Origin of the sequence: Aeromonas sp. 600886, assembly GCF_049174935.1 — a bacterium.
Taxonomy (GTDB): domain Bacteria; phylum Pseudomonadota; class Gammaproteobacteria; order Enterobacterales; family Aeromonadaceae; genus Aeromonas; species Aeromonas veronii_A.
This window is the reverse complement of sequence record NZ_JAAKUB010000001.1, coordinates 170,401-401,086: the sequence shown is the minus strand read 5'-3', so window position 1 is coordinate 401,086 and position 230,686 is coordinate 170,401. Positions and strand designations below refer to the sequence as shown.

The 230,686-nt window shown below is 58.9% G+C and carries 202 protein-coding genes, 1 tRNA gene, 2 pseudogenes and 1 other annotated feature (2 of these 206 running past the window's edge); of the genes and pseudogenes, 94 read left to right on the top strand and 111 right to left on the bottom strand.

The window, feature by feature from the left end:
• Positions 1-1,250, bottom strand: partial view of a tyrosine-type recombinase/integrase gene (locus G5179_RS01815; protein ID WP_421257767.1) — the 5' portion only. 34 nt of this gene lie to the left of the window's left edge; 1,250 of the gene's 1,284 nt are visible here — the first part of the coding sequence; it begins with the start codon at positions 1,248-1,250; the stop codon falls past the left edge of the window.
• A 311-nt stretch (positions 1,251-1,561) separates the two neighbouring features.
• Positions 1,562-1,864, bottom strand: a complete 303-nt coding sequence (locus G5179_RS01810; protein ID WP_005333111.1) for a YebG family protein — start codon at positions 1,862-1,864, stop codon at positions 1,562-1,564.
• A 170-nt stretch (positions 1,865-2,034) separates the two neighbouring features.
• Between G5179_RS01810 and G5179_RS01805 the strand changes: the two genes are divergently transcribed.
• On the top strand, positions 2,035-2,910 hold the full coding sequence (locus G5179_RS01805; protein ID WP_421257750.1) for an esterase/lipase family protein: 876 nt from the start codon (positions 2,035-2,037) through the stop codon (positions 2,908-2,910).
• A 90-nt stretch (positions 2,911-3,000) separates the two neighbouring features.
• Here the strand turns inward: G5179_RS01805 and G5179_RS01800 are convergent, their stop codons facing one another.
• Positions 3,001-4,974, bottom strand: coding sequence for an SDR family oxidoreductase (locus G5179_RS01800; protein WP_421257749.1), 1,974 nt, complete (start codon positions 4,972-4,974; stop codon positions 3,001-3,003).
• A gap of 248 nt (positions 4,975-5,222) precedes the next feature.
• Here G5179_RS01800 and G5179_RS01795 point away from each other — a divergent pair, with 248 nt between their 5' ends.
• The 4 genes from G5179_RS01795 to G5179_RS01780 all read left to right on the top strand — a co-directional run bounded on the left by G5179_RS01795 (position 5,223) and on the right by G5179_RS01780 (position 8,534).
• Entirely contained in the window at positions 5,223-5,795 is a 573-nt protein-coding gene (locus G5179_RS01795) for a phasin family protein (protein WP_005333118.1), read from the top strand.
• 94 nt (positions 5,796-5,889) lie between these two features.
• Positions 5,890-7,077, top strand: coding sequence for a patatin-like phospholipase family protein (locus tag G5179_RS01790; RefSeq protein WP_421251660.1), 1,188 nt, complete (start codon positions 5,890-5,892; stop codon positions 7,075-7,077).
• Position 7,078: 1 nt separating this feature from the next.
• Positions 7,079-7,720, top strand: coding sequence for a TetR/AcrR family transcriptional regulator (locus tag G5179_RS01785; protein ID WP_421257748.1), 642 nt, complete (start codon positions 7,079-7,081; stop codon positions 7,718-7,720).
• Between the two features lie 25 nt (positions 7,721-7,745).
• The gene (locus G5179_RS01780; RefSeq protein ID WP_058057033.1) at positions 7,746-8,534 is read left to right on the top strand and encodes a hypothetical protein; all 789 of its coding nucleotides are present in this window, start codon (positions 7,746-7,748) and stop codon (positions 8,532-8,534) included.
• 109 nt (positions 8,535-8,643) lie between these two features.
• Here the strand turns inward: G5179_RS01780 and G5179_RS01775 are convergent, their stop codons facing one another.
• On the bottom strand, positions 8,644-10,074 hold the full coding sequence (locus G5179_RS01775) for a wax ester/triacylglycerol synthase family O-acyltransferase (RefSeq protein ID WP_005360484.1): 1,431 nt from the start codon (positions 10,072-10,074) through the stop codon (positions 8,644-8,646).
• A gap of 255 nt (positions 10,075-10,329) precedes the next feature.
• The gene (locus tag G5179_RS01770) at positions 10,330-10,662 is read right to left on the bottom strand and encodes a polyhydroxyalkanoic acid system family protein (RefSeq protein WP_157160779.1); all 333 of its coding nucleotides are present in this window, start codon (positions 10,660-10,662) and stop codon (positions 10,330-10,332) included.
• 259 nt (positions 10,663-10,921) lie between these two features.
• Between G5179_RS01770 and G5179_RS01765 the strand changes: the two genes are divergently transcribed.
• The gene (locus tag G5179_RS01765; protein WP_319920514.1) at positions 10,922-11,650 is read left to right on the top strand and encodes an FFLEELY motif protein; all 729 of its coding nucleotides are present in this window, start codon (positions 10,922-10,924) and stop codon (positions 11,648-11,650) included.
• A 99-nt stretch (positions 11,651-11,749) separates the two neighbouring features.
• On the opposite strand, the gene G5179_RS01760 is transcribed toward G5179_RS01765, so the two are convergent.
• From G5179_RS01760 to prpB, 3 genes are read right to left on the bottom strand one after another with little or no spacing between them, the layout of a single operon-like run.
• Positions 11,750-13,195 (bottom strand): bifunctional 2-methylcitrate dehydratase/aconitate hydratase, encoded by a 1,446-nt coding sequence (locus G5179_RS01760; RefSeq protein ID WP_421257747.1) that lies wholly within the window; start codon positions 13,193-13,195, stop codon positions 11,750-11,752.
• 10 nt (positions 13,196-13,205) lie between these two features.
• Positions 13,206-14,333, bottom strand: a complete 1,128-nt coding sequence (prpC, locus tag G5179_RS01755) for a bifunctional 2-methylcitrate synthase/citrate synthase (RefSeq protein WP_201914712.1) — start codon at positions 14,331-14,333, stop codon at positions 13,206-13,208.
• A gap of 10 nt (positions 14,334-14,343) precedes the next feature.
• Positions 14,344-15,231 carry a methylisocitrate lyase gene (gene prpB / locus G5179_RS01750; RefSeq protein ID WP_019446406.1) on the bottom strand — a complete coding sequence of 296 codons (888 nt, stop codon included), beginning with the start codon at positions 15,229-15,231 and terminating at the stop codon, positions 14,344-14,346.
• Positions 15,232-15,378: 147 nt separating this feature from the next.
• Between prpB and G5179_RS01745 the strand changes: the two genes are divergently transcribed.
• The 4 genes from G5179_RS01745 to rsmF all read left to right on the top strand — a co-directional run bounded on the left by G5179_RS01745 (position 15,379) and on the right by rsmF (position 20,774).
• Positions 15,379-16,005 (top strand): paraquat-inducible protein A, encoded by a 627-nt coding sequence (locus G5179_RS01745; protein ID WP_005333129.1) that lies wholly within the window; start codon positions 15,379-15,381, stop codon positions 16,003-16,005.
• On the top strand, positions 15,989-16,591 hold the full coding sequence (locus G5179_RS01740) for a paraquat-inducible protein A (protein ID WP_150995855.1): 603 nt from the start codon (positions 15,989-15,991) through the stop codon (positions 16,589-16,591). The genes G5179_RS01745 and G5179_RS01740 overlap by 17 nt, the downstream gene beginning before the upstream one ends.
• A gap of 55 nt (positions 16,592-16,646) precedes the next feature.
• Complete coding sequence (locus tag G5179_RS01735) at positions 16,647-19,199, top strand: MlaD family protein (protein ID WP_421257746.1); 2,553 nt, start codon at positions 16,647-16,649, stop codon at positions 19,197-19,199.
• Positions 19,200-19,343: 144 nt separating this feature from the next.
• On the top strand, positions 19,344-20,774 hold the full coding sequence (rsmF, locus tag G5179_RS01730) for a 16S rRNA (cytosine(1407)-C(5))-methyltransferase RsmF (RefSeq protein WP_421257745.1): 1,431 nt from the start codon (positions 19,344-19,346) through the stop codon (positions 20,772-20,774).
• A gap of 226 nt (positions 20,775-21,000) precedes the next feature.
• Here rsmF and G5179_RS01725 read toward each other — a convergent pair whose 3' ends face one another.
• The 15 genes from G5179_RS01725 to yceD all read right to left on the bottom strand — a co-directional run bounded on the left by G5179_RS01725 (position 21,001) and on the right by yceD (position 33,184).
• A complete protein-coding gene (locus tag G5179_RS01725) occupies positions 21,001-21,273 on the bottom strand; it encodes a RepB family protein (protein ID WP_421257766.1) in 273 nt (90 codons plus the stop codon).
• Positions 21,274-21,446: 173 nt separating this feature from the next.
• Entirely contained in the window at positions 21,447-22,388 is a 942-nt protein-coding gene (locus G5179_RS01720) for a tyrosine-type recombinase/integrase (protein ID WP_421257744.1), read from the bottom strand.
• 373 nt (positions 22,389-22,761) lie between these two features.
• Entirely contained in the window at positions 22,762-23,541 is a 780-nt protein-coding gene (locus G5179_RS01715; protein WP_421257743.1) for a TatD family hydrolase, read from the bottom strand.
• Between the two features lie 25 nt (positions 23,542-23,566).
• On the bottom strand, positions 23,567-24,514 hold the full coding sequence (gene holB, locus G5179_RS01710) for a DNA polymerase III subunit delta' (protein WP_421257742.1): 948 nt from the start codon (positions 24,512-24,514) through the stop codon (positions 23,567-23,569).
• The gene (gene tmk / locus G5179_RS01705) at positions 24,499-25,140 is read right to left on the bottom strand and encodes a dTMP kinase (RefSeq protein WP_107682947.1); all 642 of its coding nucleotides are present in this window, start codon (positions 25,138-25,140) and stop codon (positions 24,499-24,501) included. Before tmk ends, holB begins: the two co-directional genes overlap by 16 nt.
• A complete protein-coding gene (gene mltG / locus G5179_RS01700) occupies positions 25,140-26,141 on the bottom strand; it encodes an endolytic transglycosylase MltG (RefSeq protein ID WP_162632596.1) in 1,002 nt (333 codons plus the stop codon). The genes tmk and mltG overlap by 1 nt, the downstream gene beginning before the upstream one ends.
• On the bottom strand, positions 26,131-26,937 hold the full coding sequence (gene pabC, locus G5179_RS01695) for an aminodeoxychorismate lyase (RefSeq protein WP_421257741.1): 807 nt from the start codon (positions 26,935-26,937) through the stop codon (positions 26,131-26,133). The genes mltG and pabC overlap by 11 nt, the downstream gene beginning before the upstream one ends.
• 68 nt (positions 26,938-27,005) lie before the next feature.
• Positions 27,006-28,247 carry a beta-ketoacyl-ACP synthase II gene (gene fabF / locus G5179_RS01690; protein ID WP_139459412.1) on the bottom strand — a complete coding sequence of 414 codons (1,242 nt, stop codon included), beginning with the start codon at positions 28,245-28,247 and terminating at the stop codon, positions 27,006-27,008.
• Between the two features lie 82 nt (positions 28,248-28,329).
• On the bottom strand, positions 28,330-28,566 hold the full coding sequence (acpP, locus tag G5179_RS01685; RefSeq protein ID WP_005300909.1) for an acyl carrier protein: 237 nt from the start codon (positions 28,564-28,566) through the stop codon (positions 28,330-28,332).
• Positions 28,567-28,724: 158 nt separating this feature from the next.
• Positions 28,725-29,459 carry a 3-oxoacyl-ACP reductase FabG gene (gene fabG, locus G5179_RS01680; RefSeq protein ID WP_005351850.1) on the bottom strand — a complete coding sequence of 245 codons (735 nt, stop codon included), beginning with the start codon at positions 29,457-29,459 and terminating at the stop codon, positions 28,725-28,727.
• A gap of 13 nt (positions 29,460-29,472) precedes the next feature.
• Positions 29,473-30,408, bottom strand: coding sequence for an ACP S-malonyltransferase (fabD, locus tag G5179_RS01675; protein WP_421257765.1), 936 nt, complete (start codon positions 30,406-30,408; stop codon positions 29,473-29,475).
• A gap of 71 nt (positions 30,409-30,479) precedes the next feature.
• Entirely contained in the window at positions 30,480-31,439 is a 960-nt protein-coding gene (locus G5179_RS01670) for a beta-ketoacyl-ACP synthase III (RefSeq protein ID WP_421257740.1), read from the bottom strand.
• A 7-nt stretch (positions 31,440-31,446) separates the two neighbouring features.
• Positions 31,447-32,466, bottom strand: coding sequence for a phosphate acyltransferase PlsX (gene plsX / locus G5179_RS01665; protein ID WP_005351844.1), 1,020 nt, complete (start codon positions 32,464-32,466; stop codon positions 31,447-31,449).
• Positions 32,467-32,475: 9 nt separating this feature from the next.
• Positions 32,476-32,643 (bottom strand): 50S ribosomal protein L32, encoded by a 168-nt coding sequence (gene rpmF, locus G5179_RS01660; protein WP_005300935.1) that lies wholly within the window; start codon positions 32,641-32,643, stop codon positions 32,476-32,478.
• A gap of 19 nt (positions 32,644-32,662) precedes the next feature.
• Positions 32,663-33,184 carry a 23S rRNA accumulation protein YceD gene (gene yceD, locus G5179_RS01655; protein ID WP_013723766.1) on the bottom strand — a complete coding sequence of 174 codons (522 nt, stop codon included), beginning with the start codon at positions 33,182-33,184 and terminating at the stop codon, positions 32,663-32,665.
• A 119-nt stretch (positions 33,185-33,303) separates the two neighbouring features.
• Here yceD and G5179_RS01650 point away from each other — a divergent pair, with 119 nt between their 5' ends.
• Complete coding sequence (locus G5179_RS01650; RefSeq protein ID WP_227342950.1) at positions 33,304-33,885, top strand: Maf family protein; 582 nt, start codon at positions 33,304-33,306, stop codon at positions 33,883-33,885.
• A gap of 100 nt (positions 33,886-33,985) precedes the next feature.
• On the opposite strand, the gene G5179_RS01645 is transcribed toward G5179_RS01650, so the two are convergent.
• Positions 33,986-34,648, bottom strand: a complete 663-nt coding sequence (locus tag G5179_RS01645; RefSeq protein WP_227343055.1) for an HAD-IA family hydrolase — start codon at positions 34,646-34,648, stop codon at positions 33,986-33,988.
• Positions 34,648-35,592: a 23S rRNA pseudouridine(955/2504/2580) synthase RluC gene (gene rluC / locus G5179_RS01640; protein WP_421257739.1), complete on the bottom strand. Its 945-nt coding sequence runs from the start codon at positions 35,590-35,592 to the stop codon at positions 34,648-34,650. Before rluC ends, G5179_RS01645 begins: the two co-directional genes overlap by 1 nt.
• Before the next feature lie 413 nt (positions 35,593-36,005).
• Here rluC and rne point away from each other — a divergent pair, with 413 nt between their 5' ends.
• Positions 36,006-39,089: a ribonuclease E gene (gene rne, locus G5179_RS01635; protein ID WP_421257738.1), complete on the top strand. Its 3,084-nt coding sequence runs from the start codon at positions 36,006-36,008 to the stop codon at positions 39,087-39,089.
• A 446-nt stretch (positions 39,090-39,535) separates the two neighbouring features.
• On the opposite strand, the pseudogene G5179_RS01630 reads toward rne, so the two are convergent.
• The 5 genes and pseudogenes from G5179_RS01630 to apbC all read right to left on the bottom strand — a co-directional run.
• Positions 39,536-40,158, bottom strand: a pseudogene (locus tag G5179_RS01630) (IS3 family transposase); the annotation flags it as partial.
• 116 nt (positions 40,159-40,274) lie between these two features.
• Complete coding sequence (locus tag G5179_RS01625; protein ID WP_421257737.1) at positions 40,275-41,744, bottom strand: inorganic phosphate transporter; 1,470 nt, start codon at positions 41,742-41,744, stop codon at positions 40,275-40,277.
• A 377-nt stretch (positions 41,745-42,121) separates the two neighbouring features.
• Complete coding sequence (dcd, locus tag G5179_RS01620; protein WP_005336719.1) at positions 42,122-42,703, bottom strand: dCTP deaminase; 582 nt, start codon at positions 42,701-42,703, stop codon at positions 42,122-42,124.
• 63 nt (positions 42,704-42,766) lie between these two features.
• Positions 42,767-43,411 carry a uridine kinase gene (gene udk / locus G5179_RS01615; protein WP_005345570.1) on the bottom strand — a complete coding sequence of 215 codons (645 nt, stop codon included), beginning with the start codon at positions 43,409-43,411 and terminating at the stop codon, positions 42,767-42,769.
• 110 nt (positions 43,412-43,521) lie between these two features.
• Positions 43,522-44,604 (bottom strand): iron-sulfur cluster carrier protein ApbC, encoded by a 1,083-nt coding sequence (apbC, locus tag G5179_RS01610; RefSeq protein ID WP_139441687.1) that lies wholly within the window; start codon positions 44,602-44,604, stop codon positions 43,522-43,524.
• Positions 44,605-44,790: 186 nt separating this feature from the next.
• Between apbC and metG the strand changes: the two genes are divergently transcribed.
• A complete protein-coding gene (metG, locus tag G5179_RS01605) occupies positions 44,791-46,824 on the top strand; it encodes a methionine--tRNA ligase (RefSeq protein WP_421257736.1) in 2,034 nt (677 codons plus the stop codon).
• 137 nt (positions 46,825-46,961) lie between these two features.
• Here metG and G5179_RS01600 read toward each other — a convergent pair whose 3' ends face one another.
• Together G5179_RS01600 and G5179_RS01595 are read right to left on the bottom strand one after the other, a co-directional pair.
• Positions 46,962-47,828: a CHAD domain-containing protein gene (locus G5179_RS01600; protein WP_421257735.1), complete on the bottom strand. Its 867-nt coding sequence runs from the start codon at positions 47,826-47,828 to the stop codon at positions 46,962-46,964.
• 15 nt (positions 47,829-47,843) lie between these two features.
• Positions 47,844-48,116, bottom strand: a complete 273-nt coding sequence (locus G5179_RS01595; protein WP_005345583.1) for an acylphosphatase — start codon at positions 48,114-48,116, stop codon at positions 47,844-47,846.
• Between the two features lie 82 nt (positions 48,117-48,198).
• Here G5179_RS01595 and G5179_RS01590 point away from each other — a divergent pair, with 82 nt between their 5' ends.
• The gene (locus tag G5179_RS01590; protein ID WP_421257734.1) at positions 48,199-49,629 is read left to right on the top strand and encodes a methyl-accepting chemotaxis protein; all 1,431 of its coding nucleotides are present in this window, start codon (positions 48,199-48,201) and stop codon (positions 49,627-49,629) included.
• A 129-nt stretch (positions 49,630-49,758) separates the two neighbouring features.
• On the opposite strand, the gene G5179_RS01585 is transcribed toward G5179_RS01590, so the two are convergent.
• Complete coding sequence (locus tag G5179_RS01585; protein ID WP_421257733.1) at positions 49,759-51,327, bottom strand: flagellin; 1,569 nt, start codon at positions 51,325-51,327, stop codon at positions 49,759-49,761.
• 293 nt (positions 51,328-51,620) lie between these two features.
• On the opposite strand from G5179_RS01585, the gene G5179_RS01580 reads away from it, so the two are divergent.
• Both G5179_RS01580 and G5179_RS01575 read left to right on the top strand, forming a co-directional pair.
• The gene (locus G5179_RS01580; RefSeq protein WP_025201720.1) at positions 51,621-52,814 is read left to right on the top strand and encodes a class I SAM-dependent methyltransferase; all 1,194 of its coding nucleotides are present in this window, start codon (positions 51,621-51,623) and stop codon (positions 52,812-52,814) included.
• Positions 52,815-53,159: 345 nt separating this feature from the next.
• On the top strand, positions 53,160-54,344 hold the full coding sequence (locus tag G5179_RS01575) for an acyltransferase family protein (protein WP_421257732.1): 1,185 nt from the start codon (positions 53,160-53,162) through the stop codon (positions 54,342-54,344).
• A 34-nt stretch (positions 54,345-54,378) separates the two neighbouring features.
• On the opposite strand, the gene G5179_RS01570 is transcribed toward G5179_RS01575, so the two are convergent.
• The gene (locus tag G5179_RS01570; protein ID WP_421204928.1) at positions 54,379-54,807 is read right to left on the bottom strand and encodes a GNAT family N-acetyltransferase; all 429 of its coding nucleotides are present in this window, start codon (positions 54,805-54,807) and stop codon (positions 54,379-54,381) included.
• Positions 54,808-55,216: 409 nt separating this feature from the next.
• Here G5179_RS01570 and selD point away from each other — a divergent pair, with 409 nt between their 5' ends.
• From selD to G5179_RS01555, 3 genes are read left to right on the top strand one after another with little or no spacing between them, the layout of a single operon-like run.
• On the top strand, positions 55,217-56,254 hold the full coding sequence (gene selD / locus G5179_RS01565; protein WP_043850834.1) for a selenide, water dikinase SelD: 1,038 nt from the start codon (positions 55,217-55,219) through the stop codon (positions 56,252-56,254).
• On the top strand, positions 56,251-57,366 hold the full coding sequence (mnmH, locus tag G5179_RS01560; protein ID WP_421257731.1) for a tRNA 2-selenouridine(34) synthase MnmH: 1,116 nt from the start codon (positions 56,251-56,253) through the stop codon (positions 57,364-57,366). Before selD ends, mnmH begins: the two co-directional genes overlap by 4 nt.
• Before the next feature lie 22 nt (positions 57,367-57,388).
• Positions 57,389-58,033: an MBL fold metallo-hydrolase gene (locus G5179_RS01555; protein WP_236319695.1), complete on the top strand. Its 645-nt coding sequence runs from the start codon at positions 57,389-57,391 to the stop codon at positions 58,031-58,033.
• Between the two features lie 70 nt (positions 58,034-58,103).
• Here the strand turns inward: G5179_RS01555 and dsr1 are convergent, their stop codons facing one another.
• The 8 genes from dsr1 to G5179_RS01515 form a co-directional block, all read right to left on the bottom strand.
• Complete coding sequence (dsr1, locus tag G5179_RS01550; RefSeq protein ID WP_421257730.1) at positions 58,104-61,820, bottom strand: anti-phage defense-associated sirtuin Dsr1; 3,717 nt, start codon at positions 61,818-61,820, stop codon at positions 58,104-58,106.
• Between the two features lie 153 nt (positions 61,821-61,973).
• A complete protein-coding gene (gene rnd, locus G5179_RS01545; protein ID WP_058059758.1) occupies positions 61,974-63,086 on the bottom strand; it encodes a ribonuclease D in 1,113 nt (370 codons plus the stop codon).
• A gap of 108 nt (positions 63,087-63,194) precedes the next feature.
• A complete protein-coding gene (fadD, locus tag G5179_RS01540) occupies positions 63,195-64,871 on the bottom strand; it encodes a long-chain-fatty-acid--CoA ligase FadD (RefSeq protein ID WP_100647250.1) in 1,677 nt (558 codons plus the stop codon).
• A 198-nt stretch (positions 64,872-65,069) separates the two neighbouring features.
• Positions 65,070-65,936: an alpha/beta fold hydrolase gene (locus G5179_RS01535; protein WP_421257729.1), complete on the bottom strand. Its 867-nt coding sequence runs from the start codon at positions 65,934-65,936 to the stop codon at positions 65,070-65,072.
• 20 nt (positions 65,937-65,956) lie between these two features.
• Positions 65,957-66,472: a Slp family lipoprotein gene (locus tag G5179_RS01530; RefSeq protein ID WP_019446435.1), complete on the bottom strand. Its 516-nt coding sequence runs from the start codon at positions 66,470-66,472 to the stop codon at positions 65,957-65,959.
• 119 nt (positions 66,473-66,591) lie between these two features.
• A complete protein-coding gene (tsaB, locus tag G5179_RS01525; protein WP_219594273.1) occupies positions 66,592-67,293 on the bottom strand; it encodes a tRNA (adenosine(37)-N6)-threonylcarbamoyltransferase complex dimerization subunit type 1 TsaB in 702 nt (233 codons plus the stop codon).
• A 90-nt stretch (positions 67,294-67,383) separates the two neighbouring features.
• The gene (locus tag G5179_RS01520; RefSeq protein ID WP_421257728.1) at positions 67,384-69,303 is read right to left on the bottom strand and encodes an ATP-dependent DNA helicase; all 1,920 of its coding nucleotides are present in this window, start codon (positions 69,301-69,303) and stop codon (positions 67,384-67,386) included.
• A 67-nt stretch (positions 69,304-69,370) separates the two neighbouring features.
• The gene (locus G5179_RS01515) at positions 69,371-69,613 is read right to left on the bottom strand and encodes a hypothetical protein (protein ID WP_201908189.1); all 243 of its coding nucleotides are present in this window, start codon (positions 69,611-69,613) and stop codon (positions 69,371-69,373) included.
• Between the two features lie 187 nt (positions 69,614-69,800).
• Positions 69,801-69,925, top strand: a sequence feature (His leader region).
• A 28-nt stretch (positions 69,926-69,953) separates the two neighbouring features.
• Between G5179_RS01515 and hisG the strand changes: the two genes are divergently transcribed.
• The 8 genes from hisG to hisIE are packed head-to-tail and all read left to right on the top strand — an operon-like array spanning position 69,954 to position 77,202.
• On the top strand, positions 69,954-70,850 hold the full coding sequence (gene hisG, locus G5179_RS01510; RefSeq protein WP_201915314.1) for an ATP phosphoribosyltransferase: 897 nt from the start codon (positions 69,954-69,956) through the stop codon (positions 70,848-70,850).
• A 12-nt stretch (positions 70,851-70,862) separates the two neighbouring features.
• Positions 70,863-72,188, top strand: a complete 1,326-nt coding sequence (gene hisD, locus G5179_RS01505) for a histidinol dehydrogenase (RefSeq protein WP_421257727.1) — start codon at positions 70,863-70,865, stop codon at positions 72,186-72,188.
• Positions 72,185-73,255 carry a histidinol-phosphate transaminase gene (gene hisC / locus G5179_RS01500; RefSeq protein WP_368171640.1) on the top strand — a complete coding sequence of 357 codons (1,071 nt, stop codon included), beginning with the start codon at positions 72,185-72,187 and terminating at the stop codon, positions 73,253-73,255. The genes hisD and hisC overlap by 4 nt, the downstream gene beginning before the upstream one ends.
• A gap of 15 nt (positions 73,256-73,270) precedes the next feature.
• The gene (gene hisB, locus G5179_RS01495; protein ID WP_421257726.1) at positions 73,271-74,395 is read left to right on the top strand and encodes a bifunctional histidinol-phosphatase/imidazoleglycerol-phosphate dehydratase HisB; all 1,125 of its coding nucleotides are present in this window, start codon (positions 73,271-73,273) and stop codon (positions 74,393-74,395) included.
• Positions 74,395-75,024, top strand: coding sequence for an imidazole glycerol phosphate synthase subunit HisH (gene hisH, locus G5179_RS01490; protein WP_368171642.1), 630 nt, complete (start codon positions 74,395-74,397; stop codon positions 75,022-75,024). Before hisB ends, hisH begins: the two co-directional genes overlap by 1 nt.
• A complete protein-coding gene (gene hisA, locus G5179_RS01485; protein ID WP_058056833.1) occupies positions 75,025-75,786 on the top strand; it encodes a 1-(5-phosphoribosyl)-5-[(5-phosphoribosylamino)methylideneamino]imidazole-4-carboxamide isomerase in 762 nt (253 codons plus the stop codon).
• Positions 75,786-76,559, top strand: a complete 774-nt coding sequence (hisF, locus tag G5179_RS01480; RefSeq protein WP_019446757.1) for an imidazole glycerol phosphate synthase subunit HisF — start codon at positions 75,786-75,788, stop codon at positions 76,557-76,559. Before hisA ends, hisF begins: the two co-directional genes overlap by 1 nt.
• Positions 76,552-77,202: a bifunctional phosphoribosyl-AMP cyclohydrolase/phosphoribosyl-ATP diphosphatase HisIE gene (gene hisIE / locus G5179_RS01475; protein WP_421212350.1), complete on the top strand. Its 651-nt coding sequence runs from the start codon at positions 76,552-76,554 to the stop codon at positions 77,200-77,202. The genes hisF and hisIE overlap by 8 nt, the downstream gene beginning before the upstream one ends.
• A gap of 33 nt (positions 77,203-77,235) precedes the next feature.
• Here the strand turns inward: hisIE and G5179_RS01470 are convergent, their stop codons facing one another.
• Positions 77,236-78,696, bottom strand: a complete 1,461-nt coding sequence (locus G5179_RS01470) for a KAP family P-loop NTPase fold protein (RefSeq protein WP_421257725.1) — start codon at positions 78,694-78,696, stop codon at positions 77,236-77,238.
• A gap of 359 nt (positions 78,697-79,055) precedes the next feature.
• On the opposite strand from G5179_RS01470, the gene G5179_RS01465 reads away from it, so the two are divergent.
• Positions 79,056-80,345, top strand: coding sequence for a GGDEF domain-containing protein (locus G5179_RS01465; protein WP_337072267.1), 1,290 nt, complete (start codon positions 79,056-79,058; stop codon positions 80,343-80,345).
• Positions 80,346-80,444: 99 nt separating this feature from the next.
• Here G5179_RS01465 and G5179_RS01460 read toward each other — a convergent pair whose 3' ends face one another.
• The gene (locus tag G5179_RS01460) at positions 80,445-82,067 is read right to left on the bottom strand and encodes an acyl-CoA synthetase (protein WP_421257724.1); all 1,623 of its coding nucleotides are present in this window, start codon (positions 82,065-82,067) and stop codon (positions 80,445-80,447) included.
• A 666-nt stretch (positions 82,068-82,733) separates the two neighbouring features.
• On the opposite strand from G5179_RS01460, the gene G5179_RS01455 reads away from it, so the two are divergent.
• Positions 82,734-84,260 carry a YfcC family protein gene (locus G5179_RS01455; RefSeq protein ID WP_236095560.1) on the top strand — a complete coding sequence of 509 codons (1,527 nt, stop codon included), beginning with the start codon at positions 82,734-82,736 and terminating at the stop codon, positions 84,258-84,260.
• A 62-nt stretch (positions 84,261-84,322) separates the two neighbouring features.
• On the opposite strand, the gene G5179_RS01450 is transcribed toward G5179_RS01455, so the two are convergent.
• Positions 84,323-84,511 carry a hypothetical protein gene (locus tag G5179_RS01450; protein WP_216950834.1) on the bottom strand — a complete coding sequence of 63 codons (189 nt, stop codon included), beginning with the start codon at positions 84,509-84,511 and terminating at the stop codon, positions 84,323-84,325.
• A 501-nt stretch (positions 84,512-85,012) separates the two neighbouring features.
• On the opposite strand from G5179_RS01450, the gene G5179_RS01445 reads away from it, so the two are divergent.
• A complete protein-coding gene (locus G5179_RS01445) occupies positions 85,013-85,552 on the top strand; it encodes a glycine zipper 2TM domain-containing protein (RefSeq protein ID WP_026035120.1) in 540 nt (179 codons plus the stop codon).
• Between the two features lie 116 nt (positions 85,553-85,668).
• Here G5179_RS01445 and xdhC read toward each other — a convergent pair whose 3' ends face one another.
• From xdhC to ygfK, 10 genes are all read right to left on the bottom strand, one after another.
• Complete coding sequence (xdhC, locus tag G5179_RS01440) at positions 85,669-86,154, bottom strand: xanthine dehydrogenase iron sulfur-binding subunit XdhC (protein ID WP_005336775.1); 486 nt, start codon at positions 86,152-86,154, stop codon at positions 85,669-85,671.
• Positions 86,151-87,029: a xanthine dehydrogenase FAD-binding subunit XdhB gene (xdhB, locus tag G5179_RS01435; protein ID WP_421255159.1), complete on the bottom strand. Its 879-nt coding sequence runs from the start codon at positions 87,027-87,029 to the stop codon at positions 86,151-86,153. The genes xdhC and xdhB overlap by 4 nt, the downstream gene beginning before the upstream one ends.
• Positions 87,022-89,340, bottom strand: coding sequence for a xanthine dehydrogenase molybdenum-binding subunit XdhA (gene xdhA, locus G5179_RS01430; RefSeq protein ID WP_421257723.1), 2,319 nt, complete (start codon positions 89,338-89,340; stop codon positions 87,022-87,024). The genes xdhB and xdhA overlap by 8 nt, the downstream gene beginning before the upstream one ends.
• 375 nt (positions 89,341-89,715) lie before the next feature.
• On the bottom strand, positions 89,716-91,017 hold the full coding sequence (locus G5179_RS01425; RefSeq protein ID WP_180343373.1) for an NCS2 family permease: 1,302 nt from the start codon (positions 91,015-91,017) through the stop codon (positions 89,716-89,718).
• Between the two features lie 397 nt (positions 91,018-91,414).
• Positions 91,415-92,731, bottom strand: a complete 1,317-nt coding sequence (guaD, locus tag G5179_RS01420; RefSeq protein WP_219263853.1) for a guanine deaminase — start codon at positions 92,729-92,731, stop codon at positions 91,415-91,417.
• A gap of 52 nt (positions 92,732-92,783) precedes the next feature.
• A complete protein-coding gene (locus G5179_RS01415; RefSeq protein ID WP_421257722.1) occupies positions 92,784-94,307 on the bottom strand; it encodes a nucleobase:cation symporter-2 family protein in 1,524 nt (507 codons plus the stop codon).
• Positions 94,308-94,402: 95 nt separating this feature from the next.
• Complete coding sequence (locus tag G5179_RS01410) at positions 94,403-97,300, bottom strand: molybdopterin-dependent oxidoreductase Mo/Fe-S-binding subunit (RefSeq protein WP_421257721.1); 2,898 nt, start codon at positions 97,298-97,300, stop codon at positions 94,403-94,405.
• Positions 97,297-98,073 carry a molybdopterin-dependent oxidoreductase FAD-binding subunit gene (gene ygfM, locus G5179_RS01405; protein WP_421257720.1) on the bottom strand — a complete coding sequence of 259 codons (777 nt, stop codon included), beginning with the start codon at positions 98,071-98,073 and terminating at the stop codon, positions 97,297-97,299. Before ygfM ends, G5179_RS01410 begins: the two co-directional genes overlap by 4 nt.
• 79 nt (positions 98,074-98,152) lie before the next feature.
• Positions 98,153-99,481 carry a putative aminohydrolase SsnA gene (ssnA, locus tag G5179_RS01400; protein ID WP_421257719.1) on the bottom strand — a complete coding sequence of 443 codons (1,329 nt, stop codon included), beginning with the start codon at positions 99,479-99,481 and terminating at the stop codon, positions 98,153-98,155.
• Positions 99,482-99,511: 30 nt separating this feature from the next.
• Positions 99,512-102,622: a putative selenate reductase subunit YgfK gene (ygfK, locus tag G5179_RS01395; protein WP_421257718.1), complete on the bottom strand. Its 3,111-nt coding sequence runs from the start codon at positions 102,620-102,622 to the stop codon at positions 99,512-99,514.
• 136 nt (positions 102,623-102,758) lie between these two features.
• Here ygfK and G5179_RS01390 point away from each other — a divergent pair, with 136 nt between their 5' ends.
• Positions 102,759-102,986, top strand: a complete 228-nt coding sequence (locus G5179_RS01390; RefSeq protein ID WP_201959437.1) for a hypothetical protein — start codon at positions 102,759-102,761, stop codon at positions 102,984-102,986.
• 109 nt (positions 102,987-103,095) lie between these two features.
• Here G5179_RS01390 and mocA read toward each other — a convergent pair whose 3' ends face one another.
• A complete protein-coding gene (mocA, locus tag G5179_RS01385; RefSeq protein ID WP_421257764.1) occupies positions 103,096-103,755 on the bottom strand; it encodes a molybdenum cofactor cytidylyltransferase in 660 nt (219 codons plus the stop codon).
• 4 nt (positions 103,756-103,759) lie between these two features.
• On the opposite strand from mocA, the gene yqeC reads away from it, so the two are divergent.
• On the top strand, positions 103,760-104,608 hold the full coding sequence (gene yqeC / locus G5179_RS01380; protein ID WP_421257717.1) for a selenium cofactor biosynthesis protein YqeC: 849 nt from the start codon (positions 103,760-103,762) through the stop codon (positions 104,606-104,608).
• Positions 104,609-104,635: 27 nt separating this feature from the next.
• Complete coding sequence (gene yqeB / locus G5179_RS01375) at positions 104,636-106,228, top strand: selenium-dependent molybdenum cofactor biosynthesis protein YqeB (RefSeq protein WP_421257716.1); 1,593 nt, start codon at positions 104,636-104,638, stop codon at positions 106,226-106,228.
• Positions 106,229-106,331: 103 nt separating this feature from the next.
• Here yqeB and G5179_RS01370 read toward each other — a convergent pair whose 3' ends face one another.
• The 7 genes from G5179_RS01370 to ygeW form a co-directional block, all read right to left on the bottom strand.
• Positions 106,332-107,417 carry a calcium/sodium antiporter gene (locus G5179_RS01370; RefSeq protein ID WP_421257715.1) on the bottom strand — a complete coding sequence of 362 codons (1,086 nt, stop codon included), beginning with the start codon at positions 107,415-107,417 and terminating at the stop codon, positions 106,332-106,334.
• Positions 107,418-107,577: 160 nt separating this feature from the next.
• Complete coding sequence (locus tag G5179_RS01365) at positions 107,578-108,501, bottom strand: DMT family transporter (protein ID WP_421257763.1); 924 nt, start codon at positions 108,499-108,501, stop codon at positions 107,578-107,580.
• Between the two features lie 171 nt (positions 108,502-108,672).
• Positions 108,673-109,605, bottom strand: a complete 933-nt coding sequence (arcC, locus tag G5179_RS01360) for a carbamate kinase (protein WP_203976308.1) — start codon at positions 109,603-109,605, stop codon at positions 108,673-108,675.
• A gap of 56 nt (positions 109,606-109,661) precedes the next feature.
• Positions 109,662-111,083: a dihydropyrimidinase gene (gene hydA, locus G5179_RS01355; RefSeq protein ID WP_421257714.1), complete on the bottom strand. Its 1,422-nt coding sequence runs from the start codon at positions 111,081-111,083 to the stop codon at positions 109,662-109,664.
• 114 nt (positions 111,084-111,197) lie between these two features.
• The gene (locus tag G5179_RS01350) at positions 111,198-112,415 is read right to left on the bottom strand and encodes a YgeY family selenium metabolism-linked hydrolase (RefSeq protein WP_421257713.1); all 1,218 of its coding nucleotides are present in this window, start codon (positions 112,413-112,415) and stop codon (positions 111,198-111,200) included.
• Between the two features lie 125 nt (positions 112,416-112,540).
• Positions 112,541-113,740 (bottom strand): diaminopropionate ammonia-lyase, encoded by a 1,200-nt coding sequence (gene dpaL / locus G5179_RS01345; RefSeq protein ID WP_236341661.1) that lies wholly within the window; start codon positions 113,738-113,740, stop codon positions 112,541-112,543.
• Positions 113,741-113,877: 137 nt separating this feature from the next.
• Positions 113,878-115,065: a knotted carbamoyltransferase YgeW gene (gene ygeW / locus G5179_RS01340; protein WP_005352275.1), complete on the bottom strand. Its 1,188-nt coding sequence runs from the start codon at positions 115,063-115,065 to the stop codon at positions 113,878-113,880.
• A 610-nt stretch (positions 115,066-115,675) separates the two neighbouring features.
• Here ygeW and G5179_RS01335 point away from each other — a divergent pair.
• Positions 115,676-116,269, top strand: a complete 594-nt coding sequence (locus tag G5179_RS01335; RefSeq protein WP_042055951.1) for a hypothetical protein — start codon at positions 115,676-115,678, stop codon at positions 116,267-116,269.
• A gap of 40 nt (positions 116,270-116,309) precedes the next feature.
• On the opposite strand, the gene G5179_RS01330 is transcribed toward G5179_RS01335, so the two are convergent.
• Positions 116,310-117,314, bottom strand: coding sequence for a Wadjet anti-phage system protein JetD domain-containing protein (locus G5179_RS01330; protein WP_421257762.1), 1,005 nt, complete (start codon positions 117,312-117,314; stop codon positions 116,310-116,312).
• A 212-nt stretch (positions 117,315-117,526) separates the two neighbouring features.
• Between G5179_RS01330 and G5179_RS01325 the strand changes: the two genes are divergently transcribed.
• Together G5179_RS01325 and G5179_RS01320 are read left to right on the top strand one after the other, a co-directional pair.
• Complete coding sequence (locus G5179_RS01325) at positions 117,527-118,768, top strand: esterase/lipase family protein (protein WP_421257712.1); 1,242 nt, start codon at positions 117,527-117,529, stop codon at positions 118,766-118,768.
• A gap of 478 nt (positions 118,769-119,246) precedes the next feature.
• Positions 119,247-119,450, top strand: coding sequence for a hypothetical protein (locus G5179_RS01320; RefSeq protein ID WP_236302473.1), 204 nt, complete (start codon positions 119,247-119,249; stop codon positions 119,448-119,450).
• Between the two features lie 78 nt (positions 119,451-119,528).
• Here G5179_RS01320 and G5179_RS01315 read toward each other — a convergent pair whose 3' ends face one another.
• From G5179_RS01315 to cmoM, 8 genes are all read right to left on the bottom strand, one after another.
• Positions 119,529-120,377 (bottom strand): hypothetical protein, encoded by an 849-nt coding sequence (locus G5179_RS01315; RefSeq protein WP_421257711.1) that lies wholly within the window; start codon positions 120,375-120,377, stop codon positions 119,529-119,531.
• Between the two features lie 49 nt (positions 120,378-120,426).
• Positions 120,427-120,930 carry a peptide deformylase gene (def, locus tag G5179_RS01310; protein ID WP_033113258.1) on the bottom strand — a complete coding sequence of 168 codons (504 nt, stop codon included), beginning with the start codon at positions 120,928-120,930 and terminating at the stop codon, positions 120,427-120,429.
• Positions 120,930-121,412 carry a GNAT family N-acetyltransferase gene (locus G5179_RS01305; RefSeq protein WP_421257710.1) on the bottom strand — a complete coding sequence of 161 codons (483 nt, stop codon included), beginning with the start codon at positions 121,410-121,412 and terminating at the stop codon, positions 120,930-120,932. Before G5179_RS01305 ends, def begins: the two co-directional genes overlap by 1 nt.
• Before the next feature lie 99 nt (positions 121,413-121,511).
• Positions 121,512-121,925: a septal ring lytic transglycosylase RlpA family protein gene (locus G5179_RS01300; protein ID WP_108613510.1), complete on the bottom strand. Its 414-nt coding sequence runs from the start codon at positions 121,923-121,925 to the stop codon at positions 121,512-121,514.
• A 437-nt stretch (positions 121,926-122,362) separates the two neighbouring features.
• On the bottom strand, positions 122,363-126,790 hold the full coding sequence (gene mukB, locus G5179_RS01295) for a chromosome partition protein MukB (RefSeq protein ID WP_421257709.1): 4,428 nt from the start codon (positions 126,788-126,790) through the stop codon (positions 122,363-122,365).
• Between the two features lie 3 nt (positions 126,791-126,793).
• The gene (mukE, locus tag G5179_RS01290; protein ID WP_005336835.1) at positions 126,794-127,513 is read right to left on the bottom strand and encodes a chromosome partition protein MukE; all 720 of its coding nucleotides are present in this window, start codon (positions 127,511-127,513) and stop codon (positions 126,794-126,796) included.
• On the bottom strand, positions 127,494-128,813 hold the full coding sequence (gene mukF, locus G5179_RS01285; protein ID WP_042030892.1) for a chromosome partition protein MukF: 1,320 nt from the start codon (positions 128,811-128,813) through the stop codon (positions 127,494-127,496). The genes mukE and mukF overlap by 20 nt, the downstream gene beginning before the upstream one ends.
• A 100-nt stretch (positions 128,814-128,913) precedes the next feature.
• Positions 128,914-129,690 carry a tRNA uridine 5-oxyacetic acid(34) methyltransferase CmoM gene (cmoM, locus tag G5179_RS01280; protein ID WP_033113262.1) on the bottom strand — a complete coding sequence of 259 codons (777 nt, stop codon included), beginning with the start codon at positions 129,688-129,690 and terminating at the stop codon, positions 128,914-128,916.
• A 101-nt stretch (positions 129,691-129,791) separates the two neighbouring features.
• Between cmoM and elyC the strand changes: the two genes are divergently transcribed.
• From elyC to pfkA, 3 genes are all read left to right on the top strand, one after another.
• Entirely contained in the window at positions 129,792-130,562 is a 771-nt protein-coding gene (elyC, locus tag G5179_RS01275; RefSeq protein ID WP_421231039.1) for an envelope biogenesis factor ElyC, read from the top strand.
• Positions 130,563-130,697: 135 nt separating this feature from the next.
• A complete protein-coding gene (gene tpiA, locus G5179_RS01270) occupies positions 130,698-131,453 on the top strand; it encodes a triose-phosphate isomerase (protein ID WP_120414341.1) in 756 nt (251 codons plus the stop codon).
• A gap of 149 nt (positions 131,454-131,602) precedes the next feature.
• Positions 131,603-132,574, top strand: coding sequence for a 6-phosphofructokinase (pfkA, locus tag G5179_RS01265; RefSeq protein ID WP_005336840.1), 972 nt, complete (start codon positions 131,603-131,605; stop codon positions 132,572-132,574).
• 1,614 nt (positions 132,575-134,188) lie between these two features.
• Here pfkA and G5179_RS01260 read toward each other — a convergent pair.
• Positions 134,189-135,430: a dicarboxylate/amino acid:cation symporter gene (locus G5179_RS01260; RefSeq protein ID WP_005352303.1), complete on the bottom strand. Its 1,242-nt coding sequence runs from the start codon at positions 135,428-135,430 to the stop codon at positions 134,189-134,191.
• A 270-nt stretch (positions 135,431-135,700) separates the two neighbouring features.
• On the opposite strand from G5179_RS01260, the gene G5179_RS01255 reads away from it, so the two are divergent.
• From G5179_RS01255 to G5179_RS01245, 3 genes are all read left to right on the top strand, one after another.
• Positions 135,701-135,985, top strand: coding sequence for a pyrimidine/purine nucleoside phosphorylase (locus G5179_RS01255; protein ID WP_421257708.1), 285 nt, complete (start codon positions 135,701-135,703; stop codon positions 135,983-135,985).
• Positions 135,986-136,137: 152 nt separating this feature from the next.
• On the top strand, positions 136,138-137,523 hold the full coding sequence (locus G5179_RS01250; RefSeq protein WP_421257707.1) for an L-serine ammonia-lyase: 1,386 nt from the start codon (positions 136,138-136,140) through the stop codon (positions 137,521-137,523).
• Positions 137,524-137,798: 275 nt separating this feature from the next.
• Positions 137,799-139,169, top strand: a complete 1,371-nt coding sequence (locus G5179_RS01245; RefSeq protein WP_005336844.1) for an L-serine ammonia-lyase — start codon at positions 137,799-137,801, stop codon at positions 139,167-139,169.
• A gap of 853 nt (positions 139,170-140,022) precedes the next feature.
• Here the strand turns inward: G5179_RS01245 and G5179_RS01240 are convergent.
• Positions 140,023-140,301: a YcgL domain-containing protein gene (locus G5179_RS01240; RefSeq protein ID WP_421257706.1), complete on the bottom strand. Its 279-nt coding sequence runs from the start codon at positions 140,299-140,301 to the stop codon at positions 140,023-140,025.
• Between the two features lie 107 nt (positions 140,302-140,408).
• On the opposite strand from G5179_RS01240, the gene minC reads away from it, so the two are divergent.
• The 5 genes from minC (at position 140,409) to mtgA (ending at position 143,528) form a co-directional block, all read left to right on the top strand.
• Positions 140,409-141,128: a septum site-determining protein MinC gene (gene minC, locus G5179_RS01235; protein ID WP_069528166.1), complete on the top strand. Its 720-nt coding sequence runs from the start codon at positions 140,409-140,411 to the stop codon at positions 141,126-141,128.
• 18 nt (positions 141,129-141,146) lie between these two features.
• Positions 141,147-141,959, top strand: coding sequence for a septum site-determining protein MinD (gene minD, locus G5179_RS01230; RefSeq protein WP_005336847.1), 813 nt, complete (start codon positions 141,147-141,149; stop codon positions 141,957-141,959).
• A 2-nt stretch (positions 141,960-141,961) separates the two neighbouring features.
• Positions 141,962-142,228 (top strand): cell division topological specificity factor MinE, encoded by a 267-nt coding sequence (gene minE, locus G5179_RS01225; protein ID WP_005336848.1) that lies wholly within the window; start codon positions 141,962-141,964, stop codon positions 142,226-142,228.
• A 197-nt stretch (positions 142,229-142,425) separates the two neighbouring features.
• A complete protein-coding gene (locus tag G5179_RS01220) occupies positions 142,426-142,752 on the top strand; it encodes an HI1450 family dsDNA-mimic protein (RefSeq protein WP_005352317.1) in 327 nt (108 codons plus the stop codon).
• Entirely contained in the window at positions 142,737-143,528 is a 792-nt protein-coding gene (gene mtgA / locus G5179_RS01215; RefSeq protein ID WP_421257705.1) for a monofunctional biosynthetic peptidoglycan transglycosylase, read from the top strand. Before G5179_RS01220 ends, mtgA begins: the two co-directional genes overlap by 16 nt.
• 3 nt (positions 143,529-143,531) lie before the next feature.
• Here the strand turns inward: mtgA and G5179_RS01210 are convergent, their stop codons facing one another.
• Complete coding sequence (locus G5179_RS01210; RefSeq protein ID WP_376940133.1) at positions 143,532-143,660, bottom strand: hypothetical protein; 129 nt, start codon at positions 143,658-143,660, stop codon at positions 143,532-143,534.
• 147 nt (positions 143,661-143,807) lie between these two features.
• Here G5179_RS01210 and G5179_RS01205 point away from each other — a divergent pair, with 147 nt between their 5' ends.
• Entirely contained in the window at positions 143,808-144,131 is a 324-nt protein-coding gene (locus G5179_RS01205) for an HI1450 family dsDNA-mimic protein (protein ID WP_005336851.1), read from the top strand.
• Between the two features lie 55 nt (positions 144,132-144,186).
• Here the strand turns inward: G5179_RS01205 and G5179_RS01200 are convergent, their stop codons facing one another.
• Entirely contained in the window at positions 144,187-144,498 is a 312-nt protein-coding gene (locus G5179_RS01200; RefSeq protein ID WP_110303768.1) for a DUF1289 domain-containing protein, read from the bottom strand.
• A 1-nt stretch (position 144,499) separates the two neighbouring features.
• A complete protein-coding gene (locus G5179_RS01195; protein ID WP_005336853.1) occupies positions 144,500-145,360 on the bottom strand; it encodes a CvfB family protein in 861 nt (286 codons plus the stop codon).
• Between the two features lie 231 nt (positions 145,361-145,591).
• Between G5179_RS01195 and G5179_RS01190 the strand changes: the two genes are divergently transcribed.
• From G5179_RS01190 to G5179_RS01175, 4 genes are all read left to right on the top strand, one after another.
• A complete protein-coding gene (locus tag G5179_RS01190) occupies positions 145,592-146,806 on the top strand; it encodes a UPF0149 family protein (RefSeq protein ID WP_421257704.1) in 1,215 nt (404 codons plus the stop codon).
• 170 nt (positions 146,807-146,976) lie between these two features.
• Positions 146,977-147,441, top strand: a complete 465-nt coding sequence (locus tag G5179_RS01185) for a MarR family winged helix-turn-helix transcriptional regulator (protein ID WP_005336856.1) — start codon at positions 146,977-146,979, stop codon at positions 147,439-147,441.
• Positions 147,442-147,443: 2 nt separating this feature from the next.
• Positions 147,444-147,632 (top strand): DUF4250 domain-containing protein, encoded by a 189-nt coding sequence (locus G5179_RS01180; protein WP_421257703.1) that lies wholly within the window; start codon positions 147,444-147,446, stop codon positions 147,630-147,632.
• A gap of 163 nt (positions 147,633-147,795) precedes the next feature.
• Positions 147,796-147,975, top strand: coding sequence for a hypothetical protein (locus G5179_RS01175; RefSeq protein WP_075115065.1), 180 nt, complete (start codon positions 147,796-147,798; stop codon positions 147,973-147,975).
• Positions 147,976-148,174: 199 nt separating this feature from the next.
• Here G5179_RS01175 and G5179_RS01170 read toward each other — a convergent pair whose 3' ends face one another.
• Complete coding sequence (locus G5179_RS01170) at positions 148,175-148,762, bottom strand: FMN-dependent NADH-azoreductase (protein WP_421257702.1); 588 nt, start codon at positions 148,760-148,762, stop codon at positions 148,175-148,177.
• Between the two features lie 274 nt (positions 148,763-149,036).
• Between G5179_RS01170 and G5179_RS01165 the strand changes: the two genes are divergently transcribed.
• The 4 genes from G5179_RS01165 to G5179_RS01150 all read left to right on the top strand — a co-directional run bounded on the left by G5179_RS01165 (position 149,037) and on the right by G5179_RS01150 (position 152,395).
• On the top strand, positions 149,037-149,879 hold the full coding sequence (locus tag G5179_RS01165) for a DMT family transporter (protein ID WP_421257761.1): 843 nt from the start codon (positions 149,037-149,039) through the stop codon (positions 149,877-149,879).
• 85 nt (positions 149,880-149,964) lie between these two features.
• Positions 149,965-151,143 (top strand): formate-dependent phosphoribosylglycinamide formyltransferase, encoded by a 1,179-nt coding sequence (gene purT, locus G5179_RS01160; protein WP_421257701.1) that lies wholly within the window; start codon positions 149,965-149,967, stop codon positions 151,141-151,143.
• A 126-nt stretch (positions 151,144-151,269) separates the two neighbouring features.
• Positions 151,270-151,929, top strand: a complete 660-nt coding sequence (gene hxpB, locus G5179_RS01155) for a hexitol phosphatase HxpB (protein ID WP_236342387.1) — start codon at positions 151,270-151,272, stop codon at positions 151,927-151,929.
• A 262-nt stretch (positions 151,930-152,191) separates the two neighbouring features.
• On the top strand, positions 152,192-152,395 hold the full coding sequence (locus G5179_RS01150) for a CPXCG motif-containing cysteine-rich protein (protein ID WP_042012540.1): 204 nt from the start codon (positions 152,192-152,194) through the stop codon (positions 152,393-152,395).
• Positions 152,396-152,475: 80 nt separating this feature from the next.
• Here G5179_RS01150 and G5179_RS01145 read toward each other — a convergent pair.
• From G5179_RS01145 to G5179_RS01135, 3 genes and pseudogenes are all read right to left on the bottom strand, one after another.
• Positions 152,476-152,719: pseudogene (locus tag G5179_RS01145) on the bottom strand (IS5/IS1182 family transposase); the annotation flags it as partial.
• An 87-nt stretch (positions 152,720-152,806) separates the two neighbouring features.
• On the bottom strand, positions 152,807-153,082 hold the full coding sequence (locus tag G5179_RS01140; RefSeq protein WP_421257700.1) for a hypothetical protein: 276 nt from the start codon (positions 153,080-153,082) through the stop codon (positions 152,807-152,809).
• 7 nt (positions 153,083-153,089) lie between these two features.
• Positions 153,090-153,455 (bottom strand): Arm DNA-binding domain-containing protein, encoded by a 366-nt coding sequence (locus G5179_RS01135; RefSeq protein ID WP_421257699.1) that lies wholly within the window; start codon positions 153,453-153,455, stop codon positions 153,090-153,092.
• A gap of 188 nt (positions 153,456-153,643) precedes the next feature.
• Between G5179_RS01135 and sbcB the strand changes: the two genes are divergently transcribed.
• Together sbcB and G5179_RS01125 are read left to right on the top strand one after the other, a co-directional pair.
• Positions 153,644-155,059, top strand: coding sequence for an exodeoxyribonuclease I (gene sbcB, locus G5179_RS01130; protein ID WP_421257698.1), 1,416 nt, complete (start codon positions 153,644-153,646; stop codon positions 155,057-155,059).
• Positions 155,060-155,215: 156 nt separating this feature from the next.
• A complete protein-coding gene (locus tag G5179_RS01125) occupies positions 155,216-155,716 on the top strand; it encodes a hypothetical protein (protein WP_005360277.1) in 501 nt (166 codons plus the stop codon).
• 78 nt (positions 155,717-155,794) lie between these two features.
• On the opposite strand, the gene G5179_RS01120 is transcribed toward G5179_RS01125, so the two are convergent.
• Positions 155,795-157,504: a glycoside hydrolase family 36 protein gene (locus G5179_RS01120; RefSeq protein WP_421257697.1), complete on the bottom strand. Its 1,710-nt coding sequence runs from the start codon at positions 157,502-157,504 to the stop codon at positions 155,795-155,797.
• A 160-nt stretch (positions 157,505-157,664) separates the two neighbouring features.
• Between G5179_RS01120 and G5179_RS01115 the strand changes: the two genes are divergently transcribed.
• From G5179_RS01115 to cdd, 3 genes are all read left to right on the top strand, one after another.
• Positions 157,665-158,021: a CidA/LrgA family protein gene (locus G5179_RS01115; protein ID WP_005333279.1), complete on the top strand. Its 357-nt coding sequence runs from the start codon at positions 157,665-157,667 to the stop codon at positions 158,019-158,021.
• On the top strand, positions 158,018-158,704 hold the full coding sequence (locus tag G5179_RS01110; protein ID WP_005333281.1) for an LrgB family protein: 687 nt from the start codon (positions 158,018-158,020) through the stop codon (positions 158,702-158,704). The genes G5179_RS01115 and G5179_RS01110 overlap by 4 nt, the downstream gene beginning before the upstream one ends.
• A gap of 197 nt (positions 158,705-158,901) precedes the next feature.
• Positions 158,902-159,786 (top strand): cytidine deaminase, encoded by an 885-nt coding sequence (cdd, locus tag G5179_RS01105; protein WP_005333283.1) that lies wholly within the window; start codon positions 158,902-158,904, stop codon positions 159,784-159,786.
• Between the two features lie 134 nt (positions 159,787-159,920).
• Here the strand turns inward: cdd and G5179_RS01100 are convergent, their stop codons facing one another.
• Positions 159,921-161,306: a tryptophanase gene (locus tag G5179_RS01100; protein WP_421257696.1), complete on the bottom strand. Its 1,386-nt coding sequence runs from the start codon at positions 161,304-161,306 to the stop codon at positions 159,921-159,923.
• 460 nt (positions 161,307-161,766) lie between these two features.
• Between G5179_RS01100 and G5179_RS01095 the strand changes: the two genes are divergently transcribed.
• The 4 genes from G5179_RS01095 (at position 161,767) to asd (ending at position 166,390) form a co-directional block, all read left to right on the top strand.
• Positions 161,767-161,931 (top strand): DUF2256 domain-containing protein, encoded by a 165-nt coding sequence (locus G5179_RS01095; RefSeq protein ID WP_421257695.1) that lies wholly within the window; start codon positions 161,767-161,769, stop codon positions 161,929-161,931.
• Positions 161,931-163,451 (top strand): cryptochrome/photolyase family protein, encoded by a 1,521-nt coding sequence (locus G5179_RS01090; RefSeq protein WP_421257694.1) that lies wholly within the window; start codon positions 161,931-161,933, stop codon positions 163,449-163,451. The genes G5179_RS01095 and G5179_RS01090 overlap by 1 nt, the downstream gene beginning before the upstream one ends.
• A gap of 157 nt (positions 163,452-163,608) precedes the next feature.
• Positions 163,609-164,916, top strand: a complete 1,308-nt coding sequence (locus G5179_RS01085; RefSeq protein ID WP_323670612.1) for a D-amino acid dehydrogenase — start codon at positions 163,609-163,611, stop codon at positions 164,914-164,916.
• A gap of 361 nt (positions 164,917-165,277) precedes the next feature.
• On the top strand, positions 165,278-166,390 hold the full coding sequence (gene asd / locus G5179_RS01080; protein WP_005345266.1) for an aspartate-semialdehyde dehydrogenase: 1,113 nt from the start codon (positions 165,278-165,280) through the stop codon (positions 166,388-166,390).
• 103 nt (positions 166,391-166,493) lie between these two features.
• Here the strand turns inward: asd and fdhD are convergent, their stop codons facing one another.
• The 5 genes from fdhD to G5179_RS01055 form a co-directional block, all read right to left on the bottom strand.
• On the bottom strand, positions 166,494-167,327 hold the full coding sequence (gene fdhD, locus G5179_RS01075) for a formate dehydrogenase accessory sulfurtransferase FdhD (RefSeq protein ID WP_421257693.1): 834 nt from the start codon (positions 167,325-167,327) through the stop codon (positions 166,494-166,496).
• Positions 167,324-169,444: a sigma 54-interacting transcriptional regulator gene (locus tag G5179_RS01070; protein ID WP_421257692.1), complete on the bottom strand. Its 2,121-nt coding sequence runs from the start codon at positions 169,442-169,444 to the stop codon at positions 167,324-167,326. The genes fdhD and G5179_RS01070 overlap by 4 nt, the downstream gene beginning before the upstream one ends.
• A 419-nt stretch (positions 169,445-169,863) precedes the next feature.
• A complete protein-coding gene (locus tag G5179_RS01065) occupies positions 169,864-170,262 on the bottom strand; it encodes a hypothetical protein (protein WP_353888364.1) in 399 nt (132 codons plus the stop codon).
• A gap of 97 nt (positions 170,263-170,359) precedes the next feature.
• The gene (fdhF, locus tag G5179_RS01060; RefSeq protein ID WP_421257691.1) at positions 170,360-172,504 is read right to left on the bottom strand and encodes a formate dehydrogenase subunit alpha; all 2,145 of its coding nucleotides are present in this window, start codon (positions 172,502-172,504) and stop codon (positions 170,360-170,362) included.
• A 46-nt stretch (positions 172,505-172,550) separates the two neighbouring features.
• Positions 172,551-173,150 carry a 4Fe-4S dicluster domain-containing protein gene (locus tag G5179_RS01055; protein WP_033112617.1) on the bottom strand — a complete coding sequence of 200 codons (600 nt, stop codon included), beginning with the start codon at positions 173,148-173,150 and terminating at the stop codon, positions 172,551-172,553.
• 722 nt (positions 173,151-173,872) lie between these two features.
• Here G5179_RS01055 and G5179_RS01050 point away from each other — a divergent pair.
• The 20 genes from G5179_RS01050 (at position 173,873) to hypA (ending at position 195,469) form a co-directional block, all read left to right on the top strand.
• Positions 173,873-174,490, top strand: a complete 618-nt coding sequence (locus G5179_RS01050; RefSeq protein ID WP_421257690.1) for a hypothetical protein — start codon at positions 173,873-173,875, stop codon at positions 174,488-174,490.
• An 84-nt stretch (positions 174,491-174,574) separates the two neighbouring features.
• A complete protein-coding gene (locus tag G5179_RS01045) occupies positions 174,575-175,162 on the top strand; it encodes a hypothetical protein (protein ID WP_208736298.1) in 588 nt (195 codons plus the stop codon).
• A gap of 124 nt (positions 175,163-175,286) precedes the next feature.
• Positions 175,287-175,709: a GNAT family N-acetyltransferase gene (locus G5179_RS01040; protein ID WP_421257689.1), complete on the top strand. Its 423-nt coding sequence runs from the start codon at positions 175,287-175,289 to the stop codon at positions 175,707-175,709.
• Positions 175,710-176,230: 521 nt separating this feature from the next.
• Positions 176,231-178,099, top strand: a complete 1,869-nt coding sequence (gene kup, locus G5179_RS01035; RefSeq protein ID WP_104014706.1) for a low affinity potassium transporter Kup — start codon at positions 176,231-176,233, stop codon at positions 178,097-178,099.
• Positions 178,100-178,707: 608 nt separating this feature from the next.
• Positions 178,708-179,373 carry a 4Fe-4S dicluster domain-containing protein gene (locus tag G5179_RS01030; RefSeq protein WP_043170826.1) on the top strand — a complete coding sequence of 222 codons (666 nt, stop codon included), beginning with the start codon at positions 178,708-178,710 and terminating at the stop codon, positions 179,371-179,373.
• Complete coding sequence (gene hyfB / locus G5179_RS01025) at positions 179,373-181,244, top strand: hydrogenase 4 subunit B (protein WP_421257688.1); 1,872 nt, start codon at positions 179,373-179,375, stop codon at positions 181,242-181,244. Before G5179_RS01030 ends, hyfB begins: the two co-directional genes overlap by 1 nt.
• Before the next feature lies 1 nt (position 181,245).
• Positions 181,246-182,199, top strand: coding sequence for a respiratory chain complex I subunit 1 family protein (locus G5179_RS01020; protein ID WP_005345231.1), 954 nt, complete (start codon positions 181,246-181,248; stop codon positions 182,197-182,199).
• Positions 182,200-182,279: 80 nt separating this feature from the next.
• Positions 182,280-183,998, top strand: coding sequence for an NADH-quinone oxidoreductase subunit C (locus G5179_RS01015; protein WP_017784116.1), 1,719 nt, complete (start codon positions 182,280-182,282; stop codon positions 183,996-183,998).
• Positions 183,999-184,007: 9 nt separating this feature from the next.
• Positions 184,008-184,565: a formate hydrogenlyase complex iron-sulfur subunit gene (locus G5179_RS01010; protein WP_005345227.1), complete on the top strand. Its 558-nt coding sequence runs from the start codon at positions 184,008-184,010 to the stop codon at positions 184,563-184,565.
• Entirely contained in the window at positions 184,565-185,380 is an 816-nt protein-coding gene (locus G5179_RS01005) for an NADH-quinone oxidoreductase subunit B family protein (RefSeq protein ID WP_005333324.1), read from the top strand. The genes G5179_RS01010 and G5179_RS01005 overlap by 1 nt, the downstream gene beginning before the upstream one ends.
• Complete coding sequence (locus G5179_RS01000) at positions 185,373-185,786, top strand: formate hydrogenlyase maturation HycH family protein (protein WP_411601086.1); 414 nt, start codon at positions 185,373-185,375, stop codon at positions 185,784-185,786. The genes G5179_RS01005 and G5179_RS01000 overlap by 8 nt, the downstream gene beginning before the upstream one ends.
• Positions 185,786-186,277 (top strand): hydrogenase maturation peptidase HycI, encoded by a 492-nt coding sequence (hycI, locus tag G5179_RS00995; protein ID WP_216962495.1) that lies wholly within the window; start codon positions 185,786-185,788, stop codon positions 186,275-186,277. Before G5179_RS01000 ends, hycI begins: the two co-directional genes overlap by 1 nt.
• 213 nt (positions 186,278-186,490) lie before the next feature.
• A tRNA-Sec gene (locus G5179_RS00990) sits at positions 186,491-186,582 on the top strand.
• 313 nt (positions 186,583-186,895) lie between these two features.
• A complete protein-coding gene (gene selA, locus G5179_RS00985; RefSeq protein ID WP_421257687.1) occupies positions 186,896-188,374 on the top strand; it encodes an L-seryl-tRNA(Sec) selenium transferase in 1,479 nt (492 codons plus the stop codon).
• 4 nt (positions 188,375-188,378) lie between these two features.
• Positions 188,379-190,262, top strand: coding sequence for a selenocysteine-specific translation elongation factor (gene selB / locus G5179_RS00980; protein WP_421257686.1), 1,884 nt, complete (start codon positions 188,379-188,381; stop codon positions 190,260-190,262).
• Complete coding sequence (hypF, locus tag G5179_RS00975) at positions 190,259-192,688, top strand: carbamoyltransferase HypF (RefSeq protein WP_421257685.1); 2,430 nt, start codon at positions 190,259-190,261, stop codon at positions 192,686-192,688. Before selB ends, hypF begins: the two co-directional genes overlap by 4 nt.
• Before the next feature lie 5 nt (positions 192,689-192,693).
• Complete coding sequence (locus tag G5179_RS00970) at positions 192,694-192,945, top strand: HypC/HybG/HupF family hydrogenase formation chaperone (RefSeq protein WP_040065728.1); 252 nt, start codon at positions 192,694-192,696, stop codon at positions 192,943-192,945.
• Positions 192,939-194,057: a hydrogenase formation protein HypD gene (gene hypD, locus G5179_RS00965; protein WP_421257684.1), complete on the top strand. Its 1,119-nt coding sequence runs from the start codon at positions 192,939-192,941 to the stop codon at positions 194,055-194,057. Before G5179_RS00970 ends, hypD begins: the two co-directional genes overlap by 7 nt.
• Positions 194,054-195,058 carry a hydrogenase expression/formation protein HypE gene (gene hypE / locus G5179_RS00960; protein WP_043819815.1) on the top strand — a complete coding sequence of 335 codons (1,005 nt, stop codon included), beginning with the start codon at positions 194,054-194,056 and terminating at the stop codon, positions 195,056-195,058. The genes hypD and hypE overlap by 4 nt, the downstream gene beginning before the upstream one ends.
• Positions 195,059-195,127: 69 nt before the next feature.
• Positions 195,128-195,469 (top strand): hydrogenase maturation nickel metallochaperone HypA, encoded by a 342-nt coding sequence (gene hypA, locus G5179_RS00955; protein WP_024944968.1) that lies wholly within the window; start codon positions 195,128-195,130, stop codon positions 195,467-195,469.
• On the opposite strand, the gene G5179_RS00950 is transcribed toward hypA, so the two are convergent.
• Positions 195,447-195,821, bottom strand: a complete 375-nt coding sequence (locus G5179_RS00950) for a hypothetical protein (protein WP_236317686.1) — start codon at positions 195,819-195,821, stop codon at positions 195,447-195,449. The two genes, hypA and G5179_RS00950, sit on opposite strands and share 23 nt — an antisense overlap.
• On the opposite strand from G5179_RS00950, the gene hypB reads away from it, so the two are divergent.
• Entirely contained in the window at positions 195,708-196,568 is an 861-nt protein-coding gene (gene hypB, locus G5179_RS00945; protein WP_421257760.1) for a hydrogenase nickel incorporation protein HypB, read from the top strand. The two genes, G5179_RS00950 and hypB, sit on opposite strands and share 114 nt — an antisense overlap.
• A 371-nt stretch (positions 196,569-196,939) precedes the next feature.
• Here the strand turns inward: hypB and G5179_RS00940 are convergent, their stop codons facing one another.
• The 15 genes from G5179_RS00940 to G5179_RS00870 all read right to left on the bottom strand — a co-directional run bounded on the left by G5179_RS00940 (position 196,940) and on the right by G5179_RS00870 (position 214,120).
• Entirely contained in the window at positions 196,940-197,581 is a 642-nt protein-coding gene (locus G5179_RS00940) for an ATP-binding cassette domain-containing protein (protein WP_421257683.1), read from the bottom strand.
• Positions 197,581-198,369 (bottom strand): ATP-binding cassette domain-containing protein, encoded by a 789-nt coding sequence (locus G5179_RS00935; protein WP_408853393.1) that lies wholly within the window; start codon positions 198,367-198,369, stop codon positions 197,581-197,583. The genes G5179_RS00940 and G5179_RS00935 overlap by 1 nt, the downstream gene beginning before the upstream one ends.
• The gene (locus tag G5179_RS00930) at positions 198,363-199,178 is read right to left on the bottom strand and encodes an ABC transporter permease (RefSeq protein WP_139407721.1); all 816 of its coding nucleotides are present in this window, start codon (positions 199,176-199,178) and stop codon (positions 198,363-198,365) included. The genes G5179_RS00935 and G5179_RS00930 overlap by 7 nt, the downstream gene beginning before the upstream one ends.
• Positions 199,168-200,178: an ABC transporter permease gene (locus tag G5179_RS00925; protein ID WP_139407723.1), complete on the bottom strand. Its 1,011-nt coding sequence runs from the start codon at positions 200,176-200,178 to the stop codon at positions 199,168-199,170. The genes G5179_RS00930 and G5179_RS00925 overlap by 11 nt, the downstream gene beginning before the upstream one ends.
• Entirely contained in the window at positions 200,163-201,773 is a 1,611-nt protein-coding gene (locus G5179_RS00920; RefSeq protein ID WP_421257682.1) for an ABC transporter substrate-binding protein, read from the bottom strand. Before G5179_RS00920 ends, G5179_RS00925 begins: the two co-directional genes overlap by 16 nt.
• A gap of 131 nt (positions 201,774-201,904) precedes the next feature.
• Positions 201,905-202,444 (bottom strand): hydrogenase-2 assembly chaperone, encoded by a 540-nt coding sequence (gene hybE, locus G5179_RS00915; protein WP_421249249.1) that lies wholly within the window; start codon positions 202,442-202,444, stop codon positions 201,905-201,907.
• Positions 202,426-202,956 carry a HyaD/HybD family hydrogenase maturation endopeptidase gene (locus G5179_RS00910; RefSeq protein ID WP_421249248.1) on the bottom strand — a complete coding sequence of 177 codons (531 nt, stop codon included), beginning with the start codon at positions 202,954-202,956 and terminating at the stop codon, positions 202,426-202,428. The genes hybE and G5179_RS00910 overlap by 19 nt, the downstream gene beginning before the upstream one ends.
• A complete protein-coding gene (hybC, locus tag G5179_RS00905) occupies positions 202,956-204,659 on the bottom strand; it encodes a hydrogenase 2 large subunit (RefSeq protein ID WP_227340659.1) in 1,704 nt (567 codons plus the stop codon). Before hybC ends, G5179_RS00910 begins: the two co-directional genes overlap by 1 nt.
• Positions 204,656-205,843, bottom strand: a complete 1,188-nt coding sequence (gene hybB / locus G5179_RS00900) for a Ni/Fe-hydrogenase cytochrome b subunit (RefSeq protein WP_421208417.1) — start codon at positions 205,841-205,843, stop codon at positions 204,656-204,658. The genes hybC and hybB overlap by 4 nt, the downstream gene beginning before the upstream one ends.
• Positions 205,836-206,882 (bottom strand): hydrogenase 2 operon protein HybA, encoded by a 1,047-nt coding sequence (gene hybA / locus G5179_RS00895; RefSeq protein WP_201991513.1) that lies wholly within the window; start codon positions 206,880-206,882, stop codon positions 205,836-205,838. The genes hybB and hybA overlap by 8 nt, the downstream gene beginning before the upstream one ends.
• Positions 206,883-206,884: 2 nt before the next feature.
• Complete coding sequence (hybO, locus tag G5179_RS00890; protein ID WP_005345182.1) at positions 206,885-208,018, bottom strand: hydrogenase 2 small subunit; 1,134 nt, start codon at positions 208,016-208,018, stop codon at positions 206,885-206,887.
• A 971-nt stretch (positions 208,019-208,989) separates the two neighbouring features.
• The gene (locus G5179_RS00885; protein ID WP_421257681.1) at positions 208,990-210,126 is read right to left on the bottom strand and encodes a glycosyltransferase family 4 protein; all 1,137 of its coding nucleotides are present in this window, start codon (positions 210,124-210,126) and stop codon (positions 208,990-208,992) included.
• 12 nt (positions 210,127-210,138) lie between these two features.
• Positions 210,139-211,410, bottom strand: coding sequence for a glycosyltransferase family 4 protein (locus G5179_RS00880; RefSeq protein WP_421257680.1), 1,272 nt, complete (start codon positions 211,408-211,410; stop codon positions 210,139-210,141).
• Positions 211,407-212,813 (bottom strand): O-antigen ligase family protein, encoded by a 1,407-nt coding sequence (locus tag G5179_RS00875; RefSeq protein ID WP_421257679.1) that lies wholly within the window; start codon positions 212,811-212,813, stop codon positions 211,407-211,409. The genes G5179_RS00880 and G5179_RS00875 overlap by 4 nt, the downstream gene beginning before the upstream one ends.
• Positions 212,801-214,120 (bottom strand): lipopolysaccharide biosynthesis protein, encoded by a 1,320-nt coding sequence (locus tag G5179_RS00870; protein WP_421257678.1) that lies wholly within the window; start codon positions 214,118-214,120, stop codon positions 212,801-212,803. Before G5179_RS00870 ends, G5179_RS00875 begins: the two co-directional genes overlap by 13 nt.
• A 299-nt stretch (positions 214,121-214,419) precedes the next feature.
• Here G5179_RS00870 and G5179_RS00865 point away from each other — a divergent pair, with 299 nt between their 5' ends.
• From G5179_RS00865 to G5179_RS00850, 4 genes are read left to right on the top strand one after another with little or no spacing between them, the layout of a single operon-like run.
• On the top strand, positions 214,420-215,175 hold the full coding sequence (locus G5179_RS00865) for an acyltransferase (protein ID WP_421257677.1): 756 nt from the start codon (positions 214,420-214,422) through the stop codon (positions 215,173-215,175).
• Positions 215,172-216,371 (top strand): glycosyltransferase, encoded by a 1,200-nt coding sequence (locus G5179_RS00860; RefSeq protein WP_421257676.1) that lies wholly within the window; start codon positions 215,172-215,174, stop codon positions 216,369-216,371. Before G5179_RS00865 ends, G5179_RS00860 begins: the two co-directional genes overlap by 4 nt.
• Positions 216,368-218,908: a hypothetical protein gene (locus tag G5179_RS00855; RefSeq protein WP_421257675.1), complete on the top strand. Its 2,541-nt coding sequence runs from the start codon at positions 216,368-216,370 to the stop codon at positions 218,906-218,908. The genes G5179_RS00860 and G5179_RS00855 overlap by 4 nt, the downstream gene beginning before the upstream one ends.
• 11 nt (positions 218,909-218,919) lie before the next feature.
• Positions 218,920-219,396 (top strand): hypothetical protein, encoded by a 477-nt coding sequence (locus G5179_RS00850; protein ID WP_421257674.1) that lies wholly within the window; start codon positions 218,920-218,922, stop codon positions 219,394-219,396.
• On the opposite strand, the gene G5179_RS00845 is transcribed toward G5179_RS00850, so the two are convergent.
• Together G5179_RS00845 and G5179_RS00840 are read right to left on the bottom strand one after the other, a co-directional pair.
• Positions 219,374-219,820 carry a hypothetical protein gene (locus G5179_RS00845; RefSeq protein ID WP_421249296.1) on the bottom strand — a complete coding sequence of 149 codons (447 nt, stop codon included), beginning with the start codon at positions 219,818-219,820 and terminating at the stop codon, positions 219,374-219,376. The genes G5179_RS00850 and G5179_RS00845 overlap by 23 nt on opposite strands.
• Positions 219,807-220,574 (bottom strand): hypothetical protein, encoded by a 768-nt coding sequence (locus tag G5179_RS00840; RefSeq protein WP_421257673.1) that lies wholly within the window; start codon positions 220,572-220,574, stop codon positions 219,807-219,809. Before G5179_RS00840 ends, G5179_RS00845 begins: the two co-directional genes overlap by 14 nt.
• A gap of 167 nt (positions 220,575-220,741) precedes the next feature.
• On the opposite strand from G5179_RS00840, the gene G5179_RS00835 reads away from it, so the two are divergent.
• The gene (locus G5179_RS00835; protein ID WP_139433629.1) at positions 220,742-221,587 is read left to right on the top strand and encodes a DUF1194 domain-containing protein; all 846 of its coding nucleotides are present in this window, start codon (positions 220,742-220,744) and stop codon (positions 221,585-221,587) included.
• A 300-nt stretch (positions 221,588-221,887) separates the two neighbouring features.
• Here G5179_RS00835 and G5179_RS00830 read toward each other — a convergent pair whose 3' ends face one another.
• From G5179_RS00830 to G5179_RS00820, 3 genes are all read right to left on the bottom strand, one after another.
• A complete protein-coding gene (locus tag G5179_RS00830) occupies positions 221,888-222,412 on the bottom strand; it encodes a hypothetical protein (protein WP_421257672.1) in 525 nt (174 codons plus the stop codon).
• Positions 222,413-222,651: 239 nt separating this feature from the next.
• On the bottom strand, positions 222,652-223,377 hold the full coding sequence (locus G5179_RS00825; RefSeq protein ID WP_421254762.1) for a hypothetical protein: 726 nt from the start codon (positions 223,375-223,377) through the stop codon (positions 222,652-222,654).
• A gap of 362 nt (positions 223,378-223,739) precedes the next feature.
• Positions 223,740-225,155, bottom strand: coding sequence for a GumC family protein (locus G5179_RS00820; RefSeq protein WP_021230256.1), 1,416 nt, complete (start codon positions 225,153-225,155; stop codon positions 223,740-223,742).
• A gap of 157 nt (positions 225,156-225,312) precedes the next feature.
• Between G5179_RS00820 and G5179_RS00815 the strand changes: the two genes are divergently transcribed.
• The 3 genes from G5179_RS00815 to G5179_RS00805 are packed head-to-tail and all read left to right on the top strand — an operon-like array spanning position 225,313 to position 228,297.
• Positions 225,313-226,440: a glycosyltransferase gene (locus G5179_RS00815; RefSeq protein WP_421257671.1), complete on the top strand. Its 1,128-nt coding sequence runs from the start codon at positions 225,313-225,315 to the stop codon at positions 226,438-226,440.
• Between the two features lie 31 nt (positions 226,441-226,471).
• Positions 226,472-227,665, top strand: coding sequence for a glycosyltransferase family 2 protein (locus G5179_RS00810; RefSeq protein ID WP_075114781.1), 1,194 nt, complete (start codon positions 226,472-226,474; stop codon positions 227,663-227,665).
• Positions 227,662-228,297 carry a sugar transferase gene (locus G5179_RS00805; RefSeq protein ID WP_005333398.1) on the top strand — a complete coding sequence of 212 codons (636 nt, stop codon included), beginning with the start codon at positions 227,662-227,664 and terminating at the stop codon, positions 228,295-228,297. Before G5179_RS00810 ends, G5179_RS00805 begins: the two co-directional genes overlap by 4 nt.
• Positions 228,298-228,588: 291 nt before the next feature.
• Here G5179_RS00805 and G5179_RS00800 read toward each other — a convergent pair whose 3' ends face one another.
• Together G5179_RS00800 and G5179_RS00795 are read right to left on the bottom strand one after the other, a co-directional pair.
• Complete coding sequence (locus G5179_RS00800) at positions 228,589-229,590, bottom strand: glycosyltransferase family 4 protein (protein ID WP_421257670.1); 1,002 nt, start codon at positions 229,588-229,590, stop codon at positions 228,589-228,591.
• An 80-nt stretch (positions 229,591-229,670) separates the two neighbouring features.
• Positions 229,671-230,686, bottom strand: partial view of a SpoIIE family protein phosphatase gene (locus G5179_RS00795; RefSeq protein WP_421257669.1) — the 3' portion only. Its footprint extends 475 nt past the window's final position; 1,016 of the gene's 1,491 nt are visible here — the last part of the coding sequence; its start codon lies off the right edge, out of view; the stop codon is at positions 229,671-229,673.

Below are 230,686 nucleotides of genomic sequence, written 5' to 3'. Positions count from 1 at the left end.
TCGTTACTTAATCTGTCCAACGGTTTTTGCTGCGCACTCTCATGACGTTCGCTGTTGCTGGTATGGAGATATTTCGAGGTGGTGTCGATGCTGTCATGGCCGGCATCGGCCTGTACGTGGGAGAGCGGCCGCCCGTGCAGATTGATGTCATGGGTGATCCCGGTATGGCGGATCGCATGGGGAGAGAGTTGCCGCATTTCGGCTGCATCCTGGACAAATCCATCCTGCTCTGCCAATTCTGCGCCTTTACCGATGATCACCATGATTAAATCCCGTAACTGGCGAATACCGAGATTGGCGTTTAGCTCGCCCTGCTCGCGGCCGTGGGCTGCCGCTCTATGACGAACGAACAGTGGCGTCTGTTCATCCGGTGTCGGCAAGGGAGAGAGACCGAGGAAACGGCGGTAGCGTTCGAGTGCCGCCAACAGTGCTTGGGATACCGCCACGGTACGCCGTTTACCCCCTTTGCTTTGAGGAATAAAGTAGCCCCAGACGCCGGTTTTGCGATCCCGCCTGAACTGCCCCATCACAGGGGTAAAGCCAGGCCGGGCAGCAACCTCAGAGATCCGCAGATAGCAGGCGTACATCAGAATGGTGAGAAAACGGCTGCGCTCATGCTGCTCCGGATGGTCGTTGGCAAGGGTATCGGCGGCCTGCATCACGTATGACCACTGCAACTCGCTGAAGGCCTGCACCTGATCATCGGCCTCCAGCTGTTGCGGCCGTTTGACCCGCTGCAGCAGCAGAGCGGGATTCCTGTCCATGTACTCCTCCTGGATCAGAAACTGGAAGAAGGCCGACAAGATGGCGAGTTTGGTCTTCATCGCCTGCTCGCTCAGGCGATAGGGCAAGGTGCGGCCCAGATCCCGCTTGCCGAGAAACGGTCGCCATTGCGGATTGGGCAACCGCTCTCCCCACTCCTTGTCGAGGATAAACTGCGCCACGTTGCGATAGGCGATCAACCCGTCAGGGGGGGACTGACAGTAGTCGAGATAGCGGATCATGATGCGGCGAGTGAGATCTTTCGGGCTGATGGCCGCCTCGCGAAAGCACCAGTGCAAAAAAGTGGTCAGTTCGCTGCGATAGGTTTTGTAGTTGTTTTCGCTGTTGCGCTGCTCCAGCAGCCAATCGACCGCCAGTTCGTAAACCAGACCGGCATCGGGTACATCGTTGAGGCTGAGGTTGGCAAGGTACTGATTGACCTGCGGATTGCCAGCTTCCAGATAGATAAGACTGTCAAACAGCGGCATGGCTGGCGGCAAAGATAATGGGTGTTGAGTCATGGTGTTGCTTGTTGATGATAAGATGAGTCGATATGAGCCTGTGAGCCGAGTTGCTAGAAAAGGGCTCGTGATAGATGAATGCGGCTTCTGTTGGGATTTTTACTGCCTCTTGTTGTTGCTGATTAAGTGTCGCTCAGTGGTGCACGCTATTTAGTTATGCATTGGATATGCACCTTCGTTAAAAAATTCTCGGGGTAAATAGCCGTAAAAATGGTTTTAAATGCAAATAAAGTGAATGCAGCGAGCTGTTTATCCCGAGAAATAGCAGGCTTGGGCAATCAGGCCACCTGCTTTAGTGGCTTCTCCTTGCGCTTGGCTGCTGGGGCCTCTTCCTCTTTCGTGCCTGCCTGAACCTTGCCGCCGCGCAGCAGGGTTTGCAGCACATCACGCTGCTCTGCCAGGTAGAATGCCAGACTCTCTTGCTGCTCTGGCGCCAACTCGATCGGGGCTCCAGCCAACAGGGTCATCAACTCGTCGGCCGTATCCAGCAGCTTGTCATAGGCATCGGCCTCTTTTTTGCTGGCAAAGGTCATTTTTTCCACTCCCCCACGAACAACCACATATTTGATCTCGACAGCCATGATGGCCTCCTCTTGGTGATGATGGATAGAGTATATGTATGGATATACAGTATTGCAAATAACCTCACCGGAAAAGAGTTCGCCGGGGTTTAGCGACAAAAGCCGCGCTGGATCAAGCTGTCTCAAAGTGCCATTTGACTTCCACGCCTGACTGGTCGGATCATGGCCTTATGACGATCGTACGACACCTGTTTATCCTGCTGATGGTAGAGGTGCTGCTCCTCGGGAGTATCGCCCACTTGGTCGTGGGACTACCCTGGCTGCTGACCCTGCTGTTTGTGGTGTTTGCCCTGCTTGGGTTGCGCTGTCTGGTGGTGCTCGGCAGCTGGCTGTTTACCCGCTTCTACCCCTCCCCGGCTATCGGCCCCTGGCGCAGGGTGAAGATGATGGCGCAGGAGATGCTGGCCTACCTCTACACCTTCACCTTGTTGCTACCGTTCGAGCCTTTGCTGATGGCACCTGATCGGCTGCGTCCATGCCAGCGCCCCGTATTGCTGGTGCATGGTTACGGTTGCAGTCGCGGGATCTGGCGTACCCAGCGCACCCGACTGGAGACCGCAGGCCATGTGGTCGCCACCATTACCCTGATGCCACCATTTGGTCATATCGATGAGATGGTGCCGCTATTGGCCAAGCGAATTGACGATGTGCTTGCGCAAACCGGGGCTGACAAGCTAGTGCTGGTCGGTCACAGCATGGGCGGACTGGTCTGCCGCGACTATCTAGCTCTCCATGGGGGTGACAAGGTCGCACGCCTGATCACGCTGGCCACCCCCCATCAGGGCAGTCAGCTTGCCGCTCTTGGGCTTGGGGCCAATGCCCGCGAGATGGAGCCCGGTTCCGGCTGGTTGCAGCGTTTCGCCTCTGTTCCTCTCTGCGTACCCGGCATCTCGGTGCGCACCAGTCACGACAATGTGGTGATGCCGCAGGAGCGGCAACGATTGGCGGGAATGGAAGATATCGAGTTGCCTGCCATTGGCCATCTCTCTCTGCTCTACTCCCTTCGCACGACTGATCTGCTGCTTGATCTGCTGTCCCGAGTCTGACCCGCCTTATTCGTCCTTCAACTGTTATTCCAAATAAAACAGGGGCTTGATTGCTCAGGCCCCTGTTGATCTCTTTATCCCATCATCCGGTTAGAAGTGTATCCCCTTGATCAGGGTCGAGACGGCAACTTGATCGGCGGTCGCCTTGGACTTGTCGCCATCCTTGGGATCGGCAAAGGTGCGGAAGCTGGTGTTCATGATCACCTGCGCAACGCGAGGTGCCAGGGCATGCACCACCTGACCGAATACCCCGAGACGAGTGGCCAGTCGCACATGCTTGTTGATGATGGTATCGCACACCAGATCGGCCGCCTCTTCCGGCGTCATCATCGGTACCTGCTCATAGACCTTGGTCGGCGCGACCATCGGCGTTTTCACCAGCGGCATATTGATGATGGAGAAGCTCACCCCCTTGTCGGCAAACTCGGAGGCGGCAGTCCGCACCCAGGCATCGAGGGCCGATTTGGAGGCAACATAGGCGGAGAAGCGCGGCGCATTGGTCAACACCCCGATGGATGAGATGTTGATGATGTGCCCTTTTTTCTTCTCAATCATGGTGGGCAGCACCCCCATGATCACCTTGAGCGCACCAAAGTAGTTGAGCTGCATGGTGCGCTCCAGATCGTGGAAGCGATCGAAGGAGTCCTCGATGGAGCGGCGGATGGAGCGGCCGGCATTGTTGACCAGAATATCGACGCCGCCGTGATCGGCCACGATGCGAGCGGTGATCTCCTCGGCTTGCGCCAGATTGGCGAGATCCCCCTGATAGATCTCGATGGTCAGCCCCAGCTCGGCAAACTCAGCTTTAGTCTCGGCAATCTTCTGCTCGTCGCGCGCGATGGTAACGACGTTGGCCCCTGCCCCCGCCAGCTTGCGTGCGGTTGCTCGGCCAATGCCGGAGGTGGCCCCGGTCACCAGCACCACCTTGCCCTCTACCCGACCACGCAAGGAGCGATCGATGAAGAGCTCCGGGTCGAGGTGACGCTCCCAGTAATCCCACAGCCGCCAGGCGTAGCTGTGCAGTGGTGGCACTTCGATACCGGTCCCTTTCAGTACTCGCTGGGTTTCGCGACTGTCGAAACGGGTGGGATAACTGATAAGGCGGAACACATCCTTGGGCAGACCCAGATCGGCGATGGCGGCATCGCGGATGCGGCGCACCGGCGCCATGGTCATCAGCATGGCGGTCAGGTGGCGGGGAATGAAATTAAAGAGAGAGGCATTGATGCGGATCGCAGGCTCCGGCGCATGGGCGGCGCGGGAGAAGGTGCTCAGCATGTCGCCGACCCGCATCGGGTTGGGGTCGGTCAGGTGGAAGGTCTTGTTCTCCTCGCCCTCTTGATGGGCGATATGCACCATGGCATCGACCACGAAGTTGACCGGCACGATATTGATGCGCCCGCCCTCAACCCCGATGGCTGGCATCCAGGGCGGCAGCAGACGGCGCAGCTTCTGAATGGTCTTGAAGAAGTAGTAAGGGCCGTCGATCTTGTCCATCTCGCCGGTATTGGAGTCACCGACAACGATCCCCGGTCGATAGACTCGCCACGGAACTGTGCACTCGTTTCGCACAATCCCTTCCGCTTCGTGCTTGGTCTGGAAGTAAGGCATGTCGAGGTGTTCGGCCTCATCGAACATGTCCTCGCGAAACAGACCGTCAAACAGGCCCGCTGCAGCGATGGAGCTGCAGTGGTGGAACTGCCCCGCCCCCAGCCGCTCGGCAAGTTGAACAGCCTGACGGGTCCCTTCGGTGTTGACCTGCTGCTGGATCCCCGCCTTGGCGTTGAGATCATAGATGGCAGCCAGATGGAAGAAGTGGTCGATCTTGCCGATCAACTGCTCCTGCATCTCGACCGATACCCCCAGCAGCGGTTGTGTCATGTCGCCAAAAACCGGGACTGCGCGCGATTCATCCACATTCCAGAATGAGAACAGCTCTGGCAATTTCTCCTGATGAGAGGCGCGCATCAGAAAATAGACGGTACAGTTGGGATGCTGTTGGAATAACTTTTTGATCAATCGACGCCCGATAAAACCACTACCGCCAGTAATGAAATAGTTCATAAAGAGAATCCTGCTACTGATTAGGGTGTTACTAGGTTGTTAGATATATCACGATTCATATGGGAATCTGCAATTTGATTGTCGGTTCGTGAGCAAACCCTAATTTCGGTGGTGTGCCTGTTCCGTTATTAGGTAGAACCCTCTATTTTTTGTCCCTAGACTGAAGTCGAAAAATCAGTAATGCCACAACCCGATTGCAGTTTCGTTGTCGCCATTACATTTAACTGTCGTTATTCAAGGAGAAGATCATGGCTAAGAAATTGAAAGCGCTGGCAGGGTCAGTGACCGACAACCAACTCACCTCCACCATCAAGGAGTCCACCCAGCAGATCTGGTTGGCGGGTCTGGGTGCCTATGCCAAGGCGCAGGAAGAGGGTGGCAAGATCTTTGAAGCCCTGGTGCAGGAAGGGGAAGCATTGCAGGCCAAAACCCGTCAGAGCGCAGATGAGAAGATTGCCGCTGTGACCGACAAGACCGCCAATACCTGGGGTCGTCTGGAGCAGGTGTTTGAAGATCGCGTGGCCCGCGCTGTGGCCAGCCTCGGCATTCCGACCCGCAAGGATATCGACAAGCTCTCCAAGCGCATGGCCGAGCTGACCGATGTAGTCCAGCAACTGCTGGATGCGCAGGAAGAGGAAGCCCCTGCCGCTGAAGCCAAACCGGCTGCCGCCAAAAAGCCCGCTGCCCGCAAGCCTCCGGTAAAGAAGGCGCCGGTAGCCAAGGCTAAAGAGGCCGTGGTTGAGCAGGCCGCCGATCTCCTCTCCGCCGCTGAAGATGCGGTGAAAGAGGTGAAAGCCAAAGCAGAGAGCGTCCTGCCCTGATCCCTCGCGGTGACGGAAGGTGATTGATACCGGCCCATGCCCTGCGCTGGGCCGGTCTTGTCATGGTGAATGTCATGGATAGAGAGGCGACGCTATGAGTACCATCGCAATTGCCCTTGCTGGCGGCGGGCCGCTCGGCGGCATCTACGAGATCGGTGCCTGCGCAGCCCTCTCTGACAGCATCAACGGCCTGCGCCTTGACCATGCCGATATCTATGTCGGCGTCAGTTCGGGGGCCGTGGTGGCATCGGCGCTGGCCAACGGCATCTCGCCGGCTAAGCTGGTGCGGATCCTGCTCAGCGATGATTCGGGGGAGATGTTTGACCCGGCCACCTTGCTGCGCCCCGCCTTTCGTGAATATGCCGACCGCCTGACCTCGATCCCGCCACTGGCGTGGCAGAGCCTGACCTACTATCTGGCGGCGCCCTGGAAGCGCAGCCTGTTTGAATCGCTGCAGGGGCTCTCCAAGGCCATTCCGACCGGACTGTTCGACAACCGCGGGGTGGATCGCACCCTGACCCAGTTTTTCTCTCGTCCCGGCCGCAGCAACGATTTCCGCCAGTTGCGCAGTCGACTGTTTGTGGTAGCCACCGAACTCGACACCGGTCATCCGGTCGCCTTCGGCAGCTCGGGGCTCGATGATGTGCCCATCTCGGCGGCGGTACAGGCGTCAGCCGCCCTGCCCGGTCTCTTTCCGCCCTCCTTGATCAACGGTCGTTACTATGTGGACGGGGCGCTGATCAAGACTCTGCACGCTTCAGTAGCGCTGGAAGAGGGGGCGGATCTGGTGTTCTGCATCAATCCGCTGGTGCCCTATGATGCGGACATGGCCGCCGGCGCGCCCACCAATCTGGTAGACAGCGGTCTGCCGGTGGTGCTGGCCCAGACCTTTCGCGCCATCATCCACTCCCGCATGCATGTGGGGATGGATCGCTACAAACACCAATATCCCGACGCTGACGCATTGCTGTTTGAGCCCTCTTCTGCCGATGGCGAGATGTTCTTCACCAATGTGTTCAGTTATCGGGATCGCCGCCGTCTCTGCGAGCACGCTTACCAGCATACCCGCCGCGATCTCTGGCAGCGCCGTGACGAGCTGGCGCCGGTGCTGGCCAAGCATGGCCTCGAGCTCAATCTGGCTGCGCTGGCCGATGAAGATCGCACCCTGCTGGCCCCCGGCATTGGCTCAGTCGCCGCCCTCGACAAGTCGCTGGAGCAGTTGCAGCACTGGCTTGCCAAACGCTATCGCCACGGCGTGCGCCGTTCATCACCAAAGGAGTAGCATGGATCGCAAACCCAAACGCCGTACCCGGGAGCGGATCCTGACCACTGCCCTCGCCTGCTTCAATCGACAAGGGGAACCCTGCGTCACCACCTCGGCCATTGCGGCCGAGATGGAGATCAGCCAGGGCAATCTCTACTACCACTTCCACAACAAGGAGGAGATCGTCAACGCCCTGTTCTGCGAATTTGAACAGCAGATGGATCGCCTGCTGGAGGCGGTCAGCACCCCGTCCGATGAGCCAGAAGATATCTGGCTCTTTCTCCACCTGATGTTTGAAGCCATCTGGCAGTACCGTTTCCTCTACTACGATATCGCGACCCTGATGAGTGGTTATCATCAGGTGGAACAGCGCTTTTCCGCCCTGCTGCGCCGCCAGGAGCAGACCGCCATCGCCATTTGCAACCATCTGCAAACGGCTGGGCTGATGGAGGGCACGGCGCAACAAATGCGCACGCTGGCAGCCAATGTGGCGCTGGTGGGCACATTCTGGATCTCTTACCAGCGGGCACTGCACCCCAAGGCGGACGCCGATATCGCCCTCGGCGTCTTTCAGGTGATGCAGCTGGTCGCACCCTATTTGCGGGCCGATGCCCGCGCTCATCTGGGCGCCCTCGCCCACCACTACACCGACAAGGTTTGATTCACATGCTACAGGGAGAACAAGCATGACCACTTCACAACTCGAATTTGTCCCCTTCCCCTACGCGGATGCGGCCTATGAGTATGCTGGCCAGAAGCTGGCGGACAACTGGGATCGTCTCCATCAGGGGGATGCCGAACCCTGGCCCGAGGATGAGCAGGTACAGGATGCCTGGCGAGCCTATCATGCCGGGGATTTTGCCCGGGCCGTCGCTCTTGGTGAAGCGGCCGGTGAGGCGGGCCTCAATGTGGCGAACAAAGCGCTGGTGATCCATGCCAGCTATCTGCTGGAAGACAAGTATGCCAAGCGCGCCGCCTTCGAGCGGGCGGCCAGCCATGCCGAGAAGCTGCAAAAACGCCAGCCCAAGAACGCCAACGCCTGGTATTTCCACGCGCTGGCCCTCGGTCGCTACAGTCAGGTCATTTCCATCTCCAAGGCCCTCTCGCAAGGAATTGGCGACAAGATCAAGGCAAGCCTTGAGAAGGCGCTGGAGCTGGCGCCAGATCACGCCGAGGCCCATATTGCCTTTGGCGCCTGGCACGCGGAGATCGTCGACAAGTTGGGGGCCATGATCGGCGGCCTTACCTATGGCGCCAAGAAGGAGGAGTCCGAGCGTCACTTCAAGGAGGCGCTGGCGCTGATCCCCGAATCGGCTATCGCCCGCATGGAGTACGCCAACGCACAGGTGATGCTGCACGGCAAGAGCCGTCTGAAAGCGGCCGAAGCCCTCTATGCCGAAGCGGCCGAGTGCGAACCGATGGATGCCATGGAGCGCCTTGATGTAGAGGCGGCGCGCGAGGAGCTGGAGGATTAACCGCCATTCCTACCGCTAAGAAAAACAAAAGGCCAACCCGCGGGTTGGCCTCTTTTATGATGGATGCTGACCGGTTGGCTACGCCGTCACCGGTCGCTCAAGTGCACACTCAACCCAGCAGCGCATCAAGGCCGTTCGGGTCAAACAACAGCTCCGGCTCCATCAGAACCAGCAACAGCAGTTGCTCGAACTCCACCGCAAACCGCTCGACCACCCGATCCGGATCCGGTACCAGCTTCTTGTCGGTGATAAGGCCCAGCTGCACCTTGTGATCGTAAGAGAGGATGGAGACGCCGACGCCGATATCCCCCGATTGCGGCACCCAGAACAGCGGCTGACGCAATTTTGCTCCAGCCAGATAGAGGGTCTGCTGCGGGCCGGGCACATTGGTGATCACCGCGCTGGCCTTGGCCGTGAGCAGCTCGACGGCCTGCTGCTGCACCGCATTGGGGGCCATGCCAAGGGCATGTAACAGGTTGAGCACTACCACGGGTTGTAGCGAGGTGCGCAGCGCCTGCATCCGGTCACGTACGGTATAGAGCCGCTGCAACGGGTGTTCAACATCCAGTGGCAAGTCCAGGGCCACCAGCCCGAAGCGGTTGCCAAGTGCCCCCTCATCGTCCGGTGCACGCATATTGACCGGCACCAGGGCGCGGATCTTGACCTTGTTGGCATCATCCCCCTTCTCCTGCAGGTAGTGGCGAAACGCCCCTGCGGTGGCGGCGATCAGCAGATCGTTGACCGAGCAGCCCAGTACCTTGCCCACAGCCTTGATATCCGGCAGATCAATTTGTTCCGACCAGGCCACCCGCTTGGTGCTGGTGGTCTTGCCCCGCAGGCGGCAGGGAGAATCATCACCGAGGGTGGCGATATTGCACAGCTCGCTCGCCACATCCCGCCCGGTCTTGAGGTAATCCACCGCCTTGGTGGGATGGGTGACCACTTCGACATATTTGGACCAGAGGCTACCGGTCAGCTTGAGGCCGGCCCGCACCAGACGGCTGCCCTGGTGGCAATCCTCATCATCCTCGTCATCGCTGTCATCCAGTGGCTCCGGTGACGGTGGTCGCGGCGCCCCTTCCGGGGTGTTATCCATCATGGTCAGCATGGCCCGCACCAGCGAGAAGCCGTCGCCCATGGCGTGGTGAATGCGCACCACCAGCGCTTGCCCACCCAGCGACGTGTCGGTCAGGTGCATATCCCACAGGGGGCGCTGGTGGTTGAGCGGCGTCGAGGCGAGATCGGCCACCAGCTTCTCCAGCTCCAGCTTGCCCGCTTCACCCGGCAGGATCACACGCTTGAGGTGCTGATCGAGATCGAAATCGGGATCATGGCGCCAGTAGTAGGAGCCCCCCTCCAGCACGGCCCGCTGGTGGAAGCGGGGTTGCACCGAAATGGTGTGGCGCAATCCGGCCCGCAGACGCGCTTCATCAAGCTCTCCTTCAAACATCAGGACACCGATGATCTGCATCAGGTTGTTGGGTCTGTCCATGCGTAACCAGGCGGTATCGACGCAGGAGATAAATTCACTCAGTGGCATGGTTGTTTCCCTACAAAATGAATTTACCGAGGCGGCAAATTGCTCCTGCCCTCATATCCGGATGAAGACTTGATGCAATCAGAATGACATTAATGAGTGCCGACTCGAAATATGAAATAAAGATGAAAGATTACTTAAAAAATAGAATTGAGACCTCGCCGAATAATAAATCTGACAAACTATATGGCTTGCCAACTTATTTCAAACAGCCATCGTTTACAGCTGGTTTATTTAAAACCAGTGCAACGAAGAGTTTCAAACACGTTTGGGGCAAGGTAAGCGATTGTCGACATAATCGAGGATCTCCTGCTCCAGTACGCTGCGTACAGGCAACATCATCAAACCAAGATGCACTTCCAGTTCCAGGGTATCTTCGTCCAGGGTGAGAGTGCCATGTACCCCTGAGCCGCGAAAACGAAGCTCGGTCTCCTCTTCATCTGCCCATTCGCAATCGAGTTGATAGCTCTCGCTCATGTCCGCAGCGATGGCTTCGGCCGCGATCCGGGCGGCGGCCAATCCCAGCGGATGCTGACGGCTGATCTGGATGGTAGAGAGTGCGCTGCTGCCAGCGAGCGAGTTGAAGAACATGGTCGTTACTCTGGGTCATAAGTTAGTTATTGATATTAAACACATGTTCACAACAAATGAAAGGATGGTTCACATAAATGGGACTCACTTAACAGAGTCGAGAGGGATGCAGGCCATCAGCGGGGCATGGCATTTATTCCCTCCCCCGTGCGCGCTACACTTGTCACGGAACCTTCAGCAAAAGCTGCTTGTTTTTCATTCACTTGTATCTTCGTATCACCCAATTCCCATCAATGGGCCCAAGGCCAGAGAGCTGTAGATGACGCATCAAGAACATGCCCACGACGACGATAGCACCCTGGGTCGGCTATACCGCCAGCTCAAGCGGGTTGCAGCCTTGCGCGAGCAGATGCGTGCCCACCCGGAAGATCAGCAGGATCGGGATCGGCTACGCCAGTGGCAGGCCGACCGGTTGGGGCGAACCCATCGTGATCTGCTGGAGAGTGACCGCTACGGCCCTGCCGCCGAGTTTTTCCTGACCGATCTCTATGGCCCGGGGGATTGTGCCCGCCGCGATGCGGACGTGATGCGGGTGATGCCGACCGCCGAGCGGTTGTTGCCGGAGTCCGGTCTCAAGGTGCTGGCGCAGGCGATCGAGCTAGACGCTCTCTCCGAAGAGCTGGATTACCTGATGGTGGTGGCGCTACGGCGCATTGATGGCATTGCTCCCATCACACCGGACCATTACACCATCGCCTATCGTGCCGTAGGTGAACAGGCGCGCCGGGAACATCAGATTGCGCTGGTGAGCGAGCTTGGCATGACGCTGGACAGGCTGGCGAGAAAACCACTGCTGGGGGCGACCCTCAAGCTGGTGTCAGGTCCCGCCCATCTGGCGGGGCTTGGCGAGCTCTTCTCCTTTGTCGAGCGTGGTTATCAGGTGTGTCATCAGATGGGGTGTGCCAACGAGTTTCTCGAAACCATCGCCAGTCGCGAGACGGCCATCATGACGGCGCTTTTTAACGGCGACAGCCGTGTGCTGGGGTGAGGCTTATCGAGGGATAAGCCGCCAGAATAACAAAGCGGGCCGATGAGCCCGCTTTTCGTTTATCACTGTTTGCCGATATGTTGGCCAATGCAAGACCGGTCAGATCACCAGCAGATCCATAAAGGCGTGTACCGGGGTGGCGGCAAGACGCGGCCCATCCTGACAGAGGGCCAGAATGTCGCTGACCCGTTTGGCCGGGAAGCGGGTGGCCAGATTGTGTTGGAATTTCTCCACCAGCAGCGGGATCCCCTCCTCCCGACGGCGACGATGGCCGACCGGGTACTCCACCTCCACCTTGGCAGTGTGAGTGCCGTCCTTGAAGAAGATCTGGATGGCGTTGGCAATGGAGCGCTTGTCCGCCTCCAGATATTCGCGGCTGTAGCGTTTGTCCTCCTGCACCACCATCTTGCTACGCAGCGCGTCGATGTGGGGATCGGCCGCCACGTCATCCTCGTAATCCTCGGCTATCAGGCGCCCAAAGATGAGCGGCACCGCCACCATGTACTGCAGGCAGTGATCCCGATCGGCCGGGTTATTGAGGGCACCCACCTTGCTGATGATGCGAATGGCCGACTCATGGGTGGTGAGTTCGATGCGGTCGATCTCATCCAGCCGCCCCTTCACCTGACCGTGCAGTTTCATGGCGCACTCGACCGCGGTCTGGGCATGGAACTCGGCGGGATAGGAGATCTTGAACAGCACGTTCTCCATCACATAGCTACCGTACCCCTGATGCAGGGCGAACTGGTTGCCCTTGAACAGCACATCGTAGAAGCCCCACTTGGGGGCGCTCAGCACACCGGGATAGCCCATCTCGCCGCTCATGGTGATAAGGGCGAGGCGCACTGCGCGAGAGGTGGCATCCCCCGCCGCCCAGCTCTTGCGCGACCCCGCATTGGGGGCGTGACGGTAGGTACGCAGGCTCTGGCCATCGACCCAGGCCTGGGAGACCGCATCGATCACCTGATCACGGGTGCCACCCAGCATGTGAGTCACCACGGCGGTGCTGGCGACCTTGACCAGCACCACGTGATCGAGACCGACCCGGTTGAAGGAGTTCTCCAGCGCCAGCACCCCCTGAATTTCGTGGGCTTTGACCATGGCCATCAGCACATCGCTCATGGTGAGCGGTGCCTTGCCCTCTGCCACGCGAGTACGGGAGAGCCAGTCGGCGGTGGCCAGAATGCCGCCCAGATTGTCGGATGGGTGACCCCACTCGGCGGCCAGCCAGGTGTCGTTGTAGTCGAGCCAACGTATGATGGCGCCGATATCCCAGGCCGCCTTGACCGGATCGAGGCAGAGCTGGGTACCGGGCACCCGGGCGCCGTGGGGTACGAGGGTGCCGGGTACGATGGGGCCAAGGTGTTTGGTGCACTCGGGAAAGCGCAGGGCCAAGAGGCCACAGCCCAGCGTATCCATCAGGCAGTAGCGGGCGGTGTCGAGAGCCGCCTCGCTGGTAATGGGGTGGTTGCAGACATAATCGGCAATATCGACCAGCACCTGATCGGGGTCTGGTCTGTGGTTGACGTCGACGTTGGCGGACATCGTGACTTCCTTATCGTTGTTGTAGAGAGACAAAGTGACGGGGGGCCGGGCCGACATAATCGGCGCTCGGACGGATGATCCGGTTGTGCTCGCGCTGCTCCATCACGTGGGCGCACCAGCCGGTGACCCGCGAGCAGACGAAGATGGGGGTGAACAGCTTGGTCGGGATCCCCATGTAGTGATAGGCGCTGGCATGGAAGAAGTCGGCGTTGGGAAAGAGCTCTTTCTCCTCCCACATCACCTTCTCCGCCTCGCAGGAGACGCGGTAGAGGCGATCATCGCCCACAGCCTCGGCGAGCTTGGCCGACCACTCCTTGATGATGACGTTGCGCGGATCAGACGTGCGGTAGATTGCGTGGCCAAAGCCCATGATCTTCTCCTTGGCCGCCAGCTTTGCCAGCAGTTCGCGCCTTGCCTGCGTCTCGTCTTGCCAATGTTCGATCATCGCCATGGCCGCCTCGTTGGCGCCGCCGTGGAGCGGGCCGCGCAAGGTGCCGATGGCGGCAGTGATACAGGAGAACATATCGGAAAGGGTCGAGGCGCAGACTCGCGCAGCAAAGGTGGAGGCGTTGAACTCATGCTCGGCGTAGAGGATGAGGGAGACATGCATCACTCGGCGCTCCAGCTCGCTCGGCGCTTTCTGGTGCAGCAGTGCGAGGAAATGGCCACCGATACACTCTTCATCGGTATCGAGGGCGATGCGAATTCCCTCGTGACTGAACTTGTACCAGTAGATCAGAATGCCCGGGAAGGCGGCCAGCAGCCGATCCGCCACTTCATGTTCATGCTCGAAGCCATCTTCCGGCTCCAGATCGCCGAGCATGGAGCAGCCGGTGCGCAGCACATCCATGGGGTGGGCATCGGCGGGAATGCGCTCCAGTACCTCCAATAGCGGCTGGGGCAAGGTGCGCAGGCGACGCAGCTCGCGCTTGTAGGCGTCAAGCTGCTGCTCACCGGGCAACTCCCCCTTGAGCAGCAGATAGGCGACCTCCTCGAACTGGGCGCTGTCGGCCAGCTCCTTGATGTCGTAACCGCGATAGGTAAGACCGGTGCCACTCTTGCCCACGGTGCAGATACTGGTCTCCCCTGCGCTTTGGCCGCGCAGACCGGCCCCGCCCAACGGTTTTTGCTGTCCCATAAGCTGCCTCCTATTCCTTGGCTGTAAACAGACGATCCAGTGTCTGCTCGTAGTGGTGATATCCGAGGAAGTCGTAGAGTGACTCCCGGGTCTGCATGGTCTCCACGACGGCCCTTTGATGGCCATCCTGGCGAATATGTTGATAGACGTTGAGGGCGGCCTGATTGGCGGCCCGGTTGGCACTCAAGGGGTAGAGCACCATGTCGACCCCGTGGGCGGCCAGTTGCTCTTTGTCAAACAGTTCGGTTTTGCCGAACTCGGTCATGTTGGCGAGGATCGGCACTTTGGCCGCCTGCTTGAACTGGTCGTACTGGGCCAGTTCGGTCACCGCCTCGGCGAAGATCATGTCGGCACCGGCGGCCACATAGGCGGCGGTGCGCTCAAGAGCAGACTCCATCCCCTCCACCGCCAGTGCATCGGTGCGGGCCATGATGACGAACTCGCTATTCTCGCGGGCATCCACCGCTGCCTTGATGCGATCGCACATCTCCTCCAGCGTGACCACCGCTTTGTTGGGACGGTGGCCGCAGCGCTTTTGGGCCACCTGATCTTCCATATGGACGGCGGCAACCCCGGCTCGCTCGAACGCGCGAATGGTGCGGGCGATATTGAATGCCCCGCCCCAGCCGGTGTCGATATCAACCAGAAGCGGCACACGGGTCGCCGCTGTGATCCGCTCGGCATCGATCAGCACGTCGTTGAGGGAGGTCATGCCGAGATCCGGCAAGCCGTAGGAGGCATTGGCCACTCCGGCGCCGGAGAGATAGAGGGCTTGAAAACCGCTGCGCTCGGCCATCAGCGCCATATAGGCATTGATGGTGCCGACGATCTGCAGGGGATGTTCATTGGCAAGGGCGGTGCGAAAGCGCAGGCCTGCCGAGGGGGACAAACTGGACATCATGACTCCTTTCACCTGTCTAGTCTGGCTATCTAATATCACGTTTACGTTAACGTCAATTATACTTTCGTAACATTCTGGCCGCAGGCAAGACAGGAAACCGGTTTTAGGGTAAATTTCACCAATTCCTTCAACAGGTTGAATTGTATGATGGAGCCCGGTTCCGTGATTGTCTGTCCGGCGTGCGACTTGCTGATCCAGCGCAAAGCACTGCCGCTGCGTCGCCATGCCCACTGCCCGCGTTGTCACCAACATCTCTATGGCCGTTATGCCTTTCGTCCCTCCCAGTTGATGGCCCTGACCATCACCGGATTTCTGCTGCTGCCCTCCGCATTTTTTGAGCCGCTGATCTATCTGCGGCTGGCTGGGGTCAACACCGATGCCGACCTGCTGCGCGGTATCCTGGTGCTGTTTGGCGAAGGTGAATGGTGGGTAGCCAGCCTGGTGCTCTGGTGCGCGGTGTTGGCGCCAGTGGGGTTGTTGGCGGGGATCTTTGCGCTGGCTTCGGGTCTGGCCAAACGTTGGCACATTCTTCCCGTCACCTTGAAGCTGGTCGAGGTGTTTCGCCACTGGGCCATGCTGGAGGTCTATATCGTCAGCTTGCTGGTTGCCCTGTTCAAACTGATCGACATCGCCGATGTGCGCCTCGGTGGCGGCTTGCTCAGTCTCGGTATTTTGATGCTGCTCAACATGACCCTGCTGATCCTGTTTGACCCCGCCCCCTACTGGGCGCGGATCCCGTTAAAGGAGCCGGAACATGACCAACGCCCGTGAGATGGGGCTCTGCCGCTGCCATACCTGCGGTCTGCTGGTGCGCTATCAAGCCGGGGCAGTCTGCCCCCGTTGCAGCAGCAAATTGCAGGTGCGCATCCCCCGCTCCCTCGCCTGGTCGTGGGGCTTGCTGGCGCTCGCCACCTTCATGTTGTTGCCTGCCAATCTGTTGCCCATAACCCATTTCTACAACAAGGGGTTACTGCAGTCAGATACCATCTTCAGCGGTATCATGATGCTCTATCGCAGCAAAATGAGTGGGATTGCCACCATAGTCCTCACCGCCAGCATACTGGTGCCAGTGGGCAAAATATTGGGGCTGGGCTGGATCTGCTGGCAGTTGCAGCGGGCCAAACCGGTGCGGCGCAAGCGCCAACTGGTGATGTATCGGGTGATCGATTTTATCGGTCGCTGGTCGATGCTGGACTTGTTCGTGATTTCGCTGATGGTGGCACTGGTCGATCGGGGTGTGCTGCTGAGTGTCCGCGCAGGCCCGGGGGCCACCGCCTTTGCCGGTGTGGTGGTGCTGACCATGATGTCGGCCCGCATGCTCGATACCCGTTTACTGTGGGACAAGGCGGCCCGTTGATGATTTCTCTGTTTTTGTCTGATGTGCTGTTTAATCCAGCCAATAAGGAGTCACTATGATCGGGGCTGAACCCGTCATCGAAAAGCGCCGCTGGTTATCGCCGGTCTGGCTGTTACCCCTGATAGCCCTGCTGCTGGCGGGTGGCTTTCTCTATCAGCAGGTATTGAGCCGTGGCCAGCTTATCCAGATCAACTTCGCCCAGGGCAACGGCATCTTGCCGGGTAAAACCCAGGTTCGTTATCAGGGGGTGGCCATCGGTGTGGTGCAAGAGCTGGAGCTGGCTGAAGATGGCCGCAAGATTGCGGTGATGGCCAAGATTGACAGCCGTGCCAGACCGCTGATCCGCAAGGGATCCGACTTCTGGCTGGTGAGCCCCAAGGCGTCGCTCACCGAGATCTCCGGCCTCGATACTCTGGTCTCCGGCAACTACATCAACCTGCAACCGGGGCGTGAAAGCAATCCGCTGGAGGAGACCTTCGATGCACTGGAGGGCCCTCCTCCCGGCTATCAGGCTCAGGGTCGCATGCTGCACCTGACCGCCGATTCGCTGGGATCGGTTGGGATTGGCGCTAAGCTCTATTTCCGCGGCATCGAGGTGGGCAGCGTCATCAATACCCGCCTGGGTCAAGACAACCAGAACGTCATTCTGGATCTGGTGATCGAGCCGCGTTTCGAACACCTGGTCAAAGCCGATACCCGCTTCTGGAATATCAGTGGCATCAAGGGCTCCTTCAGTCTGGCTGGCGTCAACGTGGAGGCCGGCAGCCTCACCTCCATTCTGAGCGGCGGCATTGCCTTTGACTCGCCCAAAGATTCACCGGAGCCGGAGAAGGGACAGACTTTCGTCCTCTACAAAGGGCTGGCGGAAGCGGCACGCGGTGCGCGTATCGACATTGCGGCTGGCGATCTTCCGGTCAAGGAGGGGATGCCCATCCTCTATGAGGGGATCGAGATTGGTCGTATCGACCCCATTCGCCTTACCGATAAAGGCCGGGTGGTGACGGCGCTGATCAACCCAGAACAGGCCTATCGCATTACCGACAAGAGTCAACTGGTGTGGGAGAGCGTCTCCCTCTCCGCGACCGGCGTGCAGCATGCAGATCGCCTGCTCTCCGGCCCGGCCATTCGCCTCGACTATGTAGCGGGCAAACCGGTACAGAAGATGACCCTGACCGATCGCGCGCCCCAGAGCGGCACCAAGGTGACGCTGCAGGCTGACGATCTGGCGGGGCTCAATCAGGATGCACCTGTCTGGTACAAGGGATTGCAGGTGGGCCGTATCAGCCAGCTCACCCTGGATGCGCGCGGCAATGCCAGCGTCGAGCTGGTGATGGCGCCGAACTATGGTCATCTGCTCAACCGTGCCCGCTTCTATCGCGCCACCCCGTTACAGATCGATGCCGATCTGAGCGGCATCAAAGTAGAAACCAGTCCGGCCAGTGCCTGGTTGGGGGGCGGGATCAAGCTGGTACAAGCCAGCAGTGGCGAGCGGATTAACCGTCTCTACCCGAGTCAGGAGCTGGCACTGCTCGGCACCCGTAATGCCAAGCCCCAGCGCTGGTTGCTCAAGGCAGATCAGGCCGATGGCATCGGCATTGGATCGCCTGTGCTCTATCTGGGGCTGGAAGCGGGCAAGGTCAAGCAGCTGCGCGCCGCCAAAGAGGGGGTCGAGATCGAGCTAGAAATTGATGGCGTATATGCTCCCCTCCTCGCCCAGCAACCCCAGTTTTGGAAAAAACCGGCCATCGACACCAAGGTGCGGGTCGATGGGGTGCAGGTCAAGGTGGGCAACCTCGGTACCCTGCTGCGCGGCGCCATCGAGTTCGACCGGCTGGCCAATGGCCGCAGCAGCCATCAACTGTTCGATTCCAGGGAGCAAGCCAAGGCCAAGGTGCGCCAGCTGTCACTGGTAGCAGATAGCAATCCGGGGCTCGGGATTGGCAGCCCGATCCGCTATCGCGGGGTCGATATCGGCAAAATTGAAGAGATCGAGCTGGAGCCGTCTCTGGGTCAGGTGATCTTCAAGGCAGAGCTCGATGGCCACTATGCCGAGCGCTTCCTGCAGTCCGGCGCCCGCTTTACTCTGGTGCAGGCCAAGCTGGGGCTGGGCGGTGTCGCTCACCTCGATACTCTGATCAAGGGGGCGTTTGTAGAAGCACAACCCGGTAAAGGCGCTGGCAAAGATCGCTTCCCCTTGAGTCAGGTCGGCCCGGTGGGTCTGGCCCTGACCCTCAAGAGCCCCTCCGTCAATGGCCTGAGCGTCGGCAGCCCGCTGCTGTTTCGCAAAATGGTGGTGGGCAGTGTCACCAAGGTGGCGCTGGCTCGGGATGGCAGCGAGGTGGTGATCGATGTCAACGTGGATCAGGAGTATGCCCATCTGGTGCGGGCCAACTCCCGTTTCTGGAATGTCTCTGGGGTCAAGGCGGATATCGGGCTGACCGGTGGCACTATCGAAGTGGAGACCGTGCAGAGCCTGCTGGCCGGCGGCATCGCCTTCAATACGCCGGAGAGAGAGATGGGGGCGACCGTCAAGGCGGGACACAGCTATCCGCTCTACGGCAAGGCCGAGAAAGAGTGGCTGGAGTGGAGTCCACGTATCCAGCCCTGATCTCTTCCCTTTGTATCTCATCCAAGCCCGGCACAGTGCCGGGCTTTTTTATATTCCGGTGCCTGTTGATAGGGGTCAGATTCAGAATATTCTTAGCTTTGTGGTAGGATATCGCCCCTCTTTTTCGGTCAACGAGACGGCACAGTGCACGACAACACCTTCCTTCCCGATTATTTTTTACGCCACATTGCGGCCATCATGCCGGCCCATCTCTCGATGGATGAGTTTGTGGCCAGTTGTCGACGTCCGCTGCGCCGCAGCATTCGGGTCAATACCTTGAAGATAGCCGTCTCGGATTTCGTCGCCCTGATGGAGCCACTGGGTTGGCAGCTCGACCCTGTGCCCTGGTGTGATACCGGCTTCTGGCTGACACGCAGCGATGAAACCGTCCCCCTTGGCAACACCGCCGAGCACTTGAGCGGGCTCTTCTACATTCAGGAAGCGAGCTCCATGCTGCCGGTGACGGCGCTCTTTGCCAGCGACAAGATCAAAGCGGATGGTATGTTGCTGGATGCGGCGGCGGCCCCCGGCTCCAAGACCACCCAGATAGCCGCCTTGATGAACAATCAGGGGATGTTGGTTGCCAACGAGTTTTCCAGCAGCCGGTTGAAAGTGCTCAGCGCCAATATCCAGCGCTGCGGCGTGACCAATGTGGGTATGACCCATTTTGATGCCAAGGTATTTGGCCAGTGGTTGCCTGAGACCTTCGATGCCATCCTGCTCGACGCCCCCTGCTCCGGTGAAGGTACGGTGCGCAAGGATGAAGATGCGCTTCGCAACTGGAGTATCGAGAGCATCGACGAGATCGCGACGGTGCAACAAGGGTTGCTGGAGAGCGCCTTCCATGCCTTGAAACCGGGTGGTGTGCTGGTCTACTCCACCTGTACCTTGAGTGAGCAGGAGAATCAGGCGGTCTGCCAATCCCTGCTGGACAAGTTTGGCGATGCCTTGAGTTTTGACTCGTTGGCTGACCTGTTCCCTCATGCAGAGCAAGCTTGTACATCCGAAGGATACCTGCACGTTTGGCCCCAAATCTTCGACAGTGAGGGATTTTTCGTCGCCAGATTGCGCAAGCATTACTCGGTGCCCAACACCATGTTCAAGCCGGGCAAGCTGGGTAAATTCCCCTTTGCGCCGCTTCCGGCCAAAGAGGCTGACCCTATGTTGCGTGAGATTGAAGCCAACTTCGGGGTGGCACTGCAGGGTCAACTGTTTGGCCGCAATGACGAGATCTGGCTCTTCCCCCAGCGGTTTGATCAGGTGCAGGGCAAGCTGCGCTTCGATCGCATCGGCATCAAGTTGGCCGAAACCTTCAAGAAAGGCTATCGCCTCACTCATGAGTGGGCTCTGGCCTATGGCGATAAAGCGAGCAAGGGTGTGGTCGAGCTGGATAGCGCCAATGCGCGGGAATTCATGATGGGTCGGGACGTCTGGCCAGAGCTGGCTGCTGGCGTTGGCGAGGTGATCGTCCGCTATCAGGGGCATACCCTGGGCATGGGGAAATGGGTGGGTAGTCGGGTCAAGAATGCCCTCCCCCGCGAGCTGGTGCGTGACAACAATCTGTTCAATACGTAGTGGGCCGTTCGGTGCATAAGCACTTGAACGAGTCTGAAATACCCACACTCTGGTTGAACTTTTATTCGGATCTTGAAAAGCCTCGAGCCTTGTCTAAGCTTAAGGCAATCCGAACACCAGTTAGCGCACGGCTCTGCAAGGAGCCAATTCCCCTATGCCAGGTACAAGGAATTCGTACCTGGCTTTTTTTATCTCTTCACGTATCGCTGTTACTTCACTCTTGGCTCTATTCAACAGTCTCTTCGAGCTGTGTGGAGACTCTGTTTTCAAACGGAGGTTCTCTACCCAGCTCATGTTGGTAGAGCATATCGATCGCCTGCTCGATGAGTGATGCCTGACTGTCTTCTAAATGAAGACCCAGAGCGGCCAATCGCTCGGCGTGGCGATTGCTGATCCAGCATTGCAGTCGGGTATGGGTCTCCTGCTTGCGTTTTACATGTTGGCGCTGCCGCTCGGCATTGTTTTGGGGCCCCGCCTCTTGCACTTCACGCCCTGTCATTTCTTGGCTCATATGTCCTTGCGATGTTCCATTTCCGGATTTGTTATCTCTCATCACATGCCATTATCCATAGGAAGATGGCCCTTCCACCTTGGGCTGCTGGCTGCACGGCAAATATATCATCAGATCAACAAGATATCATTTAACATAAAAAACGAAGTGACGCAGTTGTGTCAAAGCAAGCCATCAAGGGCATGATCGGAGAATTTGTGGGCGTCATCGAAGTACTCCTGCAGGGTTCGCATATCCTTGTGGCGCGTCACCTCGATGATCTTGTTCATCGGTTTGCCGGCAGTTACCGCCGAGGTGATAAATCCACGGCGCAGGCTATGGCCACTGACATAGAGATCGTCGATGGTTTGACCGGTTCGCCGCTTGATCATCAGATTGATGCCCTGGGGGCCTAGTGGTTCAGCCATCAGTTGCCCCCAGCGGTTCATGCGCCGAAATAGCGGCCCCTCGCTGATCCGGCTTTTGCTCAGCCAGTTTTGCAGTGCCGAGACGGGACAGTAGTGCTTGCCCGGGATTAAAGCTATCTCGGTTTCATGCAGCTGATGCTTGCTCGGTTTGAGGCGAAGACGGATCCCCTGCCCCACAAAATCGAGATCGCTCACCTCAATTCGGGCCGCTTCTGAACGGCGCAAGGCGCCACTGAACATCAGCAGTAGCAGGGTGTGATCACGCAAACCCGCGAGGTCACTGGTGTCGATGCCATCCAGCACCTGGGTCAAAGGCTGCAGCGTCAGGGCACCGGTTTTGCGCTTGCGGTTATCCCCCAACCTGACAATGCCGCGCATCATCTCCTTTATTTCGGGATGTTCGGTCGGCATCGGGTGAATGCCTTTCTGCTTGAAGGCATAACGGATCCCCGCCAGCCGTCTCACCAGGGTTGCTGGTTTTCGAGGCTCGCCATTACGCAGTTCTCCCTTCCCCTCCTCTTTATCCAGCCATACCCAGTCGGCCAATACGCCGTCGGCTTGATCAGCGAGAAAATTCATGATGTCGTGATGGGTCGTTTGCAGCGGATCCAGCCCGTGTAATTGACACCAGAAGACAAAAATACGGGTATCCGCCTGATAGGCATTGAGGGTGGAATCCGCTTTTGCACTGCGCAAAAAGCGGCGTGCCCGACTATTTAGCTGTGCATCGAAAACAGTCTGCAGTGACTGATGAGCCGGATTGGATAAGGATGGATATGCCACGGAACACTATGATTCATATGAATTTTGATAGGATCTTACAGGATCTTCCACACACATCAAGTATCGATAATGAATATTATCGATACTTAGAGCATCCTATTTTAATACCCATTGACCACGCTGAATAAAGGAAACATAGGAATATCATTCGACCCGGTTTAGCAAAAACGAAAAAGTAACATTTGCAGGAAGAAGTGAGAGATAATGAAGCTCGGTGTTGATATTCAGGTGGGTAATCAGCTTGGTATTTGAAAATTAAAAAGCCCCGAATAACGGGGCTTGGGGATTATTTTTTCGCCAGCTTGAACAGTTCAAAGAAATTCCGGCTGGTGGCTTCTGCCAATTCATTGAGCGGAATATGACGCAGGTCAGCAATAAACTGCGCAACGTCTCGCACAAAGGCGGGTTCGTTCTCCCTCCCCCGATGCGGTACGGGGGCAAGATAGGGCGAGTCGGTCTCGACCAGCAATCTGTCGAGGGGCAGAGCCTTGACCACCTCTTGCAGGGCGGACGCATTTTTGAAGGTGGCGATCCCGGAGATTGAGATATAGAACCCCATCGCCATCGCAGCTTGCGCCATTTCGAGGGATTCGGTGAAGCAGTGCAGCACACCGCCAACCTGATCAGCGCCCTCTTCAAGCATGATCTGCAAGGTATCTTGCTGGGCATCGCGGGTATGGATGATCAGCGGCTTGTTCAACGCGCGAGCAACCCGGATATGTTCGCGGAAAGAGGCTTGCTGCACCTCTTTGTTCTCGGGTGAGTAAAAGTAATCGAGACCGGTCTCACCGATGGCCACCACACGTGGATCGGCAGCTTGCTTGAACAGCAACTCGGCATCGACACCGGGTTCCTGATTGAGCGGGTGTACCCCGCAAGAGGCAAATACCTGGGGATAGGGAGCGATCGCCTCGAGCATGGTCGGGAACTGTGCCTGAGTCACACTGACACAGAGAAAATATCCCACGTCCAGTTTCGCGGCCTTTGCCAGTACATCAGCCATGCTTGTCTGCTTGCTGCCATAGCTAAGGCGATCGAGATGACAGTGGGAATCAACGAGTAACATATAAAACCTTTCTGCTTGTCGGTACTTATAACCAGCGACTGAGCCAGTTCATCAGATGGATGGTGGGATTGGAGAGCTGGCCCGGCTGGCATGCCGCTTTCAGGGCTACCAGATCTTGTTCTGCCTCCAGCAGTTTTTCGCTGGAGTGCTGCTCCGCCAACCGTTGACTCAAGATGGCCAGATCAGGCATGGCCAGCTGATGGTGACCGCATCCTGCCTGGGTTTTCAGGGCATCGCACAAGAAGAGCTGCAACCAGTGCAACCTGACCTGCGTCTCCTGACCAAGCTGGCTGCACAGTGCCGTCGCCTTGACCGGACTTTGACTCAGGGCGACAAACTGCTCCAGCAATTCGCGGCGAGTACCGTCCTGTTGCTGCTCGATATAGTCGAGTACCCGCAGCGGGGCCCCCTGACAGATCCGCACCTGAGCCAGAGTGGCCTGATGACCCTGCTCGGCCAACCAGCGTACTGTTTCCCCTTCCGCAGGCAACGGACAGACATGTTTGTGACAGCGACTGAGAATGGTGGGAAGCAACCGGGACACCTGGGAAGCGATCAGCAACAGCAAGCTGTCGCCGGCCGGCTCTTCCAGGGTTTTCAACAGGGCATTGGCTGCCGATTCGGTCATCCGCTCCGCATCAGGAATGATCACCACCTTGCCACGGCCGAGCTGGGCAGAGCTCTGCAGCCGGGTGCAAATCTCGCGAATGGCCTCGACCCCGATGGTCTTGCTGTCGCGCGTTATGGTGCCGAGATCCGGGTGGTTGCCCTTGTCAAACAGCTGGCAGGAGTGGCACTGACCACACGGTTCTCCACGATCCGGTTGTTGGCAAAGGTGCAAACGCGCCAGCCGCTCAGCCAGTTGCTCCTTGCCAAGACCGGGATCGCCCAGCAACAACCAGGCGTGGCCGAGACGACCGGACTGGGCCGTCTGGCTCAGGGCATGCCAGTCGGGGATCAGCCAGGGATACATAGCGGCTCGTTCGACAGATAGTGATCCAATGCACGCTCGATGGCAGCTTTGACCTGTTCCGGCGTTTGCGCCGCATCGATCACCACAATGGAATCATCCTTGGCGGCCAGTTCGAGATAACGAGTTCGGGTACGCTCGAAGAAGCTCAGTTGCTCCAGTTCGATGCGATCCAGCTCGCCACGATGGCGGGCGCGCTGCAAGCCAAGGGCGGGATCGATATCGAGATAGAGGGTGAGATCCGGCTTGAAGTTGCCGAGCACCGCCTGCTTGATGGCTCCGATAAGCTGGGCATCGATACCACGGCCGCCACCCTGATATGCCTGGGAGGAGAGATCGTGGCGATCTCCCACCACCCAGACACCGTTGGCCAGTGCCGGCTTAATGCGGGTCTCCACCAGTTGTACCCGGGAGGCGTACATCAGCAGCAGTTCCGCCTCGATGGTGAGGCGCTCGTCGTGCACCTCTTTGACGATGGCCCGCATCCGCTCGGCCAGTGGCGTACCACCCGGCTCGCGGGTGCACTCGATCCGGTTGATGCCGTGGCGCTGCAGATAGTCGGTCACATAACGCACGGCCGAGCTCTTCCCTGCCCCTTCCAATCCTTCGATCACAATAAATTTAGACATTAGGGTTTCTTCAATATGTATTCGCGAACCGCCCGATTATGTTCGTCGAGGGTCTTGGAGAAATAGTGGGCACCGCCCCCCTTGGCGACAAAATAGAGATAGTCGGTCGATTTGGGGTTAAGCGCAGCTTCGATGGAGGCCTTGCCCGGCATGGCAATAGGCGTGGGCGGCAGGCCGTCGATCACATAGGTGTTGTAGGGATTCTTGTCGGTCAGATCGCTGCGGCGAATGTTGCCATCGAAGCGATCCTTCACCCCGTAAATGACGGTGGGATCGGTTTGCAACTTCATGCCCAGACGCAGACGGTTGACGAATACGGAGGCGATCTGCGCCCGCTCGTCCGGCTGGCCGGTCTCTTTCTCGATGATGGAGGCCATGATCAGCGCCTCATAAGGGGTCTTGTAAGGCAGGTTGGCCTGACGTTTCTCCCAGCTCTGCTGCAGGAAAGTCTCCATATCCTGATGGGCGCGACGCAGGATCGAGAGATCGCTGGCATGGGTGGTATAGGCATAGGTTTCCGGCAGGAACCAACCCTCCAGCTTGCCATTCTCGATGCCGAGTTCCTGCGCCAGGTCGGCTTCGGATTGCTCGACGGTCAACCGCTCAAGGTATGGGGCGCTGGAGAGTTGCTTTTGCCAATCCTCGAAACGGGAACCTTCGACGAAGGTGAGGCTGAAGTGAAACTCCTTGCCCGATGCGAACAGGGAAAGGGTCTCCTTGAGAGGGGCCCCTTCCTTGATTTCATAGGTGCCCGATTTGATGGCCACCAGTTCGGGATGGCTGCGCAGCCAGAGCCGCACCGCCCAGGGGCTGGTTTCCCCCTCACCCAGTTCGGCGATCAGGCGCGCCGCATGGGCGCCCTTCTCCACCGTAAAGAGCCGGGTCGGCCCCTTGTTGGTGAGCGTCTCTACCTGTTGCCATTTGTAATGTACATAGCCCCCGGCAGCGGCTACCGTCAGTGCCGCCCCCGCGAGCAGGGTGTAAAGCCGATTAAACTTCAATGACCAAACGCTCCTGTAAACGGCGACTCAATACCGCTGGGGGATAATGGATATCCTCGATGCCATTGACCGGCACGACCCCCATCAGGGTATTGGTGAGCCACACCTCTTCCGCCTGCCATAGTGACTCCAGCGGAGCCTCTACCACACGCAACTCAATACTCATCTGTTTCAACATCGCCATCACCTGGCGGCGCATGATGCCATCGACACCACCGCGGGCGAGATCGGGCGTAAACACCGTCTTGCCCCGACGCCAAAACAGATTGGCACTGACCCCTTCAATGAGAAAACCGCGACTGTTAAGCACTATCCCTTCGACTGCATTTCGGCTGACAAGTTCGCTTTTTAGCAATACCTGCTCCAGACGATTCAAGGTTTTAAGCCCGGCCAGCATGGGGGCATCGCCGATCCGCTGGCGGCACACCACCATCTCGATCCCCTCCTGTTGCCACTGGCCATAGTGAGTGGGAAACGGCGCCAGAGTGACAATCCGGGTTGTGTGCTGACATCCGCTGCCGTCATAGCCCCGCCCCCCCTCGCCGCGGGTCAGGATCACCTTGGCCACGCATTGTGGTTGCTCGGCCACCATCTCTTCAACCTCCTGGGTCAAGAGCTCCCAGTCCGGTTCAACCAATCCCAGCCGGTTGTTGGCCAGCTGCAACCGTGCCAGATGGGCAGGCCACTGCAACACGCGACCCTCCCTGACCGCCATGGTGGTAAAGTGACCATCACCATAGGCCAGCCCCCGATCATGGGCCGAGATGGTATCAAGCTTCATTCCATTGATAAGCAAAGGGATCCCTCCGATAAAAAAGGCCCGATACCGGCAGTATCGGGCCTGTGTCTTTGCCCTGCGGCAAATTATACGCGTTTGAAGATCAGTGAGCCATTGGTGCCGCCAAAACCAAACGAGTTGGAAAGGGCGAACTCGAAGCTGCCTGGCTTGGCCACATGGGGTACCAGATCCAGATCGCACTCATCATCCGGGTTGTCGAGGTTGATGGTGGGCGGAGCCACCTGATCACGCAGGGCCAACACAGTGATGATCGCCTCGATGGCACCGGCGGCGCCAAGCAGGTGACCGGTCATTGACTTGGTAGAACTGATCATCAAAGATTTGGCGTGCTCACCAAACACCGACTTCATGCCACGCAGTTCAGCCACATCACCCAGCGGGGTGGAGGTACCGTGCGCGTTGATGTAACCAATCTGCTCGGGGGCAATGCCGGCATCCTTGATGGCATTTTTCATGGCGCGAGCACCACCGTTGCCATCTGCAGGAGGCGCAGTCATGTGGTACGCGTCACCGCTCATGCCAAAACCGACCAGCTCGGCGTAGATCTTGGCGCCACGGGCCTTGGCGTGTTCGTACTCTTCCAGCACCAGTACACCGGCACCGTCACCCAGCACGAAACCGTCGCGATCCTTATCCCACGGACGGCTCGCTTTTTGCGGCTCGTCGTTGCGGTTGGAGAGTGCCTTGGCGGCAGCAAACCCCCCCATCCCCATCGCGGTGGAGGCTTTCTCGGCGCCGCCAGCGACCATCACATCGGCATCACCGTAAGCTATCATCCGGCCAGCCATACCGATGGCATGGGTACCAGTGGTACAGGCGGTGGTCACAGCGATGTTCGGCCCTTGCAGACCTTTCATGATGGAAAGATGACCGGACACCATATTGATGATGGTGGACGGAACGAAGAAGGGACTGATCTTGCGTGGGCCGCCGTTGACCAAGCTTTCGTGGTTCTGTTCAATCAGACCCAGACCGCCGATACCGGAGCCAATGGCCACGCCGACACGTTCGGCATTCTCTTCATTGATGGTCAGGCCGGAATCATCCAGCGCCTGCATACCGGCCGCGATGCCGTATTGAATGAAGAGATCCATCTTGCGAGCGTCTTTACGGTTGATACCGTACTGCTCGGGATCGAAATCTTTGACCAGACCCGCGAAGCGGGTTGCAAACTCGCTGGCATCAAAGTGTTCGATAAGGGAAATACCGCTCTGCCCGTTGAGCAGTGCTTGCCAGCTGGATTCGGCAGTGTTACCCACCGGGGAAAGCATCCCCAAGCCGGTCACCACGACTCTGCGTTTTGACACTGAGGTAGTCTCCGAGAGGTGTTTTGAAAAGGAACAAATACAAAAGAAGCGGCCCTTGGGCCGCTTCTTTCAGAACAGGAACTTATTCCTGATTAGCGGTGATGTAGTCGATAGCCGCTTGAACAGTGGTGATCTTCTCGGCTTCTTCATCAGGAATTTCGGTATCGAATTCTTCTTCCAGCGCCATTACCAGTTCAACGGTATCCAAAGAGTCAGCGCCCAGGTCGTCGACGAAGGAGGCAGCGTTCTTAACGTCTTCCTCTTTAACACCCAGTTGTTCGATGATGATTTTCTTTACGCGTTCTTCGATGTTGCTCATGACCTGAATTTTCCTTTAAAAATACGCTATTTGCGTCTGGTTGGGGTAGTTTATTCAATTGACGTGAGTTTGCAAGTAGCTTGCCGCTGGTCAAACCACGATATGTGCCAAACTTCGGCGTACTATCGCAAATTTGAACAGATCTTACGACAAATTGATTACACCATGTACATCCCGCCATTAACATGCAGGGTTTCGCCGGTGATATAGGCTGCTTCATCAGAAGCCAAGAATACCACAGCTGCGGCAATTTCTTTTGGATCACCCAAACGGGCGGCAGGCACCTGACTCATGATGCCGGCACGTTGATCGTCATTCAGGGCACGGGTCATGTCGGTTTCGATGAAACCGGGGGCAACCGCGTTCACTGTGATACCACGGGATGCCACTTCCCGCGCCAACGATTTGGTAAAACCAACCAGACCGGCCTTGGCGGCAGCATAGTTGACCTGACCCGCATTGCCCATGGTTCCCACCACGGAGCCAATGCTGATGATGCGACCGTGACGTTTCTTCATCATGGCACGCAACACAGGTTTGCTCAGACGGTAAAGCGAGGTCAGATTGGTATCGATGATCTCGTTCCACTCGTCATCTTTCATCCGCATCAACAGGTTGTCACGGGTGATACCCGCGTTGTTGATCAGGATGTCGATGTCGCCAAAGCGCGCCTTGATGGCGGCGAAGACGGCTTCGATGGATTCCTGGCTGGTCACGTTCAGTGCCATGCCGCAACCATTGTCGCCCAGATAGGCGCTGATCGCCTCGGCACCGCTCTCGCTGGTCGCCGTACCGACCACTTTCGCGCCACGGGCCACGAATGTTTCGGCAATCGCACGGCCGATGCCACGACTGGCACCGGTCACCAACACAACCTTATCGGTAAAACTCATCACTTGCTCCTGTTTACTTGATCTGGGCCAGCGCCTGCTCGAAAGAGGCGGCATCGTTGGCGTGAATACCTTCCACGCGCTTGTCGATGCGCTTGGCGAGCCCGGTCAACACTTTGCCCGGTCCCATCTCGATCTCGAGGGGAACCCCCTCATTGGCCATCCGCTCGACAGTCTCGGTCCAACGAACCGGGCTGAACAGCTGACGTACCAGTGCTTGCTTGATGGCGGCCGGATCCTGTTCACAGGATACGTCGACATTATTGATGACCGCGATGGTTGGAACCTTGATCTCGATCCCGTCCAGCGCAGCTGCCAGTTTTTCTGCGGCAGGTTTCATCAGCGCGCAGTGAGACGGCACGGAGACCGGCAGCGGCAACGCACGCTTGGCGCCCGACTCTTTCATCAGCACGTTGGCTCGCTCAACGGCCTCTTTGTGACCGGCGATAACCACCTGGCCCGGGGAGTTGAAGTTGACCGGAGAGACCACCTGCCCTTGTGCCGCTTTTTCGCAGTTGGCGGCGATGGATTCGTTATCCAGACCGATGATGGCCGCCATGGCGCCGGTGCCTTCCGGTACCGCTTCCTGCATGGCCAGACCACGCAGCTCGACCAGTTTGACCGCATCGGCAAAATCGAGTGCACCGCTGCAAACCAGCGCGGAATACTCACCCAGGCTGTGACCCGCCATGACGGCAGGGGTTGCCCCACCCAGCTGTTGCCACAGGCGCCACAGGGCGACAGAGGCAGTCAGCAGTGCAGGCTGGGTGCGCCAGGTTTTGTTCAGATCTTCAACCGGACCATCCATCACCAGGGCAAACAGGTCATAACCCAGCACCTGACTCGCCTCGGCGAAGGTCTCCTTGATCACGGCATGTTGTTCGGCCAGCTCGGCCAGCATGCCAACGGACTGGGAACCTTGTCCCGGGAAGGCAATGGCAAATTGGGTCATCATTGATTCCTTTTAGATAAGACAAAAATGAAATCGGTGACGGGATGATGGAGACACCATCCCGCCGAAGATCAGAGGCGAACCAGCGCCGAGCCCCAGGCAAAACCGCCGCCAAAGGCCTCCAGCAGTACCAGCTGACCCGGTTTGATCCGGCCATCCCGAACCCCTTCATCGAAGGCGATGGGGACGGAAGCAGCGGAGGTATTGCCGTGTTTGTCGAGGGTCAACACCACCTTATCGAGGCTCATGCCGAGCTTCTTGGCAGTGGCGCTGATGATGCGGAAGTTGGCCTGATGTGGCACCAGCCAATCCAGCTCGCTCGGCTCGATGCCAGCAGCGGCCAACGTTTCGGTGACGATCTCGCTCAAACGGGTGACCGCGACCTTGAAGACATCGTTGCCCTTCATATACATGTAGGCTTCGAGCTCGGCACCCGGCATGCCGCGACGAGGGTGCGGCAGCTTGAGCAGCTCGCCATAACGGCCATCGGCATGAAGATGGGTAGAGAGAATGCCCGGCGTCTCGCTGGCACCGACAATCACAGCCCCTGCCCCATCACCAAACAGGATGATGGTGCCGCGATCTTGCGGATCGCACATGCGGGAGAGCACATCGGCCCCAACGACCAGCACATGGCGGGCTGCGCCGGATTTGACGAACTGATCGGCAATGGAGAGCGCATAAGTGAAGCCTGCGCAAGCAGCAGCCACGTCAAAGGCAGGAATGCCCGGAACGCCGAGCAGCCCCTGCAGCTCGCAGGCGGCAGCCGGGAAGGCATTTTCAGCACTGGTAGTGGCCAGCACTATCATATCGAGATCGGCAGCGGTCAGACCGGCTGCATCCAGGGCGCGCAGGGCGGCCTGGTAAGAGAGGGTGGCAACGGTTTCGTCAGCCCCGGCAATACGGCGCTCACGGATACCGGTACGTTCCACGATCCACTCATCACTGGTCTCAACCATCTGCTCGAGATCGGCGTTGGTACGCACTGAACTCGGCAGGTAGCTGCCAGTACCCAGAATTTTGCTATGCATAGAGTTCTTATAGATCCCTGTCAGAGAAGACAGCTTCAAGGCGATCTGCTATTTGCAGTGGAAGTTGATGTTTGGCCTCTTGTGCGGCCAGCAGGATCGCATTACACAGAGCGCGCCGTTCGGCCCGCCCATGACTTTTTACCACAATGCCGCGCAATCCTAACAGACTTGCTCCGTTATACTGGTCGGGGTTCAGGTAAGAAAAACGCCGTTTGAACATAAATCCGGCGATCCGGCCAAGAAAAGTGCGTTTCTTGCGGGGATATCCGGCCAGCTGGGCCATCATCCGCACCACCCCTTCTGCCGTCTTGAGGGCGACATTGCCGACAAAACCGTCGCAGACGATCACGTCGCTATCGCCGCTGAAGATACGATCCCCTTCGACGAACCCGACATAATTGAGTGCGTGGCACTGACGCAACAATTCGGCGCTGTGACGCACCAGATCGTTGCCCTTGATCTCCTCCTCGCCGATGTTGAGCAAGGCAACACGAGGTGACGCAATGCCTTCGACCTTTTCGGCCACGACGGAGCCCATCACCGCAAACTGCAGCAAGGTATCCGCATCGCAACTGACGTTGGCGCCTAGATCCAGCATCACGGTACGTTTGCCGCTCAATGTCGGCAGCGCCTTGATGAGGGCGGGTCTGTCTACCCCGGGCAAGGATTTGAGCACGCACTTGGCCATCGCCATCAACGCACCTGTGTTGCCAGCACTGACGCAAGCATCGGCCTCACCGGCTTTAACCAGATTGAGTACCACCCGCATGGAGGAGTCTTTCAGAGTACGCAGCGCCACGATCGGTTTATCGCCCATGCCAACCACCTGGGATGCATGTACGAAACGGACTCGGGGATGATTCAGCAAGCCATGTTGCTGCAGCAGAGAAGAGGTCTGGTGCTGGTCGCCGACCAGGATCAGTTTTAGCTGGGGTAAAAGAGACAGTGCCTGCACGGCGGCAGGCACTGTTTCCGAGGGGCCAATATCTCCCCCCATGATGTCTAGCGCGACAGTTTGCGTAGACAAAGGCAATCCTTAAGCGATTACCTTTTTACCGCGGTAGAAACCATCGGCAGTCACGTGGTGACGACGATGAATTTCGCCACTGGTCTGATCAACAGTCAGGGCAGCGGTGGTCAGCGCATCGTGGGAACGACGCATGCCACGCTTGGCACGGGTTTTACGGTTCTGTTGTACGGCCATTGTAGGCTAACTCCTAAATTCACTTACGTTTAAGCTCTTCAAGAACTGCAAAGGGATTCGGCCGCTCATCAGCAGGTTCGATTTCACCCCAGGTCATCTCCATGTTTCCTCTCGGGCATGCATCCAGAGAATGCATTGCAACTTGAGGCAACGAGAGGATGAGCTCATCCTCCAGGATTTGATGAAGATCTATCTCGCCGTTTTCGTCCAACTCAATGGGCTCATAAGCTTCCGGCAGTTCTTCCTCGTTTGTTCTTTCGAACAGCGGAGTGTAGATAAATTCAGCTTCACAGAGGTGTTCGAATGTCTCCCCGCAACGTTGGCAAACCAGGTCAACCTTGGCATGGGCAGTGCCTTTCATAACGGTCAACTTCTGGACATCTTTGCCAAAATGCAGTGATACATCGATATCACTCTGCAAGCCAGCGGTTGATTCCTCCAGCCTGGGCATCTGCGACTTTTCCACTATCCCGATGTAATCGAGCAGCTTCAAGGCACTACGGACTGGATCAACCTTAACGGGCAACTTCACCTTTTGCATAGGGCGCGAATAATATAGGTCCAACAACTGATAGTCAAAGGAAAAAGTCCTTACCGCCGATGATTTTAACGTTACAAGTCCCTAGAATGCCGGTACTCGCTTTCATCGGTAACTCGATTATGCCACAGAATCTGATCCTCGCCTCAACTTCTCGCTATCGCAAAGCCCTGCTGGAGAAGCTCGGACTCCCCTTTGAATGTGCCGCGCCCGATGTGGATGAGCAACCACTGGCTGGCGAATCCGCCGAGGCGCTGGTGGCCAGACTGGCTCGTGCCAAGGCTGATGCCATCGCCGGGCAACGTGATCACGGCTTGATCATCGGATCTGATCAGGTGTGTGTCTGCGATAATCACATCCTCGGCAAACCGGGCACCATAGACAATGCCATCGCCCAGCTGATGGCGGCCCAGGGGCGCTGCGTCACCTTTTACACCGGGCTGTGCGTACTTAACGCTGCAACCGGGGAGGCTCATCAGTTGGTGGAACCTTTCACCGTCCATTTTCGCAACCTCGATGAAGCCGCCATTCGCCGCTATGTAGAGGCAGAATTGCCCCTAGATTGTGCGGGCAGCTTCAAATGTGAAGGGATGGGGATCGTGCTGTTCAAGGGGCTGGAGGGGCGCGATCCTAACGCCTTGATCGGTCTACCACTGATCGGCCTGATCGAGCTGCTGGAGCGCCACGGTATTGCCCTGCCCTGATCGCGAACGAATAGATAAGCTAGATCGAGCATATAAAAAGCCCGGTCAATAGACCGGGCTTCTGTTATCAATCAGATCGACGTCTCTTAAAGAGAGGCGTCTATAACAGCCCGCGAAGAGCCGCCATAGAATCCACCACCGCCACTGGCCCGTGACGACTGAGGGCATCGCGGCTATCCACCCCCCAGGTGACACCAATACGCAGCATGGCGATCGCCTCGGCCATCGCCATATCGTGAACAGAGTCGCCGATCATTACCGCCTGCCGGGGTGACAGCCCCAGCTCGTCCAGGATCTGCTCAAGCATCAGCGGATCAGGCTTGGAGCGGGCCTCATCGGCCCCTCGGCTAGCCACAAACAACGGGCGTAGCCCGGTTTCATCCAATACCCGATCCAGCCCGCGGCGTGATTTCCCGGTCGCGACGGCCAGTTGCAGCCCTCGTGACCGCCAGTCATGCAGCAACTCCCCTGCCCCGGCAAACAACGGGCTGGGGGTGGCATCGTGCAGATAGTGATGACGATAGCGATCGATGAGTGCGGCAATCTGGCGCTCACCGCTGGTGGCGCCACTGCCACTGCATAAGGGGAACAGACGGGACATGGCGACATCGAGGCTCAATCCGATGATCTGCCGGATCTGGGCTGGTGCAGGTACCGCCAGCTCACAATCTCTGGCGGCCCCTTGCACACAGGCAACAATCCGGCCTACCGAATCCATCAGGGTGCCGTCCCAATCGAAAATGGCGAGCCGGATATCCTGCATCAACGTGGCAAGCCGTTGAGGAAGTTGTCGAGCTCAGGTGCCAGCGGCGCTTCTACCTGCATTTCGCGACCATCGGCCGGATGGGTGAAGCTGAGCTTCCAGGCATGCAAAAAGAGCCGTTTCAGACCTTGGCTGCGCATTTTATCGTCAAACGCCGCTTCACCGTACTTATCGTCACAGGCGATCGGGTGACCGGCATGCTGGGTGTGCACGCGGATCTGGTGGGTACGGCCAGTGATGGGGCTGCACTCGACCAGAGTCGCTTCGGCAAATTGACGCACGATACGGAACCGGGTTTCGGAGGGCTTGCCATCGGCACTGACCCGCACTACCCGTTCACCGGATTGCAGATCGTTTTTGCGCAGCGGCGCATTGACCACCTTGACGTGAGCCTGCCACTTGCCGCGTACCAGTGCCAGATACTGCTTGCGCATGGTCTTGACCCGCAACTGTTCATGCAGGCTGCGCAGGGCGCTGCGCTTCTTGGCAACCAGCAATACCCCAGAGGTGTCACGATCCAGTCGATGAACCAGTTCGAGGAAGCGGGCTTCCGGACGCAGTGCGCGTAGCCCTTCAATCACACCAAAGCTCAGGCCGCTGCCACCGTGTACGGCCATGCCGGAGGGCTTGTTCAACACGATCATGGCATCGTCTTCGAACAGGATCTGGCTCTCCAGACGCTGGATAACCCCGAGGTTGGCTGAAGGCAGCTCATTCTTCTCGGCAACGCGCACGGGGGGTACCCGCACCTCGTCACCTGCGCAGAGTTTGTACTCCGGTTTGATGCGCTTTTTGTTTACTCGCACTTCGCCTTTACGAAGGATGCGATAAATCAGGCTCTTGGGGACGCCCTTTAGCTGAGTCTTGAGAAAATTGTCGATGCGCTGCCCGTCATGCTCAGCTTCGATGGTGAGCAGCTGCACTTGTTGTTGTATCTGTGTCATGGCGCGGATTTTAACACTGCCCGCGCCCCTTGGCTGCATGGTTTGTTGAAAAATGGCGCCTTGCTATAAAAGAGGTTTAAATGGGATAATAAACAAGGTTTTGTCATTGTGTTCAAGCCTTGTACTAAGTGGCCAAAAAGTATGCCACCCAATCCCGAAACACCGTGTATACAAGAACATGACGGTTCCCGGGTGCGAGGTACAACGCATGGAGAACACAAACATCACCGTTTATTTGTCTCCATTTCGGCATCCTTATTCATTCCTTCTCGAGAAGTGATGACCAGAACGCCCTTAGTTTGCGCCTCATGCATACCCCAACCGGGAGGTTGCCCCAGTATGCTGAAGACCCGAGGCCGGCGCTGGCAGGACCCAGATGGAGGAAATCAAAATGACACAATAATGAGAACTCAATGAAAAGAATGCTTATCAACGCAACTCAAGAAGAGGAGTTGCGCGTAGCGCTGGTTGACGGACAACAGCTCTACGATTTGGATATTGAAAGTCCGGGACACGAGCAGAAGAAAGCGAACATTTACAAGGGTAAGATCACCCGCGTAGAACCCAGCCTTGAAGCTGCTTTTGTCGACTACGGCGCCGAGCGCCACGGTTTCCTGCCGTTGAAGGAGATCGCCCGCAATTACTTCCCCTCCGGTTACTCCTATCAGGGTCGTCCCAACATCAAAGAAGTGGTCCGCGAAGGTCAGGAAGTTATCGTCCAGATCGACAAGGAAGAGCGAGGCACCAAGGGTGCAGCCCTCACCACCTTTATCAGCCTGGCAGGTAGCTACCTGGTACTGATGCCCAACAACCCCCGTGCCGGTGGTATCTCCCGCCGCATCGAGGGTGATGAGCGGACTGAACTGAAAGAAGCCCTGAGTGGATTGACCGTGCCGGAAGGCATGGGGCTAATCGTGCGTACCGCTGGTGTGGGCAAGTCTCCGGAAGAGTTGGAATGGGATTTGAACGTTCTGCTCAACCACTGGGACTCCATCCACAAGGCCTCTCAGGAGCGCGCTGCGCCGGTGCTGATCCACCAGGAAAGCAACGTCATCGTGCGTGCCATCCGTGACTACCTGCGTCGCGATGTGGGCGAGATTTTGATCGACAATCCGGTGATTTTCGAACGCGCCAAGGCCCATATCGAGCTGGTACGTCCCGATTTCCTCAACCGCGTGAAGCTGTACAAGGGTGAAGTTGCCCTGTTCAACCACTTCCAGATTGAGAGCCAGATCGAATCAGCCTTCCAGCGTGAAGTGCGCCTCCCTTCCGGTGGCAGCATCGTTATCGATCCGACCGAAGCGCTGACCTCCATCGATATCAACTCCTCCCGCGCCACCAAGGGCGGCGATATCGAAGAGACTGCGCTGCAAACCAACCTGGAAGCGGCCGACGAAATTGCCCGTCAATTGCGTCTGCGCGACCTGGGTGGCCTGATCGTTATCGACTTCATCGACATGACGCCGGTTCGCCATCAGCGCGAAGTGGAAAACCGTCTGCGTGAAGCAGTTCATCAGGATCGTGCCCGCATCCAGCTGGGCCGGATCTCCCGTTTCGGTCTGCTGGAGATGTCTCGCCAGCGTCTGCGCCCCTCCCTCAACGAATCCAGCAGCCACATCTGCCCCCGTTGCCAGGGTCAAGGCGTGATCCGTGACAACGAATCTCTCGCCTTATCCATCCTGCGTCTCATCGAAGAAGAGGCCATGAAGGACAACACCGAGCAGGTTCACGGTCAGGTGCCGGTAGATGTTGCCGCCTATCTGCTTAACGAGAAGCGTGCCGCCATCGCCAGTCTGGAACAGCGCAATGATGTGCGTGTTTACATCATTCCGAACCAGCATCTGGAAACCCCGCACTACGAAGTGACTCGCATTCGTCAGAACGAGATCCCGGAAGCGGCCAGCTACGAGCTGAAAACCGAGATTGCCAAGCCGGTCTACCAACCGAAACAAGCTCAGGTGATCGAGCGCGAGCAACCGCTGCTGCAAGGCTTTGCCCAACCGGCACAACCGGCCCCTGTTGCACCGCAACAGCAAGCGGCTCCCGTTGCTGCGGCCCCTGCCGAAGCCGGTTTCTTCAGCAAGCTGATCAAAGGCATTACCGGCCTGTTCAGCAGCGATGCAGCCCCTGCCGACGTGAAAGCGCCCGCCGAGAAACCTGCTGCTCGTGAAGCACGCAAGGATGAAGGTCAACGTCACCAGCGCGAAGAAGGTCGTGGCCGTGGTCAGCGTCCTCGTCGTGACGACAATCGTGGCAACCGCAACAATGCGGAAGCTGGCGAGAAGCGTGAAGGTGGCAACCGCGAAGCCGGTGAAAACCGCAATCGCCGTCCCCGCAAAGAGCGCGAGCCTCGTCAGGAGCGTGAAGCCCGTGGTGAGGGGCGTAGCGAACAGCGCATGGAACGTGAACCCCGTCAGGAGCGCGAACCTCGCGAGCCGCGCCAGGAACGTGCGCCACGTCCAGCCCGTGAACCTCGTGCTCCCCGTGAGCCGCGCGCCGAAGTCGTTGTTGACGCAGTAGATACTGTCGATGCAGCTGCTGCCCAGCCACGCCAGGAGAAAGAGCAGAAAGTAGCCGAGCGCCGCGAACGTCGTCAACTGCGCAAGCAGATCCGCGTCGATGTCGCCGCTGCTGACATCCCTGCCCTGCCGGTTGACGAAGTACCAGCGCAAGCTGACGTGATCGATGCCACCGTGGGTAACGAGCAGGAAGAGCAGAGTGAAGGCCAGCGCCGTTCACGCCGCACTCCGCGTAGCCAGCGTATCGAAGGTCAGCGCCGCAAGCGCATCAACGAAGATGCCCGCAGCCAACGTGACGAAGAACAGCAAGATACCACAACTCTGACCACCGCAGCCCAGGCAGATATTGCCAAAGCACAGGTTGAAGAGCCGGTAGTGCCTGTTGTTACCATCCCGAGCGCTGAAGCCGTCGCTGCTGCCCTGCAAGCCTCTGCTGCACTGACCGAGCATGTGGTTGTCGAAGCCGTTGCTGAAGAAGCTGCCGAGCAGGCTGCTGCCCAGGTCGAAGCAACTCAAGCCGATGTGGCTGCCAGCCCGGTTGTTGCAGCTGTCGCAGAAGTCGTGGTTGCAGCAGAGCCGGAAGTTGCCGTTGTCGCCGCGCCGGTTGCCGACATGGCTGCCACTGAAGTCGTTGAAACTGCTCCGGTTGTTGAAGAAACCCCTGCTGTCAGCACTCCTGTCGTGGAAGCTGTACCGGCTGCAGTCGAAATACCAGTTGCAGCCCCGGCACCTGTCGCTGCGGTTGTGGTGGAAGAGACTTCGGTCGTGACCAAACAGGTAGCTCACGGTGCTGGCCTGCTGGCTCGTGCCCGCAAAGCATCCGCGCCGATGGCAACCCCCGCCGAAGCCCCTGCCCTGCCTGCTCGTGAGCCGGTTAACTACCCGCCGCTGGTACGCAACGAAGTGAGCACATCAGGTCGTCACGGTGGCAGCACTGCCGCCGTCAACGTGGCCACCTGCCCGGCCGGCCGCCCCTGATATCCACCGGTAACGACTAAATCGAGAGCCACACCATTGTGTGGCTCTTTTTTTATCTTCATGACATAGATTGCTCGAGCTTCATCGATAAGGAGTTTGGATGAGGAACCTAATGCAAATATCCTCTTGAACACCCGACTCCGGTCAGTAATACCTCGGATATGGACAAACAAATCCGCTACCGACACGCTGCATGGCATTGACCAAGCCACAGACTGGCTCATGACTCTCTCCTCTGTTTGAACCGGGAGCTTGGCGACAGCAAACTGTGTCTGTGTCGTAAAGGTTTGCTAAACCGGCTCAAGATTTTCATTCTATCTTCCGACTCGTTAAAAATGATATTCTACTTCTAGTCTGTTGGCATATAACAGCAAAGCATCGCTCAGTACATACAAAATACAAACAGGGATTAATCGGCATTACTGCGCGACGAGGAAACCCTAGACTGGGCTGCACCAGTAGCGGTACTCGGCCAATATCCGAAACAGCCTGTCCCGCCCGACCTTGAACTAGGCATCATCCTGACCCTGAAGCAGATAATGCAGCTTGCTAGTGCCGACCTGCAGTTGTCGCAGCCGAACCTGACGCACAAATCGCACCACCTGCAGCCCCTGAGCTTAGATGTCCGTCCGCAACCCGATTGCGCTTGTAGAAAGCCTGCCGGCTTATTCCCAGAAACAGGCAAGCCCTGACAATGGTCAGTCTCTCGACCTGCCGCTGCGAGAGGACTTGTCGGGTCGCTTTTTTACGATGGAAACGCCTAGTCGTTCTTCAGCACATCGACGACTTGGGCCTTCAGGCTTATCAGCGCCAGCTGCTCGAGCTCTTTGATACATTGTTGGTGCGTCTGTTTGTCGGGGTCAGGCATGGTGATGCTATTGCCGGCGGGTACAGATACCTCAGGCTCCAATCTTGCCAACCATGTTTACGCAAACCACACCAGAATGGTCGAATTGCCCTGAATGCCATATCGGGGTTGTGCTTGCAGGCAGCTGAGCTCGCCTTTTTCAATCTGTTCGACCAACGCCAGTTTAAACGTCAGCGAGTCATCGCGCGGTGTCCGTTTCACACCTTATCCCATAGGACTGTTCATTTATTGGGGGGAAAGGTGTAAACCGTATTCAGGAGAGGACAGGAAACACAAAAAAGGGCCCGCAGGCCCTTTATCGAATATGGTATTGGCATTTAGCCAAACAGATGATGGCTGACGATGAACAGGCCGCCGGAGAGCAGCATGGTCAGCGGCAGGGTCAGCACCCAGGCCATCAGGATGGTCTTGATGGTCTGGCTCTGCAGGCCGGATTTGTTGGCTACCATGGTACCCGCCACCGCAGAAGAGAGGATGTGGGTGGTGGACACCGGCATACCGGTCAGACTGGCGACCCCGATGGAGGTAGCAGCCGTGATCTGGGCCGCAATGCCCTGGCTATAGGTCATGCCGGTAGTGCCGATCTTCTCGCCCACGGTATGAACGATACGACGCCAGCCCACCATGGTGCCGCAACCGAGCGCCAGCGCGATGGAGACGATCACCCAGGTCGGTGCGTATTCAGCGGTCGCGGTCAGATCCTTGCGCCATTTGGCCAGATCGGTCAGCTCCTTGGCTGGCAGCGGCAGCTTGGCAGCCTTGCGGGCGGTGTCATCGATACAGAGCAGCAGACGACGCACTTCGCGGCGGTCGGTCAGGCTCATCTGATCATAAGTACGCACGGCCCCCAGACGGGCATCCAGAGTGGCCATCGCCTGCAGCACGCCACCGGCGGAGCAGTGAGTCATCAGCTCTTCCTGAGCCGTTGCCGGTGCAGAGAAGTTGATGACACCAGAGAGGGCAGACTGGTTGCGCTGGTAGATCTCCATGATGCGCTGGTTGGCATCCTGGGTCCGGTCCAGATCATAGGCGCGGCTGTTCATGTCCAGTGCGAAATAGGCTGGCGCCATACAGATCAGCACAAGCATCACCAGACCGATGCCCTTCTGGCCATCGTTGGAGCCGTGTACGAAGCTGACGCCCATGGCCGAGGCCACCAGGGTCAGACGTGCCCAGAATGGCGGGTGCTTCTTGCCATCCACCAGCTGACGCTCTTCCGGCGTTTTGTGGATCTTGTTGCTGGTCCAGATGCGTTTCATCGCCAGCAGCAGCAGCGCCGCGATGATGAAGCCGATGGTGGGAGAGATGATGAGGGAAAGCATGATGTCGATCGCTTTGCCCACGTTGATCCCTTCTGTCACCGGTTTATGGGTGATCCAGGCATAGGCGCCGCCTACCCCCAGAATGGAACCGATCAAGGTATGTGAACTGGAGGCCGGGATCCCGAAGAACCAGGTGCCCAGGTTCCACACGATGGCGGAAAACAGCAAGGAGAAGACCATGATCAACCCTTGGGTGGAGTCCATCCCAAGCAGCAGGTCGATGGGCAACAGATGGACAATGGCATAGGCCACACCCAGTCCACCAAACATCACGCCAAAAAAGTTGAAGATCCCCGATGCGACGACCGCCAGGTGAGCTGGCATCGCCTTGGTATAGATAACCGTTGCTACCGCGTTGGCGGTATCGTGAAAGCCGTTGATAAATTCATAGGCAAGCACAAAAAAAACGGCCAATACCAAACCGATTGACCACCACAAACCCAAACCACTAAACATTTCAAACATAAAAAAAAGCCTGTTTATGAGTTGCGGCGGATTATGCCAGATGGCGGCCAACACCATAGCCACCATTGAAATATTTCAGCCATAAAAAAAAAGAGCTTTTTGGAAAAAAATATCCTAGAGCCAGTCTTCATGCGGCTTGCCATCGATTAATTAAAGCCATCAATGATTGCAGAAAATGGCAAAATTAGCTGACAATTAAGCCAATGATTTCATTTTTATGACGTTTTTATGACATAAAAACAGGCAAAATTGGTGATAAAACGCCCCTACCCCACCAATCTCATCCGACCAGCACCATCAATCCCATATCCGTTTGATTCCAGATGCAAAAAGGGAGCACCTTGTGCTCCCTTGAATAGTTGCCGTGTTGCCAGTTATCAGTCCTGATTGATGCGGCTGGCAACGGCGCCCTGTTGGCTCTTGTACTTGGCATTTTCCCGCTTGTTGTAGGGACGGGCCGCGACGCCGGAGAGCATCTCGAAGTTCAAGGCGCCAATTTTCATCTTCGGGCGCAGTGCCAGCGGCAGTTTGCCGCCGTTGTAGAACTCCAGCACGATGCGACCGGACCAACCCGGATCGATGCGGTGCGCGGTCACGTGCACCATCAAACCCAGGCGCGCCAGTGAAGAGCGGCCATCCAGCCAGCCGACGATATCGGCAGGCAGGGTGACGGATTCGTAGGTCACCGCCAGCGCCAGCTGACCCGGGTGAAGGTAGAAGGCTTCGCCATCAGGGATGTGGATCTCGTCACTCATCACCCGATCGATGGCATCGGCCATCTCGCTGCTCGGGCCGCTCAGGTCGATATAGGGCGCGGTATGATCGCGAAACACCCGAAACTCGTTACCCAGCAGCACATCGACACTGACACCACTGATCCGCTCTACCCCGGGCCGTGGCTCAATGACGATCTTGCCTTCATCCAGATGGCGTTCAATATCGGTATCACACAGACGCATTGGGCGACTCTCCTGACAAATTGTGCTTTTAAAAAAGCCGGGCATCACCCGGCTTGTTTCATCTTAACCAATCAACATGTGGCGAATACGCGCCTTGAGCATGTCGATGGCGATGCGGTTCTTGCCACCACGGGGCACGATCACATCGGCATACTGTTTGGACGGCTCGATAAACTGCAGGAACATCGGACGCACTGTCTTCTGGTACTGCTTGAGCACGGAGTCCATGGTTCGGCCACGCTCCTGCACATCACGCACCAGACGGCGAAGCAGGCAGATGTCGAGCGGGGTATCCATAAAGATGGAGGCATCCATCAGATCCCGCAGACGGCTGTCGGTCAGCAGCAGGATCCCTTCCAGAATGATCACCCGGCGCGGCGCAAACGGGGTCACTTCGCTCATCCGGGTGTGTTCGGTGTAGGAGTACTGGGGAATGGCAACCGCGTCACCTTTAACCAGCTGGCTCAGGTGCTGTACCAGCAAGTCGTGATCCAGCGCGTTGGGGTGGTCATAGTTGGTCTTGACCCGCTCTTCCATGGTCAGGTGGGTCTGATCACGGTAGTAGCAATCTTCGGTGATCACACCAATCTGACCTGCGCCCAGTTCGGCCACCAGCTCTTCATAAATGGTCTGGGCTATAAGACTTTTGCCAGACGCAGATGCGCCCGCAATACCGATGATCACACACGAATGTTGAGTATCAGACATGACAAATACCTAAAAGAGAAGAGCAGTGGGGATGGTTTAAACCGATCCATTATATAAAAAAGGGTGGGTCATGCCCACCCTCAATTCCCTTTCAAGTGACCGACCGCCGATTATTCATCCAGCGCCATGGCATAGAGGGGGGTCGCAATCGGTTTTGCGCTGAAAAAGAGTTCAGCCCCTACCCTACGCGCCAGCTTCAAATAGGCCTGAGCGAGGCTCCCTTCCGGTGCGCCGAACACCGTCGGGCAGCCATCATCCATGTGTTGGCGGATGTCGATGTGCAGCGGCAACTGGCCAAGCAGCGCCACTTGATACTGCTCTGCCATCTTCTGACCGCCACCGGTACCGAACAGCGGCTCATGATGACCGCAGGCGCTGCAGACGTGATAACTCATGTTCTCGATGATGCCGAGCACCGGCACATTGACCTTGTTGAACATGGCGATCCCCTTGCGGGCATCGGCCAGCGCCACATCCTGCGGGGTGGTGACGATCACTGCCGCCGAAGTCGGCACCTGCTGGGCCATGGTGAGCTGGATATCGCCAGTGCCTGGCGGCATGTCTACCACCAGATAATCCACCTCGCCCCAGCGGGTCTCATGAAGGATCTGCGCCAGCGCCTTGCTCGCCATCGGGCCGCGCCAGATGGTGGCATCCTGCTCAGAGACCAGATAGCCGATGCTGTTGCTCTTTAGGCCGCAGGCCATCACCGGCTCCATCAGCTTGCCGTCATGGCTGACCGGGCGCTCTGTGAGGGTGCCCATCATGGTGGGAATGGAAGGACCATAGATATCGGCATCGAGAATAGCGACCCGCGCGCCCTCTTTTTGCAGGGCCAGCGCCAGGTTGACTGCAGTGGTGGATTTGCCCACCCCCCCCTTGCCGGAGGCGACCACGATGATGTTGCGAATGCCCTGCACGGCATTGAGGCCCTGCGCCCGCGGCATGCTGGCGACGTCAATCTCCAGTGCCCAGTCGATACGGGAGGCGCCGGTGGCGCTGCGCAGCCTGGCATCGTAGTTCTCTTTGAGCTGATCGAGCAGCGAGAGACCGGCAAACGGCAATACCAGCCGGATAGTGAGCCCCTGACCCTGATTGATGATCTCGCGAACGAAGCCGGCATCCACCAGATCCTTGTGCCAGCCAGCTGGCTTAAATTCGGCGAGGATCTGTTTTACTGAATCAATCACCATTAACTCCTCATTATCTTGTCATTATCTTGAGGTGAACGGTTACCGCACACAAATCAGTGGCTTGCCTGCCATCGTAACAGCAGGTGCTGCCAAGGTTGGCATAGCCACAACCCTAGGCAGGCTACCCCCAATTCGGGTAACATGCACGGCACTCTATCATCCCAACAAGCACATCAAGAACGTAATATGGCAACTGATCCTCGTAAAATGCTGGTAACCTGCGCCCTCCCCTATGCCAATGGCTCCATCCATCTTGGCCACATGCTGGAACATATCCAGGCCGATATCTGGGTTCGTTATCAGCGAATGCGCGGTCATCAGGTGCACTTCATCTGTGCCGATGATGCCCACGGCACCCCGATCATGCTCAAGGCTCAGCAGATGGGGATCACCCCGGAAGAGATGATTGCCGCGGTCTCTAAGGAGCACCAGGCCGACTTCGCCGGGTTCAACATCAGCTTTGACAACTATCACTCTACCCACAGCGACGAGAACCGTGAGCTGGCGGAGCTGATCTATGGCCGCCTGAAAAATGGTGGTTTTATCAAGAGCCGCACCATCTCCCAGCTGTTCGATCCGGAAAAATCCATGTTCCTGCCGGATCGTTTCGTCAAGGGGACCTGCCCCAAGTGCAAATCTCCGGAGCAGTATGGCGACAACTGCGACAGCTGCGGCGCCACCTACAGCCCAACCGAGCTGATCGATCCGAAATCTGCCGTCTCCGGCGCGACTCCGGTAATGAAGGACTCCGAGCACTTCTTCTTCGACCTGCCACAGTTTGAAAAATGGCTCTCTGAGTGGGTGCGCGGCTCCGGCGCCATTCAGGAAGAGATGGCCAACAAGATGCAGGAGTGGTTCGAGAGCGGCCTGCAGCAGTGGGACATCACCCGCGACGCCCCCTACTTCGGTTTCGAAATTCCCGGCGCCCCGGGCAAGTACTTCTACGTCTGGCTCGATGCCCCCATCGGCTACATGGCTTCCTTCAAGAACCTGTGCAACAAGCGTGGCGACATCGACTTTGACAGCTACTGGAAAGCGGACTCCGACGCCGAGCTCTACCACTTCATCGGCAAGGACATCGCCTACTTCCACTGCCTGTTCTGGCCGTCCATGCTGGAAGGTGCCAACTTCCGCAAGCCGACCAAGGTCAACGTACACGGGTATGTGACCGTCAACGGCGCCAAGATGTCCAAGTCCAAGGGCACCTTTATCAAGGCATCTACCTACCTGAACCACCTGGATCCGGAGTGCCTGCGTTACTACTACGCCGCCAAGCTCAACAGCCGCATCGACGATCTGGACTTGAACCTCGAAGATTTCGTGCAGCGCGTCAACGCCGACGTGGTCAACAAGCTGGTCAACCTTGCCTCCCGCAACGCCGGCTTTATTGCCAAGCGTTTTGGCGGCAAGCTGGCGGCAACCTGCGCCGAACCCGAGCTCTACGCCGAATTCGCCAATGCTCGTACCGCCATTGCCGAGACTTATGAGAGCCGCGAATTCAGCCGCGCCATCCGCGAAATCATGGCGCTGGCCGACAAGGCCAACCGCTACGTGGACGACAAGGCGCCCTGGGTTATCGCCAAGCAGGAAGGGGCTGACGCCGAGTTGCAAGCGGTTTGCTCGGTCGGCATCAACCTGTTCCGCGTGCTAATGGCCTACCTCAAGCCCGTCATGCCGCTGCTGGCCGAACGTGCCGAAGCCTTCCTGGCCGAAACCCTCAGCTGGGATGGCATCGAGATGCCGCTGGTCAATCACACCGTTGCGCCGTTCAAGGCCCTCTTCTCCCGCATCGAGCCGGCGAAGATTGAAGCCATGATCGAGGCCTCCAAGGAAGACCTGGCCAAAGAGCAGGCACCGAAAGTGACCGGCCCGCTAGCTGATGACCCCATCAGCGAAACCATCACCTATGACGATTTTGCCAAGATTGACCTGCGCGTCGCGCTGATCAAGAAGGCCGAAGCGGTACCGGAAGCCGAGAAGCTGCTCAAGCTGCAACTGGATATCGGCGGCGAGACCCGTCAGGTGTTTGCCGGTATCAAGTCCGCCTACAACCCGGAAGATCTGGAAGGCAAGCTGACCGTGATGGTGGCCAACCTGGCGCCGCGCAAGATGCGTTTCGGCATGTCCGAAGGCATGGTGCTGGCCGCAGGCCCGGGCGGCAAGGATCTCTGGATCCTGGAGCCGCAGCAAGGCGCCCAGCCTGGGATGCGCGTCAAGTAAGCACATCGCTGACTGCGACCACAGCGAGATAGAAGAAGAGAGGCCAAACGGCCTCTCTTTTTTGTCTCACCTGTTTGGCTTGGTTAGTTTTTGTAGATGCTGGTCGCGGATGACTTCCGCAGATTGCGGTCTCGGGGCTATCCACAACAGGGATTCGCGGGCGATACATTTTGTTCTGAATAGCTGACCAGCCGACTTGGCATGTCATTCATGTTGTGGCCTGCCAGCATCGCCAGTTTGAGCGCCACCAGCTCCGCCTGCTGGCAGTCCAGTTGACACAAACGGGCGGTGATCTTCCCCTTCAACTGCTGCCGCAGTTTCGTCTGCTTGCGGGTGTTCCCCTGCTCTGCTCGCAACCTCCGCCGCCATTGCCGCCAATCCTGCAACTGGCCGAGTCGCTCCTGCCAGTGAGTCAGGGTGCTCAACCAGCCGGGCTCCCCACTCCCCAGATCCAGCAACAGTTCCACGCCATAACGGGCCTGCTTGATCTCGAGGCGCAGCCGATGCCAGCGGCGCAACTGTTGCTGACGGGAGCTGGCAGATTTCCCAACGCAGGAATTAGGTTCATCGAGAGCGCTCTGTGCCTCATCAAGGCGCAGGGCCAGATGCTGCTGATAGAGGAACGCCAATGCCCGCGCATCCTGCACCTGCGCCACCGCTGCAAGCCAGCGGGCCAGTCGCCGCGACAACAGGGGTACGCGAGAGGCAGATTTGTGAGTATTGCCCGTGCTGGCAGGCGGCTTGCCAAAACGCTCGGCGTAGACCTGAGCATCCCGCAGCGCCGAGAGCCGCCCGACCGAGCGCAGCAGACGCCGCTCCAGCTCGGGATGATAGGTGAGTGGCCGCCACAGGGCGAGCAGCGCCAGCAAGCGGCGCGCCGCGATACGGTAGCCATGCACAGCCGGTTCGCTGGCCTCTTCGCGCACCGCTCGCGCTGCCTCCTGATAACGGGCAACCCAGCTTGTTGCCTGAGTCAGCAACAGACCTTCCTTGTCAGCGTCCATCTCGTCCCCGCCCCTTCAGTTGGTGTGAAAGCCCTGACCGGTGGGCGGCAGCGCCTCTTCATACTCCATCCGGGTCACCCTGGCGGTGCGCGGGCCATGCTCCAGCCAGCCCAGCATCATCTGTACCCCCTGCGCGGGGCCGCTGATGAGGATCTCCACCGAGCCATCCTCCAGGTTGTAGGCATGGCCCCGCAAACCCAGTTGCAGCGCCCGCTCGCGGGTGAAGTAGCGAAATCCCACCCCCTGCACCTGCCCCCACACCCGAATGACAAACGATTGCTCTCCCATTTCTCACACCTTCCGCTTAAGAAAAAAATTCCCGAGACGATAATGTGCCCGACACTCTATCTCTGCAGGATGCAGCTCCATTATGAAAGAAGTTAAATTCCGGTGGGTTGACCGCTATCTCATTCACCTCACCATCAGTGAAAAATTCCATATCGCGTTCTGGTTACCTCTCTTCATCATCGCCTTCCTCAGCTGGTATATGCTGGCGGCCAGCCATCAGCAGGAGATCTCCCTGCGGGTAGCGCAGTTGCAGCAACGGGTCGAGACCACGGCGCAGCTGGTCAGCCAGCAGCCCACTCTGGTGTTGCCTGCTGATCTGCGTCTGACCGGGCAAGGCCGCAGCGGGTTGCAACAGCAAGGGGAGCATTACCTCTTTACCGCGCCAGCGGGTCAGGCGGGCTACGTCACCGGTGATCTCGATACCGGCAACCTCTCCATGTGGGAGGGTCAGGGCTCGACCCTACTCCTGATCGGCGCGCTGGCCGCCCTGATGGCGCTGGTGATCCACTACATGATGACCTTTGTCTCCGGTGCGCTTTACTCCACCAACAAGGCGCTGCAAACCGTGGCGGACGGCGATCTCACCTTCCGACTCAACTTCTTCCCGGTGCGGGACGAGTTCTCCACCCTGGCGGGCAGCATCGACCACTTTACCGACCGCCAGCACCAGATCGTCAAACTGGTGGAGGAGTCTGCCGAAGCGCTGACCATGGCCGCCGACGAGTTTCGTGACCATGCCCGCGAAGGCGAGACCATGGCGCGTTCCCAGCGCCAGCACATGGATTCACTGGCCACCGCCATGGAGCAGATGTCGGCAGCGATCCGCGAAGTTGCGCGCAATGCCAACGACACCCTGCAGCAGACCCGCCAGTCGAGCGAAGAGGCTGCCAATGGCGCCAACCGGGTAGCCCGCACCATCGAAGCGATCCGTACTCTGGCCGACGAGATTGGCAACGCCTCCGGCGCGGTCGAGCGGCTCACCCACAACGCCAACCGGATCAACGAGGTGGTCAACGTCATCAACGCCATCTCCCAGCAGACCAACCTGCTGGCCCTCAACGCCGCCATCGAGGCGGCCCGTGCCGGTGAGCAGGGTCGCGGCTTTGCAGTGGTGGCGGATGAAGTGCGTACTCTCGCCAGCCGTACCCAGCAGGCGACGGTGGAGATCCAGCAGATGATCGAAGAGCTGCAGACCGGTACCGGGGCGCTAAACGAGATCATGGAAAAGACTGTAGGGCGCGCCGCCAGCAGCCAGCAGCTCATCAGCGAGGTGGGGCTCGATATCGAGAAGCTGAGCAACCATAGCGATGCGGTGCTGGAGATGAGCACCCAGATCGCTACCTCGAGCGAGGAGCAGAGCTCGGTCGCCGCCGAGATCACCCACAATCTCGATCAGGTGCGCCATGAAGCGGCGCAGGTGGAAGAGTCCGCCTGCGCCTCGGTAGCCGGTACGCAGGGGCTGAAAGCCACCGCCAGCGAGCTGACCCAGGCACTCAAGGGGATCACTCTCTGACGCTGCCGAATAGCATCCGGCAACAGGAAGCAATAAGAAAAGAGGCCACCCATTGGGTGGCCTCTTTGTCTGTATGGATAGTGACCATGAATGATAGCGACCAATTGCTATGCTGGCTGGCAGCCCCGCTCAGGATTGCAGCAAACTCAGGGCCGCATTGGGGCGACTGTTTGCCTGACTCAAAATCGAAGAGCTCGCCTGCTGTAAGATTTGAGTGCTGACCAAACGCGCCGATTCTACCGCCATGTCGGCGTCCCGGATCCTTGAACGGGCAGCGCTGAGGTTCTCATTGGCATTGGCCAGATTGCGTACCCGTGAATCCAGCGCGTTGGCTTGGGCCCCGAGCCGAGAACGCTGAACACCCAGCTGTTTCATACCCACATCCAGGGTTTTGATGGCCCTGCTGGCGTTGTCGTAACTCAGGACATCAATGTTATCAACGGTGTATTTCTTCTTGTCCTCTTGATAAAAACCAAGCGCATTCAAACTCGCTCCCTGCATGTCAATATTGGAATACTTGTCGCCTGATGAACGAAGCTCCATCTGACCGATATATGTCGTCGGTGTGACGTCGGGCAACAGAGAGGTCAGAGAGGAATTGCTGATCACCGGAGGCGCCGGTGGTGCTGGTTGCGGAGGGGGGGTTGTGCCATTGGCCAGCGCAAGGCTGTTGCCCTGAGCGCTATGCATGGTCAATGCATTGCTGGCGGGATTGCTGTTGTTGGAGGCACTCACATAAAAACCCAGACCTGCCGATTGCGCAGTACTGTTGATGCGTTGAACCACGGTTGCCATGATGGCACTATTTTTTGCTGTCGGATTGACCGGATTCCATCCGGTCATATCAATGCCTGTGGTCAAATCCACAGAGTGACCCGCCACATCGATATAGGAGGGTAATGCGGATAAATCGACCGCGGAGGCGACAGAAAATGGCAGTTGTTGCGCTTGTACCGGCCCCTGATTATTGGGAAAGGTGGTGCCATTAATATCTGCCACGAACGCTTCCAGGGTTGAATAGTCCTTGTCAAAAGTGACGCCATTAAGGGTGATAGGCTGAGATGAAAGCTTGAGATCAGCAATGTCATACGCCCCTGGCTTGCTTCCTGCCGGACTGCGCGCTTGCCACTCCATCTCCCCCAGATTTTTGGTCTGGGCATTGAGATCGGTAATGACGGTATTCTGTCCTGCATAGGCACCGACCAAGAAGATACCTTCGTAACTCCCCGCCAGCAGGTCCTGTCCGGCAAACCGGGTACCTGTGGCAATCCGGTCCATCTCCAACTGCAGTTGCTTGAACTCAGCATTCAGGGCTACGCGATCCTCTGCCGTATTGACACCGCTTCCCGACTGCAGTGCCAGGGTGCGCATCCGCTGCATCAGGTTCACCGACTCATCAAGCGCCCCATCGGCGACGTTGATCACCGAGATCCCATCATTGGCGTTGCGAATAGCGGTGTTGGTCCCGTTCACTTCACTGGTGAGGCGATTACTGATCTGCAAGCCTGCTGCATCATCAGCGGCACTGTTGATGCGCAAGCCGGATGAGAGTCGTCGATATACCGAATCCAGCGTGTTGGATGATTGACCAAGATGGCGAGAAGCATTGAGGGCAGAAATATTGGTAGCGATGGAGAGGGACATGGACAGCTCGATACAGGAAAGATTCAAAATGGTCTTCCCCACTATCGACATCATCAAATGACTCTTTAGCGAAAATCACTATAAAGTAAGGTTAAAACGCTTTATTGGCTACATTGTGCACACATAGCGACCAGAGCTGAACAAAAAAAAGCACAACCAACTGTGACATATAAGATAAACAGCGTGAAACGCCAACATTGAGATTCTGCAAATTTTGCATATGCAACACTCGGGCGTGGTCCAGACGTACAATTCGTCACTCTGCCATATACCAGCAAAGGCTGGCTTAGCCGCACTATTGCACATAGAATGTGGCCCCTTTTCTTTTGACCATCTGGCAAACATCCATGAGCGCTTCCATCTATCTCGTCAAAGGCCGCGAAAAATCCCTGCTGCGTCGCCACCCCTGGATCTTCTCCAAGGGGATTGAGCGGGTTCAGGGCAACCCCATTGACGGCGATACCGTCGAGATCCTCACCCATGACGGCAAATGGCTCGCTCGTGGCGCCTGGTCGGGCAGTTCCCAAATCCGTGCCCGGGTCTGGACCTTCGACAAGGATGAGACCGTCGATCTCGACTTCTTTATCCGTCGCCTCAAATATGCGCAAGAGTCCCGTGACGGGCTCATCAAGCGTCAGGGCCTCACCGGTTATCGCCTCTGCGCCGCTGAATCCGACGGTCTGCCGGGTCTGACCATCGATCGTTACGCCGATTTTCTGGTGTGCCAAATTCTCTCTGCCGGTGCCGAGTTCCAGCGTGAGCTGATAACGCAGGCACTGCGTACCCTCTACCCCGAGTGCAGCATCTATGAGCGCTCCGATGTGGCAGTGCGCAAGAAGGAAGGGCTGAAAGAGCGCACCGGCGTCATCTATGGCGAGACCCCGAACGAGCCGGTGGTCATCGAGGAGAATGGCGGCGTCAAGATCCTGGTGGATATTCGCAACGGCCACAAAACCGGCTTCTATCTGGATCAGCGGGACAACCGTCAGGCTGCCGCCAAGTACACCGAAGGCAAGCGGGTGCTCAACTGCTTCTGCTACACCGGCGGTTTTGGCGTTTATGCCCTCAAGGGCGGCGCCAAGGAAGTGGTCAACGTCGACCTCTCCCAGAATGCACTGGATATCGCCCGCCAGAACGCCGAGCTGAATGGGCTGGATACCAGCAACACCCAGTTTGTCCGTCACGACGTGTTCAAGTTGCTGCGTGAATATCGCGAGAAGGGCGAGAAGTTCGACGTCATCGTGCTGGATCCGCCCAAATTCGCCGAGAGCAAGGCGCAGCTGCTTGGCGCCTGCCGCGGCTACAAGGACATCAACATGCTGGCGTTCCAGCTGCTGGCGCCGGGTGGCGTGCTGTTGACCTACTCATGCTCCGGCCTGATGGAGCAGAGCCTGTTCCAGAAGATCGTTGCCGATGCAGCGCTTGATGCCGGTCGCGATGCCCAGATCCTGGAGCTGCTCTCCCAGGCCTCTGATCACCCTATCGGTACCGCCTATCCGGAAGGCTTCTACCTCAAGGGTCTGGTGGTACGCGCCCGCTGATCGGCCACCACCCTCCTCTTGTGATCAATCAGGCCCCTTGCGGGCCTGATTGTTTTGCTTTACGCCTATAGACCAGCCCCTTGCTCCGTTGACCACCCTCTCTGCTTTATGGGTGTTCTCTCTCCTCCTCCTTCCCTGCCTGCGTCCCACGTTCTTATCTGTTTAAATTTTTTTGCACAATAACTGCACATTTATGATTTAAATCACACCCGTATGGCTCTCTTTTCCGTAGTGTGATCCCGCCTGCGGCAGCCAAGCCGGGGCAACCGTCCCATCAGGATTGATGGACGGTACAACAACAAAAATCGATGTCAGGCCAAGCTGAACATCACAAGGGATCCCGTTATGAATCAATCATTGCCGCTGTTAACGCCGCTGCGGGGCATCGCTGCCCTGATGGTGGTGCTATTCCATGCCCGCTTGCTGCTCTTTCCCCAGTGGATGGAGCCGATCGCAGGCCACACCCAGCTCATCGAGAATGGCTACCTCTGGGTCGACCTGTTCTTTATTTTGAGCGGCGTGGTGCTGGCCCATGTCTATGGCGAGGCCTTTACCCGCGCACCCCGCACCGTGAGCTATGGCCGTTTTCTCTGGCTGCGGCTGACCCGCGTCTACCCCCTCTATCTGGTGACCCTGCTGCTGCTGGTCGGCTGGGAGCTTTACAAGGCGCAGCACGGGGTGGGCTTCTACGCCGGCCCCTTGTTCAAGATGTGGGAGTGGGAAGGGATGCCCCCCTTTGGTTCCCCCTTCACCCCGGTCGAGGCGCTGCCGAGCGCCTTCCTGCTGCTGCAGGTGGTAACCGATCACGGGTTGACCTGGAACTTCGCCGCCTGGTCCCTCAGCGTAGAGTGGATCAGCTACCTGCTATTCCCGCTGCTGATCCCGCTGGCGGTGACCCGCAGTCGCTGGAGCCATCTTGCCCCCCTGCTGGCGCTGACGGTGCTGGCCTTTATCGTGCACAGTCGCGGCACCCTGGATGTCACCAGCGGGGCGCTGGCGGTGGGGCGCGGGGTAAGTGAATTTGTGCTCGGCCTCTGGCTGCTGCCGAGGGTCAAGGCCGCGCAAGGCTTGCCCATGATGAAGCATGATCTGCCGCTGCTGGTCGCCTTTGTGCTGCCCTTCGCGCTGATGCAGTTCGCCATGACGCCGCAGCTGACCCTGCTGCTGATCGCCTCCTACGTGCTGCTGATCTGGATTGCCGCCGCCCAAGGGGAGCGCCAGAGCCCGCTGCTGCACCTTTTGGATAACCGCTTCACCAACTGGCTGGGAGATCTCTCCTACTCCATCTACCTGCTCCATGCGCTGGTGCTGCTCACCGGTTGCGAACTTATCCACTATCTGGCACCGGGGCTCACCGAGTGGTGGTATGGCCAGACCAATCCGCTATTGGGGGTAGTGGCAACCTTGCTGATGCTGGCGGTGCTGATCGGGCTCTCGGCGTTGAGCTACAACCTGCTGGAGCGGCCACTGCAACGGCGCCTGCGCCGCTGGGGCAAGTCACGGCAACCGGCGCTGGAGCAAGCCGGATAAGTTAATCTCGCCCTATCTGGATGAGTTGACGGGCTTATGCCAACTCATCCAGTACCAGTTCATCCAGACTGCTCATCACCCAGGCGCTCAGGTGCTGGCTAAATCCGAGCTTGGGGTAGTACGCCACCGCCTGCGGCGCGGCCAGCAGGATCAGCTTGCAGCCCGGCTGCAATTGCAAAAACGTCTCGCGAATAAGGGCTTTGCCAATCCCCTGCCCCTGCACCGACTCGGCCACCGCCAGATCCGAGAGGTAGCAGCAAAAATGAAAATCGGTCACCAAGCGGGCCACACCGACCAGGGTCTCGCCTTGCCAGGCGGTGATCAGCAAATTGGCGTTATCCAGCATGCCCTGCAGGGTGGCGGGACGGTCCAGCGGCCGTCTCGCTCCCAGCGAGGTCTGCGCCAACAACGCCGCAAACTGCGCCGTGGTAATGGGGTGGTTAACCAAAAATGTGGTGGTCACTAAGCTCTCCTCCTGATGACGCAGTGGTTGCGTGCGCCATTGCTCTCAATTGACGTTCTCTTGGCTGCATCTGTACTGCAATCAAGCAGTGCGCGGCGGTTCCAGCCCGATGACAAGCAAGTGCGGGCAATTCCCTGCTGTTTATGTGAATTCCTGTTCGAACCCCAAGGGGCAAATGTGGCATAATGCCCCGTCCTGTGGCCCTTGGCGGGGCTGCGCTGGCGCACCTTGTCGCCCTTTTCTTCCCCGTCTGGCCTGGCGGTCCTTCATAACTGCCAGTCATCGCTGCCCCTGTTGGCACCGAGGCCACCCATATTTGCGGCTTCTTGTCTTCCTCTCTACAAGGCCGCCCATTGACCAAGACGGCTCCACAGAGCCTCTGCTCTGTTTGCAAATAAAAGGGGTAAGTATGTCTTCCATTCGTCTGACCCAATACAGCCACGGCGCTGGCTGTGGCTGCAAAATCTCTCCCAAGGTGCTCGACACCATTCTCAAGAGCCAGATCCCGGGCTTCAACGACCCGACCCTGATCGTTGGCAATAGCAGCAAGGATGACGCGGCCGTGGTCGATATCGGCAACGGTCAGGGCATTGTCTCCACCACCGACTTCTTCATGCCCATCGTCGATGACCCCTTCACCTTTGGCCGCATCGCCGCCACCAACGCCATCAGCGATATCTACGCCATGGGCGGCAAGCCTATCGTTGCCATCGCCATCCTCGGCTGGCCCATCAATACCCTGGCGCCGGAAGTGGCCCAGCAGGTGATCGACGGCGGCCGTCAAGTGTGCCACGAAGCGGGGATTTCGCTGGCCGGTGGTCACAGTATCGATGCCCCAGAGCCCATCTTCGGCCTCGCGGTCACCGGTATCGTGCCTCTGGATGCCATCAAGCAGAACGACACCGCCAAGGTGGGTGACACCCTCTATCTGACCAAGCCCCTCGGTATCGGTATCCTCACCACCGCCCAGAAGAAGGGCAAGCTGAAGCCTGAACACGAGCAACTGGCCCCCAACGCCATGTGCACTCTCAACAAGATTGGCCAGCGCTTTGCCGAGCTGCCGGGTGTCCACGCCATGACCGACGTCACCGGTTTTGGTCTGGCGGGCCATCTGCTGGAGATGTGCGAGGGATCCAATGTCAGCGCCCGCCTCGACTTCAAGGCGCTGCCGCTGCTGGACGAGGTGGATTACTACCTCGCCGAGGGCTGCGTCCCGGGCGGCACCCTGCGCAATCACGACTCCTACGGCCACAAGCTGGATGCCATGGACGATCGCACCCGCAACATCATGTGCGATCCGCAAACCAGTGGCGGCCTGCTGGTCGCCGTGGGTAAAGAGAGCGAAGCCGAGCTGCTCGCCATCGCGCGCGAAGCTGGCCTTGCGCTCTCGCCCATCGGCCAGATCAAGCCCCTTGAGGGCTCCCGCTTTATCGAGATTGTCCAATGAGTGAATTGCCACTGGCCACGGACTACGCCCAACTCTTTTTGGACGATGTGCCGTTGATTGATGTGCGCGCCCCCATCGAGTTCAAGGAGGGGGCCTTCCCCTGCTCGACCAGCCTGCCCTTGATGACAGACGATGAGCGCGCCCAGGTGGGGACCTGCTTCAAGAAGCAGGGTCAGGCCGCCGCCATTGAGCTTGGACACAAGCTGGTGGGGGGAGCAGTGCGTGCCGAACGACTCGAAGGCTGGCTGGCGCAGTTGCGCAAGCAGCCCGATGCCCTGCTCTACTGCTTTCGCGGCGGCCTACGCTCGCAAACCGTACAACAGTGGCTGGCTGAAGCGGGGGTGACTCGCCCCCGCGTCGCCGGTGGCTACAAGGAGCTGCGCCGCTTCCTGATCGACACCCAGGACAAGGCCTCTGCAGAGTGCCGCTGGAGTGTGCTGACCGGCATGACCGGCTCCGGCAAGACCCATATGCTGGACCATGTGGCCCAGGCGCTCGATCTGGAAGGACACGCCCATCACAGGGGCTCGTCGTTTGGTCAACTGCCCGGCGGCCAGCCCAGCAACATCAATTTTGAAAACAACATGGCCATCGAGCTGCTCAAGCGCCGCCATCAGGGCGAGCATGCCTTCGTGGTCGAAGATGAGAGTCGCCTGATTGGCCGCTGCTGCCTGCCCCTCTCCCTCCATGAGGCCATGAGTCAGGCACCGCTGGTGGTGGTGGATGTACCGCAGATCGATCGCGCCGAGCAGATCCGCGAAGATTACGTGCACGATCTCTGGCTGCGCTATCAAGCCATGTATGGCCAAGAAGAGGGATGGCCGCTGTTTGCCGCCTATCTCACCGATGCGTTGGCCCGTCTCAAGCGCCGTCTTGGCGATCTGGCCCACCGCGAGCTGGATGCCCTGATGCAGACCGCCCTCACCGAGCAGGAAAAGAGCGGCGATACCGGACTGCATCTAGCCTGGATCACCTTGCTGCTGACCCGCTACTACGACCCCATGTATCTCTACCAGCTTGGCAACAAGCAGGAGCGCATCGTATTCCGCGGTGACAAACAGGCCTGTCTCGACTATTTCGCCGAGCAGCATGCCAGCGCGCTGCGCGGCTGACCCATCCCAAGAGAGGAACTCTATGTTGAAATTCGAGGTGATCCCGGTCACCCAGTTCGCCCAGAACTGCTCCCTCATCTGGTGTGACGAGACCCATCAGGCCGCCCTGATCGATCCGGGCGGCGAAGCGGACAAACTGCTGGCTGCTATCGCCAAGCGCGGCCTGACCCTGACTCATATCCTGCTGACCCACGGTCATCTGGATCACGTAGGTGCAGCCGCCGAGCTGCGGGAAAAGACCGGCGTCGCCATTACCGGCCCCCACAAGGAGGACGCCTTCTGGCTCGACATGCTGCCCCAGCAGAGCCAGATGTTCGGCTTCGCCCATACCCCCGCGTTCACGCCGGATCGCTGGCTGGAGCAGGGTGACAAGGTGCAGGTTGGCCAGTGCGAGCTGGATGTCTACTTCTGCCCCGGCCACACCCCGGGCCATATCGTGCTGCTGAACCAAGCCGAAAAACTCGCCTGGGTTGGCGATGTGCTCTTTGCCGGCAGCATCGGCCGCACCGACTTCCCCCGTGGCGATCACGGTGCGCTGATCAAGTCGATCACCGAGACCCTGCTGCCGCTGGGGGACGAGATCATCTTTATCCCAGGCCACGGCCCCAGCTCCACCTTCGGTCGCGAGAAGGCGAGCAACCCCTACCTGACCCAGCCTATCTGGTGATCAAAAAAGGCAGCGGTATTAGCCGCTGCCTTTTCAATTCGTTACGCTGCAATCCCCCGGTGCGTATCACTCACAATGTCTTTATCCGGACGACACCGAGAAGCCTCTGGTAATCACGATTTTCCTCAAGAAGCGGATCGCTTTGCACAATCGCTGTCAGACATAAACCCAACTCGTCTGATACCCACTGCGGCTCAGCGATAATAGCGTTCAGCAAAGACAATGCATGTGTAGGGAATTGTTTGCATAAGCCTGATTGATGCAAAAGGTGTATAACGTAATGAGTGTTTTGAATCGGCTGTAATCCAGCATGAACTGTCGCTAATGCATCCGGAAACTCACCGCGAGCGGCAATGACCAATCTGGCCAAAGTTTCAGCGATTGTACTCGTGAAGAATGCGTTAGATTTAGGCCAGATATTTTGCCAAAAAGGCTTGGCTCGGTTTATCCAGTACTCCTCACGCTGCTCACCCGCGCCATCAAGCGCTTGAACCAGTGCATGAAAAACACTTTGGAATCCCTCAGGTGGCATCACTTCAATCGCTGCACGGAACTCTTCTGGTTTATAACCATCAGCTTGTGCCAAGGCGACATACGTCATAAATGTTGCGAATTGCTGACTGTGTTCGCCCAGTTGATTGTAATGGCCAGCACAGGCGAGCAAATGTGGTTTAAAGGCCATTAATAAAGGAAGGTAACGACGGGGTGACCAGAGAAAACCCTGCCAATATGCATTGGCATCAGCTTGATTCTCCCAATCAAGCAGAGGCAACAGGATTTGAGTCGTCCATTCTTGATCCACACGGAAAAATGTAATCAATCGAGAACAGAGTACTATGCGACCATGACGAAATACCGCAACAGTGGTATCACATAACTCTGTAAATATTGGAGCCAAATCGGCAGGCAGTCCGTCATTATCGTTCAGCTGCTGTTTAAACCACTGGTTCAATAATGCTTGAGTAATATGCCCAACGGGATGGTTAATGGCAGAACCAAGTGGATCATCAACCTCAATTCCATTACGAATGGTACGTCTCCCAGCATCGACCTCCATTGGAAGCACCAATATACGACGACAAATGGCAATGATGGATTTGTCGTTATGCTCTTGGGTGCTTGCCCTCTCTATCCACCAAGTTACTGCATGGATTATTTGTAGCAACACAGGCTCGGGCATTGTTAGCACTAATGGAGCAACGAATCGCCATGAACGAAGCAGCATTTTTTCATCAGACCAACATTGCAGAGCGACTCGCCATCGGTCGACAGGCCACTCCCCCTCTTGCGAAAGGTCATACAGGGCTAACAGGCTGTGAAAGAAACGGGTACGGCACACATCGTGCCATCCATCTCGATAAGAATCGGTCCTTCCAGATGATTGTTGCTTCAGCCAGTCGACCAATAACTTACGCTTTCGGGGAACAATATCATCATCTCTGCTATCACCAGTGAAACTATTACATTCCTCCGCCCCCCATTCGGGATGAATGTCGGATAGCATGGCGAAGTGTTCTGCTGCCTCTTTTCCCAACACAAGCCCTGAATCATGCAATTTTGCCAATAGCTGCCAAATGGCGTGTTCTATATATATTCGTGTTGATTCCAACTCAGATGGTGGCCCAGCCAAAATAGCCGCCTCCAGCTGTGTTTGAGCATTTCCTGTCAGTAACAGTCCTTGCGTTTCAAATAGGTTGAAGAGCTCGGATTCAGTATCTCTGGCCCAAAGCCACCGTCCATTATCAGAGCGTAGCCATTCCGACCACAGTTCAGATGAGATGCAGTTATCCTGGCTGGCTGCAAATAAGGCTAAACGTTTAAAGAGGGGATAAGGTAACGAGAACCAAGACTGCGCAATATTGATTGCTTGTACTCGATCACTTTTCAGTACCATTAACCAAGCTTCGCGCAGTAATTCAACAAGAACAAGCCAGTCATAGTGGCCACTATGGGAGTCATATAGAGCAACAGAAGGCAATACAAAATAAGAAAAGTCTTGATACTCGCTGGCATCATTCAGTTCACGCTGCAGATCTAGTGCATCGCGGAGCAGTTGTTGGAATTCATCCAGAAAATAAGGTAAGGCTGTTTTCCATTGTTGGTTATTTACATCATGTGGAATCGCATACCTCACATCATCTGTGGCAAGCACAAGCGCCCAATCTACCTGAGCTCTAACATTTATTGGCTCTTGGTTCGTTTTGTCACCACTTAAGTAATATGTTTTTTTCAATCCTATTTTTGGCGCAAGTAACTCTCGCAATTCCAAACGTAACATCAAATTTAATGGTTCTCTCCCCAGGCGCGACATCCACTGAAAGATATTGCCATCACAATCTGAACACTTTATCCGACCAAGCAGCAACAGACGCCACAAGGTGCGCATCATAGGGTCTGGAATTGCATACTGTGACTTATCCTTGACTTCGTCAATTTCGATAAACTGACCGTCACACATCATTGAATCAAAGCGGGATAAGGCATTTTCCACTAACCTCCGCCATCGTCTATGCAATTGACCTCCATTTGAGACAACCCAAAGTAGTAATTTTGGGTTCCCCAAGTGGCGAGTAAGCCAATATGCCAAAGGTGGCATCACTTCATCCCAATCGCCTGACAAGCCATTTGTAACCACACTCATGGCTGGCGCAGACATATAGGAAGCAGGATGTTGTAGCAAGCTAAAGCTCAAGCTTTCATTTATTTTACCCTGCGGTTGCACACCAAAACATGTTAAATCATTGTGACCAAAAAATTTGCTGGTAAATACATCAAGCCAGTCCAGTGATGGAGTCGGATTAAGCTGGGCAAAGCATTTGGCGGGCAAGCCTGATGGATCGGCTAAAGCCCATCGCATTCGACTAACAAAGTCGTTTTGTGACGAACTCTGATTGGGTTGCTTATATGCATACCGAGCAACTAATCGCTCCTTGCCCCTTACACCATCACGATATATAGATGCCCATACATGCAAAGTCTGATGTAACATGCGATGATAATTTACATCGTCATACATAATAGGGATGACATGTTTGTCTTGCCATTTCTGCTTCGTGATATCCAATTCATCACGTTTATAGGATGCAAAAGCAAAAATCTTCCGTGAACCATCCAATGCATGGGCGGCGGCCATATATCGCAATACAGGATCATCAATGCTGTAACCGACAAAACAGAGTGTGTAATCTCTGAATAGGCCAGCGACAAACCGAGCTGCCCAACCTTCAGTAAGATATGCCTGTCCAAAATCGCCATCAGACAAGATCAGCTGATCAAGGTCTTCTTCTGAGGCTGAATCTGGCATACGTCCGTGCAAATGCACCACTCCATTCCAACGGGATCGGGAGGGTGGGGCCTGATGAATGGTTATCGGTGATTTCCCCGCCTTTTCAAACAAGGTATCGAAGTTAGTGGTAACGAGTTTCAGGTTATCTTTTTTATCCTTGCCAAGAGTCAGCAAAGCAAGATGAGTAGTGAGAGCTCGTGGCTTTGATAAATCAGCAGTCAGGCAGGATGGTAAACCACGACGTACCGCAGCTCTCCCGCCTTGAATGCGCTTCTCATAATGTCCGATTGCGCGATCAAGTCCACCCTGTGTGACCATGTCTTGCTCAGACCTATCTAATGGCTCGCCTGCATGCTTTGACATCCTAATAACGAGCTCACCGAATCCAGGCAAACCCGCTGGATAGGAAATGCCCGCCCCACAAAAAAACAACACACGTCCCTCTTCATGGGCATGCAGCAGCTCATTGGGAATATCGGGGCCATTGGGGATAAATTGCATTTTCCTGTTTCCTATCCAGTAGATACGGTGGCTTGACTGGAATATGGTACCGCAATACCCCCCTCGATCGGCGAACCCATTTCTAGCTTTCGTCCAATAAAAAATCCCCACCCGAGGGTGAGGATTGATTTATAAGTGCAACCGTAAGGTGGCTTATTGTGCCAGCAGGTGACCGACCAGCTCATGACGCCACCCTTGCAGCAGCATCGGCTTGTCGCTGCGGGCCCGCTCTTCGTCGTTCATCCGCCAGCTCCAGGTGAAGTACTGGTGAATGATCTTCTTGCTGGCAATCAGCTCGGGCGGAATATTGCTCGCCTTGGCCTTCTCTTCCACCATGGCTTTGATGCGCTTGAGCTCGGCCTTGTACTGGGGGAAGTCGACCAGCCGACGAATGGGCTCGGGCCAGCTGTCAGGATCGCTTTGCTGCGCCTTGGCGACAATATCGAGCATCCGCTTGCCGTGGATCTTGATCTCGATGGGCGAGAGGCCGAGCTCGTTGAGATCCCGCAGGGAGGCAGGACGACGCTCTGCCACCTTGAACAGGTGCAGCTCTTTCACCACAAAGTTAAGGGCCAGATCGCGGCGCACCGCCTCTTGTTGGCGCCAGGCGGCCAGCTCGCGCAGAATGGCGAGCTCGCGGCGACCCAGCTGCCAGGCGTTGACGATGTCAAGATAAGCCTGACGGGGATCGCTACCCTGGGTCTTGCGGGCGGAGTGGTTCTGGCACTCCTGCTCGAACCAGGCAAACTTGCCGCTTTCCCGCAGTTTGGCCATCACCTTCTCGTAGAGCGGCATCAGGTAGAAGACATCCGCTGCCGCGTATTCGAGCTGACGCGGTGTAAGCGGGCGGGCCAGCCAGTCGGTTCGCGCCTGATCTTTTTCCAGCTCGACCCCGAGGAATTCATTCACCAGCGCACCAAAGCCGACCGAGACGCCGTAACCGAGAAAGGCGGTAGCAAGCTGGGTGTCGTGCATCTGGTTGGGCAGGTGGCCCGCCTGATGCTGGATAAGCTCCAGATCTTCGCCAGAGGCGTGCAGTATGGCGATCTGCCCTTCCCTGCCCAGTCGTTGCCAGAGGGCGGAGAGATCCAGGGTCAGCGGATCCAGCAGCGCCAGATGCTCGCCGTCATAGATCTGGAACAGGCCAAGCTGGGGGTAGTAGGTACGGGTGCGAACGAATTCAGTATCGATAGCCAGGGGAACGTCGGCCAGAGAAGCGAGATACTGCTCAAGTTCGTCTTGCTGAGTGATAAGTTGATAGTGCATCTGTGCCTGCGCGGTTGATCAGGGCCAAAAAGAAAAAACCGTGGGATGACCCACGGTTTTGCATAACGACGGTGCTGGTTTGCAGAAGATTCTGCAGCCGCAGTCCGGTTATTGCTTGGCAATCTCCTCGTCACGCAGTACGCGGCGCAGGATCTTGCCCACATTGGTCTTGGGAAGTTCGTCACGAAATTCTACCAGTTTCGGCACCTTATAGGCAGTCAGATGTTTGCGGCAGTGGGCAATAATCTCGTCCTCCTGCAATTTTGCATCTTTCTTGACCACAAAGATCTTCACCAGCTCGCCGGAGACCTTGTGTGGCACACCGACAGCGGCCACTTCCAGCACTTTCGGGTGCAGGGCAACGACATCTTCGATCTCGTTCGGATAGACGTTGAAACCGGAGACCAGGATCATGTCCTTCTTGCGATCGACGATCTTGAAGAAGCCCTGCTCGTCGCACACCGCGATATCACCGGTACAGAGCCAGCCATCCTGCATCACTTCGGCGGTCGCCTCGGGACGCTGCCAGTAGCCCACCATCACCTGCGGGCCGCGTACCTGCATCTCGCCCGGGGTGCCGAGGGCGTGGATCACCTGACCGTTGTCATCTACCAGACGGATCTCGGTAGAGCAGACCGGCAAACCGATGGAGCCGTTGTAATCGGTCAGATCGTAGGGACAGACGCTAACCAGTGGCGAACATTCGGTCAGGCCATAGCCTTCCAGCAGCGGAGTGTCGGTCAGTGTCTTCCACTTCTCCGCGACCGCGCGCTGCACCGCCATGCCGCCACCGATGGTCAGCTTGAGCTTGTCAAAGGAGATCCCCTGAAACTCTTCGTTGTTGACCAGCGCATTGAACAGGGTGTTGACCCCGGTAATGCAGGTGAAGGGATACTTCTTGATCTCTTTGACAAACCCAGGGATGTCGCGCGGGTTGCTGATCAGCAGGTTGTAACCGCCGATACGCATAAAGAGCAGGCAGTTCACGGTCAGGGCGAAGACGTGATAGAGGGGCAATGCGGTGACCACGAACTCCTTGCCACGCTCCAGCATGGGGCCGTAGACGCCGAGGCACTGCTCGACGTTGGCAATCATGTTGCGATGAGTCAGCATGGCACCTTTGGAGAGGCCGGTGGTGCCACCGGTGTACTGCAGGAAGGCGAGATCGTCGTTGGTGATCTCCGGCTTGATGTACTGCAGGAAACGCCCCTTGGAGAGTGCCTGACGCATGGTAGTGGCGTGGGGCAGATTGTATTTCGGCACCAGCTTCTTGACGTACTTGACCACGAAGTTGACCAGGGTGCCCTTGGCCAGCCCCAGGTTATCCCCCATCCGGGTCAGGATAACGTGCTTGATCGGGGTGTCGTAGACCACCTTTTCCAGGGTATGGGCGAAGTTGGAGACGATGACGATGGCCTTGGCACCGGAATCTTTGAGCTGATGCTCCAGCTCGCGCGGGGTATAGAGCGGGTTGACGTTGACCACGATCATGCCGGCGCGCAGGATGCCGAACACGGCGATGGGGTATTGCAGCAGGTTAGGCATCATCACCGCAACCCGATCCCCTTTCTCCAGCTTCAGCTCGTTTTGCAAGTAGGCAGCAAAGGCGCGGGACTGCTCTTCCAGCCGGCGGTAGGTGATGGTTTGGCCCATGTTGACGAAGGCGGGCTGATCGGCAAACTGGGTCACCGAGGATTCGAACATCTCGACCAGGGAGCTGTATTGGTCTGGATTGATCTCGGCGGGGACCCCTTCCGGATAACGTTTCAGCCAGACTTTTTCCACAAACTTCTCCTGCATAACTAGCACCTGTGCGCTCACTGTGTTGCCTCCGTCCCGGTTCACATCCATTTTAATCGGTTGTTTTAAGCTGATGCTCTAATGCCGCACATATTTACACAGCGCAACATCAATTAACAGCAAATTAACAACAGAAAAATGTGAGGGAGAAAACAAACCTGGAATTATTGAAAGCTGGCGATTCTACCGAACTTGACAAAACTTTACGATACAAACGGCCGTATCAACCGAATTTTCCATATGAAAATGGTGGTTTCCACCCAATATGACCCGCTCGATCTGCTGGAAGGCATCCTGACGGGCCTGCCATTGGGCTTCAAGTGCAGCAAAGCCCTGCTCCCCCTGAATCAACAGCACAGGACAACGGATAGCCGCCATCAGTGCCCGAGCCTGTCCTTCGCTCATTCTCAGGGGCGACAGATCCCGCAAACGGGGATCGCTGCGCCAGTGCCAGCGCCCTGCCCGCTCTTCAAGCTGCCGCTCACAGATAAGACGCGCCGCCTGCGGCGTGATATCCGCCACTTTGCAACGGGCGGCGACAGCCTCATCGATGGAGGCAAAGCCGTTGGCACTGCGCTCCCGGGTGCGGCTGCGGTTTAAAATTGCACGTCGCAGCTGGGCAGGTACCTCCTCATCGGGCTGGCTCAGCGGCCCCAGCCCCTCCAGCATGACCAACCGCTCCACCTGTTCGGGGAACACCCCGGCATAGGCGGAGGCGATCAGCGCCCCGAGGGAGTGACCGAGCAGAGTGAAGCGCGACCAGCCTGCCGCCTGCACGATCTGGTAGAGATCGTCCAGCCAGTCAACAAAGACATAAGGGGTGGTTTTGTGATCGGAGTGACCATGTCCCGGCAGATCGACACAGATGAGGTGAAAATCCCCCAGATGGGGCGCCAGCGGCAAGAAGCTGGCACTGTTGTCGAGCCAGCCATGCAAGGCGATCAACAGGGGTTTGCCCTGCTGATCATGCTCAGCGGATTGATTCTCCAGCAAGGCCACCTGCCGACCATCCGCCAGCGTAAGCAGCCGCTCGTGCATGGTGCTCATCATAGCGTTAATCATGGCAAGCCTTAGCGACGCAGCGGCCGTCTCGGCCAGAAGGGATCATAGAAGGGGTCATAGAAGTAGGGGTCCATATAGCGCACCTCCACCTCCTTGACTGGCGGCCACAGCTTGCTGCCCGTCACATTGAGCACCGAGAAGCGGTACTTGTGCTCGCCAATCTGGCTATCAACCGGTTGGCCTATGGTGCCAAGCACCGTCAGGCTGCGCCCCTTGGCGTAGAGGGTCGGATCGACAAAACCCTTCATGATGGCCAGAAAACGCCCCGGGCTCTGCTCGGTCTGCTCCGGCACACCGTTGGATTTAAGCGGCAGATAGACCACTTCAATAACGCTCTGATCCGCCTTGTTGTGCACCGCCGAGATAACGCCGCTCCAGCGGGCCGGTTTGCCCTCCATTCCGCCAAGGGCGGGCTGATAGGCCACCAGCTGGTTTTCTGGTTCATAGGCCAGCTCCTTGGGAACCGAGCTACAGGCCCCGAGCAGCAGAGCCAGCGCCCCGACCACCATAGTGCGTTTCATCATATCGCTTCTGGTATTACGCATCATGTCACTCTCCTGTTGCCAGCGTGGCCTGTCGGGGCCATCCGCTTTTGTTGCAGCTGATGAGCGGCAAGAGCGACATGCTATCAGTGCTCCTGCCCTTATTCGCGACCCGGCAGTTTTTTCCAGGTCACCTTGTCACGCAAATAAACCGGCGTCGCCTGCTCCACAGGCACCGCCTCCCCCGCCAGCCAGGCGGCGCGGGCCAGCGGCAGCATGTCCTCTGCCGCCGGGAAGCGCACCTGACTCTCCGCCAGCTCATCGGCCAGACCACTCAGGGTCTCGCCATAGGTTTCAAAACCGGTGCCGACGCAGGTCACAGGGCCCGCCAGCTTGCCACCGGCGTCAACCAACGCCACGGGATCGCTCACCACCTCGTCACCCACCAGCTGCATGCGGCCATCAATCAGCTCATAGCGGCCGAAATAGACCTCGTTCATCCGCGCATCGATGGCGGTCAGCACCTGCTGGGCGCCATCCAGTCGATAGGCTCCTTGCGCCATGGCAGCCAGGGTCGAGATGCCAATCAGAGGCACACCCGCACCAAACGCCAGACCTTGCGCCACACTGATGCCGATCCGCACGCCGGTAAAGGAGCCCGGGCCGCGACCAAACGCGATGGCATCAAGGTCACTCAAACTTATCCCGGCATCCTCTAACACAGCCTGAACCATGGGCAGGATTTTTCGGGTGTGATCCCGTGGCGCCTCCTCCCAGCGGGAGAACAGCTTGTCACCCACCAGCAAGGCGGCGGAGCAGGCTTCGGTGGCGGTATCAACGGCCAGGATCTTCAACTCGTTCATGCTTTCCAATCTCTATAAAATCAGTCAATTACATAACAGGCAAGCGAGATATGCTCACCCGTTGTTCAAATCTGTTAGCTGGCGGCACACTTATTCACCGCGTTCAGTGCGATCGAAAAAACTCCCCAACGTTCCCAACTCCCGGGTACGGGGGATGGCGGGCAGACTCTTGATAAAGGTGGCGCCATAAGGCTTGTTGACCATGCGTGGATCACAGATCACCAGTACCCCGTGATCACTGCGATCACGAATAAGCCGCCCCACCCCCTGCTTGAGGGCAATCACCGCCTTGGGCAACTGCAGCTCGGCGAAGGGATCACCCCCCTTGAGCTTGCAATCATCCACCCGCGCCTTGAGCAGCGGATCATCGGGGCTGGCAAACGGCAGCTTGTCGATGATAACACACGACAACGCCGCCCCTCGCACGTCGATCCCCTCCCAGAAACTGCTGGTCGCCACCAGCACGGCACGGCCATTCTCGACAAACTCCTTGAGCAGCCGCTGCTTGTTGTCCTCCCCCTGCAACAAGACGGTGCGGCCAATCTCCCGGCGCAGCACCTCGGCTACCTGACGCATCACCTGATGGCTGGTGCAGAGGAAGAAACAGCCCCCTGGCGTCTTGTTGATGAGGGGGATCATCAGATTGGCCAGCTGCTCTCCACGGCCAAAGGCGTTGGGCTCCGGTAGATAACGGGGCACACAGAGACGCGCCTGCTCGCCATAGTCGAACGGGCTGTCGAGAATAAGCTCGGCGCTATCCGCCAGCCCCAGCTCGGCCTTGAAGTGATCAAAACGCATATCCACCGTCAGGGTGGCGGAGGTGAAGACCCAGGCTACTTCCGGTCTTTGCACCTCGGCACTGAATCGCTCGGCCACCGACAGCGGCGTCAGATTGAGGGTGAAATGAAGCCGTGAGCAATCGTACCAGTAGGAGAAACCGGTCTGGTTAACCGCCAGCACCTCGCCAAGACGGGTGCGCAGTTCACTGATGCGCTCGAAGGCGTGATCCAGCTGCTCACCCCGGCCGAGAGCCAGTTTGAGCACTTCGTAGCAAAGCCCGATGGCGTCGTTGAGACGAGCCAAAGCCTGCCCCCAAAGCGGCTGGCGCAGCATGTCGCGGGTATTGCCGCGACCGCCATCCACTCCGAAGGCAAGACGCAAATCCTGACTGGCGATAGCGAGCCGGTCCGCCGCCTTGCCGAGCTGGGCCATGTCGTGCGCCTCTGCCCGATAGGCCAGCTGGATATCCTGCGCCAGATCCTGAATTGTTCGGCTGCCTACCGACTTGCCGAAGTAGTTGGTAGCGATCTCCGGCAACTGATGGGCTTCATCAAACACATAGACTTGCGCCTCCGGCACCAACTCACCAAATCCCGTGTCTTTCACCGCCATATCGGCGAAGAAGAGGTGATGGTTGATCACCACCACCTGGGCATCCATGGCGCGGCGTCGAGCCACCACCAGATGGCAGTCGTCGTAATAGGGGCAGTCGCGACCGAGACAATTGTCGTTGGTGCTGGTGACGTGGGCGAGGATCTCGGCGTTCTCCTGCAATCCCGGAATATCTCCCACATCGCCGTTATCGGTAGCAATGGACCAGGATTTGACCTTCACCAGATCGTTCAGGATTTCAGGCTTTTGCAGATGGGATTCGCTCAAGAGCCGGTTCATCCGCTCGATGCACAAATAGTTACTGCGCCCCTTGAGCAGGGCCACCGGCGGGGTGTAGGAGAGTGCGCCTGTGATGGTCGGGAGATCCCGATAGAAGAGCTGCTCCTGCAGGTTTTTGGAGCCGGTGCTGATCACGATCCGTTTGCCGGACTCCAGCGCCGGCACCAGATAGGCGTAAGTCTTGCCGGTACCTGTCCCCGCCTCCACCAGCAAGCGACCATGACTCTTGATAGCGCGGGCGACCGCCTCGGCCATCTCCAGCTGGGGAGCGCGAGCTTTGAAACCGTCGATATGGCTGGCCAGAGGGCCATCTGGCTTGAACAGGGTCTGGATGGTCAAAGGGGCGTCCCGCGGTCAAAGCGGCCATTATGCCAAAAGTGCGGCAAAAGCGGGACAGATAATCTGCTCAGACGAAGAGATCGATCTGGTGGTCGGGATCCGGCTTGTGATCACTCTCTTCCACCGTCTGCTGATCGTGCTTTTTCTGGCTATAAGCCTGCTCGCGCTGCTGGGAGTCACTGTTGTCAGTGCTGGTCTTGCGCAGCTGATGCTTCTTGCTGATCTGGTTCACTTCCCGCTTGATCTCTTCGCTGCCGGGGGTGGCGGGGGCCCGGGGCAAAATGGGGAACAACAAGTCCTGGCTGGGCATGATACGAACTCCTGCAAGGGGTTATTGTCTAGTTATCGACCAGAAAACCGTTTTCTCAACTTTAATCGACCAAATCACATTTTCAGGTTGCTTTTTCCGTCAAGGCAGGTAGTTTAAATCGGGCGTCAATTACGACATCTTATTTGTAAAGGATTGATTACATGCAGTTCACCAGCCTGAAGACTCATCACCACCATCATCATCCCGACTAGTCTTTCAGGAGGTTGACTGCTGGAAGACACTTAACTGGTGACTTCCAAAAGGACCGCAAGATTCATAAACCCTCGGAAGCACCCACTTCCGAGGGTTTTTTCGTTTTTGACTAGAAGGAAATCGAACAATGGAAACACAACGTCTGCGTATCGCCATGCAAAAGTCCGGTCGTCTGAGCCAGGACTCCCAGGCCCTGTTCAAGAGCTGCGGCCTCAAGATCAACCTGCGCGAGCAGCGCCTTATCGCCCATGTCGAGAACATGCCCATCGATATCCTGCGGGTGCGTGATGACGACATCCCGGGGCTGGTAATGGAAGGGGTGGTCGACCTTGGTATCATCGGCGAGAACGTGCTGGAAGAGGTGCAGCTGATCCGCGCTTCTCAGGGTCAGCCCTTTGCGGTCAAGACCCTCAAGCAGCTCGATTTTGGCGGCTGCCGCCTCTCGCTGGCGGTGCCGGAAGATGTGGCCTACACAGGGCCAGAGAGCTTGGCCGGCAAACGCATCGCCACCTCCTATCCCGGGCTGCTCAAGCGCTTCTTTGACGAAAAGGGTCTCGGCTTCAAGAGCGTGATGCTGGGCGGTTCGGTGGAAGTGGCGCCCCGCGCGGGTCTCGCCGATGCCATCTGCGATCTGGTCTCCACCGGAGCGACCCTGGAAGCCAATGGTCTGAAAGAAGTAGAGGTGATCTACCGCTCCAAGGCGGTGCTGGTACAGGCACCCAACCCCTTGTCCGATGCCAAGCAGAAGATCATCGACACCCTGCTGCCCCGCATTCAGGGGATGCAGCAGGCGCGCGAGAGCAAGTACATCATGCTGCACGCCCCCAAAGACAAGCTCGACGCCATCACCGATCTGCTGCCGGGTGCCGAGCGCCCCACCATCATGCAACTGGCCGGTGACACCAATCAGGTTGCCTTGCACGTCGTCTCCAGCGAGACCCTGTTCTGGGAGACCATGGAGCAGCTCAAGGCCCTCGGTGCCAGCTCCATTCTGGTGCTGCCCATCGAAAAGATGATGGAATAAGGAAGGGATATCATGCAGACCCTGATCTGGAAGACCCTCTCCTCCACCCAGCAGGCCGACGTGCTGACCCGGCCCGCCCTCAATGACGAGGCCGATATCGGCGTCGTGGTGCGGGATATCATCGCTGCGGTACGCAGCCGGGGCGACGAGGCCCTGCGCGAGCTGAGCCTGCGCTTCGAGCGCGCCCCCCGTGAACAGCTGCGTGTCAGCGAAGCCGAAATTGAAGCTGCTTGCGAACGGCTGGATGGCGACATCAAAAGTGCCATCGAAGCGGCGATTGCCAATATTCGCACCTTCCACGCCGCGCAACTGCAGCAGGTAGTGCGGGTGGAAACCCAGCCCGGGGTGGTGTGCGAGCTGCGCACCCAGCCCATCAGCCGGGTCGGTCTCTATGTGCCGGGCGGCAGCGCACCGCTCCCTTCCACCGTGATGATGCTGGCCATTCCGGCGGCTATCGCCGGTTGCCGGGAAGTGGTGCTCTGCACCCCGTCCCCCGCCAGCGACGAGATCCTGTTTGCCGCCCGCGCCTGCGGGGTCGAGAAGGTGTTCGCCATTGGCGGCGCCCAAGCCATCGCCGCCATGGCTTACGGCACCGAGAGCATTCCCAAGGTGGACAAGATCTTCGGCCCGGGCAACGCCTATGTGACCGAAGCCAAGGGCCAGGTGTCGCGCGACTGGCGCGGCGCCGCCATCGACATGCCCGCCGGCCCCTCCGAGGTGCTAGTGATTGCCGACGAGAGCGCCAACCCGGCCTTCGTGGCGGCGGATCTGCTCTCCCAGGCCGAGCATGGCCCCGACAGCCAGGTGGTGCTGGTGACCACCTCGCCCCTGCTGGCCGATGCCATCGCAGGGGAAATCAAGAGCCAACTGGCCAAGCTGAGCCGCCGCGATATCGCCGCCCAGGCGCTCGGCAGCAGTCTGGTGATCCTCTGTGACGATCTGGCCGAGGCATGTGCCATCTCCAACGCCTACGCGCCGGAGCACCTGATCGTGCAGACCCGAGCCCCGCGCGATCTGCTGGACCTGCTTGAAAATGCCGGTTCCATCTTTCTGGGAGCATGGACACCGGAATCGGTCGGCGATTACGCCAGCGGCACCAATCACACCCTGCCAACTTATGGCTATGCCCGCACCTGTTCCAGCCTTGGCCTCGCCGATTATCAGCGCCGCTACACGGTGCAGGAGCTGAGCGCCGAAGGCATTCGCGGCCTTGGCCCTATCGTCGAGCGTATCGCCCAGGCCGAAGGGCTCGATGGCCACAAAAATGCCGTCACCCTCAGGTTGAATGCCCTGGCCGCCGCGCCCCAACCAACAGCACAGCAAAAGGATTTGTCATGAGCATTGCCAATCTGGCGCGCCGCGTGGTGCGGGCCCTCACCCCTTATCAATCTGCCCGCCGCATCGGCGGCAAGGGCCACGTCTGGCTCAACGCCAACGAGGCGCCGCAGGCCTATCCCTTTACCATCGAGGGAAGCCGCCTCAACCGCTACCCCGAGTGCCAACCGGCCGAGGTGGTGAACGGCTATGCCGCCTATGCCGGGGTTAATCCCGATCAGGTGCTGGTGAGCCGCGGCGCCGACGAGGCCATCGAGCTCTTGATCCGCACCTTCTGCGAAGCGGGTGAGGATCAGATCCTCATCTGTCCGCCCACCTACGGCATGTACGCCATCAGCGCCGAGACCTGCGGCGTCGGTATCGTCGAGCAGCCGCTCACCGCCAGCCGCCAGCCCGACTGGTCCGCCATCGCGGACCGTCTGTCTGATGTGAAACTGGTGTTTCTCTGCTCTCCCAACAACCCCACCGGGGATCTGGTGGGTCGCGATGGCCTTATCGCCCTGCTGGAAAAAGCCCGGGATCGCGCCATCGTGGTGGTGGACGAGGCCTATATCGAGTTCTGCCCGGAAGCATCCGTGGTAGACCTGCTGGCCCGCTTCCCCAATCTGGTGGTGACCCGCACCCTCTCCAAGGCTTTTGCCCTGGCGGGGATCCGCTGCGGCTTTACGCTGGCAAGCCCCGAGGTGATCGCCATGCTGGCCAAGGTGATCGCCCCCTATCCCATCCCCGAGCCCATCGCCCAAATCGCGGCGCAGGCACTCTCCCCCATGGGACTGGAGCTGATGCGCGAGCGAGTGGTAGAGCTCAACAAGCAAAAAGCCGCTTTCAAGGCAGAGCTGGCAAAGCTTGCCTGCGTAAGGGAAGTGTTCGAAGACAAGGGCAACTTCGTGCTGGTGCGCTTTGTGGATGGCGCCGCCGTCTTTGCCGCCATGAAGGCCGCCGGCATCATACTGCGGGATTTCTCGACCAAACCCGGCCTTGATAACAGCATTCGCGTCACCATCGGCTATCAGGGCGAGATGGATGCTGTGCTGGCCGTATTGCGTGATCTGCCCTCTCCCTCTCTTTAAAACAAGGATGTAGCGATGAAGACCCCGTTTTTGTTTATCGACCGCGACGGCACCCTGATTGAAGAGCCAGTGACCGACAAGCAGGTGGATAGCCTCGCCAAGCTGCGCTTCGAGCCCATGGTCATTCCGGTGCTGCGCGAGTTGCAGGCCGCCGGCTACGTGCTGGTGATGGTGACCAATCAGGATGGACTGGGCACCGCCAGCCTGCCGCTGGAGAACTTCCAGCCCCCCCACGACCTGATGATGCACCTGTTTGAATCGCAAGGGGTGAAGTGGGAACAGGTGCTGATCTGCCCCCACTTCCCCACCGACGGCTGCAGCTGCCGCAAGCCCCACCTCGGGCTGGTGAAGGAATATCTCGCCTCCGGTCGCATCGACTTTGCCAACTCCTTCGTGATTGGCGATCGCCAGACCGATTTGCAGCTGGCCGAGAACATGGGCATTGGCGGTATTCGCTACCACCCGCAGGATCACAACTGGCTCGCCATCCGTGATCAGCTGTTGTCCAAGGGCCGCACTGCCTCGGTGGAGCGCAACACCAAGGAGACCCGCATTCAGGTGGCGGTGGATTTGGACCCTTCTGCCACAAACAAGAGCGGCGGCAACCAGATCGCCACCGGCATCGGCTTCTTTGATCACATGCTGGATCAGATTGCGACTCACGCCGGTTTCCAGCTCAAGCTGAACGTCAGCGGCGATCTGCATATCGACGATCACCACACGGTAGAAGACGTCGGACTGGCGCTGGGTCAGGCGCTGCGTCAGGCCCTTGGCAACAAGCGCGGCATCGGCCGTTTCGGCTTCGTGCTGGCGATGGACGAGGTACAGGCGGTGATCGATGCGCGCCCGCTGACCGAGCAGGAGGTGAGCACAGCGCTGGATCTCAGCGGTCGCCCCTACTTCGTATTTGACTGCCCGAGCGGCTTTGGTCGCGACAACGTGGGCGAGATGGCCACCGAGATGGTGCCCCACTTCTTCCGCTCGCTGTCGGATGCCATGGCCATCACATTGCAGATGAAGGTGGGCAGCGGCAACACCCACCATCAAGTGGAGGCGCTGTTCAAAGGCTTTGGCCGCGCCCTGCGTCAGGCCATTCGGGTGGAAGGGAGCGAGCTTCCCTCCAGCAAGGGAGTGCTGTGATGGATGTGAGCAAGCAGAAGCTGGTCATTATCGATACCGGCTGCGCTAACCTGGCCTCGGTCAGGATGGCGTTCGAGCGCCTCGGCGTGCAGCCGCTGGTCTCAAGCCAGGCCGCCGATATCGAGCAGGCGGACAAGCTGATCCTGCCCGGCGTCGGCACCGCGGTAGCCGCCATGAAAAACCTCAACGAGCGCGGGCTGGTGCCCCTTATTCGCGCCGCCAAGCAGCCGCTGCTGGGCTTTTGCCTTGGCATGCAGATGCTGGCGGAGGCCTCCGAAGAGAGCATGAGTGCCGATGGCAGTAAAGGCGATCTCATCGACTGCCTTGGCATAGTGCCGGGCAAGATCCGGCTGATGGAAGTGGGCAATCTGCGCCTGCCCCACATGGGCTGGAACCAGATTGAGCATGACGAAACCCATCCTCTGCTCAAGGGGATCCCGAGCGGCAGCTACTTCTACTTCGTCCACTCCTATGCGCTGGAGGTGACAGAAGCGACGCTGGCGACCTGCGACTACGGCAACCCTTTTACCGCGATTGTGGCCCGTGACAACTTCTTTGGCGCCCAATTTCACCCGGAGCGCTCAGGCGCAGCCGGTGCCCGTTTGCTGCAAAACTTTCTGGAGCTATGAATGATCATTCCCGCAATTGACCTTATCAACGGTCAGGTGGTTCGCCTCTATCAGGGGGACTACGACCAGAAGACCGAATACAGCAGCAGCCCGCAGGCCCGCTTTGATGAATATGTCTCCCAGGGAGCGGTGCAGCTACATCTGGTGGATCTGGACGGTGCCAAGGATGCCAAGGCGCGCCAGTTGCCCCTGCTGACCCAACTGCTGTCAGCCACCGAAGCACCGGTGCAGGTCGGCGGCGGCGTGCGTACCGAGCAGGATGTGGCAGATCTGCTGGCCGCCGGTGCCAGCCGGGTGGTGATTGGCTCCACCGCCGTCAAATCCCCGGATCTGGTGGCGAGCTGGATGGAGAAATATGGCCCCGAGCAGATCGTGCTGGCGCTGGACGTCAATATCGATGAGCAGGGCAATCGCCATATTGCGGTGGCAGGCTGGCAGGAGAACAGCGGCGTGACCATCGAAGCACTGATCGAGCGCTTCCTCCCCGCCGGGCTCAAGCATGTGCTCTGCACCGACATCAGTCGTGACGGCACCCTGGCTGGCACCAATGTCGAGCTCTATCGAGATCTCTGCGCCCGCTACCCGAGCGTCGCCTTTCAGGCCTCCGGCGGCATTGGCGGCATCGCGGATATCGAGGCGCTCAAGGGCTCCGGCGTCAAGGGGATCATCCTTGGCCGTGCCCTGCTGGAGGGCAAATTCTCGGTAGGTGACGCCATCGCCTGCTGGCAAGCACCCGCTGCCGATACCACAGGAGGTAACTGATGCTGGCAAGACGCATTATCCCCTGCCTCGACGTGAAAGATGGCGTGGTGGTCAAAGGGGTGCAATTTCGCAACCACGAGGTGATGGGCGGCATTGTCGAGCTGGCGCGCCGCTACGCCGAAGAGGGCGCTGACGAGCTGGTGTTCTACGATATCACCGCCTCCAGCGATGCCCGGGTGGTAGACAAGAGCTGGGTGAGCCGGGTGGCGGAGGTGATCGATATCCCCTTCTGCGTCGCCGGTGGCATCAAGAGCGTCGAAGACGCCCGCCAGATCCTCGAATTTGGTGCCGACAAGGTCTCCATCAACTCTCCGGCGCTGGCCGATCCGACCCTTATCAGCCGACTGGCCGAGCGCTTTGGCGTGCAGTGCGTGGTGGTGGGCATTGACTCCTACTTCGACGCCGAAACGGGTCACTATCAGGTCAAACAGTTTACCGGTGACGAGAGCCGCACCCGCACCACCGCCTGGCACACTCTCGATTGGGTACAGGAGGTACAAAAGCGCGGCGCGGGCGAAATCGTGCTGAACGTGATGAATCAGGACGGCATGCGCCAGGGTTATGATCTGGACCAGCTCAAGCTGGTTCGCAGCGTCTGCAAGGTACCGCTGATCGCCTCCGGCGGCGCCGGGGCCATGGCGCACTTTCGCGATGCCTTTACCCTCGCCGATGTGGACGGGGCGCTGGCCGCCTCTGTGTTCCACAAGGGCCTTATCCCCATTCCCGAATTGAAACGCTGGCTGAAAACCGAAGGAGTCGCCATCCGTGAATAACTTCTCAGATAACACACAAACAACCGCCAGCGCGCGCCCCCTTGCCGAGCGGCTCGACTGGGAAAAATGCGATGGCATGATCCCCGCCATCGTCCAGCACGCCGCCAGCGGCGAGGTGCTGATGCAGGGCTTTATGACCCGCGAGGCGCTGGAAAAAACCCTGGCTACCTGCCAGGTCACCTTCTTTAGCCGCAGCAAACAGCGGCTCTGGACCAAGGGTGAAAGCTCGGGCAATGTGCTTAACCTTGTGGCCATCAGCACCGATTGCGATCAGGACTCCCTGCTGATTGCCGCCAACCCCGTCGGCCCCACCTGCCACAAAGGGACAACCTCCTGCTTCCATGGTCACCCGCTGCCGCCCCTCGGTTTTCTAGCAGAGCTGGAGCAGGTGCTGGCCGCCCGCAAAGGGGCTGATCCGGCCACCAGCTACACCGCCAGCCTCTATGGCAAAGGGACCAAGCGCATCGCCCAGAAAGTCGGTGAGGAAGGTGTTGAAGTGGCGCTGGCCGCCATGGCCAAGGATCGGGAGGAGCTCATTAACGAATCCGCCGATCTGCTCTACCACCTGACCGTGCTGTTGCAAAACGAAGGGTTGGGATTACAGGATGTGGTACAGCGGCTTTATAAGCGGCATAATAAATAAACTGATAATAAAGCCGGGTTATCCCGGCTTTACTCATTTAAGATAAAAAGAACGCTCAACTAAAATTCTATATATAGACATATCATCCTCTAATTCCGACAAGATCATTCTTACCCAATCATTTTCTTGAAAACCATATTCACCTTCCTCCGTCAAAATATCAACCATGATTTTCCTAATATCAATCCCCCCATGATTAATAGAGCGCATCCAATGATATGAATTAATCAAAAAGTGATCAACATAGATATATCTTTTATCTGTAGCCCCTTTAGAGATATAATCGGGCTCAACATCAACACACTCAGCGTCAGTTATTATATAAGTATGTAATTTGGTTCCATACATGTTGATCTTCAGTTTAAATTCATCAACATCAAGTCTGAAATTTACAACATCACTGTAAAAGTTAGTATCGACCTCATTCAAAGAGATCAAGAAAAGTAACAGCGGAAGATTTAACTCTCTTTCATCTGAATAACTTAATAAGACTATTTTTAATCTATCCAACACAAGAGTAGTCAATCTCAGGTTTAGCGAGAAATGCTCAAACATCATCGTAACGAAATCAGTTAGTGAAGCGTTTTTCTTAAAACATGGCCATATGCCATCCATATTAACACTGAGTAATACAAGTTCATTTTCTATAAAATTCTTCAATGAATCTGAGTTTAAAATGAACCTTCTATGAAAAAATCTACTTAGGTAATGTTGAGCGTTAAACCCTTCTCCATATATGGCTTTAACTGAATGCTGCAACTGCTCGGTATCTGTTGCCAGCACAAATACCACCCTGGGAATATCAAAAATATGCTTGATAGTCTCCAGCATTTCCACAGCATAGGAAGGACGACAACGATCAAGCTCATCTATCAAAATAAATGCGGGATAGTCCAGTTCTCCTTCACTTAAACCAACAGCACCTTCCACCCATTGCCGGATCTCTTGTTTAAGATACTGGATAGATTCATAACGCTCTTTCTGATTATTGCATAAGGCATCGACCAGCAGATTGGCATCATCCCCTTCCAGAGAAAAATCATCTTCTTCCAATCCAGCCTTCTTGATTGCCGCTTTCAATGCCAGTTTGCCGCCCACTTTAAATAATCCAAGCAGCCGCTGACGCATCCCTTCTGGAATCGGGTTTTCTTTTCCCGCAATCATTTTTAACTGGTCGATAATCGACGAAATAACCGTCAATAAAGGATCGTCGGAAAAGTCCTGCTGCCAGGCATCGATATAGACGGTGGGATAGTACGCTTTCAGCTCCATATACCAGCGCTTGATAAACCAGGTTTTACCCGCCCCCCATTCGGCATTGAGGTTAAGCACATAGTTGCGCTGTTTGCCTTCGGCAGCGAGGTAGTTGGTCAGAAACTCGGCATAGCGGGCACGTTCCAGCCGATCGGCACTCAAGATCTCTTCGCAACCCGCAATGGCCCCCGGCCCGTCCCACTGAACTGCGTCATTCCAATTAAACGGTGCCACTACCATCTCGTATCTCTCCATATTGCGTTGCTGGAGATGATATCAGGGACACCGAGGAAATAGTTTGACTAAAGACCTGTTCGTTACCCTTTTTGCCACTCGGGGAGGTTTATTTAGCTGTTGTTCAACTTCTCTGTCGAGAGCCGATGATACGGGGTCGATACATGGTGGCAAGCTATCTCAACAACCATGGACTCAACTGATTTCCTTTGATTTGCTAAGAGGTTACAACCATGTGACATAACGCAGAACCTGCGGAAATAAATGAGAAATATGCCGTGAAGAGTGCTTAATTTAAAGCAGTTGATGCACGTTGGCCTCGCGTTCAGCCAACCCATCACAGCGACCCAAGGATGGCCAACTTCATGAAGGATGAACCCTTCTCCACCCGATTGCAGCACGAGCTGGATCACCTCAGATCCATCTTTAACGAGATGGGGGCTTACCTCTTTACCAAGGATCTGGATGGCCGTTATATCTATGCCAATCAGGCTGTGCTGGATCTCTTTGGTTGTACCCTGGCCGAACTGCAAGGCAAGGATGATCGCGCCTTTTTTGACCTCGACTTCTCGGAAGATCTGAGACGAAATGATCGTCAGGTGCTGGAGCAGCAGGTCGCCATCGCCCGGGAGGAGATCAACTACCTCAAACCCACGGGAGAGAAACGGGTCTACTGGAGCGTGAAAAAGCCGATGTACGACCGGGATGGCACGCTGATCGGTCTGTGCGGCATCTCCACCGATATCACGGAACACAAGCTGATTGAGGCCCGTATGGCCGAGCAGCATCAGTTGCTGGAGATCATCCTGGCCAACGTGGATGCCCATATCTATATGAAGGACAGCCAGCACCGCTTTCTCTACGTCAATCAGAAGGTGTGTGCCCTGCTCGGTTTACCCGCCGAACAGATCATCAACCGCAGCGATAATGAGCTGTTCTCCCCACACGGAGCCAACCAGCTGTGGCAGCTGGACAACCGGGTGTTCGAAACGGGTGAGCTGCAAGCCGGTGAAGAGTCACTGACCGATACCGAAGGCAAGCAACATTACTACTGGTCTGTCAAAGTCCCCTTCAAGCTGGCTGATGGTACCCCCACCCTGATCGGTATCTCCTCCGATATCACCGAGCTGCACCAGCTCAAGGAACAACTGCAATATCAATCGGTTCGTGACAGCCTCTCCGGACTTTATAACCGCCGTTTCTTCTTCGAGGTGTGCGAAAAGAACCTGAGTATGAACATGCGCCACCAGCTCACCTCGGTGCTGATAGTGCTGGATGTGGATCAGTTCAAATGCATCAACGATCGCTACGGTCACCCGCTGGGCGATCAGGCGCTGATCCATCTGGGCAGGGTGATGCAATCGGTGCTGCGCAGCGAAGATGTGCTGGCCCGCATCGGCGGTGACGAGTTTGCCATCTTGCTGCCCAACACCACCCTCTCGGCCGCCGCATCACTGGCCGAACGGCTGCGCAAGCAGGTGATGCAAAGCCCGCTACCCCTTGCCGATGGGGATGAGCTGGTTATCACCATCAGCGCCGGGCTGGTGGAAAATAGCAAGGGGGAGCAGATGGAGAGCCTCTACGCGCGCGCCGATCAGATGCTCTATCAGGCCAAACAGAGCGGCCGCAACTGCGTCGCGTGCAAGGCACGATAGCTGGCTGGCCAGTCAGGCACTCCCACTTCCCTTGCTGCATTTATCCCGACAGCTTAGTCATCCTATTGCACGCTGCTTTCACTCACGCTCGATTAGCACCTAACCCAGCTGTTTGCGCAGCACAAACTTTTGCACCTTGCCGGTCGAGGTCTTCGGCAGCGGGGTAAAGATGATCCGCTTGGGCGCCTTGAAGTGGGCCATCTGCTCACGACAAAAGGCGATCAGCTCCGCCTGGGTAGTATCTCGCCCCTCCTTCAATTTCACGAAGGCGCAGGGCACCTCCCCCCACTTCTCATCGGGCATGGCGATCACCGCCGCTTCGTCCACATCGGGATGGCGATAGAGCACATCTTCCACCTCCAGACTGGAGATGTTCTCCCCACCGGAGATGATGATGTCCTTGGATCTGTCCTTGATCTCCACATAACCATCCGGGTGCCACACCGCCAGATCGCCACTGCGAAACCACCCCTCCGCCATCGCCTCGGCGCTGGCCGCCGGATTTTTCAGATACCCCTTCATCACCACATTACCGCGCAGCACTATCTCCCCCATGGTTTTGCCATCTTTGGCTACCGGCTCGCCACTGACCGGATTGATAACCCGCATCTCCCCCTGCAGAGGCGATGCAACCCCCTGCCGCGCCTTGAGGCGGGAGAGCGTGGTGGCATCCTGACCTTGCCAGCTTCTTTGCGGTTCGCACAACACGCAGGGGCCATACGTTTCGGTGAGGCCATAGACGTGGGTCACAGCGATCCCCATCGCTTCCATACCGGCGATCACGGTGGCGGGGGGCGCTGCGCCAGCGGTCATCACCTTGATGGGGTGATCCAGCCCCTGCTTGAGCGCCGGGTCGGCATTGTTGAGCATATTGAGCACGATGGGCACCGCGCAGAAATGGCTCACCTTGTGCTCGTGCAGCGCCTCATAAATGGCGGCGGCCTGCACATGACGCAGGCAGACGCTCACCCCGGCGGTGGCCGCCAGGGTCCAGGGGAAGCACCAGCCGTTGCAGTGAAACATCGGCAAGGTCCAGAGATAGACGGGATGTTTGGGCAGCTCCCAGGAGAGCACATTGTTGATGGCGTTGAGGTGGGCACCGCGATGGTGATAGACCACGCCCTTGGGGTTGCCGGTGGTGCCGGAGGTGTAGTTAAGGGAGATCGCCTGCCACTCATCTTGTGGCAGCCAGCCGGGCTCATCGCCGTTACCAGTGGCAATAAAGGCCTCATAAGTCAGTTCACTGACAAGCGCCCCCTCCCGGTAGAGGGGATCATCGATGGCGATGACCAGCGGTTGGCTCTTCAGCAGATCCAGCGCCTTGCGCACCACGGCGCCAAACTCCCTGTCTACCAGCACCACCTTGCTCTGGGCATGCTGGAAGATAAAGGCCATCGACTCTGCATCGAGCCGGGTATTTATGGTGTTGAGCACGGCGCCGCTCATGGGCACCCCGAAGTGAGCTTCAAACATCGCCGGGATATTGGGCGCAACGATGGAGACGGTATCCCCCTCCCCGATGTCGTGAAGCCGCAGGGCCGAGGCAAGCTGGCGGCAACGGCGGGCGGTCTCGCCCCAGCTCTGGCGCAGCGGGCCGTTGATCAGCGCCGGATAGTCGGGATAGACCCGCTCCGCCCGCCCCAGAAAGCTGATGGGGGTCAGGGCCTCGAAATTGGCGGCGGTTTTGGCAAGGTCGCGCTCATAGATGTTCTGCACTGTCATCGGATTCCTTCCTCACAGGTGGCACAAAACGGGCAGTTTCGGGATGATTCAGAGATCAGACAGCGACATAGGCATCCTGCCCGTCACTGGTCTCTTATGGGGATGACAGCCTAACAGCGAGCCTGCGGCGGCAGGTATTAGCAAAACGTCTTAGACAGGGGCAGCCTGCTGCCAACAGAGGCCCCCTGTTTTCGTTGCAAAAAATATTTCATTACGGGAAAGCGTGCCATTTTTTTCACAGGCTGTTTTTGGCGAATAACGAAAAATGACGATAATGGAATATTATTCCGTCAAAACTGCTTTATATGTCATTTCATTCATCTCGGCACGCACTATTTTCATGCCATTTATTTAAGGAAAAGCACGTTAAATGAAAGCTGAAATAGTTATTGCATAACGCCATTTATTTCACCCCAGTCATTAAATTCATGACAAATAAATTCTGTGAGCCATCCCATAAAGCGAGCATGGCACCATGTTCATCAAGCCGCGCGCGGGTTACGGTTACAACGTGAAACAATCCACCGGATGTTTAATATCAGGCCAGATTTCTCGCCAATCACTACGCAATCTACAGTGATTTTGCGTACCTTGGATGTATGACGCAGAAACCCTATCGACCCGATATTCCGCCGAGCCCAAACCTGCTTTATCAAGGAGCATTTTATGTGTGCCGTGCCGAATACCACACCACGCAGACAATTCCCTACTGCATTTACCATTCTGTTTCTTATTATGTTACTGGCCATTGCACTGACCTGGATAATTCCGGCGGGCGCCTATGCCAAGCTCTCTTATAATCCAGCCAGTGAAAGCCTGATGGTCAATAGCCCACAGGGGGAAATAAGCCGACTTCCCGCAACCCAGGATGCCCTGGCAAAACTCAATATCAATATTGCGGTGGAGCAATTTACCAACGGCACCATCCGCAAGCCCATCGCCATTCCCGGCACCTATGCCCGATTGGAGCAAGCGCCCAAGGGGTTCGGTGACGTGGCGGTCAGCATGGTCAAGGGCACCATAGAGGGGGCGGATATCATCGTCTTTATTCTGGTGCTCGGGGGGCTGATCGGCGTCATCAACAAGACAGGTGCCTTCAGTGCAGGGCTGGTGGCGTTGTCGCGCAAGACCCGGGGCAACGAGTTCCTGTTTGTGGCGCTGGTCTGCTTCGTAATGGCGCTGGGAGGCACCACCTGCGGACTGGAGGAAGAGGCGGTCGCCTTCTACCCCATACTGGTGCCCATCTTTCTGGCGCTCGGCTATGACTCCATCGTCTGCGTAGGGGCCATCTTCCTCGCCGCCTCCATGGGTACCACCTTCTCCACCATCAATCCCTTCTCGGTGGTGATCGCCTCCAATGCCGCCGGCATTCCCTTTACCGAGGGGCTGATCTTTCGCGCCATTGGCTGTCTGGTGGGCACCCTGGTGGTGATCGGCTATCTCTACTGGTACTGCAAGAAGATCAAGGCCAATCCAGCCTTCTCCTACACCTATGAGGACAGAGAGAGTTTTCGCGCCCGTTTTCTCAAAGAGGGCTCTATGGACGAAGGGGTGCCCTTCACCCTGCGCCGCAAGATCATTCTGACCCTGTTTATCCTCGCCTTCCCGCTGATGGTGTGGGGCGTCTCCATGGCCGGTTGGTGGTTTCCGCAGATGGCAGCCTCCTTCCTGACCATCGCCATCATCATCATTTTTATCTCGGGTCTCAAAGAGAAAGAGGCGGTCGAAGCCTTTACTCAGGGGGCATCAGAACTGGTGGCCGTCTCCCTCATCATCGGGCTGGCACGGGGGGTCAATCTGGTGCTGGATCAGGGGATGATCTCGGACACCATTCTGGCCTACGCCTCCGATCTGGTCTCCGGCATGCACGGCGCCGTGTTCGCGGTGGCGCAGATGCTGGTGTTCACCCTGCTGGGGCTGGTGGTGCCCTCCTCCTCGGGGCTCGCAGTGCTCTCCATGCCCATCATGGCGCCGCTGGCAGATACCGTGATGATCCCCCGCTATATCGTGGTGTCGGCCTACAACTGGGGCCAATACGCCATGCTGTTCCTGGCCCCCACCGGACTGGTGCTGGTCACCCTGCAGATGCTCGGCATCCAGTTCAACAAGTGGGTCAAGTTCGTGCTGCCCATGGTGGGCTTTGTGCTGGGATTTGGCGCCCTGATGCTTGTGGCGCAAGTGATGTTGGCCTGATGGGCCTGTGATACATGAGTGACAACACCCCGTGCCTGGCGCGGGGTGTTCTTTTGTCAGCCTTAGTGGCGTACCCGCCCCTGCTGGCGGAAGCAGTAGAGCTTGAGGCTGATGTCGGCGATATCGGCGGGAAGCTCCTCTCCCTGCTCGGCAAGGGGCTGGTAGAGGGATGAGAGCAGACGTTCGGCCTGCTGCACCGTGATGATGTTGGCCTGGATGGCCGGGGTGATCCAGCTGGGTAACATTGACATATCTCCCCCTCGTTGATCCGGTGATCTCGGGTGAACATCTTCATATCAGGTCTTACGCAGTTGTCTGCCGACCCGTTCACCCTCTGCTTCACCCAATCAAAGCAAAATGCTTGCCGTGATCTCTTATCGGCCAACATCCGATGGGGCTGGAGCCATTTATCAACCACTTGCGTGGCCATCTCAACGAACAGAGTCCTTGTTCAAGACCTCCCTTGACCTGCCCCCGTCAGCACTTTGCCACTCTGGCATTCTGCTCACCGCCCGCCTTGCAAATTGCGACTCGAATTGCTCCTTATCACACTGGCAGAGTCCACCATGCGCCGGAAACCGGTCACTTTTAGTCCGTTGTCGCCAAAGCAAGACACTTTTTCGGGGTGGCTATTTTTTGACCTTGCCAGCGCCTGTCGCAGGCCCATCCCCCTCGCCTTGTCCGGCCAACCGGTTGTGACAAGATGGCGCCAGATTGGAACAGCCCGTATGGGTATGCAGGAGAACAACAAGATGAACAGATCCATGATGGCAGGTATCGGTATTGGCATCGCCTCGGCCCTGGCACTCTCGGCCGCGGCCAGCGGCTCCCTCTTTACACCCCAACCCACCTTTGCCGAGGTGATCGCCAGCAAGCCGATCACAGAGACCATCAAGACTCCCCGACAGGAGTGTCGCAACGTCACCGTGACCCACCGCAAGCCGGTACAGGATGAGCACAAGATCCTCGGCACAGTGGTTGGCGCAGCGCTAGGTGGCGTGGTTGGCCACCAGTTTGGCGGCGGCAGCGGCAAGAAGGTGGCCACTGCTGCAGGGGCCGTCGCGGGGGGTTATGCCGGTAATCAGGTGCAGGGCAATATGCAGGCGGGCGATACCTACACCACCACCGAGCAGCGCTGCAAAACCGTACAGGATACGAGCGTCAACACCATTGGTTATGACGTGACCTATCGCCTCGCCGGTCAGGAGGGGGTGATCCGCATGAAGCAAGCCCCGGGCGCCACCATTCCGGTCAAAGATGGCAAATTGGTGATCGACCAGCCAAAAGTGTGATTTCTCCTGACCCCACTCAGCAGCAGGCCCGCCTCTTTCGAGGCGGGCCTGTGTTTTTGGGCGGCTTGATTTCCTTTCTCACACAACAGCATGCACCACTCACGGCACCCGAACTATCACCCTTTGCAGCACTTCTTCACCGCCCGTACCACGTTCTGATAACCGGTACAGCGGCAGAGGTTGCCCGATAGCCCGCGGCGGATCTCCGCATCGGTCAGCGGACGGCGCTCGGTCTTGTCGAGCAGGGCGGCGCTCGCCATTACCAGGCCTGGGGTGCAAAAACCGCACTGCACCGCCCCCTCGTCGATAAAGGCCTGCTGCACATCAGAGAGCTCGTTACCTTTGCGTTCCCCCTCCACGGTACGAATGGATTTGCCATCGGCCCAGACCGCCAGATAGAGGCAGCTGTCGATAGCCGTGCCATCCACCCGCACGGTACAGGCGCCGCACTCACCGACACTGCACCCCTCTTTCACGCTGATAAGCCCCTGCCCGCGCAGAAAGTGGAGCAGCGACATGGTGGGCGGCACTGCATAGGAGTAAGGCTTGCCGTTGATCTCGCACTGGATCTCCACTGCGGGACAGCTTTGCGGTTGCATCATAGGATCTTGCCTCCGGCACGTTCGACTGCGCAGGCGACCACCCGCTGCGCCAGGGTTTTGATAAGGTGCAGGCGAAACTCCTTCTCCGCCCGCCAGGAGGAGCGCGGCGCCACATCGGCTACCACCGCCTCGGCAATGGCTGCCAGTGTGGCGCGAGTCAGCGGTTGCCCTTCGGCCGCAGCTTCCGCGTGAGGCGTGCGTACCGGTGTCGGTGCCGCCACCCCATAGGCCAGCCGCAGACTCTTGAAGTGACCATCCTCAATCTGGCAGTAGGCGGCGCAGCCGATGGTCGCGATATCCATGGCATCGCGCATGGCGTATTTGAAGTAGTGGGAGCCCACATGGGGGTGCGAGTCCGGGGCAAAGTGAAACGCCACCAGAATTTCCGCCGGTTGCAGCGCAACCTTGCCTGGGCCGGTATGAAAACCGGCGATGGGGATGCGGCGTGTGCCGTTAGGACCAGCAATCTCAAGCTCGGCCTCCAGCGCGACGGTAGGCGCCGCCGAGTCGGCACTGGTGGCGCCGTTGCAGATGTTGCCGCCATAGGTGGCGACGTTGCGGATCTGCGGGCCGGCGATAGTAGCGGCCGCCTCGGCCAGCATCGGCAGGCGGCGCTGCACCAGTTCGTTCTCGATGAGCTCGGTAAAGGTGGTGCCGGAGCCGATGCGGATAGAACCGTCAGCCAGCTCGCTCACCCCTTTGAGTTCGGGCAAGTCGTGAATATCGACGATATGACGATAGGCGGCGTTGAGGTGATGCAGCTGGATCATCACATCGGTGCCGCCTGCCAGCAAACGCGCCTCGGGGTCAGCCTGACGCAGGGTGACCGCCTCGGCCACACTGCGGGCCTTGTAGTAACGGGCAATATCAAACATGGTGTTGCTCCTCCCCTGCTCCCTCGCCAATTAGACCCGCCGTGACAAACTCCCGAAACAGGGTCTTGGGGGTAATGGGCAGCTCGTTGATGGCCACCCCGGTCGCCATGCGAATGGCGTTACGGATCGCCGGGCCCGGCGAGATGATGGGCGGTTCCCCCAGGGATTTGTGGCCATAGACCGACTGGGGCTCGTAGGTCTGCACGAAGTCGCATTCCAGCTCGGGCAAATCCAGCATGGTGGGGAACTTGTAATCGAGCAGGTTGGGGTTGCGCACCACGCCGGTTTTGGCGTCGATGATCATCTCCTCGAACAGCGACCAGCCGATCCCCATCCCCATGCCGCCATGCACCTGCCCCTCCGCCAGCTGTGGATTGAGGATCTTGCCGGCATCGTGCAGGTTGATGATGCGATTGATGGTCACCTTGCAGAGATCGATATCGACGCTGAGATCGACAAAGGTGCAGCCAAAACTGGGCGGGTTGGTGGTGGTCTTGTGGGAGACTTCCGACGTGATCTGGCCGCCGATCGTGAGGTGGTAGTAGGCGTTGACCGACACCTCGGCGACGCTGATCAGCACCTTGTCCGGCGCACCGGCCAGCACCACGTAGCCGTCGATCAGGGTGAGCGATCCCACATCCTGATGGCAGAGCTGGGCTGCCAGCGAGAGGATGCGGGCCCGCAGTTGCAGCGCCGCCTGATGAATGGCGGGGGCCGCCACATAGCTCTGACGCGAGGCGAACGAGCCCGGATCGTAGGCGGTAATGTCGGTATCCTGAGTCGAGATGACCCGGATCTGCTCAAACGGAATGCCCAATGTCTGGGCCGCCATCTGGGCAAAGACGGTATCCGATCCCTGCCCTATCTCGGTAGCACCGATCTGCAAATTGACAGTGCCATCCTGATTGAGCAGCATGCGGGCGCCCGCAATTTCAACCCCCACCGGATAGGTGTTGGAGCCGTAGCTAAAGCATGCAACCCCGATGCCGCGTCGCAGCCGGCTCGCCGGATCCTGCCCCAGACACTCGGCCTTGAGCCGATCCCACTCGAACATCTCGCGACCACGGATCAGGCAGTCGGGCAACCCGGCGCTGTAGATGGTCTTCTGGTTGACCTGATTGACGTCCCCTTCCCTCGCCACGTTGGCGATGCGCACATCAAGCGGATCCAGCCCCAGTTCGGCGCAGGCGTCATCCAGCATGCATTCGAGGGCAAAAATCACCTGCGGCGCGCCGTAACCGCGCATGGCACCGGCGGTGGGCAGGTTGCTGTAGAAGGTTTGGGCGTCGTAGCCAAAGGCGCTACGCGGATAGAGGTAGCTGATCTTGTTGGCCCCAGCGCTGGCGATGGAGTGGCCGTGGGAGGCATAGCCGCCGGTGTTGGAGAGCACGTCAAGCTGATACCCCTTAAGGGTGCCATCGCGGTTGAGGCCCATCTTGCCATCGATGGCAAAGCCGTGGCGGGTGCGGGAGGCAAAAAAGCACTCCTCCCGGCTCAAGGTCACCTTGACCGGCACGCCGCCAAGCTTGTAGCTCAGAAACGCGGCCATCGGCTCTTCCAGCACATCCTGCTTGTTGCCAAAACCGCCGCCCATATAGGGCTTGATCACTCGCACGCTCGACCAGGGCAGACCGAGGGATTTGGCCACCCGGCTGCGCACTATCTGGGGGATCTGGGTACTGCTGACCACTATGATGTGGTCCGGCTGATCCATGTAGGCGTAGCAGGTCACCGTCTCCAGATGGCAGTGCTGCACCACAGGCGTCCGGTAGTGCCCCTGAAACTGCAGATCGGCCGCCGCAATGGCCTGCTCCGGATCATTGGCACGAAGCTGGCTTTGGCGCAGCAGATTGCCGCTCGGGTGGATGGGATAGGCTCCGTCGGCCAGGGCACTTTCGGCATCCGTCATCACCGGCAGTAGCTCGTAGGTCACCTTGACCAAGGCGGCAGCCTTCTCGGCCACCAGCGGATCCCGGGCCACCACGATGGCGACGCCATCGCCGAAGTGGCGTACATGGTCGGTGAGCAGACGGCGGTCTTTCACATCCCGTTTCGCCTCATCGAGAGACCAGGCGTGACCGGCGGTGCGAAAACAGGTGGTGGGGACATCTTCATGGGTAAACACGGCTTCGACCCCGTGCAGGGCCAGCGCCTCGGTCGCATCGATGGCAAGCACCTTGCCGTGGGCAATATTGCTTCGCACGTACTTGGCGTGGCGCATCCCGAGCATGATGTTGTCATCGGTATAGCGGGCGCTGCCGGTCACCTTGGCCTCGGCATCCACCCGCTTGAGCGGTAATCCTATGGACATATGCAAGTCCTTTTTCGAATGGAAAAATCTGGAACCGGCATAAAAAACAGCAAGATATGCGCCTGTTTCCCGCCATCGTCAGGAGAATGGGGAGAAGTGTGAAGGGGATCCCATCTAGCCCGCTTTTGTTGGCCCGAAGCGACAAGCCAGGGGCAGCCCCTGAGCAAACGGGGCACATCAGCGGTGACAAAAGCGGCAGAGCGAGAAGAGCAAGGGTGGGAGCCTATCAATCTGGTAGGAGGATTTATCAAAATGGTATCGCGATACCCCCCCAACTTCGGAGACGGCCGAGACGTGATAGTCAGCATGAGCGGGCTAAAAATAACAGGCATAAAAATGGGGCCGCCAGTGCGGCCCCAAACGGGCGGGTTATCCCTAAATAGCCCACCCCCCAGCATAAAAGAGCACCAGCGCCAGGGCGATGACCACGGTGCCGACGTTGAGCTTGTGCCACTCCTTCGAGCAGATGCGGCCGATCACCAGCGAGCTGAAGCCGAGCATGATGCCGGTGACAATATTGCAGGTGAGCACGATAAAGACGGCGCACACCAGCCCGGACATGGCCCCGACAAAGTCATCGAAATCGAGTTTGGTGACGTTGCTCAGCATCAAGAGCCCCACATACATCAGGGCCGGTGCGGTGGCATAGGCGGGCACCAGATAGGAGAGCGGCGAGAGGAACAGCATCAGCAGGAACAGGCCGCCGACCACGGTCGCGGTCAGGCCGGTTTTGCCCCCCGCCGCCGTGCCCGCCGCCGATTCGATATAGACGGCAGCCGGAGCCGCCCCCACCAGACTGGAGAAGATGCTGCTGACCGAGTCGGCACTGAGTGCCTTGCCGCTGTTGATGATGTGACCATCCTTATCGAGCAGATTGGCCTGCCCCGCCACGGCGCGGATGGTGCCGGTGGCATCGAATACCGCCGTCATTACCAGCGCCAGCACGCTGGGCAACACCAGCGGCGAGAGGGCCCCCATGATATCCAGACTGAAGATGAGGGACTTGCCCTGATCGTCCGAGAGGCTCGGCAGGGCGAACAGTCCCTGATACTTCACCGCCGGATCGAAGATAAGGCCGAAGATAGAGATGGCGATAATCACCAGCAGGATCCCCCCCGGTACTCTCAGCTTCTCCAGCCCGAAGATCACCGCCAGGCCGATCAGGGACATGATGACCGGCATGGAGGTAAAAGCCCCCAGCGCCACCGGCAGTCCCTCAAGCGGGTTCTTGATCACCAGCCCCACCCCGTTGGCGGCGATAAGCAGCAAGAAGAGACCGATCCCGATACCGGTACCGTGGGCAATCCCCATCGGCAGGTTGTCGAGGATCCAGCTACGCACCCCGGTCACCGAGATGGCGGTAAAGAGTACCCCCATCAGAAAGACGGCCCCCAGCGCCACCGGAATGGGGATCTGCTGCCCCAGCACCAGACTGAATGCGGTAAACGCCGTGAGGGAAATAGCGCAGCCGATGGCCATCGGCAGCTTGGCCCAGAGCCCCATCAAGAGCGAGCCGAACCCCGCCACCAGACAGGTGGCGACAAACACGGCGCCGGGAGGAAAGCCCGCCTTGCCGAGCATGCTCGGCACCACGATCACCGAGTAGACCATGGCAAGGAAGGTGGTGAGGCCCGCCAGAACCTCCTGTCTGACATTGCTGCCCCGCTCGCTGATCATAAAGTAGCGATCAAGAGCCGTGAGCGGCTGTTGCTTTGCTGTGCTCTGGCTGGCGTCATCATTGGCCAGCTGTTCCACGCTGTTTGTCCTGCTGTTTGCTTGGGTCATACCCAACTCCTTCACACGCGCCTGAATGTTCCATGACGAAATGGCGACAGGATCTGCGGGTCTGCCGAACGCCAGTCTGATAAGAAATAGGCGATGGTGGCAGAGGATGCGACAGACAGACCAGGGCAGGCAGCCTTGACTCAAACGTTTGCCTTGCTGGTCAAAAAAACCGGGCCATTTCACGTTCTATGCGGGGAGATCCCCTGTGGTGCGGCAAGACTGGCGCCCCTGTGGGGCACGCCAGCCGCCGTATTCGTTGGGGCTGCGCCGCGGCAGCCCACTCCAGCCCCTACCCCCGTTCATGCACTAGTTGGCCATCCACGTAGGTGCGGTAGATGGATCTGTCATCCCCCAGGGTCAACAGCACAAAGAGCTTGTCCCGCAGGGTGGTGGAGTTGTCATAACGCAGCTGCTGCAGCGGGGTGGCGACCGGGTCGAGCACCACGAAGTCCGCCTCCTTGCCCACCGCAAAGCTGCCGATCTTCTCGTCCAGCCCCAGCGAATGGGCGCCGCCCAGGGTGGCCAGATAGAAGGCCTGATAGGCCGAGAGCCGCTCACCCTGCAACTGCATCACCTTGTAGGCCTCGTTGAGGGTCTGCAGCATGTTGAAGGTGGTGCCGGCGCCGATGTCGGTGCCCATCCCCACCTTCACCTGCTTGCGCCACGCCTTGTGCAGCTTGAACAGACCGCTGCCCAAATAAAGGTTGGAGGTGGGACAAAACGCGATGGTGGATCCGGTCTCCTTCAGGCAATCCCACTCCTGCTCTTCCAGATGGACGCAGTGGGCAAACACGCAGTTGTGGCCGGTGAGCCCATGCTGGTGATAGACATCGAGATAACCCTTGTGCGCCGGGAAGAGGGATTTGACCCAGGCGATCTCGTCCTTGTTCTCGCACAGATGGGTGTGCAGATAGGTGGTGGGAAACTCTTCGCGCAGTCGCCGCGCCATCGCCAGCTGCTCGGGTGTCGAGGTGGGTGCAAATCGTGGTGTGATGGCATAGAGTAGGCGACCATTGCCGTGCCAGCGCTCGATAAGCTGCTTGCTCTGCACATAGCTGCTCTCGGCGGTATCGAGCAGATAATCGGGTGCATTGCGATCCATCATCACCTTGCCCGCGATCATCCGCATATTGATACGACTGGCCGCCTCGAACAGGGCATCCACTGACTCGGGGTGAACGGTGCCGAACACCAGCGCCGTGGTGGTGCCGTTGCGCAGCAGCTGCTTGATAAAGAAGGTGGACATCTCGCGGGCATATTCGAGATCGTTGTAACGCCGCTCGGCCGGGAAGGTGTGGCGGTTGAGCCACTCCAGCAGCTGCTCGCCATAGGCCCCTACCATCTCGCTCTGGGGATAGTGAATGTGGGTATCGACAAAGCCGGGCACTATCATCTTGCCGCGATAATCGCGCACCCGCACCTCGGCCGGGATGCGATCACGGCCCTCCTCCCACTCACCGAACCAGTCGATGCAGCCGTTGCGAATGATCAGCAGACCATCCTCGATAAGACGGGCGTTGGACTCAATCTCCTCGGGCTGATCCACCACCCGGGTGATATCGAAGAAGCTGCCGCGTACCGCTTTGACAGAGTTGTCGTTTTTCATAACCGTTTCCCTGTTTTTCTTGTTCTATTGACGTTTTTTGCCGGTTTAACCGTCAGATCCGTTCCACTTGTGGCGCCACCGCCTGCCCGGGTACTGGCTCTGGTGAACCCTCCTCCTTGCTGGCCGATGGCTGGCCCGCACTGCGGGCGGTAAAGCTCACATCCGGCTTGTCGCTCAGCTGGATCACCTCCACCGCCTCGGCATCCCTGACGGCCGCCTTGCGTTTGCGGCTTTGCGGCAGCACCAGATTCATGATGATGGCGGTGATGCCGCCAGCGCAGATGGGGTTCTCCACCAGCATGTAGATACCCGCTGGCAGCACCTTGAAGACGTTCGGGTCATAGGAGACGCCGAGCCCAAGGCCAAGCGAGGTGGCGACAATCAGAGTCTCCCGCCGATCGAAGCCGTGGCTGATGATGATGCGACCACCGGCGATGGCGATCATCGAGAACATGATGACCATGGCGCCCCCCATCACAGGTGACGGTATGGTGGTAAAGAAGCGCCCTACTACGGGGAAGAGCCCCAGCAGCACCAGGATGACGGCGATAAACTTGCCCACATGGCGTGAGGCCACCCCGGTCATCTGGATGACGCCGTTGTTCTGGGCAAAGGTGGTGAGCGGCAAAGAGCCGAGTGCCGAGGCGATCACCGATACCAGACCGTCCGCCAGTACGCCGCCGGAGAGCCGCTTTTGAAACTCGGGGCCCTGAATATCCCGGTGAGAGACCATGGCGGTGGCGGTGATGTCCCCCACCGCCTCCAGCACGCTCAACAGATAGATGGTGCCCGCCAACATAAAGGCGTGAAAATCGAAGGAAAAACCGTACTTGAACGGGATCGGCACTGTAATAAGCGGCAGGTTCTCAAGGGCGGTGAAATCCACCATGCCAAGCATCAGGGCCACCGCATAGCCCACCATCAGGCCGATGGCGATGCCGCTCATCCGCAGCAGCGGGCTTCGGCTGCAGTTGAAGGCGACGATAACGCAGAGCACCAAGAGCCCCAGCCCGATGTTCTCATATTTGCCAAAGGTGCCGCTGCTCATGGCGGAGAAGCCGCCGCCAAAGTCGATGATCCCCACCTTGATAAGGCTCAGACCAATCATCAGCACCACTACCCCGCTCACGGTCGGGGTGATCACCCGCTTGAGGTAGGGCAGCACAAAGGAGGAGCCCATCACCAGAAAGGCGCCGACAAAAGAGACCCCGAGCAGGGTCGAGACGATCAGCTCCTCATGGATGCCATCTTTTTTCATGGCGCCGCCGAGGGCGATCATCACGGTGACGAAGGAGAAGTTGACCGACTGGATGGAGAGCAGCCCCGAACCGATGGGGCCATAACGGTTCACCTGCAACCAGGTGCCGATACCGGAGGCGATCATCGCCATGGAGACCAGATAGGCGGTGATCTCGGTGGAGAGGCCCAGGGCGCCGCCGACGATCAGCGCCGGGGTCACCATGGGAACAAAAATAGCCAGCAGATGGGTCACTGCGCCCATCAGGGTTTGATAAAACGGGGGGTTGTCTTCCAGCTCGTAAATGAGATCCGAGTGCTTGCGTGTTGTTTTAGACATCGTGTTTGTCCCATCACACAGAATGTAGGCGGAGTACTCATTCCGCCGTCAGGCGCTGGGGGCGAGCTGGCGCCCGCCCCTCACCTTTTCTTTTGTTATGCCGACACTTTTTGCTCCAACTTGCCCAGCTCGCGCAGGATCTGCTCCGGCGTGAAGTGCCACTTGCGCAGCCAGACACCGCAGGCGTCGTGGATGGCGGTGGCGATGGCAGGCGCCGCGCCGTTCACCCCAATCTCCGAGATGGACTTGGCGCCGTAAGGGCCAACCTTGTCGTCACTCGGTACCAGGAAGGCCCGGAAGTCGCGCGGAATGTCGCCAATCTTGGGCGCGCCATAGCTCTTCAGATCCCGAGTGAGCGGGATACCCTTGCTGTCGTAGCAGATCTCTTCGGTCATGGTGTGGCCGATGGCCCGCATGGTCGCCCCGTAGATCTGGCCGAGGGCCAGCTCCGGGTTGATGGGGGTACCGCAGTCGAGCAGGGCGTAGAACTTGTCGAGGCGGATCTCGCCGGTTCTGACGTTGACCGCCACCTCGGCGAAGTTGGCCCCGTACGGGAAGGCAAGCTCAGAGGTGATATAGCTGGCAGTGCCCACCAGAATGCCGAAGCCGGTACCGGTCTCGGCCTTGTGGGCCAGCTTGGCGAGGGTCACCTCCCCCTGCTTGCCGCGCACGATCCCCGGGTGAACCAGCTCTACGTCTTCGACCGGCTCGCCCAGCATGGCGGCGCCGTGGAACAGGATCTTAGCCTTGAGGTTCTCGGCCGCCATCTTGGCCGCGTTGCCGGAGAAGCAGGTACCGGACGAGGCGTAAGCCCCCTTGTCGAACAGGGCGTGGTCGGTGTCGCCAGAGATCACATGCACATCGCCGAGCGGGCAACCGAGCACCTCAGCGGTCAGCTTGGCCACCACGGTATCGAGGCCGGTGCCGATATCGGCGCCACCGGAGTGGACGATAAAGGTGCCGTCAGATTCCAGCTTGACCATGCAGTTGGCCTGATCGATATCGGGGATCCCCGATTTTTGCATGATGATGGCGACGCCACGACCGATGCGCCAATCCCCGTCAGCGGGTTTGGGGCTATCCCAGGCAATCAGTTCGCGACCCTGTTTGAGGATGGGCTCGAGGGCGCAGCTGGCGGCGTGGGGCACCGAAGTAGGCATCTTGCCCTCGCCGATGGCACCCAGCACCTTGAGGATATCCCCTTCGTGCACCCGGTTGTGCTCCACCATGTCGAGCTGATCGATCCCCAGTTTATCGGCCAGTTCGGCAATGGCCATGGTCAGGGCAAAGTTGCCCTTGGGCGCGCCATAACCCTGATAGGCACCGGTCGGGCAGATGTTGCTGTAGTAGGTGTTGACGGTAAAGCGCACGTTGTCGCACGGGTAGAGCGGCAGGGAGAGCGCCGGGCCGTTACTCGGCACCGTTAATGAGTGGTTACCATAAGGGCCGGTGTTGGCGCGAAAATCCATCTCGATGGCGGTGATGGTGCCATCTTTTTTGGCCCCCACTTTCACCTTCACCTTGGCCACGTGGCGGGAGGTGTTGCTGATGAACTCCTCTTCACGGGTGTAGCGGAAGGTGACCGGACGGCCGGTGACCCTGGTCGCCCAGGCGCACACCTCTTCCAGCAGGATATCCTGCTTGGAGCCAAAGCCGCCCCCTACCCGCTCCTTGATCACGTGCACCTGATGTTGCTTGAGGCCGACGATACGCGCCACCTGACGGCGCACGTGCCACGGCACCTGAGTAGAGGCGTGAATGACCAGACGCTCCCCATCCATGTAGGTGAAGCAGATGTGCGGCTCGGTCGGGCACTGCTGGGCCTGGGTCGATTCGTAGGTGCGCTCGACAATCTCGTCCGCCTCGGCAAAGCCCTTGGCCACGTCACCAATCTGGCCATGGACGCTGGCGGCCAGGTTCTCGTGCGGGCGGGAGCCGATGGGGAAGTTGATGATCATGTGCTCGTCGCCGCGGCGCACCGAGCAGGCGTTCTGCTGCTCGAGATCCGCAGGCGCCCCGGCCATGTAAACGATGGGCTCGTCGTGCACCATCGGTGCATTGGGGGCCATCGCCTCATCGATATTCATGACCGCTGGCAGCACCTGATACTCGACCTCGATGAGTTTGAGGGCCGCCAATGCGATGGCTTCGCTCTCGGCCACCACGGCGGCGACCCTGTCACCTACGTGGCGCACCTTGCGGCTGAACATGCGGCGATCGAGCGGTGACGGCTCAGGGGCACTCTGACCACCCGGGGTGTAAAACACATCCGGGCAGTTGAGGTGGGTGATGACATGCACGACGCCCGGCAGCGCCTCGGCGCGGCTCACATCGAGTTTGGTGATCACCGCATGGGGATGGGGACTGCGCAGCATCTTGATGATCAGTGCATCTTCAGTAACCCGATCCTCCACATAGCAGGGCTTGGCCTGCACCATCTTGGCGGCGTCCACTTTTGGGCAGCTCTTGCCGATATGGCGCAGATCGTCGCGAAACTCCGGGGCGATCTGGCACAGGTAATCGGGATCCTTCATCCGTGAGCAGGCAAGTTCGATGGCCTGATAGAACTGCTGATAACCGCCATCGCGGTGAAACAGGCCCGAGAGGGCATCGTCGATTTGATCACGGGTGGGCTCGGGGTGGCGATCAAGCAGGTCGGTGACGATGAGCGCGGCGGCCGGATCGTTGTAGCCGGACTGCACCACGCCCACATCCACCATTGCCTGCTGCACCAGACTGAGCTGGTTCCAGCTGCCCAGCGACTCGGCGGTGCGCACTTCTGATCCATCCAGCTGGGCGGCGATCAGAAGGGAGGCGTTGATCACCTTGCCGTTGAAGAGAATGGCGTCGGAGCCGGCGAAGCCGAAGCCGTCGTCGCTGTTGCGCACCGAGTGCATCCGGCACTGGTTGAACAGCACCCGCTGGGCATTGTCACCGGCCTTGCAGATGACGGTGCGCAGGGCACCGTTCAGGGTAAAGTTGAGTTCCATCATGCTTGCACCTCCTGCTGCTGGCAGTCCACCAGCAGATCCGCCACTACCACACCGGTGATATACCGCTTGTAACTCACGCTGCCCGCCAGATCCTCACGGGGCGCAACCAGCTCGCTCACGGCCGCCTCCAGCGCGGCATCGTGCAGATCGCGGCGCTCCACATCACGCAGGCGCATCGGCTGCGGTGTAACGCCAGCAACGGCGACCCGCATCTCGCCAAGGGCATCGAGGGCCACAGCGGCGGTCATCACCGCCAGACCGTCGGCGTTGCGGCTGATGCGGCGAGTGGCGCAGCGCAGCGCGGGCTCCGGCAACACCACCCCCAGCACCAGCTCCTTGCGCTGGCCGGCCAGATAGGCATCGATGGGTTGCAGCTGGTTGTTCTCCAGCACTACCACGGCTTCGAGGACCAGTAGTACCGGCAACAGCGGGGAGTCCTGCTGTTGGCAGGCAATCTCGCCGCCGAGGGTGGCCTGATTACGCAGGTGGCGGGAGTAGACAAACCCCAGCGCCTCGCACAGGGCGGCCGGGGTACGGGGATCGTCTTTGAAGGCTTGCAGGGTGACGGTGGCGCCGATGTGGAGTTGACCGTGCTGCTGCTCAATCTGGCCAAGTCCGAGCTTGTCCAGCGAGATGGCGACCTTCTTGTCGGTGCGGGTCGGGGCTGCGTTGAGCTTGCTGCCACCCCCCATGTAGACGGCGTCGTTGCCAAAGCGGGCCTTGAGTTCCAAAGCCTGACCCAGTTGCTCGGGTCGGAAGAATTGCTCAATCATGTGTCGTCCTTACTCTTGCTGCCCGCCGCCGGGAAAATCCACAGGGCGGGCAATCCAGTCCAAACGTGCGGAGGGGGCCTTAGGCCAGCTGATCCATCCGTTGCCACAGGCGGCTCGCCACCTTGCTGGCCTGCTGATAAATGGGCTCGACGTCAAAGGCGAACTCGCGATCCTGATAGACCATGCGCCCCTCGACCATCACGCTGTTGACCGAGGATGAGCCCATGCCAAAGGCGAGATGGCCGCCGAGGTTGCGCGGTGCCAGCGGGGTCGGTGCGTCGTAGTCGCAGATGGTGAGGTCGGCCTTGTAACCCGGCTCCAGGCGGCCAAATTTGGCGCCGAAATTGCGCTCCAGCAGGGTGTTGCCGTTCCAGAGGAACCGGGCAAAGCTGTCGGGCCAGAGCGCTCCGCCGGCATCCTTGTGTTTGAAGTAGGCGAACTTGAGCTCTTCGAGCATGTCGGAGCCGATACCATCGGTGCCGAGCGCCAGATTGCGATACTCCGGCAGGTGCATGTTGTAGCCCACGTGGTTGTTCATGTTGGAGCGGGCGTTGTGCACCAGGAAGGCATCGCGGCTGTTGAGCAGTTCGATGTCAGCCGGGCTCAGGTAGATGCCGTGGGCGATCAGTGTCTTGCTGTCGACAAGGCCAAACTCGTCCAGCCGGGCGATGGGCTCCTTGCCATAGTGGTGGTGACCGTGGGCCATGTCGTAGCGGTCTTCCGCCACATGGATATGCAGACCACGACCGGTGACCTGTACCGCTTCGCGCAGCATGGCGAGCCCCTCGTCGGGCACGGTGAAGGGGGCATGGGCACCGATATGAGCCTCCACCAGATAGGGTTCGCTCCCCTTGGCCTTGGCGGCATCAATGGCCTGCGCGAACAGGATGTTCTCCTCCACCCCGGCCTGCAGCTCGGCGAGGTCGCCGTTGCGATCCGTGGTTTCGAAGCAGGTCATGCCGCGCAGACCCGCCTCCATAAACCCTTTGCGCAGCACATTCAGGGAGCCCTTGATGAAGTTGGGCGAGGCGTGGTGGTCGATCACCGCGCTGCAGCCGCTCTTGATCGCCTCAAGCGAGCAGATGAGACCGCTGTAGTAGAGGGACTCTTCATCGAGCGCCCGATCGAGCCGCCACCAGAGGTTTTTCAGGGTGGAGATAAAGTCTGGGCAGGGTGCGATATTGGCCATGATCCCCCGCGACAGGCCGGAGTAGAAGTGGTTGTGGGCACAGACGATGCCCGGCATCACCAGCTTGCCGCCCATCTCCCGATAGTTGGCCTCCGGGTAGAGGGCCCGCAGATTGGGCCCCACCGCTTTGATAAGCGATCCTTCGATGGCGATATCCACCCCTTCCAGCACCCGGGTCGGCTCCAGCTGGACAGCGGTGACGTTCTTCAGAATAAACATGGTTTGCTCCTTCGCTTATTCGTGGTTCGCTCAGGCCTCGACGGCCCCCAGCAGGTAGTGGTGATGAGCATGGACATGGCTGATGATGCGGCACATATCGCCAAGGGCCGCTGGCGCATCCTTGATCCGGCTCTGGGCGTCTATGGTCAGGCGATAGGTCTCGCCATCCTGACGCACCCGCAGTTCGCCACCATCCGCCAGATAGAAACCGGGGTTGCGGCTGTTGTCGAAGTCCTCGGGCAGGCTGAAGATGGTGACCTTGTCCTGATAGGGCTTGCCCTGCCACGGGCAGAACTGGGCGCAGTTGCCACATTCGTTGCAGTAGGCATCCAGGTGCAGGGTCTGGAACTGATCCTTGAAGCCCGGCACCGCGATGGCGACGTTGGCCCGGTTGGGGCAGACATCCACGCACTTGCTACAGAGGTAGTTGCACTCGAGGCAACGGTGCGCCTCTTGCGCCACGAAGGCATCACGCTCGTTCTTGTCAACCATGGTGACGGCGATGCTCCCTTTGCGGCGGTAGATCTCATCCTTGCCCGACGGCTGGATGGTCACTTCGCTCTGCTGGCTGGCGATATGCTCGCGAGAGAGCACAAGATCCGCGGCGCGGCGGGCACCACCGATGGCACCGACGATGGAGGACGGGCCGCTCTGCACGTCACCGATGAGGAATACGTTGCGACGGCTGGTTTCGCCGGTCTGGCCATCCACCTCGGGCCAGCCATCGCTGCCAAGGGGAATGCCCATGGCTTTGAGCACCTCGCAGTCAGGCTGCTCGCCGATGGCGGTGATCAGGGCATCCATCTGCATCACTTCGGTCTGCTCGGTGGGCACCGGACGGCGGCGGCCCTGCTCGTCAGGATCCCCCAGCGCCATCATCCGCACGGTGAGCTTGCCATCTTTCTCAAAACGCTCCGGATTGGTGAGGAAGCAGAAACGCACCCCATCCTCCACCGCTTCCAGATACTCCTCGCGATAGGCGGGCATCTCTTTTTCGCTGCGACGGTAGATAACGGTCACATCGCTGACACCGGGCACTTTAAGAGCCGCGCGGGCGCAGTCCATGGCGGTGTTGCCGGCACCGATCACCGCCACATGGCGGCCCAGCGGCAGCGGTTTGCCCTGATTGAAGCTGCGCAGGAAGTGGAAGGATTTGTAAATCCGCTCGTGACCCCCCTCGAGGCGCATGCCACCGTTCTTGTCAGCGCCGATACCGACGAATACATAGGTAAAGCCCTGGGCATGCAGCTTATCGACGGTGAGCGCCGGATCGCAGCCAAACTCGAACTTGACCCCGTGGGCGGCAACAAAGTCGATGTCATGCTGGATAAGTTCGGCCGGAATGCGGAATTCGGGGATGATGTGCTTGACCACACCACCGGCATCCGCTTCGCGCTCGAACACGGTGACCGGGTGGCCGGCACGGGCCAGGAAGTAACCGGCGGAGAGACCGGCCGGGCCGGCGCCAATGACCGCCACCGGATGCTTGTCACCACTGCCGGCCGGTTTGTGCCAGCGCGCCTTGTACCCTTCCCAGCCGCGCTCCAGCGCCACTTTTTTCAGCTCGCGGATATTGAGCGCGCTGTCGTAGTCGAGACGGGTGCAGTTGTACTGGCACTGGTGATCGCAGATGTGGCTGGTGATGGCAGGCAAGGCGTTGCGCTGATAAATCAGCTCAAGGGCTGCCACATACTCTCCCTCGCCCATCAGACGAATGTACTCGGGGATATCCTGATGCACGGCGCAGGCGGTGACGCAGGGCGCCACGTAGCAGTCGGTCAGCGGCAGGCCACCACCCACTTCGATCCGATCCTCGGACTTCCACTCCTTCTGGGTGTAATCCATGGTGAGCGCCTTGGCGGCAAGCGCCTCCAGCTTGGCCACGTCCACCTGACTCATGCCCCAGCAGTCAGAAGCGTCGATCTCTTTGAGGCACTCGATCTGGCGCAGGTAGCCGCCCGGTTTCAGCAGGTCGGTGGCCATGGTGATGGGACGGATACCGGTCTCGAAGATCTCCGCGATATTGAACTTGCTGGCACCGCCCGAGTAGGAGATGGGCAGCTTGCCCTCGAAGGCACGGGACAGCACGGCGGCCACGTTGATGGAGAGCGGGAACAGCGCCCGGCCGGACATATACATCTCATCGCCGGGCAGTGCCCCTTTGCGGTTGATGGTGCCAAGGGTATTGGTGAGTTTCACCCCGAAGGTGAGCCCCTTCTCGGCCCCCAGCGCCATCAAGCGAGTCAGCATGGCTTTGGCCTGATCCAGCTTGAGGTCGTGATCGAATGACTCTTCGCTCAGACCAATGTAATCAAAGCCGCAGGTATCGAGGATCTCGCGCACCCGCGGGTAGCCCAGCAGGGTCGGGTTGAGTTTGACGAAGGTGTTGAGCCCCTTCTCTTCCAGCATGTAGCGGCAGATGGCCTCAATCTCGTTGGGCGGGCAGCCGTGCATGGTGGAGAGGGTGACGCCGTGCACCAGATTGGCCGGGATACGATCCACCAGCTGTTGCAGGCGAGCGCGGCGCGCCCCCAGTCCCAGCTCGGCGATAAACTGCTCGTCGGCCACGAGGTCACGTACCACCTGCTGGTACTCGGCAAATTTCGGATTGCTGCTGGCATCCATCAGGCTGTGGATGAACTGCTGCATCGGTGGCTGTTTGATGCCATCGAGGTTGTAACCCACGCTCATGTTGAAGATAAAGGACTTGGCCTCTCCGTCGAGGCGCGGGTCGAACACCTCCTCCAGCAGATAGAGGGCAAACCAAGCCTTCAGATACTCGTCAAACGCCTTGGGCAGGGTGAACTCGGTAGACCACTCGGTGTTGAAACACTCGTCTTCTGCATCGATGCAGGGCTTTTCCAGTTCGAGACGGTCCAGGATCTGCACCGTCTTGAGCTCGATAAAGCGCCCGCCGGTCAGCCAGGAGGTGACGATGTTCTGGGCCAACTGTGTATGAGGGCCGGCTGCCGGGCCAATGGGGGTCTCACAGGTTTCACCGAACACCTTGATCTTGCGCTCGTCCTGCTTGCGATAAAATTGTGCGGCGGGAATACCGAAAATGCTCTGACTCTCTTTATATTCCGCAAAAATACGGGTCAGCAGGTTCTTGAAGGGAACGGGTCGCATAATATCGCCCATGGCTATCTCCTTGCAGCTGTTCTGCCCATTGGCAGCATGAATAAATGGGGTATCCCGCACGGGCATTACCCCTTGGCAAGGAGAGGAGCAACTATCAGGCCACTCCATCGGAAAAACTATTTTTTAGGGTAAAAGCGTGAGATGGCTCGAATTAATGAAGGCGGTTTGGCATGTCGCCATTATGATTAATGAGAGTGGTTCTCACTCACTTGAAATTTTATTCAAGGCAATGCCAGAGAAAAATGAAAAATATCAAATCGGCAGCGATAAATATCACTTTGATAGGGTGAAAATCATCCAGCATTATCGCAAGCCAGCCCCGGCCAATATGGCCGGGGCTGGCTTAAAAGTCACAGCCATATAAAAGGCAGTCGTCGTTATTTCGGTTTATCCAAAGGCTGCGAGATGACTCGGCGTTACCGCCCCGCTGGCTGCCATTGCACGCAAAGGGGCTTGGGTCCCAACGATGCGACTCAGCCCTGCTCGGTCGTAAGCTCGTCGGCAGAACGCAGCTCCAGTTCGCCGCGGATCAACGCCTGATAGCGCTCGGGGGTATCGATATCAAAGAGGATGGCAGGACTCTCGACCGGTATGCTTCGGTGTGGGCGTTGCAGCAACCAGCGTCGCACCGAACCCTGTGCCGGCGCGGCAGCCAGCTCCCTTGCGATGGATTTTGGCAGCAACACCGGATGACCCGCCTCCCCCTCAAAGATCGGGAACAGGGCGAGCTCTCCGCGCGCCTGCCACAACTGCTGATAGACCTCGCACGGGATACAAGGCAGATCCCCGTGGCTGATAAAGAGGTAGTCAGCATTGCTGGCCGCCAGAGCGCAGCGGATGGAACTGCCCAGCCCCAACTCATAGTCAGGGTTATGGACGATGAGGATGTCGGGGCGATTCCCATAACAGGCAGCGAGTTCGGCCCCGCGATGACCCACGACCAAAATAATCCGGGAGCAGAAGGCCAGGGCATTTTTGAGACTTGCATCAAGAATTGTCCCCGAGCCATAAGGTAGCATCATTTTCCATGCCCCCATGCGGGATGACAAACCTGCTGCGGTAATTATACAGTCACACTGTTCACGCCCCCGAGCCTGCACCTTTTCATTCACCTCGCTATTTATTTCGGTCATTGCCATGTCCTTGCCACACTCTGTTATTCACGCGTTTCCGAATATTGGTTCGCTTTTAAATCCACTGCTTGAAAATAGTGACAACCATACCACGCTAATTAGCCTTTGTGGTGCTGGCGGAAAAACCAGCACCTTGTTCTGGCTGGCGGAATATTTTTATAAGCAGGGTAAAAGGGTGCTAATTACCACCACCACCCGGATGTTTCTGCCAGCCCCGTCACACTATCGGGAATTGATTATCGAGACGGATCCCGTTCGTCAACTTACCCGCTGTCAGGCGCTGCCGAATGGCCCGACCCTGGTCGCCCTGTTCAGCCATCTCGACGAGCGCACCGGCAAGGTTGCAGGGCCGGATCTGCGCCAAATCGACCTGCTCAAAGGACAGCAGCGCTTCGATCTCATCCTGGTCGAAGCGGATGGCGCCCATCACAAGTTATTGAAAGTGCCCGCTTTGCACGAACCTTGCATTCCCCAGCACAGTGATTGGGTGATCGCCCTGACGGGCGGCGCCATGGTGGGGGCCAAGGCCGACCCGCAGCAGATCCACCGCTGGGCAGAGCTTCAGGCCATGTGCGGGATAGAGGCCGGTGACCCCCTCGACTGGGTTCTGTTTCACCAGCTGCTCTCCCACCCCGAGGGGCTGTTCAAGGGCACCCCGGCCAGGGCACGCCGGATCTGGTTTATCAATGGGGATTATCAAAATGAGGCGTCGTGGCTCGATGAATTGATAAAGCTGCATAGCCGCCACCCCGAGATCCATGCCATCTGGCAGGGGGCGGTTCGCGAACCACAGCCCATTCGCCTCGCACTCGGTTACTTCGCTCAGGATGAGGCACTGCCGCCTCGCCCATGATGGTTTAAGGATAAGAAGAGGTACCTTATGAATCTGTTTGCACACGCAGCCCGACTGGAACAGGAGAACACTCCCTTTGCCATGGCGCAGATCATCGAGAGCCGTGGCTCCACCCCCCGTCATCAGGCCCAGATGCTGGTTATGGCCGATGGCCAGATCCTCGGCACCATCGGCGGCGGCATGATCGAGCGGCTGGTGATCGAGGAAGCGATGGCCGCCATTGTCGAGCGCAAGCCGCGCATCTTCCACGGCCGGATGGCGCGCAACGGCGAACATGCGGTCGGGTCGGACTGTGGCGGCGCCATGTCGGTCTATATCGATGTCTATGGCCTGCGCCCACGGCTGGTACTGATCGGTGCCGGTCACGTCAACCGGGCGCTGGCCCATGCCGCCGCACCGCTGGGTTTTGATATCCATGTGGGCGACTGCTTTGAAGGGAGCCTCAATCCCGATCACTTCCCCAGCGGCACTCACCTCAAACAGGCCGATACCATCAGCGCGGTGATCGAGGCGCTGGCCATCGAGCCCGCCAACTTCGTCATCATCGCCACCAACCATCAGGACAAGGAGGCGCTGGAGCGGCTGATAAGCCGTCCCCTCGCCTATCTGGGGCTGCTCGCCAGCAAGCGAAAGGTACAGACCTTCACCCAGGCCCTGCGCCAGCAAGGGGTGAGCCAGGAACAACTGCGGCAGCTGCACGCCCCCATCGGCTACAACATAGGTGCCGAAACCCCCGAGGAGATCGCCATCAGCATCCTCGCCGAGCTGCTTCAAGTGAAAAACGGCAAATCGGGTGGGCTGATGCAGGATGACGTGCGCCTTAAGCGGGATCAACTGGTGGTGATGCGCGGCTCCGGCGATATCGCCACCGGCGTCGCGTTGCGGCTGCACAATGCGGGCTTCAAAGTGGTGATGCTGGATCTCGACAAACCCACGGTGATCCGCCGCACCGTCGCCTTCGCCCAGGGGATGTTCGACGGCGAAACCAGTGTCGAGGGAGTGCGCGCCCAGCGGGTTGAGAGCGTCGAACAGGTGTTCGAGCAGCTGGATCGGGGCATCATTCCGCTGCTGGTTGACCCCGACTGCACCACCCTCGCCGAGCTCAAGCCCCGCTATCTGGTAGATGCCATCCTCGCCAAGCAGAATCTCGGCACCCACAAGGAGATGGCCCCCATTACGGTGGCCCTTGGCCCGGGATTTGAGGCGGGACGCGACTGTGATGCGGTGATCGAGACCAACCGCGGCCATCATCTGGGCCGTGTCATCTATCAGGGCCCCGCCCAGCCCAATACCGGCATTCCCGGGGTGATCGAGGGGCACTCCGCCCGCCGGGTGGTGCGCGCCCCCGCCCCCGGCGTGATGAAGAGCATTATCAAGCTCGGTGATCTGGTGCAGGAGGGGGATGTGATCGCCCATGTGGGTGACGCCCCTATTATCGCGCCGCTCTCCGGCATGGTGCGAGGTCTGCTCAGCGATGGCATCGAGGTCACCGTCGGCTTCAAGATCGGTGACATCGATCCCAGAGGCGAGCGGGCCGATGCCACTACGGTATCGGACAAGGCTCGCGCCATCGGCGGTGCCGTGCTGGAAGCCATGATGCATCTGGCCCGGCGCCGATGACGGCGCTTCGCGTCCCCCTCACCAAGCAAAAGCCCCACCATGATGGTGGGGCTTTTTTCGGCCTGTCGGTTGATGCAGCACCTTTACATCAGGAGAACCTGCATCACGACCGGGTTCGTTGCAATCGCCAGGCTCGCACCGCCAGCACAACCAGAGTGATGGCGGTGAGCGGCAATACAAAACCGGTTAGCGCTGCGCTGAACTGACCTTGCAGCGGACTGGATGTAGCGTGGAGGATCAGCCAGCAGGTGTAGCCGATGTAGTAGGCCAGAAACAGCGCCCCTTCCCAGCGGGCGATGGTGTAACCGGTAAAGAAGATGGGCAGGCAGGCAAGCGCCACCGCAATCATTACCGGAATATCGAACTGAAGGGCGGTGGCCGACACTTCAAGCCCACCGGGAGTGACGATGGAGGTGAGCCCCAGCACGCAGAGGATATTGAAGATATTGCTGCCCACCACGTTCCCCACAGCGATATCCCGCTCCCCGCGCAGGGCTGCGACGATGGAGGTCACCACTTCGGGCAAGGAGGTACCGGCCGCCACTATGGTCAAGCCGATGATCAGATCGCTCACCCCGAAGTAGTGGGCAATCTCCACTGCACTGCCAACCAGCAGGCGGGAGCCGAGGATCAGCAGACCCAGACCTGCGGCAATAAAGAGCAGATTGCGCAACCAGTTGCCCGCCGTACTCGCTTCACGGGTACCAAACTCCTGCTCGTACTCCGCCTGCACCGCTTTGTTTTCCCGTCGACTCTGGACAAACAGAAACCCGGTGTAGGCGATGATGCCGGCAAACAGCAGCACCCCTTCCAGTGGCGCAATACGGCCATCGTAGCCCAGCAACAACACCAGAAAAGAGACCACTATCATCAAGGGAACGTCGAGACGTACCAGTTGCTGTGAGACGGTCAACGGTACGATCAGTGCCGAAATACCTAAAATAAACAGCACGTTGAAGATATTGCTGCCGACCACGTTCCCCACCGCTATCCCTGCCTGCCCCTCGAGGCCAGACTGGATGCTCACCGCCAGCTCGGGAGCACTGGTCCCAAAGGCCACTATGGTCAATCCCACCACCAGTGGCGATATCCCCATCATGGTGGCGAGGCGAGATGCGCCCCGCACCAGAGATTCGGCCCCCACAACCAGACACACCAGGCCTACAGCCAACCACACCAGCGTCATCATACGGTCTCATCCTTGCCGTTAGGTTCGTTGAAATAATCACAATAAATCAGATACCTGTGCTCCAGCACAGTCAGACCACGCCATTGTAACGAGGGGCTGGTCCCCTGTCGCGGGCTCTTTTGAGTGCTGTTTATCGTGCCACTGGCAGCCCAGCCACCACTCAACCGTGCTTGATACGGGTTTCCCCCGCCACTGACACCACGGAACGCTTGCCCTTGCGACTGATGACAAGAAGCGCCAGCACGATAAGGACGATGCCGCTCCCCTCCACCGGCCCCGGATTTTCGCCGAGCAGCCACCAGGAGAGCAGCACGCCGCTCACCGGCACCGCCAGAGTACTGAGGCTGGCGATCCCGGCAGGCAGCTTTTTCAGCACGAACAACCAGAGGCTCCAGGCCAGTGCCGTGGCGAAGATGGCGCTGTAGGCGAGCGCACCAAACACATAGGGCTGCCAGTCGATGGGTCGCTCCGGCACCAGAGCCGCCACCACTGCCATCACCATGGTGGCGTAGATCATCTGCCAGGTGGTGAGGGACATCAGATCCACCGCGGGATGGCGGGCATACATCCGCTTGGCGATGATGGCGCTGATCCCCCAGCAGATGCCGGAGGCAATCCCCAGCAGCGCACTCTTCATGGAATCGAGGTGCAGCTGCCAGGGCTGGATCACCAGCAGCAGGCCGCATGCGGCCACCCCGACCGCCAGATAGTGGAGTTTACGCATCCTCTCGCCGAGAAAGAGTGCTGCGAAGATCACCACCCAGAACGGCATGGTGTAGCTCAGAATAGCCACCTTGCCCGCCCCGCCGCTGATCAGGGCCCACTGGGCCAACCCCACCATGCCGCAGGTCTGGAACAGGGCGATGGCGAGGGTATAGCGAAACGGGGTGGGTTTGAGATAACGGCGCCCGCGCAGGGCCAATACCAGCAGCAGAACCAGAGATCCACACAAGCAGCGCAGGGCGGTGAACTCGAAGGCCCCCGCGTAAAGCATCACCTGCTTCATCACGATCCAGCTGTAACTCCAGATGGCGGTGAGCAGAACAAGCCCCCCCAGCGCCGCCATATTGATCCTTCCGCTCATTTGTTTGTTACTCACCTCTTGTCACTCATTGCGCCGGGTCTGCTCTCGGCGTCTTGCCCGCGCTTGAAGGCGGCCATCTTACGCCGCTCATCCTCCGCTGACCATGACTGCCCCAAAATGAACAAGGGGGCCGACGGCCCCCGCAATCACACTAAACCCGAGCTGGAACGCCTAGCGGCTGATAAGGGTTCCCGTCTTGCCGGCAATGCCGTCGGCGGCCTTCTCCAGCAAGGTGATCAGGGATTTGCGCCCCGGCATGGAGGTCGCGAACGAGAGCGCCGCCTCCACCTTGGGCAGCATGGATCCCTTGGCAAACTGCCCCTGAGCAATAAAGCTGTTGGCATCAGCGACGCTCAGCTGATCGAGCCACTGCACATCGGGTTTGCCGAAGTTGATGGCCACTTTCTCTACTGCGGTAAGGATGATCAGCATGTCGGCATCGATAAGCTCCGCCAGCTTGGCACTGGCCCAATCCTTGTCGATCACCGCACTGGCACCGCGCAGGTGATTGCCCTCCCGCAGAACCGGAATGCCGCCGCCACCGACGGTGATCACCACCTGACCGGCAGCCAGCATGGCAGAGACGGTCTCTTTCTCGATGATATCGACGGGTTTGGGGGATGCCACCACCCGGCGATAGCCGCGACCGGCATCCTCTTTGAGCCGCTCGCCCCTGGCCATCAATGCTTCGGCCTCCTCCTTGCTGAAGAAGCCGCCGATGGGTTTGCTCGGGTCAAGGAAGGCGGGATCGTTTTTATCCACCTCAACCTGGGTCACCAAGGTGGCGACCGGCTTGTGGATGCCGCGTTCAAGCAGTGCCTCGCGCAGGGCGTTTTGCAGGTCATAACCGATATAACCCTGACTCAGGGCCACGCAGACCGACATGGGCAGATGGGGCGCCTTGGGGTCGTGGCGGGCCGCCACCTCGAACGCCTGCTGGATCATCCCTACCTGCGGGCCGTTGCCGTGGGTCACCACCACCTCATGCCCCTGGGCGATCAGGTCGGCAATGGTGCCCGCCGTGCTCTGCACCGCCTTCATCTGCTCGGGCAGGTTGTTGCCCAAAGCGTTGCCCCCCAGGGCCAGTACGATACGCTGTTTCATCTTGTGCTCTCCGATGATAAGGGTGGGCCGGTGTCATACCGACTCTGTTGTTCTGTCTATTGCTGTGCTGATTGCTGTTCTCTGACCGCTTCGCCCAGCAGTGGATCAAAGGGTGCTCTGGCCAGAAAGCGGCCATGCCCCCGTTGTCCGGTAAACTCGCCGTCGCGCGCCACAATCTCGCCGCGGCTCAGGGTCATTCTGATCTGACCAGGACAGCGCATCCCCTCGTAGGGGCTGTAGTCACCGTTGTCGTGCAGGGCGGCGTGACGGATCAGGGTCTCGCCACGGGGATCCATCACCACCAGATCGGCGTCAGACCCAAATTGCAGGTTGCCCTTGCGCGGCCAGAGGCCAAAAAGGCGCGCCGGATTGGTGCTGGTGAGCGCCACGAAGCGCGACGGTGAGATGCGCCCCCCCAGCACCCCGTGGGCAAACAGCAGCAACATCCGGTTCTCGACCCCGGGCAAGCCGTTGGGGCAGCGGCTGAAATCGCCGCCCGAGAGGGTCATGCGCTGGGCGTGGGAGAAGTTGCAGTGATCGGTCGCCACCGTGTCGATGTCACCCGCAGCGATACCGACCCACAGCTTGTCCTGCTCGCTGCGCCCCCGCAGCGGCGGGCTCAGCAGGAAGTCGACCCCGTTCTCCTTGTAATAACACTGCTCATCGAGCAGCAGATATTGCGGGCAGGTCTCCACCCAGACCGGCTGGCCCTGACGGCGCGCCAGTTTCAGATACTCCAGCCCCAAGCCATTGGAGAGGTGGACGATATAGAGCGGCGCATTGCCAGCGAGCCCCGCCAGATTGATCATCCGGGCGATGGCCTCCGCCTCGCACTCCAGCGGGCGGCTCTGCGGGTGATACCAGGGCTCATGGTGACCGGCGGCGAGCAGGGCCGCACGGCGCACCGCGATGGCGGTATCGTTCTCGGGATGGACGGTGGCAAGCGCCCCCACCTCCTTGAGGCGGGCCAGGGCACGCAGCACGTCATGGTCCCCCAGCTTGTACTGGTAGGTGAGATAGAGCTTGAAGCTGCTGATCCCCTCCTCCTGCACCATGGCGGCCATCTCGTGGAGGATGGCGTCATCCACATGCTGGACAACGCCGTGAAAGCTGTAGTCGATCACCGCCTGATCGGCGGCATAGTCGTGATAGCGGGCCAGCTGGTGATGCAGATTGCATCCCGCCGGGCCAAATCCCATGTGATCGACGATAGTGGTGGTGCCACCACAGGCGGCGGCACGGGTACCGCTGAAAAAGTCATCGCAACTGCGGGCAATCCCCACATCGATGTTGAAGTGGGTGTGGACGTCGATGCCACCCGGCATCACATAGCAGCCGCTGGCATCGATCACCTCGGTTTCGCCATCGGGCTCGATATCGGCGGCACGGGCGCGGATCACCCCGTTCTCTATCAGCAGATCCTGACGATATTCACCCTGTGCATCGACCAGCACACCGTTTTTGATCAGCCGTTTCATCCCCACCACCTCGAACATCATTTCAAACAGCAAAGCCCCGCCTCAATGGAGACGGGGCACTTGCCACACTTGCGACAGCCGGGCGGCCATGGCAGTCACCACCCGGCAGACCCCTTACTTGTCCAGCTCGGCCAGATAGAGCATGGGGATCACGGCGTACATGGCGGCGCACTTGACCAGATGCTCTTTCCAGGTCTTCTCGTTCGGGGCGTGGGCTTCCGGCTCTTTACCCGGGCCAAAACCGATGACCGGAATACCGTGGCGACCCATGATGGAGACACCGTTGGTCGAGAAGGTCCACTTGTCCACCACCGGCTCCTTGTTGAACAGCTCGCGATAAGCCTTGGAGAGGGTTTTGACGGTGATGTGATCCTCTTCCACCTTCCAGGTCGGGAAATAGCACTCGGTCGGGTAGACCAGACCTGTGTAGGCCGGACGATCGTACTGGTACATGGAGACCTCGGCACCGGCGGCTTTCACCGCAGGGAGGGCGCGGATCTCGTCGAGCGCCCCTTGCCAGGTTTCGCCCCAGGTGAGGCGGCGGTCGATGGAGACGGCGCAGCTGTCTGCCACGGCGCAGCGGCTTGGGGAGGTGAAGAAGATCTCGGAGACGGTCAGGGTGCCCTTGCCGAGGAAGTCGTCATTGCCGAGGTTGTGGCTCAGCTCCTGCAGCTCGCCAAGGATGGGGCCCATCTTGAAGATGGCGTTGTCACCGCGCTCCGGTGCGGAGCCGTGGCAGCTGACCCCCTGCACATCGATGCGGATCTCCATGCGGCCACGCTGGCCACGGTAGATCTGGCAGTCGGTAGGTTCGGTACTGACCACGAACTCGGGGCGGATCTTGCTCTGCTCGATGATGTACTGCCAGCAGAGACCATCGCAATCCTCCTCCTGCACGGTACCGGTCACCAGCAGGGTGTACTGATCTTCCAACCCCAGATCCTTGATGATCTTGCCCGCATAGACCATGGAGGCCATGCCGCCTTCTTGGTCAGATGCGCCGCGGCCACCGATGATCTCGTGATCTTCCATCCCCTCATAGGGGTCGAAGGTCCAGTTGGCGCGATTACCGACCCCCACGGTATCGATGTGGGCATCCATGGCAATCAGGTGCGGGCCGTGGCCGATATAGCCCAGCACGTTGCCCATGGGGTCAATCTCGACCTTGTCAAAACCAACCTTCTCCATCTCCTGTTTGATGCGCAGCACGACGCGCTCTTCATCGCAGCTCTCGCTCGGGATGGCGATCATGTCGCGCAGGAACTGACTCATCTCGGCCTTGTACTGGTAGGCCTTCTCCAACACCATTTCAAACGGAATTTGCTTGCTCATTGTGATTCTCCATAACAACTGAGAGTACGCGGCCTGTTCGTCGGCAGCGCCCTGTGCCCGTTACCGCGCCCCGTTGGCGAGGCGCGATCAATGCTTCAATTCGTGTCTCTGCTCTGGCGGGAGAGTTAGTCGCAGGCAGGATGTTTGCCTTCCCACACCACTTCCCGGTAGTGGGTCACATCGGTGTCCCCTTCGGTGTTGATGATCAGCACGACCGAGTTGCTATCCAGCCCGAGGCGAGCCATCAGCGCCGCGCGGTCCGGGTGGTGACGCACCGCCGCCAGCACGCCGGTGCCGACCGAGCCGGATTCGCCGGAGATGATGCGCGGATCATTGCCAAGGGGGTTGCCCAGCACCCGCATGCCCAGCGCCGACACCTTGTCGTGGCAGGAGATAAACTGGGTGGTGCAGCTTCTGAGCAATGGCCAACCGAGGGGGTTGGGTTCGCCACAGGCGAGACCGGCCATGATGGTGCGCATATCGCCCCCCACGTTGACCATCTCCCCCGCCACGCCGGAGCGGTAGATGCAGTCGGCCTGATCCGGCTCGACCACGATACTGTGCAGGTTTTTCGCCCCGAAGCAGTCCACCAGATAACCGAGCACCCCGCCCGCCAGCGCCCCGACCCCGGCCTGCAGCAGCACGTGAGTGGGCTGCTTGATGCCCATGGCCTGCATCTGCTCGACCGCTTCATCGGCCAGAGTGGAGTAACCCTGCATGATCCAGGTCGGGATCTTGGTGTAACCCTCCCAGGCGGTGTCCTGCACTATGTGCCAGCCGCGCTCTTCGGCCATCTTCATGGTCAGGCGCACGGTGTCGTCGTAGTTCATGTCGGTGACGATGCACTCGGCACCGAGATTGAGAATGTGGTCCACCCGCTCCCGGGCCGAGCCCTTGGGCATGTAGACCACCGCATGCTGACCCACCTGCTTGGCGGCCCAGGCAACGCCACGACCGTGGTTGCCATCTGTGGTGGTGGCGAAAGTCATCGGCTCCTTGATGGTGCGTTTGATGAGATCGAATGAGAAATCCTCGATGGCCACACCGTACTTTTCACAGAGCAGGTTGGCGATGGCGTAGACGCCACCCAGCATCTTGAAGGCGTTGAGGCCAAAGCGTTTTGACTCGTCCTTGACCAATATATTTTTCACCCCGATATAGGCGGCCAGATCTTTCAGGTCGCACAATGGGGTCGGCTCATAACCGGCCAGTTTTTTATGAAAAGCGCGAGCCTTTTGTGCTTCAACACGGGAAAACAGCGGAGATGGCTCGGCGGTAAAAAAGCGGTTATCGGCAATATCCATCTTCAGCGAAAATTGGGACATGCTTACCTCACTAGGCGTTACCTGACAAAGAGCTGCCTCGCCGGGAGAACCGTTATTCAGATACCACGGGGAGAAAACTCGAAATAATGTGTTCGACAGCGCGGGCAGGATGAATATTCATCCTGCCCTGCCGTTATTTATTTCACCCGCTTTTGCGCCTCTTTAATCAGATTTTCCAGGGTTTCTGCCGGGGCGGAGAATTTACGGGCCATGATCATGGCGGCAATAATATAGGGCTTCCAGCTCGCCTCTTTGTAAGTGGCGATACGGTATTTCTCGAATACCCCTTCGGTTACTTCGCCCTCTTTGCAGGAGACGCCGGAAATATCGGCCGGCAGGCAGTGCATATAGAGCGCCTCGCCCCCCTTGGTGAGCTTCATCATCTCCTCGGTGCAGTGCCAATCCTTGTGCTTGGCGTTCTGCTCAAGGCAATGTTTCTCCAGCTCCTTGAGGCCGGCGTGGTCATTGGCACGCAGCAACTCGGTGCGCTGCTCCATCACCTTGTAGGGAGCCCAGGACTTGGGATAGACGATATCGGCATCCTTGAACGCCTCTTCCATGGAGGTGACCTGACGGAAGCTGCCGCCAGATGCCTTGGCATTCTCTTTGGCTACTTCGATCACGTCCGGGATCAGGTCATACCCTTCCGGATGGGCCAGGGTCACGTCCATACCGAAACGGGTCATCAAGCCGATGATGCCCTGCGGCACGGAGAGCGGCTTGCCGTAGCTCGGGGAGTAAGCCCAGGTCATCGCAATCTTCTTGCCCTTGAGGCTATCCAGGCTGCCGAAGTGCTCCTGCAACCAGGCGAGATCAGCCATGGACTGGGTCGGGTGATCAATGTCGCACTGCAGGTTGACCAGCGCCGGACGCTGGGGCAGCACTCCCTTCTCGAACCCTTCATCCAGTGCGGCGCCCACCTCGCGCATGTAGGCGTTACCGGCGCCCAGATACATGTCATCGCGGATCCCGATGGCATCGGCGCAAAACGAGATCATATTGGCGGTTTCACGGACGGTCTCGCCGTGGGCGATCTGGGATTTGCCCTCATCCAGATCCTGCTGGGCCAGACCGAGCAGGTTCAGGGCAGAGGCGTAAGAGAAGCGGGTTCGGGTGGAGTTATCGCGGAAAACCGAGATACCGAGCCCGCTGTTAAACAGTTTGGTGCAGATATTTTCGGCGCGCAGTGTCTTGAGGGATTCGGCCAGTTTCAATACCAGCTCCAGCTCCTGAGGGGTTTGCTCCCAGGTCAGCAGAAAATCTTTTTCATGAAGGTTGGATTTGAGTGCTCTGATCTCTTTGATTAATTCGTTAACTGCTTTCATCGTTCGCCCCAATCATTGGATGAGATATGGATAGCTCCCCTTTCACTCACGATGTCACCAGCATCCCGGTTGTGGGTGAGCGCGTCGGTTAGCGTCGATATGAGGCAATCAATAACCGTGCCAAACCAATAAAATGCAGGCAGATATTAATAAATGGCGAAAGTGTGTGATGCCACCCACAAAATCAGCGGCTATTTAAGCGGTTTATTCAATAAAAAGGTAAGTGGATCAGCCAAGCCAAAAAATAGCAAGGTGATAATAATCAGAGACGATATCTCGGCATCGGTGAGAATTATCATCAAAGGTCAGTTTCAGGGGCTGAAATGATATCAGCTGGGCTGTCGTTATCATTATGATAATGCCCGCAACACCTTTTCTCTTGGAAGGATCTCTCCAGCGTTGACACTGCTGCTATCCCGTCTCCCCTTCGCTCCCCGCCCGTATCACCTCTCGCCTTATCTTCCGGCCACATCGCTGGGCGCGGTTGGCCCAAGGTGCTAACGTGAATACGCCAGCTGCGCATCTGTCTCGGATGCTCAGAAGAGGCCGACGTTCACTGCCGCAACTGCGCGGATGAACCTGCATGACTTACATCTTTGAGGGATTATCTATGTCCAGGAATGCTGCTCTGCTCATCACCCTGACCCTGCTCGGGATCGCCCCTGCCCACGCCATCAGTGCCAAATATGCCGAGCAACTGGAGCGATCCGGCTGCACCCAGGTCACCGAGGCGCAGGGCTGTGACATTCACAAAACCAAAGCGGAAAATGCCAAGGCGGGATTTGGCACGGCCGCCCCGGCCGCGGAGGGCGGTCTGAATCTGAGCTATGAGCAGAAGCTGGAGCGCTCGGGCTGCACTCAGGTGAGCGAGCTCAATGGCTGCGATATCAACAAAACCAAGGCTGAGAACGCGGCTGCCGGTGTTGGCAATGCTCCGGCCGCGGCAACCAGCGCCAGCCCCTATGCGGGCAACTGGATCGCCACCTTCCCCCAAACCGGCGCCACCGTGGCCAATATCCGCATCGATGGCAAGGATCAGGTGTGGGTCAACGACAAGAAGGTCAATGCCAAGAAATCCGATGGCGCGCTGGTGTTCAAGGATGGCATGGTCATCTACACCATTCAGGGGGATCGCCGCATCAAGGGTGAAGATGGCTGGGTCGATAATGATGCCGGCACCAAGGGGCCCATCAACGCCAAGTAAGCAGCAGACCACAAATGACGGGGAGCCCGGGCTCCCCGTTTCACACCTGATTGCCCATCTCTTCCAATGACCAGCTCCGCCAGTGAGGGGCCAGAATCAATACCTCCTGCTCCAGCCAAGTCCCGTCTGTGATCAGTTTATCGAGCCAGGGAACGCCTGCCAGCGTGCCATGACCATCGACCTGATCAGCCTGCGTCGTCACACGCCAGGGCACCTTGCCACTGCCCGCCGCAAAGGTGCGTACCGGACGGGCATAGTGCTCCAGATAAGGCTGCAGCTCACAGGGAAGCCAGAGCATGGCCGGTCGATTTAGCTCGCGCGCCAGCTCGATGGCAATATCGATACCCCGTTGATCGAGATCACCGAAATGGGCCCACTGCACGCCCGCAGGCAGCAGCGGGATCAGCTGTTTGGCCAGGGTGGTATTGCGACCGGGGGCAAAGAGCAGCAGTTGCCCGGGTTGCAGCGGGTAGTCGACGAAGGCCCCCTTATTCTCCACCGTAATAACCCGCTCCCCTTGCCAGCCGATGGCCGCCAGCGTGCCCAGAGTCCGCTCCGGCAACGCCAATTCCTCCAGCAGTGCCATCATTGCCGTCATATCGTGCTGCTGACCCTGCCGATCGACCAGTGAGAGCGGCTCGAGGGTGCGGATGCGGATCACCTCATCTTGCGTGAGCGTCAAGTCCGCAAGCATTGGCGCTGCAAGGGATGCTGATCGCGAATGCTTGCTGTCCCCATGCCAGAGGGCATAAAAGCAGGCCTGATTGAGCCGTGCAGGCAAACTCACTCCCAAACGTTGCAGCAGCTCACCCTTGTCCGGTTCGGGGTGCTCTGCCCGTGCCAGTTGTCCGGTCAGATAAGTCCGCCCCGCGTCGGTCAACGCATAATGAGCACCTCGGCCAACCGGCTTGATCCCCGCCACTGCCTGCAACAGATCCTTCAACTCGCGGCCATGCCGACTCTCAAGGGAGCAGCCCTTTCCGTTCTGGCTATCGAGCAACCGTGCACACAAATCCTGTACCCGCACCTCATCAAACAGCGACATCATCACTTCTCCATGTGGCTTCATATGACGAAGTAGAGGTGATTTTCCCTGTCATTACCGTGACCGGCTTCGCAAGCGGTTCTTATCAGCCCCGCCATGCATGGCCCGTTACTGGTAAACCCGCCACAAAGGGCGCAAGCTGGTTTGATATAGAGATACGTTGCGCTCTTCGCGACACGACAACGAGACACCCGCTTTCACAAGGGCTTGCCATGACCGACGCCACAGACCCATTGCCATCCTCTTCCTGGCATCTTTCGGATATCCGCGAGCTGGCGCACCTGCTGACTCTGGCGCTGCCCGCCGCGGTAGAGATCACCGAAGCGGTACATCAGGCGGTACTGAGCGGTATGGGGCTCAAGGGACGGGATGAGGGAAAAACAGCCGGGATCACCGGGCTGGTCTACAAGGGGGTACATGGCACCGCCAACACCCTAAGCAGCGGTATCAACCAACTACTCAGCAGCCTGCCAGCCACACCGCCGCCCCACCAGATCCCCGAAACCCCGAAACGTGCAGCCCTGATCGCCACGCTCAACGGCATGTTGGGGGACAAGCTGGTCGAGCACCACAATGCCCTCGCCACCCCCATGACACTGCGCTATCAGGGCAAGCCCCTCGATTGGCAAGCGATGCCAAAGGATCTACCCCGCGAGGGACGGGTGCTGCTGATGATCCATGGCCTCTGCATGAACGATCTGCAGTGGCAGACCGAGCATCAAGGCAAGCCGGTCAATCACGGAGAGCAACTTGCCAACGCGCTTGGCTATCAGCCTCTTTACCTGCGCTACAACTCGGGCCTGCCCATCGCACAAAACGGGCAGCAACTTGCTCTGTTGCTGGAGCAGTTGCTCGCCCACTGGCCGGGAGAGCTCAAAGAGATAACGATAATGGGCTATAGCATGGGGGGACTGGTTGCACGCAGCGCCTGCCACCATGCCGGCGTGGCCGGGCTCACCTGGCCTGCGCACCTTGCCAACCTGATATTTCTCGGCACACCACACCACGGCGCACCGCTCGAACATGCAGGTCACTGGCTGGAACAGTTGTTGCCCGCTACCGCCTACAGCGAACCCTTCGTCAGACTGGCGCGGCTGCGCAGTGCAGGCATCAAGGATCTGCGCCACGGCAAGGTGATCGACGAAGTGGCCCAACCCGACCCCGCCGTGCCCTTGCGCGATCCCCGCGTTCCACTCCCCTTACCCTGCAGCGTCAACTGTTATGCCATCGCCGCGACCACTGCCGCCAAGCGCAGCCTGCTGGCCGACCGGCTGATTGGCGATGGACTGGTGCCGCTACGCAGTGCCCTCGGTCAGCACAACGAAGCGCGCCATCAGCTGGCTTTTCTTCCTGCCCATACCCTGATTGTCTATCGCACCAGCCATATGGCCCTGCTCGCCAACCCGCAGGTTGGCCAGCAACTGCTGCGCTGGCTCAGCCCCTTGCAGTTATAGCGAACTGGCTATTAAAGCAACAGAATGCTGGTTCACACAGGAGCCCTGTGGCACTCTGGGACGTCAAAGGGAAGACCCACACTGACACTTGATGTGTCCCCACTGCAAAGGAGCGCCACCGATGGCCAAAGCAAGCAAGAAAGAGATCAAGAAGAAGATCGCCGCTCGTCTTGAGAAAATTGCCAAGCATGAAGGCAAGATCAAGAAGCTGAAGAAGGCCCTGAAGTAGGGCCCACCGCATAAGAAAAACCGCCAATAGGCGGTTTTTTCATCCCCCTTTCGCCCCTTTACCATCTTTTGATACCAATGGCCTTGATGTAAACGCCTCAAGCGCACCTCAGCAGAACAACCCGACTGAAGCCACGCACGTTCTCATCGCTGATATTTGGTCTAACAGCGCCAATCGGGCGCCGCGCGCGCCCATGCCAGCAACTACCTTCAACGGAGTGTTTGATATGAGCCAGCAGTGGAGCGCCATATGTACTCTTACACCCTCACCTTCAAGGAAGATGTCGATCGCCTGACCGCCCCCGAGCAGGAGGTCTCTTTGCAGAGCCCCGCTCAGGCGGGGGATTTTATTATCCTCTCCGACGGCAGCCGCCATCAGGTGATGTTTGTCACCCACAGGGCCAACTACAGCAGCCTCTATCTCGATAAAGGGGTCAGGGTGCCGCAAAGCTAGCGAATTCATCCCTCAGTTTGCGATAGCAAAAGAGCGGCACCTGGCCGCTCCTTGATCTCTCTTTATGTGGATTTGCTGTCACAGCACCTTGCTCACCGGTTGGTGCACTATCTCGACGTCGTCTTTATAGACCACCAGCTCACCCGGTGGCACGCCTCGCTCACCCAGCACGGTGACGACGCACTCGTAGCGATAGGGGCCACTCGTGAAGAAATAGGTATGATTGCCCCCCGTCCCCTCCACCCTGACGGTGCCATTTTTCAGCACCAGATCCGGCTTGTCGGCGAGCGTCTTGCCCCTGGCCCAGGAGGCGTAGCGATAGTGGCTATCGTCCAACTCGTCGATGCGGATGGTAAATTTCTCGGTCTGCCACATCAGCTCGGGGCTCTTGTACTCCTGCACACTGGGATGCAGACCGCTCTTCTGCCTGGCGATAAGCTCGGCTTTCAATTTGGTGGCCTGCGCCGTCTGATGATTGATACCGATCACCTTGCCATCAAAATCCATCCAGACCTCGCCACTGCCCAGCATGATGCCGCGCCAGCCCATGGTCTGCCAATCCTGCCCGACCCGGGATGTAGCGATGCTTGTTAAAATCACGTCATCAAATACCTCGCCAAATCGGTTCAGCATCTCCGCCGGGGTTTTGATGGCGGGAATGGGATACTCCTGCTTGAAGGGGTACTTCATCTGGTTGGCAAGGGCCTGATGATCCCGGGCTTCTGCCGCATCGACCAACCGCTGCACAAAGGGGCGATATTCGGCCGGCAGCTGCTCTTCATCGGCTGATACGGGGAGTGCAACCCACAAGGTTCCCAGCAACAGCAGAGCTTTCAGCCCATAACGTCCCCGTCCCTCATTGCTTCCCCGTACCTCATTGCTATTGCGGCCAAACAGCGCCCTGACATTCCATCTTGCCACTTTCATTCTGCCTGCTCCCCACATAACTAAAACGGCCAGTCACTATCCGCAAACATTAGCTGGCGGACTTCAGAGATTTTTTAACGCGTTTGAGTGCCATCTGCCGCTTGAGCGGTGACAGGTAATCAATGAACAAGTTGCCATCCAGATGATCAATTTCATGCTGCATGACAATGGCCAAAAAATCGCTGCTCTCGATGGTGATCGGATTGCCTTTTCGATCCAGAGCAGATACCACCACCGAGCTGTAACGCTCGACATCCGCGTAGTAATCCGGCACGGAGAGACAGCCCTCTTGTCCAAGCACCTTTTCAGTACCGCTTATCACTTGTGGATTAATCAAAACCAGCGGCTGATCCCTGCTCTCGGACAAGTCGATAATAACGACGGCCTCTTTACGCCCTACTTGAGTCGCGGCCAAACCAATCCCGTTTTCCGTCGCATACAGGGTCTCCAGCATGTCATCGATCAGCCCCTGTACGGCAGCGATATCCTCAACTCGCTCGGCCTTGAGCCTCAACCTGGGGTCGGGAGCCGTCAAAATATTCAAAATCGCCATCACAACTCTCCATTAACTACTTTTTTCAATCCGAGGTCACAGCCCAACGGCCGGGACATGGAGACAAACTCTTGATCCTCTTCGACCACGTTGTAACCAAGGCGCTCATAAAACCGTATCGCCCCATGGTTCTCTGTGAAGCTGGACAGGGTGACCCGGCATTTGCCCTCACGCTCAGCCTCCTGATGCAGCCGTTCCATCACGGCAGCACCAAGCTGCCGTCCCTGATACTGAGGGAAAATGATCAGCAGATGAACATGCTGGGCATCCTCATATGGCTTGCTGCATAACAGACCAATGCGCTCTCCCCCATGCAGGATCCACGAAAACCATTGCGGCCGATATGAGCTGGTTAGTCGGTCGCGTTGAAATTGGTCATCCCAGCCAAAGAGCGCCTCAACATAGGGAAATATTCCCTCTTTGACGGCAGTAAAGACCTGCTCAAATTCACTTTGCGGCACATTAATCAGCTCAATATCCATCTCTTTCCCTGCTCAAGCCATATTGGATACGCTGTTAGCGCACAATCACCCTATTACGATTTTTCCAAACGACTGCAGATTCTGAAGCATCACGAGCGGTCACAGCACCTCAACCTTTACCTTGATAACACCTTCGCGAATATTGGCAATCGAACTGAAGGCCGATTTGGAGAGATCGATAATTCGCCCGCTTTTAAAGGCGCCGCGATCATTGACCTTGACCACTACGCTCTTGCCGTTAGCGAGGTTGGTCACCCGCACCATGGAACCAAAGGGCAATTCCATATGAGCGGCGCTATTGAGATTGTTGCGATAGAGCTCGCCGCTGGCGGTCTTTTTACCGTGATAGCGGTCGGCATAATAGCTGGCATAACCGGTCTCGCTATAGCCGCGCCAGCTGCCGCCGTGGCTCTCGTCATAACGGCTGCTACAGGCTGCCAGCAGCAGGCAGACAAGCAACAGCCCCCCTTTGCAGGCCGATTGCACCACTCCTTCTCTCCCGATGCCGCGCATCTACTTCTCCTCGCTCACCTTGCCGGATAGATAGCCCGGCGGATCATCTCACGTCGCAGTAACGGGGAGATTCTCCCCATACCGGCAAGCCACCGCAATGTAGGCGGCCCCTTGCCATCATGGCGCCCAGCCCGGTGCCAGTGCAGTGGCCACCGCGATTGTTGCAATAAACACAGGATTTAAATCACCACTGTTGCACCCAAGAGACAATCGAGGGGCCACGTCTCTGCTCGCGTTTGCCAGCAAGAGCACGCAAACACCCTCCGATCTGCGTCCGCAACGCAGCACAACAAGAGGGATACTTATTAACCAGAACCGGGCAAGCCCGTTCATCCGCAGCCTTATCCCATCACAGGCAGCGCAGCTACTTTGCCATATTTTTCCAATAAAAAGGGAGGCGAATGCCTCCCTTTTCTCTTGCTATTTGCCCATCAGAGTCAGGCGATCAGCTTGTCGTCGGCAAAGCCGAAACCGCGCAGACCCACCACATGCACGTGCTCGTGCTTGCCCTGTACCTTGCGGATGAGCTTGTAGGTGGTGCCCTTCTCCGGGCTGATGTTCTCCGGCGCCGCGATAAGCAGCTGCATATCCTGCCGCTCGCACAGCTCGAACAGGGTGGCGATGGATTTGCCATCCAGACGGGCCGCTTCGTCGAGGAACAACAGGCGGCAGGGGGCGATGTCCTTGCCGCGCAGACGGCGGGACTCCTCCTCCCAGCTGATCAGCACCATCAAGAGGATGGCCTGACCGGTACCGATCGCCTCGCCGGTGGAGAGCGCACCGCTCTCGGCCCGCAGCCAGCCATCGGCGCCGCGCTGCACCTCGATCTCCAGCTCCAGATAGTTGCGATAGTCGAGCAGCACGTCGCCCATCACCTGATAGCTGCGATCCCCCTGCTCGATCTGCGGGTTCAGGCGCTGGAACAGCTTGGCCATCGCCTCGGAGAAGCTGAGCTCCTTGTCGGCGAACAGATCGTTGTGCATGGCGGTTTGGTCGGCCAACGCCGTCAGCAGACGGGTATGGGCCTCGCGGATATTGACGTTGAGGCGCACCCCGCGAACCAGACCGAAGGCGATGTTCTGCAAGCCCTGGTTGAGCACTCGGATGCGGTTCTGCTCGCGGCGGATGATGTTGGTGATCTTGGCCGCCACCTCGTGAGAGGAGAGCGACAGGTGGGTTTCCCGCTGCTTGAGTTCGTCTGCCAGACGGGCCAGCTCGATCTCCATCTCCTCGATCGCCTCCACCGGATCATCGGAGCGGATGATGTCGTTGCGGATGCGATCCTTGAGGTAACGGTAGACCTGCACGTAGAAGGCCACCTTCTGCTCGGTGCTGCGGTTGCCCTCGGAGAGACGCAGCGCATCTCGCAGAGCCTCGTCGTGGGCCACCGCTACCCGCAGGGCCCCGAGGGCCTTGTCCGACATGGAGCGCAGCTCGTCGCTGTCCAGATACGCCAGCTCGCGCTTGTTGAGGCGCTTCTCGACGTCGGTCTCCCGTGCCAGCCGCACCACCCGCGACCAGCTCGCCTTGTGACCCACCAGTGATTTACGGGCGCTGTAGTAATCCTTGCCTTCCAGCTTAAGACGACCGCCAAGGGATTCGATCTCGCGCTTGGTTACCTGCAACTGGGCCTCGGCGCTGGTGCGACGGGAACGGGTGCGGATCAGCAGCTCTTCAATCTCTTTCTTGTGAGCGCGCGCCTTCTCTTCCATATCGTCAGAGAGGGTCAGCCCCATGGCCGCCAGCTCCTGCTCGAACTCGGTCAGGGTCTGGCGCTTGGCCTCGACGCTGGAGTTGAGCGCGGTGCGCAGCTGCAACGCCTCGGTGTGGCGCTGGGCAATCTGCTTGTGCTGCTCGCCAGCGGTGCGGGCTGCCAGCTCGGCCGCCTTGAGCTTCTCTTTGAGTCGCTCGCTCATCTCGGAGGCCTTGCCCAGCAGGTCTTGTGCATCCTGATAGGCAAAGTGCGGCAGACGGGCCACCAGCTGATCGAGGGCGTAGCAACGGCGCTTCTGCTCGGCCAGCAGATCGCTCACCTCATCGTAAGCTGCCTGCAGTGCCGCAAGATCCTGCGGATCCTGACGCAGCACCTGCACCATGGTTTCCAGTTTTTCCAGCGACTTGCCGTGTTTGGCGATAAAGGCTTCGGCCTGTTTCAGCGCTTCCACATCGGCGTGAGCCGCCTCGAGGCGGGCCGCCAAATCAGTCTCGGCAAACAGGTGGGCAAAGGGCAGCATCCCCTGCACCAGCTGGATATGGCGGGTCAGCTGGGCGGCCGCCGCTTTGGCCTCGGCCAACTGCTTGTCGCACTCACCGATGGCACCTTGCAGCGCGCGCAGTTCGGCTTGCTTGGCCTGCACTTCGGCTTCGGGGTCGGGGCGGAAAGCGATATCCAGATGCTGACCGATAAAGTCGCGGAAGTGACCGTAGAGACGGTGGTACTTCTGCTGCTCGAAGGCGGCCTTGGCGTAACCCTCGATGAGCCCTTCGCGCTCAAGGTCGAGCTGCTCGATCCGTTTTTCCCGGGCGGCGCGACCAAACAGCGGCAGCTCGGGGTAGCGGGAGAAACGCACCTGACGCTTGCTGGTGCGCACCAGCACGGCGTCTCCCAGCTCGTCGGCTTCCACCAGATCCTCGTCAAAGGAGTCGGGGTTGCCCTGAATCAGGTAGATATCTTCCGGGCAATCTTCCAGCTTTTTCAGCCGCTCGATGGCACCTTCGAGGTCGAGCACCACCAAAGCGCTGCGAGCCGGGCCGTAGAGCGCCGAGTAGTAAGGGGCATCGTCGATGGAGATGTCGTCGTAGACATCGGAGAGCAGCACGCCCCCCACCTGCTCGGCGATGCGGGCAAGACGGGGATCAGCCTCGCCAGCACCCAGCTGCAGGTTGCGAATTTGCAGCTCCAGCGCCTGTTTCTGCGCCGCGATGCGGTTGCTCTCCTGCTCGAACTCGCGCTCCTTGTCGAGCACGGTTTGCATACCGGTCGAAAGCTCTTCGGCGGTAGTCAGCGGCAGACCGCTCTGCTCGCGCAGCTGCTCGAGTTTTTCAAAGGATTTCAGCCAGCGCGGCGCCAGCTTGGTGAGCTCCGCAATATCGCGGCCGAGCTGGGTGCCCTGATGCTCGAGGCTGGCGCGGCGCTGGTTCACCTCCGCCTGCTGCTCGGAGAGCTCCTCCTGACGGGTGCGTTGGGCTTCGAGGAAGATCTCCAGCTCATCGCTGCTGGCGATAAGCTGGCCAGAGGCCTGCTGCAGCTCGTCACGCAGCTTGAAGAGGCTCTTCTGGCTTTCGCTCTCTTTCTCGAGGCGAGCCAGCGCGGCGCGCAGCCCCTGCCCCTGGGCAATACGGGCCTTGTCTTCGATGTGACGCTTGAGCAGCGCCTGCGCAGTGGGCCAGGCGGCCTCGCGCACTGTCTCGGGGGCGATGCTCAAAAGCAGTGCCAGTGCCGCTTCGTGCTCGGCCACTGCCGCCTTGGCCAGCGCCAATTGCTGCTCGGCCCCCAGCACCCGGCTGGTGAGGCTCTGCTCGGCGGCGCGGAACTGATGCAGGGTGTCGCTCGCCTGTTCGGCGGTCAGCCCCGGCAGCTCGCACTGCTCGCGGGCAGCATCGAGAGCCTGCACTGCCTGACGATACTGGATGGCGCGGGTCTGCTGGATATCGAGCGCCTGTTGATAGTCGGCCAGCTGGGTCTTGAGGCTGTCGACTTCTGCCTGTGCCAGCTCCTTGCGCTCTTCCACCTCCAGCAGTTGGCCGTGGATCTCCTCCACTACCGCCTGCTGCTGTTCGAGTTTGTCAGAGAGATCCGCCAGATCGGCACGGTACATCTCGATCTTCTTCTGCAAGCTGACCGCCGCCATCACCTTGGCCAGATGCTCGGAGGCAGACTCCAGCTCGTCGGTCAGCAGTTTCTCGCGGTTGGTGAGCTGCTCCACCTCGTCGGCCAGATAGATAGCGCGCTGCTTCTCTTCGGCCAGAATGCGGCGCTTGTCGGCCAGCTCCTGGCGCGCCTTGAGGGCCAGCTCGGAGAGGCGGCTCTTCTCGGCGGCATTGCGCACATAGTCCGCCGCCACATAGTGGGTGGTCTCGGTGATCAGGTTCTTGAACAGATCCCGCTGACCCTGGGTCTCCTTGATCGCTTCCAGCGTGCGACGGTTTTCATAGATGGCCGCCTCCATGTCTGCAAACGCCTTGCGTACCCCGGAGTTCTCCGGCAGCAGGTATTCGCGCAGGGAACGGCTGATGGACGAGGAGATGCCGCCGTAGAGGGATGCCTCGATCAGGCGATAGAACTTGCCGCGATCTTTTTGATCACGCAGCTTCTTCGGGGTGATGCCGAACTCGAACATGAAGTTGTGATAGTCGGTCACCGTATTGAATTTGGCGACTTTCAGCGCCCCCAGCTCGGCGGCCGCCCCTTTCAGGTCGGTAAAGGCACGTACCCGCCCCTTGCCGCCATCGAGCTTCTCCAGCAGCAGATCGGTCGGTGCCAGATTCTCCGGCACATCCACCAGCGCAAATGGGGTGATGTTGACCTTGTTGTCGCGGTTGGCCACCTGCTCGAGGTGAACGCCGACCCAGATCCGCTGTTCGCGGCTGTTCATCACTTCCAGAAGTGAGTAGCAGTGGCCGCGCTGCAGCTTGCCGTAGAGCCCCTTGTCACGGGAGGCGCTGCTCGATCCCGCTTCCGTGGTATTACGGAAGTGAAGCAGTGACTGGTCGGGGATGAGCGCCGCGATAAAGGCCGCCATGGTGGTGGACTTGCCCGCGCCGTTGCCGCCGGAAAGAGTGGTGACCAGCTGGTCGAGATCGAAGGTCCGGGCAAAGAAGCCGTTCCAGTTGACCATGGTCAGGGATTTGAACTTGCCTCGCACCGGTTATACCTCCAGATCCAGTTGTTCTTCATCGAGATCCGCCTCGATGTCATCAAAGAGCGAGTCGCTGCTCGGCATTTCGTCGTCGTGGAAGATGGCTTCACCCTCCTGGATCATCCGCAGCTGAACGGCGCGCGGATCTTCATCGGAGCGCACGTCAGCGGCGAAACGGAACACCGATTCATTGACCCGGAATTTATCCCCGTTACCAAGGGCGGTGATCATGCCAAGGCGGCGCAGACGGCGCATGGAGGTACGGATCTTTTCGAGCAACTTCTTCTTGTCGAGATCGGTACCGCCGGAGCGGCTGTTGACCATCCGCAGCAGCTGCTTCTCGTCGGCGAGGCTCAACACCTCCTCCTGCAGCTCGGCCATGGCGAATACCCCTTCCGAGGCGAGACGATCCGGGCTCAGGTAGAGGTAGCAGAGCACCTTGCCCACCAGCATATCGAGCTCGGAGAGCACAGTGGTGCCGATGTCGGAGCTCGGGCGCGGGCGCAGGTAAAAGAAGCCTTCCGGCGCCTTGATCAGCTCCACCTGATAGCGGCCGTAGAAGATCTCCAGCTCGCTGTGATATTCGACCAGCGCCGAATGCTGCTCGAACTCGTCGGCACTGATGTGGCGGCCGGAGCGCAAGGCGGTGTCGATGCGCGGAAACAAGGGGTTGGCAATCGCCTCTGCGAGACGCAGCGGCAAGGGAAACTCAGAATTGATCAATGACATAGGCCTGAACCTTGGATCCAGCTTGGTTAATGGGTTTCCATGCGGGTTGGCGATGCAGTTCGCGCTCGCCGCTGGCATGGCCCAGGCGCACGGCCTGGTCGATCAGAAGACGCGCCACATCGAAGTGGGCATGAGCCGGGTAATCCAGCAGGTATTCGCGCAGCACATCGGCCAGATCCAACTGCTGGCCCTGCTCGGGGTAGCGGGCCAGATATCGCTCGATGCGCTCGGCCAGCTCCTGATTGATGTCTACCATCTCGACGTACTCCATCTCGAGTGGCACCTCACCGGTCACCTCCTCGTCGTGGATGGCGATGGTTTCGTCGCGCAGCTCCAGTAGACGGGGCTCTTCGGCCACCCGCAGCTGCCAGTTGTGCTGCTCGAAGTTGCGGATGGACTCGCGCAGCCGCTGGCTGAAGGCACGGTTCTTGTCCATGTCGATGGCGTTGCGGATAAATTTGTGGACGTGTCTGTCGTAGCGGGACCAGAGCTCGATGCACTGCTGACCCCAGCTGGTGATGACGTCAAGGCGCCCCTGCAAGGCGTGAGTCAGCTCCTCGACGTGAAACAGATCGTCGCGCCCCTGCGCCGCTTCCTGAATATTGAGCAGCCCCGCCTGCAAGCGGTGGCCGGCAGCGTCCAGGGTATCCTGCAGCTCGCGCAGGGTCTGGCCGGTCTCGTGCAGCAGCTTTTCGCAACTGTGAATGGCATCGACCCAGTTCTGGGTCAGCAGGGCCGCAATCTCGCTTTTGACCTGATTCTGCTGCTCATCCATGGCGCGCTGGGTGAGATCGATGCGCCCCAGGGTCTCTTCCAGCGAGAAGGTGAGGCGTGGCAGCACCTCGGCATCCCACTGCTCGCGGGTGTTGGTTTCCAGCGCCGCCTTGCGGGCGGTGTCGAGCTCGGAAGCCAGGTGTTCGAGCAGAATGGAGAGCTTGATGGAGTCAACCTGACGCTGATCCATAAAGAAGTCGACGATGCTCACACCCAAGCGCGACAGGCGGTAGAGGCTCTCCCCCGCCACCATGTCGGTGTTGAAACGCGACAACAGTTGCTGGCGAATGAGATCGTTGATGGCGTTGTTGGCGCGACCGGTGAGGGTCTCGTCCATCTGGCCGAAGGCGCTGCTGACATAGCCGAAGGCATCGTGCAGCGCAGCTTCCGACAAATCCGACTCATCTTCGGACAGGGTCTTGATTGCAATCAGAAAGGCCAGCCGGTCGGTTGGCAGGCTCAGCGCCAACCCCTCCTGCCTGACCCATCCCACCATCTCTGGCAGGGTACGGGATGTACTCATCATGATGTTGTCATCTCGTTGTTGTATTGGGCGCAAAATCGTGCGCGCGGCTACATCCGGTAGCATCGAAAACATGGTTCACATCGACGTGAACCGCGAGCAATCAACTGGCCGGCTTCTGGGCCATCACATGGATATAGCGACCGAGGGAGACAAAAGGCTCCTGACGGCAATATTGCTGCTCCATGGCCAGCAGATCGTCGAACTTCTCCACCTGATCCTGCTTGTGACGCATATAGTCGTGGATGACCCGCACCCCCGTCTTGCCGATGATGCGCAGTCCCCCGCGACCAATCCAGTCATAGACCTGCTCCGGCAACTGGGGGTTGGTGGGCGTAAGCGCAGTCTGGCGCTTCTTGCGAAGACCAAGGCGCACATAGTCAAAATTGCCCACCACCAAGCTCTGGAACAGCAAGCCATGACGGTTGTAAAAAAGCAGCGACAGTATGCCCCCGGCATTGACGAAAGGGAACAGACCCAGCAAGGTCTGGCGCGGCTCGGCGAGCCACTCCAGCACCGCATGGCAGAGCACCAGATCAAAGGTACCGGTCACGTGTTGCTTCAGATCCTGAATGGGGCAATGGATGAGACGAATTTTGTCTTCCAGCCCCTTCTCGGCGATCTGGCTGCGGGCCAGTTCCAGCATTTCTGCTGACAGATCGCACAGCTCCACCTGATGGCCCATGGCCGCCAGCTTCTGGGCGAAATAGCCAAAACCGCCCCCCGCATCGAGGATGCGCAGCGGTCGGTTGCCAAGGCGGGCCAGGCAGGCTTCGATGTCGCTCCAGACAATGGTGGTGCGGATGCGCCCCTTGGTGGAGTCGTAAATGTTGCGGGCGAACTTGTCGGCGCGCCCGTCAAAACTCTGATCGTGCTTCAAGGAGAAACTCAACATTAGCGCCACAGGGTTGTGGCCATCCCAAAAAAGAGAGGTATTCTGTCACATCCCGAATTTGCTGAAAACTCAAGGAAGTGTCTGTCGTGTTTGTGCTCAAAAAGTGGCTGGGTCAGCTGTTGATGCCGCTCCCCTTCTCCCTCTCCCTGCTGCTGGTCGCCCTGCTGCTGCTCTGGTTCACCCGTTTTCAGAAAACCGGCAAGCTGCTGGCCACCCTCTCGCTGCTCATTGTGGCGCTGATGGGGATGCGGCCGGTGAGCTATGAACTGGCCCGCGGGCTGGAACAAACCTTCCCGCCATTCGAGGTGAGCCAGCATCCCAACATCGACGCCATCGTGGTGCTCGGCAATGGCCATGTCAGCGATCCGGCGGTGCCCGAGCGCTCCTGGCAAAACAATATTGCACTGGCTCGCACCCTCGAGGGGGTACGGCTGGCCCAGGCGTATCCGCAGGCAGAGCTTGTCTTTTCGGGCTATGTATCGGGAGATCCCCTCTCCAATGCCGAGGTCAATGCCCGGATGGCCGAGAGTCTCGGCATTCCCCGCGCGCGGATGACGTTGTTTGAAAACAACAAAGACACTCATGATGAGGCGGTCAGTATCAGTCGCCATCTGAAAGGAAAAGAGGTGGCGCTGGTCAGCTCGGCCACTCATTTGCCGCGTGCCATGGCCCTCTATCAGGGTCAGGGACTCAAGGCCGTGCCAGCCCCCACCGACTACACCGCCAAGCAGAGCCAGGTACCCCAGCCCCTCTACAGTTATTTACCCAAAGGGCGTTATCTGATGTATTCCGAAGCTGCCATCCACGAATGGATTGGGGTATGGTGGGCTCGCTTGCGGGGGCAGGTTAACGAATGAGCGATCAAGCGTTTCATTCCTGATTTGGATCAGGAAAGCGAAAAAAAATTACGTCATTTGCCGCCGGGTCAGCTATCTTGGGCTCGGTTCAATTCATATAATGTCGCGCAATCAAATGCCTAGGAGATATACAAGATGAGACAGCACCTGGTAATGGGTAACTGGAAACTGAACGGCACCAAGGCTTCTGTAGAAGCTCTGATCAAAGGACTGACCCCGGCTGCTGCCGCTCATCCTTCTGTACAAGTCGCCGTCTGCCCGCCGGTTATCTTTTTGGGTCTGGTTGAGCAACTGACCGCTGGCAGCAAGATTGCCTACGGTGCCCAGAACGCTGACGTTCACGAGTCTGGTGCCTTCACCGGCGAAAACGCCCCCTCCATGCTGAAAGCCTTTGGTTGCACCTACTCTCTGGTCGGCCACAGCGAGCGTCGTACCCTGCACGCAGAGAGTGACGACGTGGTTGCTGCCAAGTACGAAGCGATCCAGAAAGGCGGCCTGATCCCGGTTCTGTGCATCGGTGAAACTCTGGAGCAATTCGAAGCCGGCGTGACCAAGAACGTGGTTGAGACCCAGCTGAAAGCCGTTATCGACCGTTGCGGTATCGCCTCCTTCAACAACGCCGTTATCGCTTACGAGCCGGTATGGGCCATCGGTACTGGCAAGACTGCCACTCCGGAGATCGCTCAGTCCGTTCACGCTCACATCCGTCAGTACCTGGCCGGTTTTGATGCCGCCGTTGCTGCCAAAGTACAGATCCTGTACGGCGGTTCCGTCACTGGCGCCACTGCAGCCGACCTGTTCGGTCAGCCGGACATCGACGGTGGCCTGGTCGGTGGTGCGTCCCTGAAAGTGGACGACTTCTCCCAGATCATCGCTGGCGCTGCCAAGTAATCGTTGATTACGGCAAAGAGAGGGGCTCGTCCCCTCTCTTGTATCGCTTTTCCTATGGTGGCCCCCGCATCCCATATGAAAGCCGATATAGTAAAAGTGGCTTGTCTATTTAAACATTCGTATTTGACAACTCAGATCCAGAGGCACTCATGACCAAACAAATCAAACGTATTGGTGTTTTGACCAGTGGTGGCGACGCACCGGGTATGAACGCAGCCATTCGCGCCGTGGTTCGCGCCGGTTTGCATCATGGCCTGGAAGTTTACGGTATTTATGATGGCTACCTCGGTCTGCACCAGGATCGCATCGTCAAGCTAGAGCGTCACAGCGTCTCCGACGTGGTGAACCGTGGTGGTACTTTCCTCGGCTCCGCCCGTTTCCCTGCCTTCAAAGACCCCGCAGTGCGCGCCGAAGCGATCGAAAACCTGAAAAAGCACGGTATCGACGCGTTGGTCGTCATCGGTGGTGACGGCTCCTACATGGGTGCCAAGAAGCTGACCGAAGAGGGTTTCCCCTGCATCGGCCTGCCGGGCACCATCGACAACGACATCGCCGGTACCGACTTCACCATCGGCTTTGATACTGCCCTGAACGTGGTGGTTGACGCCATCGACCGCCTGCGCGACACCTGCAGCTCCCACCACCGTATCTCCGTGGTCGAGATCATGGGTCGCCACTGTGGCGATCTGGCCATGTCTGCCGCCGTTGCCGGTGGTGCCGAGTATGTGATCGTGCCGGAAGTAGCCTTCGACAAAGAGAAGCTGCTCAAGCAGATCAAGGAAGGCGAAGCCAAGGGCAAGAAGCACGCCATCATCACCATCTGCGAGCACGTTACCGACGTGAACGCGCTGGCCAAGGACATCGAAGCCCTGACCGGTCGTGAAACTCGCGCCACCATCCTGGGCCACATCCAGCGTGGCGGAGCCCCGACTGCCCGTGACCGCATCATGTCCAGCCGTATGGGTGCTTACGCCGTTGAGCAGCTGCTGGCTGGTCACGGTGGTCGCTGCGTCGGTATCCAGCGCAACGAGCTGGTACACCACGACATCATCGACTGCATCGAGAACATGAAGCGTCCGTTCGATCAGGAGCTTTACAACCTCTCCACCACCCTGTTCTAAGCCTCGCGGCTTTTTACCGGCTGTTGATGACAAAAACCCTCCATCGGAGGGTTTTTTAATATCTTGCAAAAACGGGGGCATCGGCACGCTGTGTGCCCCTCACCATACGGGTTGCCTGATTACCAACCCTTGCGCCATCTGACTGATCACCAGCCTTCCTCTCCTCACAGCAACCGGCTTCAGCCTACGAACAGAGTTCCGGTATCGTCGTGGATGTGTTTTATTACTGCGAACCGGATTGCGTTGACCTGCGCTCTGTCGCCCCTGAAACCAACTTGTTCAGCCTCCTCGTCATATGCCGCTTTTTATATCTCAATCTTGTAGAAGGGATTCAGATATCTTCCCCAACCATGCTCCGGCGCAGCTCTCGTATTGCAATCACATGACTCACGCAGGTGCATCGCCCACGCAAATCGCTGCTCGCGCCCAGCCCAGCCCAGCCCAGCCCAGCGAGAGAGTATGCCTCTGCCCTATTGCGCACCTCACTCTTGCTGCGGCCATGTCTATTCCGAGGCCGACGGGAAAATTGGCGGTGATAAAACAGCCAGCTGCTACTCTGTCCCCCCTCGATGCACGGCTCTCCTCCCTATGAACCCAGTGTATTGCTGTAAAAATGCGGAGACTCCGGACTGATAAAGTGATGGTGTGACAAGGGTTGGCAACCAGACTCTCTCCATAGACTTCTTTTGGATGGGCTATCCACGTCAGGCATCGCCAAATCATTGCCTCGTACACTTTTCATGGCCTTAATGACGCCATTACGAGGGTGAAAACTTATTAAATGCCATTTAAGCCCCATACAAAACCCATCGCCAAGCCAACCACCAACAAACTAACTAATTGAATTTAAATGAAATAATCATAAAAACAGAATATTGAATGCCTGACATGTCATGGCAGGTGATAAAATCAGCTCAATATGACAAAAATAGCCATCTAAACCAGCCAAGCATATAAAGCAGCTATTTTATCAATTCACACCTTGTTTTACCCCCTTGTTATGGTATCTTGACTACATCAACCAACAACTTAGGGAGAGAAAAATGAAAGAGTTTGTCGTTACTGCCGTTTTCACGGTGTTTTTCACCCTGGTTGCTGTCTCTCTGCCCTCACTGTCACAGTTCTGAGCCGGATAGAGAGGCATCAATCCGGACCGACCCTCTTTGCCATGTCTATTTAATCGCCACAAACTGGCGTTTTTCAGTGACAATGGCGAGATGGTCAACATAGATATGATTTCATCACGTTGACGCTGTTTCTTTCGCCACAAAGGTGTGGCCAGGATGGTTTAACCACATGGCCTGATGGAGTAGAAAAAGCAGCAAATCATATCCGAGGGGAGTAAGGCTCCCCTTTTTGTTAGCCGCCGTTTGACGGCCCCATTGCCCCGGCGGCCACACAGGCAACCATCCGTCACAAGGCCCATGCCCACAACTGATGTTTTCCCTCCCGTGCTCTCCATTCAACACAGCTACATTCGTCAGCAATCTCTTGTGCACACCTTTGCTCTGATACTTGTCCGGCAGATATAAAAAAGCCCCCGCCATCATGGCAGGAGCTCGCGTTTCTCAGTGTCAGCTTAGGGCTGTTATATCTCAGTCCAGCTCAAAGCCGTTATGCCTTGTTCCAGCGCTGCGGGTCATATTCCGGGCTGAAGCGGTCAACAATGACAGCACAGGCCGCATCGCCGGTGATATTGAGGGAGGTGCGGATCATATCGAACAGTCGATCCAGCGCGAACAGCAGCGGCAACCCTTCAATGGGGATCCCGGCCGCCAGCAGCACGGCAACCACCAGGAAACTTGGGCCCGGCACACCGGCCTGACCGATCGCCCCTAGAGTGGAGGTCACAATGATGGCCGCCCAGGCACCGACGCTCAGATCGATGTTGTAAACCTGCGCGAAGAAGATGGCGACCAGACCGTAATAGATGGCGTTGCCGCTCATGTTGATGGTGGCACCCAGCGGCAACACGAAGGAGGCGGTCGCGTTGGTCACTTTCAGATCATGCTCGCAGGTCTCCATATTGACCGGCAGGGTCGCCATGGAAGAGGCGGTGGAGAAGGCCACGATCTGCGGCTTCTTCATGGCAGAGAGGTACTTCATCACCGGCGTGTTGGAAAACATCATCACCAGCAGCGGATAGACCACAAAGCCGAAGATGAGGATGGCAGCCACATAAACCACGAACAGCTTGAGCACCAGGGTCAGCACGTCGAAGCCGTAGGTACCGATGGCCTCAGCCATCAGACCGAACACCCCGAGCGGCGCGATGATCATCACCTTGTTGATCATCCAGACGAAGGCATCCACCAGAGTATTGAGCCCATCGACCAGTGGCTTGGCCCGCTCGCGCGGCTGTTTGGCCAGCGCAATACCGAGGAACATGCAGAACACCAGGATCTGCAGGATGTTAGCCTCGTTGAGGGAGTTGAAGACGTTGGTGGGGATCATGCCAAGCAGGGTGGCGACTGCATCCGGCAGCGCCCCTTTATCGGCATAGTCACCGCCAAACATGGAGGCGACGGAAGCGAAATCGACCCCGACACCCGGCTTGAAGATCTGCCCCATCACCAGCGCCAGCAACACGGCTAATGCTGAGGTCACGAGGAAGAAGGCCAGCGTCGCTGCACCGATCTTGCCCGCAGCCGGGCTGGCGCCCAGATTGGCGGCGCCGGAGAGGATGGCTACCGCCACCAGCGGGATCACCAGCATCTTGATCAGCTGGATAAACAGGGTACCGAGCGGTGCAAACACGGTGGCTTGTTCACCCATGAACGCGCCGACCACTGCGCCCAGTACCATGGCAACCACAACCTGGAAGCCGATGTTTTTAATGAGTCCTTTAGTTAACACAATATGTTCCTTTATGTAGCAAAATTCACACTTTCCCAGTGCAATTAACCAAACAGGGGAATGAGCGGCTGCCCATTCCCCTGTTTGCGCGTGTTATCTCACATTTAATTGCTGTTTTAAATCAGCAAATCATTAACCTTGGCTATTAATAAGTTTGCGAAAAAGTGAAGATTCAAAGTGGTCTCGGCAATTTTTACCTCATCACCTCATGACAACTGGCAAAAAATTGTGCTAGTTTGGCTGCACAAACGTACACACAGGGATGTAAAGATGCTGAAAGTTAACGAGTATTTCGACGGAAATGTGAAATCCATCGGTTTCGAGCAAAAAGGCGAGAAATCAACCGTCGGGGTGATGAACGCCGGTGACTACCTGTTCAACACCGCCTCCCCAGAACGGATGACAGTGATCAAGGGCGCCCTCACCATCCAGCTGGCTGATGAAGATGAGTGGCACACCTACAGCCAGGGTGAATCCTTCTTGGTGGCCGGTCACTCCTCCTTCAAACTGGAAGTGAAAACCCCCACTGCCTATCTGTGCGAATTTCTCGACTGATCAGGCCGGTTGAAGGGGATCAGCCCCTTCAACTTTCTTGGTCCCCCCAGCCCCATTATCTGTGTCCATGTCACAGCACCGCACATCCCCGCTTTCCATCCACGGCAAAAATCCTAGAATAAACAGACATAAACCATCACCGGATTGATGTCATGATCAGCGTGTTTGACCTGTTTTCCATCGGAATTGGCCCCTCCTCTTCCCATACCGTCGGCCCCATGCGTGCCTCCTATGCCTTCGTTCAGCAGCTCAAGCTGCAAGGCCATCTGCCGCTGGTCACGCGGGTCGAAGTGGAGTGTTACGGCTCGCTGGGCCAGACCGGCAAAGGACACGGCACTGGCAAGGCGATCATTCTGGGGTTGTCGGGCTTTGAACCGGAATCGGTCGATATCGATGCGATTCCCGCCATTCTGGCTCAAGTGGAAAATGAACAGAGCCTGCAGTTGGCAGGCGAGCAACCAAGCCATTTTCCCCGCACCGGTGCCATCATTTTCAACCGTCGCAAAACCTTGCCGGCCCACACCAACGGCATGACTCTGCGGGCCTTTGATAAAGAGGAAAGCCTGCGCTTCAGCCAGACCTACTACTCCATCGGTGGCGGCTTCATCATTGAAGAGAGCCACTTTGCCACCGCCAAAGAAGAGGCCGCCAAGTCCGATGCCGAGCACCCTGTCCCCTACCCGTTCGACAGCGGCGCCCAACTGCTGGCCCACTGTCAGGAGAGCGGCCTCTCCATCTCGGGGCTTATCCTCGCCAATGAGCGGGTATTTCGCAGCGATGAGCAGATAAAAGCGGGGCTGCGCAAGATCTGGCAGGCGATGCAGGGCTGCGTCGAGCGAGGCTGCAAAAGCGAAGGGGTGCTGCCGGGCGGCCTCAAGGTTCGGCGCCGTGCCCCAGGGCTGTTCCGCCAGCTAAGCTGCGAGACCAACTTCAACAAGGATCCGCTGATGGTGATGGAGTGGGTCGATCTCTTTGCGCTGGCGGTCAACGAGGAGAACGCCGCCGGTGGCCGGGTGGTCACCGCCCCCACCAATGGCGCTGCGGGCATCATCCCCGCCGTGCTGCACTACTACGATCGCTTCGTGCACAAGGTGGATGACGAGACGCTGATCCGCTACTTCCTCACCGCGGCTGCCATCGGCATCTTATATAAGAAGAACGCCTCCCTCTCCGGCGCCGAAGTGGGTTGTCAGGGAGAAGTGGGAGTCGCCTGTTCCATGGCGGCCGGCGCACTGACCGAACTACTGGGGGGCAGTCCGGCCATGGTGGAGAACGCCGCCGAGATCGGCATGGAGCACAATCTCGGCCTCACCTGCGATCCCATTGGCGGGCTGGTACAGGTGCCCTGCATCGAGCGCAACGCCATGGGGGCGGTCAAGGCGATCAATGCCGCCCGCCTCGCCCTGCGCGGCACCGGCGAGCACAAGGTGTCGCTCGACAAGGTGATCAAGACCATGTGGGAGACCGGCAACGACATGAAGACCAAATACAAGGAGACAGCCCGTGGCGGCCTCGCCGTTAACATTACCGAATGTTAAAAAACGGCAAATGACTCCATTTGGTTCCGAAATGCCCGGCATCGCCGGGTATTTTTATGGGCAAACGCTTAACAAAATGGATAAGCACAAAAATAAATTTTATACTCGCGCCTCAGATTCAACAAAAATAGATCTATTTCAACTTTTTTTAGGTCTGGAGCCGTTACACTACGGTTATCTGGTTCTGTGACCTGCGCTGACAAGCGCGTTCCATGGATCTCCCAAATTTCTGTGAGTGGGCATGCCGCCCCCTTCTACCCTGAGGTAATAGTGACATGATCAGCGTTTTTGATATCTTCAAAATCGGTGTAGGCCCCTCTTCTTCCCACACTGTTGGCCCGATGAAAGCGGCCAAACAGTTTGTTGACGAGCTGCGCGCGGGCGGCAAGATCCGCGATGTAACCCGGATCAATGTCGACGTTTACGGCTCCCTCTCCTGGACCGGCAAAGGCCACCATACCGACACTGCCATCATCATGGGCCTGGCTGGCAACCTGCCGGAAAATGTCGATATCGATGCGATCCCCGAGTTTATCTCCCGTGTTGAGCAGACCGAGCGCCTGCCGATCGGCCTGCACTGCCACACTGTCAGCTTCCCGCGCGACGCCATGGTATTCCACGACGAAGCCCTGCCACTGCACGAAAACGGCATGAAGCTGACTGCCCTGATCGAAGATGAAGTGGTTTACAGCAAGACCTACTACTCCATCGGTGGCGGTTTCATCGTTGACGAAGAGAACTTCGGCAAGGCTGACAGCGGCGACATGTCCGTACGCTATCCGTTCAAGAGCGCCGCCGAGCTGGTTGCCCATTGCAGCCAGACCGGTCTCTCCATCTCTGCTCTGATGATGGAAAACGAGAAGTGCTTCAACACTCCGGAAGAGATCTACAAGAAGTTCGGCAAGATCTGGAACACCATGCGCGAAGGTATCGAGCGCGGTTGCCGTACCGAAGGCGTTCTCTCCGGCCCGCTGCGCGTACCCCGTCGTGCCGCGCCGCTCTACCGTCAGCTCAACACCAACGAGAACCTCTCGAGCGATCCGATGAACATCGTTGACTGGGTCAACATGTTCGCTCTGGCAGTCAGTGAAGAGAACGCTGCCGGTGGCCGCGTGGTCACTGCCCCGACCAACGGCGCTGCCGGTATCATCCCGGCCGTTCTGGCCTACTACGACAAGTTCATCCAGCCGGTTGGCCGCGACGAATACACCCGCTTCTATCTGGCTGCCGGTGCCGTCGGCATCCTCTACAAGATGAACGCCTCCATCTCCGGCGCCGAAGTGGGCTGTCAGGGTGAAGTGGGTGTCTCATGCTCCATGGCCGCTGCCGGTCTGACCGAGCTGATGGGCGGTAGCCCGGAGCACGTCTGCGAAGCTGCCGAGATCGGCATGGAACACAACCTGGGTCTGACCTGTGATCCGGTTGCCGGTCAGGTACAGGTGCCTTGCATCGAGCGTAACGCCATCGCAGCCATGAAAGCGGTCAACGCCTCCCGTATGGCCCTGCGTCGTACCTCCAAGCCGCGCGTCTCCCTGGACAAGGTGATCGAGACCATGTACATCACCGGCAAGGACATGGACTCCAAGTACCGTGAAACCTCCCGTGGCGGTCTGGCCATCAAAGTGATGCAGGTTGCCTGCGAATAAATAAGGGTTGCGACCCTCATCTGAACTAAGGCGGGATATCCCGCCTTTTTTATTGCCCGAATGGGATGCCGGGCACTTATACCGGCATACCGACCATTTCACTGTAGGGCGTCGCTGATATACCCTGCTACGCCACCGCAATGCGGATTGCCTTGTCTGCATACCTCTCTAATTACATACCTTGATTAACTCTTCTCAATGCATTGAGAGGGACATTACGCCCCTACATGAAACCTGTACCTGCTATCTTGCCCCGGTCACAATTTCACAACTAATCGATATCGAGATGGCCCCTCAGCTCAATATCCCCCCTTTGGTCATACCCTTGTTTGGCAAGACGCGGTTACCGCTCACCCTGCGGATTATCACGCCGCCACATTGATTGCCTCCTATGTGGTACTTTCGTGATCAGGGCAAACAATCAAGCACACAAACAGAGGGTTAGCTCATCATTTTAGCCACAGCGCATCGCACAAACTGGTTTTAGCACCGTTATCACCGCCCTCTTTACGCCCTATTTGATGTAAAACGCATCGGGCAGTGGAGGCCAAAAAGCGCCCAAGGAAGAGGCTGAAAATAATCGATGAATGAGCCAATAGTCGTTGAAATGGAGGATATGAGTACGCGCTACTCGCTATTTTTGTGAGCGCCAGCAAAGGTTGAGGATATGGTGTTGGGAGCAGATTGACTTTCTATTTAAACAGCGAAAAGTGAATATCACCAAAGGGAGGGTTTAATTTGGCCAGATCCTGTCACGGGATTATCGCAAGCTACCTCTTCGGGGCCGAAATGCGTCATGCAGAGTCACAAAGAATTAGCCCCGCTTGGCAGAACGCACAACGGGGCTGGATATTCAGGCTGTTTTTTTCAGGCTGGCCTTGTGTTGCTCCAGCAAATTCTCGGGGGGCGGCGGCACCTGCAGGTAGAAGCCCTGAGTCGTCAGCGCCTCCATTACCTTGCCAACATCGGCCATTCCCAAGGGCTTAGCGGGGTCCAGTTTGGTCATCAATACCAGTTCTGGGCGGCCAAACACCCCCATCAAGGGCGCGGGGACGCGGGAAAAATCCTCTCTTCTCTCAACAAAAAGGTAGGTCTCGGCTTTTTTGCGACTTTTATAGACTGCACACAACATGGAAATTGATATAATCCGACGAGTTTATTGCCTCTGATGGGGGCAAACTATAACATCAGGAATTGAATAACAATAACGGATTAGCATCTCTGCCTCGGGGAAGATTCATGGTTGAGCGCGATAACGAATTGAAAGGGACCACCTTCACTATTTCTGTGTTGCATATCAGCGATGGCGAGCCTGAGCGGATACGTCAGTTGTTGGCCGAAAAAGTGGCCCAGGCACCCTACTTTTTTAATTGCGCGCCGCTGGTGATCAATGTTTCCCGACTGGAACATATTCCCGATTTCGAACAGCTCAAGGAGCTGGTGGAGTCCGAAGAGTTTGTGCTGGTCGGCATCACGGGGGCACGCAGTGAAGAGATGAAGACAGCCGCCAAGGCGGTGGGACTGGCCGTGATGGCCTCGGGCAAGAGTCGCAAGAGCGAACCGGAACCCGAGCCAGCCCCCGCGCCAGCCGTCCCTGAGGTGGTTCCCGAGCCCGAACCCGCCCCCTTGATCCCGAGCAAGGTACATGTGGGACCGGTTCGTTCCGGCCAGCAGATTTATGCCGCCGGCACCTCGCTGGTGGTGCTGGGGTCCGTCAGTCCGGGAGCTGAAGTGCTCGCCGATGACAGCATTCATATTTATGGCACCTTGCGTGGCAGAGCCATTGCCGGTGCCCGGGGCAATACCCAGGCCCGGATCTATTGCCAGCAATTACAGGCCGAGCTGCTCTCCATCGCGGGCACATTCCAGCTGAGCGATGCGTTGCCGGCAGGCCTGATCCAGCAACCGGTACACGTCCGGCTGGACAACGAACAACTCCGAATAGACCGTATCAAATAGAGTTACAAGGAAGCGAGAATGGCGCGAATCATAGTCGTTACATCGGGTAAAGGTGGCGTTGGCAAGACCACAACCAGTGCGGCCCTGAGCACCGGCTTAGCCCAGCGTGGTCACAAGACAGTGGTCATTGACTTTGACATCGGTCTGAGAAACCTGGATCTCATCATGGGCTGCGAGCGGCGCGTGGTGTATGACTTCGTCAACGTCATCAATGGGGAAGCAAACCTCAATCAGGCGCTGATCAAGGACAAACGCTCTGAAAATCTGTTTATCCTGCCCGCCTCCCAGACCCGGGACAAAGATGCCCTCACCCGTGAGGGGGTCGAGAAGATCCTGGATCAACTGGCGGAGATGAAGTTCGATTACATCGTCTGCGACTCCCCGGCGGGGATCGAGGCAGGCGCGCTGATGGCACTCTATTTTGCCGATGAAGCGATCGTCACCACCAACCCGGAAGTCTCTTCCGTGCGTGACTCCGACCGCATCCTTGGCATCCTGGCCTCCAAGTCCCGCCGCGCCGAGCGCGGTGAAGACCCCATCAAGGAGCACCTGCTGCTGACCCGCTACTGCCCGACCCGCGTCAACCGCGGCGACATGCTGAGCGTGCAGGATGTGCAGGAGATCCTGGCCATCCCGCTACTCGGGGTGATCCCGGAGTCCCAGGCGGTGCTGCGCGCCTCCAACTCCGGCGAACCGGTTATTCTGGACAAGGAGTCCGATGCCGGTCAGGCCTACGAAGATGCGGTGTCCCGCCTGCTGGGCGATGCCAAGGAATTTCGTTTTCTGGAAGAAGAGAAGAAGGGCTTCTTTAGCCGACTGTTCGGGAGTTAAACATGTCATTATTGGATTATTTTCGTTCCAACAAGAAACAGAACACCGCACAACTGGCCAAAGAGCGGTTGCAGATCATTGTTGCTCACGAGCGTTCATCCAGAGGGGGGCCGGATTACCTGCCCCAGCTCAAGCAGGACATCCTCGATGTGATCCGCAAATACGTCAACATTGATCCTGAGAAGATAACCGTCCAACTGGATCAGAAGAGTGATGAGCTGTCAGTGCTGGAGCTCAACATCACCTTCGCCGATGACAAGAAGGGATGAGCTGACGCCCTATGCGTGACCCCTTCCCCCAATGAAGACCGGATCCTGTCACTGGATCCGGTTTTTTATTGGCACAAAAACAGGCCACTGCGGCTCGCCTCATCTCGCCAAGGGGTCTGCGGACCGCTAGAATAGCGCCGCCCCGCAGGCAGAGATCTGCGCCGGCACCTTTTTCTCTTTTCTGGAACAGACCGCTTATGTCTATGAATGACGAAATGCACAGCGTCGAGGAACTGCTCGATACCGCCCTCGAACTCTTTATGGAGCTGGCCTCTGACAACCTGCCGGAGCAGGAGATCGCCCGCTTCAATCAGGAGTTCAACGACCGCGGCCTGCTGGCCGAAACCGACCCGGCCGATGACTGGGAGGCGGACGTGGGTTTTGCGGTGAGCGATACTGACTATGCCGAGATCTGGGTAGGCCTTGGCAATGAAGAACAAGAGTATGAGCACCTGTTTGCCCGCATGCTGCTCTCCCGCCGTGTTGACGAGAAGTTCTGCCACATCGAATGGCTGCCCCAATAATTCCGGATCCCGATGATCCCAGCCACTATCAGTGGGAGTCTAGCCCTGACGCCGTGGCCCCCGTGCGCCCATCTGCATCCCTTGGGCGCCGGGTGTTGAGGTGGGCAGGCAAGATCGCGCTGGCCGGGCTGCTCTGCTCGGTCGGCTCGGTCGCCTTGCTGCGCTTTATCGATCCGCCGATGTGGAGCTGGCGTATCGAGCGGGCTCTGTTTCCGCCCGCCAAGATCACCCAGGTGCGCCATGATTGGGTGGATCTGGAGTCCATCTCCAAGGAGCTGCAACTGGCGGTGATTGCCGCCGAGGATCAGCGCTTTGCCGACCACAACGGCTTTGACATGGATGCCATCAACGCCGCGCTCAAGCACAACCAGCACAGCGAACGGATGCGCGGCGCCAGCACCCTCAGCCAGCAGACCGCCAAGAACCTCTTTATGTGGAGTGATCGCAGCTTCCTGCGCAAGGGGCTGGAGGCCTGGTTTACCCTGCTGATGGAGCTGGGTTGGGACAAGGCCCGCATTCTCGAGGTCTATCTCAATATCGTGGAGTTCGGCCCCGGCATCTATGGCGCCGAAGCCGCCGCCCGCACCTACTTTGGCAAACCGGCCAGCCGCTTGACCCGCTACGAGTCATCCCTGCTGGCCGCCGTCCTGCCAAATCCGTGGCGCTATCGGGTCAAGCCCCCTTCACCCTATGTGCAGAAGCGCTCGGTCTGGATCCGCCGCCAGATGGGGCAACTGGGTCAGATCACCCTCAATCGGGTGCATCAGGCCGACTGATCCTCAGGGCTCACCGGGTTTCTCCGGTGGGCCCAGATGGCCGCCCACCGTCTCGCGGTGAAGCGGCAGATAGTGCCACCACCAGGCCTCGCGCCGTCGCTTGATCTGTTGCCGCCGTCCCCGCTGTTTCATCCCCTTACTCCCTGCCAGATGATCCGCGCCTTAACCATACTCCCCCAACGGCAACTTGGACAGGCCAGCCACGCCCGGCGCACTGGTCTGGCCGCCACAGCCAATAATTGTTACAGTAGCGAACCTCGATGTATCTGGAGTGATTTCATGGAACAGCGTACCCCGGATCAGCTGGTCGAATGGGCCTATGATCAGTTTCTTGAGCAGGCCGCCGATATGCTGGCCCCCGAACAAATAGTCGACATCACCCTGGAGTTTGAGCAGCGTGGCGCCGTGGAGGCGACTCTGCCCAATGCCGACTGGTCGACCGAGCTGGGTGAGCCGGTCGATATGGAGCGCTGGGTCGAAGTGTGGGTCGGTTTGCTGGATCATCAGGATGAGTTTGAGGTGATCTTCGCCACCTTCCTGCTGCCCCGTCTGCTGACCGAAGATCAAGTGCATGTGCGCTGGCATCGCCAGCAGCAGGCATAAAAAAGGCGCCATCGGCGCCTTTCTTGTTTCTATGCTCTTTTATTGCTGTTCTCTGCTAATCCTGCGCCGCGATGGCCTTGGCCAGACAGCGGCGGCACCAGCAAGCGCTGGCCTCCTGCATCGGCATTGCCGGCAACTGGCTGCACCAGCACTGCGCAATGGTCTGACCGGCAGAGACGGCGCAATAGGCCGGTTCGCCACAACCCGGGCAGCGGTGGGTGCTTTTCGAGCCATTCAGCTCGGCCATCACCGCCAGCTGGGCCTTGCTATCCATCGCCGACCAGTGGCCGATCTCGGTCAGGGTGCGGCCACAACCAAGGCAAAGCCCATCTTTCGCCTTGCAGAGGCCAACACAGGGGCTCGGCATCTTATTCGCTATCCACTGCCGAGTCGGTCTCTGTGGCCACCAGAGTGATGGCGTTATCTTCGATGACGATCTTGCCCTGCTTGTAGAGGCCGCCGATCGCCTTCTTGAAGGTGCCCTTACTCATGCTGAACAGCTTGTAGATGAGCTCGGGTTCGCTCTTGTCACCCACCGCCAGACTGCCGCCCTGCTTTTTCATCCGGCTCAGAATGCGCTCACCGGCATCATCAACACGCGCCAGACCCGGCTTTTGCAGGGTCAGATCCAGTTTGCCATCCTCGCGCACCTGCTTGACCCAGGCGGTTTGCGGCCGACCGGTCATCACCCGGCCAAACACCTCGTTCTTGAACAGCATGCCGGGATACTGACCGTTGACGATCACCTTGATGCCAAGGGGCGAGTGCTCCCCCGGCAGCGCGGTCACTTCGTCACCGACCTTGAAGTTGCTGCCGGCCGGGGTCAGGAAACGCTCGATGCGGCTGGTGCCGACCATGCGCCCTTCGTTATCCAGTTGCAGACGCACCAGATAAACGTGGCCCACCTGCATCGGCTTATTCTGCTCGCGGCTGGGCACAAACAGATCCTTTTTCATGCCCCAGTCGAGGAAGGCACCAATCTTGTTGGCATTGACCACTTTCAGACCGGCAAATTCGTCCACCATGGCAAATGGCTTGTCGGTGGTGATCACCGGTTCGCAATCGGCATCCAGATAGAGGAAGACCTGCACGCTATCCCCCTCTTTCACCCCTTCCGGCAGTTGACGCTTGGGCAGCAGCAGTTCACCGTACTCATCGGCCGCAAGCCAGGCGCCACGGTCTTCGAGTTCAACAACGGTGAGGGTGTTCATCTTGCCAATCTGTATCATGGTGCTCTCTTTTCTCATTACCCGGATGGGCCAACTGAACATGGCCCCTATGGGCGCGCATGTTACCTCAAGAGCGGTGATCCGGCCTAGTCCCCAAGCCACCACTGGCCGCTCTTTCGCCCTTATCTTATCCGCCAATGGTGATTAAATCGCCAAACAGGCGGCCATTTGCTGCAAATAACCCCACTTTTAGGTAGACTTCGCGGCTGTTCAAATCCAGAGGAACTGTCGATGAACCCATCCACTCGTACCCGCCATCTTAATCAATGGATCCAGAGCCACAGCGATCAGGACATGACCTACCCGGCCCTGCACGGTTTTCTCTGTGCCCGTCTGGTGGGGCCAGAGACCCCTGACTGGCAACGCCCGCTGGCTGGTCTGCTGGAACAGGATGCCGAGTTGGATGAAAAAAGCGCAGAAGCCCTCAACCACCTGATCGCCGAGCTGGAATCCCAGGCCGACGACGCCCAGCTGGCCCTGCCCAGCCAATGCCGCCTGCCCAGCGATAACCCCGAGCAGGTGTTCGAACAGAGCCACCCCCTCGGTCAATGGTGTTATGGCTTCAGCATGGGTTTTGCCACCTGGCCCAAGCCGAAGGATTTGAACGACCCGACCACCCAGTACCGCTTCAGTCTGGCCGCCGAGCTGAGCCTGTTTCGCGACAAGCAGATGGCCCAGATGCTCTATAGCGCAGCCGCCAGCGAACTCCCCTTTGTCGAGTTCTGCAAACGCCAGCGCCAGAATATGAAAACCGCCCTCAACCAGTTGCTCAACCTCGACCAGTATCAGGCCGCCCCCAGCGCTGATGTGGCCCTCAATGGCGAGCAGGCCCAACAGTGGCAGACCTGGTTCGAGCTGGCCGACAGCTGCCGCGATTATCAGGCCCGCCTCGGCTGGTTCGAGAAGATCATCGCTGATGCCACCCCGCTCTTTGATGAAGCCTTCTGGCAGCAAATCGCCGGCCACGGCTGGAGTGCCCCCGAACTGCGTCCTCTGCTGGCCGCCAGAGCCGGCCGCGCCGACTGCCTGCTGCGCCTTGGCAAGCTGGGCGAGGCCAAAGCAGAGTATCTGGCGCTGCTGACAATCTGCGTGGCAGATGAGCTGGGTTGCCGCTACAACCTCTCCACCCTCTATGCACTGCAAGGGGATTGGCAGGCGCTGGCCGCCCTGCTGATGCGCTTCGACGAAGCCTCCAGCTGGTTGCTCTACAACAAGGCGCTGATGGTCTTTGCCACCGAGGGTGCCGAGGCAGCCAAGCCCCATCTGCTGGTCGCCATCGAGGCCAACCCGCACATTCCGGCCTGCCTGCTGGGTCAGCGCAAGCTGCCCAAACAGGAGCCGCAAAGCTGGCAAGCAGGCAGCCGCGACGAGGCCGCACTCTACGCCATCCACACTCGCGAGGCCTGGCTCAAGCAGAACGCCCTCATCTGGTTGCGTAAAGGCTGAACAACGTTGGCTTAAAATCCCGTCGGTCAGACCCGGTTTTTCCTTGAGGGCGTGCGCCACCGCACATTTCATCGCAACCGGGTCAGACAAATCAGCTTGAGTTTCGTATCATCAATGTCAAAGTATCAAAAGAAACTGCATCTGATGCAGCCGTCACAGCAGGGTGTAATATGTCAAAAATCATAGCGTTACTCGCTCACTACCCGCCCTATCAGTTGGTACATGCCGCCGAGATGCTACGGGATACCTTCGAACAGTTTTATGAACAGCGTTACCAGCTGACCGTGCCGCAGTGGCGCCTGATGATGGTGCTCGGCCCCAACTACCCCATCAGCCAGAAAGAGCTGGTCGAGGCGAGCGGCATGGACAAGGTGCGCATCTCCCGCGAGATCCGCCGTCTGGTCGAAAAAGGGATCATCTTTACCGAGAGCAGCGAGCAGGACAAACGCATCAGCCTGGTCTCCCTCACCAATGCCGGGCTCGCCCTCTTCCTGCAGCTCAAGAGTGAAGCGGGCAGCTGGCAACATACCCTGACAGACTATTTGCCTAGCGAATCCCGCGAGGCGATCCGCCAGCATCTGCACAGCGTCAGCGCCGCCATCGAGCAGCTGCAATCACTGGATCGGGAGAAATAATCATGGATTTGAAAAAGTTCGCCACCATGGACATCAACATGCTGCTGAGCGTCGTCAATATGCAGCTGCGTGATCGCTATGACGATCTGGAGGATCTCTGCAAGGCGCAGGAGATCGATCAGACTGCACTGGAAGCTCGGCTCGCCAGCGGCGATTTTCGCTACCAGCCAGCGCAGAAACAGTTCAGATAAAGAGAGCTAGCGGGATCGGGATCACAGCGCCAGTGATGGCGCTGGCTCTGTGGTAAAAACCTGATATGGTCTGAAGAGCCCCAACAGGGTGATGCACGGATACATCACCCTGTCACAAGAGGGCATTAAAATCGTTTCAGGTGAGCAAACCAAGGATGACCCCATGATATTGATGACCCGACAGAGCCTGTTGATCACGCTCTGTACCCTGTTGATGATCAGCCTCTTCACGCCCCACATGCCGCAAAGTACCGAACAGTGGCTGACCACCCTCTTGCTTGGCCTGCTGGTCGCGGTGGCATTGCTGCTGGTGCGCGGTTGTCGCCGCTTTATGATGGAGTAGTGACTCCGCCGGAACGTCTGTACCGACCGCTTACCGCGATACTCTCTGTAGCATTACGGTCTTGTCGCAATAACGTCTGTCGCAATCACACCAAGCCAAAAAACAAACGCAGCCTGATGGCTGCGTTATTGTTTCTGGCTGGGCAACTCCTTGAAGAGATAACCCCTGACGGGATCGAGAGCCCTTATAGAGAGAGCCCTTAGATAGCCAGAGCCTCAAGCTGCGCTTTGGCCGCTTCCATCCCCCTGCTCTGGGCATCCGGGCCCATACCCATACCCTCTGCGTAGATGAAATCCACCTCTTTGATACCGATGAAACCGAGCACGGTACGCATGTAGGGAGTGACCAGATCGGTGGCGCTGCCGACGTGCATGCCGCCGCGAGGGCTGATCACCAGCGCGCGGGTATTTTCAACCATCCCCACCGGACCAGTCTCGGTATAGCGGAAGGTGACGCCAGCACGGGCCACCAGATCGATCCAGTTTTTCAGATGGGTCGGGATGTTGAAGTTGTACATAGGGGCCGCAATTACCACCAAGTCGCTCGCCTTGAGCTCGGCGATCAGCTCGTCAGACTGGGCGATCACCGCCAGTTGACGTTCATTGAGGTTGTCACCACCGCGCAGGCCGGAGGCCAACTCGCCATCCAGCACCGGCAGGTTGAGGGCAGCCAAATCACGCACGGTGACGACATCATCCTGATGATCAGCCAGGAAGCCGTCGATCAGGGCGTTGGATTGGGAATATTGACCCAGGATGCTGGATTTGAGTACGAGGATATTGGCCATGGTGAAACTCCATTTGGTTGTCGGTTGAACAGCGTTGCTGTCGATGGAGGTCACTCTAAACATTGTGCTTATTTGCTGATAGCGAAAATAGATGCTCAACTTGTTCAAATTTTTTGATGCAAGGCCACTTCCTCGCCAGCCAACCCTGCGGCCGCGCTTCAACCCTTGGCAGAACAAACGATTGCCGTTATGATCCGCCGCACTTTTTTCCAGCGACCCGGATCCCATGATACCCTCGCGCAGGCACTCTCCTTTGGCCGGTGCAGTCTGGATGATGGTGGCAGGACTCTGCTTCGCCGCCGTCAACAGCCTGAGCCAGTATGTTAGCTTCAAACTCGGCCTTGCCTCTACTCAGGTCGCCTTTCATCAATACCTGATCGCCCTGATCTGCCTGTTGCCCTGGCTGGTTCGTCACGGCTTGCGCCAATCCCTGATGACCAATCAGTTCCGGCTGCACCTGTTGCGGGTATTGCTGGCGGTAGTCGGCATCCAACTCTGGCTCTGGGCGCTGGCGTACCCCGTCCACATCTGGCAGGGGATCGCTCTGCTGATGACCTCACCGCTGTTTGCCACCCTGGGCTCCGCCCTGCTGCTCAAGGAGCAGGTGAGCCGCGCCCGCATTCTGGCCACCCTGGCGGGCTTTGCCGGCGCCATGCTGATCCTCGCCCCCTGGACTGACGAATTCAACTGGGCCTCCCTGCTGCCGGTGGCAGCGGCGCTGTTCTGGGCCGGCTACTCCCTGATGGTGCGCTATCAGGCAGCCAACGAATCATCCCACACCATAGTGGTGTATCTGCTTATCTTCAGTACCCCGTTCAACGTCATGCTGGCCCTGCCGGAGTGGCAGTGGCCAAGCGAGAACCAGTGGCTGCTGGTAGCCGCTTCCGGCGTGCTGACGGCACTGGCCCAGATGTCCATCGCCCGCGCTTACAGCGTGGCGGAGGCCTCCTTCGTACAACCTTTCGATTTTGCCAAGCTGCCGATGAACGTGCTGGCGGGCTGGCTGGTCTTTGGCTGGGCGCCCCCCGGCCGTCTGTGGCTTGGCGCCGCCATCATCATTGGCGCTATTACCTTGCTGACCCATCTGGAGCAGCGCGCTCACAAACCCGTTTCCTGAGGTACGCCATGCGTGCCTCTTTTTTTGTCCGCTATTTGTGTAATAGCGATCATCAACAATGACCATCGACATCAGGAGAGATCGTATGTTTGGAACCGCAACCCGCCCCGGCGCCACCCGTGCCCTGCTGCTGGGCTCCGGCGAACTTGGCAAGGAGGTCGCCATCGAGTTGCAACGGTTCGGGATCGAAGTGATCGCCGCCGACCGCTACCCCAATGCCCCCGCCATGCAGGTGGCCCACGCTGCCCACGTGCTGGACATGCTCGATGGCAACGCCCTGCGTGCCCTGGTCGCCGAGGTTAAACCCGACCTCATCATCCCCGAGATTGAAGCGATTGCCACCGATACCCTGGCTGCCCTTGAGCAAGAAGGAGTCAAGGTAGTGCCCAACGCCCGCGCTACCCAGCTCACCATGAACCGGGAAGGGATCCGCCGCCTCGCCGCCGAGACCCTGGGTCTGCCCACCTCACCCTACCGTTTTGCCCAAAGCAAAGAGGAGTTTGTCGCCGCCGTCGAGGCCATCGGCCTGCCCTGCGTGGTGAAACCTGTGATGAGCTCGTCCGGCAAGGGACAGAGCGTACTGCGCGATCTCGCCAAGATCGATGAGAGCTGGACCTACGCCCAGGAGGGTGGCCGCGCCGGCCGTGGCAAGGTGATCGTCGAGGGCTTCGTTCCCTTTGAGTACGAGATCACCCTGCTCACGGTACGCGCCGTCGATGGCATTCACTTCTGCGACCCTATCGGCCACCGGCAGGAAGATGGCGACTATCGCGAATCCTGGCAGCCGCAGGTGATGAGCGAGCTGGCGCTGGCCCGATCCAAAGAGGTAGCGGCCAAGGTGGTTGAGGCCCTCGGTGGTTACGGCCTGTTCGGGGTCGAACTCTTCATCAAGGGGGATGAAGTGTGGTTCAGTGAAGTCTCGCCTCGCCCCCACGATACCGGCATGGTGACCCTGATCTCCCAGGATCTCTCCGAGTTCGCCCTGCATGTGCGCGCCATTCTGGGGCTGCCGGTCGGCACCATCACCCAGTACGGGCCGAGCGCCTCCGCCGTGGTACTGCGCGAAGGGCACAGCCAGAATATCCGCTATCAGGGGATTGGTGAGGCATTGGCGCTGGTGCCGGGCGCCCAGCTGCGGCTGTTTGGCAAACCGGAGATCGCCGGTCGCCGCCGTCTTGGCGTGGCGCTGGCCCGCGCAGCTGATTGCCAGGATGCGGTAGAAAAAGCCAAAGCCGTGGCCGCCAAGGTCGAGGTGCTGTTCTAAGGGCTTTTTTGCCACAGCAAAACAAACGTTTGCCGATGTGATCGGGCGCAAGGGGCATGGCAATGCCCCTTTTGCATTTGCCCGTCAGGCTTATAATCCCCTCTTCTAATTTGTCAGGAGTACAAGATGTTAGCTGCCGTGATCTTCGATATGGATGGTGTTCTGATCGACTCGGAACCCTTTTGGCAACGGGCCCAAATCGCCGTTTTCTCCGAACTGGGTCACCCCCACACCGTCGAGGATTGTGAATCGACCATAGGAGTGCGCATCGATCAGCTGGTTGCCCACTGGTATCGCCTGCGCCCGTGGAGCGGCCCAACTCAGGAAGAGGTAGTACAGCGCATTCTGGATCGGGTCAACGCCCTGATCCTCTCCGAAGGTCAGGCCAAAGCAGGTGTGCTGGAAGCGCTCGACCTTATCGAGGCCCGCGGGCTGAAAGTGGGTCTGGCTACCTCATCACCCTTTGCGATGGTAGAAGCGGTGCTCGGCAAACTTGGCATTCGCGATCGCTTTATGGCGGTTCACTCCGCTGAAGTAGAGCGTTTCGGCAAACCGCACCCGGATGTCTACATCCACGCCGCCGAAAAGCTGGGAGTGGAACCGGTACACTGTCTGGCCATCGAAGATAGCTTTACCGGTCTGCTGGCGGCCAAGGCGGCCTCCATGACCGCGTTGATCGTGCCGGATCCCGCTTTAGTGGGTGACCCACGCTTGGCCATCGCCAACTACCAGCTCGGCTCGCTGGCCGAGCTCAATGCCGACATGTTGGCCAGCTGGGTCGCGTAACGCCTCGTTACGCCCCCCATCTCCTACTCGCAGGGGGCAGCTGGCCCCCTGTTATTGCCAAACAACCGTTGGCAATCCCCCTCTTGTCACCCGCGATCAGCAACCAGACGGCTCTTATCCTGAACGGCCCACGCAACCAGTTGGGCCTTGCCATTTCTAAGGCTTGATCTCTGTCATAAACGTGCGTTTGCTCGCGGTTAACCCCCTGCAGCCCGACTAGAATCAGGGTAGATAGGCGGCCCTAGGGCCCGAGGAGGTTATCATGATCGAGTACACCAGCAAGCGCATCGTCTGCCCTCACTGTGGCCACCATACCCGGGTCGAGCTGGATGCCAGTCAGGGTGATCAGGAGTTTTACGAAGATTGCATGGCCTGTTGCAATCCAATCCACCTGCGGCTGCATCGGGATGAGGAACGCGACCGTCTGCAGCTCTTTGTGGATGCCGACGACGAGCAACTGTTTTGATTGCGAGTCACAAAATGTCGAGCAGGGCATTGTTGCCTAACTCAGCCAGCAAGTCATGACTTCCGAAGCCCCATGTGCTGCTACAACACTTGGGGCTTCTTTACAGGCAGAGCAAGGAGTTCCGTTTGTTTATCGCACTCATATGCGCCACCACTTCTCCTACCTGACCGTTGCATTTCCTGAGAATGCTATTTCCTGCCAGCAACTGCTTGAACCGGTAAATTACCGTCACTGCCAACGGGCGATGGTGCTTCCCCTCCCTAATATCTTCTTTCGGTGCACCACTCTCTCCGTTTGCACCGCCTCATTCCTCGTATGCTCCTTTACCTATACCCCCGTATTTTAACGAGGAGGAATAGAGACTGATGCCCATGATGGTCGTGGTAAAACCAGTTGTTCATGACCTCGTTATCAACCCAGCAGGTGAGCCAGTTCTCGCTTGGCCGGCACGCGAGGCTCTCTCTCGGGTTGAAAGCCAACATGTTCGATACGTAATTTCGACTTCGGAGAGCCACCCATGAGATTACGTCGCATACAAAAACTCAGAATGGACTTTAACCTGCGCAATAAATGCCCTGCGTTTTTCGGCTTTTTCTTGCCAATCTTATCAAACCACTCCAGCCAGCTCGAAAACGGGATCTGTTCCACCGGAATACCAATAAACAGAGGTTCGAAATAGCGCTGCATGGTATGCTCATAGAGCATGACCGTATGAGGCCGCAGCTTGGGGCAAATGGTGCTCAAGAAAATGCTCGCAGCACTGTTTCAGGGTGACATCATGCTTCTGGTGGAGTTTATCCCAAAAAACTCTGGGATGTTCATTACGTTCAAGAGCGCCACGGATAGCAGGGATCAACGCCCTGGCATCAGCGAGTTTAAGGTCGGGATAGCGTCCAATTTTGAGTCTCGCCGCTTTTCCTTGCCAGCGATAGCGATATTGCCACGAGATGGTGCCTCGCTCGGTGATCCGAGCTGACAATCCATCACGGTCTGACAATTCCGTCTTGCCAAAGTAGGGCTTACCATAGAGGGCCCGTAGCTTCGTATCAGTAAGTGGCATATGACTCTCATGTGACTGGTTATCTGATTTTTCACTGACACATTAACGCGTCCTAACGTGTACACAGATATGTACCAAACTGGTCTGGAACGGACTGAATCAAGATCGGACAAAGTGAGACAATCTGAGATAACACCTCGTATAACGACTTGTTTTTCAAACATATAGACACAATTCAGAACCACGTAATGAACCAGCAGACAAATCCTACCTTCTATTTTCACGACTACGAGACCTTCGGCATCAGCCCCGCCAAGGACAGGCCATCGCAGTTTGCCGGTATTCGTACCGATGCGGATTTCAACCTCATTGGCGAGCCGCTGGTCATCTACTGCAAGCCGCCGGCGGACTATCTGCCGGATCCGGAGGCGTGCCTCATTACCGGTATCACGCCACAAAAGGCGATGAAGGATGGGCTGTGCGAGGCGGATTTCATTCGCCAGATCCACGAGCAGTTCGCCACGCCGAATACCTGTGTGCTTGGCTACAACAGCATCCGCTTCGATGACGAGGTGACCCGCTACACCCTCTATCGCAACTTCTATGACCCCTATGCCTACAGCTGGCAAAACGGCAACTCCCGCTGGGATATCCTCGACATGCTGCGGGCCTGCTACGCCCTGCGCCCGGAGGGGATCGAGTGGGCGTTTGACGATGAGGGGAAGCCGAGTTTCCGGCTGGAGAAGCTGACGGTCGCCAACGGTGTCGCCCATGCCAATGCCCACGATGCACTCTCGGACGTGCTGGCTACCATCGAGATGGCCAAGCTGGTGAAAAAGGCGCAACCCAAGCTGTTTGGTTATCTCTTTGACCTTCGCAACAAGAACAAGGTGAAAGCGCTGATTGACGTGGTGACCATGAAGCCGCTGGTGCACGTCTCCGGCATGCTCTCCCCCTGGCAGGGTTGTGCAAGCTGGGTCTCGCCACTTGCCTGGCACCCCACCAACCAGAACGCGGTGATCATGGTGGATCTGACCCGTGACCCCACCCCGCTCATTGAACTCACCAGCGAGGAGATCCGCGAGCGCCTCTATACCAAAAAAGAGGAGCTGGGGGAGCTGGCGGGCATTCCGGTGAAACTGGTGCACATCAACAAGTGCCCAGTGCTGGCGCCAGCCGCCACCCTGACGGCGGAGCGCGCCGACGAGCTCGGCATCAATCGGGAGCTGTGCCGCAAGAGCCTGGATCTGCTGCGCGCCCACCCCGAGGTGCGGGAAAAACTGGTGGAGGTGTTCAATCAGGAGTTCGCCGGCAGCAATGAGAGCGACCCCGATACCCAGCTCTACGCAGGATTCTTTGGCCATGGCGACAAGTCCACCATGGATCTGGTGCGAGCCACCCCCGCGGATCTGCTGGGTGAGCGGGTGTTCGCCTTTACCGACTCCCGGCTGCCGGAGATGCTGTTCCGCTACCGCGCCCGCAACTGGCCGCACACCTTGAGCGAAGCGGAGCAGAAACGCTGGCGCCTGCACTGCAGCGACTACTTCAGCCGCCGTCTGCCGGACTATGTGCCCCGTCTCGAAGCGCTGGCCGAGCAGAACCAGAGTAACGAACGGAACTTTGCGATTCTAAAGAGTCTCTATCACTATCTGGAAGATTTATGAGTTGTGAGTAGTTTCACAATAAATCCTTCCCGCTCATCCCCTTCTTCAGGTCATAATGACGAAGGGGATTTCCCCAAAAAACCAATATCTTGCAACATCCTGAGTGGATGTCTCCCAAGCAAGAGATCTCTTTGGCCGAATGGAAGCCATTTGCTGATGCCTCGTCACCACGCACTGCTCGGATTACTGGCCCTGCTGCCGCTGGCAGCCAACGCCGCATACCGGTTCGATGTGCCGGATTATCTTGCTCGCCTGCCCGAGCAGACCTATCGCATCGTAGAACAGAACTTCAATACCCTTTATCAGCAGACTGATTTCACTCCCCTGATCACCAACAGCTACTTCAACGGCTCCCATCTCTACAAGTTTGTCGGGGTACCGCTGGCCATCAGCGCCCAGTCAGGTTTCCAGCTGGAGGTGTTTGGTCAGGTCTATAACCGCGCTTCGCAAGCCTATATGCACCTGAGCGAGGATATGTCCCTTTATCGGGTGATGAGGGTCGATCTGATGGGGAACCCCAATGATCAGCTGGCCATCGGTTTTGGTCTGGGGGTGCCCATCACCCCGTTGCTAACCCTCAAGGCGATCGCTTCCGGCAGTGATATCCCGGGCTATGGCTCTGCCAAATACGCCGTTGGTTTTGAGTGGCGTTACTGAAAAACGTGACTGATAACTGCTGATTGAAACAATTCAGGCTCCGTGATGGTGCCTGAATTGTTTATGGTGAGGTTGTGATCAGGCGTAGCGGATCACCCGCCCTTCGCCCTCTTGCAGGGTCACAGCCGTACCGACTGCCTGCCCATGCCAAAAATCAGTTCCCCCTTCTGGCAGCAGAAACTCCTGTGGTTGCCCCTCCCAGTTGAACAGACAGAGCAAAGTGCCGCCCTCGGGCAGGCTTACTTCACCACAGGCAAAGTCCATCGACTCGAAACGGGCAGAGGGTGCACGGGACGCACAAAGCGCCAGCAGCTTGCGCAGTTGCGCCGCTTGCTCCTCATCGAGATCCTGCAGTCGATCACCAGCCAGCATCATGCCACCGCTCGCCACCAGTGCAGCCAGATGGAAACTGTATTCAGCTTTACTTGCCTGCTGGCTCGGTAGATCCCGCAGGCAAATGCAGTCGGGGTCGAGGGCCCAGAGTTTGTCGTTCTGCCAAGCGCGGCAGAAGGCCTCGCGGGCGATCTGGCGATAGCGGTGGCCATTGCGTTCCACGTCATCACTCACCCGCATGCCGTGCACCAACCCAAGGCTTGGCCAGATGGGGGCGTTGCAACCGAGCAGGAAAGCACCTTCACCAGCACCACGCAGGATGGCCGCCATACCGCGTCGATAAGCTTCAACCCGGGTGGCGGCCGGATCGTGGAAACGGCCACCGTGGATGGCGCCCCAGAAGTTGGCATCGAGCTTGAAGTAGTGAATGCCCCACTGCTCGCGCAAAGTACGGAACACCCGCTCAAGGTGCGCCTGCACCTCGGGGTGGGTACCGTCCAGCACATACCAGGGAGTGCAGCGCCAACCGCCATAGGTGACCCGCTCGGAAGGGAGCGGTAGGCCGTCATCCCCCTTCACAAACCAGTCGGGGTGATCCTGAAACACCTGTGAACCGGGCTCTGCAATAAAGGGAGCGACCCAGAGGGCGGGCTCGCAGCCAGCCTGTTTAATCGCCGCAGCCAGTGAGGCGACACCCTGCTCGAACTTGGCGGAGGGAGTGAGCCAGTCGCCCATTTTGGCCTGATAGCCGTCGTCTATCTGCACATAGCACAGGGCCGGGAAGCGCTCGGCACGCACCTGCAGATTCTCGCGAATATCGGCGGCACTTACCTCGGCGTAGTAGTGATACCAGGAGCACCAGCCGCTCGGGCGCTCACTTACCTGGCCGATCAGCGAGCCATGCTCGACCTCGATCAGCCGTGCCAGTTCGGCCAGCAGATCCTCGCGCTCCGCTCCTTCGAGGCAGATCAGCGCCTCGCTCTGCCAATGCTCACCGGCCGCGAGTTTTCGCCCTTCGCAGTTCATCAGGATCTGCAGGCGGCCATCAGGGTAGAGGCGAAACTCTCCGCCAAAACGGTGGCAACTGGCAAAGGCAAGCAACAGCCACCCTTTGTTATGCTCGACCAGCAGCAGGTTGTGAATGGTGTGATAGCCGTTGTCATCAGTGATGCGATAGATGCTGGCATCAGGGCAACGGCCGACATGTAGCGGTGATTGCCAGCTACCCATGGTCTGGGCCAGCATCTGGAATCCTTCGCCATAAATGGCGCTCTCCACCGGCAGGCCAAGCTTGCCGTCAAACAGCACCCAGCGCTCGACCGGGGTGGCATCAGAACCGGTGTTGTCGAGTCGCACCCGACACAGGGGCCCTTCCCACTGACTGGTTTGCAGCAGATGGGGTGGCAACACATTATCGTTCGCCAGCTGGCGAACTCGGGACAAGAGGGATGTCATCACTACTCCTTGTAGTTCGAAAAGGGTTCTATCAGACAATTTTCAAAAATTGCCAATCAAATCAGCTTCAAATGAACTGATTTCAGTTGTTATTGTTTTAATGCCGCGACCCGGCCTCTCTGGTAAACTGCGATTTTTCTTCCCAGTCGATGAGGTTCACGTGATCGCGCAACGCGCCTTGCTGTACTTTCGTGACTTTATGGTCATCGTCGCCTGCCTGCTGGCAGGCAAATCCGTGGCAGCCATCCTGCCGTTTGCCTTTCCCGGCAGCATCATCGGCATGCTGCTGCTGTTTGTGCTGCTCTCCCTGCAACTGATCAAGCTGCACTGGGTCGAGCTGGGCGCTGGCTTGCTGCTGCGCCACATGGGCGTTTTGTTCGTGCCAGTCGCTGTCGGGCTGGTGGCCTGGCTTGAGCCCCTGCGCCAATCCTTCGGCGTCATCATGCTCTGCATCGTGCTCGGGATCGTGCTGATCCTCGCCACCGTCGGTCGGCTCTACCAGAGGATGAACAAATGATCTTCTGGCTAGCGATCCCTCTGACCCTGGCGCTCTATTTCGCCACCCGCGCCCTCTATCGCCGCCTGCCCTGGCCCATCATCAACCCTGTGCTGGTGCCGACCGCGGTGATCATCGGCCTGCTGCTCTGGTTTGATCTGCCCCTTGAGCAGTACGAGCGCGGCAGCAGCCCCATTACCATGCTGCTGGAACCCGCCGTGGTGGCGCTGGCGCTGCCGCTCTATCAGCAGGCGCGCCAGATCCAGGCCAAGCTCAAGCCCATCCTAATCTGTACCCTCGCCTCCGTCTTGATCTCGGTGTGCACAACCTTGCTGATCGGTCATTTTATGGGCACAGATCCGGCGCTGCTCGCCTCATTGGCGACCAAATCCATCACCACCCCGCTCGCCATGAGCGTCAGCCAGTCCATCGGCGGCATTCCCGCCATCGCGGCAGCCGTGGTGGTGGTAGTGGGGATTGTCGGCGCTCTGATCGGATATCCACTGCTCAAACTGCTGAAAGTGACCGATCCGGAAGCGCAAGGACTCGCCATGGGAGCCTGTGCCCACGCCATCGGCACCGCCACCTCCGCCGAGAAGGGGATCACCCAGGGGGCCTTTGCATCGCTCGCCATGGTGGTGTGCGGCATCCTCACCGCTGCCGTCGCGCCGCTGCTGTTTGCCATCTATCACTGGCTGATCTGATCACCCCATTGACCACCTGTTGACCATTCCGAGGGGCCCGCTGGCCTCTCGGGGTGCGACCTGCCGCACAATTTGCACAAGACAAACGTTTCCATTACCATCCCCCTCCGTTTGCCCGTCAGGGCGTGAGCCTGCTCACACATTTACCCGAGCTTGCTCCCTACAATGGCCGCCCAATTGGCCTTTGAGGACACACTATGCATCCCCGTTTTGCCAAGCCATTCGATACCCTCTCTGCCCCGCTCAAAGCAGCCGTGCAGCCCATGCTGGATAGTGCCGACTTCAACGCCCGCTTCACGCCGGAGCAAGTCGCCACCCTGAAAGCCGCCACAGGTCTCGATGATCGCGCCTTGCGCCTCGCCCTGTTGCCGCTGGCCGCTGCCTGCTCGGTGGCGCCCATCTCCAAGTTTTATGTCGGTGCCATCGCCTGCGGCCTGAGTGGCACCTGGTACTTCGGTGCCAACATGGAGTTTGCGGGGCAAGGTCTGTTCCACTCGGTCCACGCCGAGCAGTCCGCCATCTCCAACGCCTGGCTGGGTGGCGAGACCGGGATCAGCGAAATCACCGTCAACTACACCCCCTGCGGTCACTGCCGTCAGTTCATGAACGAGCTGAGCACCGCCAAGATCCTGAAAGTCTCTCTGCCCGATGACCTTAGCGCCCTGCAATCCTTCCTGCCCCACTCGTTTGGGCCGGCGGATCTCGACATCACGGATGCGCTGATGAGCCCGCAGGATCACGCAGAGCTTGAGCTTCAAAGCGAAGACCCGCTGTGGCAGGCCGCGCTGGCCGCCGCCCGTCAAAGCTACGCCCCCTACAGCCAGGGCTATGCCGCGGTGGCGCTGCAGTTTGCCGATGGCCGCATCTTCTCTGGCCGCTACGCCGAGAACGCCGCCTTCAACCCCAGCCTGCCGCCGATGCAGATGGCCTGCGCCCATGCGGTGCTTAACGGCGAAGATCTCGCCACCATACGCCGCGCCGTGCTGCTGGAGAACAAAAACGGCCAGATCAGCCAGCGTGACTCCGCCCAGTCCACCCTCAAGGCACTGGGCTCCGTCGAGCTGGAGTATCAGGCGGTCTGACCCCGGCTTTGCGCCGATAAACGAAAGCCCCCGCACCTTGGTGCGGGGGCTTTTTTGCTGGGCCGTTTAACCGGGAGCGACCGGTGATCTTCACGGTTTGGCGCGGTTGATTAGCACATCTAACCGGTTGCTGATCAGACAGGTTTTAGCCGCGCAGTGAAGTGGCGCAGCAGCGGCGGCTCGTAGTCAAAGGTGAGCCCGCGAATGTCGCTGGCCCGCGCCTTCACCGCTATCAGGCAGTCGGCCACATAGTCCATGTGATCCCGGGTGTAGACCCGGCGCGGAATGGTGAGACGCAACAGCTCAAAATCCGCCGCCTCCTGCTTGCCGGTGGCGGGATCGCGCCCGAGCAGCAGGGAGCCAATCTCCACCCCGCGCACGCCCCCTTCCAGATAGAGCTCGCAGGCGAGCGCATGGGCCGGAAACTGCTCGGCCGGAATATGGGGCAGCAGCTTCTTGGCATCCACAAAGACCGCATGGCCGCCAGTGGGGGTCTGGATCGGGATGCCCGCCTCGGCCAGCCGCTCGCCGAGATAGGCCACCTGACTGATACGATAGGTGAGATACTCCTCATCCATCCCCTCGCGCAGACCGATGGCGAGCGCCGCCATGTCCCGTCCGGCAAGCCCGCCATAGGTGACAAATCCCTCCATCGCTACGCAGCGCACCTGTACCGCGCGGAACAGATCGAGATCCTCTTTAAAGCAGCAGAGCCCGCCGATATTGACCAGCCCATCCTTCTTGGCCGACATGGTGAAGATGTCCCCCAGCGCAAACATCTGGCGCACTATCTCCTTGATGCTGCGCTTGGCATAGGCCGGGTCCCGCTCCTTGATAAACCAGGCGTTCTCGGCAAAGCGGGCGGCGTCGATCACCACCGGAATCTGGTGGCGACGGGCCAGCTCGGAGACCGCCTCCATATTGGCCATGGAGACCGGCTGGCCGCCGGCGCTGTTGCAGGTGACCGTGATGATGATGCCAGCCACGTTGGTGGCCCCCAGGGTCTCGATGGTGTCAGTCAGGCGAGGGAGATCAAAATCCCCCTTCCAGGCATAAGGGGCCGTGGTGTCGAGGGCCTTCGGGGTGAGCAGGTTGATGGCCCGCGCCCCGGCCAACTCCACATGGGCCTTGGTGGTGTCGAAGTGGTAGTTGGAGATAAAGACCGGTGCCTTGCCCTTGCAGCGCTTGACCAGCTCGGGGAAGAGGATCTGCTCGGCCCCGCGCCCCTGGTGGGTGGGCACCACATGCTGGTAACCAAAAATCTCGCGCACCGTGCGCTCCAGCTCGACGAAGTTGCGGCTGCCCGCATAGGCCTCATCCCCCATCATGATGCCAGCCCACTGACGGTCAGACATGGCACCTGTGCCACTGTCGGTCAGCAGATCGATATAGACATCCTCGGCCAGCAGCAGGAAGGGGTTCCAACCAGCGGCCTCGAGGGCGGCGCGACGCTCTGCGCCAGTGGTCTGCTTGATGGGCTCAACCATCTTGATACGAAACGGCTCGGGTATACGACGCATAAAAGACTCCTCACCGGCGCGGGGCCAGTGTGTTTGAAATCGGGATTGGCAAAGAGGCCGAGGCGATCGGGGTCGTCCGGCTGACAAATTCAAACGGCAAGTGCCGCCAATCAGCGGTGAGGAAAGTCGAAGGTGAGAATGGGATCCCGGGTATACCAGTGGGCGAGCAGGCAAGCTGCCCGGGGCGTAGCTGTCATGATTGGCATCACTCCCCTCCATATCGGTTGTAGACAGTCGGTGGCCAACAAGATCCATTGATGGGTGCTGCCAACGGGCAGCCTCGCCACGTTAACGGCTGGTTAATTGGCAAACAAGGGACGCACTGACGGGCTGTGCGCCCGCTCACAAAGTGGGCATCTGCGCGGCAAACCGGCAGTGAGGTTGATCCGCCCGCCCCCCCGGTTCGTTATTCTTCCTACCCACACGCCACATCCCCTATCAGTCAAGGCCGGAAGCCATCATGCATCGCAAACCCCATCTTCCCGAGAAGATCTGCCCCGTCTGCCAGCGCCCCTTCAGCTGGCGGCGCAAGTGGGCGCGCAGCTGGGAGGAGATTCGCTACTGCAGCGAGCGCTGTCGCCACGCTCGTCACAGCAGACAGCAACCTGAGGAGGAGCGAGTCTGATGGAACTTCGCCTTGTTCTTGGCGATCAGCTGAACGCCGCTCACAGCTGGTTTCGCACCCCGGATCCGGCAATCTGCTATCTGATGGCAGAGCTACGTCAGGAGACTGACTACTGCCACCACCATCGCCAGAAGGTGCTGGCCTTCTTTGCCGCCATGCGCGCCTTCGCAGCTGCACTCACCCAAGCGGGCCACCGCGTCTGTTACCTGACTCTTGATGAGAGTGCCCGCTGGCCCGACTTGCCCGGCTTGCTGGCAGCCCAAATCGCGGCGCATCAGGCCGTCAGCTTTGCCTGGCAGAGCCCGGACGAGTGGCGCCTCGCCAGCCAGTTGAAAAGCTGGGCAGCGGGCCTTGCCATCCCTGCCACCGAGGTGGAGAGCGAACATTTTCTCACCCCCCGCGATGGCTGGCAGCGCTATCCCCACAGCCGGATGGAGTTCTTCTACCGCGCCCTGCGCAAGCAATACCGAGTGCTGCTCGATGAGCGCGGCCAACCCCTTGGCGGGCGCTGGAATTTTGATGACGAGAACCGCGCCAAACTGCCGGCGAGCCAGCCGATCCCGGAACCCCTCACCTTTGCCAACGAGGTGAGCGAGATTGATGCCATGCTGACCCGCCACGGGGTCAGCACCATCGGCAAGGCGGATGCCCGCCAACTGCCGTGGCCCATCACAAGGCGCCAGAGTCGCGAGCTGCTGGCCTATTTTCTGGCCCACTGCCTGCCTCATTTTGGCCGCTATCAGGATGCCCTGAGCGAGCGGGGCTGGAGCCTGTTTCACAGCCGTTTGTCGTTTTCCCTCAACAGCAAGATGCTTCATCCGCTTGAGGTGATCCGCGCCGCCGAAGCCCACTGGCAGGCCAATCAGGCCACCATCACCCTGGCGCAGGTGGAGGGTTTTATCCGCCAGGTCCTCGGCTGGCGCGAGTTTGTCCGTGCCCTCTACTGGGAGAAGATGCCCGACTATCAGCGCACCAATTTTCTCGGTGCCAACCGGCCGCTGCCCGGCTTTTTCTGGAGCGGTGAAACAGACATGGCCTGCGTGCGCCATGCCATCAACCAATCCCTTGAGCACGGTTACGCCCACCATATCCAGCGGCTGATGGTGACCGGCAACTTTGCCCTGCTGGCGGGGATTGATCCTGACGAGGTTGATCAGTGGTATCTCGGCATCTATGTGGATGCCATCGAGTGGGTGGAGCTGCCCAACACCCGCGGCATGAGCCAGTTTGCCGACGGCGGCCTGATGGGCAGCAAGCCCTACGCCAGTAGCGGCGCCTATCTCGAGCGGATGGGCCACTACTGCAAGGGGTGCCACTATCAGGTCAAAGCCCGCCACGGCGACGGGAGTTGCCCCTTCAACAGCCTCTACTGGCACTTTTTGTTGCGCAACCGGGACAAACTTGGCAGCAATCCTCGCCTCGCCCTGCCCTATGCCAACTGGGATGGCCAAGCCGCCGAACAGCAGCAGGCCATTCTGGCGACGGCGGAGCAGTACCTGATCCAGCTGGAGCAGCTGTAAGCGGCCATGCCCCCCTGGCACATACCCCGTGACAGTAGCGCAGCAATTTACGCTGGCAATCAGGCTCACCATCGCACCAAACACCACCCCGTGACTGGCAGGCAGACGGAGATCCCAATCCTGCGCAGAGCGGTTGAATATCCTGTGGCGGCTGATTATGGTGGTGGCCACATCAGGAGATCAGTCAAGGAAAGACGATATGGAGATAGTGGTTCTCGGTGGTGGCGTGATTGGGGTAACCAGCGCCTGGTATCTGGCCAAAGCGGGTCACAAGGTGACCCTGCTGGAGCGGCAAGGTGGCGTCGCCCTTGAAACCAGCCATGCCAATGCCGGGCAGATATCCCCGGGTTACGCGGCCCCCTGGGCGGCCCCCGGCATCCCCCTCAAGGCCGCCAAGTGGATGCTGCAAAAGCATGCTCCTTTCACCGTGCGCCCCACCGCCGACCCCTTCCAGCTGCGCTGGATGCTCAGAATGCTCGCCAACTGCACCCCGACCGCCTATGCCACCAACAAGGGGCGCATGGTGCGTCTGGCCGAATACAGCCGCGACTGCATGAAGCTGCTGCGCGACGAGTTGAGCATCGATTACGAAGGGCGCCAGCTCGGCACCCTGCAACTGTTTCGCAGCCAATCCCAACTCGATGCCAGTCAGCGCGATATCGAGGTGCTGGAGGAGTATGGCGTCCCCTACCAGTCGCTGGATGCCAGCGGCTGCGAAGCGGCAGAGCCTGCGCTGGCGCGGGTGCGCGGCAAAATCGTCGGCGGCTTGCGTCTGCCCGGCGACGAGACCGGCGACTGCTTCCGCTTCACCAAGGCCCTTGCCCTTGAAGCCGAGAAGCTCGGGGTCAAGTTCGTCTTCAACTGCGATATCGACGAGATTGAGCAAGCCCGTGGCCGAGCCGTGGCGGTGCGGGCAGGCGAGCAGCGCTATCGCGCCGATGCCATCGTCTGTGCGCTCGGCAGCTATGCCACCGGCTTTTTGCGGCCGCTGCTGCGCCCGCTCGGGCTGGAGCTGCCGGTCTATCCGGTCAAGGGCTACTCCCTCACCCTGCCGATGATCAACGCCGAGGCCGCACCGCGCAGTACCGTGCTCGACGAGACCTACAAGGTGGCCATCACCCGTTTTGACGAGCGGATCCGGGTCGGCGGCATGGCGGAGCTGTCGGGCTACAACCTCGCTCTCAACCCCAGACGCCACGACACCCTGGCGATGGTGGTGGGCGATCTCTTCCCCGAGGGGGGCGATATCAGCAAGGCCGAATTCTGGACCGGTCTGCGCCCCATGACGCCGGACGGCACCCCGCTGGTGGGGCCGAGCCCCATTCCCGGTCTCTGGCTCAATACCGGCCACGGTACCCTGGGCTGGACCATGGCGGCCGGCTCGGGTCAGCTTCTGTGCGATCTGATCAGCGGCAGCGAGCCCGCCATCAGCGATGAGGGGCTCACTCTGGCCCGTTACGGCTAAGCGCATAACAGGTCGGGCTGTTTCACTCGCCAACTGCGCCCTCAGACCACAGTAGAGGACGTTCTCAACCGCTTTATTGACAGGCCACCGCCAAAAACGGTGGCTTTTTCGTCTGATGTTGACCTTCTCCCTCCCCGTCTACCTGAGCGGTGCTCTGGCTGCCGGTTAATGCAGCAAACGGCACAGAATATTGCGCAATTCGACTTGCGCAAGCCGTCACAATCCGTAATGTGGATAGACGCATTTTTCGCAGCGCATATTTTTTAAATGGCCTGTAAACCGCTTGTAAACAGGCGTCGCCAGACAAGGGTTTACGGGTGTCACCACGAGTTTCTTTAGCAGCAATCCAGGGTAGGACAATATGAAAAAAGTAGGTTTGGTCGGTTGGCGTGGCATGGTGGGATCGGTTCTGATGAGCCGGATGCAGGAAGAGCAGGATTTCGCCCATATTCAACCCACATTCTTCACCACCTCCCAGGCCGGTGAGGCCGCTCCCAACTTCGGCGTCGATGCCGGTACTCTGCAGGACGCCTTCGATATCGAGGCGCTGGCCAAGCAGGATATCATCATCACCGCGCAAGGCGGCGACTACACCAAGGATGTCTATCCGCGCCTGAAAGCCGCTGGCTGGCAGGGTTACTGGATTGACGCCGCCTCCTCCCTGCGGATGGAGAAAGACGCCGTCATCATTCTGGATCCGGTCAACGGCGACGTCATCGAGCAGGCCCTGAACGATGGCATCAAGACCTTCGTCGGCGGCAACTGCACCGTCAGCCTGATGCTGCTGGCCCTCGGTGGCCTGTTCAAGGCCGATCTGGTGGAGTGGGTGAGCGTGGCCACCTATCAGGCTGCCTCCGGTGGCGGTGCCCGCCATATGCGCGAGCTGGTTACCCAGATGGGTATGCTGCGTGACGAAGTGGCGGTCGAGCTGGCAGACCCCGCCTCCGCCATCCTCGACATCGAGCGCAAGATCACCGAGAAGACTCGCTCCGGCACCCTGCCGGTGGACAACTTCGGCGTGCCGCTGGCCGGTGGCCTTATCCCCTGGATCGACACCAAGCTCGACAACGGCCAGAGCCGTGAAGAGTGGAAGGGTCAGGCCGAGACCAACAAGATTTTGGGTATCGAGAACGCCGTCATTCCGGTGGATGGTCTCTGCGTGCGGATCGGTGCCCTGCGCTGCCACAGCCAGGCGTTCACCATCAAGCTGAAAAAGGACGTGCCGCTGGCGGAGATCGAAGCGCTGCTGGCTGCCCACAACGACTGGGTGAAAGTGATCCCCAACGATCGCGACATCACCGCCCGCGAGCTGACTCCGGCTGCCGTCACCGGCACCCTCAGCATTCCGGTCGGCCGTCTGCGCAAGCTCAATATGGGCCCTGAGTATCTGGCCGCCTTTACCGTGGGTGACCAGCTGCTGTGGGGCGCCGCCGAGCCGCTGCGCCGCATGCTGCGTATCCTGCTGGCGCGCTAATCCGCAAGCTAGAGGCAGAAACAACAAGGGCGGGGAGTCACACTCCCCGCCCTTTTTCATTGCCTGTTTTCGTGACCCGTTTAGCGGGTTTGCGGCCTTGCCATTACTTGAGCAGAATGCGCTGGCAACCGCTGTAGATCTCGGCCCGCCCGGGGCGGCAAAAGCCCACCAGAGTGAGCCCGGTCTGCTCGGCCCGCTCGACCGCAAGCTCGGTGGCGGCGGAGATGGCGAGCAAGATCTCCACCCCGGCGCTGGCGCACTTTTGCACCATCTCGAAACTGGCGCGGCTGGTCACCAGAATGGCACCGTCACGGCGACCAGTGCGGCACAGATGGCCTACCAGCTTGTCCAGCGCAATATGGCGTCCCACATCCTCGCGGATGGCGAGAATGTTGCCCTCACCATCCAGATGCACTGCCGCATGGGTGGCGCCGGTGCGCTGGCACAGCAGCTGGAGCGGGCGCAGAGCGCTCAGCACCTTGTCGATATGCCCTACCGCCAGACGCTGACTGTCGGGCAAGCTTGGCTGGGTGCGGATCACCTGCTCCAGACTCTCGCTGCCGCAGATGCCGCAACCGGTACGTCCCGCCATGGTGCGCCGCTTCTCTTTGAGGCGATGAACGCAGCGATTGGCCAACGTGATATGCAGCTCAATCCCCTGACAGCCGTCGATCTGCTCGATGTCGTGGATATCGAGCAGGCTGTCGATGATCCCCTCGGATAGCGAAAAGCCGATGGCGAAATCCTCCAGATCGGAGGCCGAGCACATCATCACGCTGTGGGCGATGCCGTTGTAGACCAGCGCCACCGGCGTCTCGGAGGGCAACTCCATTTCGCTGTCGCAGGTCAAGGTATCGGCGCGGTAGTGCACCACCTCGCGGTGGATGGCGCAGCGGGCCAGTTCGTTCTGCGCCTCCAGCTCAAGTAGCTCTCTCATGGTGCGACCCCGTCAATGATCTCGGGATCTCTGGCCGAGATGCCGAGCCGCTTCATTTTCGAAAGCAAGGTGGTGCGCTTCATGCCAAGGCGGTTGGCCGCCCCCCGCTCGCCAGCGACGATGCCGTTGCAGTCGCGCAAGGCGGCGATGATCGCCTCGCGCTCATCGGCCGGCCCCTCGTCGGCAAAGAGCGGCGTGGCGGGCTCGTCATAGACCAGGGTCTCAATCTTGTGGTAACCCTTGAGCGGCATCAGCTCATCGGGCGAGAGGTTGAGCACATGGCCGCGGGTCATCACCACGGCGCGCTCGATGACGTTCTCCAGCTCGCGGATATTGCCGTACCAGGGGAGCGACACCAGCATCTTCATCGCATCGGCGGGGATCGAGGTGATGGTGCGACGCATCCGCTTGGCGATCTTCTTGATAAAGAAATTGACCAAGAGCGGAATGTCCTCGCGCCGCTCACGCAGGGGCGGCAGCTCGATGGGAAAGACGTTGAGACGGTAGTAGAGATCGCTTCTGAAACGCTTGTTCTTGACCATGGAGAGCAGATCACAGTTGGTGGCGGCCACCAGCCGCACATCCACCGCGATGGGGTTGCTGTTACCGACCCGCTCCAGCTCGTGCTCCTGCAATACCCGCAAGAGTTTCGGCTGCAAGTCCAACGGCATATCCCCCACTTCGTCGAGGAACAGGGTGCCCTTGTGGGCCCGCTCGAAACGGCCGATCCGCTGGGTCAGGGCACCGGTAAAGGCCCCCTTCTCATGGCCAAACAAGTCGCTCTCGATAAGGCCGGTGGGAATGGCGGCGCAGTTCACCTTCACCATCTCGTGGTCGTGGCGGACACTCAGGGCGTGAATGGCCTGGGCGATCAGCTCCTTGCCGGTGCCGGTCTCGCCGAGGATCAGCACGGTGCTGTCGCTCTCGGCCACCAGCCGCACCTTCTCCAGCACGTTCGCCATCACAGCGCTCTGGTAGATGATGTGGGGGAACTCACCCTGCATCTGCGGCTCGTTGATGCGAATGGTCTTCTCTTTTGCGCCGTTGGTGTTGGAGATCTCCTGCTGCGCCTGCACGTTGTTCATGGCAATGGCCGTGCGCGCCGCCACCTGCTCCAGCAGGGAGATATCGATATCGGCGAAGAAGTTGGCCTCTGGGTGAGAGAGGATCAGCACCCCCAGCAGATTGCCCTGATAACGCAGCGGCAAAATGCAGGAGCTGTCGGCCTCGGGGGGCAGGATCTGGGAGGTAAAGCGGCAGCGATTGCTGCAACCGTGGCCCTGCTCGCGATAAACGAAGAAGGGCTCGCTGTGACGCAGCGCCCCCTGCAGGCAGTTCTTCTCGAAACACGAGTGATCGATGATCCCCGGCTGCTCGCTCTGCTGCTGATTGACCAGATAGCTCTTGAAGCTGTCGGAAGTGGCGTTGTACTCGGCCAGACAGAGGCTGCTGATGCCAAAGTGGTGGTGCAGAATGGCAAACAGGCTCTTGGGCAGCTCGGCGATGCGCACCAGTTTGATCACTGCATTGGTCACATCCACCAGAATTTTGCAGCTGTCGCGCTCAAGGCGCAGGGAGTTGGCCTGCTCCAGAGTGCGCTCCTTGTCCTGCACGTTCTCCAGCGCAATGGCGATGATGGCGGCAAGCTGGGTCAGCTTGGCCAGGGTCTCCATGGTGAAGCTGTCGAGGCGGGTATTGATGAACTCGACCCCACCCAGATGGCTGCGGGCGGTGGTGATGGGGAGCTGGCAGTAGGAGCGCAGCCCCTCATAAATCCCTTCGGCAGCGAGGGGGGTGCAGCGGTTGGCAAAACGGGCGGCAGGCAGGATGATCGCCTGCTCGGTGCCATCAGTGGGAGCGTGCAGGTCTGCCTTGCGGCAGACAAGGTGCTTTGGGCCGCTCTCTCCCATGTAGCAGAAAGTGGCCTCGTCGGCGGATCCCCGGTTGAGGATCAGGTTGACCCGGGTTACGCCGCCAAAGCCGGCATCAATCTTGTTGAGTTTGTGGATAAAGTCATCGAGCGTCACGGCCGACAGGAGGGATTTGGAGAGCAGGAGGAAACCGTCGTCCCAGATGGGAGAGATCTCGTCCAGGGGGATGGCACTCACAGTAAGCATTGCGGCCTCACGTTATATCAATTTCAGTCACCAGTCAGGCTGTCCATGCCATCGCATCGCGACACAAGCGTTTCACCAGAATTAATAGCCGCAGCGCACTATCCACGCTGCCAAAAGGAAGGCGGTGACGACACTTGTCGCATGTTGCAATTCCACCGTTGTTATTAACGAACGATAACAAAAAATAACATTGTCATCGGGTGATTATTATTGGAATGGCGACTCATCATAGATGAGCTCAAATTTCATTACAATCCGATTTAATATATCTGGTTGCCATATTCAGGCAATAATTACATCGCGGATTGAATAATGGATTGGTGGCCGCACAAGGGGCCATTGTCAACTGTCAGATCTCGCTGTTGCCTCCCCTTTGCTGTGCAATAAAGGCATCATTCGAAACACGAGCCGGTGGCCACTCACGAGGTGACAAGGCGGGTGTGGCAGCACTTCAAACCGCCCAGAATAAAGAGCGCGGAGAAGCCCTGAAAGGCGAGCAGCAGCCAGCTGGCGTTGTCGGCAAGCTCAACCGAGACGCACTGGTGAGTGAGGTAGACCAGCAGGGTGATCACCCCCAGCAGCAGGCAGTTGATCAAGGTGGTGGAGATAAACCCGATCAGCCAGGCACTGGAAATACTCAAGGCGGAAAATACGCTGCCCATGGCGAGCCGTGCAGCCATAAAACAGCCGAAAAAACCGAAGCCGAGCAGAAATATCATCTCGTCGCGCCAAATATAGCAACCTATTCCCAGCAATATCGCCACCAGATAGGTGCCAATATAGAAAAGTCCGAATAAGCGACCAATTTCATGTTGCATCATTTATCCCCTGTTTTTGGGTAATAAAAGGGTGCCCGACTCGATAAATCCGAGTCGGGTTCCCTTATTTGTGCAGAACGTCCTTTTTTAGGGCGGGTCAGCCTTTGGCTGCGCTGCGCAATTTCGCCTTGAGCGCGCTGTATTCAGTCTGGACGTACACTTCCGCCTCAGGCTGATTGTCAATGCGCTCGATCTTCACCGCGCAGTACTTGTACTCCGGCGTGTGGGAGACGGGATCGACGTGCTCGATGGTGAGCTCGTTGCAGGCCCCGATCCACCACTGGTAGGTCATGTAGACCACCCCGGCGTTGACCCGGTCGTTGTAGTTGGCACGAGTGATCACCTTGCCACGGCGCGACGAGATCCAGACCAGCGCCTGATCCTTCACCCCGAGCTTTTTGGCATCGCTCGGGTGGATCTGCACATAGCCCGGCTCATCGGCCAGGGTCTGCAGCGCCGAGCAGTTGCCGGTCATGGAGCGGCAGGAGTAGTGACCCACCTCGCGCACGGTGGAGAGCACCAGCGGGTACTCGGCACAGGGCTGCTCCAGCGGCGGCCGCCACTCGGAGGCGATCAGCTGACCCTTGCCGCTCGGGGTGGTGAACACGTTCCCCTCGAACAGGGTGCTGGTGCCCGGGTGATCCTCGGTCGGACAGGGCCACTGCACGCTCTTGAGATCGGCCATCTTGTCGTAGCTGACCCCGGCGTAGAGCGGGCAGAGCGCACGCATCTCGTCCCAGATCTCTTCGGTGTTGTGGTACTCCATGGGATAACCCATGGCGGTCGCCATCAACGAGAAGATGGCCCAGTCCGGCTTCACGTTCTCAGGGGGCGTCACCGCCTTGTAGAAGCGCTGGAAGCCGCGATCCGCCGAGCTGTAGACCCCTTCATGCTCGCCCCAACTGGTGGCGGGCAGAATGACGTCGGCCATCTCGGCGGTCTGGGTCATGAAGATATCCTGCACGATCACCAGCTCCATCCCCGCCAGAGTGCGGCGGAACTGACCCAAGTCAGCCTCGGTCTGGGCCGGATCTTCACCAAAGATGTAGAAGGCCTTGCACTTGCCCTCCTCCACCTTGTGGCCAAGCTCGGTCAGGCGATAGCCGGGTTTCTGGGAGAGCGACTCCACGCCCCACGCCTTGGCGAACTTGGCGCTGATGGCGGTATCGGCCACCGACTGATAACCCGGGAACTGATGCGGCAGCATCCCCATATCACAGGTGCCCTGCACGTTGTTCTGACCACGTACCGGCCCGCAACCGGTGCCGCGGCGACCGAAGTTGCCGGTCAGCAGCGCCAGACCCGCCAGCCCCTTGACCACGTCCACCGCCTGACCGTACTGGGTCACCCCCATGCCCCACAGGATCATGGAAGCTGGCGACTCGGCATAGGTGCGAATGGCGGCGCGGATATCGGCGGCTTTGAGGCCGGTGATCCCCTCCACATATTCCGGGGTGTACTTGGCCACCGTCGCCTTGAAGGTCTCGAACCCTTCGGTGTAGTTGGCGACAAAGGCCTTGTTGTAGAGCCCTTCATTAATCAACACGTTGGCGAAGGCGTTAACCAGCGCCATGTTGGAACCGTTTTTGAGCGGCAGCCACTGATCGGCGATGCGGGCGGTCTCCACCATACGTGGATCACACACAATCACCTTGGCCCCGTTTGCCTTCGCCTTGAGGATATGGCGAGCGACGATGGGGTGAGAGTCAGCAGCGTTGTAACCAAACACCAGCAGGCACTTGGTCTCTTGAATTTCGGGAATGGCGTTGCTCATGGCGCCGTTGCCTACAGTTGTCTCCAGACCGGAGACTGAGGGTGCGTGTCACACCCTCGCGCAGTGGTCGACGTTGTTCGTCCCAATCACCGCACGGGCAAATTTCTGCATCACATAGTTGGCTTCATTGCCCGGGCCACGGGCAGAGCCGGTGGTCATGATGGCGTCCGGGCCATATTTCGCCTTGATGGCAGAGAGACGGCTGCTGGCGAACTCGATCGCTTCGTCCCAGGAGACGGCCTCGAACTTGCCACCGCGCTCGCGGCGGATCATCGGGCTCTTGAGACGGGGGGTCAGCAGGTTGGTATCGTTCAAAAAATCCCAACCGTAATAGCCCTTGAGGCAGAGCTGCCCCTCGTTGGTCCGGCCGTTGGCGCCTTCGGCCCCCACCACCTTGTCGTTTTCAACCAGCAGGTTGATTTTGCAACCGGTGCCGCAATAGGGGCACACGGTAATGACTTTTTTCATGACTCACACTCTTGTTTGTTAACGAAAAACGGCTCGGCAAGCCCGCTCACACCCGCGCCGGCATCGCCAGCAGTGCCTCGGCACTGGCCAGCTGCTTCTGCCGGTTCAGGTTTTCAAGATGCTCCGGCGTGACCAGCCGCAGCGCCTGGGTCGGACACACCTCGACACAGGCCGGGCCCGCCTCGCGGTGACGGCAGAGATCGCACTTGAGCGCCTGCGCCTTGGTCTGCGGACGCTTGAAGAGCGAATCGGCAGCGGGTGCCACCTCTTTGAGCACCACCGCCATGGCGCCGTAAGGACAGGCCACCACGCAGGACTTGCAGCCGATGCAGCGCTCCTGCAACACCTTGACGCAACCATCCTCGCTGACGATGGCATTGTTCGGGCAGGCCATGGCGCACGGCTTGTCTTCACACTGGCGGCAGAGCACCGGCGTGGTCACCTTGCTGCCCACGATCACCTTCAGGCGCGGCTGAAAGTAGCTGTCCTTGGAGACCAGATGTCCATCCTCGATGGCAAGATGCAGGCCGCCCTCCCGCTCAAGGGTCCCGCTGCAAGACCCTGACTGGTGTGAAACGGCGCAGGCCACCTCACAGGTACGACACCCAATACAGAGACTGGGATCTGCAATCACGAAGCTGTTCATAGAGAGGGATCCTAAATGGTTCGTTACACCGGGCCGCCCGCCGACAGGCAAAGAGGCGGCCAGCCCCCCACAAAGCATTTATCAGACCAAAACGGGCCAAGGGTGCGATAAAAATTCACAACCATCTGAAAATAAAGGAGTAATCAGCAAGAACAGCTTGCTGTTTACCACTACTGACGAGGGTGACGACGGGATGGGAAGTGTGATCGACACGACAAAAGTGACGAGCTCGACACCGGCTGACCATCCCCTTCCCCGGCCATATAACGAAGCCGTTCGAAGGAGTTGGCAGCCAGGAACGGCCGTCCCAAACCGGGCAAGCGGAGGAAGGAAAACCGGGGAGAAAAACCATACCAAGGGCCAAAAATGGGCTGTACAGCACGCCAAAGCCGCTTGCAGCGGTGGTAAGTTGTTTGGTTTTGCTATCGAGCTGGCAAGCTATCATCAAGTCAAACCGAACAGAAATAGGCCGCTTATTGACTGATTTGTTGAGCCAGAGCCGGTTTTGGGCCCCTGCCCCTTCAGTTTTCTATCCCTCCGGTTAATATGTGCCAGTTGGCAACCAGCTCCGTTGGGGTCGTTTTCATGAAGATAGGAAATAAATAGAACAGATTAAAAGAAAAATGAACCTCTGACATCTAGGAAGTAAGTGAGGATAAAATAGACTCCCTAGCCATATAAATAATCTTTGAACCTGACATATTTAAATATGGAGATAATCGGTGAAACTGTATAAGCAGGACGATGGTTTTCTGGAACACATGGTTAAGATATCAACAATCCTAAGTTTAGGCTTTGGTGTCTGGGCATATTTCAGCACTATTCACCCTGTATTTGAGAAAGAAAAAGAGTTACAACAAGCAAAAATTGAAAATCAATCTCTTGTCTCTAAAAAAAATGAATTAACCGACCAAATAAAAAACTTAAACGGTAAGATTATCGAGCATCAAAAATCGATTGCTTCGCTGAAAGTTCAAGAATCTAAACTTAGCTTATTGATAAGAGAAAAAGAGAGCGAGTTAAAAACCGTTAACTCTAAGTTAGGTGAAGCAAGAACAATTGCGGTCATAAACAAACTTAATTACTATATGGATAAAATTATAAATGGCTATCTTTTGTCAATAACCACCGGTAAAAGGAACACATTTAACGCTGTTGAGTATGCAGAAAATTTATTAAAAACTCACAAACAGGATGATAGCGACCCATATAATGAAGAAGCATATATTTTCCTAAAACGCTATGTCGCCAGCTACAACGGTAAAAAAGTTTCTGGAGATGATTCAATTGCCTTTGCCGTTACCTTGCCATTCCTGTACAAAAAAGAGCACAATTTATAAATCCTTTAGTAAAAACATATGGTGACTTGTAGATATTGAATGTAAATAATAGAAATCATTATTGATTAGATAGGAATTGTTGATATGAGTGAATACTTATCAATTGGTGCAACCATTATTGCATCTTTGGGTGGTAGTGGGGCAATTATTCTTGGCCTGTCGAATTATTTGGGGAAAATATGGGCCGAACGTCTTATGGCGACAGAAAAGGCCAATCATGAACAAAAATTAGAGCGCCTAAGAGTCCAGCTACAAAAAGAAAACCAGCTTCATTTGGCAGAATTAAATAATGGTTTGGAAATTTATAAACAAACTCACCTTAGAGAACATAGTGATAAGTTGGTTATTTATAGAGCCACTATTGATCTCGTAGCAATAATGCTTGCCAAGGTTGAGATGATTGTATTGCGACATAAAAGAGAATTATCCCCTGAAGAAAAAGAAAGTTTTGAAACAGAAAGACTAAAAATATATGGCTATCTTGCAATGATCGCACCACAAGAAGTCATGGATGCTAATGATGCATTTATAGATCAATTGTTGGCTATCATCTTTGATGGAGAAACAACAAGTTGGGAGGAAATTAGAGCAAAGGCATTATGTTTAACAAATGCAATGAGACGAGATATTGGCATAGATAAATCAGATGTAGCATATAACGGCAATCGATAAAATCTACCAAGTGCCGTAGGGTGTAATAAGCGCGGCGCATTGCACCTCTTGCCTCTTTTAATATTTGGTGCAATTCACTTCGTTCATTGCACCCTACGATTAAATTTTAATGGAGTAAGATTTGATGAATATAAAAATCCATAATGAACATAAAGATGACATCTTCAATCTACTTGTTGATAACCTTAGACAATTTAACTTTGATAAAATGGGTGAGGAACGCTCCCAACCTTTAATTGTTGCCATTCATGATGATAATGACGAAGTTGTCGGTGGCATTGCCGGACGTACTATTTATCATCAACTGTTGATCGAGGTGCTTTGGGTACACAATGACAAGCGAGGACAGGGGCTCGGCATTAAATTAATGGATATTGCTGAACGCGAGGCACAAAAACGGGGATGTATTGCAGCTCAAGTCGACACTCTCTCATTTCAGGCACCCAAATTTTATGAAAAAATGGGATTTAAAATAGTCGGTAAAGTGAGCGGCGTTAAAAATAGTCCTGACCGCTACTTTTTATTGAAGCACTATCATGGAGAGTAATAATCACCGTAGGGTGCAATAAGCGCAGCGCATTGCACCTCTTACCTCTTTACTTGGTGCAATTCACTTCGTTCATTGCACCCTACCCCCCCCAAATAAAGACTCCATTGCTACCCAAGCCCTTCCTCTTTGCCATCCTGCCCGCAATTAATTAGTCACTATTTTATCGTCTATTTTTCGCTCGCTTCGGTAAAAAATAGTGGCCAAACCACTTCCCCAGATAAAACAAACGGTTGCCCGCAGAGCGCATGAATATTTCAATCAACGGCCAATTAATAACCTTACTCAAAAGGGCGTTTTGATTATTTATACCTGAGCATGAACCCGCAGAGTGTGTGTCATTATAAGCTTAACGACAGATGAACAGACTGTGTCCCATGAAACGCATCTTTATATCCGATTAGCTCCCTTCCCATCGCAATCCTTTGATTTCCCCCCGATGTTGTATCCACACATACCTGATGTGTTCGGGGCGATCTGCTGTGGCAAACGTGTAAACATCAAACTGACAAGATGAACTCATGAACTGTGATAAACAACAAGCCATGTCCGGCGTCATGCTGGCGGCGATTGGCGTAGTCTATGGCGATATCGGCACCAGCCCGCTCTATACCTTGCGCGAGTGCCTGTCAGGTCAATTCGGGTTCGGCGTCGAGCCTGCCTCCATTCTCGGCTTTCTCTCGCTGATCTTCTGGCTGCTGATCCTGGTGGTGTCGGTCAAGTACCTCTCCTTTGTGATGCGGGCCGACAACGCCGGCGAGGGCGGCATTCTCACCCTGATGTCGCTGGCGACCCGCAACGCCTCCACCCGCTGGACGCCGCTGCTGATCATCCTCGGTCTGATTGGCGGCAGCTTCTTCTATGGCGAGGTGGTGATCACCCCGGCGATGTCGGTGATGTCGGCCATCGAGGGTCTGAGCATTCTCACCCCCGCCCTCGACCCCTATATCGTCACCCTTTCGGTGCTGGTGCTGACCCTGCTGTTTGCCATCCAGAAACATGGCACCGCCATGGTGGGCAAGCTGTTTGCTCCCATCATGCTGATCTGGTTTATGACGCTGGCGGTGCTGGGGCTGCGCGGCATCATCCACAACCCCGAGGTGCTGGGTGCGCTCAACCCCATCTGGGCGGTGCGCTTTTTTGTCCAGTACCAGACTACCTCCTTCTTTGCCCTCGGCGCCGTGGTGCTGGCCATCACCGGGGTAGAGGCGCTCTACGCGGATATGGGCCACTTTGGCAAAAATCCCATTCGCCTCGCCTGGTTTATCGTGGTGCTGCCCTCCCTGGTGCTCAACTACTTCGGTCAGGGTGCGCTGCTGCTAAGCAATCCCGCCGCCATTGCCAACCCCTTCTTCCTGCTCGCGCCGAAATGGGCGCTGGTACCGCTGCTGCTGCTGGCGACCATGGCGACGGTGATCGCCTCGCAGGCGGTGATCTCCGGGGTCTTTTCGCTGACCCGGCAGGCGGTGCGCCTCGGTTATCTCTCCCCCATTCGCATCGTTCATACCTCCGAGCAGGAGTCCGGCCAGATCTATATTCCGGTCATCAACTGGATGCTCTATATCTCGGTGGTGATCGTCATCATGAGCTTTGAGCACTCCAGCAATCTGGCGGCGGCCTACGGCATCGCGGTTACCGGCACCATGGTGCTCACCTCCATCCTCTCCTGCTCGGTGGCCAAGAACAGCTGGCACTGGAACAAGTATCTGGTGGCCATCCTGTTTGCTGCGCTGCTCTGTATCGACGTGCCGCTGTTTGCCGCCAACCTCGCCAAGATCTTCTCCGGCGGTTGGCTGCCGCTCACCCTGGGGGCGGTGATGTTCACCGTGATGACCAGCTGGAAGAGCGAGCGTTTCCAGCTTATTCGCCGCCTTAACGAGCACGGCAATTCCCTTGAGCCGATGATCGCCTCGCTGGAAAAATCCCCGCCGACCCGGGTGGCCGGTACTGCGGTCTATATGTCGCGGGTAGTCAATGTGATCCCCCATGCGCTGCTGCACAACCTCAAGCACAACAAGGTGCTGCACGAGCGGATCATCCTGCTCACCCTGCGGGTGGAGGATGTGCCCTACGTCCACAATGTGCGCCGGGTCTGCATCGAGCAGCTCTCCCCCACCTTCTGGCGGGTGGTAGCAAGCTACGGCTGGCGCGAGACCCCGAACGTGGAGGAGATCTTCCACCGCTGCAACGCCGAGGGGCTCAGTTGCCGGATGATGGAGACCTCGTTCTTTATGGCCCACGAGTCGCTCATCATGAAAGACCGCCCCTGGTATCTCTATCTGCGCGGCAAGCTCTTTATGCTGCTGCAGCGCAACGCCCTGCGCGCCCCGGATCAGTTCGAGATACCGCCCAACCGGGTTATCGAGCTGGGCTCGCAGGTGGATATCTGATGGCGGGTTGATGGCCTCTTCATGGCATAGAAAACGTCAGCAAGTAGAGAGGGAGGCATTGGCCTCCCTCTTCTTTTTCGTTAACCCCGATTACCGGCCCCCTCATCCCCAGCCCTTCTCCCGCAAGGGGAGAAGGGAACAAACCACGGCGACCATATGCTGCAAACGGTGCTATTCACGTCGTTCATTGCCCCTGTTCCCGGCATGCTGCCGATATATTTGCGTTCTCGTGCGTCCGATTACGCTTCGCTAATCGAACCTACGGTTTCAAAACAGGCGACCTCTATCCGAACAGACCACCGCCGTAGGGTGCAACAAGCGCAGCGCCGTGCACCGCGAACATATGTCGGAGAGGTGCAATTCACTTCGTTCTTTGCACTCTACTTATGCTGCGTTTTCCATGGTGACGAACCCTCCCGATGGCTTCGTCACAAGTGACGAACGTCACAGTTCGACAGCCACATGAGCGCTTCAACTCGACCACCTCAAGGTTTTTATTTATTTAAAAAAACAAACACTTAAAGCCAATTCCACAGCAAAAACCAATCTGGCCCGTATCTTGCCAACCTGCCCCTACTTTCTCCGTTCGCGACACGACAAGGTAGGCTATGAACCGCTTCGTTATCGCTGACCCCAAGCTTTGTATCGGCTGTGGCACCTGTATGGCGGCCTGCAGCGAGGTACACAAGGCGCAAGGTTTGCAGCAAGCCCCCCGTTTAACCGTTATGCGACACGAGCAGGCGACCATGCCGGTTCAGTGCCGTCACTGTGACGATGCCCCCTGCATCAAGGTGTGCCCGGTCGAGGCAATTCGCCAGACCGGCGATTGCGTGCAACTCAACGAGTCGCTCTGCATCGGCTGCAATCTCTGCGCCGTGGCCTGCCCCTTTGGCGCCATCCAGAGCGGCGGCAGCCGTCCGGTGGCCGTGGCCACCAGTTACGACACCTATATCCCCTGCTCCATCCGCTCCAGCAACCCCTCCACCTCTGCCGGCCTGCGCTGCTTTGGCGAGGATCTGCTGAGCTGGGAGCCGGGAGTGCGCAGCATCGCGGTCAAGTGCGACCTGTGCGAGTTTCGCGCCGATGGCCCGGCTTGTGTCGGTGCCTGCCCCTCCCAGGCACTGAAGCTGGTCAATGACGGCGACACCGAACGCGCCGCCCGTATCCGTCGCCAGCAAGCGGCCGACACCAACCCGCAAGGGGCCTCCGCCTTCTCGGCGCCTGCCACGGCGCTCCCTGCATCCGATTTATCCACCACAGAGGGAGCTCGCTGATGTTGTCCCCCCTTGTAATGGCCACACTCCTGCTCTTTTTGCTGGGCGCTGCCGCCGGTTTGCTCCTGCAAAAGCTGCCCGCACTGGCCAACCGTCTCAACAGCGGCTTTGCCCTGCTGGGTTCGCTCGCGGGTCTGGTCGCCGCCATCCAGATCTTTGCCCAAGGCGCCCCCGTCGACGGCCAGCTCTGGCTGCTTGGCTCGGTGCACCTCGACATGCTGGCCGCACTGATGCTGCTGGTGATTAGCACCGTCGGCGTCGCCGTCGCCCTCTACTCCTTTGCCTATATCCGCGAATATCAGGGCAAGGGGGATGTGGCCATCGGCGCGCTGATGAACCTCTTCCTCTTTGCCATGGTGGGCATGGTGCTGGCCGACAACGCACTCGGTTTCTTGCTCTGCTACGAGCTGGTGACCCTCACCACCTACTGGCTGGTCAAGACCAATCCGGATGCTGCCAAACAGAGCCGTCTCTACTTGGTGATGAACCATATCGGCATGGTGCTGGTGCTGATCGCCTTCTGGCTGCTCTGCCGCGAAAGCGGCTCGCTGGAGTTCGCCGTGCTGCGCGAGCACCATCTGGCGGGCGGATTGGCCTCTCTGGTGTTCCTGCTCAGCTTCTGCGGCTTTGGCCTGCGCGCCGGTTTCGTGCCGCTGCACGGCTGGCTGCCGGTGGCCGAGCCCGTTGCGCCGTCCCATATCTCGGCGCTGATGTCCGGCGTCATGGTGAAGCTGGGTCTCTTTGGCATCTTGCGGGTCAGCATCGATTTTCTCGGCGCCAGCCAGCTCTGGTGGGGCTATATGGTGCTGATCTTCGGTGCCTGCTCGGCGGTGCTCGGGGTGCTGTTTGCGCTGGCCGAGCATGACCTCAAGCGGCTGCTCGCCTACCACACGGTGGAGAACATCGGCATCATCCTGATGGGGATGGGGATCGGCATGATCGGCATCGCCAACCAGCAGCCGGCGCTGGTGGTGCTGGGGCTGCTCGGCGCCCTCTATCACCTGCTCAACCACGCCATCTTCAAGAGCCTGCTCTTTATGGGCACCGGCTCGGTGATGTTCCGCCTGCACACCCGGGATATGGACAAGATGGGTGGTCTTGCCAAGCTGATGCCCTGGACTGCGCTGGCGTTCCTCATCGGTGCCATGGCCATCTCGGCGCTGCCGCCGCTCAACGGCTTTGTCAGCGAATGGTTTATCTATCAGTCGCTCCTTTCCATGACCAAACTCGGTACCTCGCTCGTCGCGCCGCTCGCGGTAGTGATGCTGGCGGTGACCGGCGCCATGGCGGTGATGTGTTTCGTCAAGGTGTATGGCATCTGCTTCTGCGGCGCCCCGCGCAGCGAACACGCGAGCCACGCCCGCGAAGTGCCGGGCGCCATGGTGGCAGGCACCCTGCTGCTGGCCGCGGTCTGTCTGGTGCTGGGTCTGGGCGCCCCCTGGATTGCCCCCCATATTGCCAGCTATGGCCAAGCCTTGGTTGCCAGCCAAATGAGTGTCGCCACCGGCGCCACCCTGCTGCCACTCGATAGCAGCCAGGCGATCCTCTCCCCGCCCGTTATCGCCATCATCCTGCTGGGTCTGTTCCTCATCCCGTTGCTGGTACTGGCCATCTTCAAGGGGCCCAAGCTGGGTCGTCGTCACGCTGGCACCCCGTGGGCCTGTGGTTACGCCTATGAGGAGCGCATGAGCCTTACCTCCGGCGGTGTCACCCACACCTTGCGCCAACTCTGCGCGCCGCTCTATCGCAAGCAGCCGCAGCTCGATCTGGCCAGCGCCCTGCACGGGGTGAGCGATACCAGCGGGACGACCGGCTGGCTGCTGCACGGCATTGTGCTGGCGCTCTTTATCCTGATGGCTGTAGGAGTCTGATATGCCTGTTCTTGAAATGCCGAGCTGGGGCATGGTTGCCCTCGCCCTGACCCAGGCCATCGCCATGCTGGCGCTGGCGCCGCTCGCCACCGGTTTCAACCGGGTGCTGCGGGCCAAGATGCACTCCCGTCAGGGGCCGGGCCTGCTGCAGGATTACCGGGATATCGCCAAGCTCCTGCGCCGTCAGGAGGTAACCCCCGAGCCTGCCGGCATCATCTTCAACCTGATGCCTGCGCTGCTCATCGCCGCCCTCTTGCTGGTGGGGATGGCGCTGCCGACCCTGACTCACGAGTCTCCCTTCCCCATCGCCGGGGATCTCATCACCGATATCTATCTGTTCGCCATCTTCCGCTTCTTCTTCTCCCTCTCGGGGCTCGACAGCGGCAGCATGTTTGCAGGTATTGGTGCCCGCCGCGAACTGACCCTCGGCATTCTGGTGGAGCCCATTCTGGTGCTCGCCTGCTTCATCATGGCGATGATGGTGGGCAGCTCGGATCTGGGCAATATCAGCAGCTATGTAGCGACCCAGCCACTGGCCGCCCCCATCGCTACCCTCTTGGCGGGTGCCGCCTGCGCCTTCGCGGTGTTTGTCGAGATGGGCAAGCTGCCCTTTGACTGCGCCGAAGCCGAGCAGGAGCTGCAAGAAGGGCCGCTCACCGAGTATTCCGGTGCGGGCCTGGCCCTGCTCAAGCTCTCCATCGGCCTCAAGCAACTGGTGGTGGTGCAGCTCTTTCTGGTGATTTTCCTGCCCTTCGGCAAGGCGGCCAACTGGAGTCTGCCTGCACTCATCGGTGCGGCGCTGATCCTCGCCTGCAAGCTGCTGGTGGCCTTTTTGCTGGCCGGCATCATCGAAAACGCCATGGCCCGCACCCAGTTCGTGCGCACCCACAAGCTCACCCGCTACGGGTTGGGGCTAGCCCTGCTGGCGCTGCTCGCCTATCTGGTCGGGATCTGAACCATGCCCGCCAGCACAGCAACTTTTTCCAATTTCATCATTTGTGAATGCTCATTCCCGAACATTAAAGTGAGAACTGCATGACCATCGCCATTTCGGATCGCATCGGCTGCGACTACATCCAGCAGGTGCGAGCACAACTGCCCCACGCCATCGTCGACGAGGAGTGGCAAACCGCCGATCAGGCCACCATCACCGTCAAACCCACCAGTCTGGTCGAGACCGCCAGCCTGATCTTCCATCAGCTGGGGGGCTGGCTTCCGCTCTCCTTTGCCAATGACGAGCGCAGCCTCAACGGCCACTTCGCCGTCTACCACGTCTTCTCCATGGAGGGCGACACCAAATGCTGGATCACCGTCAAGGTACTGGTGGATGCCGATACCCAGGAGTACCCCTCCATCACCCCGACCATTCCGGCGGCGGTGTGGGGCGAGCGGGAGATCCGCGACATGTACGGCCTGCGCGCCATCGGTCTGCCGGACGAACGCCGTCTGGTACTGCCGGACGACTGGCCGGAGGATATCCATCCCCTGCGCAAGGACGCCATGGATTATCGCCAGCGCCCGATGCCCACCACCGACACCGAGACCTACCCCTTCGTCAATGAGCTCGGCAGTGATGCCAACCGCATCGTGCCGGTCGGCCCGCTGCACATCACCTCGGATGAACCGGGCCACTTTCGTCTGTTCGTCGATGGGGAAGACATCATCGATGCCGACTACCGCCTCTTCTATGTCCATCGCGGCATGGAAAAACTGGCGGAAACCCGCATGGGCTACAACGAAGTGGCGTTTCTGACCGACCGGGTCTGCGGCATCTGCGGCTTTACCCACAGCGTCGCCTACACCACCTCGGTGGAGAACGCCATGGGCATTCCGGTGCCGGAGCGGGCCAAGATGATCCGCGCCGTGCTGCTGGAGGTGGAGCGCCTGCACAGCCATATCCTCAACATCGGCCTGTCGAGCCACTTCACCGGTTTCGACACCGGCTTCATGCAGTTCTTCCGGGTGCGGGAGAAATCCATGACCCTGGCCGAGCTGCTGACCGGCGCGCGCAAGACCTATGGCCTCAACCTGATTGGCGGGGTGCGCCGCGACATCTTCAAGGAAGATCGCATCAAGGGTGCCCAGCTGGTGCGTGAGCTGCGTGATGAGCTCAAACCCCTGGTGGCCATGCTGCTGGATACCGCCAACATCTCCTCCCGCCTCATCGGTATCGGCAAGCTCGACCCGCAAATTGCCCGCGATTTCAGCTGCGTCGGCCCCATGGTGCGGGCGAGCGGCTTCAAGCGCGACGTGCGTCGGGTTCACGATTTTGCCGGTTACCGCGAGCTGCCGATGGAGATCCAGACCAAGGCGGGTTGCGACGTGCAATCCCGGGTGCTGGTGCGCATCCACGAGCTCTACGACTCCCTCGACATGATTGAGTTTGGTCTTGAGCATCTGCCGGAAGGGCCGCTTTTGACCGAAGGGTTCACCTACCAGCCGGGCAAGTTTGCGCTGGGCTTTACCGAAGCTCCCCGCGGCGAGAACGTCCACTGGAGCATGACCGGGGATAACCAGAAGCTGTTCCGCTGGCGCTGCCGCGCCGCCACCTACGCTAACTGGCCCGCCCTGCGCTACATGCTGCGCGGCAATACCGTGGCGGATGCACCGCTCATCATCGGCAGTCTGGATCCCTGCTACTCCTGTACCGACCGGGTCACCCTGGTCGACCCCAAGAAGGGCAAATCCACCGTGGTCTCCTACAAGGAGATCGAGCGCTACGGCATCGATCGCAAAAACTCTCCGCTGAAATAAGGGGTCATCATGATCAAGCTGTTCAAGACCATCCTCAAGGCTGGCACCCCGACCGCCAAGTACCCCTTCGCCCCTTACGAGGTGAACCGGGATTTTCGCGGCAAACCCAAATATCAGGCGGATCAGTGCATCGCCTGCGCCGCCTGCACCAAGGCCTGCCCGGCCAATGCGCTGGTGATGGAAGTGGACATGGAGACCGGCGAACGGCGCTGGGAGATCTCCATGGCACGCTGCATCTTCTGCGGCCGCTGCGAGGAGGTCTGCCCGACCCGCGCCATCGCCCTCTCCCCCGAGTTCGAGCTGGCGGTGACCAACAAGGCGGATCTCTATGAGGAGGCCCGCTTCGCGCTGGCCCCCTGCACCCTTTGCGGCACCTACTTTGCCCCGAGCAAGCTGGTGGCGCTGGTGGAGGACACCCTCAAGCAGGCAGGCACGCCGCTGGCGACCCCGGAGCGGCTGCATCACTGCCCCGACTGCAAACGAAAACAGAGCATGCTGAGCCAGCCTGACTCGGCCCTGATCACACCGATAGCCACACCGATGGCCGCACAAAAGGAGTGGATGTGATGAGCAAGATCAAAGGCATAGAACCGGTTGTCGGCCATGCCCATACCCGCGCCGTGCCGCTGGCACAGGATCCCGAGATCACCAAACTCAAAAAGACCCTGCTCAAGGACATTCGCCGCTCGGCCTATGTCTACCGGGTCGATTGCGGCGGCTGCAACGCCTGCGAAATCGAGATCTTCGCCACCATCACCCCGCTGTTCGATGCCGAGCGCTTCGGCATCAAGGTGGTCGCCTCCCCCCGCCACGCCGACATCCTGCTCTTTACCGGCGCGGTAACCCGGGCGATGCGGGTGCCGGCCCTGCGCGCCTACGAGGCGGCGCCCGATCCCAAGATCTGCATCGCCTACGGCGCCTGCGGCTGTGACGGCGGCATCTTCCACGACCTCTATTGCGTATGGGGCGGCACCGACAAGATCGTGCCGGTAGATGTCTATATCCCCGGCTGCCCCCCCACACCGGCAGCTACCATCTACGGCTTTGCCGTGGCGCTTGGTCTGCTGGAACAGAAACTCAAAGCCACCAGCCACGAGGTGCAACCGGGTGAGCGGGTCGAGCTGCGCCACACCGGCATCCCCAATGAAATCCGGGTGATGATCGAGCGCGAAGCGCGCCGCATGGCCGGTTATCGGCAGGGGCGGATCATCGCCGACGAGTTTATGGCCCTGCTCGAAGGGGCGACCCAGCAGGATGTGGATCTGCGCATCCAGAGCTACCTCGATCAGCACGACGATCCGCGCCTCTCGGAGATCGTCAACAACCTCGCAAACGCCTGCCTCAACCGGGCGGCCGGCAAGGGAGAGGCGGTACATGGCTGACGAGGTTTTCTTCTATCGCCTCTCGCGCAAGTTCGTCGACGAGCAGTTCGACGTGCCGGAAGAGGCCAGGGAGGTGATGTACTACAGCCTCGCCATCGGCCACCACCTCGGCATCGTCGATTGCCTGCGAGCAGACCTGGTCTGCTCGCTGACCGGTTATCGCGACTGGGTGGCCAAGCTGCCAGAGGGAAGTGAAGCGCGCCGCAAGATGGAGGGGTTTCTCACCTTTGGCGAGATCACCATCTATCGCGAGCACTGCCATATGCTGGCCTGCGCCTTCGACCGACTGCGCAAAGCCGACAATGTGCTGAATGAGCAGGAGCTAGGCTGGACCAACACCTTTATGGATCAGCTCACCGCCCTCTTTAACGACCCCCATATGTACCTGATGGTAAGGAGCCGCTGATGGGCTGCAATCTCGTGTTGACCGTGGGCAATGCCATGATGGGGGACGACGGTGCCGGCCCCTATCTCGCCGACAAGCTGCAAGCCGCCCCCCTGCCCGGCTGGATCCATATCGACGGCGGCATCGCGCCGGAAAATGTGGTCTACAAGGTGCGGGAGCTGCAACCGGAGCGAGTGGTGCTGGTGGATGCCGCCGAGATCGGCGAGAAGGCGGGAACCCTGCAGGTGATCCCCCCCGAGACCATCGCCGAAATGTTTATCTTCTCGACCCACAATATGCCGCTCAATTTCCTGATCGACGAGCTCAAGACCTTTGTCCCCGAGGTAATCTTTGTCGGGGTACAACCGGCCATCGTGGCGTTTTCCTTCCCGATGACCGAGATGGTGAGCGAGGCGATGGATTATCTTTATCAGCATCTTGATGCAGCCAAAGATACCGACTTGTTAATAGATAAACTGGAGCAGTGGAATATTGACAATTCCAAGAGGTGATTATTTAGCGAGTTGTTAACGACCGTTATTGACCGACGGTTCCGGCAATGTGATCGAGGCCCGATGTTAAATTAAAAACATCGGGCTAATTGTGCTGAACTTGATATAAAACAAGGTTCTTTGCTTTTTTCAAAAAATCGCTAACTCTCGCTTTTTTATGACAAAAAAAGCGTTGCCAGCCACAGAAATTTGCCACAAAATGGCGACCGTTACGGAAGTTGATGGGGTCTGGTGGCCTCCTCGGTCTTCAAAACCGATGTGAGCCGAGAAGGCTTTGGCAGGTTCGATTCCTGCCTCTTCCGCCAAATTCATCTATTGAACAAATACTCTCTCGCTGAATTTTCGGCCTGGATGTTATTTCCATTGTTTGTTCAATATGTTTGAAGTAATACCTTAAAAAAGGTGCTTGCCGCTTGCCAATATAATCCGAAGTCAGGTTATCTCGCTGGCCAAAAATTAATTTATCAGCATCGATGCTGCATTAATTTATACCCGCTCATTGATGCACCCAGTTTGCAATCATCCGCAAATCGCCAGCAGTGCCATAACCCGTCAGCTCGGCCTCTCTATCGGCAAACCGGTGCGCATCCCGAACCCACGCATTGCACTGGTAATCCCATGCCGAACTCGTCTCACGCGTCAGCCATCCCCCACCGCCAGCCCGCATCAGGTCAGGCTGCCGACGATTCACAGCCAGATTCTCAGCAACAGCCCGGCCAGCAACCAACGCGCCGGTTGCCGCAAGTGGAACAGCTGCTGCAGCAACCCTTTCTCGCCGGGTTTATCGAGACGCTGAGCCGCCCGTTGGTGACCCAGGCGGTGCGCGATACCCTCAGCGAACTGCGCCAGAGCGAAGATTTTCGCCATCATGGCGTTGCCCCCGAGCAGATCGAGGCGCTGATTGCCAAACGCTGCCAACAGCAGCTGCGCCAGCGTCAGACCCGGGTGATCAACGCCACCGGCACCCTGGTGCACACCAATCTGGGGCGCTCGCCATTAAGTCACGAGCTGTGGGACGAGGTGCGTGACCTCAACACCGGCTACAACAATCTGGAGCTGGATCTCGCCACCGGCAAACGCGGCGGGCGCAAGGGGCTGATCGCCCCCCTGCTCCGTTGCCTCACCCAGGCCGAGGATTCGCTGGTGGTCAACAACAACGCCGCTTCGCTCTTTTTGCTGCTGCAAGAGGTGGCCAAGGGGCGCGAGGTGATCGTCTCGCGCGGCGAGCAGATCCAGATTGGCGGCGGCTTTCGCATTCCCGATATTCTGGCCCTCTCCGGCGCCAAACTGGTGGAGGTGGGCACCACCAATATCACTACCGCCAAAGATTACCTCGATGCCATCACAGACCAGACCGCGCTGGTGCTGATGGTGCACAGATCCAATTTCGCCATTCGCGGCTTTACCGAATCCCCCGATATCGGCGAGGTGGCCCGCGCCCTGCCCGAACATGTAGTGCTGGCGGTGGATCAGGGCTCCGGCTTGACCCTCGAAGAGTTTGCACCGGATGAAACCTCGGTGCGCCAGTACATCAAGGCGGGGGCGGATCTGGTCTGCTATTCCGGCGACAAGCTCTTGGGCGGCCCGCAATCGGGCATCATCAGTGGCCGCAGCGATCTTATCAAGCGGCTGGAAAAACACCCCATGATGCGTACCTTCCGCCCGAGCCGCATCGTCTACTCCCTGCTCGAACGCCTGCTCATCCACAAGCTCAACAAATCCCCCATCGGTGAGGGTATTGCCCAGCGCACCTTGAGCAACCCGGCAGCCATGCAGGCGAGAGCCGACCAGCTGATGTCCGCCCTGCCCGGCTGCTTTGTGCCGGTCCCCGCCCAGCTGGTGGTAGGTGGCGGCACCTTGCCGGACGAGTTCTACCCGGCCCCTGCGCTCGAGTGCACCGACCCGCGCCCAGCTCAGCAGTTGCTCGATGATCTACGCGAACTGCCGGTGCCGGTCATCGCCACCGTGCGCCAGCAGAAGGTGCTGCTCAATATGGCGAGCCTGCTGCCGACCGAGATGGAACTGCTGATCGCCCAACTCAAGGAATTGCTGCTGCCCGCCCCGTTCAATGCAACAAATGCGACCGAGGAGCTCTGATCCCATGACCCCCTATCGCGCCGTTATCGGTCTTGCTGGTCACGTGGACCACGGCAAGACCCTGCTGATCAAGGCCCTCACCGGCATCACCACCGCCCGCGCCCTCGAGCAGGCCATCGGCATGACCCAGGATCTCGGCTTTGCCCACTTTGACGACGGTCAGGGCAACACCATAGGCGTCATCGACGTGCCCGGCCACGAGCGCTATATCCGCAACATGGTGGCGGGGCTCTGGAGTCTGGATCTGGTGCTGCTGGTGATTGCCGCCGACGAGGGGTGGATGCCGATGACCGGCGATCACCTGCGCCTGCTCAAGGCGATGGGGGTGCCGCGCCTCCTGGTCTGCATCAACAAGTGCGATCTGGTCTCCCCCGACGAGCTTTTGCTGTTGGAAGAGAGCCTGCTGGAGCGGGTAATGGACGAGAGCGGCATGGTGCCCGACATCGTCAGCGTCAGCGCCAAAACCGGCGAGAATATGGCTGCCCTGCACACCGCCATCGTCTGCCAGCTTGCCGATCTGCCAGCGTCACAAGCGGCTCGCGAACAGGGCGCTCCGCGACTGTATGTAGACAGGGTCTTTACCGCCAACGGCACCGGTACCGTGCTTACCGGCACATTGCAGCAGGGCAGCCTCAAGGTGGGGGACAAGCTGCGCCTCTACCCCGCCGATCGGGAGGTGCAGGTGCGCTCCCTGCAGGCCTATCACCAGAGCGTCGACGAGATCGGCGCCGTCTGCCGGGTGGCGGTGGGCCTGAAAAAGGTGCCTCATAAGGAGGTGGCTCGCGGTCACTGCCTCACCAGCGCCGCCGGTCAGTGCGAGGCGGCAACCCATCTTATCGTGCGGCTCAACGCCGAGAGCCTGAGCAGCAAGGCGCTACGCACGCAGGAAGTGGAAGTAGCCCTCGGCAGCTGGCATGGTCTTGCGCGCTTTGTACCAATAAAAGAGACCCGGCTGGCGCGGCTGATCTTTACCAGCCCCATCCCCTGCTTCTTCGGCCAGCCGCTCGCCATCATTCGCCACGGCAGCAGCGAACTGCTGCACGGCGCCCGCATCGTCTGGTACGGAGACATCCACCCCGCCAGACGCAAGGCACTGCACACCCTGCTGGGCGAGCTGCCAGATGAGCTCGAGCACTACAACCCGGCCACCCTGCAACTGGGGCTCAACGGCTATGTGCTGGCCAGCCGCTTTGACCAGCGGCCCGAGCTGGTCACCCCCCTCGGTGAGTGGCTGCTGGACAACCACTGGCTGGCCCAAAGCCGCGACCAGCTGCTGACTACGCTGGCCAGCGAACCGCTGAGTGCCGCCGAACTGGCAACCCGCCTTGGCATCGCCCTGCCGGTCATTCAGGCCCTGATCCAGCAGCTCAAGAGCGAGCAGCTTGTTCGCCTGCACCATGACAAGTGGCAGCCGGGCAGCGGCGAGTCGGAAGACGATCTGGGAGAAGAGGCGCAGCTGGTGCTCAAGGTGGTGCGAGATCAAGGCAAGGAGGGTTACGAGCCCGGTAAACTGGGTCCCGGCGGCGTGGAGCTGGATCCCTTTATCACCCGCAAGCTGCCCGCCGCCCTGCAGCAGGGCTTGCAGCAAAAAGGCGCGTTGCAAAAGCAGCTGCGCAATCTGGCACGACTCAAGTATCTGGTGCAGCTCGATGGCCCCATCTACTACGACGCCGAGCTTTACAACCAGATGGTCGCCGCCGTGCTGGCGGGCCAGCAGGTGGGAGATCTGATCGACATGGCATCCCTCAAGGAGATCACCGGTTTGTCGCGCAAATACGCCATTCCGTTCTGCCTGCGCATGGAGATGGATGGCTGGGTGCGGCGCGAGGAGAACGAGCGCCGGGTGCTGCGTTTACCGCAGACTCAAGATGAGATGGAGCTGGCATGAGCGCCACCATCGCCCCCTCTGGCTCTGCCAATCCTGTGGCCAACCGGCTGCGCCGCGAATTTCATATCGACGGCATAGTTCAGGGGGTCGGCTTTCGCCCCTTCGTCTATGGGCTGGCGTTGCGCCACAGCCTTGCCGGTTATGTGTTGAATGACGCGAGTGGCGTCACTATTGGCGCCGAAGGATCGTCCGAGCAGCTCACAGCCTTTGCCCGCGAACTGCGGGAACTGGCGCCGCCACTTAGCCGCATCGATCATTTCAGCGAGCGGGAACTGCCCCTTGCTCATGATCCCGACTTCGATGGCCAATTTCATGGCCAGTTTCGAATTAAAGCGAGCCAGCAGCAGAGCGCGGCCACGGTCGCCATCTCGCCGGATCAGGGGATGTGCGAGGCGTGCGCCACGGATGTGGCCAACCCCAACGATCGCCACCACAACTACCCCTTTACCAACTGCACCCACTGCGGCCCGCGCTACACCATCATCCGCAGCCTCCCATACGACCGCCCCCACACCGCCATGGCAGGCTTTGCCATGTGCCCGCGCTGCGCTGCGGCCTATGAAAACCCGCTGGACAGACGCTACCACGCCCAGCCAGTGAGCTGCCCCGAATGCGGGCCTCATCTCATCTGGCGAAATGGCCGTGGCGATGCCTTGGCCGAGCGCGAGGATGCCCTGCAAGCAGCTGCCCGCGCCCTGCAAGCGGGGGCGCTGATTGCGGTCAAGGGGATGGGGGGTTATCACCTGATGTGTGATGCCCGCAATGAACGGAGTGTTGCCAGATTGCGAACGCTCAAGCGGCGCGCGCGCAAGCCGCTGGCGGTGATGATAGGCTCCCTTGCCGAGGCCAAACTGCATGTCACCGGCTGCGAGACAGAGTGGACGCTGCTCGCCTCTCAGGCCAGACCCATCACCTTGCTGCGCAAGCGCAAAAATGATGATCGGCTCTCAGAATCCAGACAGTCAGCCATATCGCTGGCCGAGGGGATCGCCCCCGGCATCCCCTACCTTGGCATCATGCTCCCCTACACCCCGCTGCACCAATTGCTGCTGGACGCCTGCGCCATGCCGTTGGTGGCCACCAGCGCCAACAGCCGCGGCAGCCCGATCCTTATCGAATGCGAGGCGGTGGTCAGGGGACTCGGCAGCGAGATTGACGGCATTCTCGATCACAACCGCCCCATCCTGCACCCGTGCGACGACAGCCTGGTGCAGTGGGCAGGCGGGCGACGCCAGACGTTGCGCCTCGCCCGGGGCTATGCCCCCTGCACCCCCAGCTTGCAAGAGGCGGTCAAGGTGCCGCTCTTGGCTGTCGGGGCGCAACAGAAGAACCAGCTGGCGCTCGCCTTCAGCCGCCAGCGCATCTACAGCCCCTATATCGGCGATCTGCACAGCCTGCCGATGCAGGAGCACTTCGAGCAGACCCTGGCGACCTTTCGCGATCTCTACGATCTCAAACCCGAAGTTCTGGTCTCGGATCGCCACCCGGGCTACCTCAGCCACCAGTGGGCCAAAAGCTATTGCCGCGATCAGGGGGCAACCCACCTCGAGGTGCAGCACCATCACGCCCACCTGCTGGCTGTGATGGCCGAGCACGACATCACGGGCCCGGTGCTGGGGGTTGCCTTTGATGGCACCGGCCTTGGGGATGACGGCACCCTCTGGGGCGGCGAGCTGCTGATCGCAGACGTTAAGGGCTTCGATCGTGTTGCCCACCTCGCGCCTTTCAAGCTGATCGGCGGCGAAGCGGCCATCCGCGAGCCGGTACGTCAGCTGCTGGGGCTGCTGTTCGAATCCTATGGCGTGGATGAGATCAGCGCCCTCGATATTCCGTTGATCAACAAACTGCCCCTTGAGCGGATCCGCAACCTGCACCAGCTCTGGCAGCTGGGTCGCAACGCCCCCTACACCAGCTCCATCGGTCGGCTGTTCGATGCGGTGGCGGCGCTGCTTGGGGTGATCGATACCCCCGATTACGAGGGCGAGGCGGGACTCTTGCTAGAGGCGGCTGCCTTGCAGCTGGCCCCCGATGAACAACCCTTCCCCCTTGCCTTTGGCCTAACAGGGGAGCCACTGCAGATCGAGTGGGCAGAGCTCATCCATACCCTTGTCAGCGAGCGGCGCCAAGGCACCTCAACCGCCAGCCTGGCAGCCGGTTTTATCCGTGCCATCAGCAATCTGGTCATCGCCCTTGCCGAGCGCTTCCGCGACTATCCGGTGGCGCTGGGGGGCGGCGTCTTTCAAAACCGGGTGCTGATGGACCAGCTGGTGCCCGCACTCGAAGCGGCCGGCCGGCAGGTATTGACCAGCGAAACCCTGCCGCTCAATGACGGTGGCATCGCCGCCGGTCAGCTCTGGTTTGCCATCCACCATCTTGCCACGCACCAGCCTGCCACAGCCGGTTGTGCCACCTTGTCGGAGTCCTGAAATTCATGTGTCTATCCATCCCCTCTCAGGTGGTGCAACTGCACCCCGAAGATAACTGCGTCACCGTCGACACCCTTGGGGTGCAGCGGCGCGTCAGCTGCATGCTGCTGGAAGAGCCCCTCCAGGTGGGCGACTATGTGCTGCTCCATATCGGCTTTGTGATGAGCAAGATTGACGAAGAGGAGGCGCAGGCCAGCCTCGAGAGCTTCCGCCAGATGGTGGCCCTGATGCCCAAACAGGATATCTTGCCATGCTGACCTTGAATGACCTGTTCCAGGGCTTTCGCCAACCCGAGGTGATCCGCGCCCTCGCCGCCCAAATTACAGAACTCGCCAAAGATCTGCCCGAACCACTGCGGGTGATGGAGGTGTGCGGCGGCCATACCCACACCATCATGAAATACGGCCTGCACCAGTTGCTGCCGGCCAGCATCGAGTTCGTTCACGGCCCCGGCTGCCCGGTCTGCATCATGCCCAAAGAGCGCATCGATCAGGCCATCGAGCTGGCGAGCCAGCCCAACGTCATTCTGGTGACGTTGGGGGACATGATCCGGGTACCGGGCTCCAAAGGCACGCTGGCCCAGCAACGGGCCAAGGGGAGCGATATCCGCCCGGTCTATGACCCCCTCGATGCCCTGCATATCGCCCGTGAGAACCCTGATAAAACCGTGGTCTTCTTCGCCATCGGTTTCGAGACCTCTACCCCCATGACGGCCGCCTTGCTGGCTGCAGCCGAAACAGAGGGGGTCGAGAATCTGCTGTTTCATATCAACCATGTGCTGGTGCCGCCCGCCATTCATGCGGTGATGGCCGACGGAGTGGCCAAGGTGAACGCCTTTATCGGCCCCTCTCACGTCAGCGTCATCACCGGCGCCGATATCTACCTGCCTATCGTCGATCGCTATCAGGTGCCGGTGGTGGTGAGTGGTTTCGAGCCGGTGGATGTGATGGAGGCGCTCTTGATGATGGTGCGCCAGAAGGTGGAGGGTCGTTACGCGCTGGAGGTGCAATACAGCCGCGCCGTCACCGCCAGTGGCAATAAAGCCGCCCAGCGGCTGGTCGAGCGCTTTTTCGAGACCCGCGAGCACTTTCGCTGGCGAGGTCTGGGGGATATCAACGCCTCCGCCCTGCGCCTGTGCGATGCCTTTGCCAAGCGCGATGCGGAGCGTCACTTTGCGCTCAATCAGACACCCATTGATGACCACAAGGCGTGCCAGTGCGCCGATATCCTGCGCGGCTTGGCCAAGCCCAACCAGTGCAAAGTCTTTGGCCGGGGCTGCACCCCGACCCAGCCCATGGGCAGCTGCATGGTCAGCTCCGAAGGGGCCTGCAATGCCTATTACCGATATATGGGGATCCAGGAACGATGAGAGAAATCCAACTTAGCCACGGCGGCGGCGGCGTGGAGATGAACCAGCTGATCAACCAGCTCTTCTTTCGCCACTTTGGTAACGAGATCCTGTTGCGCGGTGAAGATGCCGCCCATCTGCCGGTGAGCGGCCCCGTTGCCTTCACCACCGACAGCTTTACCGTCTCGCCGCTCTTCTTCGAGGGGGGCGATATCGGCAAGCTGGCCATCGCCGGTACGGTCAACGATCTCGCCATGATGGGGGCCAAGCCCGAGTATCTGAGCTGCAGCTTTATCATCGAGGAAGGCTTCCCCTACGCCGATCTGGCCCGCATCGTCGAGTCGATGGCGGCCGAGCTTGCCAAGAGCGGTGCCCGCATCGTCTGCGGCGACACCAAGGTGGTGCCCAAGGGGGCGGCCGACAAGATCTTTATCAACACCAGCGGGGTCGGCACCTTTCCGCGGCCTGAGCAGAGCCGGGGCATCTCGGTACGCAACCTCAAAGCCGGTGACGCCATTCTTGTGTCGCGGGATATCGGCAGCCACGGCGCCTGCATCCTGATGGCCCGTGACGCCCTGCAACTGGGCTCCGATCTCAAGAGCGACTGCACCACCCTCTGGCCGCAGGTAGAAGCGCTGCTAAAAGCGGGGATTACCCCTCACGCCCTGCGCGATGCCACCCGCGGTGGCCTTGCCGCCGTGCTCAACGAGTGGAGCAGCGCCTCCGGTGTTGCCATCGAGCTGGAGGAGTCAGCCATTCCGGTGTGCGATCCGGTGCGCGGCCTGTGTGAGCTCTACGGTTTCGAGCCCCATGATCTCGCCAACGAGGGAACCATGGTGCTGGCCCTGCCTGCCGAACAGGCGCAGGACGCGCTGGGCATCTTGCGGCAATTCAACCCCGCCGCCAGCCAGATCGGCGTGGTGCAGGCGAGCGATCGCCACAAGGTGATCCTCAACAACCCCTGGGGCAGCCGCCGCTATCTGGAGCTGCCGCAAGGGGAGCTGCTGCCGCGGATCTGTTGAGCAGCCATGCCGTTCCGTCATTTACAGGGAGGAGTCACTGCTCCTCCCCATATCGGTTAAGGAGCCACCATGCACGAAATGTCTCTGGCCATGGCCGCCATCGATCTGGCGGCTGAACAGGCCACCCAGCGGGGCTTTACCAAGGTGACCGCCCTCTGGCTCGAGGTCGGCAGCTTCTCCTGCGTCGACCCGGACACCATTGCCTTCTGTTTCGAGGCCGCCGCCAAGGGCACCGCCGTCGAGGGGGCCCAACTGCACTTTCAGCACCAGGCGGCAGAGGCCTGGTGTTACGACTGCAACCAGACGGTCACCCTCACCGAGCGCGGGCAGGCCTGCCCCGAGTGTGGCGGATACAAATTACGAGTCGCGCAGGGTGATAGCCTGCGCATCACCGACATCGAGGTAAGTTGATATGTGTAGCGTATGCGGATGCGGCCAGGCGCGGATCGCCGGCCATGAGCACGATCATGAGCATCATCACGAACATGAACATCACCATGAACATGGTCATGAGCACGACCACCATCATGGTCATGACGCCCATCACCATCATGATCACGAGCAGAGTGCGCCGCGCACCCTGATCATTCACCACCACTATCACCATCAGGGGGATGTCCATCACCACTACCACGGGGTGCGAGCTCCCATAAGCCACGAGGGTCATGATCACCCCCATGAGCACCACCATGATCACCCCCACGACCATCATCATGATCATGCCCAATCTCATGAGCACGGCCATTCCCACACGCATCCCCATGATCACTGCCATGACCATGACCATGACCATGACCATGACCATCAGCAGGGTGATCTGCACTATGGCAAAGGGGAAGCGGGATTGTCGGTGCCCGGTATGGGGCAGCGCCAGCTGATCGCCATCGAGATGGATGTGCTGGCCAAGAACAACGCGCTGGCGGCCCACAACCGCGAACACTTCACTGCCGCAGACCAGCTGGTGCTTAACCTGATCTCTAGCCCGGGTTCAGGCAAAACCACTTTGCTGTGCGAAACTCTGCGCCAACTGGCCGACAAACGCCCCTGCGCGGTGATCGAAGGGGATCAGCAGACCAGCGCCGATGCGGACCGCATTCGTGCTACTGGCGTCCCTGCCGTGCAGATCAACACCGGCAAGGGCTGCCATCTGGACGCCAAAATGGTTCACGACGCATGCCACCAGCTGCCCGCCAATGAAGGGGGCATCCTCTTTATCGAGAACGTGGGCAATCTGGTCTGCCCCGCCAGCTTCGATCTTGGCGAGAAGTACAAGGTGGCGATCCTCTCCGTCACCGAGGGGGAAGAGAAGCCCCTCAAATACCCGGACATGTTCGCCGCCGCCCAGCTAATGGTGATCAACAAGATCGATCTGCTGCCCTACGTCAGCTTTGATGTGGCCCGCTGCATCGAGAACGCCAAACGGGTCAACCCCTATATTCAGGTGATCCAGGTCAGCGCCACTACAGGCGAAGGGATGGATGCCTGGCTTAACTGGCTGGCCAGTGCTTGAAATCAACCGGTTAAACGCCGCTGATAAGGGTAGAAAACAAGAGAGGGAGGCTGATGCCTCCCTCTCTTTTATCTGCTTTCTGCGAACCTTGTCAGCAGTTTTGTTTGTACGAATGGCCAGCGCCGCACAAGCACATCCCCTCACCCTAGCCCTCTCCCCAGGGAGAGGGAACCGGTTTGTGGATGCCGCATTCCGCTCCCTGTCTCAACAGGGAAAGGGGAACCTGGCAATATGCTCGAAATATTCGCCCCAGAGAGCCTGCGTGCATACAACCAGCCCCTGTTTCCCAAACCCCGAGTCTGGCGAGATGGCACCGTCTGCCCCCTTCTCCCCTTGCGGGAGAAGGGCTGGGGATGAGGGGGAACTAACCTTCAAGCCGCGCTTTCGGTAAGCTCTCCAGATTCGGGCTGCACCTCACCAAAGCGCAGCACCCGATGGCAGATCTGGCGCAGCAGCGCCTGCTGGTGACTGAATATCACCATACCAAGCCCGCGCTGCTCGCATTCAACCATCAACTCCCGCCAGAGCTGGCGCTGAATTTGCGGATCCAGCTGGGCGGTGACCTCGTCGGCAATCAGCAGACGAGTGCGGGGATCAAGGGCGCGCAGCAGCGCGATGCGGGCCAGCTCGCCACCGGAGAGCTGACCGGGTTTACGACCAAGCCATTCAGGCTTGACCATAAAGCGGGCCAGCATGGCGTCATCGGGGCGCCACACATCCCACAGCGCCTGCCCGGTGGTGCGATAGGGATTGAAGGTGAGCTCCGGGTGCTGGGGCACCAGCTGGATAGGGTTATAACCTTTTACCTGTTCAGGCACCGGCAGCCCATCCAGCAGGATCTGCCCGCCGGCCCCAACCGGTTGCCAACCCGCCAACACTCGCCCCAGCGTGGTCTTGCCATGGCCGCTCGGGGCGGAGATACCGAGCCGCTCGCCCGCTTTCACCGTCAGCGATAACCCCTGCCAGAGGGGGCGTTCCCCCTGGGCGATGGTGAGATTTCGTACGTCCAACATCAGGAAACCTCCGGCACAGAGAAGAGCGCATTGAACTCCGGCAGCGCCTGCCAGTGGGCACGGAGCATCTCGCTCCCCTGCCCCTGTCGCAGATGATGGCTGCTCAAGGTATCGCTCACCTGCCCCTGATGCAGCGCCACAATGCGATCGGCAAAACGGGCTGCCAGCGCCAGATCGTGGGTCACCCAGAGGATGCCGCTGCCCTGATTGGCCAATTCACGCAACTGGCTGAGCAGCAGACAGGCCAGCCCCTCGTCGAGCCAGGCAGTGATCTCGTCTGCCAGAATGTAGCGGGCGCCACCAAGGGCCGCAGTGCAGGCCAGAATGCGCTTGGCCATGCCACCGGAAAGCTGGCGCGGGTACCTGTCCAGGGTGGTCGCGGGCAGCTGGTAGCGCTGCAACTGCTGGCCGAGCCGCTCGCGAGAACCGCTCTGGCCGCAGAGGCGTGCCGCCCGGCCCAGCTGGCGCTCCACCGTCAGCAGCGGATTGAGGGCGCTTACCCCCTGTGGCACATAGCAGAGGGTGTGGCCGCGCAGACGGGCCCGACCGGCATCGCACAGAGGCGTGCCATCGAGAGAGATGCTGCCGCGCATGCGCAGATTGTCCGGCAGCAATGTCAGAGCGCTTTGCAGCAGCAGGCTCTTGCCCTCGCCGCTCCCCCCCACCAGCGCCACTATCTCCCCCGGCGCCAGTTGCAGGCTGATATCGGTCAGCAAAGGCTGCCAACTGCGCCGCCCCAGCCAGGAGTAGTGGGCCGCTTCTATGGTCACCTGATCAAAACTCAGCATGGTTCACTCCTGTGCCACAGCAGCTGTTGCAAGGCGCGGGTAGCCTGATCAAACAGCAACACCAGCAGCAGCAACATCAGTCCCGGGAAGAGGGCCAGCCACCAACCGCCACCGGCCAGATAACGCAGGGCATCGGCCAGCAGCAGGCCCAGCGAGGCCTCGTGGGCCGCCAGACCAAAGCCGAGAAAGCTCAAGGCCGCGCTGTGCAGCACCGCATGGGGAAACATCAGCAGGGTGCCGATAAACCACTGGGGCAACAGCCCCGGCAACAGGTGGGTACGCCAGCGGCGCAGCGCCCCCATCCCCTGACAGCGGGCCAGCACCACATAGTCGCTGCAGGCGATCCGCCGCGCCTCGGCGCAGAGAATGAGCGCCAGCTTGGGCCAGTGGGTAAGCGCCACCGCCAGGATCACCCCGCGCATACCGCCCCCCACGGTAAAGCAGATAAGGATCAAGAGCAGCATATGGGGCAACGCCAGCATGGCGTCGATCACCATTCGTACCGCCGCATCACATCTGGGGTGAATGAGCGACACGCTTGCCGCCACCATGGCCAGTAGCCCACTGCAGAGAGCCGTGCTGATGCCGAGTTCCAGACTTGTTAGGGTGCCCTGAAAGGCACGCAACCAGAGATCACGCCCCATCTGATCGGTGCCGAACCAGTGGGTCAGCGAGGGGGGCTGCTGGCGCGCCAGCAGATCCATCGGCACATCCTGATGAGAGAGGCTCCAGCCGTAAGTGGCCAGCAGCGCCAGCCCGATCATTGCCACGGCCAAGCGCACCATAGAGGGAAACGGATTAAACAGCATGCTCACCCTCCCAGCCCCGATTGATGCGTGCCAGCAGCAAACTGGCCACCGTATTGCCAATAAAGACCAGCAGGGTGCAAAAGAGCACGATTCCCATCAGCAGGGGGATATCCCCCCGCAGCCCCGCATCCACGGTCGCCTGGCCGAGCCCCGGATAGGAGAAGACCTTCTCTGCCAACAGCGATCCGCCAATCAGTTCACCGAGCGAGGCAAACTGCAGGCAGAGCGCCGGGGTCAGAGCGTGGCGCAGCACATGAAAACGCAGCATGGGCCAGCCGCCATCCCCCTGAGCGCGGGCGTAGCGGATAAAGTCACTCTCCAGCACCTCGGCCACCCGCCCCCGGGTATGCAAGGCAATATTGCCAAGCCCGAGCAGCGCCAGGGTAGTCACCGGCAGCAACAGATGGCGTGCTCGCATGACCCAGTCCACTTCATCGGCAGAGAGGCCCGGCGTCCAGGCGCAGCAGACTGGCAGTAGCGGCCAGTGCACCGCAAACAGGGCGAGCAGCAACAGGCCGACCCAGAAGGTGGGCAAGGAGGCGAGCAGGTAGGCGAAGCGGCAGATAAAGCGATCGGGCCAGCGATTGAGATAGCGACCGGCGCAGAGGCCCAGCAAAATCCCGAAAAAACCGGAGAGCAGCCAGGCGCCCGCCAGCAGCAGGAAGGAGGCGGCAAAGCGTTGGCCTATGACTTCACCCACCGGTGCGTTGTAGAGCATGGAGTAGCCGAGATCTCCCTGCAGCACCTGGGTAAACCAGTGCCAGTAGCGCAGCCAGAGTGGTTGATCCAGCCCCCAGCGGGCGGCGATGCGGGCGTACTGCTCCGGCGGCACGTGCAGCAGATCGTTGCCGATATAGGCCTTGATGGGGTCAATGGGGGAGTAGCTCAGCAGCACAAAGGTGGCGACAGAGACCAGACATAACAGCCCTGCCAGACGCAGCAGGGCTTTTAGCAACAGATAACCTGAATGACTCAAGGGCGAACTTAACGGCACGTCCACCGCCAATCCTGCAGGTTGTTGAGCAGGGACCAGCTACCGTGGATTTCCGGCGCCCCCTTGCCAAGATCGATGCAACGGTTGGCGAGATAGGTGTGCTGCACGTTGAGCAGCCAGGCCCAGGCGGCATCTCCCTGCACTCCGGCGCCCGTTTTGCCATCCCACTCCACCTGCTGCCAGAACGGCACGGCCGCCTGCCAGTTCGGGGCATCCAGCGCCTGCTTGAGGTGACCATCCACCACAGGGTTGCTGTAGTAGCCCGGATTGTAGAACTCTACCCCACCGGAGCCGCTCTGGTAGTGGTGATAGAGCTCCATGGGATCCAGACTCCCCCACCCCATCAGCACCGGGTTGGCGTGCATCTCCCGCTCCACCTGCTCCCAGCTGCCGGACTTGAGGCTCACCTCAAGACCGATGGGTTTGAGCATGGCGCGTACCGCTTCCGCCAAATCCCGGCGGGTGCTGTCGCCACTGGTGTACCAGAGGGTAAAGGCGGCGCGCAGGGAGCCCTTGTGGCGAATGCCGTCACTGCCCATCTTCCAACCCGCCTCATCGAGCAGGGCATTGGCGTGGGCCGCATCGCCATCCTTGAAGGCGGTGGCTTTGTTCAGCCAAGGCAGTCCTTCCACCGCGCTGTAGGCGGGGATGGCGTGCCCCTCCAGCAGCTGGTCGGCCAGCAGCTTGCGGTCGATGGCGTAGTTGATGGCGCGGCGCACCGCCACATCCGAGGTCACGTCGTTGCCGATGGGATAACCCTTGGCATCCTTGCCGCCTGCTGGCGGGATGGGGAAGACGATGCCGCGGTTCTCCACACTCGGCCGCACCCAGAGCTTGAGGGAGGCAGGCACGGTGGGCGCCAGTGACGGGGCGATGCGCACCACATCAAGCTGGCTGCTTTGGGCCGCGGCATAGGCGCTCTCTTCATCGATAAAGACAAAGACCAGCCGTTTGAAGTCATTGTTGCCACCGGCGTAATAGGGGTTCGCCTCAACCACCAGCTGTTGACCGGGCAGGAAGCTCACCAACCGGTAAGGGCCGGCACCGACCGGCTTTTGGGCATATGCTTTTGCGTCGTAATCCTGCTTCGACACTATGCCCAAGGATCCCAGCACGTTGACGAAGGTGCTCTGGGGGGCACTCAAGGTGATGGCAACCTCAGTGGGCGAGAGCACCTTGGCCGAGACAAAGTTGCCCATGTCGATCTTGCCGCCACCCTTGGCCGCGCTGTTGTAGGTAAAGGCCACATCCTCGGCGGTGAGCGGCGCGCCATTGGAGAATTTCAGGTCAGGCTTGAGGGTAATGATCCACCCCTTGCCATCCTTGCTCGGGGTCACCGATTGGGTGAGCACATTCTGCCAGCTGAGGTCGGCGTTCTGTTTGAGCAGCGGGCTGTGCAGCAGCAGGTAGCTGCCGTGACTCCAGCCAAGCAGAGGGTCAAACCCTTCGGTGGGTTCGGCTCCGATGGCGAGCTTGAGCTCGGCAGGCACAGATTGGGCGGCGGCCAGCGCCGCGTGAGAAGCGGTGTCCAGCAGCAGGGTCAACAGAGCGGTAGCGCTGGATCTGGCGTAATGGCGAAGGGAATTGCGAGAAACAGTCATGGGGATCCTTCTTGTTTTGTACCACTCACGGATCATCACTCAAAAAAGAGGCGCAATGCGTGTCTGAACATGGGAGTGAGGGGCCAAAATGGCCCCCTATTCTAAACTTGATTTCGCGTGAAACCTAGCGACTATGCCGGTTGACCGCGCCGGGCACCGAATAGCCGTCTGCGACCCAGATCCACGCCGCCAGCCCCTTGTTGTACCGGCAAGGAGAGCAGCATCTTGAGGGTGCTGCTCACCAGTGCTCGCCCCTCCCCGGCCCCGAGATGGGGATCGAGCGGCGACATCAGGGAGCAGGCCAGCAACTGGCCACTTTCTGGCAATTCACCCACCATAAAGGTCATGTTGCCGCAGGGAAGCTGCAGGGCGAGTCGATCGCTGCTGCTGCGCACCGGCCAAAGCTGATCCGGCCCCGGCAGCACCACCACGCTCAGCATCCAGGGGGTGAGCACACAGCCAAGCCACTGACCTTCAAACAGCACGCACTCCGCCACTATGGGCATGTCCGGGTGATAGAAGGGCAACGCCTGCATCTCTTCGCGAGCGATCCGCTCGTACTGGGCTACCAGCAAGGGTGCTGGATTGGTGGCAAAACCGGCAAACTCCTGTGCCGTCTCCGGTACTCTCTCCAGCACTCTCTCAACCTCGCTTAAATGGGACTGCGCCATAGGCCCTCCCGCGCTTGTTCAGCTTTCTCCTGCTCAGAGAGCGGGATGGCAGGGGCACCGACACTGGCCAGCAGGGTCAAGATCCGATCCGTCGCCTCCCCCATGGCCGCCACCACCACTGGGGTAAGGCCGATGCGCGGTTCGAGGGATTCAGGCTCTATGCCGATCAGAGTGAGCCGCTTGGGCGACTCCCCCGTCATGTGCAGCGCCGAGAGCACGTCCGCCAGCCCCAGCTGATGGGGGGAGATCTTGCGGCCAAACAGGGTCGGGATCTCCTCATCTTTCAGAGTCACTACGGTGCCCGGCGGATTACCGCTGCGCACCGCATCCGCCAGAATGATGTGATCGCGACTGGCCATCGCTTCGAGCAATTCCATGCCGGCGGTACCGCCATCGAGCAGCTCGATGCCGGGGGCGAAACGGTATTCCCGCCCCAGTCCCTCGACAATGCGAACCCCCACCGCCTCATCGCTCAACAGCAGGTTGCCGACGCCCAGGATCAGGATGTTCATCACAACACCTTCACCTGAGTTGTTTCGCCATTCTGGGTATCCACCACATGCACCGCGCAGGACATGCAGGGATCGAACGAGTGGATGGTGCGCACCACCTCCAGCGGTTTGGCGGGATCCGCCACCGGGGTGCCCACCAGCGCCTGCTCGTAGGGGCCGGGCTCGTCATTGAAGTTGCGCGGGCCCGAGTTCCAGGTCGATGGCACCACCGCCTGATAGTTCTCGATCTTGCCGCCCTTGATGACGATCCAGTGGGAGAGCATGCCGCGCGGCGCCTCTTCAAAGCCCACCCCGCGAAACTCCTTGTCCGCCGGGATCTCCGCCTTGATGTAGGCGGTGGTGTCTCCCTTGCCGATGTTGTCCACCAGCGCCTTCCACTGGTGCGCCAGGGTATCTTTCAGCACGCAGCAGCGCACCGCGCGACCGATGATGCGGCCCATGGTGGAGTGCAGCTGCTCAGTCTTGATGGCCGAGCCGGTGAGCGCCTTGTAGATGCCGTTCAACTGATCGAAATGCGCTACCGTCTCCGGGTGCTTGGCGGCGAGTTTCACCAACAAGTCTGCAAGCGGCCCCACCTCCACCACCTTGCCGTAGAAGGTGGGGGATTTGACCCAGGAGTATTTGCCATCATTCTGCCAGCCGGTGTAATTAGGCTCGGTCTTGCCCTCCCACGGCTTGAGGGGCTCGTCATCCTTGTACCAGGCGTGCTTGTTGCTCTCCGCAATACCGTCCATCAGCCAGCCATCCTGATGGCTCTCGATGGGGCGATAACCCGCCAGATTGCCATTCTCGATGTAGCCGCCCGGCATCAGGAAGCTGCCGCCGTTGGCGTCGGTGGGGAGCTCCGGCACGCTCAGGTAGTGCTTGGCCCCCTGCCCCAGACTCAGCCACTCGGGGTAGTGTGCGGCTATGATGGCGGCATCCACCTTGTAGACCTGCTCGATAAACTCGCCGAGCCGGTCGATAAAGCTCTTCACATAGAGCAGTCGCTCGAGATTGAGCACGCTAGGTGCATCCAGATTGATGGGGTTGGCCACGCCGCCCACCGCCAGATTCTGGATGTGCGGGCTCTTGCCACCGAGGATGGCGACAATGCGGTTGGCATCGCGCTGGCACTCCAGCGCCTGCAGGTAGTGGGCCACGGCGATGAGGTTTACCTCCGGGCTCAGCTTCATCTCCTTGTGACCCCAGTAACCGTTGGCAAAGATGCCGAGCTGGCCGCTCGCCACCAGCGCGCGGATCTTGTCCTGCACCTTGGTCAGTTCATCGGCACTGTTGAGGGACCAGGTTGATACCCCCTTGAGCATGTCCGCCGCTTTTTGCGGATTGGCCTCAAGGGCCGCGGTGATGTCCACCCAGTCCAGCGCGGAGAGCTGGTAGAAGTGGACGATGTGATCGTGGATGTTGTGGGCCGCGATGATGAGGTTGCGGATGTACTGGGCGTTGACCGGCACCTTGGCGCCAATGGCGTTCTCCACCGCCCGCACCGAGGCGATGGCGTGAATGGAGGTACATACCCCGCAGATGCGCTGCACTATCATCCAGGCATCGCGCGGGTCGTTGCCCTTGACGATCTCCTCCATGCCGCGCCACATGGTGCCGGACGACCAGGCTTTGGTCACTTTACCGCCTTCGATTTCGCAGTCGATACGCAGGTGCCCCTCAATGCGGGTGATGGGGTCTATGGTGATACGTTGGCTCATACGTTGGCTTTCCCTCGGGCCTGATAATCTTGGTGAACACGTTCAAGTGATGGCAGTACCGGCAAGAGCCGGATCAACAGCAAATAGGCACACACCTCGATGGCAACAAAGCCCAGAGAGATCAGCACCTCCTCCGCGGAGGGGAAGTAGTGGTAGCCATTGCCGGGGTTGAAGGCGAGCAAGGAGTAATCCAGTCGCCAGAGGGCGGCGCCCAGCAGCATGCTGAGGGCCCCCAGGAACAACATGCGCGAATCCCGGCGGCTCTTGTCCCAGTGGAACACCAGCAGCGGGAATATCATCAGCGCGATCTCGCTCCAGAACATGATGGAGTAGCGATTGAACTCGGAGAGGTAGGCCGACTTGTCGTGGATGACGATCTCGGCAAAGCGCAGCGCCACAAACAGGATCAGGAAGATGTCGATCACCTGGGTCAGCTTGTAGAAGAGCGACTTCTCGTTGGGGCCACGCCCCGCCAGTCCCGCCTGCACCAAGGAGCCCTCAAATACCACGATGGAGAAGCCCATGATAAATGCGGTCAGCAGCGAAAAGACCGGCAGCAGCTCGTAGCTTTGCCAGAGCGGATGGATCTTCTCCCCCGCCACTATCATCAACGAGCCCATGGAGGATTGGTGCATGGTGGGCAGCAGAGCCCCCAGCGCCAGCACGAAGAACATGATCTTGTTGAGGCGAATGAGTGACGCCTTCCAACCGAACTTCTCCAGCAGCACGGGAGCGAACTCCAGCGCCATAACCCCGATATAGATGGTCATGCAGACCGCCGTCTCGAACAGCACCGAGGAGGTGTTGAAGTGACCGGGCAGGTAGAAGTACGGCAGGTTCCAGTAACGCCCCACGTCGATGGTGATGGAGAGCCCCCCCAGGGAATAACCAAAGAGGCTCGCCAGCAGCGCCGGACGCACCAGGGGGTGATACTCGCCCCGGTTGAACACGTAGACGGCCCAGGCCAGCGCCCAGCCACCGCACGCAAAACCGGTGCCGATCAAGAGATCGAACGAGATCCAGAGTCCCCAGGGATAACCGCCATTCAGATCGGTGACCGAGCCCAGCCCGAAGACGAGGCGTTTTAAAATCAACATGCCGCACAGCACGGCAAAGGGGGCCAGCACCAGCACAGGCCAGCTGACCAGCTTGCCGCCGAGGGGATACGCCTTGTGATTACTCATGATCCTTGCCTCCCTTTGTGGTGCCCTGATCCTTGATCTGCGCCCTCCCCTGATCATGGCCATCATCGTGATGATGATCGTGACCATTCTTGGTGTTGCGGCGAATGAGCACCGAAAGGCCAGTCAGCACCACCATGGGCAGCACCATCCCCTTGTAGAGGGTGTGCTGGATATGCTCGGAGCGGGCACCGGAGGAGAGCTCCGGCAGATCGGGCATGTCGAGCTTGGTATAGGGCACCCCGGCCAGCACCAGCACCTGGGTGCCGCCCCCCTCTTTCTCGCCATAGACGTAAGGCTGGTAGTTGGGCACCTCGTGCAGGTAAGGGTCGTTGGCAGAGAGGGTCTGGCGCGGATAGGCGTACTCACTGCCCGGAGTCGCCAGCAGACGACGCTTGGCCTCGGCCATCAGCTCCTCGCGGGTGCCAAAGATGACGGCGCCGGTGGGGCACACCTCGACGCAGCCGGGCAACTTGCCCTGATCGATCCGCTCAAGCCCCTTCTGGTTGCAGAGCTCGCACTTGTGGATCGCCCCCAACGGGTTGTCATAGTCATATTTGGGCACATCGAACGGGCAACCCACCATGCAGTAGCGACAGCCGGTGCAGACGCTCGGGTCGTAGTGAACGATGCCTGTCTTGGGATCTTTTTTAAGAGCCTGCACCGGACAGACAGAGACGCAGTTGGGATCGACACAGTGCATGCACTGCTTCTTGATGTAGGCATAGCCATCCACCAGCTGATCCTTGTGCTCGCCAGTGCCGCTCTTCCACACCTGAATGATGTTGTTGGTGTAGGGGGTCAGCTTGTCGTTGTTGGACCAGGTTTGCGCCCCGGCTGGATTGGCCGGATTGCCGTTAAGGCGCTGACACTCCGCCACACAGGCCTGACAGCCGACGCAAAGGGTGGAGTCATACAACATACCGAGCGCGCCGGGAATGGGCGGCTTGTTCTTGGCCGCCGCCAGTGCGGTGCCGGGTACGGCTGTGCCCGCCGCCAGCGCACCGACGGAGGCAAATTTGAGGAAGTTGCGTCTGTTCACGGTTACTCCTCCCGTGATGGGTGCTGCCCGGCTTCGTGGCGCTTCTGCTGGCGACCGAGTTCACGCACCGTCATCAGACTCACCCCCACCAGCACCCCGAGGGCGCCACCGATCAGGCCAGTCGCGGTGGGCGAGGTATAGCCCCCCTCCTGAATTTTCACATCGGGTTTATCCACCCGCGGGGTCGGGTTCTCGACCTTGGCGAGCTGGAAGATCCCCTTGCTGAAACCGACACCCTGCTCGTTGCAGCCATAACAGGGGTGACCGATCCCGACCGGCCAGATGCCGCCGCCCACATCGCAGAACTCCAGGGTCGAGCAGTTGCCATAGGTCTCCGGCCCCTTGCAGCCCAGATGGTAGAGACACCAGCCCTGCCGGTGGCCCTCATCGCCAAACTCCTTGGCAAAACGGCCTGCGTCGAAGTGCGGACGACGCTCGCAGTTCTCGTGGATCAGACGCTCATAGGCAAACAGCGGACGCTTCTTGCTATCCAGCGCCGGCAGCTTGCCGTAGGTGATGTAGTAGGCAACCGTGGTGAGGAAGTTGTGGGGATTGGGTGGGCAACCCGGGATATTGATGATGGGGGTGCCGATATTGCCGAGGGCCTCTTCCAGACTGACGGCACCGGTCGGGTTGCCGCCGCTGGCAGGCACACCGCCCCAGGCAGCGCAGGAGCCGATGGCGATCACCGCAGCCGCGTCGGCGGCAGCACGGCGAATATGGTCGACGATGGGTTCACCGGCCACCATGCAGTAGACGCCGCCATCTTTGAGCGGAATGGAGCCATCCACCACCAGCACATACTTGCCTTTATAGCGCTTGATGGCGTTGTGCTTGTTCTCTTCCGCCTGATGACCAAAGGCCGCCGAGAGTACCTCGTGGTACTCCAGCGAAATGGTATTGAGGATCAGGTTTTCGATGGTGGGGTGCGTGGCGCGCAGCAGCGATTCGGTACAACCAGTGCACTCCTGCGCCCCAATCCAGATCACCGGCGGCCGTTCGGGGCTGGTGAGCGCAGTGGCCATCTTGGCGACGGCATGCTGACTTAATCCCAGGGTTGCGGCCATCCCGGCACACAATTTCATAAAATCACGGCGATTAATCCCATGAGCCGATAAAAAATTATCCTCGACCATTCTAGTTATTCCCGTAGTGAGCACTTGTTTGGTAAATGCTTAATAGGAGAAATGCTAAGGACTCACCCACATCACAGTATTGATCTCTATCAACTTCGACCGGCTTCCCCCTATTTACATAGCGAGCCACATCACAAACAGAATTAATTACCCCCAAAGAGATATTTGGCGAGGAAATAAATTTTATGAACTTAATTGGACAGCAAATAATTAATCACCGGACCAAATACCCTTTTGTTCCCAGTTAAATTAACATGCGGAATGACTGTGCCATGCCGCTTATTTCACAATATTGATACCCGACAATAAATGTTCAATCAAATATACCTTTACTCACTGAATTGCATATTTTACTGGCTTTATATCTGACTCAGCACGGTTTGCAACACCAAATCATGGCAGGAACAAGAGACCCGCTCAACCCTTGCTGCCAGGGCCTTCATGGCAGCATTTCCCGTAAATTCGCGCAGATGGACTCTGCCGGAAAGCACTAGCGGCAGCGCCCCTGGTTGCATCCCCGTCTGTTGAACCTGAGCAGTAAGAAGATGCAGATGATGTATTCATATCGGAGGGTATCCAGATACGCTTTATCATCCGATGTCGAGACGAGTAAAATATCGCGACGGTGGATATGTTTACGCATCATCATGAATTCACATTCAATTTGACGGTAAGATAAACAGTTCATCAGCAGACCATCTGCAACAAAGTGATAATATTTAATTGGCGGCGAACTTGTTTATCAGGTTACAGATGTTACCGCTCACACTCATACTATTTACCTTAACGTCACCTTGACTAATTAACCAAAGCGTAAATATCCCTCTTCATCAGCAACGATGATAATTGTTCTCGTTCAGTAATAGTCAGCAATAATGAGAGAGGGATAAACGGGCCAACCAAGAAAAATCCGTGGACCTTCAGTTGAGCAGTGGCACCGGCAACCGCCACGCCTGCTGGCCAAGCAAGCGCTAACCACTCACGGCAAGGCTCAACGCATCCCATCGCAACATACCTTCCCACTGATCCAGTGTGCTTTGATAGGTATCTGCCGCGTTGTAATGGACCATGGCATGCAGGCGGGCATGATGGCCAAGTCGCTTGACCACATCGGGCATGGTGTTGAGGCTGGCCAGCACCCGCGCCAGATCGCCGGGATCGTTTGGCTGATATTTACGGCAATTCACGTCATCGGTGAGGTGTCGATCCCACCAGGCGCCATCGGCCGGGATCACTACGCATAATCCCGCCGCCATGGCCTCCAGAATGGAGAGACCAAAGGGTTCCTGGTGACTCGTGGAGACAAAAATGCCGCATTGAGATCGGATCTCGTCAAGATTGGCGGGGTTGGCATACCAGTGCGTGTCTGGCAGCTGTGGCTGGGGCTGGCTACAGGGCTGCAGCGTGCCCTTGGGTTGCAGATAGCACACCATCAGCTCGGGGCGAGCATCAGGGATCAGTTGATGGGCGGCCAGCATGGTCTCCAGCCCCTTCCAGCGCAGCAACGAGGCCGCCCACAAAATACGAGGCCCCCCCAGGGTCGCTTTGGGCCAATCAATCTCGCTCAAACCATTGGTAAATGGCTGCCAGTGTGACGGGAACTCGGTCTCGCCAAGCCGGGCCAGCAATGCCGCCAGGGAGCTGCGCGTCGATTCCAGATAAAAGACAAAACTCGCCCGTTGCAAGGCCCTGGCAGAGAGCCCCGAGCACCCCACAGGGCCATGGATCAGCTGAACCACCCGGCACCGCAACCAGCGGGCAGCCCAGTAACAGCAGAGATCCACCCCCGGCCCGGACGCCGCCACCAGGCACTTCACCTCCCCCAATCGCAACACCAGCCAGAGGATCAGCAAGGTCTGCCACCCCTGTTTGAGCAGATAGCCGATGCCGGACTCCCGCCCCTTCAATATGTGGGGCAGCCAAAGAGGATGATGCTGACAACGGGACCAGGAGTCGGGATCTAGGGTCAGCACATGGCATGTGAGCCCGGGCATCCGTTTGGCCAACTCATCGAGCAGCACTTCGGTCGCAACCTTGGAGCCACCGCGAAACGGGATGGGATCCACGACGATGACCTTTCCAAACACCGGCTCAGTTTGCATGCTCATCTTGCTGCTCCCTTACTCTGGTACCTTGCGGCGGCCAAACCCCAACTGCACTTTTTGCGCCACTTTTGCCATCCCACTCGCCAGCATATTGCGACCTCTGGCAAGGAGTCGTTGCCCCGCCCAATGAATGAGTGGTCGGAAGGGTGTGGGGGCCGTTGCGTGCCAACGACCAGCCAGCGCGGCGTCCCACACCGCCGTGACCCCGTCAACGTAGCGCGCCACCGTGAACAACTGCGCGGCACGCAGCTGAGCGGCCCGCCCCATTTCACATCGGCGCTGCGGATTGCTCAATTGCCGCCAGTGATCAGCCATCTCGGCCCACTCCCCCGGGGTTGCCAACAAGCCGGTCACCCCCTCCTCCACCACTTCGGGGATGCCGCCCACTCGGTAGGCACTGACCGGAAGTCCCAACATGCCCGCCTCCGCCAACGTCAGACCAAACACCTCCTCACGGGCGCCGGAGACCAGCAGATCCACCCCGCCCCGCAAGATAGCCGCGCTGTCCGGCCGCTCGCCGAGAAAGTGGACCCGCTCGGCCACCCCGAGCTCGACAGCCAACGCCATCAATGCTTCCCGCTCCGGACCGCTGCCAATAATCAGCAACTGAGCCTCCTCCCCCGATGCCATCAGGGCAGCCAGCGAGCAGATCAGCAGATCAATCCCCTTGCGTTTGATCAGGGAGCCGACGGTTGCGATGATCATATCCCCCGGGGACAAGCCCAGCATGCCGACAACCGGCCAGTGAGCCCCCGCATTCAGACGAGCGGCATCCACCCCGTTGGGTATCCGGATCAACCGATCGGCCGCGCAGCCATCCTGGCGCCAACCGGTCAACACCGGCTCGCTCACCCCGATCAGTACGCTTGCCTGATGGACCCGCAGGCTGAACCTGTCTCTTGGCTGGTAACGGGCATGGAGGTGGCACACCAGCGGTACCTGCAACGCCCGACAGACCCCCGCCAGCCACTGACAAGGGGCCGCGCTGTTGGCGTGCACCAGCCCAATCTGCCGCTCGGTGATGAGCTCTCTGGCTCGCCGTGAGAGGCGCCGATGGGCCGCAAGATCAAAACGGGGCGCCTGCCATCCCAGCAGCAGGCTGAAGGGCTCGACCATGGTTTCTACCCCGAGGGTGGCCGCCTCTGCCGCCAGCGTCGGGCTATTGCACCAGAGCAACGGCGTAAACCGGCTGCGATCGAGGTGGGCCAGCAGATCCAGCAGGCAGCGTTCGCTGCCGCGGATCCAGTCCTCTCCGTAGTGAACCAGCAAAACAGGGGTTGCGTTCATCCTCTTGCTCCCTTTGGTGGCACTGCCGGCAACCGGGTTGCCTCCTGATGATCCTCAGCGGTGGCCTGCACCTCTGTGGCCGCCTGCTGCACGTACTTGATGGCGGCGACGGCCAGCGCCAGTTCCAGATAGATGGGCCAGGTAAACCCCTGGGTCAGGAAGGATCCCGAAATCACAAACCCCACCATGCTGGCCATCACCCCCTGCATCGCCGTGATCACTGCAGGAGGCATGCCAGCGAGCTGGCAACGCCAGCAACTGCGCAGGGTCACCGTCACCATGCCGATAAACAGCGCCAGCCCGACAAAGCCGGTTTCAGCCAGCACCCCGAACCAGGTGGAGTGCACCGCATGATTAAGCCCATCCCAATGGGGGCTGTAGAAGAAGTAGTTGTAATAGAAATTGGACAAGCCCACCCCCACCAGCGGATGGCCCAGCGCCATGCCCCAGGCTGCTTGCCAGGCGTAGATCCGCCCCATGGCCGAGGCATCGACCCCGCTCTCGGCGGCACCGCCAGATGCCCGGTCGCTGATCCCGGCGGCGGCAAACAGCACCACCAGCGCGACCATCCCCAGCGAGATCAACAGGGTTTTCGACTTCACCCGCTGCCAGGCAAACAGGCCACCAACGGCGCAGATACCCAGCAAACCACCCCGGCTCTGGGTGGCGATAATGGCGGCCGCAGTCAGCGCAAAGCCGAGCCCCCCCAGTAAACGCCCCCCCACCCCATTGCCCTGATTGAGCAGCAAGCTCAGCGAAAAGCCGGCAGGAAAGAGCAGCACCAGCGCCAGATCGTTGGGATCCCCCAGCACAGAGCCCAGCTCGCGCCCTATGGTCACCCGGGTCCCTTCCACCAGCCCGATCCCGCTCGCCTTGTTGTAGAGGGCCACCAGCGCCACCAGACAGCCCGCTACCACGAAGGTGCGCACCGCCAGCGCAAAATCCCCCGGGGTGCGCACCAGCCAGGCGGTCGCCAGGGTCATCAGATAGATCTTGCTGTAGCTGCCGGTCCAGGTGGCGATCGCCTCGCCCCGGTTACTGGCAAACAGCACACCAATGGAGACCATCACAAAGAAGGCCGTCAGCCAGCTCAGGGCTGGGCTCCAGTAGGGCTTGATCCGACCGGTCAGCAAAATGTGCCAGACCAGCGCACCGATGGCGGCCAGCGAGAAGAGCAGCGGGATCTTGAGGGGATAGAGCTGGGGGAACACCTCATGCAGTCGAAAGAAGGAGAAGGTGACAAACCCCAGTACCATCAAGAAGGGCCAGCGCAGGGCAAACCAGATGGCGGGAATGGCAAGGCCGAGCACCGGCAGCAGCAAGGGATGGGGCAGCCGCCACCAGAGCAGGGCCAGCACCAGACAGATGGCGCTTGCCCAGATGGCCGGCGTTAGACGAGCCATGATCCTGCCCACCATTGGCCGAGCCAGACCATCGCCAGCGCCCCGAGCGAACTGGCCCAGAGGGTCGAGAGGCGATACGGCAGCGGCAGCAACCGCTGGCTCACCAGATAAAAGGCCAGCGCCCGTACCAGATAGACCAGCAGCAGGGTCCAGATCACCCCGGCGATCCCGAAGGGGGGGATGGCGAGCAGAAAGCCTGCCACCCCAAGGGCGCTGCAGCCCAGATTGATCACCATCTGGGCATTGCTCTTCTCGCCGCTAAAGCAGCCGACATTGAGCAAGTCCGAGACATTGCGCACCGCCATGCCCAGCACCAGCAGCGGAATATAGGCGATCGCCCCGTGATAGCTCTCCGGGGTCAGCCAGCGAATAAGCAAGGGGGCGGTGAGCCCGACAATCCCCGCGGTAACAAACCCCAACACCGACCCCATCACGCTGTAGTGGGCATTGAGTCGCAGTCCATCCGGCTCGCGCAGCAGCATGAAACGGCGGGGATACCACCAGAGAGCAAAGGGTTGCAGCAACAACCCCACCGCCAGCGCGAGCTTGCCCGCAACGGCGTAGTAGGCAAGCAGCGCCTCCCCCACCACATCGGCCAGCAACCAGCGATCCAGTCCGCTCAGGGCAAAGCCTGCCAGCCCGCTCACCACCAGGGGCAATCCATAGCGCAGCAGCGGCCGATAGTGCTGCCAGTCAAAGCGGATCCCGCTATCTCGCCACTGCCAGAGGCTCAGCAGCAGCGCCAGTGCAACGCAGGTCAGGGTGCCGGAAGCCAGCACCCCGCTCACGCCCCATCCGAGCCAGAGCCACCAGCCGGTCAGCACTGACTGGATCACCGCCTTGCCTGCGGTCGCCACGAAAAAGAGCCGCGCCTGATTGCGCATCCGCAGCCATGCCAGTGGCACGCCGATCACCCCTTCAAACGGCAGGGCGCAAAGCACCCAGCGCACATCCGCAAGGCGGGTTTCCACCGGCAGCCAGGCTTGCACCACAGGTGCCAGCAGCCAGAGCAGCACCAGACTGGCCAGGGCGATCAGCCAGACCAGACCAAACATGCGGGCCACTACCTGCTGGCGCTCCTGCTCATCTTTCGCCAATCCGGCAAAGCGGTAGAGGGCATCCACCAGCCCGAAGCCCAAAATAAGGGAACCCAGATTGATGAGGGTCAGCAGCACCTCCAGCTGGCCGTATTCACGAGGCAGCAGCTGATGGGTCAACACCGGCAGCATCAGCAGGGAGATCCCCTTCATCAGGAGCAAGCCGCCGGCGTAATAGAGCATGGCAATCTGGTTCACACCAAGTTTCATAGGGCCTCCCAGCCACCCGAAGCATCCTGCTCCGGGTCAGCTACCGCTAATGCAAAGCCCACGCCACTCACTCCCGCCCTGAAGCGATAGCCCCTCTGTGCGGCTTAACCGGCCTGAACAAGCCCAGAATGAGACTGGCATTTGCGTTTTGCACAACGCTGGCTGCAAATTGCACCGACCGGCGCAATCTGACTCTCCTCTTAGCCCCATTTGGCCCGATCTCGCTGGGGCCGTCCTGTTGGCCCGATCCCTGCTTTCTGCATAGCGAGCAACGGACTGTACCAGAGGGAGAGGTCGCCATGAACACCATCAACCTGCACCGGATGAAAAGCTGGGCCAAACAGGGGGAAACGCCACTGGCCCGCCGGGTATGGCAACTGGCCAAAAGTGCCCGCCACTGGTCATTCCCCGTGATCCCTCCCCTGCATCGGCTGCTTTATCGGCTCTATCTGCTGGGCACCAACGCGCTGGCGACCCTGACCCGCACCCTTTGGTGGACCCCCTTGTTTCAATCTCGCCTCACAGCCCCCGCCCCGCGCCTCTACCTCTATGGCGGCATCCCCTATATCAGCGGTCCGGTCACCATCGAGATCGGCGCCGACTGCCGTCTCAGCGCCGCCATGACCATCAGCGGCCGGGCATCGAGCCAGACACCAAGGCTGGTGATTGGCCGCAATGTCGGCATTGGCTGGCAGACCACCCTGGCGGTGGGCAGCAAGATAGTGCTGGGGGATAACGTCAGAATTGCTGGCCGTGCCTTTCTGGCGGGCTACCCGGGGCACCCGATCAACGCCCGCGATCGCGCCCAGGGCCTGCCGGATCGCGATGAACAGGTGGGGGCCATTGTGCTGGAGCAGGATGTCTGGCTCGGCACCGGGGTGATGGTGATGGCCGGCGTCACTATAGGCGCCGGCACCATTGTCGCCGCTGGCAGCATCGTCACCCGGGATCTGCCCGCAGGTGTGCTGGCAGCAGGTGTACCGGCCACAGTACTGCGCCCGTTGCAGCCACAGGATCACAGCGACCTCGCACACGCCTCGGAGACCTTTGCATGAAACCACACTCACTGCCGCAACTGGTGGTATTGGGAGAGGATTGGGGCCAGCACCCCTCCAGCACCCAGCACTTGATCAAGCGTCTGCTGCCCGATTATCAGGTGCTCTGGGTCAACTCCATCGGCATGCGTTGCCCCCGTTTTACCCTTCATGATCTCACCCGCATCGTCCGCAAACTGGGGGCCGTGTTGCGCGGCGCGCGCCATGCTGGCGGCCAGTCGGTTGCGCCATCAGAGGTCAGCAGCCCCCAGGTGCTGCCGCCGCTCGCCTTGCCACTGCCGGGCAGTCGGCTGGCGGGCAAGATCAATGGCCACTGGCTGGCGGCGCAGATCCGGCGCCAGTTGCCCGAGCTGGATCGCCCCTTGCTCTGGATCTCCCTGCCCAGCGCCGTCGATCTGATTGGCAAGCTGGATGAGAGGGCGGTGATCTACTACTGCGGCGATGACTTCTCGGCGCTGGCGGGGGTAGATCATCAAGCCATTGCCCACTGCGAAGCCCGACTGGTGGAAAAAGCCGATCTGATTCTGGCCGCCAGCCCCGCGCTGGCCAGCCGCTTTCCTCCCCATAAAACCCGGCTCCTCAGCCACGGCGTGGATCTCGAGCTGTTTATGCCCCCCAGAGCGCGGCCGGCGGATCTTCCCTCCGGCCGTCCCATTGCCGGATTTTACGGCAGCCTGAGCGACTGGATTGATATCCCCCTGCTGGCAGAGACGGCTGCCGCCCTGCCTCACTGGGATCTGGTGCTGATTGGCCCGGTCCAGACCGATATCTCCCCCCTCAAGGGGCTCCCCAATATCCATCTGCTGGGGCCCCGACCCCACCACACGCTGGCAGCCTATGCCCAGCACTGGCAGGTGAGTCTGCTTCCCTTTGTCGACAACGCCCAGATCCGTGCCTGCAATCCATTGAAATTGCGCGAGTATCTGGCCGCAGGGCGACCCATCGTCAGCACCGATTTTCCGGCCCTCGATGGCTATCGGGATCAGATCCAGCTCCCCCACGATGGGGAGAGCCTGGCCCAGGCCATCAACCGGGCCGCCTTTGATCAATCCAATCCGGGCTGGTTTCAGGAGAGTGGCTGGGAGGGGCTCACCCGCAGCGAAGGGCGCCACACGCGCCAACAGCAGGTGGCCCTGCAAAGCTGGGATCACAAGGCTGCCGAGCTGAACAACTGGTTGAAGGGGCTGCCCGGATGAGCAGAGGGCTCTGGCTGGTTATCCTGCTCTGCGCCAATGCAGCAATGGCCACGACCCGGCTGGAGGGGCAGACCCCGCTGCCCCTAACCAGTAACCAGACACCCCAGCGGCTCGATCTGAGCACCCAGAACTGGCCAATAGGCAGCGATGATGAACTGGTGATCGAGGGCCATAACCCCAGCGCCCGCCCGCAAACCCTGATCCTGCGTATCGACGACGAGGCCTCGGTCAACTACCGCAGCCGGGTCAATCTGGAGCGGATTGTCGCACCCGGCCCCTTCACCCAGCGCTTTGCCTTGAGCGAGTGGCGCACCAGCCAGCCCAGAGCACTGGCGTTGGACAAACTCACCAAGCTCTATCTCTTTATGGCCGATAACGCCCCCTCAATGACCATTCACCGCTGGTACTGGGAACCCGGTCTGACTCTGCCAGCAGGCACCATTGCGCTGGATCTGGGGGCGGCCGCCGCGCCCCGATTTACCGGCTTTGAGGCCCTGAGCCCGGGGGATCCCCGGCTGATTGGCCATCCCACCCCCATCTTGCGCCCCTCCGGCGATGCCCTTGTGCGCGATGGGCTGCGCAATCTGGATGGCGTACGGCTGGAGGTCGCCAAAGGACGCTACCAGCTCACCCTCTGGCTCGATGATCCCGGCGAGTGGGAGTACCTCCCCCACCCCTTCGAGCGCAGCGTGCTGGTCAATGGCGAGCCCATCTGGGTCGAGCAGTGGCAACCGCAGGAGTGGCTCACGCAGCGCTATCTGGCGGGACAATCCCGCGAGGCACTGCCAAACCCGGATCCCTGGCAGCTGTTCGGGGCACGACAGGGCGGCCCCGTTCATGTCACCCTGAACCACCCAGGCGGCCCGCTCACTATCACACTGGTAGGTCACTCACCGGATGCCAAGTACCTGGCGGGACTGCTGCTTGCCCCCTATCCGGCCAGCACCCGCAAAGAGGCTCTCCCGAATAGTGGAAAAGATCGCGCCGTATTGGCCGACGCTACCGCAAGCGTGCTGACCAAGCAGCGCCAGCTGTTTTTGGAAAAGTGGACTCTGGCCCCCTATTCCCCAACCCCAGCCCCTGCTTCGCAGCAACTGAGCCTCACGCCGATTACGGATGCCGCCCCAACCCTGCAGATCGCCCCACTATCTGCGGCAGATGCGTTGCAGCAGGCTGCGCAACCCGTGCTGGCCGCCCGTGGCAGCCAGCTGTTGCTGGAATTTGCCATCCACGCCGCCACCGACGATCCGGCCCCCTTGCTGGTGATCCAGCCCCCCGAGCAGGCAGGATCGCCGCTGGCGCTGATCCCCTATTACGGCAAGTGGCATCTGGTTCGCCCGCAGGCGAGCGGCACCCTGCTGGCCCCCTCGGATCAGGAGCTGGTCGAGGGGGTCGCCGGGCTCACCCTGCTGGCAGACGTGCCACGGCGTCTGGTGCTGCAAATGACCGTCCCACGCGATGCGCCGGCGGGGCGCTATCTGGGCAATATTCAGCTGCTGAGCCAGCAGCAACTGGTGCAGCTGCCACTGACTATCGAGGTGCTGCCACTGACTCTGCCCGCGGCCAGCAAGCCGGTCGGCATCTATGTTGAAGCGCCCCCCTATCTGAATTGGCTGAACCCCAACCCCGAGGCGTTAAAAGAACAGATCGCCGCGGCCAGTCGCTGCGATCTGCAGCGGCTCGCCAAGCTCGGGATCAGCGGCCTCTCGCCTGCCCTGCCACAGGATGAAGCGGGGATGCGGGAGATCATGGGAGAGGCGGTGGGGCTCGGCTTTGTGCCGCCCCTGCTGGCCTATACCCCGCTCAAACGCTGGGGGGGCGACCCTGCCAGCCAGCTCGAACAGTGGCAAGCGCGGCAACAGGCACTGACCGCCAGCGGCTTGCCCCCGCTGGCATGGAGCCTGTTTGATGAGCCCGATCTTGCCACCCTGCCCGCCATTACCAGCCTGGCGCGGGAGATGAAACGGCGGGATCCGGCGGTGATCCGCGCGGGACACTTCAATCATCCGGGTCAGGTTGGTCTGCTGGCAGAGGTGGAGATTGCCCTGATCAACGCAGGCTTTGGCGCCGACAAGGCCGACGTGGCGCGGGTGCGCCAGCACAAGGTCACCCCCTGGTTTTACAATCTGGGCACCCCGAGAGCCGCCGGGTTCTATCTGTGGCAAAGCGGCGCCGAGGGCTATTTACAGTGGCATGGCCGCATGCCCACCGCCCTGCCCTATGACCCCACCGACGGGCGGGAGAGCGACTTTATGCTGCTCGGCCCGCAAGCCTGCGAGGCGCACCGCCTCTCTCACGATCTGTTGCTGTTGCAGCAAGCCATCGAGGATCTGCGCTGGCTCGCCTGGCTGGAGCAGGAAGCCCGCTATCAGGTGGAGGCCGCCCTGCTGCTGGAGCGTCTGCGGGATCAGCTGCCGACCCGCTGGCTGGTGGCAGAGCAACTGCCCTCTGCCGCCTGGATCCAGTGGCGCCGCGAGATTGAACAACTGGCCAAGGGATTGAAAACATTGCAAACTGGTGCCAACTCATCCTCCTAAAGTGACTGCGTATGGCCAACCAGATTCCCCGCACCACAGCCAAAGACAGCGCCCTGCCCCGCCTGTTGCCCCTTATGTTTCCGCTGCTGATCCTCACCGGTTGCGCCCGTCAGGAGCCGGTCAATGAGACCCTGCCGATCCTCAACCAGTTGCGGGAACAACAAATGGCCGAACAGCCCCAGCTGCAACTGCAGTACCAGAACGCGGAGACGCAACTGCCAGCGGATCAGGAGCAGCAGTTGCATCAGTTTTTGGGACGCAAAGATCCGGCCCGGATTGCGCTGGTAAGCGGCCCCGGGCTGCAAACCGACATGCTGGAGAGTGCGCGGATGGCGAACGTGCGACTGACCGCCCTCACCCGTTTGCTGGGCTCTCGCGCCATTGAGCTGGAGCCACGCTATGACCCCATGCTGGCCCCCAATACCTTGCTGATCCGCATTCTGCCAAACGGTGAACCGGGGTCGGTCACCCCAGCGGCGGCGCAATAAGGCCGAGGCAAGAGGTTGGCAAAGCCACCCGATAGAGGGGATAAGGGGCCAGCCCCCACAATTTGCGCCAACCCTGGGTCAGACGGTAAGAGAGCAGCGGCGGGCTCTGGTGCAACTCGCCTAAAAACATCACCCCCTGACTCATCCCTTCACTCGCCAGCGTCACTGACATCGCCTCGCTATCCGGTGCCACCAGCATGGCCTGCAACAGGCCGTCACAGCGGGGATGGGCCAGCTGATAGCTGACATAGGTGCCGCCCAATACTGGCGTAGCCACCCGCAAGCGCCAGCCCATCTGGACCAGCTCCAGCAGCATGGGCTTGGCTCCCTCGTTAACTGCCCGGTTCTGATAACGCCAGCCCATGGCGGCAGCACTGAGCAGTGCCACCAACAACAGCAGCAGATACCCCCTAGATAGACGCATCATGGCGCCCCCTTAGAAAGAGGATGGTCATCACCAGCAACATGATGGCCCACTGGTAGAGCTGGGCCAGCGAGCCGGTATGCAGCCAGCCATACCAGCGCAGATCCAGGCTCATCAGCACCAACCGCAGCTGATTGGCCCCGATATAGAGCAGGCAGACCAGCAGCAACATGGGCCACTGCCGGTAGAGTGGGCGCTCCGGCGCCAGCCAGCAGCAGGAGACCAGCCAGGAGAGCACCACCAGATAGAGTTGAGAAAACGAGGAGCACCCCTTGAGCACGATCAGGGCATGGCCCCCCAACCGCTCGATGCGATTGCCATCAAGGCGAGTCTCCCAGCCCAGCAGTTGCAACCACTGGCCCACCCCCCAGGCATCGAGCGCCAGCACAGGGCCGGAGAGCAGGGCAAACACCTGCTGCCCCCACAACACCGCCACGGTAAAGGCGAGCACAATCTGCAATACCGCCCGCTCATCGCCACTCTGATGACGGCGCCATAGCGAGGCTACCAGCAACAGACAGGCCAGCGCCTTGCAGCTGGCGCTGGGGATCAGGATCAGCAGGATAAAGAGGGCGAGCACCAGTGGATGCGGACGCCAGCTCGGTGCAACCCGCGATGCAATTTGCCACCAGATAGCAATCAGCAACACCACCAGCAGGTTGAAGTGGCCCATATTGAGCCACACCATGCCCCACTGATTGGCCAAACCAAGTAGCAGCCAGTTGGGTGCCCACTGCCAGGGACGGATCTCCATCGCAACTCCTGCCGGTTATCAGCGCTTTTGACCTCTGACGCAAGTTCTCGCAAGTTCCATGCCTGCCCAGCCTCACCCGGATCAAGCCAAGTCAGAGGATTCGCCAAAGCTGGCACGCTTTATTCATTCCCCCTGCTGGCACTAGCGCCAGGGAGAAGGAGTGAGCAATGAAACTCAAACCGTTGGCAGGGCTGCTGGGGATGTTGTTGGTAACCTCCCCCGCATACGCCTTGACCGAAGTCGATACCGAACTGCAACTGCTGATGGATGTGTCGGGCAGCGTCAGTTCATCGGAATTCAATCTGCAATTACAGGGGTATGTGGACGCCTTTTACAGTCAGGATGTACAAAGCGCCATCCTCGACACCAGTGGTGGCAAACTCGGGTCCATCGCCGTACAGATGATCATGTGGAGCAGCAGCAACCAGCAAAGTCTGATGACCGACTGGTTCCACCTCTACGACATGACCTCCATCAACAACTTCGCCGCCACCCTGGATGCCCTGGTCCGCCCCTATGCGGGGATGACGGCCCCCGGTTCGGCGATGGCCTTTGGTGCCCAGCAGTTTGATACCAACAACTTCACCGCCGCCCGCCAGGTGATGGATGTGTCGGGTGACGGGATCCAGAACAACGGGCTGGATACCTCTACCGTGCGGGATCAACTGCTCGCCTCCGGCATCGATACCATCAACGGCATCACCATAGGTCAGGACTATGCCGATGGGGTGCTGCAAGAGTGGTATGTGGAGAACGTGGCGGGAGGTCAGGATGCATTTGTCATCAATGCCACCACCTTCGCCGACTTTGGCAATGCGCTGGAGCTCAAACTGGCGGCCGAAATTGAGGGGGGTATTATTCCGGAAGGGGCACTGGCCGCCCCCATAGAGGAGATCCCGCTGGCCGCCCAGCTGCTGCTCGGTATGCCGCTACTGCTGGCCTGGCGCTATCAACGCCGTAATCAGGGACGCCTGCAGCAAGCTAACTGGCAACAAACGCCAGCTATCGGCTAGCTAATCATCCCGTGTGTCGCGATTAGGGAGCTATGGCTCCCTGATTTTTTGCCGTAAACATGGCTTTCGGCAGGGGCTGCACAACTTCTGGTTTGAATGCCAGATGAAAATAAAGCTTCACTCTACCAATGCTTTTTCCACCCGACTTTGCTGATCAGCATTATTTTTGTGATCTGGTTGCGTTCTACATCTGGTTAAGATACCTGCTACGAGTTACAACAAAACCCCAACACAACTATCGGAGTTCAATGAGGTTAGAACAGCCATACATTGACAACCGTTTTTAGATCCTAAAGTAGCTTATCTATTCCCTTTGTATTTCACTTCGTCGGAATAAATTCCAATATCTTTGCGAACTGCACTTAGGAATATAAGCATCTCAACGCGAAAAACATGGAAATCAAAAGCATCCGCCTCGATGGAGTCATAAACATAATCTATAAGCTTCATAAACATATCGAACACATCAGAGGATGAAAACAATGCTAGTTGTGCTGTCATGTGAAGCCTCTGTTTATCGAAGCTTTTAATGTATTCAGGAGTTATTTTTCCCTGATGAGTTATGTTTGCAATCAAGTCCAATAATGGTGCAGAGACTGACTTATAAAGTTCTAGCTTTTGATAATAATTAATCTGTTTGTTTACAGTTAACTCACTGAGTTTGTTTTTATACTCTTCGATCTCCAAAGCCATTCTAGACTGTTCTTGTTGTAAAATTCGTTGTGCCCAAACTTTACCAAGAAAACTGGATGCGCCTAGAACAATAGCAGCTCCTCCGCCTAATGAAATCAATATCGCTTGAGCTAAATAATATGCTTCTTCCATCACTTCCTCTGCTAAATTAGAGCCGTAGATTCGATTAGCGAAGCGCTATCGAACGTTCGTGGCCTTCCTAAGATATGCATCTTCAACAAGCCAACACTTTTCCATCTTGGTACTCCTACACCATCCCGAAGCTAACCTCGAAAAAACAGCCAAGGTCAGCGGTCTGAACGTATGCCACATTAGCCGGAAGTATCAACGCAAGCGTCCGATTACACCTACCGGCTAATCGAACCTACGAGCTAAAAACCTAATCCTAACCTTTTCCAACATTTTTCCCACTGTTCACATGCACTTATATATATGAGAAGTTCTTTTTGTTCATAACTAAACATGTCTTGATTTGGATTAACAACTTCTCGGAGCGCTTTTTGCGCTAAAAAATTTATAAACATCGCATTCTTTTGAAAGCCACGCCAAGTCGTTGTAGCTACCCATTTATGCTCATTTAACGGACATTCTATATCAAGATGCTCAACTGATTGCTCAATAAGATGGAGGTAGTTTTTATAAACAAACTCAGCACCATGTAATAAACGACCAGCATCAATTATGTCATTTATAATGGTCAGCGTATCAATATCACTTAGCTTTCTAGATAATTCAAATTTTGTGAGGTTTGCCAAGGAAATATTACAATAGCGTTCCAAGGGAACGATACTTGAACATGAATGAATATATATTTTTTCAAATGTTTCCTTTGTACGATTGAGATGGTCATCCAAAGCTTTTTGCTTTTGTTGCTTATTAATTACATCGCGTTGTTGCGATATTTGCTCACGAATACCAATATAAGCCAGAAATGCAAATAAAGGACCCAGAGTTCCACTTGCATATGAACCAAAACTGCCCCAATCACCTTGTTTGTTAGAAAACATTGGGATGTCATAGATCACAAATTGTACAAAATATAATGTGAGCACCAGAAATGTTACGCAGGCACAGGCATACCACATTTTTTTCATCATATCTCTCATGACCTTATATATATTACAATGGCATTTAAAAGTTATTAACTTAAAGTCAGGGTTATCATTTATAATCACCTTCTATATAAGCCCCCAGCCATACAAAATGAAATATATTTAAAGTCAATCAACTAACAATCTAAATTCGTTTTTTGAGAAATCATCACACCTCTTGTCTGACTCCAATCTTATCACTGTATAAAACCACAGTAAATAGAAGCACTGGCCTCCTCTACTTTCTCAATCAAAATAATGTGAATAACTGAAAGTCATTTCAGCCATCTGCACGATATAAAAAAGGCCTTATCACAAGGCCTTTTCAGAAATATCCAGATTCCGGCTGGTAGCCAGTTTTACGGCTATCAACCCGGCTCCGGTGACAAGGGCAACACCTGCCCATCCAGCGCATGATCACTATTGGATGGATAGTCCGGCACCGGCTCGCAGTAGGGAATGCGGCTTAGCACCGGCGCCTTGACCAGGGCGGCCAGTTGATCGGAGCGGCGCAGGCTGGCATCCGCCAGTTCGGCCACCAGCGCCAGACCGCAGCCGAGCCCCAACCCGCCAACAATGCCCGCCAGCAGAAACAGCCAGAGCGGGTAGTTGCTCGGTTTGCTGGGGGCAAAGGGTTTGTCGATCACCTTGATCCGCTCTCCCTGCTCGAAATTGCCCAGATCGCCGGTTACCTTGGCTTTCTCATAGCGCAGCAGCAAATCCTGATAGAGAGTGCGTTTGACCGCCAGATCCCGCTCCAGCTCGGCGAGCTGGCGCTCGGTATCTCCCTGGGAGTCGACCACCTTGTCCAGCCCATCGAGCTGGCTCTTCAGGCCGGCGGCGTTTTGCTCCGCCTCCGTCAGCTGCGTCTGGGCCAGCTGCCACTCGGGTCCGCGGGCCATATCCGGCTGGGATTTGAGCTGCTCGAACTCCTGCTGCAACTGGTCAATCTGATAGCGCAGACTCTGCACCTTGCTGTGCTCGTCGCTGTAGCGGGCCCGCAGCAACACCAGCTCGGTGCGCATCAGTTGCAGCTTCTCATCCAGTTGGCGGGCAAGCTGGCTCTCCTGCCCCAGCGATAGCTGATCGACCCGAGCCTTGGCCTGCTGCAGGGTGATCAGGCTCTCGGCATAGCGCTCCTGCAAACCATAGAGACGGGCGACGTTGGTACTCTGCTGCTGAGGCAAGGCGCTGGCATGCTCCCGTTTAAAATCGGCGAGCAGCTGCTCGGCCGCTTGCAGTTCGCTGCGGCGGCTGTCGAGCTGGCTTTGCAGGAAACGTTCGGATGATTCCGCCGACTGGCGCCCCTTGCTGAGCAGGTTGAAGAAAAAGCGCCGTGAAATGGCTTCGAGCAAACCGGCGCTGTTGGCCGCCGAATCCGCTTTTACCTTTATCTCGATCACCTCATCGCCGATCAGGCGCAAAGATACGGCACTCGAGAGCCAGTCCATAATGGCATCGCGCTGGGCTGGCGGGGTCTCGTCATTGACCAGACCGCGATCCCGCGCCACGCCATCCAGCACATAACGGCTGCGCAGCAGGGCTTCGAGCACCGCAAAGCGATCCTTGAGACTCTCCTGAGTAATCAGATCCTTGAGGGTCGGGGTCTGGTTGGCATCTTGCGGCACCATAAAGGTGGTGCGGCTCTCATACTCCTTGGGGGTGAGCAGGCCGACCGTCACGCCCACCAGCGGCATCACCAGTACCGGGATCACCAGCAGATAACGACGGCGCCAGGCGGCAAAGAGAATGATGTAGAGGTTGTAATAGAACTGGACAGGCATGGCATCACTCCCTGAGAAAAGCCCTCCCCCCGCACAATGCAAGGGCAGTGCCACCAGAGGAGCTGATCGCCTCTGTGGGCAGACCGCAAGAGTGGTACAAGATTCGCATTCTCCCGCTATCCGGGGTGTTACCCCTTCCCTTGCCGGAGCGCGAACCATGTTGTCATCAACCCCGTCGCACAGACCCCATCCCCGCAGGAACTCCAGCGCCCAGCCTGTCGTACAGGTCGTGCAGCACCTGCAGCCCGGCGGGCTGGAGACCATGGTGCTCAACCTCACTCAGGCGAGCCCTGCCGAGCAACCGGTGCATATCATCTCCCTCGAAGGGCGCAAAGGGGATGTACTAAGTGCATGGCCCGCCCTGCATCCCTTCGCAGGCAATATTCACTGCCTGGAAAAGCCCGCGGGCTGGTCGCTGGCAACCCTCTGGCGGCTCACCCGGCTGCTGCGCCAACTCAAGCCCGTCGCGGTACATACCCACCATCTGGGGCCCATGCTCTATGGCGGTCTGGCCAGTCGGCTGGCCCGGGTGCCCACCCTGGTACACACAGAGCACGATGCCTGGTATCTCGATGATCCCCATCAACGCACGCTGGCCCTGTGGGGGCTGCGCGCCTTCAAACCCATTCTGGTGGCCGATGCCACGCCGGTGGCCAACCAGCTGCTGGCCAAGCTGGGCCAGCTGTCGCCAACCGTGATCCCCAACGGCATCGATGAGCAGCGTTTTGCCCCGGGCGCCGCCGCCCTCGCCCGTCAGGAGATGGGATTGCCGCAAGGGGTCAAGTTGATTGGCTGCGCCGCCCGCCTTGAGTCGGTCAAGGGACATACCTTGCTGCTGGAGGCGATCCGCACCCTGCCGGAGGAGGTGCATCTTGCGTTGGCTGGGATCGGCAGTTTGCAAAATGCGTTGCAACAACAGTGTCAGCAGCTCGGGGTCGCCCATCGGGTCCATTTTCTGGGGCTGGTCGAAAACATGCCGCGCTTCTATCAGGGGCTGGATCTCTTCTGCCTCCCCTCGCTGGCGGAGGGGATGCCGCTTTGCGTGCTGGAAGCACAGGCGTGCGGGGTACCGGTGGTGATGAGCGACGTGGGGGCGGCCAGAGAGATCGTCTGCCAGGCCAGCGGCCATATCCTGTCGGAGCGGGATCCCGGCCGCCTTGCCCAGCTTCTGGCACAAGGGTTGCTGCAGTGCCATGGCCTGCGTGCCGTCACCCGAGAGTTTGTGTGCCAGCAAAGCAGCTTGAGCCGGATGGCTCAGGCCTATCAGCAGCTTTACAGCCGCTGATCAAGCGACCCGATGACCAGAGGAGCATCCCATGGAATGGATCATGATCGTGTTCTGGCTGTGCGCTGTACTGGTGGTCTACCACCATGTCGGCTATCCCCTGCTGCTCAAATTCGGTGGTCGGCAGGCGCGCAAGGTAGCCAATCCGCCCCGCCCTCTGGATCGAGGGTTCAAAACAGACGCCGCCGATGAGGCGCTGCCGACCATCACTTTGCTGATGCCGGTCTACAACGAGGCGGCGACCATCGCGGCCAAGCTGCAAAACCTCGCCAGCCTCGATTACCCCGCCGACAAGCTGTGGGTGCATGTGCATTTCGACGGCTGCAGCGACAACAGTTACCCCATTGCGCTGAGCCAGCTCGGTGATCCCGCCCTGCAGCAGTTGCAGATCAGGCTGTTTGATCACCCCCGCAATCGCGGCAAGGTCGCCGTGCTCAACGAGGCCATGACCCGGGTGCACAGCGATCTGGTAGCCCTCACCGATGTCTCGGCCCTGCTGCCCATCGACAGCCTGCTGCTGGCGGTCGCCCATTTTGCCGATCCCAAGGTAGGGGTGGTCGGGGAAGCATACCGGTTCTGGCAACCGGGCTCCCAGGGCGAGGAGAGTTACTGGCACTATCAAAGCCAGATCAAGCTCTGCGAATCGGCCCTTGGCGGCATGCTGGGGGCCCACGGGGCCTTTTACATGATGCGCCGGGAGTGCCTCACCCCGCTGGCTGCCGATACCATCAACGACGATTTCATCTTGCCGATGCAGGCCATCGCCAAGGGGTATCGGGCTGTCTATGACAATCGCTGTGCCGCACTGGAGCTGGAAGTTTCCGATGCCGCGCTGGAGGCGACACGGCGCAAGCGGATCGGCGCTGGCAACACCCAGCAGCTGCTGCGGTTGCTGCCCCTGCTACACCCCAAGTTCGGCTGGGTTGCCTTCAACTTTGCCAGTGGCAAGGGGCTGCGTGTGTTGATGCCGCTCTGCCTGACCCTGCTGTGGCTCTGCGCCATCCCGCTTGCCACCCAATCCCTGCTGTTTCAGTTGCTGCTGGGGCTGCAACTGCTGGGGTATCTGCTGGTCATCCTGATCCAGCTGACCCCTGTGCACCCCTGGCCCAATCTGTTTCGCAAGATCCACTATCTGGTACTCGGACACTGGTACAACGGCATGGGCACCCTGCGCTACTGCCTGCGCGCCCCCATACGTTTCATGTCACAGGAGAAAGCCGTATGACACACCCCATTCCAAGATTGACCCTGGTGGTCAAACGCAGCATGGATCTGCTCGGTGCCACTCTTGGCCTGCTGCTGACGCTGCCACTGTGGCCGCTAATCATGCTGGCCATCCGGCTCGATAGCCCGGGGCCTGTGTTCTTTCGTCAGTTGCGGATCGGGCGCAGCCACGCCACCCATACCGAGCTCTTTTTCATGATCAAGTTTCGCACCATGCGCGCCGACGCCGAGGCGGCCACCGGGCCGGTCTGGTGTGGCAAGGGGGACAGCCGGATCACCCGCAGCGGCGACTTTCTGCGCAAAACCCGGCTCGATGAGCTGCCGCAGTTTATCAATGTGCTCAAGGGGGAGATGTCGCTGATCGGCCCCCGCCCGGAGCGGCCCGGGATCGCCAACCGGCTGGAAGATGCGGTGCCTTACTTTATCGAACGCACCTATGAAGTGGCCCCCGGCATTACCGGTCTGGCACAGGTCAATCAGGGCTATGACGAGTCGCTGGATGATGTGCGCAGCAAGCTGGCGTTCGATCTGGCCTACTCGGTCGCCCTGCTCCACCCTTGGCGCTGGCTGGTGCAGGATGTGCATATCATCGGCAAGACGATTGCCATCATGGTTGGCAAGAAGGGGCGCTAATCCCGCCGCACCAACCTCAACCACATCTCAACGCCCATCAGGCCATTGTCACTGCAATGGCCTTTTTTATGGCGCATCCTTGTGGCAAATCAACGTTGATCACCGAGAAGTCAGCGACCTGATCGCCATCATCTGGCCCCATCCACAGGCCGGATGTCCGCTTGACCCACTGCAGAAACCCGAGCGTTGCGTGATCACAGAAGCAATCCGCCCCCTGCAACCCCTAACACCGGCACATAAAAAACGAGTAGCCAGCGGCCACTCGTTTTTGGCGGGTTTCCCCTTGGGGATTCAGGCGCCGTAGACAGCCAGAATATCGGTCACTCTGTTGCTCACGCTGTACCCGCGGGCTATGGTGTTGCGGGCCGCCTGACTCATTTTGCTGCGCACCACCCCATCGCTGCGCAGCCAGTAGTTGACCAGCTCCGCCATATCCCGCACATGGCCGGGCTCTACCAGCCAGCCATTGGATTTGTGGTCGATCAGATTGACCAGCCCCCCCACCGCAAAGGTACAGACCGGTATGCCGTGAGCCATCGCCTCCAGGGCCACCAGCGGCAACCCTTCAAAGCGGGAGGTGATGCAGAGCAGGTCGATGTTGTGCCACTCATTGGCCATGTTCTGGAAACCATGAAGCTGGACGCGATCACCATACTGCTGCAACAAAGCGCTTTTCATGGGGCCATCCCCGTAGAGATGAAACGCCCCATCCGGGCAGAAGGCGGCCAGCTGGCAGAACGCCTCCGGCCCCTTTTCCGGCGAGAGGCGGCCGACAAAGGCAATCCGGTTGCCAGTTACCGTAGCCGGCGTCGCAGGCATGGGGACAAAGTTGCTGATCACCGTGCTTGGCACAGGCAATTTGCGAGCGATGGGCTCGCTTACTGCAATACACTTCGCAAAACGCGCTGTGGTGCGATCCAGCCAGCTGTAAAACTTCAGCAACCCCTCCCCGTCATCCCCACTGTGAAAGGTCGAAACCACCGATTTACCGGTGAACCAGGCCGTCAGCCGCCCCAGCACCCCGGCCTTGTAGCCGTGGGTATGGATCAGCACAGAAGCAGGCTGGCGGGCCAGACGGCGCATAAAATCGCGGCTGTTTTGGCACACCTCGTAGGGCAAGCCCTGTTGTTTGAGCAGAGTCGTAAAGGGGGTCATACCGTGGTTGCTCACCAGCACTATGGTGGGGCGAAATCCCCTGGCCAGCAGATCGTTGGCCAAGTGGATAATGTGAACTTCTATTCCACCGACCTGACGCGCATCGATGGCCAGCCAGACCTGCTGCATGGGTAACATAGGCACCTCCTTCCGTGGCTCCATGCCACCTGAAATGAGGCGCTGCATAGAGCGGGCCAGTCAGGCAAAGAGGGGCTGGATCAGGCGCCGGGACAGGCGACCAGCAGGAGGGTCATGTCATCGAGGGCGGCATCATTGATGCGCTCATCAAACCAGCGGGCAATGCGATGAGCCAGTTGCTCAAGACCGGGCCCCGAGGTCAGGCAGATCTCCTTGAGCTGCGACTCCCAGCACTGGCGCTCTGCGGCATCACGGCTATCGAGCAGGCCGTCGGTCCAGAACAGCAGGATCTCGCCGGGCTTGAGCTGACGCTCATTGGTCACGAAGTGAGGATCCGGGCGCAAACCGGGCAAGGGGCCGGTCACGCCGACCTGACGGATGGTGCCGGGCCCAACCAGCCAGGGCGCAGGGTGGCCCGCGCTGGCCCACTGCACCCGCCCCTCGTTGCCGAGCTCAATGCAGAGGGTGGTGAGCAGGGTAGCCCCGAGGAGCGGATCACTGTGAACCGCATTGGACAAGATGGTCAGCAAACGGGCGGGGGCGCGCTCCAGATCGTGTGCCGTCAGCAAACCGCGCAGATAACCGGCATAGGCATGGGCAAAAAACTTGGCTTCTGCATCGTGGCCCATCACATCCCCGAGCCACAGCACCCGATCCTTGACCAGCAGAAAGTCCCCGCCCCCCACGGTGGCCGCACGGGTTTGCAACGCCAGCTGGTATCCCCCTATGGAGGTGGCGGGCAATAACGGGCGCAGCGCCGAGGTCATGCGCTGATCCAGCTGCTCGCCCCATTGCGACTTGAGCTGCTGCGAGCGTTGCAGCACCCGCGAAACCGCCAGCAACAGGTCCTGCTTGGTGATGGGTTTGACCAGAAAGTCATCGATCCCCAGTGCCCCCGCCCGACTCTGGGTCCACTGATCCTGATGACCGGTCAGGAAGATAAAGGGCACCCCCTTCATATTGGGATCCTTCATCAACTGCTGGCGCAGGCCAAAGCCATCGATCCCCTCCATCTCGATATCGGAGAGCACCAGCGCGGGGGGGTGCTTTCCAAGCGCCAGCAGGGCGGCATGGGAGTCGGCATAACTTTCAACCC

What these genes read in the sequence shown, in the direction of transcription:
- hybC (WP_227340659.1), bottom strand. Translation starts at nt 204,659, where the DNA reads ATGAGCCAACGTATCACCATAGACCCCATCACCCGCATTGAGGGGCAC.
- def (WP_033113258.1), bottom strand. Translation starts at nt 120,930, where the DNA reads ATGGCGATTTTGAATATTTTGACGGCTCCCGACCCCAGGTTGAGGCTC.
- ygeW (WP_005352275.1), bottom strand. Translation starts at nt 115,065, where the DNA reads ATGAAAGCAGTTAACGAATTAATCAAAGAGATCAGAGCACTCAAATCC.
- G5179_RS01650 (WP_227342950.1), top strand. Translation starts at nt 33,304, where the DNA reads ATGCCACAGAATCTGATCCTCGCCTCAACTTCTCGCTATCGCAAAGCC.
- mukE (WP_005336835.1), bottom strand. Translation starts at nt 127,513, where the DNA reads ATGTCATTGATCAATTCTGAGTTTCCCTTGCCGCTGCGTCTCGCAGAG.
- hypE (WP_043819815.1), top strand. Translation starts at nt 194,054, where the DNA reads ATGAGAGAAATCCAACTTAGCCACGGCGGCGGCGGCGTGGAGATGAAC.
- minC (WP_069528166.1), top strand. Translation starts at nt 140,409, where the DNA reads ATGGTTGAGCGCGATAACGAATTGAAAGGGACCACCTTCACTATTTCT.
- G5179_RS01365 (WP_421257763.1), bottom strand. Translation starts at nt 108,501, where the DNA reads ATGAGCGGAAGGATCAATATGGCGGCGCTGGGGGGGCTTGTTCTGCTC.
- G5179_RS01210 (WP_376940133.1), bottom strand. Translation starts at nt 143,660, where the DNA reads ATGAAACAGCGGGGACGGCGGCAACAGATCAAGCGACGGCGCGAGGCC.
- G5179_RS01125 (WP_005360277.1), top strand. Translation starts at nt 155,216, where the DNA reads ATGCCTCGTCACCACGCACTGCTCGGATTACTGGCCCTGCTGCCGCTG.
- G5179_RS01585 (WP_421257733.1), bottom strand. Translation starts at nt 51,327, where the DNA reads ATGATGTCGATAGTGGGGAAGACCATTTTGAATCTTTCCTGTATCGAG.
- G5179_RS01180 (WP_421257703.1), top strand. Translation starts at nt 147,444, where the DNA reads ATGGATTTGAAAAAGTTCGCCACCATGGACATCAACATGCTGCTGAGC.
- G5179_RS01135 (WP_421257699.1), bottom strand. Translation starts at nt 153,455, where the DNA reads ATGCCACTTACTGATACGAAGCTACGGGCCCTCTATGGTAAGCCCTAC.
- xdhC (WP_005336775.1), bottom strand. Translation starts at nt 86,154, where the DNA reads ATGATGCAACCGCAAAGCTGTCCCGCAGTGGAGATCCAGTGCGAGATC.
- fabD (WP_421257765.1), bottom strand. Translation starts at nt 30,408, where the DNA reads ATGACCCAATTTGCCATTGCCTTCCCGGGACAAGGTTCCCAGTCCGTT.
- G5179_RS01775 (WP_005360484.1), bottom strand. Translation starts at nt 10,074, where the DNA reads ATGCCACTGAGTGAATTTATCTCCTGCGTCGATACCGCCTGGTTACGC.
- guaD (WP_219263853.1), bottom strand. Translation starts at nt 92,731, where the DNA reads ATGAAAAACGACAACTCTGTCAAAGCGGTACGCGGCAGCTTCTTCGAT.
- G5179_RS01010 (WP_005345227.1), top strand. Translation starts at nt 184,008, where the DNA reads ATGATCAAGCTGTTCAAGACCATCCTCAAGGCTGGCACCCCGACCGCC.
- G5179_RS01580 (WP_025201720.1), top strand. Translation starts at nt 51,621, where the DNA reads ATGAGCGCTTCCATCTATCTCGTCAAAGGCCGCGAAAAATCCCTGCTG.
- G5179_RS01090 (WP_421257694.1), top strand. Translation starts at nt 161,931, where the DNA reads ATGGAACTTCGCCTTGTTCTTGGCGATCAGCTGAACGCCGCTCACAGC.
- hybB (WP_421208417.1), bottom strand. Translation starts at nt 205,843, where the DNA reads ATGAGTAATCACAAGGCGTATCCCCTCGGCGGCAAGCTGGTCAGCTGG.
- dsr1 (WP_421257730.1), bottom strand. Translation starts at nt 61,820, where the DNA reads ATGCAATTTATCCCCAATGGCCCCGATATTCCCAATGAGCTGCTGCAT.
- G5179_RS00825 (WP_421254762.1), bottom strand. Translation starts at nt 223,377, where the DNA reads ATGATGAAAAAAATGTGGTATGCCTGTGCCTGCGTAACATTTCTGGTG.
- G5179_RS00845 (WP_421249296.1), bottom strand. Translation starts at nt 219,820, where the DNA reads ATGCGTCTATCTAGGGGGTATCTGCTGCTGTTGTTGGTGGCACTGCTC.
- G5179_RS01735 (WP_421257746.1), top strand. Translation starts at nt 16,647, where the DNA reads ATGATCGGGGCTGAACCCGTCATCGAAAAGCGCCGCTGGTTATCGCCG.
- G5179_RS01045 (WP_208736298.1), top strand. Translation starts at nt 174,575, where the DNA reads ATGAGTGAATACTTATCAATTGGTGCAACCATTATTGCATCTTTGGGT.
- G5179_RS00920 (WP_421257682.1), bottom strand. Translation starts at nt 201,773, where the DNA reads ATGACTGTTTCTCGCAATTCCCTTCGCCATTACGCCAGATCCAGCGCT.
- G5179_RS01425 (WP_180343373.1), bottom strand. Translation starts at nt 91,017, where the DNA reads ATGATCAGCGAGCGGGGCAGCAATGTCAGACAGGAGGTTCTGGCGGGC.
- G5179_RS01100 (WP_421257696.1), bottom strand. Translation starts at nt 161,306, where the DNA reads ATGCGTCGTATACCCGAGCCGTTTCGTATCAAGATGGTTGAGCCCATC.
- G5179_RS01785 (WP_421257748.1), top strand. Translation starts at nt 7,079, where the DNA reads ATGGATCGCAAACCCAAACGCCGTACCCGGGAGCGGATCCTGACCACT.
- G5179_RS01555 (WP_236319695.1), top strand. Translation starts at nt 57,389, where the DNA reads ATGTTGAAATTCGAGGTGATCCCGGTCACCCAGTTCGCCCAGAACTGC.
- rnd (WP_058059758.1), bottom strand. Translation starts at nt 63,086, where the DNA reads ATGCACTATCAACTTATCACTCAGCAAGACGAACTTGAGCAGTATCTC.
- G5179_RS00830 (WP_421257672.1), bottom strand. Translation starts at nt 222,412, where the DNA reads ATGGAAGAAGCATATTATTTAGCTCAAGCGATATTGATTTCATTAGGC.
- hypA (WP_024944968.1), top strand. Translation starts at nt 195,128, where the DNA reads ATGCACGAAATGTCTCTGGCCATGGCCGCCATCGATCTGGCGGCTGAA.
- G5179_RS01170 (WP_421257702.1), bottom strand. Translation starts at nt 148,762, where the DNA reads ATGGCCAATATCCTCGTACTCAAATCCAGCATCCTGGGTCAATATTCC.
- G5179_RS00840 (WP_421257673.1), bottom strand. Translation starts at nt 220,574, where the DNA reads ATGGAGATCCGTCCCTGGCAGTGGGCACCCAACTGGCTGCTACTTGGT.
- purT (WP_421257701.1), top strand. Translation starts at nt 149,965, where the DNA reads ATGTTTGGAACCGCAACCCGCCCCGGCGCCACCCGTGCCCTGCTGCTG.
- hybO (WP_005345182.1), bottom strand. Translation starts at nt 208,018, where the DNA reads ATGGTCGAGGATAATTTTTTATCGGCTCATGGGATTAATCGCCGTGAT.
- hisG (WP_201915314.1), top strand. Translation starts at nt 69,954, where the DNA reads ATGGAAACACAACGTCTGCGTATCGCCATGCAAAAGTCCGGTCGTCTG.
- G5179_RS01515 (WP_201908189.1), bottom strand. Translation starts at nt 69,613, where the DNA reads ATGCCCAGCCAGGACTTGTTGTTCCCCATTTTGCCCCGGGCCCCCGCC.
- mocA (WP_421257764.1), bottom strand. Translation starts at nt 103,755, where the DNA reads ATGACCGAAATAAATAGCGAGGTGAATGAAAAGGTGCAGGCTCGGGGG.
- fdhD (WP_421257693.1), bottom strand. Translation starts at nt 167,327, where the DNA reads ATGAGAGAGCTACTTGAGCTGGAGGCGCAGAACGAACTGGCCCGCTGC.
- dcd (WP_005336719.1), bottom strand. Translation starts at nt 42,703, where the DNA reads ATGCGTCTGTGTGATACCGATATTGAACGCCATCTGGATGAAGGCAAG.
- G5179_RS01070 (WP_421257692.1), bottom strand. Translation starts at nt 169,444, where the DNA reads ATGCTTACTGTGAGTGCCATCCCCCTGGACGAGATCTCTCCCATCTGG.
- G5179_RS00820 (WP_021230256.1), bottom strand. Translation starts at nt 225,155, where the DNA reads ATGCCTGTCCAGTTCTATTACAACCTCTACATCATTCTCTTTGCCGCC.
- tsaB (WP_219594273.1), bottom strand. Translation starts at nt 67,293, where the DNA reads ATGAACGAGTTGAAGATCCTGGCCGTTGATACCGCCACCGAAGCCTGC.
- ygfM (WP_421257720.1), bottom strand. Translation starts at nt 98,073, where the DNA reads ATGATTGAGCAATTCTTCCGACCCGAGCAACTGGGTCAGGCTTTGGAA.
- G5179_RS01220 (WP_005352317.1), top strand. Translation starts at nt 142,426, where the DNA reads ATGTCTATGAATGACGAAATGCACAGCGTCGAGGAACTGCTCGATACC.
- G5179_RS01140 (WP_421257700.1), bottom strand. Translation starts at nt 153,082, where the DNA reads ATGCAGCGCTATTTCGAACCTCTGTTTATTGGTATTCCGGTGGAACAG.
- tpiA (WP_120414341.1), top strand. Translation starts at nt 130,698, where the DNA reads ATGAGACAGCACCTGGTAATGGGTAACTGGAAACTGAACGGCACCAAG.
- G5179_RS00855 (WP_421257675.1), top strand. Translation starts at nt 216,368, where the DNA reads ATGAGCAGAGGGCTCTGGCTGGTTATCCTGCTCTGCGCCAATGCAGCA.
- G5179_RS00810 (WP_075114781.1), top strand. Translation starts at nt 226,472, where the DNA reads ATGGAATGGATCATGATCGTGTTCTGGCTGTGCGCTGTACTGGTGGTC.
- G5179_RS01450 (WP_216950834.1), bottom strand. Translation starts at nt 84,511, where the DNA reads ATGTCAATGTTACCCAGCTGGATCACCCCGGCCATCCAGGCCAACATC.
- hisC (WP_368171640.1), top strand. Translation starts at nt 72,185, where the DNA reads ATGAGCATTGCCAATCTGGCGCGCCGCGTGGTGCGGGCCCTCACCCCT.
- G5179_RS01445 (WP_026035120.1), top strand. Translation starts at nt 85,013, where the DNA reads ATGAACAGATCCATGATGGCAGGTATCGGTATTGGCATCGCCTCGGCC.
- G5179_RS01110 (WP_005333281.1), top strand. Translation starts at nt 158,018, where the DNA reads ATGATCTTCTGGCTAGCGATCCCTCTGACCCTGGCGCTCTATTTCGCC.
- G5179_RS00800 (WP_421257670.1), bottom strand. Translation starts at nt 229,590, where the DNA reads ATGTTACCCATGCAGCAGGTCTGGCTGGCCATCGATGCGCGTCAGGTC.
- G5179_RS01625 (WP_421257737.1), bottom strand. Translation starts at nt 41,744, where the DNA reads ATGTTTGAAATGTTTAGTGGTTTGGGTTTGTGGTGGTCAATCGGTTTG.
- G5179_RS01800 (WP_421257749.1), bottom strand. Translation starts at nt 4,974, where the DNA reads ATGAACTATTTCATTACTGGCGGTAGTGGTTTTATCGGGCGTCGATTG.
- G5179_RS01790 (WP_421251660.1), top strand. Translation starts at nt 5,890, where the DNA reads ATGAGTACCATCGCAATTGCCCTTGCTGGCGGCGGGCCGCTCGGCGGC.
- G5179_RS01000 (WP_411601086.1), top strand. Translation starts at nt 185,373, where the DNA reads ATGGCTGACGAGGTTTTCTTCTATCGCCTCTCGCGCAAGTTCGTCGAC.
- tmk (WP_107682947.1), bottom strand. Translation starts at nt 25,140, where the DNA reads ATGTCTAAATTTATTGTGATCGAAGGATTGGAAGGGGCAGGGAAGAGC.
- G5179_RS01350 (WP_421257713.1), bottom strand. Translation starts at nt 112,415, where the DNA reads ATGAGCAAGCAAATTCCGTTTGAAATGGTGTTGGAGAAGGCCTACCAG.
- G5179_RS01030 (WP_043170826.1), top strand. Translation starts at nt 178,708, where the DNA reads ATGAACCGCTTCGTTATCGCTGACCCCAAGCTTTGTATCGGCTGTGGC.
- G5179_RS01150 (WP_042012540.1), top strand. Translation starts at nt 152,192, where the DNA reads ATGATCGAGTACACCAGCAAGCGCATCGTCTGCCCTCACTGTGGCCAC.
- hisH (WP_368171642.1), top strand. Translation starts at nt 74,395, where the DNA reads ATGGATGTGAGCAAGCAGAAGCTGGTCATTATCGATACCGGCTGCGCT.
- G5179_RS01240 (WP_421257706.1), bottom strand. Translation starts at nt 140,301, where the DNA reads ATGTTGTGTGCAGTCTATAAAAGTCGCAAAAAAGCCGAGACCTACCTT.
- G5179_RS00935 (WP_408853393.1), bottom strand. Translation starts at nt 198,369, where the DNA reads ATGCTGAGTTTTGATCAGGTGACCATAGAAGCGGCCCACTACTCCTGG.
- G5179_RS00870 (WP_421257678.1), bottom strand. Translation starts at nt 214,120, where the DNA reads ATGAAACTTGGTGTGAACCAGATTGCCATGCTCTATTACGCCGGCGGC.
- G5179_RS01465 (WP_337072267.1), top strand. Translation starts at nt 79,056, where the DNA reads ATGAAGGATGAACCCTTCTCCACCCGATTGCAGCACGAGCTGGATCAC.
- G5179_RS01055 (WP_033112617.1), bottom strand. Translation starts at nt 173,150, where the DNA reads ATGAACAGCTTCGTGATTGCAGATCCCAGTCTCTGTATTGGGTGTCGT.
- kup (WP_104014706.1), top strand. Translation starts at nt 176,231, where the DNA reads ATGAACTGTGATAAACAACAAGCCATGTCCGGCGTCATGCTGGCGGCG.
- hisD (WP_421257727.1), top strand. Translation starts at nt 70,863, where the DNA reads ATGCAGACCCTGATCTGGAAGACCCTCTCCTCCACCCAGCAGGCCGAC.
- G5179_RS00850 (WP_421257674.1), top strand. Translation starts at nt 218,920, where the DNA reads ATGGCCAACCAGATTCCCCGCACCACAGCCAAAGACAGCGCCCTGCCC.
- xdhB (WP_421255159.1), bottom strand. Translation starts at nt 87,029, where the DNA reads ATGTTTGATATTGCCCGTTACTACAAGGCCCGCAGTGTGGCCGAGGCG.
- G5179_RS01795 (WP_005333118.1), top strand. Translation starts at nt 5,223, where the DNA reads ATGGCTAAGAAATTGAAAGCGCTGGCAGGGTCAGTGACCGACAACCAA.
- G5179_RS01200 (WP_110303768.1), bottom strand. Translation starts at nt 144,498, where the DNA reads ATGCCGAGCCCCTGTGTTGGCCTCTGCAAGGCGAAAGATGGGCTTTGC.
- G5179_RS00865 (WP_421257677.1), top strand. Translation starts at nt 214,420, where the DNA reads ATGAACACCATCAACCTGCACCGGATGAAAAGCTGGGCCAAACAGGGG.
- apbC (WP_139441687.1), bottom strand. Translation starts at nt 44,604, where the DNA reads ATGGTGATTGATTCAGTAAAACAGATCCTCGCCGAATTTAAGCCAGCT.
- G5179_RS01645 (WP_227343055.1), bottom strand. Translation starts at nt 34,648, where the DNA reads ATGCAGGATATCCGGCTCGCCATTTTCGATTGGGACGGCACCCTGATG.
- mtgA (WP_421257705.1), top strand. Translation starts at nt 142,737, where the DNA reads ATGGCTGCCCCAATAATTCCGGATCCCGATGATCCCAGCCACTATCAG.
- G5179_RS01760 (WP_421257747.1), bottom strand. Translation starts at nt 13,195, where the DNA reads ATGTCCGCCAACGTCGACGTCAACCACAGACCAGACCCCGATCAGGTG.
- G5179_RS00910 (WP_421249248.1), bottom strand. Translation starts at nt 202,956, where the DNA reads ATGAACATCCTGATCCTGGGCGTCGGCAACCTGCTGTTGAGCGATGAG.
- G5179_RS01325 (WP_421257712.1), top strand. Translation starts at nt 117,527, where the DNA reads ATGACCGACGCCACAGACCCATTGCCATCCTCTTCCTGGCATCTTTCG.
- G5179_RS01165 (WP_421257761.1), top strand. Translation starts at nt 149,037, where the DNA reads ATGGTGGCAGGACTCTGCTTCGCCGCCGTCAACAGCCTGAGCCAGTAT.
- G5179_RS01780 (WP_058057033.1), top strand. Translation starts at nt 7,746, where the DNA reads ATGACCACTTCACAACTCGAATTTGTCCCCTTCCCCTACGCGGATGCG.
- rluC (WP_421257739.1), bottom strand. Translation starts at nt 35,592, where the DNA reads ATGACACAGATACAACAACAAGTGCAGCTGCTCACCATCGAAGCTGAG.
- hypF (WP_421257685.1), top strand. Translation starts at nt 190,259, where the DNA reads ATGAGCGCCACCATCGCCCCCTCTGGCTCTGCCAATCCTGTGGCCAAC.
- selB (WP_421257686.1), top strand. Translation starts at nt 188,379, where the DNA reads ATGACCCCCTATCGCGCCGTTATCGGTCTTGCTGGTCACGTGGACCAC.
- G5179_RS01590 (WP_421257734.1), top strand. Translation starts at nt 48,199, where the DNA reads ATGAAAGAAGTTAAATTCCGGTGGGTTGACCGCTATCTCATTCACCTC.
- G5179_RS01085 (WP_323670612.1), top strand. Translation starts at nt 163,609, where the DNA reads ATGGTGGTGGCCACATCAGGAGATCAGTCAAGGAAAGACGATATGGAG.
- G5179_RS01810 (WP_005333111.1), bottom strand. Translation starts at nt 1,864, where the DNA reads ATGGCTGTCGAGATCAAATATGTGGTTGTTCGTGGGGGAGTGGAAAAA.
- yceD (WP_013723766.1), bottom strand. Translation starts at nt 33,184, where the DNA reads ATGCAAAAGGTGAAGTTGCCCGTTAAGGTTGATCCAGTCCGTAGTGCC.
- G5179_RS01015 (WP_017784116.1), top strand. Translation starts at nt 182,280, where the DNA reads ATGACCATCGCCATTTCGGATCGCATCGGCTGCGACTACATCCAGCAG.
- G5179_RS01305 (WP_421257710.1), bottom strand. Translation starts at nt 121,412, where the DNA reads ATGGATATTGAGCTGATTAATGTGCCGCAAAGTGAATTTGAGCAGGTC.
- G5179_RS01120 (WP_421257697.1), bottom strand. Translation starts at nt 157,504, where the DNA reads ATGACATCCCTCTTGTCCCGAGTTCGCCAGCTGGCGAACGATAATGTG.
- hisF (WP_019446757.1), top strand. Translation starts at nt 75,786, where the DNA reads ATGCTGGCAAGACGCATTATCCCCTGCCTCGACGTGAAAGATGGCGTG.
- ygfK (WP_421257718.1), bottom strand. Translation starts at nt 102,622, where the DNA reads ATGGGCGATATTATGCGACCCGTTCCCTTCAAGAACCTGCTGACCCGT.
- ssnA (WP_421257719.1), bottom strand. Translation starts at nt 99,481, where the DNA reads ATGTTTATTCTGAAGAACGTCACCGCTGTCCAGCTGGAGCCGACCCGG.
- hisA (WP_058056833.1), top strand. Translation starts at nt 75,025, where the DNA reads ATGATCATTCCCGCAATTGACCTTATCAACGGTCAGGTGGTTCGCCTC.
- udk (WP_005345570.1), bottom strand. Translation starts at nt 43,411, where the DNA reads ATGTCTGATACTCAACATTCGTGTGTGATCATCGGTATTGCGGGCGCA.
- G5179_RS01315 (WP_421257711.1), bottom strand. Translation starts at nt 120,377, where the DNA reads ATGAAAGTGGCAAGATGGAATGTCAGGGCGCTGTTTGGCCGCAATAGC.
- G5179_RS01065 (WP_353888364.1), bottom strand. Translation starts at nt 170,262, where the DNA reads ATGCAACATGAAATTGGTCGCTTATTCGGACTTTTCTATATTGGCACC.
- hyfB (WP_421257688.1), top strand. Translation starts at nt 179,373, where the DNA reads ATGTTGTCCCCCCTTGTAATGGCCACACTCCTGCTCTTTTTGCTGGGC.
- rne (WP_421257738.1), top strand. Translation starts at nt 36,006, where the DNA reads ATGAAAAGAATGCTTATCAACGCAACTCAAGAAGAGGAGTTGCGCGTA.
- G5179_RS00875 (WP_421257679.1), bottom strand. Translation starts at nt 212,813, where the DNA reads ATGGCTCGTCTAACGCCGGCCATCTGGGCAAGCGCCATCTGTCTGGTG.
- G5179_RS01255 (WP_421257708.1), top strand. Translation starts at nt 135,701, where the DNA reads ATGCTGAAAGTTAACGAGTATTTCGACGGAAATGTGAAATCCATCGGT.
- G5179_RS01410 (WP_421257721.1), bottom strand. Translation starts at nt 97,300, where the DNA reads ATGATGGAACTCAACTTTACCCTGAACGGTGCCCTGCGCACCGTCATC.
- G5179_RS01725 (WP_421257766.1), bottom strand. Translation starts at nt 21,273, where the DNA reads ATGACAGGGCGTGAAGTGCAAGAGGCGGGGCCCCAAAACAATGCCGAG.
- G5179_RS01245 (WP_005336844.1), top strand. Translation starts at nt 137,799, where the DNA reads ATGATCAGCGTTTTTGATATCTTCAAAATCGGTGTAGGCCCCTCTTCT.
- sbcB (WP_421257698.1), top strand. Translation starts at nt 153,644, where the DNA reads ATGAACCAGCAGACAAATCCTACCTTCTATTTTCACGACTACGAGACC.
- G5179_RS01185 (WP_005336856.1), top strand. Translation starts at nt 146,977, where the DNA reads ATGTCAAAAATCATAGCGTTACTCGCTCACTACCCGCCCTATCAGTTG.
- G5179_RS01770 (WP_157160779.1), bottom strand. Translation starts at nt 10,662, where the DNA reads ATGTTCTTCAACTCGCTCGCTGGCAGCAGCGCACTCTCTACCATCCAG.
- G5179_RS01320 (WP_236302473.1), top strand. Translation starts at nt 119,247, where the DNA reads ATGTACTCTTACACCCTCACCTTCAAGGAAGATGTCGATCGCCTGACC.
- G5179_RS01535 (WP_421257729.1), bottom strand. Translation starts at nt 65,936, where the DNA reads ATGATGAGCACCATGCACGAGCGGCTGCTTACGCTGGCGGATGGTCGG.
- G5179_RS01370 (WP_421257715.1), bottom strand. Translation starts at nt 107,417, where the DNA reads ATGATGACGCTGGTGTGGTTGGCTGTAGGCCTGGTGTGTCTGGTTGTG.
- prpC (WP_201914712.1), bottom strand. Translation starts at nt 14,333, where the DNA reads ATGGGACAGCAAAAACCGTTGGGCGGGGCCGGTCTGCGCGGCCAAAGC.
- arcC (WP_203976308.1), bottom strand. Translation starts at nt 109,605, where the DNA reads ATGAAACAGCGTATCGTACTGGCCCTGGGGGGCAACGCTTTGGGCAAC.
- acpP (WP_005300909.1), bottom strand. Translation starts at nt 28,566, where the DNA reads ATGAGCAACATCGAAGAACGCGTAAAGAAAATCATCATCGAACAACTG.
- mnmH (WP_421257731.1), top strand. Translation starts at nt 56,251, where the DNA reads ATGAGTGAATTGCCACTGGCCACGGACTACGCCCAACTCTTTTTGGAC.
- selD (WP_043850834.1), top strand. Translation starts at nt 55,217, where the DNA reads ATGTCTTCCATTCGTCTGACCCAATACAGCCACGGCGCTGGCTGTGGC.
- hydA (WP_421257714.1), bottom strand. Translation starts at nt 111,083, where the DNA reads ATGAAACGGCTGATCAAAAACGGTGTGCTGGTCGATGCACAGGGTGAA.
- G5179_RS01740 (WP_150995855.1), top strand. Translation starts at nt 15,989, where the DNA reads ATGACCAACGCCCGTGAGATGGGGCTCTGCCGCTGCCATACCTGCGGT.
- G5179_RS01175 (WP_075115065.1), top strand. Translation starts at nt 147,796, where the DNA reads ATGATATTGATGACCCGACAGAGCCTGTTGATCACGCTCTGTACCCTG.
- G5179_RS01600 (WP_421257735.1), bottom strand. Translation starts at nt 47,828, where the DNA reads ATGGACGCTGACAAGGAAGGTCTGTTGCTGACTCAGGCAACAAGCTGG.
- hxpB (WP_236342387.1), top strand. Translation starts at nt 151,270, where the DNA reads ATGTTAGCTGCCGTGATCTTCGATATGGATGGTGTTCTGATCGACTCG.
- dpaL (WP_236341661.1), bottom strand. Translation starts at nt 113,740, where the DNA reads ATGTCCCAATTTTCGCTGAAGATGGATATTGCCGATAACCGCTTTTTT.
- G5179_RS01190 (WP_421257704.1), top strand. Translation starts at nt 145,592, where the DNA reads ATGAACCCATCCACTCGTACCCGCCATCTTAATCAATGGATCCAGAGC.
- fabG (WP_005351850.1), bottom strand. Translation starts at nt 29,459, where the DNA reads ATGAGTTTTACCGATAAGGTTGTGTTGGTGACCGGTGCCAGTCGTGGC.
- G5179_RS01415 (WP_421257722.1), bottom strand. Translation starts at nt 94,307, where the DNA reads ATGTCTAAAACAACACGCAAGCACTCGGATCTCATTTACGAGCTGGAA.
- G5179_RS01715 (WP_421257743.1), bottom strand. Translation starts at nt 23,541, where the DNA reads ATGTTACTCGTTGATTCCCACTGTCATCTCGATCGCCTTAGCTATGGC.
- yqeC (WP_421257717.1), top strand. Translation starts at nt 103,760, where the DNA reads ATGTCCTTGCCACACTCTGTTATTCACGCGTTTCCGAATATTGGTTCG.
- selA (WP_421257687.1), top strand. Translation starts at nt 186,896, where the DNA reads ATGCCGAACTCGTCTCACGCGTCAGCCATCCCCCACCGCCAGCCCGCA.
- metG (WP_421257736.1), top strand. Translation starts at nt 44,791, where the DNA reads ATGGCAACTGATCCTCGTAAAATGCTGGTAACCTGCGCCCTCCCCTAT.
- G5179_RS00950 (WP_236317686.1), bottom strand. Translation starts at nt 195,821, where the DNA reads ATGGGGATGCGTGTGGGAATGGCCGTGCTCATGAGATTGGGCATGATC.
- G5179_RS00930 (WP_139407721.1), bottom strand. Translation starts at nt 199,178, where the DNA reads ATGCTGTTTAATCCGTTTCCCTCTATGGTGCGCTTGGCCGTGGCAATG.
- G5179_RS01595 (WP_005345583.1), bottom strand. Translation starts at nt 48,116, where the DNA reads ATGGGAGAGCAATCGTTTGTCATTCGGGTGTGGGGGCAGGTGCAGGGG.
- G5179_RS00805 (WP_005333398.1), top strand. Translation starts at nt 227,662, where the DNA reads ATGACACACCCCATTCCAAGATTGACCCTGGTGGTCAAACGCAGCATG.
- G5179_RS01195 (WP_005336853.1), bottom strand. Translation starts at nt 145,360, where the DNA reads ATGATACAGATTGGCAAGATGAACACCCTCACCGTTGTTGAACTCGAA.
- holB (WP_421257742.1), bottom strand. Translation starts at nt 24,514, where the DNA reads ATGTATCCCTGGCTGATCCCCGACTGGCATGCCCTGAGCCAGACGGCC.
- G5179_RS01005 (WP_005333324.1), top strand. Translation starts at nt 184,565, where the DNA reads ATGAGCAAGATCAAAGGCATAGAACCGGTTGTCGGCCATGCCCATACC.
- G5179_RS00860 (WP_421257676.1), top strand. Translation starts at nt 215,172, where the DNA reads ATGAAACCACACTCACTGCCGCAACTGGTGGTATTGGGAGAGGATTGG.
- G5179_RS01460 (WP_421257724.1), bottom strand. Translation starts at nt 82,067, where the DNA reads ATGACAGTGCAGAACATCTATGAGCGCGACCTTGCCAAAACCGCCGCC.
- rpmF (WP_005300935.1), bottom strand. Translation starts at nt 32,643, where the DNA reads ATGGCCGTACAACAGAACCGTAAAACCCGTGCCAAGCGTGGCATGCGT.
- G5179_RS01470 (WP_421257725.1), bottom strand. Translation starts at nt 78,696, where the DNA reads ATGGTAGTGGCACCGTTTAATTGGAATGACGCAGTTCAGTGGGACGGG.
- G5179_RS01300 (WP_108613510.1), bottom strand. Translation starts at nt 121,925, where the DNA reads ATGCGCGGCATCGGGAGAGAAGGAGTGGTGCAATCGGCCTGCAAAGGG.
- hisB (WP_421257726.1), top strand. Translation starts at nt 73,271, where the DNA reads ATGAAGACCCCGTTTTTGTTTATCGACCGCGACGGCACCCTGATTGAA.
- G5179_RS01095 (WP_421257695.1), top strand. Translation starts at nt 161,767, where the DNA reads ATGCATCGCAAACCCCATCTTCCCGAGAAGATCTGCCCCGTCTGCCAG.
- cdd (WP_005333283.1), top strand. Translation starts at nt 158,902, where the DNA reads ATGCATCCCCGTTTTGCCAAGCCATTCGATACCCTCTCTGCCCCGCTC.
- asd (WP_005345266.1), top strand. Translation starts at nt 165,278, where the DNA reads ATGAAAAAAGTAGGTTTGGTCGGTTGGCGTGGCATGGTGGGATCGGTT.
- prpB (WP_019446406.1), bottom strand. Translation starts at nt 15,231, where the DNA reads ATGTCCAGTTTGTCCCCCTCGGCAGGCCTGCGCTTTCGCACCGCCCTT.
- hypD (WP_421257684.1), top strand. Translation starts at nt 192,939, where the DNA reads ATGCTGACCTTGAATGACCTGTTCCAGGGCTTTCGCCAACCCGAGGTG.
- G5179_RS00940 (WP_421257683.1), bottom strand. Translation starts at nt 197,581, where the DNA reads ATGTTGGACGTACGAAATCTCACCATCGCCCAGGGGGAACGCCCCCTC.
- G5179_RS01455 (WP_236095560.1), top strand. Translation starts at nt 82,734, where the DNA reads ATGTGTGCCGTGCCGAATACCACACCACGCAGACAATTCCCTACTGCA.
- G5179_RS01040 (WP_421257689.1), top strand. Translation starts at nt 175,287, where the DNA reads ATGAATATAAAAATCCATAATGAACATAAAGATGACATCTTCAATCTA.
- G5179_RS01530 (WP_019446435.1), bottom strand. Translation starts at nt 66,472, where the DNA reads ATGATGAAACGCACTATGGTGGTCGGGGCGCTGGCTCTGCTGCTCGGG.
- minD (WP_005336847.1), top strand. Translation starts at nt 141,147, where the DNA reads ATGGCGCGAATCATAGTCGTTACATCGGGTAAAGGTGGCGTTGGCAAG.
- minE (WP_005336848.1), top strand. Translation starts at nt 141,962, where the DNA reads ATGTCATTATTGGATTATTTTCGTTCCAACAAGAAACAGAACACCGCA.
- G5179_RS01205 (WP_005336851.1), top strand. Translation starts at nt 143,808, where the DNA reads ATGGAACAGCGTACCCCGGATCAGCTGGTCGAATGGGCCTATGATCAG.
- pfkA (WP_005336840.1), top strand. Translation starts at nt 131,603, where the DNA reads ATGACCAAACAAATCAAACGTATTGGTGTTTTGACCAGTGGTGGCGAC.
- G5179_RS00815 (WP_421257671.1), top strand. Translation starts at nt 225,313, where the DNA reads ATGTTGTCATCAACCCCGTCGCACAGACCCCATCCCCGCAGGAACTCC.
- yqeB (WP_421257716.1), top strand. Translation starts at nt 104,636, where the DNA reads ATGAATCTGTTTGCACACGCAGCCCGACTGGAACAGGAGAACACTCCC.
- G5179_RS00835 (WP_139433629.1), top strand. Translation starts at nt 220,742, where the DNA reads ATGAAACTCAAACCGTTGGCAGGGCTGCTGGGGATGTTGTTGGTAACC.
- mukF (WP_042030892.1), bottom strand. Translation starts at nt 128,813, where the DNA reads ATGATGAGTACATCCCGTACCCTGCCAGAGATGGTGGGATGGGTCAGG.
- G5179_RS01805 (WP_421257750.1), top strand. Translation starts at nt 2,035, where the DNA reads ATGACGATCGTACGACACCTGTTTATCCTGCTGATGGTAGAGGTGCTG.
- hycI (WP_216962495.1), top strand. Translation starts at nt 185,786, where the DNA reads ATGGGCTGCAATCTCGTGTTGACCGTGGGCAATGCCATGATGGGGGAC.
- G5179_RS00880 (WP_421257680.1), bottom strand. Translation starts at nt 211,410, where the DNA reads ATGAACGCAACCCCTGTTTTGCTGGTTCACTACGGAGAGGACTGGATC.
- G5179_RS01250 (WP_421257707.1), top strand. Translation starts at nt 136,138, where the DNA reads ATGATCAGCGTGTTTGACCTGTTTTCCATCGGAATTGGCCCCTCCTCT.
- G5179_RS00885 (WP_421257681.1), bottom strand. Translation starts at nt 210,126, where the DNA reads ATGAGCATGCAAACTGAGCCGGTGTTTGGAAAGGTCATCGTCGTGGAT.
- G5179_RS01335 (WP_042055951.1), top strand. Translation starts at nt 115,676, where the DNA reads ATGTCCAGGAATGCTGCTCTGCTCATCACCCTGACCCTGCTCGGGATC.
- G5179_RS01330 (WP_421257762.1), bottom strand. Translation starts at nt 117,314, where the DNA reads ATGTCGCTGTTTGATGAGGTGCGGGTACAGGATTTGTGTGCACGGTTG.
- G5179_RS01020 (WP_005345231.1), top strand. Translation starts at nt 181,246, where the DNA reads ATGCCTGTTCTTGAAATGCCGAGCTGGGGCATGGTTGCCCTCGCCCTG.
- G5179_RS01575 (WP_421257732.1), top strand. Translation starts at nt 53,160, where the DNA reads ATGAATCAATCATTGCCGCTGTTAACGCCGCTGCGGGGCATCGCTGCC.
- G5179_RS01670 (WP_421257740.1), bottom strand. Translation starts at nt 31,439, where the DNA reads ATGCATAGCAAAATTCTGGGTACTGGCAGCTACCTGCCGAGTTCAGTG.
- xdhA (WP_421257723.1), bottom strand. Translation starts at nt 89,340, where the DNA reads ATGTCCATAGGATTACCGCTCAAGCGGGTGGATGCCGAGGCCAAGGTG.
- hybE (WP_421249249.1), bottom strand. Translation starts at nt 202,444, where the DNA reads ATGGCGCAGTCCCATTTAAGCGAGGTTGAGAGAGTGCTGGAGAGAGTA.
- G5179_RS01745 (WP_005333129.1), top strand. Translation starts at nt 15,379, where the DNA reads ATGATGGAGCCCGGTTCCGTGATTGTCTGTCCGGCGTGCGACTTGCTG.
- G5179_RS01765 (WP_319920514.1), top strand. Translation starts at nt 10,922, where the DNA reads ATGACGCATCAAGAACATGCCCACGACGACGATAGCACCCTGGGTCGG.
- G5179_RS00970 (WP_040065728.1), top strand. Translation starts at nt 192,694, where the DNA reads ATGTGTCTATCCATCCCCTCTCAGGTGGTGCAACTGCACCCCGAAGAT.